General features: G+C 67.1%; 195 protein-coding genes, 4 tRNA genes, 35 pseudogenes and 1 riboswitch (2 of these 235 only partly in view). Of the genes and pseudogenes, 146 read left to right on the top strand and 88 right to left on the bottom strand.

Annotated elements, in window-relative coordinates; translation table 11 throughout:
• From KIV56_RS04775 to KIV56_RS04765, 3 genes are all read left to right on the top strand, one after another.
• Positions 1–836 carry the 3' portion of a DEAD/DEAH box helicase family protein gene (locus KIV56_RS04775; protein WP_281535348.1) on the top strand. Its footprint begins 313 nt before the window's first position, so only the last 836 of its 1,149 coding nucleotides appear in the window; its start codon lies off the left edge, out of view; its stop codon occupies positions 834–836.
• A 146-nt stretch (positions 837–982) separates the two neighbouring features.
• Positions 983–2,251, top strand: coding sequence for a type I restriction enzyme subunit R domain-containing protein (locus KIV56_RS04770; RefSeq protein WP_281535347.1), 1,269 nt, complete (start codon positions 983–985; stop codon positions 2,249–2,251).
• 155 nt (positions 2,252–2,406) lie between these two features.
• A complete protein-coding gene (locus KIV56_RS04765; RefSeq protein WP_281535346.1) occupies positions 2,407–2,814 on the top strand; it encodes a hypothetical protein in 408 nt (135 codons plus the stop codon).
• A gap of 250 nt (positions 2,815–3,064) precedes the next feature.
• Here the strand turns inward: KIV56_RS04765 and KIV56_RS04760 are convergent, their stop codons facing one another.
• A complete protein-coding gene (locus KIV56_RS04760) occupies positions 3,065–3,556 on the bottom strand; it encodes a hypothetical protein (protein WP_281535345.1) in 492 nt (163 codons plus the stop codon).
• 1,268 nt (positions 3,557–4,824) lie between these two features.
• Between KIV56_RS04760 and KIV56_RS04755 the strand changes: the two genes are divergently transcribed.
• A complete protein-coding gene (locus tag KIV56_RS04755; RefSeq protein WP_281535344.1) occupies positions 4,825–6,075 on the top strand; it encodes a serine/threonine-protein kinase in 1,251 nt (416 codons plus the stop codon).
• Positions 6,076–6,145: 70 nt separating this feature from the next.
• On the opposite strand, the gene KIV56_RS04750 is transcribed toward KIV56_RS04755, so the two are convergent.
• Positions 6,146–7,060, bottom strand: a complete 915-nt coding sequence (locus tag KIV56_RS04750; RefSeq protein WP_281535343.1) for a hypothetical protein — start codon at positions 7,058–7,060, stop codon at positions 6,146–6,148.
• Positions 7,061–7,888: 828 nt separating this feature from the next.
• Between KIV56_RS04750 and KIV56_RS04745 the strand changes: the two genes are divergently transcribed.
• The 6 genes from KIV56_RS04745 (at position 7,889) to KIV56_RS04720 (ending at position 15,165) form a co-directional block, all read left to right on the top strand.
• Entirely contained in the window at positions 7,889–12,253 is a 4,365-nt protein-coding gene (locus KIV56_RS04745) for a DNA polymerase (RefSeq protein ID WP_281535342.1), read from the top strand.
• A 104-nt stretch (positions 12,254–12,357) separates the two neighbouring features.
• Positions 12,358–12,840, top strand: coding sequence for a hypothetical protein (locus KIV56_RS04740; RefSeq protein WP_281535341.1), 483 nt, complete (start codon positions 12,358–12,360; stop codon positions 12,838–12,840).
• A complete protein-coding gene (locus tag KIV56_RS04735) occupies positions 12,837–13,220 on the top strand; it encodes a hypothetical protein (RefSeq protein ID WP_281535340.1) in 384 nt (127 codons plus the stop codon). The genes KIV56_RS04740 and KIV56_RS04735 overlap by 4 nt, the downstream gene beginning before the upstream one ends.
• 46 nt (positions 13,221–13,266) lie before the next feature.
• Positions 13,267–13,521, top strand: coding sequence for a hypothetical protein (locus tag KIV56_RS04730; RefSeq protein WP_281535339.1), 255 nt, complete (start codon positions 13,267–13,269; stop codon positions 13,519–13,521).
• 192 nt (positions 13,522–13,713) lie between these two features.
• Positions 13,714–14,742, top strand: coding sequence for a hypothetical protein (locus tag KIV56_RS04725; RefSeq protein WP_281535338.1), 1,029 nt, complete (start codon positions 13,714–13,716; stop codon positions 14,740–14,742).
• 150 nt (positions 14,743–14,892) lie between these two features.
• Entirely contained in the window at positions 14,893–15,165 is a 273-nt protein-coding gene (locus KIV56_RS04720) for a hypothetical protein (RefSeq protein WP_281535337.1), read from the top strand.
• A gap of 204 nt (positions 15,166–15,369) precedes the next feature.
• Here KIV56_RS04720 and KIV56_RS04715 read toward each other — a convergent pair whose 3' ends face one another.
• The 3 genes from KIV56_RS04715 to KIV56_RS04705 are packed head-to-tail and all read right to left on the bottom strand — an operon-like array spanning position 15,370 to position 16,242.
• Positions 15,370–15,660, bottom strand: a complete 291-nt coding sequence (locus KIV56_RS04715) for a hypothetical protein (protein WP_281535336.1) — start codon at positions 15,658–15,660, stop codon at positions 15,370–15,372.
• Positions 15,661–15,688: 28 nt separating this feature from the next.
• Positions 15,689–16,033, bottom strand: a complete 345-nt coding sequence (locus KIV56_RS04710; RefSeq protein WP_281535335.1) for a hypothetical protein — start codon at positions 16,031–16,033, stop codon at positions 15,689–15,691.
• Positions 16,030–16,242 carry a hypothetical protein gene (locus tag KIV56_RS04705; protein WP_281535334.1) on the bottom strand — a complete coding sequence of 71 codons (213 nt, stop codon included), beginning with the start codon at positions 16,240–16,242 and terminating at the stop codon, positions 16,030–16,032. The genes KIV56_RS04710 and KIV56_RS04705 overlap by 4 nt, the downstream gene beginning before the upstream one ends.
• Positions 16,243–16,472: 230 nt before the next feature.
• Here KIV56_RS04705 and istA point away from each other — a divergent pair.
• The 5 genes and pseudogenes from istA to KIV56_RS04680 all read left to right on the top strand — a co-directional run bounded on the left by istA (position 16,473) and on the right by KIV56_RS04680 (position 21,036).
• Positions 16,473–18,147 (top strand): annotated as a pseudogene (gene istA, locus KIV56_RS04700) (IS21 family transposase).
• Complete coding sequence (istB, locus tag KIV56_RS04695) at positions 18,141–18,947, top strand: IS21-like element helper ATPase IstB (protein ID WP_281536071.1); 807 nt, start codon at positions 18,141–18,143, stop codon at positions 18,945–18,947. The pseudogene istA and the gene istB overlap by 7 nt, the downstream one beginning before the upstream one ends.
• Positions 18,948–19,027: 80 nt before the next feature.
• The gene (locus KIV56_RS04690) at positions 19,028–19,444 is read left to right on the top strand and encodes an ArsR/SmtB family transcription factor (protein WP_432432601.1); all 417 of its coding nucleotides are present in this window, start codon (positions 19,028–19,030) and stop codon (positions 19,442–19,444) included.
• Positions 19,441–20,367 carry a cation diffusion facilitator family transporter gene (locus KIV56_RS04685; RefSeq protein WP_281535333.1) on the top strand — a complete coding sequence of 309 codons (927 nt, stop codon included), beginning with the start codon at positions 19,441–19,443 and terminating at the stop codon, positions 20,365–20,367. The genes KIV56_RS04690 and KIV56_RS04685 overlap by 4 nt, the downstream gene beginning before the upstream one ends.
• Positions 20,364–21,036, top strand: a pseudogene (locus KIV56_RS04680) (cation transporter). The gene KIV56_RS04685 and the pseudogene KIV56_RS04680 overlap by 4 nt, the downstream one beginning before the upstream one ends.
• 457 nt (positions 21,037–21,493) lie before the next feature.
• Here KIV56_RS04680 and KIV56_RS04675 read toward each other — a convergent pair.
• The gene (locus tag KIV56_RS04675) at positions 21,494–22,795 is read right to left on the bottom strand and encodes an AAA family ATPase (RefSeq protein WP_281535332.1); all 1,302 of its coding nucleotides are present in this window, start codon (positions 22,793–22,795) and stop codon (positions 21,494–21,496) included.
• Between the two features lie 160 nt (positions 22,796–22,955).
• Between KIV56_RS04675 and KIV56_RS04670 the strand changes: the two genes are divergently transcribed.
• The 4 genes from KIV56_RS04670 to KIV56_RS04655 all read left to right on the top strand — a co-directional run bounded on the left by KIV56_RS04670 (position 22,956) and on the right by KIV56_RS04655 (position 25,675).
• Complete coding sequence (locus KIV56_RS04670; protein ID WP_281535331.1) at positions 22,956–23,366, top strand: bacteriorhodopsin; 411 nt, start codon at positions 22,956–22,958, stop codon at positions 23,364–23,366.
• Complete coding sequence (locus tag KIV56_RS04665; RefSeq protein WP_281535330.1) at positions 23,309–23,773, top strand: bacteriorhodopsin; 465 nt, start codon at positions 23,309–23,311, stop codon at positions 23,771–23,773. The genes KIV56_RS04670 and KIV56_RS04665 overlap by 58 nt, the downstream gene beginning before the upstream one ends.
• 86 nt (positions 23,774–23,859) lie before the next feature.
• On the top strand, positions 23,860–25,281 hold the full coding sequence (locus tag KIV56_RS04660) for an MFS transporter (RefSeq protein WP_281535329.1): 1,422 nt from the start codon (positions 23,860–23,862) through the stop codon (positions 25,279–25,281).
• 67 nt (positions 25,282–25,348) lie between these two features.
• Positions 25,349–25,675 carry a DUF805 domain-containing protein gene (locus KIV56_RS04655; RefSeq protein WP_281535328.1) on the top strand — a complete coding sequence of 109 codons (327 nt, stop codon included), beginning with the start codon at positions 25,349–25,351 and terminating at the stop codon, positions 25,673–25,675.
• A gap of 24 nt (positions 25,676–25,699) precedes the next feature.
• Here the strand turns inward: KIV56_RS04655 and KIV56_RS04650 are convergent, their stop codons facing one another.
• From KIV56_RS04650 to KIV56_RS04600, 11 genes and pseudogenes are all read right to left on the bottom strand, one after another.
• The gene (locus KIV56_RS04650) at positions 25,700–26,113 is read right to left on the bottom strand and encodes a universal stress protein (protein WP_348648461.1); all 414 of its coding nucleotides are present in this window, start codon (positions 26,111–26,113) and stop codon (positions 25,700–25,702) included.
• 208 nt (positions 26,114–26,321) lie between these two features.
• Positions 26,322–27,353 (bottom strand): right-handed parallel beta-helix repeat-containing protein, encoded by a 1,032-nt coding sequence (locus KIV56_RS04645; protein WP_281535326.1) that lies wholly within the window; start codon positions 27,351–27,353, stop codon positions 26,322–26,324.
• A 433-nt stretch (positions 27,354–27,786) separates the two neighbouring features.
• A complete protein-coding gene (locus tag KIV56_RS04640) occupies positions 27,787–28,350 on the bottom strand; it encodes a hypothetical protein (protein WP_281535325.1) in 564 nt (187 codons plus the stop codon).
• Complete coding sequence (locus KIV56_RS04635) at positions 28,241–30,808, bottom strand: right-handed parallel beta-helix repeat-containing protein (protein WP_281535324.1); 2,568 nt, start codon at positions 30,806–30,808, stop codon at positions 28,241–28,243. Before KIV56_RS04635 ends, KIV56_RS04640 begins: the two co-directional genes overlap by 110 nt.
• Positions 30,809–30,870: 62 nt before the next feature.
• Positions 30,871–32,163 carry a glycosyltransferase gene (locus tag KIV56_RS04630; RefSeq protein WP_281535323.1) on the bottom strand — a complete coding sequence of 431 codons (1,293 nt, stop codon included), beginning with the start codon at positions 32,161–32,163 and terminating at the stop codon, positions 30,871–30,873.
• 198 nt (positions 32,164–32,361) lie between these two features.
• Complete coding sequence (locus tag KIV56_RS04625) at positions 32,362–33,060, bottom strand: TetR/AcrR family transcriptional regulator (protein ID WP_281535322.1); 699 nt, start codon at positions 33,058–33,060, stop codon at positions 32,362–32,364.
• On the bottom strand, positions 33,053–33,478 hold the full coding sequence (locus KIV56_RS04620; protein WP_281535321.1) for an ABC transporter permease: 426 nt from the start codon (positions 33,476–33,478) through the stop codon (positions 33,053–33,055). The genes KIV56_RS04625 and KIV56_RS04620 overlap by 8 nt, the downstream gene beginning before the upstream one ends.
• A gap of 4 nt (positions 33,479–33,482) precedes the next feature.
• Entirely contained in the window at positions 33,483–33,716 is a 234-nt protein-coding gene (locus KIV56_RS04615) for a hypothetical protein (protein ID WP_281535320.1), read from the bottom strand.
• A complete protein-coding gene (locus tag KIV56_RS04610; protein WP_281535319.1) occupies positions 33,631–34,356 on the bottom strand; it encodes an ABC transporter permease in 726 nt (241 codons plus the stop codon). Before KIV56_RS04610 ends, KIV56_RS04615 begins: the two co-directional genes overlap by 86 nt.
• Positions 34,353–35,075 carry an ABC transporter ATP-binding protein gene (locus KIV56_RS04605; RefSeq protein ID WP_281535318.1) on the bottom strand — a complete coding sequence of 241 codons (723 nt, stop codon included), beginning with the start codon at positions 35,073–35,075 and terminating at the stop codon, positions 34,353–34,355. Before KIV56_RS04605 ends, KIV56_RS04610 begins: the two co-directional genes overlap by 4 nt.
• Before the next feature lie 228 nt (positions 35,076–35,303).
• Positions 35,304–35,943 (bottom strand): annotated as a pseudogene (locus KIV56_RS04600) (MBL fold metallo-hydrolase).
• A 140-nt stretch (positions 35,944–36,083) separates the two neighbouring features.
• Between KIV56_RS04600 and KIV56_RS04595 the strand changes: the two are divergent.
• Positions 36,084–36,156: transfer RNA gene (locus tag KIV56_RS04595), tRNA-Glu, on the top strand.
• On the opposite strand, the gene KIV56_RS04590 is transcribed toward KIV56_RS04595, so the two are convergent.
• From KIV56_RS04590 to KIV56_RS04565, 6 genes and pseudogenes are all read right to left on the bottom strand, one after another.
• Entirely contained in the window at positions 36,154–37,455 is a 1,302-nt protein-coding gene (locus KIV56_RS04590; RefSeq protein ID WP_281535317.1) for a tyrosine-type recombinase/integrase, read from the bottom strand. The genes KIV56_RS04595 and KIV56_RS04590 overlap by 3 nt on opposite strands.
• Positions 37,456–37,967: 512 nt before the next feature.
• On the bottom strand, positions 37,968–38,450 hold the full coding sequence (locus tag KIV56_RS19440; RefSeq protein WP_348648460.1) for a recombinase family protein: 483 nt from the start codon (positions 38,448–38,450) through the stop codon (positions 37,968–37,970).
• 392 nt (positions 38,451–38,842) lie between these two features.
• Positions 38,843–39,746: pseudogene (locus KIV56_RS04580) on the bottom strand (dihydrodipicolinate synthase family protein).
• 648 nt (positions 39,747–40,394) lie between these two features.
• Positions 40,395–40,598 carry a helix-turn-helix transcriptional regulator gene (locus KIV56_RS04575; RefSeq protein WP_281535316.1) on the bottom strand — a complete coding sequence of 68 codons (204 nt, stop codon included), beginning with the start codon at positions 40,596–40,598 and terminating at the stop codon, positions 40,395–40,397.
• A complete protein-coding gene (locus KIV56_RS04570; protein WP_281535315.1) occupies positions 40,595–41,014 on the bottom strand; it encodes a hypothetical protein in 420 nt (139 codons plus the stop codon). Before KIV56_RS04570 ends, KIV56_RS04575 begins: the two co-directional genes overlap by 4 nt.
• Positions 41,015–41,171: 157 nt before the next feature.
• Complete coding sequence (locus KIV56_RS04565) at positions 41,172–41,474, bottom strand: hypothetical protein (protein ID WP_281535314.1); 303 nt, start codon at positions 41,472–41,474, stop codon at positions 41,172–41,174.
• Between the two features lie 831 nt (positions 41,475–42,305).
• On the opposite strand from KIV56_RS04565, the gene KIV56_RS04560 reads away from it, so the two are divergent.
• Positions 42,306–42,370: transfer RNA gene (locus KIV56_RS04560), tRNA-Ser, on the top strand.
• A gap of 115 nt (positions 42,371–42,485) precedes the next feature.
• Here the strand turns inward: KIV56_RS04560 and KIV56_RS04555 are convergent.
• Positions 42,486–42,683 carry a hypothetical protein gene (locus KIV56_RS04555; RefSeq protein ID WP_281535313.1) on the bottom strand — a complete coding sequence of 66 codons (198 nt, stop codon included), beginning with the start codon at positions 42,681–42,683 and terminating at the stop codon, positions 42,486–42,488.
• Between the two features lie 249 nt (positions 42,684–42,932).
• On the opposite strand from KIV56_RS04555, the gene KIV56_RS04550 reads away from it, so the two are divergent.
• The 6 genes and pseudogenes from KIV56_RS04550 to KIV56_RS04530 all read left to right on the top strand — a co-directional run bounded on the left by KIV56_RS04550 (position 42,933) and on the right by KIV56_RS04530 (position 47,947).
• On the top strand, positions 42,933–43,625 hold the full coding sequence (locus KIV56_RS04550; protein WP_281535312.1) for a GAF and ANTAR domain-containing protein: 693 nt from the start codon (positions 42,933–42,935) through the stop codon (positions 43,623–43,625).
• Positions 43,618–44,049, top strand: a pseudogene (locus KIV56_RS19435) (GAF domain-containing protein); the annotation flags it as partial. The gene KIV56_RS04550 and the pseudogene KIV56_RS19435, both read left to right, overlap by 8 nt.
• A complete protein-coding gene (locus KIV56_RS19430) occupies positions 43,949–44,332 on the top strand; it encodes an ANTAR domain-containing protein (RefSeq protein WP_348648540.1) in 384 nt (127 codons plus the stop codon). The pseudogene KIV56_RS19435 and the gene KIV56_RS19430, both read left to right, overlap by 101 nt.
• A 331-nt stretch (positions 44,333–44,663) precedes the next feature.
• Positions 44,664–45,935, top strand: a complete 1,272-nt coding sequence (locus KIV56_RS04540; protein WP_281536069.1) for a quaternary amine ABC transporter ATP-binding protein — start codon at positions 44,664–44,666, stop codon at positions 45,933–45,935.
• Entirely contained in the window at positions 45,932–46,873 is a 942-nt protein-coding gene (locus KIV56_RS04535) for an ABC transporter permease (protein WP_281535311.1), read from the top strand. Before KIV56_RS04540 ends, KIV56_RS04535 begins: the two co-directional genes overlap by 4 nt.
• 180 nt (positions 46,874–47,053) lie before the next feature.
• Positions 47,054–47,947: a glycine betaine ABC transporter substrate-binding protein gene (locus KIV56_RS04530; protein ID WP_281535310.1), complete on the top strand. Its 894-nt coding sequence runs from the start codon at positions 47,054–47,056 to the stop codon at positions 47,945–47,947.
• On the opposite strand, the gene KIV56_RS04525 is transcribed toward KIV56_RS04530, so the two are convergent.
• Together KIV56_RS04525 and KIV56_RS04520 are read right to left on the bottom strand one after the other, a co-directional pair.
• Positions 47,923–49,395: an APC family permease gene (locus tag KIV56_RS04525; protein WP_281535309.1), complete on the bottom strand. Its 1,473-nt coding sequence runs from the start codon at positions 49,393–49,395 to the stop codon at positions 47,923–47,925. The two genes, KIV56_RS04530 and KIV56_RS04525, sit on opposite strands and share 25 nt — an antisense overlap.
• A gap of 27 nt (positions 49,396–49,422) precedes the next feature.
• On the bottom strand, positions 49,423–51,102 hold the full coding sequence (locus tag KIV56_RS04520; RefSeq protein ID WP_281535308.1) for a chloride channel protein: 1,680 nt from the start codon (positions 51,100–51,102) through the stop codon (positions 49,423–49,425).
• Between the two features lie 191 nt (positions 51,103–51,293).
• Here KIV56_RS04520 and KIV56_RS04515 point away from each other — a divergent pair, with 191 nt between their 5' ends.
• The 11 genes and pseudogenes from KIV56_RS04515 to KIV56_RS04465 all read left to right on the top strand — a co-directional run bounded on the left by KIV56_RS04515 (position 51,294) and on the right by KIV56_RS04465 (position 62,804).
• Positions 51,294–51,767, top strand: coding sequence for a MarR family winged helix-turn-helix transcriptional regulator (locus KIV56_RS04515; protein ID WP_281535307.1), 474 nt, complete (start codon positions 51,294–51,296; stop codon positions 51,765–51,767).
• A 130-nt stretch (positions 51,768–51,897) separates the two neighbouring features.
• Entirely contained in the window at positions 51,898–52,809 is a 912-nt protein-coding gene (locus KIV56_RS04510) for a cytochrome c oxidase assembly protein (protein WP_281535306.1), read from the top strand.
• A gap of 28 nt (positions 52,810–52,837) precedes the next feature.
• On the top strand, positions 52,838–55,072 hold the full coding sequence (locus tag KIV56_RS04505) for a transglycosylase domain-containing protein (RefSeq protein WP_281535305.1): 2,235 nt from the start codon (positions 52,838–52,840) through the stop codon (positions 55,070–55,072).
• 24 nt (positions 55,073–55,096) lie between these two features.
• Positions 55,097–55,387 (top strand): PASTA domain-containing protein, encoded by a 291-nt coding sequence (locus KIV56_RS04500; RefSeq protein WP_281536068.1) that lies wholly within the window; start codon positions 55,097–55,099, stop codon positions 55,385–55,387.
• Between the two features lie 91 nt (positions 55,388–55,478).
• On the top strand, positions 55,479–55,724 hold the full coding sequence (locus tag KIV56_RS04495; RefSeq protein WP_281535304.1) for a hypothetical protein: 246 nt from the start codon (positions 55,479–55,481) through the stop codon (positions 55,722–55,724).
• The gene (locus KIV56_RS04490; protein ID WP_281535303.1) at positions 55,721–58,312 is read left to right on the top strand and encodes a plasma-membrane proton-efflux P-type ATPase; all 2,592 of its coding nucleotides are present in this window, start codon (positions 55,721–55,723) and stop codon (positions 58,310–58,312) included. The genes KIV56_RS04495 and KIV56_RS04490 overlap by 4 nt, the downstream gene beginning before the upstream one ends.
• On the top strand, positions 58,309–59,172 hold the full coding sequence (locus KIV56_RS04485) for an ADP-polyphosphate phosphotransferase (protein ID WP_281535302.1): 864 nt from the start codon (positions 58,309–58,311) through the stop codon (positions 59,170–59,172). Before KIV56_RS04490 ends, KIV56_RS04485 begins: the two co-directional genes overlap by 4 nt.
• A 243-nt stretch (positions 59,173–59,415) precedes the next feature.
• Positions 59,416–60,510, top strand: coding sequence for an acyl-CoA dehydrogenase (locus KIV56_RS04480; protein ID WP_281535301.1), 1,095 nt, complete (start codon positions 59,416–59,418; stop codon positions 60,508–60,510).
• A gap of 152 nt (positions 60,511–60,662) precedes the next feature.
• Positions 60,663–60,962 (top strand): annotated as a pseudogene (locus KIV56_RS04475) (PIG-L deacetylase family protein); the annotation flags it as partial.
• Positions 60,963–61,485: 523 nt separating this feature from the next.
• A complete protein-coding gene (locus KIV56_RS04470) occupies positions 61,486–61,929 on the top strand; it encodes a class I SAM-dependent DNA methyltransferase (protein WP_281535300.1) in 444 nt (147 codons plus the stop codon).
• Positions 61,926–62,804 (top strand): glycosyltransferase, encoded by an 879-nt coding sequence (locus KIV56_RS04465; protein ID WP_281535299.1) that lies wholly within the window; start codon positions 61,926–61,928, stop codon positions 62,802–62,804. The genes KIV56_RS04470 and KIV56_RS04465 overlap by 4 nt, the downstream gene beginning before the upstream one ends.
• Here the strand turns inward: KIV56_RS04465 and KIV56_RS04460 are convergent.
• Together KIV56_RS04460 and KIV56_RS04455 are read right to left on the bottom strand one after the other, a co-directional pair.
• Entirely contained in the window at positions 62,702–63,853 is a 1,152-nt protein-coding gene (locus KIV56_RS04460) for a putative bifunctional diguanylate cyclase/phosphodiesterase (RefSeq protein WP_281535298.1), read from the bottom strand. The genes KIV56_RS04465 and KIV56_RS04460 overlap by 103 nt on opposite strands.
• Complete coding sequence (locus tag KIV56_RS04455) at positions 63,765–64,991, bottom strand: GGDEF domain-containing protein (protein ID WP_281535297.1); 1,227 nt, start codon at positions 64,989–64,991, stop codon at positions 63,765–63,767. Before KIV56_RS04455 ends, KIV56_RS04460 begins: the two co-directional genes overlap by 89 nt.
• A 207-nt stretch (positions 64,992–65,198) precedes the next feature.
• Between KIV56_RS04455 and KIV56_RS04450 the strand changes: the two genes are divergently transcribed.
• Complete coding sequence (locus tag KIV56_RS04450) at positions 65,199–67,721, top strand: transglycosylase domain-containing protein (RefSeq protein ID WP_281535296.1); 2,523 nt, start codon at positions 65,199–65,201, stop codon at positions 67,719–67,721.
• A 61-nt stretch (positions 67,722–67,782) separates the two neighbouring features.
• Here the strand turns inward: KIV56_RS04450 and KIV56_RS04445 are convergent.
• Positions 67,783–68,956, bottom strand: a pseudogene (locus KIV56_RS04445) (MFS transporter).
• Positions 68,957–69,082: 126 nt separating this feature from the next.
• Positions 69,083–70,423: a hypothetical protein gene (locus KIV56_RS04440; protein ID WP_281535295.1), complete on the bottom strand. Its 1,341-nt coding sequence runs from the start codon at positions 70,421–70,423 to the stop codon at positions 69,083–69,085.
• 272 nt (positions 70,424–70,695) lie between these two features.
• Between KIV56_RS04440 and KIV56_RS04435 the strand changes: the two genes are divergently transcribed.
• The 8 genes and pseudogenes from KIV56_RS04435 (at position 70,696) to KIV56_RS04400 (ending at position 79,327) form a co-directional block, all read left to right on the top strand.
• On the top strand, positions 70,696–71,721 hold the full coding sequence (locus tag KIV56_RS04435) for a TerC family protein (protein WP_281535294.1): 1,026 nt from the start codon (positions 70,696–70,698) through the stop codon (positions 71,719–71,721).
• A 233-nt stretch (positions 71,722–71,954) separates the two neighbouring features.
• Positions 71,955–72,635, top strand: coding sequence for a PP2C family protein-serine/threonine phosphatase (locus tag KIV56_RS04430; protein ID WP_281535293.1), 681 nt, complete (start codon positions 71,955–71,957; stop codon positions 72,633–72,635).
• A 168-nt stretch (positions 72,636–72,803) separates the two neighbouring features.
• Positions 72,804–74,298, top strand: a pseudogene (gene leuC / locus KIV56_RS04425) (3-isopropylmalate dehydratase large subunit).
• Positions 74,299–74,300: 2 nt separating this feature from the next.
• The gene (gene leuD / locus KIV56_RS04420; protein ID WP_281535292.1) at positions 74,301–74,909 is read left to right on the top strand and encodes a 3-isopropylmalate dehydratase small subunit; all 609 of its coding nucleotides are present in this window, start codon (positions 74,301–74,303) and stop codon (positions 74,907–74,909) included.
• Positions 74,910–75,014: 105 nt separating this feature from the next.
• A pseudogene (gene murA, locus KIV56_RS04415) lies at positions 75,015–76,344 on the top strand (UDP-N-acetylglucosamine 1-carboxyvinyltransferase).
• Between the two features lie 70 nt (positions 76,345–76,414).
• Positions 76,415–77,161 (top strand): lysophospholipid acyltransferase family protein, encoded by a 747-nt coding sequence (locus KIV56_RS04410; protein WP_281536067.1) that lies wholly within the window; start codon positions 76,415–76,417, stop codon positions 77,159–77,161.
• A gap of 37 nt (positions 77,162–77,198) precedes the next feature.
• Entirely contained in the window at positions 77,199–78,290 is a 1,092-nt protein-coding gene (locus tag KIV56_RS04405; protein ID WP_416173079.1) for an NAD(P)H-dependent glycerol-3-phosphate dehydrogenase, read from the top strand.
• Positions 78,193–79,327 (top strand): annotated as a pseudogene (locus KIV56_RS04400) (D-alanine--D-alanine ligase family protein). The gene KIV56_RS04405 and the pseudogene KIV56_RS04400 overlap by 98 nt, the downstream one beginning before the upstream one ends.
• Positions 79,328–79,553: 226 nt before the next feature.
• On the opposite strand, the gene KIV56_RS04395 reads toward KIV56_RS04400, so the two are convergent.
• Positions 79,554–80,084: a DUF3515 family protein gene (locus tag KIV56_RS04395; protein ID WP_281535290.1), complete on the bottom strand. Its 531-nt coding sequence runs from the start codon at positions 80,082–80,084 to the stop codon at positions 79,554–79,556.
• A 23-nt stretch (positions 80,085–80,107) separates the two neighbouring features.
• Here KIV56_RS04395 and thiL point away from each other — a divergent pair, with 23 nt between their 5' ends.
• A complete protein-coding gene (thiL, locus tag KIV56_RS04390; RefSeq protein ID WP_281535289.1) occupies positions 80,108–81,136 on the top strand; it encodes a thiamine-phosphate kinase in 1,029 nt (342 codons plus the stop codon).
• 115 nt (positions 81,137–81,251) lie between these two features.
• Here thiL and rsmD read toward each other — a convergent pair.
• Positions 81,252–81,829: pseudogene (gene rsmD, locus KIV56_RS04385) on the bottom strand (16S rRNA (guanine(966)-N(2))-methyltransferase RsmD).
• A gap of 55 nt (positions 81,830–81,884) precedes the next feature.
• Here rsmD and KIV56_RS04380 point away from each other — a divergent pair.
• The 11 genes and pseudogenes from KIV56_RS04380 to mutM all read left to right on the top strand — a co-directional run bounded on the left by KIV56_RS04380 (position 81,885) and on the right by mutM (position 92,419).
• Positions 81,885–84,129 (top strand): annotated as a pseudogene (locus tag KIV56_RS04380) (ATP-dependent DNA helicase RecG).
• A 141-nt stretch (positions 84,130–84,270) separates the two neighbouring features.
• The gene (coaD, locus tag KIV56_RS04375) at positions 84,271–84,759 is read left to right on the top strand and encodes a pantetheine-phosphate adenylyltransferase (protein WP_281535288.1); all 489 of its coding nucleotides are present in this window, start codon (positions 84,271–84,273) and stop codon (positions 84,757–84,759) included.
• A 137-nt stretch (positions 84,760–84,896) separates the two neighbouring features.
• Positions 84,897–85,859: an AAA family ATPase gene (locus KIV56_RS04370; RefSeq protein WP_281536066.1), complete on the top strand. Its 963-nt coding sequence runs from the start codon at positions 84,897–84,899 to the stop codon at positions 85,857–85,859.
• Between the two features lie 95 nt (positions 85,860–85,954).
• Positions 85,955–86,551 carry a hypothetical protein gene (locus tag KIV56_RS04365; protein WP_281535287.1) on the top strand — a complete coding sequence of 199 codons (597 nt, stop codon included), beginning with the start codon at positions 85,955–85,957 and terminating at the stop codon, positions 86,549–86,551.
• Positions 86,488–87,354: a DUF58 domain-containing protein gene (locus tag KIV56_RS04360; protein ID WP_281535286.1), complete on the top strand. Its 867-nt coding sequence runs from the start codon at positions 86,488–86,490 to the stop codon at positions 87,352–87,354. Before KIV56_RS04365 ends, KIV56_RS04360 begins: the two co-directional genes overlap by 64 nt.
• A 100-nt stretch (positions 87,355–87,454) precedes the next feature.
• Positions 87,455–87,934 (top strand): hypothetical protein, encoded by a 480-nt coding sequence (locus tag KIV56_RS04355; RefSeq protein WP_281535285.1) that lies wholly within the window; start codon positions 87,455–87,457, stop codon positions 87,932–87,934.
• Entirely contained in the window at positions 87,819–89,738 is a 1,920-nt protein-coding gene (locus tag KIV56_RS04350) for a DUF3488 and transglutaminase-like domain-containing protein (protein ID WP_281536065.1), read from the top strand. The genes KIV56_RS04355 and KIV56_RS04350 overlap by 116 nt, the downstream gene beginning before the upstream one ends.
• 10 nt (positions 89,739–89,748) lie before the next feature.
• Entirely contained in the window at positions 89,749–90,324 is a 576-nt protein-coding gene (locus tag KIV56_RS04345; protein WP_243011236.1) for a YceD family protein, read from the top strand.
• Between the two features lie 2 nt (positions 90,325–90,326).
• Positions 90,327–90,530, top strand: a complete 204-nt coding sequence (rpmF, locus tag KIV56_RS04340) for a 50S ribosomal protein L32 (protein WP_134447547.1) — start codon at positions 90,327–90,329, stop codon at positions 90,528–90,530.
• Between the two features lie 135 nt (positions 90,531–90,665).
• Complete coding sequence (rnc, locus tag KIV56_RS04335) at positions 90,666–91,355, top strand: ribonuclease III (RefSeq protein WP_281536064.1); 690 nt, start codon at positions 90,666–90,668, stop codon at positions 91,353–91,355.
• 158 nt (positions 91,356–91,513) lie between these two features.
• Positions 91,514–92,419, top strand: a complete 906-nt coding sequence (gene mutM, locus KIV56_RS04330) for a bifunctional DNA-formamidopyrimidine glycosylase/DNA-(apurinic or apyrimidinic site) lyase (protein ID WP_281535284.1) — start codon at positions 91,514–91,516, stop codon at positions 92,417–92,419.
• Positions 92,420–92,527: 108 nt separating this feature from the next.
• Here mutM and KIV56_RS04325 read toward each other — a convergent pair whose 3' ends face one another.
• Positions 92,528–93,700 (bottom strand): GNAT family N-acetyltransferase, encoded by a 1,173-nt coding sequence (locus KIV56_RS04325; RefSeq protein WP_281535283.1) that lies wholly within the window; start codon positions 93,698–93,700, stop codon positions 92,528–92,530.
• Between the two features lie 187 nt (positions 93,701–93,887).
• Between KIV56_RS04325 and KIV56_RS04320 the strand changes: the two are divergent.
• Positions 93,888–97,573, top strand: a pseudogene (locus tag KIV56_RS04320) (chromosome segregation SMC family protein).
• A gap of 67 nt (positions 97,574–97,640) precedes the next feature.
• On the opposite strand, the gene KIV56_RS04315 reads toward KIV56_RS04320, so the two are convergent.
• From KIV56_RS04315 to KIV56_RS04270, 10 genes and pseudogenes are all read right to left on the bottom strand, one after another.
• Entirely contained in the window at positions 97,641–98,012 is a 372-nt protein-coding gene (locus KIV56_RS04315; protein WP_281535282.1) for a four-helix bundle copper-binding protein, read from the bottom strand.
• 32 nt (positions 98,013–98,044) lie between these two features.
• Positions 98,045–98,362: a ferredoxin gene (fdxA, locus tag KIV56_RS04310; protein ID WP_281535281.1), complete on the bottom strand. Its 318-nt coding sequence runs from the start codon at positions 98,360–98,362 to the stop codon at positions 98,045–98,047.
• A pseudogene (locus tag KIV56_RS04305) lies at positions 98,359–99,761 on the bottom strand (FAD-dependent oxidoreductase). The gene fdxA and the pseudogene KIV56_RS04305 overlap by 4 nt, the downstream one beginning before the upstream one ends.
• Positions 99,758–100,644: pseudogene (cobA, locus tag KIV56_RS04300) on the bottom strand (uroporphyrinogen-III C-methyltransferase); the annotation flags it as partial. The pseudogenes KIV56_RS04305 and cobA, both read right to left, overlap by 4 nt.
• Positions 100,563–101,507, bottom strand: a complete 945-nt coding sequence (locus KIV56_RS04295) for an ABC transporter permease (RefSeq protein WP_281535280.1) — start codon at positions 101,505–101,507, stop codon at positions 100,563–100,565. The pseudogene cobA and the gene KIV56_RS04295, both read right to left, overlap by 82 nt.
• The gene (locus KIV56_RS04290; RefSeq protein WP_281536063.1) at positions 101,497–102,225 is read right to left on the bottom strand and encodes an ABC transporter ATP-binding protein; all 729 of its coding nucleotides are present in this window, start codon (positions 102,223–102,225) and stop codon (positions 101,497–101,499) included. The genes KIV56_RS04295 and KIV56_RS04290 overlap by 11 nt, the downstream gene beginning before the upstream one ends.
• Positions 102,226–102,344: 119 nt before the next feature.
• Positions 102,345–103,704 (bottom strand): annotated as a pseudogene (locus tag KIV56_RS04285) (sulfate adenylyltransferase subunit 1).
• The gene (cysD, locus tag KIV56_RS04280; RefSeq protein WP_432432600.1) at positions 103,704–104,678 is read right to left on the bottom strand and encodes a sulfate adenylyltransferase subunit CysD; all 975 of its coding nucleotides are present in this window, start codon (positions 104,676–104,678) and stop codon (positions 103,704–103,706) included. The pseudogene KIV56_RS04285 and the gene cysD overlap by 1 nt, the downstream one beginning before the upstream one ends.
• A complete protein-coding gene (locus tag KIV56_RS04275) occupies positions 104,660–105,406 on the bottom strand; it encodes a phosphoadenylyl-sulfate reductase (protein WP_281536062.1) in 747 nt (248 codons plus the stop codon). The genes cysD and KIV56_RS04275 overlap by 19 nt, the downstream gene beginning before the upstream one ends.
• 5 nt (positions 105,407–105,411) lie before the next feature.
• Positions 105,412–107,121 (bottom strand): annotated as a pseudogene (locus tag KIV56_RS04270) (nitrite/sulfite reductase).
• A 248-nt stretch (positions 107,122–107,369) separates the two neighbouring features.
• On the opposite strand from KIV56_RS04270, the gene KIV56_RS04265 reads away from it, so the two are divergent.
• Positions 107,370–107,924: a dihydrofolate reductase family protein gene (locus KIV56_RS04265; protein WP_281535278.1), complete on the top strand. Its 555-nt coding sequence runs from the start codon at positions 107,370–107,372 to the stop codon at positions 107,922–107,924.
• 192 nt (positions 107,925–108,116) lie between these two features.
• Here KIV56_RS04265 and KIV56_RS04260 read toward each other — a convergent pair whose 3' ends face one another.
• Both KIV56_RS04260 and KIV56_RS04255 read right to left on the bottom strand, forming a co-directional pair.
• On the bottom strand, positions 108,117–108,848 hold the full coding sequence (locus KIV56_RS04260; RefSeq protein ID WP_281535277.1) for a sirohydrochlorin chelatase: 732 nt from the start codon (positions 108,846–108,848) through the stop codon (positions 108,117–108,119).
• Between the two features lie 152 nt (positions 108,849–109,000).
• Positions 109,001–110,617 (bottom strand): HNH endonuclease signature motif containing protein, encoded by a 1,617-nt coding sequence (locus KIV56_RS04255; RefSeq protein WP_281535276.1) that lies wholly within the window; start codon positions 110,615–110,617, stop codon positions 109,001–109,003.
• Between the two features lie 373 nt (positions 110,618–110,990).
• On the opposite strand from KIV56_RS04255, the gene ftsY reads away from it, so the two are divergent.
• Positions 110,991–111,866 (top strand): signal recognition particle-docking protein FtsY, encoded by an 876-nt coding sequence (gene ftsY, locus KIV56_RS04250; RefSeq protein ID WP_281535275.1) that lies wholly within the window; start codon positions 110,991–110,993, stop codon positions 111,864–111,866.
• Positions 111,867–111,872: 6 nt separating this feature from the next.
• Positions 111,873–112,376, top strand: coding sequence for a DUF2004 domain-containing protein (locus KIV56_RS04245; protein ID WP_281535274.1), 504 nt, complete (start codon positions 111,873–111,875; stop codon positions 112,374–112,376).
• Positions 112,377–112,416: 40 nt separating this feature from the next.
• On the opposite strand, the gene KIV56_RS04240 is transcribed toward KIV56_RS04245, so the two are convergent.
• Positions 112,417–112,728, bottom strand: a complete 312-nt coding sequence (locus KIV56_RS04240; protein WP_281535273.1) for a putative quinol monooxygenase — start codon at positions 112,726–112,728, stop codon at positions 112,417–112,419.
• Between the two features lie 114 nt (positions 112,729–112,842).
• On the opposite strand from KIV56_RS04240, the gene ffh reads away from it, so the two are divergent.
• Positions 112,843–114,429 (top strand): signal recognition particle protein, encoded by a 1,587-nt coding sequence (gene ffh, locus KIV56_RS04235; protein WP_281535272.1) that lies wholly within the window; start codon positions 112,843–112,845, stop codon positions 114,427–114,429.
• A 200-nt stretch (positions 114,430–114,629) separates the two neighbouring features.
• Positions 114,630–115,418 carry an LLM class F420-dependent oxidoreductase gene (locus tag KIV56_RS04230; protein WP_281536061.1) on the top strand — a complete coding sequence of 263 codons (789 nt, stop codon included), beginning with the start codon at positions 114,630–114,632 and terminating at the stop codon, positions 115,416–115,418.
• Here the strand turns inward: KIV56_RS04230 and KIV56_RS04225 are convergent.
• Positions 115,415–116,554 carry a glutamate--cysteine ligase gene (locus KIV56_RS04225; protein WP_281535271.1) on the bottom strand — a complete coding sequence of 380 codons (1,140 nt, stop codon included), beginning with the start codon at positions 116,552–116,554 and terminating at the stop codon, positions 115,415–115,417. The genes KIV56_RS04230 and KIV56_RS04225 overlap by 4 nt on opposite strands.
• A 281-nt stretch (positions 116,555–116,835) precedes the next feature.
• Here KIV56_RS04225 and rpsP point away from each other — a divergent pair, with 281 nt between their 5' ends.
• The 10 genes and pseudogenes from rpsP (at position 116,836) to KIV56_RS04175 (ending at position 122,818) form a co-directional block, all read left to right on the top strand.
• On the top strand, positions 116,836–117,255 hold the full coding sequence (rpsP, locus tag KIV56_RS04220) for a 30S ribosomal protein S16 (RefSeq protein ID WP_134447587.1): 420 nt from the start codon (positions 116,836–116,838) through the stop codon (positions 117,253–117,255).
• A gap of 2 nt (positions 117,256–117,257) precedes the next feature.
• Positions 117,258–117,494, top strand: a complete 237-nt coding sequence (locus KIV56_RS04215; protein ID WP_281535270.1) for an RNA-binding protein — start codon at positions 117,258–117,260, stop codon at positions 117,492–117,494.
• Positions 117,451–118,186, top strand: a pseudogene (gene rimM / locus KIV56_RS04210) (ribosome maturation factor RimM). Before KIV56_RS04215 ends, rimM begins: the two are co-directional and overlap by 44 nt.
• Before the next feature lie 92 nt (positions 118,187–118,278).
• Positions 118,279–119,145, top strand: a complete 867-nt coding sequence (locus KIV56_RS04205) for a formate/nitrite transporter family protein (protein ID WP_281535269.1) — start codon at positions 118,279–118,281, stop codon at positions 119,143–119,145.
• A gap of 9 nt (positions 119,146–119,154) precedes the next feature.
• Positions 119,155–119,943 (top strand): tRNA (guanosine(37)-N1)-methyltransferase TrmD, encoded by a 789-nt coding sequence (gene trmD, locus KIV56_RS04200; RefSeq protein ID WP_281535268.1) that lies wholly within the window; start codon positions 119,155–119,157, stop codon positions 119,941–119,943.
• Between the two features lie 9 nt (positions 119,944–119,952).
• On the top strand, positions 119,953–120,507 hold the full coding sequence (locus KIV56_RS04195; protein WP_281535267.1) for an MFS transporter: 555 nt from the start codon (positions 119,953–119,955) through the stop codon (positions 120,505–120,507).
• Positions 120,508–120,654: 147 nt separating this feature from the next.
• On the top strand, positions 120,655–120,999 hold the full coding sequence (gene rplS / locus KIV56_RS04190; RefSeq protein ID WP_134447599.1) for a 50S ribosomal protein L19: 345 nt from the start codon (positions 120,655–120,657) through the stop codon (positions 120,997–120,999).
• Between the two features lie 88 nt (positions 121,000–121,087).
• Positions 121,088–121,837: a signal peptidase I gene (lepB, locus tag KIV56_RS04185; RefSeq protein ID WP_281535266.1), complete on the top strand. Its 750-nt coding sequence runs from the start codon at positions 121,088–121,090 to the stop codon at positions 121,835–121,837.
• A complete protein-coding gene (locus KIV56_RS04180; protein WP_281535265.1) occupies positions 121,838–122,482 on the top strand; it encodes a ribonuclease HII in 645 nt (214 codons plus the stop codon).
• A gap of 12 nt (positions 122,483–122,494) precedes the next feature.
• Positions 122,495–122,818 (top strand): DUF2469 family protein, encoded by a 324-nt coding sequence (locus KIV56_RS04175; RefSeq protein ID WP_134447605.1) that lies wholly within the window; start codon positions 122,495–122,497, stop codon positions 122,816–122,818.
• A gap of 13 nt (positions 122,819–122,831) precedes the next feature.
• On the opposite strand, the gene KIV56_RS04170 is transcribed toward KIV56_RS04175, so the two are convergent.
• Positions 122,832–123,239 (bottom strand): nitroreductase family deazaflavin-dependent oxidoreductase, encoded by a 408-nt coding sequence (locus KIV56_RS04170; protein ID WP_281535264.1) that lies wholly within the window; start codon positions 123,237–123,239, stop codon positions 122,832–122,834.
• 124 nt (positions 123,240–123,363) lie between these two features.
• Here KIV56_RS04170 and KIV56_RS04165 point away from each other — a divergent pair, with 124 nt between their 5' ends.
• The 7 genes and pseudogenes from KIV56_RS04165 to KIV56_RS04140 all read left to right on the top strand — a co-directional run bounded on the left by KIV56_RS04165 (position 123,364) and on the right by KIV56_RS04140 (position 129,657).
• Entirely contained in the window at positions 123,364–124,479 is a 1,116-nt protein-coding gene (locus tag KIV56_RS04165) for a dipeptidase (RefSeq protein ID WP_281535263.1), read from the top strand.
• Between the two features lie 112 nt (positions 124,480–124,591).
• Complete coding sequence (locus tag KIV56_RS04160; RefSeq protein WP_281535262.1) at positions 124,592–125,248, top strand: SGNH/GDSL hydrolase family protein; 657 nt, start codon at positions 124,592–124,594, stop codon at positions 125,246–125,248.
• 140 nt (positions 125,249–125,388) lie between these two features.
• Positions 125,389–125,745: a YraN family protein gene (locus KIV56_RS04155; protein WP_281535261.1), complete on the top strand. Its 357-nt coding sequence runs from the start codon at positions 125,389–125,391 to the stop codon at positions 125,743–125,745.
• A gap of 68 nt (positions 125,746–125,813) precedes the next feature.
• Positions 125,814–126,869, top strand: a pseudogene (locus tag KIV56_RS04150) (YifB family Mg chelatase-like AAA ATPase); the annotation flags it as partial.
• Between the two features lie 281 nt (positions 126,870–127,150).
• The gene (locus KIV56_RS20210; RefSeq protein WP_432432630.1) at positions 127,151–128,443 is read left to right on the top strand and encodes a tyrosine-type recombinase/integrase; all 1,293 of its coding nucleotides are present in this window, start codon (positions 127,151–127,153) and stop codon (positions 128,441–128,443) included.
• A 441-nt stretch (positions 128,444–128,884) separates the two neighbouring features.
• Complete coding sequence (locus KIV56_RS04145) at positions 128,885–129,187, top strand: hypothetical protein (RefSeq protein ID WP_281535260.1); 303 nt, start codon at positions 128,885–128,887, stop codon at positions 129,185–129,187.
• Between the two features lie 182 nt (positions 129,188–129,369).
• Positions 129,370–129,657, top strand: a complete 288-nt coding sequence (locus tag KIV56_RS04140) for a hypothetical protein (RefSeq protein ID WP_281535259.1) — start codon at positions 129,370–129,372, stop codon at positions 129,655–129,657.
• A gap of 102 nt (positions 129,658–129,759) precedes the next feature.
• Here KIV56_RS04140 and KIV56_RS04135 read toward each other — a convergent pair whose 3' ends face one another.
• Together KIV56_RS04135 and KIV56_RS04130 are read right to left on the bottom strand one after the other, a co-directional pair.
• Positions 129,760–130,329, bottom strand: a complete 570-nt coding sequence (locus KIV56_RS04135) for a hypothetical protein (RefSeq protein ID WP_281535258.1) — start codon at positions 130,327–130,329, stop codon at positions 129,760–129,762.
• On the bottom strand, positions 130,326–131,408 hold the full coding sequence (locus KIV56_RS04130; protein ID WP_281535257.1) for a helix-turn-helix domain-containing protein: 1,083 nt from the start codon (positions 131,406–131,408) through the stop codon (positions 130,326–130,328). Before KIV56_RS04130 ends, KIV56_RS04135 begins: the two co-directional genes overlap by 4 nt.
• A gap of 550 nt (positions 131,409–131,958) precedes the next feature.
• Between KIV56_RS04130 and KIV56_RS04125 the strand changes: the two genes are divergently transcribed.
• A complete protein-coding gene (locus KIV56_RS04125) occupies positions 131,959–132,708 on the top strand; it encodes a hypothetical protein (protein ID WP_281535256.1) in 750 nt (249 codons plus the stop codon).
• Positions 132,709–132,841: 133 nt separating this feature from the next.
• Here the strand turns inward: KIV56_RS04125 and KIV56_RS20205 are convergent, their stop codons facing one another.
• Positions 132,842–133,087 carry a DUF4913 domain-containing protein gene (locus KIV56_RS20205; RefSeq protein WP_432432629.1) on the bottom strand — a complete coding sequence of 82 codons (246 nt, stop codon included), beginning with the start codon at positions 133,085–133,087 and terminating at the stop codon, positions 132,842–132,844.
• Between the two features lie 244 nt (positions 133,088–133,331).
• Between KIV56_RS20205 and KIV56_RS04120 the strand changes: the two are divergent.
• From KIV56_RS04120 to dprA, 3 genes and pseudogenes are all read left to right on the top strand, one after another.
• A pseudogene (locus KIV56_RS04120) lies at positions 133,332–133,430 on the top strand (ATP-binding protein); the annotation flags it as partial.
• 115 nt (positions 133,431–133,545) lie between these two features.
• Positions 133,546–133,818, top strand: a complete 273-nt coding sequence (locus tag KIV56_RS04115; RefSeq protein WP_281535255.1) for a hypothetical protein — start codon at positions 133,546–133,548, stop codon at positions 133,816–133,818.
• Between the two features lie 229 nt (positions 133,819–134,047).
• Positions 134,048–135,103, top strand: coding sequence for a DNA-processing protein DprA (gene dprA, locus KIV56_RS04110; RefSeq protein ID WP_281535254.1), 1,056 nt, complete (start codon positions 134,048–134,050; stop codon positions 135,101–135,103).
• Between the two features lie 183 nt (positions 135,104–135,286).
• On the opposite strand, the pseudogene KIV56_RS04105 reads toward dprA, so the two are convergent.
• Positions 135,287–136,715: pseudogene (locus KIV56_RS04105) on the bottom strand (pyridoxal phosphate-dependent decarboxylase family protein).
• A 185-nt stretch (positions 136,716–136,900) separates the two neighbouring features.
• Between KIV56_RS04105 and KIV56_RS04100 the strand changes: the two are divergent.
• The 4 genes from KIV56_RS04100 (at position 136,901) to KIV56_RS20195 (ending at position 139,437) form a co-directional block, all read left to right on the top strand.
• Positions 136,901–137,458 carry a DinB family protein gene (locus tag KIV56_RS04100; RefSeq protein WP_281535253.1) on the top strand — a complete coding sequence of 186 codons (558 nt, stop codon included), beginning with the start codon at positions 136,901–136,903 and terminating at the stop codon, positions 137,456–137,458.
• A 69-nt stretch (positions 137,459–137,527) separates the two neighbouring features.
• Positions 137,528–138,454, top strand: a complete 927-nt coding sequence (locus KIV56_RS04095; RefSeq protein ID WP_281535252.1) for a phosphodiesterase — start codon at positions 137,528–137,530, stop codon at positions 138,452–138,454.
• The gene (locus KIV56_RS20200; RefSeq protein WP_432432599.1) at positions 138,451–138,885 is read left to right on the top strand and encodes a site-specific integrase; all 435 of its coding nucleotides are present in this window, start codon (positions 138,451–138,453) and stop codon (positions 138,883–138,885) included. Before KIV56_RS04095 ends, KIV56_RS20200 begins: the two co-directional genes overlap by 4 nt.
• Positions 138,886–138,891: 6 nt before the next feature.
• Entirely contained in the window at positions 138,892–139,437 is a 546-nt protein-coding gene (locus KIV56_RS20195) for a tyrosine-type recombinase/integrase (RefSeq protein WP_432432598.1), read from the top strand.
• Here KIV56_RS20195 and KIV56_RS04085 read toward each other — a convergent pair.
• Positions 139,422–140,129: a M23 family metallopeptidase gene (locus tag KIV56_RS04085; protein WP_281535251.1), complete on the bottom strand. Its 708-nt coding sequence runs from the start codon at positions 140,127–140,129 to the stop codon at positions 139,422–139,424. The genes KIV56_RS20195 and KIV56_RS04085 overlap by 16 nt on opposite strands.
• Before the next feature lie 344 nt (positions 140,130–140,473).
• On the opposite strand from KIV56_RS04085, the gene rpsB reads away from it, so the two are divergent.
• The 9 genes and pseudogenes from rpsB to KIV56_RS04040 all read left to right on the top strand — a co-directional run bounded on the left by rpsB (position 140,474) and on the right by KIV56_RS04040 (position 147,233).
• Positions 140,474–141,379, top strand: a complete 906-nt coding sequence (rpsB, locus tag KIV56_RS04080; RefSeq protein WP_281535250.1) for a 30S ribosomal protein S2 — start codon at positions 140,474–140,476, stop codon at positions 141,377–141,379.
• A 10-nt stretch (positions 141,380–141,389) separates the two neighbouring features.
• Positions 141,390–142,218: pseudogene (gene tsf, locus KIV56_RS04075) on the top strand (translation elongation factor Ts).
• Between the two features lie 126 nt (positions 142,219–142,344).
• On the top strand, positions 142,345–143,061 hold the full coding sequence (pyrH, locus tag KIV56_RS04070) for a UMP kinase (protein ID WP_134532307.1): 717 nt from the start codon (positions 142,345–142,347) through the stop codon (positions 143,059–143,061).
• A 91-nt stretch (positions 143,062–143,152) separates the two neighbouring features.
• Positions 143,153–143,707 (top strand): ribosome recycling factor, encoded by a 555-nt coding sequence (gene frr, locus KIV56_RS04065; RefSeq protein ID WP_281535249.1) that lies wholly within the window; start codon positions 143,153–143,155, stop codon positions 143,705–143,707.
• Positions 143,708–143,723: 16 nt separating this feature from the next.
• A complete protein-coding gene (locus KIV56_RS04060) occupies positions 143,724–144,755 on the top strand; it encodes a phosphatidate cytidylyltransferase (RefSeq protein ID WP_432432597.1) in 1,032 nt (343 codons plus the stop codon).
• A gap of 70 nt (positions 144,756–144,825) precedes the next feature.
• Entirely contained in the window at positions 144,826–145,374 is a 549-nt protein-coding gene (locus KIV56_RS04055; protein ID WP_281535248.1) for a DivIVA domain-containing protein, read from the top strand.
• 54 nt (positions 145,375–145,428) lie between these two features.
• Complete coding sequence (locus KIV56_RS04050) at positions 145,429–146,112, top strand: lytic transglycosylase domain-containing protein (RefSeq protein ID WP_322140146.1); 684 nt, start codon at positions 145,429–145,431, stop codon at positions 146,110–146,112.
• Positions 146,113–146,173: 61 nt separating this feature from the next.
• Positions 146,174–146,476, top strand: coding sequence for a hypothetical protein (locus KIV56_RS04045; protein ID WP_281535247.1), 303 nt, complete (start codon positions 146,174–146,176; stop codon positions 146,474–146,476).
• 31 nt (positions 146,477–146,507) lie between these two features.
• Positions 146,508–147,233 (top strand): alpha/beta hydrolase, encoded by a 726-nt coding sequence (locus KIV56_RS04040; protein WP_281535246.1) that lies wholly within the window; start codon positions 146,508–146,510, stop codon positions 147,231–147,233.
• A gap of 18 nt (positions 147,234–147,251) precedes the next feature.
• Here KIV56_RS04040 and KIV56_RS04035 read toward each other — a convergent pair.
• The 6 genes and pseudogenes from KIV56_RS04035 to KIV56_RS04010 form a co-directional block, all read right to left on the bottom strand.
• A pseudogene (locus KIV56_RS04035) lies at positions 147,252–148,302 on the bottom strand (AI-2E family transporter).
• Positions 148,303–148,330: 28 nt separating this feature from the next.
• On the bottom strand, positions 148,331–148,600 hold the full coding sequence (locus KIV56_RS04030) for a hypothetical protein (RefSeq protein WP_281535245.1): 270 nt from the start codon (positions 148,598–148,600) through the stop codon (positions 148,331–148,333).
• Positions 148,601–148,653: 53 nt separating this feature from the next.
• Complete coding sequence (locus KIV56_RS04025) at positions 148,654–149,448, bottom strand: hypothetical protein (protein WP_281535244.1); 795 nt, start codon at positions 149,446–149,448, stop codon at positions 148,654–148,656.
• Positions 149,366–149,947, bottom strand: a complete 582-nt coding sequence (locus KIV56_RS04020) for a DivIVA domain-containing protein (RefSeq protein WP_281535243.1) — start codon at positions 149,945–149,947, stop codon at positions 149,366–149,368. Before KIV56_RS04020 ends, KIV56_RS04025 begins: the two co-directional genes overlap by 83 nt.
• A gap of 223 nt (positions 149,948–150,170) precedes the next feature.
• Positions 150,171–150,341: a hypothetical protein gene (locus tag KIV56_RS04015; RefSeq protein ID WP_281535242.1), complete on the bottom strand. Its 171-nt coding sequence runs from the start codon at positions 150,339–150,341 to the stop codon at positions 150,171–150,173.
• A 107-nt stretch (positions 150,342–150,448) separates the two neighbouring features.
• A complete protein-coding gene (locus KIV56_RS04010) occupies positions 150,449–150,736 on the bottom strand; it encodes a hypothetical protein (protein ID WP_281535241.1) in 288 nt (95 codons plus the stop codon).
• 377 nt (positions 150,737–151,113) lie between these two features.
• Here KIV56_RS04010 and KIV56_RS04005 point away from each other — a divergent pair, with 377 nt between their 5' ends.
• On the top strand, positions 151,114–151,929 hold the full coding sequence (locus KIV56_RS04005) for a hypothetical protein (RefSeq protein WP_281535240.1): 816 nt from the start codon (positions 151,114–151,116) through the stop codon (positions 151,927–151,929).
• 51 nt (positions 151,930–151,980) lie between these two features.
• Positions 151,981–152,956 (top strand): annotated as a pseudogene (locus tag KIV56_RS20190) (co-chaperone YbbN).
• A 129-nt stretch (positions 152,957–153,085) separates the two neighbouring features.
• Here the strand turns inward: KIV56_RS20190 and glgB are convergent.
• Both glgB and KIV56_RS03990 read right to left on the bottom strand, forming a co-directional pair.
• A pseudogene (glgB, locus tag KIV56_RS03995) lies at positions 153,086–155,324 on the bottom strand (1,4-alpha-glucan branching protein GlgB).
• Positions 155,321–157,298 (bottom strand): annotated as a pseudogene (locus tag KIV56_RS03990) (alpha-1,4-glucan--maltose-1-phosphate maltosyltransferase). Before KIV56_RS03990 ends, glgB begins: the two co-directional pseudogenes overlap by 4 nt.
• 208 nt (positions 157,299–157,506) lie before the next feature.
• Between KIV56_RS03990 and glgP the strand changes: the two are divergent.
• A pseudogene (gene glgP, locus KIV56_RS03985) lies at positions 157,507–160,098 on the top strand (alpha-glucan family phosphorylase).
• Here glgP and ybaK read toward each other — a convergent pair.
• Together ybaK and glgX are read right to left on the bottom strand one after the other, a co-directional pair.
• Complete coding sequence (gene ybaK / locus KIV56_RS03980; protein WP_281536058.1) at positions 160,095–160,583, bottom strand: Cys-tRNA(Pro) deacylase; 489 nt, start codon at positions 160,581–160,583, stop codon at positions 160,095–160,097. The pseudogene glgP and the gene ybaK sit on opposite strands and share 4 nt — an antisense overlap.
• Positions 160,584–160,612: 29 nt before the next feature.
• Positions 160,613–162,655 (bottom strand): glycogen debranching protein GlgX, encoded by a 2,043-nt coding sequence (gene glgX, locus KIV56_RS03975; RefSeq protein WP_281535239.1) that lies wholly within the window; start codon positions 162,653–162,655, stop codon positions 160,613–160,615.
• Positions 162,656–162,739: 84 nt separating this feature from the next.
• Here glgX and KIV56_RS03970 point away from each other — a divergent pair, with 84 nt between their 5' ends.
• The 3 genes from KIV56_RS03970 to ligA all read left to right on the top strand — a co-directional run bounded on the left by KIV56_RS03970 (position 162,740) and on the right by ligA (position 167,627).
• Entirely contained in the window at positions 162,740–163,975 is a 1,236-nt protein-coding gene (locus KIV56_RS03970) for a cysteine desulfurase family protein (RefSeq protein WP_281535238.1), read from the top strand.
• A gap of 99 nt (positions 163,976–164,074) precedes the next feature.
• Positions 164,075–165,304: a tRNA 2-thiouridine(34) synthase MnmA gene (mnmA, locus tag KIV56_RS03965; protein ID WP_432432596.1), complete on the top strand. Its 1,230-nt coding sequence runs from the start codon at positions 164,075–164,077 to the stop codon at positions 165,302–165,304.
• Complete coding sequence (ligA, locus tag KIV56_RS03960; RefSeq protein WP_281535236.1) at positions 165,297–167,627, top strand: NAD-dependent DNA ligase LigA; 2,331 nt, start codon at positions 165,297–165,299, stop codon at positions 167,625–167,627. Before mnmA ends, ligA begins: the two co-directional genes overlap by 8 nt.
• Positions 167,628–167,662: 35 nt before the next feature.
• On the opposite strand, the gene KIV56_RS03955 is transcribed toward ligA, so the two are convergent.
• From KIV56_RS03955 to KIV56_RS03950, 3 genes and pseudogenes are all read right to left on the bottom strand, one after another.
• Positions 167,663–167,821: a hypothetical protein gene (locus KIV56_RS03955; RefSeq protein ID WP_281535235.1), complete on the bottom strand. Its 159-nt coding sequence runs from the start codon at positions 167,819–167,821 to the stop codon at positions 167,663–167,665.
• Positions 167,822–167,907: 86 nt separating this feature from the next.
• A pseudogene (locus KIV56_RS20185) lies at positions 167,908–168,351 on the bottom strand (alpha/beta fold hydrolase); the annotation flags it as partial.
• Positions 168,352–168,422: 71 nt separating this feature from the next.
• Positions 168,423–168,959 (bottom strand): PadR family transcriptional regulator, encoded by a 537-nt coding sequence (locus KIV56_RS03950; protein WP_281535234.1) that lies wholly within the window; start codon positions 168,957–168,959, stop codon positions 168,423–168,425.
• A gap of 256 nt (positions 168,960–169,215) precedes the next feature.
• Between KIV56_RS03950 and KIV56_RS03945 the strand changes: the two genes are divergently transcribed.
• The 12 genes and pseudogenes from KIV56_RS03945 to KIV56_RS03890 all read left to right on the top strand — a co-directional run bounded on the left by KIV56_RS03945 (position 169,216) and on the right by KIV56_RS03890 (position 181,535).
• Positions 169,216–170,463 carry an alpha/beta hydrolase gene (locus tag KIV56_RS03945; RefSeq protein ID WP_281535233.1) on the top strand — a complete coding sequence of 416 codons (1,248 nt, stop codon included), beginning with the start codon at positions 169,216–169,218 and terminating at the stop codon, positions 170,461–170,463.
• 35 nt (positions 170,464–170,498) lie between these two features.
• Entirely contained in the window at positions 170,499–170,795 is a 297-nt protein-coding gene (gene gatC / locus KIV56_RS03940) for an Asp-tRNA(Asn)/Glu-tRNA(Gln) amidotransferase subunit GatC (RefSeq protein ID WP_281535232.1), read from the top strand.
• A gap of 2 nt (positions 170,796–170,797) precedes the next feature.
• Positions 170,798–172,345 carry an Asp-tRNA(Asn)/Glu-tRNA(Gln) amidotransferase subunit GatA gene (gene gatA / locus KIV56_RS03935; RefSeq protein ID WP_281535231.1) on the top strand — a complete coding sequence of 516 codons (1,548 nt, stop codon included), beginning with the start codon at positions 170,798–170,800 and terminating at the stop codon, positions 172,343–172,345.
• Positions 172,345–173,850: an Asp-tRNA(Asn)/Glu-tRNA(Gln) amidotransferase subunit GatB gene (gene gatB / locus KIV56_RS03930; protein ID WP_281535230.1), complete on the top strand. Its 1,506-nt coding sequence runs from the start codon at positions 172,345–172,347 to the stop codon at positions 173,848–173,850. Before gatA ends, gatB begins: the two co-directional genes overlap by 1 nt.
• A complete protein-coding gene (locus KIV56_RS03925) occupies positions 173,850–174,158 on the top strand; it encodes a hypothetical protein (protein WP_281535229.1) in 309 nt (102 codons plus the stop codon). Before gatB ends, KIV56_RS03925 begins: the two co-directional genes overlap by 1 nt.
• Before the next feature lie 5 nt (positions 174,159–174,163).
• A pseudogene (locus KIV56_RS03920) lies at positions 174,164–175,316 on the top strand (VIT1/CCC1 transporter family protein).
• A 337-nt stretch (positions 175,317–175,653) separates the two neighbouring features.
• Positions 175,654–176,859 carry a DUF222 domain-containing protein gene (locus KIV56_RS03915; protein ID WP_281535228.1) on the top strand — a complete coding sequence of 402 codons (1,206 nt, stop codon included), beginning with the start codon at positions 175,654–175,656 and terminating at the stop codon, positions 176,857–176,859.
• Entirely contained in the window at positions 176,796–177,353 is a 558-nt protein-coding gene (locus tag KIV56_RS03910) for an HNH endonuclease signature motif containing protein (protein WP_281535227.1), read from the top strand. The genes KIV56_RS03915 and KIV56_RS03910 overlap by 64 nt, the downstream gene beginning before the upstream one ends.
• A gap of 179 nt (positions 177,354–177,532) precedes the next feature.
• Positions 177,533–178,591: an ABC transporter ATP-binding protein gene (locus KIV56_RS03905; RefSeq protein WP_281535226.1), complete on the top strand. Its 1,059-nt coding sequence runs from the start codon at positions 177,533–177,535 to the stop codon at positions 178,589–178,591.
• Between the two features lie 27 nt (positions 178,592–178,618).
• Positions 178,619–179,815 carry an ABC transporter substrate-binding protein gene (locus KIV56_RS03900; protein WP_281535225.1) on the top strand — a complete coding sequence of 399 codons (1,197 nt, stop codon included), beginning with the start codon at positions 178,619–178,621 and terminating at the stop codon, positions 179,813–179,815.
• Complete coding sequence (locus tag KIV56_RS03895) at positions 179,815–180,726, top strand: ABC transporter permease (protein WP_281535224.1); 912 nt, start codon at positions 179,815–179,817, stop codon at positions 180,724–180,726. The genes KIV56_RS03900 and KIV56_RS03895 overlap by 1 nt, the downstream gene beginning before the upstream one ends.
• Before the next feature lie 8 nt (positions 180,727–180,734).
• Complete coding sequence (locus KIV56_RS03890; RefSeq protein WP_281535223.1) at positions 180,735–181,535, top strand: ABC transporter permease; 801 nt, start codon at positions 180,735–180,737, stop codon at positions 181,533–181,535.
• Between the two features lie 13 nt (positions 181,536–181,548).
• Here the strand turns inward: KIV56_RS03890 and KIV56_RS03885 are convergent, their stop codons facing one another.
• Positions 181,549–182,106 (bottom strand): TIGR03086 family metal-binding protein, encoded by a 558-nt coding sequence (locus KIV56_RS03885; RefSeq protein WP_281535222.1) that lies wholly within the window; start codon positions 182,104–182,106, stop codon positions 181,549–181,551.
• A gap of 116 nt (positions 182,107–182,222) precedes the next feature.
• Here KIV56_RS03885 and KIV56_RS03880 point away from each other — a divergent pair, with 116 nt between their 5' ends.
• Together KIV56_RS03880 and KIV56_RS03875 are read left to right on the top strand one after the other, a co-directional pair.
• Positions 182,223–183,509, top strand: a complete 1,287-nt coding sequence (locus tag KIV56_RS03880) for a DNA polymerase IV (protein WP_281535221.1) — start codon at positions 182,223–182,225, stop codon at positions 183,507–183,509.
• A 39-nt stretch (positions 183,510–183,548) separates the two neighbouring features.
• Complete coding sequence (locus KIV56_RS03875; RefSeq protein WP_281535220.1) at positions 183,549–183,908, top strand: hypothetical protein; 360 nt, start codon at positions 183,549–183,551, stop codon at positions 183,906–183,908.
• Between the two features lie 2 nt (positions 183,909–183,910).
• Here KIV56_RS03875 and nhaA read toward each other — a convergent pair whose 3' ends face one another.
• Entirely contained in the window at positions 183,911–185,272 is a 1,362-nt protein-coding gene (nhaA, locus tag KIV56_RS03870; protein WP_281535219.1) for a Na+/H+ antiporter NhaA, read from the bottom strand.
• Positions 185,273–185,412: 140 nt separating this feature from the next.
• A riboswitch (TPP riboswitch) is annotated at positions 185,413–185,522 on the top strand.
• A 36-nt stretch (positions 185,523–185,558) separates the two neighbouring features.
• Between nhaA and KIV56_RS03865 the strand changes: the two genes are divergently transcribed.
• The 5 genes and pseudogenes from KIV56_RS03865 to KIV56_RS03845 all read left to right on the top strand — a co-directional run bounded on the left by KIV56_RS03865 (position 185,559) and on the right by KIV56_RS03845 (position 189,421).
• Positions 185,559–186,176: an ECF transporter S component gene (locus KIV56_RS03865; RefSeq protein WP_281535218.1), complete on the top strand. Its 618-nt coding sequence runs from the start codon at positions 185,559–185,561 to the stop codon at positions 186,174–186,176.
• A gap of 3 nt (positions 186,177–186,179) precedes the next feature.
• Positions 186,180–186,656: pseudogene (locus tag KIV56_RS20180) on the top strand (ABC transporter ATP-binding protein); the annotation flags it as partial.
• A gap of 383 nt (positions 186,657–187,039) precedes the next feature.
• The gene (locus KIV56_RS20175; protein ID WP_432432595.1) at positions 187,040–188,539 is read left to right on the top strand and encodes an ATP-binding cassette domain-containing protein; all 1,500 of its coding nucleotides are present in this window, start codon (positions 187,040–187,042) and stop codon (positions 188,537–188,539) included.
• 4 nt (positions 188,540–188,543) lie between these two features.
• The gene (locus KIV56_RS03850) at positions 188,544–189,131 is read left to right on the top strand and encodes an ATP-binding protein (protein WP_281535217.1); all 588 of its coding nucleotides are present in this window, start codon (positions 188,544–188,546) and stop codon (positions 189,129–189,131) included.
• A gap of 29 nt (positions 189,132–189,160) precedes the next feature.
• Positions 189,161–189,421 (top strand): hypothetical protein, encoded by a 261-nt coding sequence (locus KIV56_RS03845; protein WP_281535216.1) that lies wholly within the window; start codon positions 189,161–189,163, stop codon positions 189,419–189,421.
• A 110-nt stretch (positions 189,422–189,531) separates the two neighbouring features.
• Here KIV56_RS03845 and KIV56_RS03840 read toward each other — a convergent pair whose 3' ends face one another.
• From KIV56_RS03840 to orn, 4 genes are all read right to left on the bottom strand, one after another.
• A complete protein-coding gene (locus KIV56_RS03840) occupies positions 189,532–190,701 on the bottom strand; it encodes a D-alanyl-D-alanine carboxypeptidase family protein (RefSeq protein ID WP_281535215.1) in 1,170 nt (389 codons plus the stop codon).
• 23 nt (positions 190,702–190,724) lie between these two features.
• Entirely contained in the window at positions 190,725–191,105 is a 381-nt protein-coding gene (locus tag KIV56_RS03835) for a metallopeptidase family protein (RefSeq protein ID WP_281535214.1), read from the bottom strand.
• Between the two features lie 51 nt (positions 191,106–191,156).
• Positions 191,157–191,232, bottom strand: a tRNA-His gene (locus KIV56_RS03830).
• A gap of 48 nt (positions 191,233–191,280) precedes the next feature.
• Complete coding sequence (gene orn, locus KIV56_RS03825) at positions 191,281–191,901, bottom strand: oligoribonuclease (protein WP_281535213.1); 621 nt, start codon at positions 191,899–191,901, stop codon at positions 191,281–191,283.
• Positions 191,902–192,011: 110 nt separating this feature from the next.
• On the opposite strand from orn, the gene KIV56_RS03820 reads away from it, so the two are divergent.
• Positions 192,012–192,084, top strand: a tRNA-Arg gene (locus KIV56_RS03820).
• Positions 192,085–192,136: 52 nt separating this feature from the next.
• On the opposite strand, the gene KIV56_RS03815 is transcribed toward KIV56_RS03820, so the two are convergent.
• Positions 192,137–192,817 (bottom strand): VOC family protein, encoded by a 681-nt coding sequence (locus KIV56_RS03815; protein WP_281535212.1) that lies wholly within the window; start codon positions 192,815–192,817, stop codon positions 192,137–192,139.
• Positions 192,818–192,920: 103 nt separating this feature from the next.
• Between KIV56_RS03815 and nadE the strand changes: the two genes are divergently transcribed.
• Positions 192,921–193,742 carry an ammonia-dependent NAD(+) synthetase gene (gene nadE / locus KIV56_RS03810; protein WP_281535211.1) on the top strand — a complete coding sequence of 274 codons (822 nt, stop codon included), beginning with the start codon at positions 192,921–192,923 and terminating at the stop codon, positions 193,740–193,742.
• An 84-nt stretch (positions 193,743–193,826) separates the two neighbouring features.
• Here the strand turns inward: nadE and KIV56_RS03805 are convergent, their stop codons facing one another.
• The 4 genes from KIV56_RS03805 to KIV56_RS03790 form a co-directional block, all read right to left on the bottom strand.
• Positions 193,827–194,291 (bottom strand): hypothetical protein, encoded by a 465-nt coding sequence (locus tag KIV56_RS03805; RefSeq protein ID WP_281535210.1) that lies wholly within the window; start codon positions 194,289–194,291, stop codon positions 193,827–193,829.
• A gap of 355 nt (positions 194,292–194,646) precedes the next feature.
• Positions 194,647–194,904, bottom strand: a complete 258-nt coding sequence (locus KIV56_RS03800; protein WP_281535209.1) for a hypothetical protein — start codon at positions 194,902–194,904, stop codon at positions 194,647–194,649.
• A 123-nt stretch (positions 194,905–195,027) separates the two neighbouring features.
• Entirely contained in the window at positions 195,028–195,981 is a 954-nt protein-coding gene (locus tag KIV56_RS03795; RefSeq protein WP_281535208.1) for a DMT family transporter, read from the bottom strand.
• Entirely contained in the window at positions 195,982–196,992 is a 1,011-nt protein-coding gene (locus KIV56_RS03790; RefSeq protein WP_281535207.1) for an aldo/keto reductase, read from the bottom strand. It abuts the gene before it with no gap.
• A 208-nt stretch (positions 196,993–197,200) separates the two neighbouring features.
• On the opposite strand from KIV56_RS03790, the gene KIV56_RS03785 reads away from it, so the two are divergent.
• The 4 genes and pseudogenes from KIV56_RS03785 to KIV56_RS03770 all read left to right on the top strand — a co-directional run bounded on the left by KIV56_RS03785 (position 197,201) and on the right by KIV56_RS03770 (position 200,406).
• Positions 197,201–197,677, top strand: a complete 477-nt coding sequence (locus KIV56_RS03785; RefSeq protein WP_281535206.1) for a single-stranded DNA-binding protein — start codon at positions 197,201–197,203, stop codon at positions 197,675–197,677.
• Between the two features lie 283 nt (positions 197,678–197,960).
• A complete protein-coding gene (locus tag KIV56_RS03780; RefSeq protein ID WP_281535205.1) occupies positions 197,961–198,218 on the top strand; it encodes a DUF6993 domain-containing protein in 258 nt (85 codons plus the stop codon).
• A 5-nt stretch (positions 198,219–198,223) separates the two neighbouring features.
• Positions 198,224–199,907 (top strand): annotated as a pseudogene (gene ettA / locus KIV56_RS03775) (energy-dependent translational throttle protein EttA).
• 7 nt (positions 199,908–199,914) lie between these two features.
• Complete coding sequence (locus tag KIV56_RS03770; protein ID WP_281535204.1) at positions 199,915–200,406, top strand: acyl-CoA thioesterase; 492 nt, start codon at positions 199,915–199,917, stop codon at positions 200,404–200,406.
• Between the two features lie 104 nt (positions 200,407–200,510).
• On the opposite strand, the gene KIV56_RS03765 is transcribed toward KIV56_RS03770, so the two are convergent.
• On the bottom strand, positions 200,511–200,981 hold the full coding sequence (locus KIV56_RS03765) for a ubiquinol-cytochrome c reductase iron-sulfur subunit (RefSeq protein WP_281535203.1): 471 nt from the start codon (positions 200,979–200,981) through the stop codon (positions 200,511–200,513).
• Positions 200,982–201,215: 234 nt separating this feature from the next.
• Here KIV56_RS03765 and KIV56_RS03760 point away from each other — a divergent pair, with 234 nt between their 5' ends.
• Positions 201,216–201,752: a sigma-70 family RNA polymerase sigma factor gene (locus KIV56_RS03760; RefSeq protein ID WP_281535202.1), complete on the top strand. Its 537-nt coding sequence runs from the start codon at positions 201,216–201,218 to the stop codon at positions 201,750–201,752.
• Positions 201,749–202,555 carry an anti-sigma factor family protein gene (locus tag KIV56_RS03755; protein WP_281535201.1) on the top strand — a complete coding sequence of 269 codons (807 nt, stop codon included), beginning with the start codon at positions 201,749–201,751 and terminating at the stop codon, positions 202,553–202,555. The genes KIV56_RS03760 and KIV56_RS03755 overlap by 4 nt, the downstream gene beginning before the upstream one ends.
• Positions 202,556–202,561: 6 nt before the next feature.
• On the opposite strand, the gene KIV56_RS03750 is transcribed toward KIV56_RS03755, so the two are convergent.
• Positions 202,562–203,437 (bottom strand): acyl-CoA thioesterase, encoded by an 876-nt coding sequence (locus KIV56_RS03750; protein ID WP_281535200.1) that lies wholly within the window; start codon positions 203,435–203,437, stop codon positions 202,562–202,564.
• 67 nt (positions 203,438–203,504) lie between these two features.
• On the opposite strand from KIV56_RS03750, the gene KIV56_RS03745 reads away from it, so the two are divergent.
• Both KIV56_RS03745 and KIV56_RS03740 read left to right on the top strand, forming a co-directional pair.
• Positions 203,505–204,182, top strand: a complete 678-nt coding sequence (locus tag KIV56_RS03745; protein ID WP_281535199.1) for a hypothetical protein — start codon at positions 203,505–203,507, stop codon at positions 204,180–204,182.
• 54 nt (positions 204,183–204,236) lie between these two features.
• Positions 204,237–205,109 (top strand): pentapeptide repeat-containing protein, encoded by an 873-nt coding sequence (locus KIV56_RS03740; RefSeq protein WP_281535198.1) that lies wholly within the window; start codon positions 204,237–204,239, stop codon positions 205,107–205,109.
• A 9-nt stretch (positions 205,110–205,118) separates the two neighbouring features.
• Here KIV56_RS03740 and KIV56_RS03735 read toward each other — a convergent pair whose 3' ends face one another.
• Together KIV56_RS03735 and KIV56_RS03730 are read right to left on the bottom strand one after the other, a co-directional pair.
• Positions 205,119–205,913: a PucR family transcriptional regulator gene (locus KIV56_RS03735; RefSeq protein ID WP_281535197.1), complete on the bottom strand. Its 795-nt coding sequence runs from the start codon at positions 205,911–205,913 to the stop codon at positions 205,119–205,121.
• Positions 205,914–206,056: 143 nt separating this feature from the next.
• Entirely contained in the window at positions 206,057–206,536 is a 480-nt protein-coding gene (locus tag KIV56_RS03730; protein ID WP_281535196.1) for a PucR family transcriptional regulator ligand-binding domain-containing protein, read from the bottom strand.
• 325 nt (positions 206,537–206,861) lie between these two features.
• Between KIV56_RS03730 and gabT the strand changes: the two genes are divergently transcribed.
• From gabT to KIV56_RS03705, 5 genes and pseudogenes are all read left to right on the top strand, one after another.
• On the top strand, positions 206,862–208,226 hold the full coding sequence (gene gabT, locus KIV56_RS03725; protein ID WP_281535195.1) for a 4-aminobutyrate--2-oxoglutarate transaminase: 1,365 nt from the start codon (positions 206,862–206,864) through the stop codon (positions 208,224–208,226).
• Complete coding sequence (locus KIV56_RS03720; RefSeq protein ID WP_281535194.1) at positions 208,223–208,360, top strand: hypothetical protein; 138 nt, start codon at positions 208,223–208,225, stop codon at positions 208,358–208,360. The genes gabT and KIV56_RS03720 overlap by 4 nt, the downstream gene beginning before the upstream one ends.
• Positions 208,338–209,535: pseudogene (locus KIV56_RS03715) on the top strand (Glu/Leu/Phe/Val family dehydrogenase). The gene KIV56_RS03720 and the pseudogene KIV56_RS03715 overlap by 23 nt, the downstream one beginning before the upstream one ends.
• An 87-nt stretch (positions 209,536–209,622) precedes the next feature.
• Complete coding sequence (locus tag KIV56_RS03710) at positions 209,623–211,116, top strand: NAD-dependent succinate-semialdehyde dehydrogenase (RefSeq protein ID WP_281536056.1); 1,494 nt, start codon at positions 209,623–209,625, stop codon at positions 211,114–211,116.
• 55 nt (positions 211,117–211,171) lie between these two features.
• Entirely contained in the window at positions 211,172–212,572 is a 1,401-nt protein-coding gene (locus KIV56_RS03705; protein ID WP_281535193.1) for a flavin monoamine oxidase family protein, read from the top strand.
• Positions 212,573–212,817: 245 nt separating this feature from the next.
• Here the strand turns inward: KIV56_RS03705 and KIV56_RS03700 are convergent, their stop codons facing one another.
• The 5 genes and pseudogenes from KIV56_RS03700 to pepN form a co-directional block, all read right to left on the bottom strand.
• Positions 212,818–214,533, bottom strand: coding sequence for an FAD-binding dehydrogenase (locus KIV56_RS03700; RefSeq protein WP_281535192.1), 1,716 nt, complete (start codon positions 214,531–214,533; stop codon positions 212,818–212,820).
• A gap of 85 nt (positions 214,534–214,618) precedes the next feature.
• Positions 214,619–216,100 carry an HNH endonuclease signature motif containing protein gene (locus KIV56_RS03695; protein WP_281535191.1) on the bottom strand — a complete coding sequence of 494 codons (1,482 nt, stop codon included), beginning with the start codon at positions 216,098–216,100 and terminating at the stop codon, positions 214,619–214,621.
• A 681-nt stretch (positions 216,101–216,781) separates the two neighbouring features.
• Positions 216,782–217,271: pseudogene (locus KIV56_RS03690) on the bottom strand (globin).
• Positions 217,261–218,535: a mechanosensitive ion channel domain-containing protein gene (locus KIV56_RS03685; protein WP_281535190.1), complete on the bottom strand. Its 1,275-nt coding sequence runs from the start codon at positions 218,533–218,535 to the stop codon at positions 217,261–217,263. The pseudogene KIV56_RS03690 and the gene KIV56_RS03685 overlap by 11 nt, the downstream one beginning before the upstream one ends.
• Before the next feature lie 180 nt (positions 218,536–218,715).
• On the bottom strand, positions 218,716–221,259 hold the full coding sequence (gene pepN / locus KIV56_RS03680) for an aminopeptidase N (protein WP_281536055.1): 2,544 nt from the start codon (positions 221,257–221,259) through the stop codon (positions 218,716–218,718).
• A gap of 142 nt (positions 221,260–221,401) precedes the next feature.
• Here pepN and KIV56_RS03675 point away from each other — a divergent pair, with 142 nt between their 5' ends.
• Both KIV56_RS03675 and KIV56_RS03670 read left to right on the top strand, forming a co-directional pair.
• Positions 221,402–222,019: a GNAT family N-acetyltransferase gene (locus KIV56_RS03675; protein ID WP_281535189.1), complete on the top strand. Its 618-nt coding sequence runs from the start codon at positions 221,402–221,404 to the stop codon at positions 222,017–222,019.
• A 131-nt stretch (positions 222,020–222,150) separates the two neighbouring features.
• Positions 222,151–223,035, top strand: coding sequence for a GNAT family N-acetyltransferase (locus tag KIV56_RS03670; RefSeq protein ID WP_281535188.1), 885 nt, complete (start codon positions 222,151–222,153; stop codon positions 223,033–223,035).
• Here KIV56_RS03670 and KIV56_RS03665 read toward each other — a convergent pair.
• Positions 223,014–224,508: pseudogene (locus tag KIV56_RS03665) on the bottom strand (SDR family NAD(P)-dependent oxidoreductase). The gene KIV56_RS03670 and the pseudogene KIV56_RS03665 overlap by 22 nt on opposite strands.
• Before the next feature lie 105 nt (positions 224,509–224,613).
• Complete coding sequence (locus KIV56_RS03660) at positions 224,614–226,206, bottom strand: MFS transporter (RefSeq protein ID WP_432432594.1); 1,593 nt, start codon at positions 226,204–226,206, stop codon at positions 224,614–224,616.
• Positions 226,207–226,393: 187 nt separating this feature from the next.
• On the opposite strand from KIV56_RS03660, the pseudogene KIV56_RS03655 reads away from it, so the two are divergent.
• The 5 genes and pseudogenes from KIV56_RS03655 to KIV56_RS03635 form a co-directional block, all read left to right on the top strand.
• A pseudogene (locus KIV56_RS03655) lies at positions 226,394–226,998 on the top strand (DsbA family protein).
• A 63-nt stretch (positions 226,999–227,061) separates the two neighbouring features.
• Positions 227,062–227,595: a ribose-5-phosphate isomerase gene (locus tag KIV56_RS03650; RefSeq protein WP_281535186.1), complete on the top strand. Its 534-nt coding sequence runs from the start codon at positions 227,062–227,064 to the stop codon at positions 227,593–227,595.
• Between the two features lies 1 nt (position 227,596).
• A complete protein-coding gene (locus KIV56_RS03645) occupies positions 227,597–228,595 on the top strand; it encodes an Fpg/Nei family DNA glycosylase (protein ID WP_281535185.1) in 999 nt (332 codons plus the stop codon).
• A 59-nt stretch (positions 228,596–228,654) separates the two neighbouring features.
• On the top strand, positions 228,655–229,335 hold the full coding sequence (locus KIV56_RS03640) for an FMN-binding negative transcriptional regulator (protein ID WP_281535184.1): 681 nt from the start codon (positions 228,655–228,657) through the stop codon (positions 229,333–229,335).
• Positions 229,332–230,686 carry the 5' portion of an amidohydrolase gene (locus KIV56_RS03635; RefSeq protein ID WP_281535183.1) on the top strand. 127 nt of this gene lie beyond the right edge of the window, so the window shows 1,355 of its 1,482 coding nt (coding positions 1–1,355); the start codon lies at positions 229,332–229,334; its stop codon lies off the right edge, out of view. Before KIV56_RS03640 ends, KIV56_RS03635 begins: the two co-directional genes overlap by 4 nt.

Raw genomic sequence — 230,686 nt, 5'->3', positions numbered from 1 at the left:
CGGGGGTCGTCGAGAAGACCGAGACATTGCTCTTCCCCCGATACCAGCAATGGGAGTCGGTGACGCAGCTTATTGAGGCCGCTGGGGTCGAGGGCCCAGGGCACCGGTATCTGATCCAGCATTCGGCGGGTTCGGGGAAGACGAACTCGATCGCGTGGACCGCGCATCAGCTGTCGACCTTGCATCGGGCCGACGGCGGCAAAGTGTTCAACTCGGTGATCGTGGTTACCGACCGCACTGTGCTCGACTCGCAATTGCGAGAGGCGATCACGCAGATCGATGCGAAGACCGGTGTGGTAGTCGGTATCGATACCAAGGGCGGTGGGTCGAAGTCGGCGAAGCTGGCCGCGGCGCTCACGCAGGGCGTTCAGATCATCGTCGTGACCATCCAGACATTCGGGTTCGCGATGGCCGAGCTGGCGAAGCTTGAGGGCACGCTCGCGGGCCGAAACTTTGCGATCATCGCCGACGAAGCGCACTCCTCGCAGACCGGTACTACCTCGAACAAGGTGAAGTCGGTCCTCACCGATGAGGAGATCCAGATTCTCGCTGACGGTGGCGGGGTCGACATGGAGGCCCTACTTGCGGCCGACATGGAGGGCCGGGCGAACGCCTCCAACATCTCGTACTTCGCGTACACGGCCACTCCCAAAGCGAAGACGCTGGAGCCTGTTCGGTCGCGTGCCGGCCGGCGGCGACCTGCCGCAACCCTTCCACTTGTATGCGATGCAGCAGGCGATCGAGGAGGGCTTCATCCTCGACGTGCTGCGGAACTACACGCCGTACAAGATGGCGTTCAAGCTAGCCCACAACGGGCAGGAGTACGACTCCGATGAGCCATTGGTCGAGAAGACACAGGCCCTGAAAGAACTGATGCAATGGGTGCGGCTGCACGAGTTCAACATAAGCCAGAAGGCCGCGCTCATCATCGAGCACTTCCCGCGAGAACGTAGCCTGGCGGCTGAACGGCAAGGCGAAGGCCATGGTCGTCACCGGCTCCCGCAAAGAGGCCGTACGCTACAAGCTCGCCTTCGACGACTACGTGGAACGCAGCGGCCGAGCGGACATCCGCGCCCTCGTCGCGTTCTCCGGCGAGGTCCTCGATGAGACTCTCCGCCCGGATGCGTTCACCGAAACCAACATGAACCCGGGGCTCCATGGCCGTTCGTTGCCGGAGGCGTTCAAGACGGAGAGCTACCAGGTCATGCTCGTGGCCAACAAGTTCCAGACCGGGTTCGACCAGCCGCTTCTCGTGGCCATGTACGTGGACAAGAAGTTATCGGGAGTGACGGCCGTGCAGACCTTGTCGCGGCTGAACCGGATGGCCAAGGGCAAGGACAACACCTTCGTCCTCGACTTCGTGAACGATCCCGAGGTGATCCGGGAATCGTTCGAACCGTACTTCCGGGACGCGAAGCTGTCGGCGGTCTCCGACCCGAATATCGTGCATGACATCAAGACGAAACTCGACTCTCTGCACATTTACGAGGAATACGAGGTCGACGCAGCTGCAGTCGTGGAGGTCTTCAAGAAAGGAAATAACGCGCTCACTGCGGCCATCGCACCGGGCAAGGAACGCTTCAATACGCGCTACGAGGCAGCCGTGCTCGCGGGCGACCGGGTCGAAGTTGACAGGCTGGAGCTGTTCCGAAGTGACCTGACGTCGTACATCAATGCCTACGATTTCCTCTCGCAGATCATTAATTACGAGGACACCGCGGTAGAGAAGCATGCCCTCTACTACCGTGCCCTCGCTCGCGTCATCCGCGAGGATAACCGGCGCAGCCCCATCGACCTCGCGAGCGTCGCTCTGATCGGCTACAGCCTCAAGAAACACGACACCCAGAACATCGGCCTCGGCAACGACGACGTCGGGCTCGACCCGCTCACGGCGGCCGGCTCGAAGACGCCCGTCGACCCTGTGCTCGCCCGACTCCTGGAAGCCGTCAACCAGCTCAACCAGCTCTTCGACGGTGACGGACTCACGGATGCCGACATGAAAGGCTTCTTCACGCACATCAAGGGCAAGGCCGCCGAGAACGAGAAGATCACAACGCAGATTGCAGCGAACAGCGAGCAGCAGTTCCTGGCCAGCCAGGACCTTGGAACCACGGTCACGAACGCGATCATCACGTCTGGAACGAACTTCGGCGCAATGATCTCGGAGGCGCTGAATAGTGACGTGAAGCTCGCGAAGATCATCGAACTGATCGGGCGCGCACTCTATCAGGACGGCAAGGAAGCGGCGTAGTGGACTGGACAGCGGTCTCTGCTGCGATTAGCGCAGGCGCGGTAGTAGTGACTCTTGCCCTCTTCATAGTTGAGGGCCGAGGTCGCGCGAAGAGTTCGAGAGAGGATGCCACCCACGCTGCCATCTCACGTGTTCTCCAGACAATGGAAAGTGCCGTGCGATGGCAGCAAAAGCCCTTCTTCGTGCGGATGTTCGCCAATCCCGAAATCGATTACCTTCTAGCGGTGCTTCGACTGCAACATGAGCTCCCAAACGAAGACTCCCCGGTCGCAATCTGGGTGATGTCGAAAACACAGCTCATGATGGCTGCCGCCTCAGATCGCGAATCTCGTGATATCGGCGTTCAAATAGCGGGCAAGCTCGTTGAGTGGGGCAACGGGCGTGTTTCAGATGCGTGGTTCCTCCAAGAACTGAAGTTTCGTCCAGTGGAGGCCGATTTTCGAGTGCCGCGAGCAAGGAAGATGCGGCGTTACCTTTCACGATCCAAAGAAGGTCTTTCGGTAGGTGCTGTGATCGGGGGCATAGTCCTTGCCGTTCGGGGGATGAGCGCCGCCCTCAAGTGAATTGCAGATGGAGGCGATGATCTTCGTCTCGGGGACGGAATCCGGTAGGTGCCTGTCTGGCTCCAGTGAATGCTTGATCGAGGTTCACTCCGGGTACCCGTACAAGTTCTGGTTCGGATTGACAGGCGAGAGTGGCCGCCCGGACGCTTGCTTCTGACGGGTGGGTGCCGAGCAGGTAGAGGAGAATTAGGCCTTCTCGGCAGCTCTATTGATCGTCCTCGACGGTGACATATTAGAACGGGCCAAGGCATCACAGCTGGTGTGAGGGCTCAAGAAGCTCGCGAATTTGAGTCGTTACCTCTTCGAGTGCGAGCTGAACTTCGACGGCATACCTCAAGAATGGTTGTTTACTCTCGTCGGCAGCAAACGCCTCTAACTCCTCCGAAGTCTTCGCCACTCGATTCGCCCAATTCAGCGGTAGCCGATCGGGGCCGAAGAGCCCGATGAGTGCGCCTGCCTCGGCTCCGAGATCGGCCCGCTTGAGATCGTCCGTCGAGCCTCCGTGTCTGGCATTCTCCAGGAGCCGGAGCAGCGTCTCTTGCTCAAAAAGCAGCTGAGATTGTCGCAGTGACGCAGTTCGATCCTCAGCGCTGAGGCTTCGAGCGGCCTCACGATCACTCGCCGCAATCTGGCGAGTATTTTGGCGGTCCAATGATGATACGACTAAGGCAACAATCGCTGCGGCGACTGCGGCGACGACCGCTCCAGCCTGAATCCAGAGGGTGAGGTCGTTGGTGGTCATGCGTCAAGACTGGCGCAAGTCGTCGCGAGACCTGATCTTCATCGGGCGGTGAGTCGAGCGCTCCTCCCGACCAACCTGTTAGCGCGGGTCGACGATATCCCAATGGCGCAGAGGGTCTGACGACTGCGTCTGCGTCTCCTAGAGCCGAATACCCGACTTCGGACCCAACCGCCTCCCAACGATTCGGCGGGGGCTTTTCTCATGGCTTCGCCAACCGGAGTACAAGACATTTCGGAGCTTAGGGCGTGCACTGCGTGTATCCGGGCCGTGGCCGAACTGACGCTGACAACGTTGATGGCTCTTTCTTCTGACCTGTTCCGATCCTGGGCGGTGGAGGTCTCCAGTCGCTGGCTGTGCGCTATCGTCGCCGTCGAAGGATGCGGTCAGGCTCCGCGATGCGGGTAAGGCGTCGCGGAATGTAATGATGGCGTTGCTGGGGCTTGAGATTTATTCGTTCTTTCGCTCAGACCGTTGGTGGTGCTGCATTCGTGCTGTCTTGTGCAGAACTCGTGCTGTCTTCTTGCTTTGAAGTCTGAAAACTTCAATGAATTATTGATATCGCATGCTGAAGTGCTGAAAGTGCTGTTTCTGAAGTATTGACTCAGCCTTATAGAACTGGGTCGCGGAGAGTGGTTGGTACCCCCGAAGTGTGCCCGTCCCCGGCTAAGGAGAAATCGGCGAAATGCAGCACTTTCAGCACATCCGCACCAGAACCCGCTGAATCATTGGGATGTGTGCTCCGGAGGCCTGAAAAACAGCGCGTGTTCAGCACAAAACAGCACTGCCTCCGCACTGTTGGCGTGAGGCCCGCTAGACGCAGTCGGAGTTTTGCCGCGAGCCAGGCCAGCCCTAGTTGGCTTTCGCTGTGGCTTAGAGCCGAACCAAACGGGAGAACGCGTCTAAGGCTTCGAGTGTCTGCGCTCGCTAAAACACAGGCCGTTGTCCGACTGGCCACTTTTCGAAGAGCGACAGTGGCCCTATTTTCGGTCGGCGCTAATATCTTAACGAAATTTCAGCAACTCGCGGACAAAGACTCGGGTGGGTGGGCTGGTCTGTTGTGAGCTGACGCCATTTCGGACGTCCCGTTCATGATTATGGGCGGCTCCAGGAGGCCGCGTCATTTGCCGGTATGGGGATCCCTTACGGGATACTCCAACTGACCCGGCGGTCGTCAGCAATGGTTCGCTAGCCTCAAGAAACCGACATTGCCGTCGATTGTCGGGGAGATACGCTCGACATCAAAGAGCAGAAAACAGTGAGGGGACTTCGTGGCAATACCTGACGGATACGACCTGAGGGAGAGAATAAGCAGAACGCCGTCAGCACACGTATGGACTTCACAGAACACCTCTGGCCAAATGGTTGTGCTGAAGATCGCCGCCGATGTTCCCCAGGTGCAGAAGCGTTTTGAGCGCGAGCTCTTAGCCATGGTTGCGAATGCGAACAGGCACGTGATGCCGGTTCTGGACTACGACTCTTCGCACAGCTGGTATGCCATGCCCTACGCGTCACATTCGCTGTTCGAGACCGAAGTGCCGTGCTCGATAGCAGAATGCGTCGAGATTCTCGAGGCTGTTGCCGGAGGGCTCGGACCTCTCCATGCTCAAGACCAGGTGCACCGCGACCTGAAGCCGCACAACATTTTGTGGCTCGACGGTGAGGAGGGCGCCCGCTGGGTCGTTGCCGACTTTGGTATCGTGCGTAATCCTTTGGGCCTAACAACATCCAAGCTGACTCACGCCGGAGGATTGACGGGCAGCACCGGGTGGGCGGCGCCGGAGCAATACAGCGATGCCCACGACGCGACGATCACCGCAGACGTGTACAGCCTCGGGGCAATCGCATCCTGGCTGCTGACCGGGCGGCCGCCTGCGTACGGACATGTAACGATGCCACTTGACCCTCGTCTCGGCGCTGCTATCCGCAGGGCGACGAGGCCACACGCACCCGACCGTTTTGCGAACCTGGGCGAATTTGTAAAGGCCTTTACCAAGGCGACACAGCCGTTCGTGGGTACGTTCGAGGCGTTGACCCAGCAAGGAGAGTGGGCCGAGGTGAGTGCCTACATTACCGGGCAGCCGGGGGAACACACGCGCGTGATCCGGACTCTCCCGAGGACTTCGCAGTCCGAAGTGAATGACTGGGCTGCAGTCGATAGCGCAGGAATGGTCGATGCGGTGTCGGATCTCCTGGGGGAAGTGCCGGGACTGAGCTACAGGGATATGGATCCGTTCCTCTCCTGGTGTGTCAGGGTAGTCCGGGCTCTGGTCAACGCGAACCAGCTCGAGTCGGCGGAGCACGTCGCAGCTGTCCTGTTCGGCACCACCGCGGGTGTCGATCAATTCGCCCCGTCGCGCACGATACTTGACTGGCTTGCTGTGCTGCCTCGCCGCGCGGGCGAGGCGATGGAGCGCGCCCTGCACTCGTCGGAGTCGTGGGAGTTCTTCCAGGAAAGAGCGCGCAACCAGTTTGAGAATCACACCGACACCGAGCTGATTGCGAAACTACGTCAAAGCTGAAGCGCGATCTGTTCACTGTGGCTTGTGGCCTGTACAGCAGGTTGCCGACATATGACGATGAGTCGCGGTATCACGACTCAGACCAGATGCCGTCCATGATCGGTCCCAGCGTCCGGACTGCGCGCTGCATGGCTTTCTCGAGAAGTTCCACGTGCCGGGTCTGATTTCCGTAGAACGCAACGAACGCCTGCACGGTTCCATAGGTTGCGGCGGTGAGCATGCCAACGATGTCCATCACCACCGGCCTTGGCGCAGCCATACCGTTTATGTCCCCGTTGCTGCCCGTGGTGATGAATTGGTTGATGCCTAGTCGATGCGCATGTGCGATCGACGACAAGGCTGAGTACCGCATCCGTCCGTCGTTTTTGTCCATCTCGGCATCGAGCATTGCCGAGACCATCCTTCCCAGGTCGACCCGTGCGGGTGCGGGAAGTTGCAGCCGCTCTAGCTCTTCGGCATAGAACCTGCGCCTGGCTGCAGGATCGACAGCATCGTCGTCGCGCGTGCGGATGTTTTCGCCAAGGAGTTCCGCGTAGCGCAGGTCGGATCTGAGCAAGCTGATCGTGCGATATATGAAGTCAGACTCAGTGTCCCGAGCGAGCAGATGCCAGGTTCGTGCGAGGGATTCCAATGATCCCCTGGCGACCGTGGCCAGCGCGGTCGACCTAACAGTCGGAGTTCGAATGAGGGAGACAAAGGCCCGCGCATGGTCCATGGCCGACATGTTCGCGTACTGCATCGTGATGAAGCCATCGATCGCGTAGCCAACCTCCGGTCCGCGCCAAAGCACGTACGCAGCAGATCCGGCCGGCGGTGGTTTATTGGCCGTGTCGAAGGTGATCTTCTCGGCTGTTGTCGTGAGGAGCAGGAGTGCACGACTGATGCTCTGAACGTCGCCACATACGAGTTCTGTCGGGCCGCGCGCTCCGGGAGTAGACAGCAATCGTCTGAGAAGGGGTCCATCCTGATTCGCTACATCAACCACAATGTGACTCTATGGCGAAGTCAGATACCAACACGGCTGACTCGCCAGCCATCGCGGCGCTTCTCGGCCCAGACTGTGTGGCCGACGATTTGTGCTGACAACCGATTGAGGTGGCGCCCAACCATGCCGACAGTGGTGCTGAGTCACACCAATCGCGCCACCGTGCATTGGTGCTCAAGCGCACCACACGTGGTGCGCACGGAAGCGAATATTCAGGCTACCTCACGGAAAGACCGGCCCCAGATCCGAAGAGGCAGGTGATGCAAGCGAACGTGAAAACCGTCCATATTCGGCCTTCGATTCACGTGACCAAAATTGGCGGCCCCGAAAATCAGGAACTCGGCGAGAATCGCCCAGGAAGCTTTGAAAAAGGGTACCTGTACTGACTTGCTTCTTTCGAGAGCTACGTGCTCGATCTCCCTTCGCCCCGCATCAAGCCACAGCATCGACATCACGTGAAGGTGCCGCAATAGTCGGAAGGCGCAGTTGATAGGCCTCTTGCGCCGTACGCCTTCGCACCGTCTCGTAACCGTTCAGCTGCCGGTGGCGCCTTCAAGGTGACCGTGCAGTTCGGGCGGCGTCACGCTCCGATTCGTGATCCTGTGCGGTGACCGTTGCGTGTGGCTCCCGATACGGCGAGCCGAAGCGAATGCGGACGCGGGAGGCGGTGGTGGTTGCGAACGATGACAAGTGTCTTGTCGATTGCACCAGACCACTTGAGTTTCTTGCTACCCCGGATCTGGTGTTGCCGATAGTGAAGTAGGGCGCACTCAGGCGGCCTCCTCTGCTGAAAGCGAATGTGCGATGGCTGCTCCGAAGATAAAGTCGATGACCGCGACGAAGTCCGTCCCTGCGATGACTACGCCCGAGGAACGCGCGGCTGACCTGCGCGACGCGGAGGCCGCGCTGACAGCAGCGGGGATCAGCCTTTACGAGGCCGGCCAGTCCGGCGAGTTCGCCCGCATCGTCCTGGGCGCCGCCGGCTTCATTCCTGGCATCGCCGGTAACCCCGGCCAGTTTCCCTTCGTCCTTCGACTTTCAGGCGGAAGTGCGGCTACCGACTCGATGGCTGCTGCTCGCGATCGTTCACATCTCGGCAAGCTGATGGCCAGAATCTCCAAAGGCTGGACTGATACCTCAGTTCTTGGAGACCAGCAGTTCATGCTTTCCCTCTCAGTCGACTCAGCAGTCGACGGCGCGATCGCGCTCGCTGGCCTGGCGGCAAAGCGGGCAGAGGGTCCTAAGAACCGTATCCTCGCTTCTTTGCGCACGACGAAGTCGGCAGTGGCACCGAGCCGCGTTAGCGGTGTCGAATGGACACACACAGCGGGCGTATTCGCACAATTCACCAGGATCACCGTTAGCGAGCTGGCCGGCATTGGCGTCATGCTAGACGAGGCTTCGCTTGTCAAAGACCCGAGGAGCCTGCTGGCCTATGACATCCGCACGGAGGGCAGTATGAGGGCCAATGCGATCCGTGACAGTTTCAACCGTGGGGCTACCACTGAGAGAATCATCGAAGCATTCGAAAAGGCAGGTTGGCTTATCGGCCAGCCCCTTGAGGGTGGCCGAGTGCCTATCGTGCCCCGCGGAGGTGACGTCAGCGTCGGATACAGTGTGGCTGTAGGCGGTGGCAACTTTCCTTGTGACTCAGTAGTAGTCGGGACGCACGCTGCCGATGCAACGGAAGATGCTATCGCACGCGCTATCTCGACTTCCGGCGGGTTGCAGATGGACCGTATCTACCGCGGCTTCGATGCGATCAATTTCCTCGAGCACGGACCGGATAGCGAGGATGGTGTCGGGGTCGAAGCTTGCGCGGAAGCCCTACTCGAAGCAGGTGAAGCAACGATCGCCACCGTAATCCTGCGCGCTGGTGAGAAGGTTTACATCGACATTGCCGACGAAACCGACTCGATCGTCATCCAGTACGTCGATGCGATCGCCAACGCCAGATGCGCATGGGACGAGAGCTTGCCGCTAGCGATGCAGCTTGACGCCAACGGCCTCGGTCTCCTGACGGGCGTGATTTCGATGACGCCTACCGGAACCATCCACCATTGGAATGGTGACATTGACGGACTCATGGCCGCGGCCGCCCAGCTCTGCTCCTACTACAAGGACCCCGAACTCGGCATCGGCGGACAGAAGCGGATCAACACCGTAATGCACACGATCCCCGAGTCCATCCGGAAGCAGGTCGCATTCAAGTTGATGGAGCGTGCGCTGCCGATCGTCTCGTATGTTGGCGCCGGTGAGCCCGTCCTCACACCCACGGGTGTCGTATGGCACCACGGATTCGACCGCAAACGCAAAGCTCTCGTCGCAATACCGGAGCGCGACCGCGCTGCTTTCAACCAGGCGTTCGCAAACTTTCCGGAATGCCCGACTCAGGAGCAGGCGCAGGCTTCTTTCGAGCGTCTGCAACTCGAGCTCCTATCTGACTTCTGCTTCGAATCAGATGGTGACATGGCGCGCGCGTTCGGACTGCTGATCGGCGGCCTGTCGCGTCGACTCATCACATCGATCCCGTTCTATGCAGCTACCGCAGGCCAGGTCGCAAGCGGCAAGAGCGCAATTCTTGCGATGATTCGTATGCTCTGTCAGGGCAACGTCTCGGCTACCCGATGGCGCGGCGGCAAGCACGAAGAGGAAGACACGAAGGCGGAAACCGCCGCCGTTCTCTGCGGCAACGGCGTGGCCTGGATGCATAACGACGAGGCTGGCGCTGTGATCACATCGGACATGGTTACCAGGTCGGTCACATCTGTTGACAACGAACAGGCCGGGCGCATCCTGAACGTCTCGGCGACTACGAAGCTGTTCGGCCAAATCTTCACGGCGGCCTCGAACTTCACCGAAGTGGCCGGAGAGCTTCCTCGCCGGACTAGGTGGCTGCGGCTCGCATACCTCGGCGCTGGCCGGGCAGTGGACCGCAAGATCTGGCGCCACACCGACCTGCAGGCGTATGTCAGGACGGAACGACCGAACCTTCTGCGGGATGCGTTTGTCGTGCTCACGTTCGGTCTGCTGAACTACACCGCCGATGTGGCGGCGGCCACCGGAACTGGTGGGTTCTCGTCCAACTGGGGCCAGGTCGTTCTCGGCTCACTCCACCACATCACTTGGAACGGTGTTGACCTGGCTACTCTTCACGAGGACGGAAATGCAGCGACCATGGCTAGCGATCGCCTCTCGGACGTGTGGGCTGGCATGGCATCGAACTTGTGGGAGCCTGAGCGCGGGGGAGCCGATGACGGCTTCGGACATTCGCCGTTGGGCTACCAAGGACTCTTCCGAGTACCCGCTGCCGTTTGCCCTTGCCAACATCGCTCACGGTGCCTCGAAGATCATGGACCGCTCGTGGACCAGTGTCCTCAAGAAGCAGCACGCGGCGGTCTATTCGATCGACGGTGTCGTCTTCAAGATGGAGGTCATCGCACCGATGAAGGGCCGGGCCACGATGTACCAGTTGCGCAAGGAATCGGAGGAGGGCCTGGCGATCAAGCCGACGAAGCCGGCCGCCGCGAAGCTCGACGAAACCGCGGACCTGGTCCGCGCATACACTCGGCAGGATTTCTAATGGTCATTGCGAAGATCAGGTCAACGGCGGACACGTTCGAGGTTCGCCCATGGCTACGCAAGGCATTGTCCCCGACGATCGGCCTGGCCGTCTCCACGGCCGGCGTACTGACGATCGCTACGGGTGACGGCACGGGTTGGTCAGTAGACCTGCGGAATACCGAGGCTGCGACCGCCATTTGCACTGCGTTGGGTGGCAGTGGGCGGCTTGCCTGGGCTGAGCGCGGTACCCGCAGTGCCTTGGTGATCGCTCGGGCACTGGACGTCCCAGTGGCGAGGCTTGACTGGATCTGCTGCCTAGAGGTTCTGAGCGCTGTGCTCGAGCCGAAGACGAAGCTGAAGTCGGCGTCGGTCGAGGATGACGTCGACGCCGAGCCGGCGGTGGCAACGAACCGTCTGCGCAGCGCTCTGGCAATTGCCAGGGACGTTGAGCGTATGGAGGGGGTCCACCCGTTGGCCGCGCGTCAGCTGGCGAAGCGCTCCGTCCGCGTTGACCGTATGTTCCGTCCGGCACAGGAGCGCGGCTGGGAGCTCGACCTCGATCTGGTGAACGCCGAACTGCTCAGGACGGGCGCTGAGCGCGCGCGGATGGAGGCGGACGCCGGTCTTGACCTTCTCCGTGACAATCCGGCGACGCACGCCTGGCTCGCGAAGAACCACATCCATCTCACCGACAAGGACGGGAAGCCGTCGCTCAGCCGTTTTGATTTTAAGCGGGCCGTGGTAGAGCCAGGACACGAAGCAGCATGGACGACGTACCGTGCCGCCCGGTCGCTCAAAGGCTCTATCGGCGTCCTAAAAGCTGCGGCGAGGACGAACGTTGACGGTGTGGTTCGTACGGACATCCACGTGCACGGCGCAGCTACCGGTCGTATGACAACGACCGGTTCGGAGTCCTTCCAGATGAACTTGCTGAACGTCCCGAAGAAGATCCGTGGGATCCTGCAGGCGCCGGAAGGAATGGTGCTTGTCAGCCTGGACTATTCCGCAGCAGAGATCCACATAGCTGCATCGCTCAGCAACGAACGCGGCCTGATTGCGTTGCTGGCCGCGGGTGTCGACCCGTACATGTGGCTCGGCGTCAAGAGTTTCGGACAGACCGCCATGGACTCAGATCCGGAAATGCGCGGTCGCCTAAAGACGACCATGATCAGCACTATCTATGGAATTGGGACAGCGTCCTTGTCCGCAGCGCTCAACGTCGACAGGACAGCCGCTCAGGGGCTCATAGATGCTCTCCGGGCCGAGTGGCCCCGGCTGTTCCAGTTCATCGAAAGCGCGACGCAGGCGAGCTCCAGCGGTGTCCCGGCCTACAGCGCAAGCGGTCGACCGATCCCCGCAATCACCGACGGTCGGCACTTCACAAGGATGAACCATTTGTGCCAGAGCGCCGGAGCGGACTACTTGTATATGGGTATCACGAAGGTCGCGGAGGTCCTCGGCGCGGACGCAATCTGGCTTGCCGTCCATGACGAAATCGTGATCTGCGTTGCGCCCGCTGAAGCCGAGAACGCCGCTCGTATCCTCAAAGTATGCATGACCTTCGATCTGCCAAATGGCGTGACACTCACCGGTGTCGCAAGCATCGGCGGCCGATCCTGGGCCAAGTGATTGCTACCCCGGATCTGGTGCGGCCCTTAGCAAGGAGAGGGTCAAAGGCCACTCGGCACAACCCGAACTGGACCCTTGAACCGCTCCGGAGGATCGAGAACACCATGAGTACGTACAACGGCGACCTCGACGAGCAAATTGCTGATGAACAATGTATTAACTTGAGCGCCGCAAGCGCCCCGTACACACAGGAAACGAGCGACTCTTACGTCGAGTGGTTCACATTCAGTGAGAGGGCGCGCAGCCAGCCCAGCCTGAGCCCGGCCGAAGAAATCAAAGCCACCCGCCAGCGCATGCATGACCGCAAGGAAGCGAACAAGATCGGCGAAGCAGCGGCCAATATGCTCGAATCCTGCTACCGGGTCCTACGCGAGCACCGCCAGGGCCGACCGATGCGATCATCTGACCGAATCCGGCCAAGGTGTTCGCGGCATTCCGGAAGGCTATGCATCCGAGCAGCGGCTGATCGCCGAGCATTGGCTGGCCGAGCAGGAAACCATCCGCATATTCGACGAGCGGGCGACCGCCGCCTGGCTCGCAACCGCGTAACCCAAAAAACCACAGACCGTAAAGGACCAAGAAAATGAATACCCAAAGGACGCCGGAGGAAATCACGCTCAACTGGGCGGATGCCACCCAGACCCGGCTCGTCACCGCAGCAGAAGCAGAAGCAGAAGCAGAAGCAGAAGCAGAAGAAGAAGCTGAGTCGGACGGTCCGCTGGATCGCACGGGGAGCGTGCCCGATCAAGAGGACGTCCCCGAGGCTCTACTCCGTGGTATCAACGGGCACGGTGTGGCCCCGAAGCCGGGTAGCCCGGAAGCGTATGAATTCATGCTCGAGTGCTTCTTCGGCCTACCGGAGTCACTCGCCCGCAGCCGCGCCCAGGATCAGGCCGACCGCGACGAGTATCTAGCGAGCCGACCCGACCCTTCCACCACTCTCTCCGATCCGTCCTACTGGAACTAAGTAGAAACCACCAGTCAGTCGACCAGAAATCCCGAAAGGAATCATTATGACCGCCACCGTCACACATCTCCCGGCAACAACATTTAAGAAGTCCTACACCGATGCGATCGGCGATAAACTCCTCGCCTTGCAGCCTGCCTTCCACCAAGTCGCGAAAATTGGCCGGCTCCAGCAAACAGCGCTCGTTGACGTCGGCTGGTCCGAAGCCGCTGCGGAGCGCATCGCCGCCTCGTTCGTGGCCGAGTGGAGCGCTCTCCTTGTCCGTGGCGCGGCCAGTCTGGATCGATCACCGGCCCGGTAGCGGCCCAGAACCAATGGAAACGCCCTCGTTGCCTGTGCAACCAGGGCGTTTTGCGTTAGAACCGGGAGCGGAGGAGCTCGCGAAAAGTATCTCCTACCAAAATCGGCAACACCCTCCAGTTTTTGCGCATGCAGCCCCTTCTATGTGGTGAACCGGCAGTCAGGCGGTTCGCAAACAAAGGGCCCCTTGGACATGAGCACCACGGAGAACGCATCTTCACAGCGAGCCGGATTGGGATTCGATCACGTCGGCATCACTGGTCTGGTCGCAGCAATTGAAGCAACGCCGTGGAAGATCAGCCACCGGACTTGCGGCCGGACCGCGCACGCGTGCGTCGAGCGTCCCGGCTGGGACCGTGCCGAGGTAACCGCAGACCTCGAGGCACTACTCCGTGCCGCTTTCCTCAAGCCGTCTATCAGATTCGCCAGGACTTCCGCCGAGGTCAGCATCAATTTGAACACTGCCGTCGCCGTCGCCTGGGAGATCCTATGCGACGTAAAGGGCCGTGCAACACGCGAAAACCTCGCCGGCTACGTCCTGGATGAGGTGGATCACTTCTTGCGGACCGGTCGCCGGTCACAGGTGAAAATGTGCTCGGACGCCACGGCTAGGTCGGAGGCCTTGTCAGGTGTGCACGTCGGGTCGAGCGATGTTGAGGGTGCCGCTGAGACTGCTGACACCGACGAGATGTGCGTTGTCCCCGGCTCCGACGCACACTTCGCGGAGTTCGCAGAGACGGCGCCGGTCAACATGAACGCGCCGGCCGACCCCGCAGCGACAGCAGCCGTCGCCGAGATCATGTCGGCGAACGCAAAGGCCCTCGACGACGCACGGGCGACGTTCGCCGCAGCCGGCGTCAGCAGTGAGCAGCTCTCCGCCACGATGGGCTGGATGGCATGGGAGCTCACGACTACCGGCGTAGGTAGCAAAGACAGGCTGGCGGCCGCACGTGCAGCTGGCGACGAAGCCGCGTACGCCGCGGCGATCGCCGTCACCGCAGACTCGCTGGCGCGCGCCACACGAACCAAAGGGAACCGGGTCGCAGAGGATCTTGGAATGAGCACCGACAAACTCGGCGCCACCATCAAAATCCTGCTCGGCGGAACCAACAAGGAGACCGGTCGGCCGGCGGTCGTCTACCCAGGACTTTTCACAGCCGGCGCGGACTGGAAGGGCCTGAACCACATGAAGCGGGCCATCACGAAGCTTCGCGCGGCATAGAGGCAACATGCGTATTCTGGGCGGCTCGCTCATCTACCCGATGGCCGAGCCGCCTTTCTCTTTGTCTGTGCACAGCTGCGTCAGTCCTCTCCTTCTGCGTCCATAGGATGGGAGTCATAGTCATCGAATCAATTGTTAGAGGGGTATCAAGTGCCAACGAAATACGAGATCCTGGCGTCACTGATCGATTCGGAGGCTAGGGAGATCGGAGACGCGTCGGGGTATCACCACGCGCTCGTCGGAGTGCTGCGCGATCTGCACGATTGGGAAGCGGGTAAATCTCCTGAAAAGGATCTTGCAGCTGCCATCTACAACCGGCTCGCTTCAGTCGTCGACGTTGATTCCTTCGACGACGCCGAACCAAAACTGGCCCCTGGAGAGATCGATCCTGTGACCGGTCGTTACAACCCGGAAGAGGGTTAGCCCCGGCGGCACTGCGGCTGCCATCCAGCCCGACCAAGACACTGCCTGGTCGGGCTTCTTCATGCCTCCGAGCTCAGCCCGAGCCCAGCCCGAGCTCTTCGGTTCCGAGCCACACCTCATCCCCGCGCAACTCAACACCCGCTGCCCACGCCTCATCCACCGGCAGTTTGGCCGGCTCGCTGTCCTTCGCGCTCTCCATATCGGTCAGGGTACCCGCGGACGGAGCTTTGTGATGGTTCGTACGATCCCGAGCTCCGTGTCACCGACATTGCCGACGCCGTGAAGGATGCCGGGCGCGCCGATGGTGAGGCTTAGATCGTTGATCGGTCCGCCTGGCCACTCGGATTCCGAGTCTTGGTCGTCGTCATCATCTGAGACTTCGCGGAGCAGCCAGGCGACTAGTGCATGCGGACCGGCGATCTCGACAATGGCGATCGTGCCTGCGCCGGTCGCAGTGTAGATGCCGGGTGTGGATGTGCTTGTGAGTTCGTCCATGCCGGGCACATGCGCGGTACTGCCACGGTCAGGGTACCCGCCATTCCGGCCGGATCTCCGGCATGGGCTCTGCGTCGATCCAAAGGACAGGTGCCGAGGTCTCGCCGCCGGAGCCTGTCTGGTCGTCCGGGTCGCGATACTCCCACCACGCCAGGAACCCAACTTTTAGCTCGAACCTGCCGGCGTACTGCATCCGGCCATCAGTGATCAGGTGAGGGCCGGCGCTGCCACGGGCGACCGAGCGGCCCAACCGGATCGAGCCGTTCACGTAGAGCCGTACGACCACTAATTCATTTTCGGTGACTGCCGTGTAACGCACGCCCCTTTGGCTGGACAGGTCCACGAGCCGAGGACCGAGGCCGTCGTCCATCATGGCATCGGCCCGAACGGCGGTCCGGGCAGCTGCTCGACCGCCAGCACGACGCCGCCGGTGAAGTGGACGGCTCGGTCGACGTCCACGAAGTCGATCAGTGCAGGAGCACCCGCCTCCAGCCGGACCCCGGCGCATGGCGCGTAAGGAATGCCTTCGGCCGGTGAGGCCATAGCCCGACCGGTGACGATGTGCCGGGCGTAGAGAATCACCTAGCGGGTGGTGGTGATACGGAATAGCGATAGTTGCATCAAGTCGTGTGTGGTGGGCATACAACCCACATGCGCGGGGACATTCTGACTATGGCAGGGTTATTTGGACCCACCAGGGCAATCTAAGCGGGACCCACTTCGGCTGTTGCGGGGTGTCCGAGGCAACCTGGGCCGGACCCACCTACACCGTTGTTGCAACGTGTTTTCGTTGCTCAAGGTGGAGGTTTCGGATGGAGTCTCGGGTGGAGTTGTTCGCGCGGATCCGACGTGATGCGCGCGTGGAGGGCCTCTCGATTAGAGAGCTGGCCCGGAGACACGGCGTCGGCCGGCCGACGGTCCGTCAGGCCCTCGCGCAGGCGGAACCGCCGGCCCGGAAATCGCGGGTCCGTTCGGCGCCGCGTTTGGACGCGTTCAAGGCAGCGATCGACGAGATGCTCGGCCAGGATCTCGACGGTCCGAGGAAGCAGCGCCACACGGCGAGACGGATTTTCGTCCGCCTCGCGGAGGAGCACGGCGCGACCGAGTTGTCCTACTCAACGGTCCGTGACTACGTCCGTCGACGCCGCCCGGAGATCAATATCGAGGCGGGCCGACTGCCGGAGGTGTTTATCCCGCAAGAGCACGCACCGGGCGCCGAGGCGGAGGTCGACTTCGGTGAGGTCTGGGTGGTGCTGGCTGGGGTGAGGACGAAGTGCCAAATGTTCGCCTTCCGCCTCTCGCACTCCGGGAAGGCGATCCACCGGATCTATCCAACCCAGGCGCAGGAAGCGTTTCTCGAGGGTCACATCGATGCGTTCGCGGACATCGGCGGCATCCCGACCCGGCACATTCGCTATGACAACCTCACTGACGCCGTCGTGAAGGTCATCTACGGCACCGGGAGGCAGCGCACCGAGAATCAACGCTGGCTGCTCTTCCGCTCGCACTATGGATTCGACGCGTTCTACTGCCACCCGGGTAATGAGGGCGCTCATGAGAAGGGCGGCATTGAGGGCGTCGGCCGGTTCCGCCGCACCCACCTGTCTCCGATGCCGGTGGTCGATTCCCTCGCGGAGCCTGAATCAGAAGGTCCGTCAGTGGGACCTCGATGATGAGGACCGCAGGATCGGTGATCGCCTCCGCACCGTCGCTCAGGACTTCGCCCTCGAACGGCAGTTGCTTGCGCCGATTACCGCGGAACGGTTCGAGCCGGGCCTGTCGCTGACGCCGCGGGTGAGCCGGTCGAGCCTCGTTCGTGTGCGAATGGCGTCCTACTCCGTTCCGGCGCGTTACATTGGCCGGCCCGTCCGGGTATCGCTGCGCGCGTCGGAGGTGGTCGTCTTCGATGGCCGCACCGAGATCGCCCGGCACCCTCGGGTGGTGACGATGCACGGGCAGAGCGTGAACCTCGACCACTACCTCGAGGTTCTCCAGCACAAGCCCGGCGCTCTTCCCGGGTCGACCGCCCTTGCGCACGCGCGAGCGACGGGAGAGTTCACGGCTGCTCACGAGGCGTTCTGGGCGGCGGCACGAAAGACCGATGGTGATGCCGGCGGCACCCGCGCCCTGATCGACGTTCTGTTGTTGCATCGGTCGATGGCCGCGGAAGACGTGGTTGCGGGGATCACCGCAGCGCTCACGGTCGGCGCGGTTACCGCCGATGTCGTCGCGGTCGAGGCCCGCCGGCACGAAGCGTTGGGTGGGTCCCGGTTGGACCGTCCTCTCGTCGAACAAAGTCGTGGCCCCGAGCGACGGGTGGTCAGTCTTACCCAGCGTCGCCTCGCAGACCCCGCCGCGGTCATTGCCGGCCTTCCCGCCGACACCCGGCCGTTGCCATCGGTTGCCGCCTACGACCAGCTGTCGCACCTGCCGAACCGGCAACCAACCGAAAACGCAGCCACTGTTCAGAAGGGAACAGGATCTTGACCACCACGACGAGCATCACCACCACCCTCCGCAGACGGCGAGGTCTCACCGAGGAGGCCGCGAATGCCGCCATTGACCAGGCGTGTCGGCGGCTCCGGCTGCCGACGATTCGCGCCGTCGTCGAGGAAGCGACGGGCGTCGCGCAGAAGGAGCAGCTCAGCTACCAGGGCTTCCTTGCGGAGTTGCTGTTGGCGGAGTGCGACGACCGCGACCGGCGGTCCTCGGTCCGCCGGGTGAAAGCCGCTGGGTTCCCTCGGGAGAAGTGGCTCGGGGATTTCGACTTCGACGCCAATTCGAACATCAACCCCGCCACCATCAACACCCTGGCCACCGGCGACTGGGTCCGCCGAGGCCAACCGCTTTGCCTCATTGGCGACTCCGGCACCGGAAAGAGTCACCTACTCATCGCTCTCGGGACAGCCGCAGCCGAGAAAGGGTTTCGGGTCAAATACACGCTCGCCACTCGGCTCGTCAATGAACTCGTCGAGGCCGCCGACGAGAAGAACCTCGCCCGGACTATCGCCCGCTACGGGAGGGTCGACCTGCTGATGATCGACGAACTCGGCTACATGGAACTCGACCGCAGAGGCGCCGAACTCCTCTTCCAAGTCCTGACGGAACGGGAGGAGAACAACTCCATCGCGATCGCCTCGAATGAATCGTTCTCTGGCTGGACGAAGACATTCACGGACCCCAGGCTTTGCGCCGCGATTGTTGACCGACTGACATTCAAGGGCACCATCATCGAAACCGGGACCGATTCCTACCGGCTCGCGCACACGAAGCAGCTTCGAGCCTAAGCATTCCCACCAGAAGCTGCTCGCTTCGGAGAACCTCTTGCTACGATACGTCTGAACAATTAATCAGACGTGGAGAGTCCGTGGATACCGAAGCAACCGTCATCGACGCCTGCGACCTGAAAATGGTCGACCCGGACAAGGTCGCCGCCGTCCGGAAAAGCCTGCCGGAGGCGGAGGACGTCGTCGAGCTGGCGGACGTGTTCTCCCTCCTGGGAGATCCCGGCCGGTTGCGTCTTCTGATGTCGCTGCTCGAAGGCGGGGAAATGTGTGTCTGTGACCTGGCCGCGACGACCCTGATGAGCGAGAGTTCCGTCAGCCACGCACTGCGCCTGCTTCGCGCGCACCGGGTCGTGTCGGTCTCTCGCCGCGGACGGATGGCCTACTACCGGCTCGATGACGGCCATGTCCGCATGCTGCTCGACCTCGGTCTCACCCACACCGGCCACACCATCGCCATGCACCTTGAAAACACCGAACCCGAAACGGGCGACCAGTGAGCCACGACCACGCAGAGTCCCACACCCACGGAGCCGCCCCCGACGCGAACACTCGCTACCTCTTCATCGCTTTAGCGCTGATCGTCGGGTTCATGATCGTCGAAGTCACTGTCGCCATCATCTCCGGCTCCCTCGCTCTACTCTCAGATGCCGGGCACATGCTCACAGACGCCGCCGCGATCGCCGGTTCCCTCGTCGCCATCCGGTTGGCCGCCAAACCGTCGAGCGCCAGGTGGACGTTTGGCTTCAAACGCGCCGAGATCCTCTCGGCCGCAGTCAATGGGATCACCCTCGTCGTCATCAGCGGCATCGTCGCCGTCGAAGCCATCCGCCGACTTCTTGACCCGCCCAAGGTCGAGGGCGGCCCGGTCCTTTTCGTCGCCCTCCTTGGGGTCGCCGTGAACCTCGTCGCGGTCTGGGTCCTGGCGAAAGCGAACCGGACGAGCCTGAACGTCGAAGGGTCCTTCCAACACATCCTCACCGACCTCTATGGGTTCATCGCCACCGTCATTGCCGGGATCGTGATCCTTCTCACCGGGTTCACCCGCGCCGACTCCATCGCCTCGTTGATCGTCGTCGTGCTGATGCTCCACGCGGCCTGGGGGCTACTGAAAGACTCCGGACGGATACTCCTCGAAGGCACCCCCGAGGGAATGGACCTCGCCGCCATCCGAGGCCACCTGCTCGAGCCCGACCACGTCCTCGCCATTCATGACCTGCACGCCTGGACCGTCACCTCAGGGCTGCCCGCGTTGTCCGCCCACGTCACTTTGGCCGACGAATGTTTCCACGACGGCCACGCACCCAAGGTTCTGGACGAGCTGCAGGCCTGCCTTGTCGGGCACTTCGACGTCGAACACAGCACCTTCCAGTTCGAACCCGCCACCCACGCCGCCCACGAAACCGGAACAGACCACCAATGACCAGCATCAACGCGGCCGACGCGCCATCCGTCAGAACCCTGACCCTCCGCCGCCGAATCCGCTGGATCGTCGCGGCCACCATCACCTACAACGCCATCGAAGCGGTCGTCGCGATCACCGCCGGCAGCATCGCCTCCTCCGCAGCCCTCGTCGGGTTCGGCCTCGACTCCATCGTCGAAGTCCTCTCCGCTGCCGCGATCGCCTGGCAATTCACCGCCCGCGACCCTGAATCGCGCGAGAAAACAGCGCTCCGTGTCATCGCGATCTCGTTCTTCGCCCTGGCCATCTACGTCACCATCGACGCCGCACTCTCCCTCACCGGCGTCCACACCGTCGAGCACAGCACCATTGGGATCATCCTCACTGCCCTCAGCCTGGTCATCATGCCAGCCCTCTCGCTTGCCGAGCGACGCACCGGCCAACAACTTGGCTCGGCCTCGGCGATCGCCGACTCGAAGCAGATCCTGATCTGCGCCTACCTCTCCGGCGCCGTCCTCATTGGCTTGCTTCTCAACACCCTGTTCGGCTGGAGCCTGGGCCGACCCCATCGCCGCACTTGTCGTAGTCATCTTCGCCGTCAAAGAAGGCATCGAAGCCTGGAAAGGCGACTCCTGCACAGTTCCCGTCTCGGTCCTCACCGGCGAACGCGAAGCCGACGACGACCACTAGACGGCGACCTACCACGAGCACACCGCACAACCCAGAGCAGCAAAGGTGGGTCCGGCTTAGGTTGCCCCAGACACCCCGCAACAGCCGAAGTGGGTCCCGCTTAGATTGCCCTAGTGGGTCCGACTTGGGTTGACACAACCAACATTCCGGCCGTATTCGTTTCTAGGGACAAATACGGGACAAAAACCCAAAGGGTTTGAGCGGGTTTAGTAGGGTTCATGTCGTGGGTGGAGGCCTACAAGCCCAATGATTCATTGGGATACTGGGGGTTCTCGAGGGCTTGGCAGGGTCCACGCAGGACGCTGATTCTGGTTCAGTTGTTCTTGGTTCGAGTCCAGGTACCCCAGCTTTAAACCCCTGAGTTTCCCACGGAGCCTCAGGGGTTCTTTTTTGCCTCCGGTGGTCGTCTCAGACAGGTCTCGGCCTGCGGAGCAGCCTTTCCCCGCAGCAGTCACTGTCACCGGGACTTCGGATGGCTCTTCTTCGTGGGCTTCGTGGCCGGCTTCGTCAGATGTACTGCCACGGCGACTGCGGCCCAGAGGTCCTCGTAGGCGCGGGCGGCAATCGTGTTCGGGGCGAAGGCTGCGACCGGCGCGCGTGCGGCACCCATCCGTTCGACCACGACGGTCGCGGGCACGCTGATCGCGAGCACCTCCGGTCGGGCGTCGTGCATTGAATCGGCTGCTGCCCGGTGCCCGGTTTTACGCCGATCGACCATGGTGAGGAAGGCCAGGATGGGCGTGGACTTCGCGGACTCCGTGACGATCGAGACCACCTGGTCGAGCGATCGCAGCGAGAGCGGGGACGGGACCAGTGGAACGATCACCACATCGGCTGCGCGCAGGGCGTTCTCCGCGACGAGGGACGATCCCGGAGGGCAGTCGAGCACGACGACGTCATAGTCCTTGGCCACCGACTCGAGGATGCGCGCGAGGCGGTGGGTCGACTTCTTGGCCGCGTCGAGGACGAGGTCGAGGTCACGGTAGCTCTCATCGGCGGGCAGCACGTCGAGGCGTTCGTATGCCGTGGCCTTGACGGATGCCGCTGCTCCAGTCTTGCCGCTGACGAGCGAGTTGACGCCGCCCTTGACCTTGGGCTTGACGTTGAGAACGAAGGTCGCGGCGCCCTGCGGGTCGAGGTCCCAGAGCAGGACACGCGAGTTCCGGGAGGCCTCCCACGCGAGGTTCACGGCCGTCGTCGTCTTGCCGACCCCACCCTTGGTGCTGTAGACCGTGATGACCTTCATCCTCCGATAGTACGGCGTTGTCATCGCGCCTCCCCCGGCCAGTGGGCGAGGCCTCAGAGCCTGCGCCGACCTGACCCGCACTTCGGCGGCAACCGAGGTGAGCGCAGCGGTGAACGCCTCGAGCTGCGCGGCGTCCAGCGCCGCGGTGGAGGCCGACAACATGTCGTTGAATTCGCGGTGGATCTCGCCCATGATGTCGTGTCCGTGGGGAGTCAGCTCCAGATAGAGACTGCGGCGATCACCGGGATGGTCGATCCGGTGGAGCAGGCCCATGTCGACCAGACGCCGAGAGATCGCCGTGACGGCTCCCGTGGTCATTCCGAGGTACGTGGCGAGGTCTTTCGGAGTGATGGACACCAGCCGTGCGATGCGGAAAAGCGCTCGGAGTTCCGTTCCTGACACGCCGGCGCGCTCGGCGATCCGGCGGCGGTTGCCGTCGAGCGCGCTCACGAATTCGGAAGCAGCAGCGGGAAAGCCACTGAGCGTGTGGGGGGTCCCTTCGGAGTGGTACATGTTTCCTCCGGCCTGCGCTGGAGCGAGCCTTGTCTTGTCACGACTGGTACATCTGATCTTAGCGAAATCAGGCGAGAAAACCGTTGACCATTTAGCTTACTTGCTATGTAATTGAAGATCTAAGTTATCTCCGGAACGCTGACCTTCTATGGAGCACGCCATGATTCCAGATATCCTCTCGCACGGACAGTACGAGACCGTCTACAACTTCCTGTCCCTCGTCATCGCCGCGCAGCTCTTCACTGCTGTCTTCCTCCTGATCGCCCTGCCTCGTATCCTGCCGCGGTACCGTCAGGCCATCACTGTGGCGATCGTGGTCTGCGGCATCGCCGCCTACCACTACTTCCGCATCTTTGACTCGTTCAAGGCGGCGTTCGTGACCGATGCCGTCGGCGGGACGGGAGACTATTCACAGGCGGCCGGCGCCGGCTTCAACGAGGGCTACCGCTACGTCGACTGGCTCCTCACCGTTCCGTTGCTCCTCGTCGAGCTCTCGTCGCGGTACTCGCCCTCGTGCGGTCCGTCCAGTCCGCGCTCCTGCGGAGGCTCGTTCCCGCCGCAGCGCTCATGATCATCCTCGGCTATCCGGGGGAGATCAGCGGCGACAATGGGCTTCGCGGACTGTTCGGCCTGCTGTCAACCATCCCGTTCGCCTACATCCTCTTCGTGCTCTTCGTGCAACTGAGTAAGTCCCTCGACCAGCAGCCGACCGGTGTCCGCAAGATCCTGAGCCAGCTGCGGTTCCTGCTCCTGCTCAGCTGGGGCGTCTACCCGATCGCGTACCTGCTGCCGCTGCTCAACATCTCCGGATCGGATGCCTGGGTCTTCAAGCAGGTCGGCTATTCCGTCGCCGATATTCTCGCCAAGGCGGTCTATGCGCTGATCATCTACCAGGTGGCACGGATCAAGTCCTTCGACGACGACCCCACATTCGCCGGAATCGAACTTTCGCGGGATGAGGTCGCAACCCGCTCCTGACTGCGTCCGCGGGACGGGTCGTGCGGTCGGCGGGGGAGTGCGCGATAGTGTACTAGTTGATCCCCATCAACCATTGGACATCTTCAGTGACGTCTTCAGCACTTCCCGTCCCGGTACCGGCCAGCCTGGACGACACGATCGTGATGTCCCCGGTGCGCCGGAACGTGGCGATGATTGCCGTGCTGATGTCGATGTTGATGACCAACATCGACACCTCCATCGTCAATGTCGCGCTTCCCCAGCTGGCGCACGACCTGGCCGTGAGGCCGGCGGATGCCGTCTGGGTCGCGACGGCCTTCCTGCTCGCGGTGTCCTGCTCCATTCCGGCGATGACGGGCCTCGCCGACCAGATCGGGCGCAGGAGGATGTTCCTGATCGGCACCCCTGCGTTCACGGTCGCCTCGCTGGCCTGCGCCCTCTCGCCGAGTTTCGGTGTGCTCGTGGCCAGCCGGGTGGTTCAAGGCGTCACCGCCGCGATGCTGTTCGCCGTCGCGATCCCGATCTACCGCCGCATCTTCCCGCCGGAACGCCTGGGATTCGTGCTCGGCATGAACGCCATGGTCGTCGCCCTCGGCATCTGTGCGGGGCCGACCCTCGGCGGCCTCATCCTCGCCCATCTGGACTGGCCGTGGCTCTTCCTGATCAACCTCCCGATCGGGGCCGTGGCAACCGTGCTCGGGAGCGTGTTCCTGCCGAGTCGGTTTCCCACGCGTGGGGGCTATGACCTGGCTGGCGCCCTTACGGCGGCCGCCGCGATCGCGTGCTTCCTGCTCGGCGTCCATCAGCTCGCCGACCCAACGACGCTCTGGATCGCCGGGTTCCTCCTGGTCGTGTGCGGGCTGCTGGCGACCGTGTTCGTGCTGATCGAACGGCGGGCGACCCGCCCGGTTCTGCCGCCGAGCCTGTTCAACGGGCGCGTCACACTCGCCGTCCTCACGGCCTTCTGGTCGTTCTTCGGTCAGGGCGCCGCCTTCATAGCGCTGCCCTTCCTGTTCCAGAGCGCCTATCACGCGAGCCCGCTCCAATCCGCCCTGCTGTTCACCCCCTGGCCGCTCCTCATCGTCATCATGTCGCCGCTCTCCGGTCGTCTCGCCGACAAGTACCCCGGCGGCACGCTCCCCGTGGTCGGCCTGACGGTCTTCACCTTCGGATTGCTCGCCCTGTCGCTCCTCGGCGGCCAGCCGCCGGTCTGGCTCGTGCTCGCGAGCACCGGCCTGACCGGGCTGGGCTTCGCCATCTTCCAGCCGCCGAACAATCGGGACATGATGGCGGCGACTCCCATCCGGCACGCGAGTGCGATGGCGGGGGTGATGAATGTGAACCGGACCCTGGCCCAGTCCATGGGCGCCGCCGCCGTGAGCATCGCCCTGGTGCTCGCAGGCGCGTCGTCCGTTTCACCGGCCCTCGAAGCGCAGGGAGCCATCAATGCCTTGTTCGTGGCCGTCGCGGGATCGGCCGTCGCCGTGGTCGTGAGCATCGTTAAGATGCGCCATCTCAAGAGCCACTAGCCGGAATCTGGGAGGATGAACAAACGTCCGGTACGACCGGCACCCTTTTTCTGAGTCAGGAACCTCAATGACCTTCGGCCAAGCGATTTCGTCCGTCTTCAGCAAGTACGGCCAGTTCACGGGAGTCGCCCGCCGCTCGGAGTACTGGTGGTGGGTGCTCTTCGTGACGATCGTCGACTTCGCATTGAGCACGCTCGACTCGACGATCAATCCCTCGTCGGCGTTCGGGTTGTTCTCCACGCTCTGGATCGTCGTCATCGTGCTGCCGTTCCTCGCGGTCGCGGTCCGGCGCCTGAGGGACGCGGGTCTTTCCTGGAAATGGCTCTGGTTCCTGTTGCTCCCGATCGTCGGCGTGATCATCCTGATCGTGTTGCTCTGCCGGCCGAGTAGATAGTCTCAGCGCCCCAGGGCGCTGGTGTCACCCCTGGGGCTGCGGGGCGCGCTTCGACCGGACGACGAGCACGGGGCACGCTGCGTGATGCACGAGCTGGTTGGACACCGACCCCATCAGGAGGCCCGTGAAGCCGCCGCGGCCCCGCGAGCCCACGACGAGGAGACTGGCGGATTCGGCGGCCTCCAGGAGCACGGTGACCGCACTGCCTCGCACGATGCGGCCTGTCGCGGTGAGGCCGGCATCGGCCGCGGTCTGGACGGCCTCAGCCTGGATGCGCTCGCAGACCTCTTTGAACGAGTCTTCTGGAACGATGTCTCCTGGGGTCCCCGCCATGATCGGGTACGACCACGTCGTCACAATGGTGAGCTCCGCGCTCCGCAGCTTCGCCTCGACGATCGCCCACTCGAGCGCCTTCAATGACTGCTCTGATCCATCCACGCCCACAACAATCTGAAACGCACCGGTGTCACTCATTGGATTCGTCCGCTCTCTCGGCAGGACGGCTCGCCCTGTGTGGCCATCATGCGACCGTTGCGTCGCGCGGTCAATGCGAGGTGCACCTGGCTGGCCGGCCGGTTGCGGAGAAAACACCTTCGTGGAGGCGGGAAAGGTGTTTTCTCCGCAACTCAGTGCGGAGTCGCGATGCCTACTTGCAGCCCTTGTTGGTGAGGCCGCTTCCGGCGCCGGAGGTCTTGCAGTGCACGACGTTGCCCGCGGTCGTCGAGGCGTTGTTGACCTCGTAGCCGGGGACGCCGCCGGTGACGGTGTTGGCGGCGAAATCGTTCCCGCCGCCCCACCCGGAGAGCACGGAGTGGACCTGGAAGGCGTCCTCGAGGGTTGAGGATCCGGAGTTGCCGGAGACGGCGTAGCCGTTGCCCTTCACGTCGACCCAGGAATCGGCCGAGTTGTCGCCGGAGTAGCCGGAGTGGCGGAAGGTGTTGCCGGTGATGCGTCCGCCGGTCGTGCCCTCCTTGATGTCGATCCCATCGGCGGCGTTGTCCTCGATCCGGTTGTTCTGGATCAGAACGTTGTCCGACTTGTCCGGGGAGGACGAGGAGCCCATGACTGAACTCCAGTTGCTGTTCGCGCTGCCGACGTAGACGCCTTCGCCGTAGCTCGAGGAGGTGAGGCCGGTGTCATGGACGTAGGAGTTCCGCAGAACCACGTTCGTGCTGCTGTGCCGCACATGCACACCCTCCTGGCCGATGTGCCCGACGTCGACGCTCGAGATGACCGTGTAGTCGGAATCGTCGAGCACGATGCCCTTGGCGGCCTTGTCGACCCGGAATCCCGTGAGGTTCCAATGCCCCCCGGTGACGTGCAGGGCGTAACCGGAACCGGTCGATCCGGTAGTGAGCACGGCGGCTCGCGAGCCGGTCAGGGTGATGGGCGCCGCACCGGTTCCGGCGGCCGAGGCCTCGAACTTGCCGGTGTAGGTGCCGTCGGTGAGATGGATGGTGTCGCCGGGCTTCGCGTTGCCGAGCGCTGTTTTCAATTGGGCGGATGTCGACACGTTCGTGACCGTCGCGGCATGGGCCGTGGCGGGGGCGAGGATGACCCCCGCCAGCGCGACGGCGCCGGTCAGGAGGGTGGCGGCGGCGATGCGACCCGGGGAGAGCCGTCGTTTGACGGGGGAGAGCGGGATTGTGTGGGATGAACGAGTGAATGAGTGGAGCACGAAATCAACAGCTTCCTGTGGAGTGAAACAGGAAGACTGCCTGACCGGTCGAACCTCGGGTGGACCACGAGGCCGACAACTCCCTGTCGGAGTGGACAGGGCGCCACAGAACGTCGTCGACGGCATCACGGCATCACGGCATGACTGCATGACGGCATGAAGGCATGAAGGCATGAAGGCATGAAGGCATGAAGGCATGAAGGCATGACTGCATGAAGGCATGACTGCATCGACAGAATGAGGCAAGTGACATCGGTAGCACCCTGTAATAAGACAGGAGCCGAACCGGTCGCGTGCACGATGACAGAGGCGAAGCGGGGATCAACAGCAGCCTGCAGATTACGGCAAGAATGCTGCCGGAAACTTGGAACGTTTATTCACACGACGTTACACGTTACTGAGGAAATTTCAAGTGACCATTTGGTTTTCCGGGTCAACCGGTAGCGCAGCGGACGTTCGAGGAGCCCTCGCCGGCGTCAGCGGACGTATTGCTGCACTCGACCACGTTGTCGTTCGCCGGCTTGAGGGCGAACCCGTAGCCGGGGCCGTTCACCGTGGCCTGGTTATTGCGGAAGGTGTTGCCCACACCCCAGCCGTCGAGGATCTGGTGGGTCTGGAACCCATCCATCGGCGAATTGACGCCGCTGTTCCCGTCGATGACCCAGCCGTTGCCTTTGACGTCAACCCAGGAATCGGCGCTGGTCATTCCCGAACCGTCGAAGCTGTTCTGCTGGAGGATGCCGTTGCTCGTGCCCTCCTTGATGTCCACGCTTTCCGCGGTCGTCGCCGAGATCCGGTTCCCGATGATCGTGTTCCGGTCGCTGCGGTCCGGCTCGCAGCCGCTCACGTCGCACCAGTTACTCTCGGCCGTTCCGACGTAGACACCCTCACCGAACTTCGGCCGGCGGAGGCCGGTGTCGCTGATCTGATTGTCCGCGACGCGGTTGTCGGTGCTGTTGTTGCGCAGGTGCACCGCCTCGTCGCCGATCTGGGACACCTGGAGACCCTGGATGAGCGAGTTCCGGGTCTGGTCCGCCATCACGCCCTTCTGGCCGTTGCGCACGGCGAACCCGATCAGGTGCACGTACGCCACCCGGTCGAGATGCAGCACGTACCCACCCTGCACACCGCCGCCGTCGAGGATGCTCCCGGCGGTGCCGCAGAGTGCGACCGGCGCATCGGCAGTGCCACTGGTGCGGAGTGTGAATGTGCCCTGATAGACACCGGGGGCCAGGCCGATCACACTGCCGGGATTCACGGCGTCGAGGGCGGCCTGGAGTTCGCGCGCGGTCGTGACCGTCACCGTGAACGGCGGGCAGCCGGCCACGGTCTCGGGTGGAGGCGAAGCCGGCGATGTGGACGGGGGCGTGGTGGGTTGGGTGGCGTTCTGGGTCGGACCCGTCATGGCGACGATCACCATGACGGCGACACTGACGACTGCAACTCCGAGGACGCCGGCCGTGAGTACCCATTGCAGGCGCGACGGCGTCCGGCGGCGCGCCGGGGCATCCGCCCGGTCGTCGGCATCGGGCATCAGGGGCGCCGCCGACGGACTCGCGTGAAACGATGCCCCGGGAGAGCGACGTGAGCGGCACGCGCTCAGCGTAGGGATGCCGGATCGTGCCGAACTGGGGACCGCTGCGGGTTAGTGCCGTCACGAGGAGCAGCAGGGCGAGCAACAGCCAGACCACGGTGAGTGGCTGGAACACGGACCGGGCCAGAGTGAGGGCCGTCGTCGCGCGCTGCCAGCCCGTGAGGTTGTTGCCTGCGACGACCGCCCCGGTCGAGGTCTCGTCCCACACCGGAACGGCGCCGGAGCCCGAGAGGGCGTTGCTCACGACCCTGACCGATGTGACGTCTCCGACGAGGCTCACGGCGTGGTTGGAGGCGGCCCGGATGGTGTTGTCGGTGATGCTTGCTCCGGCGTTTCGGACGTACACCCCCGTTGGGCTGCCGCTGATCGAGTTGTTGCGAACACTGGTAGCGGTAACCCGGTCGCGAACGGCGATCGACTGGCGGGACTGGTCCTTCAGGGTGTTCCCCGCCACGACGACACCCGATGCCCCGTCGTCGAGCACGATGCCCATGTCATTGCGCGCGATGAGACTCGAGTACACACCGAGCGCCTGACCTCCGCTGAGTTCGATCCCATACCTCCGGTTGTCTTCGACGGTGCTGCGAGTCACTGTACTCGAACCGAAGGATTCCACGCTGGTGCCGATCGCACTCGGACCATCGGCCAGCGAACGGCCGTCGATCGATACTCCGTTGCGCCCGTTGTTCGTCGCGGTGATCTGGTCGAACATGATCCCCGAGCTCGACCTGGCCACCGTGAATCCGTCGACGCCGCTGTTGACGGCGCTTGTCCGGGTCACGGTCGTGTCGGACACGAACCGGTGGAAGACGAGACCGTCGACGAGGCTGTTCGTGATCCGGGTGTCTGTGATGGTGACACCGGCGGCGTGAGTGACGAAAAGCCCGAACGCATTGCCGTCGATCGTGACGTCCTGGAACCCGGCCGACAGAGTGGGGGCGGCGGGCCCGCTCGGCGAGACGGCGCCGGCGGGGGCGCGCAGGAGCGCGGGTGGGAGCACGGGTGCTCCGGCGAGAGGAGCGCCGGCGAGCGGGCCCGGGCCGGTCGTACCGGAGCCGTCGGCCGTGACCGAGCCATCGGTCCCAGAGGTGTCCGTGCCGGAGGCATCCGTCCCGGAGAGTGCGAAGCCGCCGGTCTCGCCGCTCCAGAAACCGAGGTCCGCGATGCGCGCGTGCCAGACGGAGACCGTTCCGTCGATCATCCGGAGATAAGCGCGACCGTCCGACGTGTCGGTGTCGACGGCACCGGTCCGGGTATTCCAGCTTTCGATCACCACAGGGGCCGTCGCCGTGCCATTGACGAGGACGGAGCCTCCGAGTCCGATCACGGACACGAACGTGCTCGGGTCGCTGCGAAGCCGCAGGGTGAGCCCATCCGTCGCGGTCAATGACAGGGTGGCGCCGGTCAGAACGGCGATATTCTCGGAAAGCAGGTAGCCGCCGTCCGGTTGCCGCACGAAGGTCGTGGGTGCGAAGGTGAGCAGGTCTGAGACGAGGTAGGGCTGTGCTCGGGCCGGCAGGACGAGGGTCACCGAATTCCCGGAGGTGATCCGGTACGGACCCTGGAGCCCGGTCACTCGCCACTGAGCGGATGCCGACACGCTGCGGATGTAGCTGAGCCGGGCCTTCTCTGTGTTCACCAGGCTCGTCTCCCTGGTCGGGTCGCCGGGATAGAGGACGCCCTGGACGTTGCCGTTCCGCGCGATCTCGGCCCGCCCGAAGGCACTCGTGGGGGAGTGGAACACTCCCGTCGCGACGAGGATGAGCGCTGCTGCGAGCACCCCGGCGAGGATTCCGGCGAGTGTGCCGAGGAGCACATACCGTGCGCCGGGTGACCGGCCGGACTGACTGTGCCTGCTCACGGTCACTTTCATCCTCGGCGCCCGGGTGCGGGGCACCCGGACCGGCGCGACTCTGGTCCGGGTCACGAGACCACCGCCGCTTGGGTAAGGGAGCGCGCGTCCTGGCCGTCACCGCCGATGGTGTCGTTGTGACGGGTGAGCCAGCCCTGCTTGTTCATGGTGACGAGGGCATACGTCTTGATCGGGAGGGCGACGAGGATGACGGCGAGGGCGAGCAGCGGCAGGAGCAGTAGGTCCTTCGGGTGTCGGCGCAGGTGTGAGATCCCACGGATGCCGCGGCCGAGAAGCAGCCAGCCGATGGCTGCGGCGAACCCGGCGATGCTCAACTCGAGGCGACTGAAGAGCAGGTAGAACAGAGTGATGCCCATCGTGAGCGGGGTGAGCAGGATCTGCAGGACGGTGACCTTGGTGATGAACGGCACCCGCCAGAGCCAGCCCCTGGCCATGGCGGTGAGGTAGCACCGGTAGGAGTTGCGGCTCCAGCGCACGCGCTGCTTGACGAAGGCGCGGAAGCCGGTCGGGAACATCGACAGGGCGCGGGCGGATGCCTGATGCACGGTCTTGTAGCCCGAGGCGAGAACGAGCCACGTCAGCCGGCCGTCGTCTCCGGAGATGCAGCGTCGGCCCAGGAAGAACTCGTTTTCGAGATGGTCGAGCACAGGCAGGACCGCGGCACGCCGGTACACCGCAGTCCGCCCGGACACGCACGGAACAGCCCCCGCCCGCCCCATGGCGGGCACGTAGTCGAGGTAACGCAGGTCGACCAGCCAGTCGGCGATCCGTCGCCAGACGCTCGTGCGGCTCTGGTACACGTTCTGCCGGGTGCCGACCGCTCCGACAAGGGGGTCTTCGAAGGGCATCTGCACGTTCCGGAGCAGGTCCGGCTCCCACCAGGTGTCCGAGTCGGTGAGGACGAGGAGGGTGTGCCTGGCCTCCCGGATCCCGGCCCCGAGCGCGGATCTCTTGCCCACGTGGTGGAAGAGGATCGGCCGAACGCGGGGATCGCCGATCCGGACGATTCGTTCGTAGGTGTCCACGTCCGCGACGTCGAGCACGATCAGGATCTCGTCCGGATTCTGGGCACGCCAGGTGTCGAGGCAGCTCAACAGGATGTCCGGATCCTCGTGGAACGAGGGCACGATCACCGAGGTGGACGTCCGGAAGTCTGTGACGATCGGAGGGGCCCGATGCGACAGGATGAAACGGTAGAGCCAGAGGCCCCAGACGATGGTTCCCGCGATCGCCAAAGGAAAATAGGACGCAACGACTGCAGCGTCGTGCGCAACCGTCGTTCCAAGGGCGCCCCAGTCGATCGCGTAGCCGGGGTCGGCGGACACTGTCGTTGCTGGGGGCATAGGGATCGGGTTCCTTGTGCTCGATTATGCTGGTCAGCGGCGCCATTGAGCTGACTCGCCGAAGGTGTGCAGTGATTCAGTTCCGAGATCCCCGCCACGCTCGCGAGTACGGCAATGGGTCCCTACTGAACCAAAGTAGACAATTCCTCAGGTTTTGCAACCGCACTGTGTGGATACACAGGGAGCCCGTCAGGCGGGCTAGTCTCTCCGCGGCTCGCGGGCATCCGTTGTGAACGGATTGACCCCGGTGATGCGTTCGACGAGGCCGATGGCATGGCGCAGGATGGCGCGGGGATCGGCGGAGTAGTCGGATTCCGAGGCTTTGCGCATCGCGAAGCGGAGGACGCTGACCGCCAGCCCGACGACCATGTGCGCCTCGTCGAGGATGTCCGGCGTTGTCGTCTCTGTCCGCCCCCGGGCCGCGAAGCGCAGCAGCACGACGTCCGCGAGCCGGTCTTCGAGTTCGGCGAGGCGGACGATCTCGCTTGTGAAGAGTTCGGGGGTGTTCTCGATCAGCGTGCGCCTCGCCCGGAGAAGGTTGCGGTCGGGTTCGCTCGCGGCGATCGCGGACTCGATCATCAGGACGAGCTCCGCAAGGACGGATCCGCCGTTGCCCTCGACGAACGTCTGCACCGCGCTCTCGGTGGGCAGGGGCGGGGACGCTCCGAGGAAGGCGGCATCCTTGGTCGCGAAATAGTTGAAGAAGGTGCGCTGGGAGACCTGGGCCGCCTCACAGATCATGTCGACGGTGACGTGGTGGTATCCGTGTTCACTGGCCTGGCCGATTGCGGCCGCTTCGAGCGCGGCCTGGGTGGCGGCGCGCTTGCGGGCCCGGAGTCCCTCGTCCTGCCCGGCGTCGGTGGGGATGTTGTGCGTGTCTCCCGGGCGACTACTCATACCGCAGGGCGTCGATGGGGTTCTGACGAGCCGCGGCCCTCGCGGGCAGGGTGCCGGCGAGGAACGCGATCAGCATCACGACCCCGACGATGATTGCGATCGAGGCCGGTGCGAACTGCACGACCTGGAGACCGGGCAGGGCGGAGAAGATCCCGTTCGCGAGGAGATTGCTGATGAGCGAGCCGACGCCGATCGCGGCGAGGACGCCGAGTGCGCTGCCGAGGAAACCGATGAAGACCGCCTCCATGCTGAACAGGGCATAGACACGTCCGCCGTTCATGCCCATGGCCTTCATCAGCCCGATCTCGCGGGTGCGTTCCTGCACGCTCATCAGGAGGGTGTTGACGATGCCGAAGCCTGCGGCGATCAGGGCGATCACCGCGAAGGCGTTGAGCACGCCGATGATGACGTTGATCACGGTCTCAGAAGGCGCCGATCGTGTCGGCGACCGTCTGGGAGGAGTATCCCTGCGCGCTGAGGTCATTCTTGATCGTGGTGATCTGTGCTTTCGTCGCGGAGGCGTCGAAGTGCGCGACCGCGGTGGCATAGCCGGCGGTGACGCCGGCAGGTTCACCTGCGACCGCGACGGTGTGCAGGTGGGCGACGAGGCTCCGGTTGAGGGCGGCGCCGGTGCCGAGGAGCGTCTCGTTCTGCACGCCGACGACGGTGGCCGCGACGGTCTGCTGGGTTCCGGTGTAGTCGGTGATCCCGATGCTGACCTTCGTGCCGACGGCGGCCTGTGCGTTTGCGTAGCCGAGGTTGTCGAGGTAGGTCGTCGGCAGGAGAAGCTGGTCGCTCGAGCCTGCTGTTGTCGAGCTGTGCCCCCGCGGCCAGGTCTGCCGTCGTGATGGTCCCGGTCTGGCTCACCGTGAGCTCGAACTTTCCGTTTCCGGCATATTCGACATAGTCCGGCGATACTCGCACGGCGGGGTCGACGCTCAGGATGCCTGCGGTCGCCTTGATCTTCGCGAGGTCCGCCGTGGTCAGGGCCTGGATGGTCGAACCGGGGCGCGACCCGTTGCCGAGGCTCACGGTCGTGGACTTGCTCGGGTCATAGGCGGCCGGTCCGTCGCTGGCCGTGGCCGTTGCATCCGCCGCCTTGGTGATCGTGAGCACGTCGGCGGCGCCGATCGCCGAAACCTGTCCGTTGATGTACGCGGTCACCCCGGTGCCGACGCCGCTCGTGATTGTGAGCGTGAAGGCTCCGATGAAGATGGCGACAACGGTGAGACCGGTGCGGAGCTTGTTGCGGAAACTGTTCTGAATGGCGGAGCGGACGATGTCGAGGAACTTCACGAGTGGGCCCCGCCTCTCTTGTGGGTTCCCGTGGGGGAGTCGGCGGTCTCTTCAAGGCCGTCGCGAATGAAGATCTGGCGGTCGCAACGGGCGGCGAGCTCTGTGTCGTGGGTCACGATGATGAGCGTGATGCCGTTCTCCTTGTTGAGCTTGAAGAGGATGTCTTCCACGACCGTTCCGGTTGCGGAGTCGAGGTTTCCGGTGGGCTCGTCCGCGAAGATGACCTTGGGGTTGTTCACGAGGGCGCGCGCGATGACCGCACGCTGCTTCTGGCCGCCGGAAAGGTTCTTCGCCTTGTTCTTGGCCTTGTCGGCCAGTTCGAGCTGTTCGAGTGCCGCCATGCCGCGAGCCTTGCGTTCCCTGGCTCCCACGCCGGCGATCGTGAGCGGGAGGACGACGTTCTCGAGCACGGTCGCATTCGCGGTCAGGAAGAACTGCTGGAACACGAAGCCGAAGTCCTGGTTACGGAGCCGGTTGAGTTCCTTCGCCTTGAGCTTCTTGGCGTCGGTGCCCTCGACGAGGAGTACGCCGGAGTCCGGATCGTCGAGGAGCGCGAGCAGGTGCATGAGCGTCGACTTTCCCGAGCCGCTCTTCCCGACGATGGCGACGGACTCGCCGGCCTGGATGTCGAGGGAGACGCCCTTGAGCGCGTCAAAGCGGTTGGCTCCGCTGCCATAGGACTTGCCTATGACCTGCGCGGATAAAACGGGGACACTCATGCGGGCTTTCCTTCGTTGGGTGACTGGAGCGCTTCGCTCGACCCGCGGAAGCCGTCCCGGCCAGCGGATGCTGGCGGTAACGGTGCGCAGACAATAAGTTTACAGTAGCTGCACATTCACGGCGCTCGCTGGGAGAGGACTGGGAACCAGCCGACGAACACACCCCAGTCATCCCAGCGTACGACCAACATTTCGGGTGACGTGACAGCGGCTGTCAGCAGGCCCGGTTCAGAGGTCGAGCGACTCGTTCGGTTCGAGGGCGAAGAACTCCCCACCAGCCTGTTCGGTCGCCGCGGCGATCCGCAGATTGGAGAGGTCCTTGCCTGCGCGCGACAGAAGCATTTCATGGGTCGGGAAGGTGCGGCTCGGCTTCACGGCGAGCACGTAGTCGATCACCTCGCTGATCTTCAGCCAGGGCGCGCCTGCCGGAACGGCGAGCGTGTCGACCTCCACCCCTGTCGGAACAGTGAAGGAATCGCCGGCGTAGTACAGCCGGTCGTTGACGAGCACGCCGACGTTGTCGATCACGGGGATCGAGGAGTGGATCACGGCGTGGGTGCTTCCGAAGAAGCGCAGGGTGAAGTCGCCGACCGTCGCGGTGTCGCCTTCGTGCACGATCTCGACGGGGTATCCCGTTGCGGCGGCGGCGACTCCCGCCGGCCCGAAGATCCTCACGTCGGGGTTGGAAGGAGATGATGCGGTCGAGTTGTTCGGGGGTCCAGTGGTCCGGGTGCTCGTGGGTGATGACGACGGCATCCGTTCGTGCCGTGTCGGTCAATGCCGTCGTGTACGAACCCGGGTCGATGTAGAGCTTGCGTCCTGCGACCTCGACGATCAGGGCGGCGTGCTCGAGCTTGGTCAGTTTCATGTCGGGTCCTTTTCTCTCGGGTATCTGGACCGAGCTAATACCCAGATGACCGGGTGATGCAAGCCGACGACGTGCCGTGTCGTTCACTCGGTTTGGAGTGGACCCGATCCGTGTGGCATACTCGGTAAGTTGCAAAAAACGGCCCCATCGTTTAGCGGCCTAGGACATCGCCCTCTCACGGCGGTAACGCGGGTTCGAATCCCGCTGGGGTCACAATTGCCCGGTTCCCTTGAAAACAAGGTGAACCGGGCCTTCTTGTTTAAGCGCCCCAGAAGGCCCGTTTTCGGGTTTTGGCAACATTTTGGCAACATCCGATTTACGGGCCATCTGATCGAGGGCCGTGGCAACACTGTCGAGGTCTTCGTCGAAGAGGTCCGCGTACACGTCGAGCGTGATCGATGCCGACGCGTGACCCAGCATCCGCTGCACCGCCTTGACGTTGGCTCCGGCTGAGACGGCCAGGCTCGCGGCGGTATGGCGCAGCTCGTGGGGCGTCAGGCCGTCAAGGCCGATCTCCGTCGCTGCTGGATCGAACCAGCCCTGTCGAAACGCGTGATTGCGCAGCCAAGTCTTGGTGCGGATTCCATAGAAGACGGGCTGCATCGCCGTGCGGCCGCGAATCTGACGACCGAGCATCTCGACCAGGAATCCGGGAATCGGGATCGACCGATGCTCGTAGTCCTTGGGGGCTTCGACGCGCTGGTAGCCCTTGTCCTCGACGACGGTCTGGCGAACGGCAAGCCGGCGATGCTCGAGGTCGACGTCGGCCACTCGCAGGCCGGCGAGTTCGCCCCAGCGCAGGCCGCAGTACGCCAGCGTGAGCACGAGAACCTCGTACCCGTAGTCCGAGCCGTGAGCGTGATCGCCGACGGCTCCAGCGAGCGCGGCGACCTGGTCGTGGCTGAGGTAGTGCTTGGCGGTCTTCACCTTCTTCGGCAGCTTCAACCGCTGCGCCGGGTTGGCAGGCAACCGCCCGTCGTCGACAGCCAGCTGCAGGGCGCCCGAGAGTACGTTGGCGACCTTGCGAACGGATTCGGGGGAGCCGGGCAGGTTCGCCGCCCACTCCTGGACTCGCAGCCGGTTGAGTTCCCCGATGGGAATGCGCCCGATCTGGGGCGAGATGTGGTTGGCGATGATGCCCTCGACGCGCGTGCGGGTCGTGGCGCGCAGATCCGGTCGAGTGGCCAGCCAGACGCGCATCCAGGCATCGACCGTGGCTCGAGTTTTGCTGGGGTCGACGTAGGCGCCGCGGTTCTTGTCGACCTCGACGCCGGCCAGGAAGAGCTGTGCGGACCGTTTGGTCGTGAAGCCGCGCTTCTGGGTCTGGAGGTGATCCGGCCGGCGATAGATCACCCGATACCGTCGGCCCTTCGCGGTGTCGTAGGGTTCGATGCTTCCCATGAGATGTCCTTTCGCGTCGGCGCGTGGAACTGGCTGAAAGGGTAACGGCGACCCCCGACACCGAATAGTTGGGGCCGGAATGGTATCCATTTCGGGGCCAATCGTGCCCATCGTGTTATCGGGGCCGCACGAGCGCTTTGGGATCCGCGGCCGATTGCTGTGCCAAAGGGAGGTCCGACGAGGCCCGCGGCGTTGCGCGGTTCGCTCTCTACGCAATGAAGTCACTCCTCGGGATGATGGGGCATGAGAAGACTTCAAGAGGTAGCTCAGGCGCTCACTTGTTACTCGAATCCACAGCCCATCAGCGTCGCGAGACTGGGCTCGAAATCGAGCTGCCCATTCGTTTGGGTATTCGTTTGGGTATTCGTTGAGAGCGAATAGGCAAACGACTAGGTAAGGGGCCTCTTTCCCTGTCCCACCGCGCCCCCCTCGCTGCGCTCGCTTCCCAACCCCCCACACCCAACGGCTTTGTGTGGGGGGTTGGGAAGCAAAGGGGTAGCGGTGGGACAGGGAAAGAGGAAGAAGTGTAGGAGAGAGAGAAGTAGGAGAAAAAAACAGGAAAAAAAGACAAAACGAAGTACAAAAAAACAGGAGCAGACGATAAAAGCAGCAGGACAAGCCAGTCAGAAAGTCACTGGTTTGAGGGCGGACGGGGATTGTGACCATGGTGTGGTGGACGGACCGTGAAGAGGCAATGTTCGACTGGTAGACGGTTGTGCGACTGGCAGAAATGGATGCAATCCGCTGTGCACTCGGGGAGCTCTCCGGGTGTGGCGTCCCCATGAACACACGAAAGGCGCAGCAGTTCGGGCGTCGCCGTGTCGACGTCGACGCTGCCCAGGTTCAAAACCTGGAGTCCTCCGCCGCGGCCTCGGACCTCCTCGGCGAAAGCGATCATGAGTGTCGCCGTCCTCAAGGGCATCGAGGGCGCGGTCGAAGTCGGGCCGTGATGCTCGAGTGCCGGAGACGCCGCGGTTGATGAAGAGAACGTCGCGCCGGACACCGGCGGCACGGATGTCTGCCTCTTGCCGGCCTGTGGATTGCTGAAACGTCGATACGCGCGCCAGCCGATCAGCTTCGCCACTGTGCTCCTGAGGGTGTCTCATGGCAAGCGGTGTGCACCGCATTTCAAGCCGGAGGCTGTGCGACGAAGTTATGAGCCTCGTCGCGGCACGAGGCTCCGACGATCCGTGAGGCCGAGAAAGCGAGTCGTGAGATGTCTTGTATCTCTAGGGTTACGAGACGGCTGGAACGTTGGAACCGTTGTCGTGTTTGAGGCGCCTATGCGCGAATCCTCAACGGGCGGGTCTTGCGGGCGCCTCCCGCCCAAACGCGCCGCAGAGCCGAGTCTCCGCAGGGGAGTGTCCGTAGGGGGTCCCCGTTGTGCGCAGCCGCAGGCGGTTTCAAGCGAGGCCAACCCGGCACGCTGCTCGCGAGCACTTACCGGGACAGCGACCACCCGTGTCCGCCCTAATTGGACGGGACCGGATGAGTGGGTTTATCGGTCGAGTCGGAGCTCGTTTAGCACCTCGGCGACTCGTGCCCGTCGCGCCTCGGACAGCCCTAGGATCGGGAGCGGCAGGCACTCGTGCGGGGCGAGGCCGAGGTGCTCCGCGATGGCCGCGACCACGCGCAGAGCGCCTCCGAACTCGGTGAACAAACGCCACAACGGGGCGAGCCGTTCTGATTCTGCCGCCGCGTCCGCCTCCCGGCCATCTTGTGCGGCTCGCGTGATTGCGAGTGCAGCCGCAGGGAGGATACCCCCGATGACCGAATACCAGGCATCACATCCCGCATTCAACCCGGTCGCGGCGAATGCGTCACCGGACACGCCGATCGTGACGTGCTTGGGCACCACGGCTCGGACAGCCGAGACGTGGGCGCGGGCTGCGGCGGGGTCGGGAGGCACGCCGGGGATCTTGATCGACGCGATCCCCGGCAGGCGGGCGATGCGGGCGTAGAGGTCGGTGCTGAAGGTGAAGTGGGTGGTGCCGGGGTTGTCGTAGACGATCACGGGAAGTTCGGTGTGCTCGGTGACAGTGCGAAACAGCTCGAATACGTCGTCGTCGGTGAGGGGCTGGTAGCTCATCGGAGCCAGCAGCACTCCCGCGGCACCGGCTTGTTCGGAATGGTCGATGTTCGTGAGGATCTGGGAGGTGCGCAGCGCCCCTACCCCCGCGAAAACGGGCGTCTCACCAGCATGCTCAACGGCAAGAGCCTGCGACGCGGGCACGCTCGTCCGGGGTGAGATAGGCATAGGAGCCCGTCGAGCCCAGCGTTGTGATCGAGTCCACCTTCGCCCCGCTCAACCTTTGGATCAGGCCGATAAACGCGTGCTCGTCGACCGCATCGTTCTGAAATGGGGTCAGGGGGAAGGCGCTAAGGCCAGTGAAGATGCTCATTGCTCCTCATGGTGCGGGGTGTGTTCGAGGCCGAGGGCGGGGGTGGCCTGAAAACGCCAACTTAAGACAGGGCTATTTCTGCCAACTTACTTCAGGGCCACTCACTTGTGAGTTCTAGTGTGCCGTAGTCGCGGCGGGTTGGTGGTGCTTGAGCCGGTAACTATTCGACCACCGGACGCGAGAATCGAACGCTGCTACTCCGTGATCGGACTCTAACCGCTCGCCCGTCTCAACAGCGACCCATCCATCACACCCCAAGTGAGCAGCCTCCTGCCTCCGCAACTCACGCTCCGTGCGCGTCACTCAAGGTTCCCTTGTGAAACGATAAGCGGGGCCGGCCCTGACTCTGCGACTGGGCCCAAATCCGTGTCGCTCGAGGTCCGGCTAACCGGCGGAAGCTCGATTCTCGCCGGACCTTGGGCGGCATCGACGCTCCGGGCCAGTTCATTCGCGCGCTCGGCCATCTCGAGTGACTCCTGCCAGCTTCAACCGAACACAATATGGGCGATGCAAATGGCCGTGGCTAGGCTCGGCCATGAAGATGGCCCGTCATTGAGTCAGCTGAAACTCGGCGGTTAGCTATGCGGACACCACACCGGCCGACGACCAGGACAACGCGCAGGGTGGGGTTCCATTTGTCGGAGAGACTCATTTGCCGGGGTGTCCGTCGAAGAACATGGCCTCGACCGGCTTCTGGAAGAGCCTCGCGAGGCGCAGAGCGAGAGGGAGGCTGGGGTTGAATCGGCCGGCTTCGATCGCGTTGATTGTCTGTCTGGAGACTCCGACACTCTTGGCCAACGTTTCTTGGGACCAATTGCGTGCTTGCCTTAGGACTTCCACGTCGTTCCTCATGAGGTGACTTTGGCGGCCGCCTTCATGATGACCGCAGAGCGCACCCAAAAATCGGCGATCAGGGCGACGACGATACCGATCAAGATCCAGGCCGGATTCGTCTGCGTGGGGAAGATGATGAAGAGGCATCCGGCTGTAACAGTGAGAAACAGCATGTCGATGAATGTCTTCGACTGCGCCTCCACGGCCGCTTGGCGCTCAAGGCTGTCTTTTGTGGCAGTGGAGTTCTGTCGTTCAGAGCGCTTTCGGAGGACCACTGCGCCGATCCCTGCGGACATGACGATCATTACCAGGAGCCCTAATAGCAGCGGTGACATCCACTGCGGAGAGCCGTTTCCTTGGCTGGAGGCGACAAGTCCGCCCGCGACGCCGGCCACGATAACAATCCCGGCAATGTAAATGAATCGGTCCTTCATCTCGGACTCCCTAGTTTGGACGAGCGTGTATGGAAAGTTTACTTTCCATACAGATGGAAAGTCAACTTTCCAAAAAGGATGCCAAGGTCGTTCTCGAAATGAAAAGAAGCCGGTGGCGCCAATTCCCGAGGTATGGCGCCGCCGACCTTCCTGTCCTCTAGAAGATGGCTCCTGCCCGAGGGCCGACTTCACTTAGCGGCACTCGGGGTATCCAAGGAGCCTGAATGTAGACGCGCATAGTGTTGCGGCACAGTCCGTGCGCGGCCAGCGCTGCCGTCGCTGCAGCCACGACCGAGACGGCAACGACGCACAGGGGGATTCCGACGCCGGGGATGAAGCAAAGCGCTGCAGCTAGGCCTGCGCCGCCCCCGGAGACAATCACGCCCTGGTCAGTCCTGTTGAAGTCGACGTAGATGCCGTATTTCGCGTCGATGCCGCCACTCAGATACGGGGTAACCACCCCACCGAGATCCGTCGCTACTTCTGGCTTGAGCCTCCTGAAAGCTCATCTTCGATCCAGTGGGCAGCGTGAAGGTAGTGACCGCCTGTCCGTCCTTCGCCGTGGACGTCTTTCGAGGCACGCTGGAATCGCGCAAAGCCACGTAGGCGGCATCAATCTGGGCGGCGGTGAGTTCTTGAGCAGGTGACGCCTGTGACGAAACCTGCGAGCTTGCAACCGGTGCCTCAGCAGCAGTGGCCGGAGCCGCGAGCCCGGCAACGATAAGCACGCTCGTCGCGATGCCCACCCCTATTCCGAGCAGAGTTTTCCTTACAGAGTTCATGGTTTCCCCCCATTGAGAAGCGCGCAGTTGCGCTTCATGGGCCTGACTCTACAGCGCTCACGCCCCCGTTTGAGGCACGCCCGCCAAGGGTTCCCTTACTGAGATGCAGATGCGGACAGAGCAACGCCTGGCCAAGACCATAGCCAGAAAGCGAGAGACGGTCGAGGTTGGGTGAGCGAACAGTGACTGACGAGCATGAGCCGAATCTCTCGACGACGGTGTCTGACGGATTCGGGCGGGGCTGCTCCTGGCTTGACACGTTCCACCCGGTCGAGGCTGAAAGGTGCCGATTGCGACACGCCTCATTCTTTCGACGGCGTGCACCGAGTTGATGCCACCTTGCGAGCGCTCACTGTGGGTCGCAGAGCAAGGTTGAAAAAAGGGCGCGAAATGGGCGCACAGCCAAAATGGCAACATTTTGGCAACACTTTTTTGAGAACAACGTGGACGAAGCCGAATCTCTATGATCATGAAGACACCATTGATCAGGCATTTGAGTTTCTACTTCTGGCATGAAAACGGTAAGAATCGCCCTCTCACGGCGGTAACGCGGGTTCGAATCCCGCTGGGGTCACAATTGCCCGGTTCCCTTGAAAACAAGGTGAACCGGGCCTTCTTGTTTAAGCGCCTCAGGAAGCCCGTTTTCGGGGTTGGTCAGCCTCACTCAGTGTCTGTGGCGATGGCACGCCTCAGTTGTTCCTGCCGTCGCGCCGCGGCCCTCGTAGGCCGAGCATAATCAGGATGATCCCGACGATGGCGAGGATGAGACCGATGGAAAACCACATCCGGTCACCCGTCATGAAACTCCCCGGGATCAGATTCATGCCCTGCCCCGCCCAGACCCCGCCAAGGATCAGAGCGATCACACCGACGGTGATCAGGGCCATGCGTCCGATACGGCTAGTCACGTCTCCCAACGTACCGTGATCGGCCAAACCGTCGCCTGAAAAAGGTGGAGTCACGGTTGGTCATCAGCGTTACTTGTTTCGAGTTGTGGGAACACTCTGGGAATCTGCACATTTCGGAGCCAGGAGAGTAGGTTTCGGATATGCAGCGGAAGCGTGTGAATCCGGTCGGCAGTGGGAATCGCGGACGCGATGTCAATGCCTGACCGATTAGCAGGGACAGAGGACTCGTTGATCGCCCTGGCGGGTGACGAGTCGCGCCTCTACGAGCCCCTCCTGGCACTGTTGCCTGTCGACGGGCTGTCCATCTCCACGTTCGGTCACGTTCTGGCCGCTGAAACAATTTCTGCGAGCGACGCTCAATCGTTCCGGCTCGACGAGCTGCAATTCGATCTTGGGGAGGGTCCGTGCTGGGACGCGCTGGAGACCGCGGCGCCCGTTCTGGAGCCGGACATCCGTAAACGGCCCAAGCACGTATGGCCGGCCTTTTCGGAAGCAATCATCGCAGAAAACCTCGGTGCGGTCTTCGCGTTTCCATTGATGCTGGGTCCGCTGCGCATCGGGGCGATCGACTTGTACACGAATCAGCCGTATCAACTCGGTGAGCAAGATATTCGGCACATGGAGGTCCTCACAACCGTCGTGAGTCGGATGGTCCTCTCTCGAGCTCTCAGGTTGTCCGAGAGTGAACATGTCGGTGAGGCCGACATGGCCACCCGGAGGGCATTCTCTCGCCGGGAGATTCATCAGGCCACGGGCATGGTCCTCGCGCAGTTGGGCATTTCCGCTGCGGATGCCTTCCTCGTGATCCAGGGTCATGCATTCGCCGCCGGACGATCCATGCTCGATATTGCAGCCGAGATCATCGACCGTCGATTGAGCTTTGCCGTGAACGAAAAGCAGATCGAAGGGTCTCATGATTGACAGCACTCGCGAGGATCGCTTGATCGACACGTTCGCGACCCTCGCTGACACCCTCGTAGCGGACTATGACGTGGTCGATCTCCTGCAGACGCTGGTCGAGCGTTGCGCGGATCTCTTCGACATTGCGGCGGCGGGCATCCTCCTGGCGGATGCCGACGGCGAGTTGGAGGTGATCGCCTCGACGAGTGAGGCGAGCAGGCTTGTCGAGGTCATGCAATTGAGTGCCAGGGCGGGCCCCTGCGTGGAATCCTTCACGACCGGCTCTGTCGTATCTCTGCCGAACGTCGAGGACAGTCCGCCGGAGTGGCAACGTTTTCGGGACAGTGCACGGGAACAGGGTTTCGCTGCCGTCTTCGCTATCCCGCTGCGGTTGCGTGAGACGACAATCGGTGCACTCAACCTGTTGTCCAGCGTTCCCGGCGCATTGCCGCCCGGAGACGTTCGCGCCGCGCAGGCCCTGGCCGACGTGGCCACGATCGGAATCCTGCAGGAACGCACGCTCCGGGAAAGCATGTCCGTCCGCGAGCAGGCTCACCAATGCGCTGACGTCTCGAGTGGTGATCGAACAGGCCAAAGGCGTGTTGGCGCACTCTCGCGGAATCTCCATGGAGGAAGCATTCACGCTGCTCAGGACATACGCCCGAACCAACCGCTTGTTGCTGTCGCGCGTCGCCCAAGGTCTCGTTGAACAGACCCTGGTGATCTGAGGGCCCCCGCTTGAGGGTGGTAGGCTGCTGGAAGCAATTAGTACCCCTCATCAGGACGCGAGCGCGCAGCCCCCAGCATGACTGGAAGAGCCGCGGTCGTATGGTGAGGCCAGACGGATGTGGCCCCATGGTCGCTCCAGCTCACGTCGCTTAGCGGCGTCAGGGCCGGTCTCGGCCTACCCGCCCGATACAGCTAGCCCCCGACGTGCCGGCTGTGAAGCCGGTCTCGTCGTCGCGCTCCGGAGAATCCGTGACCCAGATCGTTGCCGAACACGCACAGCAATTCGCCGCCCCGGCGGAGCACTCTGCCCCGACGTCCCCCAGCCCCGAAATCGCCGTCAAGGCAGACCACCTGTACAAAGTATTCGGTCGCCGACCGCATGACATCGTCAAGAAACTCGAAGGCGGCGCGAGTCGGGAAGACCTTGCGCATCTCGGAACGGCCGCCGTGATCGACGCCTCCTTCGAGGTGCAGCGCGGCGAGATCTTCGTGGTGATGGGATTGTCCGGTTCGGGCAAGTCCACTCTGATTCGAATGCTCAATGGCCTGCTCGAAGCCACCTCCGGGACGGTGACCGTCGGTGACACCCGGATCACCGGACTCCCGGCCGCCAAGCTGCGCGACGTCCGTCGCCGGAGCGTGTCCATGGTCTTCCAGCACTTCGCCCTGCTGCCTCACCGCAGCGTGATCGACAATGTGGCGTACGGCCTCGAGATCCAGGGCATGCCTCGCGTGGAGCGCCTCGCGAAGGCTCGCACCATCATCCGTCTGGTGGGCCTGGACGGTTGGGCCGACAGCATGCCGTCCGAGTTGTCCGGCGGAATGCAACAGAGGGTCGGCCTCGGTCGGGCGTTGGCCGCCGATACCGACGTGCTCCTGATGGACGAGGCGTTCTCGGCACTCGACCCGCTGATCCGCCGCGAAATGCAGGAACAGCTCATCGAGCTGCAGGCCGAACTCGGCAAGACCATCATCTTCATCACCCATGACCTCAATGAGGCCATGTTCCTCGGGGATCGGATCGCGGTGATGCGCGACGGTCGCATCGTGCAGATCGGTACTCCGGAAGACATCCTCACCGACCCCGCCAACGACTACGTCGCCCAGTTCGTTCAGGACGTCGACCGGGCGCGGGTGCTCACGGCCGGGAGCGTTATGGAGCCGGTGCGATCCATGGTGACGGTGAACTCCGGGCCGCGCGCCGCCCTCCGCACGATGCGCGACCTGCAGACCTCCGCCACGTTCGTGGTCGGGCGCGACCTCGGCTTCGTCGGGGTCGTGCGTGACCGGGACGTGCTCAAGCAGGTCAAGGCCAACCACCCCGACCTTCGCCCCATCATCAAGGAGGCAACGGCCGTTTCCACGGACACCGCCCTGGTCGACCTCGTCGAGCCGGCGGTCGAAAGCGACTTGCCGATCGCCGTCGTCGACGCGCGCAACCGTCTGCTCGGCGTCATCCCGCGGGTGACCCTGCTTGCCGCTCTCGGCAACGTCACCACCACGACGGGGGAGCTGCCGATCACGGAACCGCCATCGACCATTTCGCTCAGCGTGATCACCGAAACCCTGCGCGAGACCGCCTCGGAAGGAGCACAGCTGTGAACGACTTCCGTATCCCGCTCGGCAGCTGGGCCGACGACTTCATCGCCTTCATCACCGACAACTTCAGCTTCCTCTTCGATTTTGTACGCACCATCTTCAACGGCGCCTATGAGTTCGTCGACCTCGTCCTCGCCTCTCCGCCGTTCTGGGTGATCGTCCTCGTGGCCGGCGCTCTGGGCCTGATGGTCCGCGGCTGGAAATTCGCCGTCGGAGCCGTCGTCGGCCTCATCGTCATCGTGGGTGTCGACCAGTGGCAGAACGCAATGGACTCGCTCGCCCTGGTCCTCGTCGCGAGCGTCCTGGCAATCCTCGTCAGCATTCCCCTGGGAATCCTGGCCGCCAAGTCCGACCTGGCATCCAAGATCATCCGGCCGATTCTCGACTTCATGCAGACCATGCCCGCCTTCGTCTACCTGATTCCCGCGCTGATCCTCTTTCGGGTGGGAGTCGTGCCCGGCATTGAGGCAACGATCATCTTCGCGATGGCTCCGGGCGTCCGCCTGACCGAGCTCGGCATCCGCAGCGTCGATCGTGAGGTCGTCGAGGCGGGCGAGGCATTCGGTGCGTCGCCGGCGAGGATACTCCGTCAGATCCAGCTGCCATTGGCGATGCCCACGGTCATGGCCGGTATCAATCAGGTCATCATGCTCTCCCTCTCGATGGTCGTCATCGCCGGAATGGTCGGTGCGGGCGGTCTCGGCCAGCAGGTCGTGGCGAGCCTCAGCCGGATCGACGTGTCGCTCGGCTTCGAAGCCGGACTGGCCGTCGTGATCCTCGCGATCTTCCTCGACCGGATGACCGCCTCCCTCGGCACGGGAAGCACCCCGATCGGCCGGCTCCTGGCGGCGCGCAAGCACCGTCGGCAGTCCGCCGCGGCTGCCGCCGAAAGCGCGATCAGCGCGCCCGTAGCAGACCTGAAGACGCCGCAGCCCGCCTGAGTCTGACCGGCTCCGGGCGAGAGGACGTCCCCCCTCGATTCCCGCCGGTCGAGTTCGTTCTGACCGGCACCTCCAAGACTCACGGAGACACCTGTCTCCGTGTCACGCCCGGCCGCCTCGGCGGCCGGTCACATCCGTCAACCCCGGTCACCCACAGCAGGTGACAAGACAGGAAGACACATGAAGAACCGTTCCCTCAGCATCATCGCTCTCGGAGCCGTCGGGCTCCTCGCTTTCACGGGCTGTGCAGCAACGCCCGCGCAGACCGTCGGCAACGGCAACTCCGACAACAAAGACCTCACGATCGCCGTGTTCAACGGTTGGGACGAGGGTGTCGCGGCGTCCGAGCTCTGGAAGGCCATCCTGGACAAGCAGGGCTACAACGTCGAACTCGAGTACGCCGACGTCGCTGCGGTCTACGCGGGGCTGTCCACCGGCGACTACGACATGAACCTCGACGTCTGGCTTCCGAACACCCACGCCACCTACGTCAAGGAATACGGTGACAAGATCACCGAACTCGCGGCCTGGAACACCGAGGCGAAGAACACCATCGCCGTGAACGCGGATGCGCCGATCAACTCGATCGCCGAACTGGCCGCGAACGCCGACCTGTTCGGCAACAAAATCGTGGGCATCGAACCGGGAGCCGGCCTGACCGAAGCGGTCACGAACAAGACGATTCCGACCTACGGACTCGAGAAGATGGACTACCAGACCTCGTCGACCGCAGCGATGCTCACAGAGCTCACGGCAGCAGCGAAGACCGGTGAGAACATCGCCGTGACCCTCTGGGAGCCGCACTGGGCGTACGGCTCCTTCGACCTGAAGAACCTCGAAGACCCCGAGGGCACCCTGGGCGCCACGGAGACCATCCACGCCTACGGCAAGAAGGACTTCGGCACTGACTTCCCGCAGGCCACCAAGTGGCTGTCCGGCTACAAGATGGACCTCGACCAGTTGTACTCGCTCGAGACCGCGATGTTCGTCGACTATGACGGCCAGGACTATGGCCCCATCGTTGCAAAGTGGATCGCGGAACACCAGGACTACGTGGACTCGCTCACCAAGTAAGCCGCTGTTATGACGAACGGCCCGTGCTTAGGCATGGGCCGTTCGTGCGTTCCGGTGCTCACGGCCGGGGATCGCCGTCGCCATCCGCGTGATCGGAGGTGTCCATGCGGATTCCCTCGGGGCGTCCTGCGCGCGCCCAAACGAGGTAGAGGATGGCCGACACCAGCAGTGACGCGGCGAGGCTCACCAGTGGCAGGACGCGAGCGAGGTTCACGATGAGTGTGAACGCCACGGTCGCCGCGCCGACGAGGTTCAGTACGAGGGAAGCGGGATGCCGGTCCCGGTGGGGAGAACCTGGCCATGGCAAGCAGGCCCCCCAGGAAGCTGAGGAAGACGGACACGGCGTAGTAGAGGACGAGTGTCTGATCATCGCCGCCCGCGAGTACCGTCACCACCACAGCGAGCACTCCGAACAGTGCAACTCCCCAGACGGGGGCATGGCGGGCGTTCGTGCGGTCGAGCACTGCAGGGAGAATCCCGACCCGGCGACCGTCGGGACCGGTGTGGCGTGCGAGAGCCTTCAGCATCCCGGGTCCTGCCTGGAACGACGAGCTGGCCGCGGCGACGACCAGGAGGGCAGTGGTGAATTGAAATGCAGCAAACAGGGGTTCCGGGGCAGCCAGGCGCGCAAGTTCCGCGATCTGGGTGGTGTCGGCGCCGGGGACTCCGATGCGCAAGTGCACCACCTCCAGTGCGACGCCGAGGGTCAACGTTCCAACGACGGCCAGGGTCAGCCAGAGCGTCACCCGACCGAATCGTCGGCGACCCCGGTCATTCAGCTCGCCGAGTTCGGCAATTGCGGTCGATGGCGCCTCCACTCCCGTGGCGAGTGCCATGGCAACCGGGAACGCCAGCACAACGGCCACAATCGGGACGTGGCCAGACGATTCCGGAACTGCGGCGGCGGCTTGCGGTGTTGCGCCGAGACCGAAGCACAGGACGACGACAGTCACAGTGATGAATGCAAGAGCCATCGCGGCGAAGACCAGGCGGCCGAGTTGCCCGAACAGAGTCAGCATTGCCACGGCGAGAATCAGGCCACACGCGAGAAGGAGTCGCCAGGGTGCCAGGTCAGGGAAATAGGCGATGAGCGCCGAGGCTCCTGCCGAGACGCTCACGGCAATGGTCAGTACGAAATCGACGACCAGGGCACCGATCGGGATGAATGACCAGGCATCCCCGAAGGCTTCACCGACAGCCGCGGAGGCTCCACCACCTTTGGGATACCGGAAAATGAGCTGCCGGTAGTTCACGATCACCAGCGCGATGATGGCGATGACCAGGAACATCGTAGGGACAAGGAGACTCAGGTCGCCGTCCAGAGCGCGCAGCGCCGCTTCGACCGCGTAGGCGACCGAAGAGACCGGGTCGGCCATCACGGAAAATGCGAAGGCCATCAGCAGTATGGCGCGAGATCGTGACGACAATCCGCCCGGGAGCTTTGACATCTTTCGACTTCCTTGATCGTCGCTGTGTCAGGGTCTGGCCGTCACGGTTCGGAGGACGGCATTGAGTGTGAGCCAGCCTCGGAGCATACCTGTCGAGTCGACGACGGGCAGGCCATCGCTCTCGCTGGCCGCCAGAACCCGATCCAGAACGCTGTCCAGGGTATCGTCGGGGCTCGCGGCAGTGGGCGTCTCGATCAGGGCGCTGAGGGTGATCGCACTGCTGTCGTCATCGTTGCCCAGGGAGTCGGATATGGCAGCGACGGTCACGATCCCGATGAACGTTCCGTCGCTATGAAGAACCGGCAGGGCGCGTTTGCCGGAATCGATCAGGATCCGCGCTCCTGCGGCGGGCGTGAGCCGGGAACTCACCGCACCCGGAGCATCCGTCATGACCTCACGCACGAGCGTGGAATGCAGCAGGATTCCCCCGGGACCGCCGTCGACGCTCACGCCGCGGCGGCGAAGTTTGAGCGTGTAGATCGTGTCCTTGCTGAGCAATCGGGACACGCCCGTCGCGATCACGATCGCGAGCAGCAGAGGAAGGATGATCGAATATTCCCCGGTTAGTTCGAACAGGATAATTGCTGCCGTGATCGGGGCCCGCGTGGCTCCGGCGAAGACTGCTCCCATGCCGACCAAGGCAAACGTGCCGGTTTGCCCGGCGAACACGGGAAACACCATGCCGGCGACATCGCCGAATGCGGCACCGAGCATCGCTCCGATGAAGAGTGACGGTGCGAACACTCCTCCGGAGCCGCCGATGCCGATGGTCAGGCTCGTCGCCACGACCTTGCCGACGAGCAAGAGCGCAACGAAGCCCAGGGCATAGCCGCCCTGGACGCCCTTCTCCAGGACCGGGTAACCGACCCCGTACATCTGGGGCAAGGCAAAGAGCACCAGACCGAGCACGAGGCCGCCGGCGACCGGCCTCAACCACTCCGGTTTGCCCCGCCAGGCCCAGTCGCAGAGGTCTTCCACGGCGTACAGGACCTTCGTGAACCCGACTCCGGTCAGGCCGGCCGCGAGTCCAAGCACGGCGAAGAGCGTGAACTCCGACGGGTTGACGATCGTGAACGTCGGCAGGCTCAGGAAGGGGTGATCGCCGAGGATCGAGCGGCCGACGATCGATGCGGTCACTGAGGCCAGGACGACAACACCGAAGGAACGGGCGGCGAAATCCCTGAGCAGCAGTTCGAGGGCGAAAAAGACTCCGGCGATCGGAGCATTGAACGTGGCTGCGATCGCGCCTGCGGCGCCGCACGCGACCAGGGTTCTGAGCTGGGATTCGGGCAGCCGTACTGCCCGCCCCAGTGTGGACCCCAATGCTGACCCGATTTGAACGATAGGGCCCTCGCGACCCACCGACCCACCGGAACCGATTGTGATGGCCGAAGCGAGCGACTTGACGATCGCAACCTTGCCGGGAATCCGGCCGCCCCGTTTGGTGATGGCGTACATGACCTCTGGAACGCCATGCCCCCGGGCTTCCGGTGCGAACTTGTTCACCAAGGGGCCGTAGAGGAGACCGCCAATGGCCGGAGCGACGATCACGAATGCACCCCCCAACCACGGAACCCAGGGATTGGCCGGATGGCCGACGGAGGCTGAGTAATCGACCGTTCCCGTGAAAATCAGAGTCGCGGTGGCCACCAGCCAACGGAACGCAACGGCGCCGAAACCGACACCTGCGCCGACCACGACAGACATGAACATGAGTCGTCCGGAGCCGGTGAGGATCCGGGTGAACCACGTGTGCAAGGGCTCCAACAACAGGGATCTCATTCGTCCCCGCAGGCTCAGAGTAGGCTGTGCCATCAAGGCTCCGTAATGTGTAATTAGACAATTGTTGTATGTATGCAATAATCACGTTATCACTTGTCTGGAACGGGGTTTGACGGATGGATGCCTTCACTGCAGCCGACGCGCGGGTCGCCGACGCGACCCTTGCCGCCTCCCGCGCCTTGCTCGGCGTGGTTGCCCGATCGGTTGTGGCAACGCTCGACGTCGTCTCTCTGCCGCAGTTTCGGGTCCTGGTCATGCTCAGCTCGGCCGGTCCAACCCGGATGGGCGCTGTGGCGGAGCGAATGGGAGTCATCCCATCGACGTTCAGCCGCTTCATCGATCGAATGGTCGCCGGAGGCTGGGTGGAGCGGGCGGCCAGTCCCGACAGCCGGCGCGAGGTCCTCCTCGAACTCACCGAGAGTGGCCGGCGACTCGTCGACGACGTCACCGAACGCCGCCGAGCGGACATCTCCGCCATCCTGTCGATCATGACGCCGGATCAACGGACCGCTCTTCAGCACGCATTGCAAGCATTCGCGGATGCGGCGGGGGAGCCCCAGGCAGCGGATTTGCTGACCCTTGGGCTTTGAGGCTTTCCCTGCACCGGTTCCCACCCCGGGCGAAGGCGCGTCGCTGAGCAGTATGACGGGTTCCATGTGGATGCCGACGCAACCGCCGACACTTACGAACCTGCTGGCCTGGCACCTTCAGCCAGTTCCCGTGCTGCCCACTCTCGCCCTTCTGCTGGCAGTCCTGTATCTCTTCGCACTCTGGCATCTGCACCGTTCCGGCATCCGCTGGCCCGTGCAGCGAACGGTGTGGTGGCTCCTCGGCGTCGCAACACTCATACTGATGACAGCCACGGGGCTGGATGGCTACGGAATCCGACTGTTCAGCGTACATATGGTCCAGCACATGACGCTCAGCATGTTCTCGCCGGTCCTGCTCGCGCTCGGTGCACCGGTAACTCTGCTGCTGCGGGTACTCCCGACCAGGCACGGCGGCGGCTGGAACCTGCGCAAAGGACTCCTCGCGCTGTTGCACAGCCGGTTCGCTCAGTTCGTCACCCATCCGGGAGTCACGACAGGCCTGTTCCTGATGAGCCTGTATGGGCTCTATTTCACCCCGGTCTTCGACTATCTGATGCGCACGATGTGGGGGCACAATCTGATGCTTGTGCACTTCCTCGTGATTGGAATGCTGTATTTCTGGGGGATCCTGGGTGTCGACCCTTCGCCACGGGAAGCGTCTCGAGGAGTTCGCAGGCTGGCTCCGCCGGTGCTGGCAATCCTGGAATTGTTCATCACGGTTCCGTTCCATGCGTTCTTCGGCGTCGTCGTGATGATGTCGGTTGCCCCGATCGTGGGGTTTTACACGTACCCCGTTCCTGGCTGGACTATTTCGCCGCTGGCGGACCAATCACTGGGGGATGGGATCGCCTGGGGATTCACCGAACTGCCCACCCTGCTCGTCCTGGGTGCGCTGTTCCTTCGTTGGCAGAGTGCGGCTACGCGCCACGATCGAGTCGCCGATCGGAAAGCAGCACAAGACGGCGACGCCGAGCGCGTCGCATACAACTCCTATCTCGCCGCGATCGGCGCCAGGGACGATCGCAGTGAGACGGCGCCGTAGATATGTTCGCGACCAATCAAAGGACAGTGTGACGAAGAGCAACGAATCGACACCACCCCATACCGTTCGCGGAGCGCTCGGGCACCTCGTCGGCTTCATCGCGATAAGTACCGTCGCGGGTGTCCTCGTGGCTGCCTCGGTGACTCCCGCGGTCGCCGTGTCTGGAATGGCGGCCACCAACGTCATCAATACGTTCGAGAACCTGCCGAGCTATCTCGCGATCGACCAGCTCTCTCAGAAGAGCAATATCTACGCCAAACAGAGCGATGGCACGCCGGTGCTCCTGGCGTCGTTCTACGACCAGAATCGCGTTGATGTCCGGTGGGGAGCGATGAGCCAATTCGCGAAAGACGCGGCCGTCGCCGGGGAGGATCCACGTTTCTATGAGCACGGCGGGATCGACCTTCAGGGAACCGTCCGCGCCGTGCTGAGAACGGCAACGGGCAGCGCCATCCAAGGCGGCTCCTCGATCACGCAACAGTACGTGAAGAACGTCCTCGTGCAGAGGTGCGAGGTTCTGGACGACGCGAACGCCATTGCTGACTGCTATCGGGCGGCGACGGAGACGACAGCCGATCGCAAGCTCAAGGAAATGCGGCTCGCCATCGGGTTGGAGAAGGTCTACTCCAAGAACGAAATCCTTGCTCACTACCTGAACATCACGGGATTCGGAGGGACCGTATACGGCATTGAAGCTGCGGCCAACTATTACTACAACTCAACCGCCGCGGCATTGACACTGCCGCAAGCGGCCAGCCTGGTCGCGATCGTGAACAATCCGGGAAAATTCCGGCTCGACACCCCGACCAGCGCAACCAACGGCGCAGCAAACGGATACGCCGACAACACGAGCCGGCGCAACTACATCCTCGACGAGATGCTGCGCCATGGAAAGATCACCCAGGGAGACCATGACGCCGCGATAGCAACGCCGGTGGAACCCACCATCACCGAGCCGAGCACCGGCTGCAAAACGGCCGGAGCCAACGCCTTCTTCTGCGACTACGTGACCAAACAGCTCTTACACGACCCCGCATTCGGCGCCGACGAAGACACCAGACTCCTCACCTTCCGGCGTGGCGGCTACAACGTCTACACCACACTGGACCTCGACGTGCAAAATGCAGCCGTCGCCACACTGGCTGCGAATGTGCCCACCACATACCCCGGATGGGACGTGGGAGCCGTCGTCACGAGCGTCCAAGTCGGTACCGGACGCGTGCTCGCGATGGCGCAGAACAAGACCTTCAGTCAAGACCCCGACGTCCAGTCAACCGGTGCGAGCTCCACCGGAATCAACTACAACACCGATTACCAGGACGGTGGATCACATGGGTTCCAGCCAGGGTCGACCTACAAGGTTTTCACGCTGGCACAATGGCTGACAGATGGGCATGCGCTCAGCGAGCGGGTCAATTCCCGACGCACGAGCAACTGGGGCACCTTCTCGGACAGCTGCCTGGGCCCGCAGACCTATCCCGGATGGAACCCGAAAAACGATTCCTCTGGCGAGACCGGAGCGCACTACAGCGCTCTCGAATCGACGATCGACTCAATCAACACGGGCTTCATCGGAATGGCCAAAGAGCTGGACCTGTGCGGCATACGTAAGAGAGCAGAGGCGTTCGACGTCCATCGTGCAGACGGGAACCCTCTTTTGCAAAGTGCTGCGACCGTGATCGGTACCAACGAGGTCGCACCGCTGACCATGGCGGCAGCCTTCGCCGGCATAGCGAACGACGGCACGACCTGCACACCGGTCGCCATCGACAGCGTCACGGACGCGAATGGCGCCGACGTTCCCATTTCACCTTCCGTCTGTGCGCTGTCGGTGTCGCCTGCAGTGGCCGCAGGCATGACCTACGCAATGCATCGAGTGATGACCGGGGGCACCGCGTGGCAGTCCTATCGCGATACGACGCCACGAGTGCCGATGATCGGAAAGACCGGAACGACCGATGGCAACAAGGACACCTGGATGAGCGGAGCCAGCTCGAAAGTGGCGACGGTCGTCGGCGTGGTGAGCGTCACAGGGTCGGCCAACCAGCGCAATGTCTACTTCGACAGCGGTCAGGCTGCGACGGCCCGACATCGGATATGGCCCGATGTCATGTCAGTCGCTAACGCGAAGTACGGCGGGGATGACTTTGCCGAGGCATCCACCGACACCCTCTATGGAACGCCGGTGTCCGTTCCCGACGTGCGCGGCCAATCGGCTGCGCGCGCAACGGCCGCCTTGAGTCTGCTGGGTTCACGGTCGTGACCGGTCGGACCGCGGCGTCGGAGCCTGGCGGCGGGAACGGTTGTCACCTCATCGCCGGCCGGCGGAACGAAGGCCCGTCCCGGTTCGACCATCACTCTTCACACGAGTGACGGGGCTCTGAAGTCGCTGCCGGATGTTGTCGGCCTGACGGAAGGAGCGGCCCGGACAAAGCTCAGCGCCTACGCCCCAGTCGTCGTCGATACGACCGTCGTTGACCCAAAACAGGTCGGAGTGGTCCTGTCCATGACTCCCGGTGCGGGAACGGCGATGCACTCGGGCGGTACTGTGACGCTCACGGTTGGCCGGCTCGGCTGACGCCTCGATCCGGTCATCGGGCGGATCCAGCGGCCCGGAAGATCCGCCTGGGTGCCGTCGACCCGGGCGAATTACGTGGTCACGGCAGTGAGTGAGCGAACGCCTCGTGGTATTCATCGACGATGCGCCGGGTTGCCGCCCCGATCGGCCGGAATTCGTTGTCGGCAAGAACAAGAATCTTGTTCTTGTGCAACACTTGCATAAGAGCATTATTCGAGGAGGCGGACGGTCGGGTATTTCCGGCGTCGTCGCCGAGCGTGATGCACGCGCACCGCGTGCGTCGCAGGTGGTCACCCCACGGAATTGGATCATGATGAGAATGCGAACCGTGGTATGAGTTCAGACAACACCACGAGCGGGGCGGCCGGTTCGGCGGCGTCCAGGGTGACTTCCGACCTGAAGTCACTCCCGATGGCGGACGTGGAGAAGCAGCTGGGCAGTTCACCGGACGGGCTCACTCAGACCGAGGCAGCCAAACGCCTGGCGAAGTATGGTCCGAATGAGATCGCAGAGCACAAGACCAACGCACTGCTGAAATTTCTCTCCTACTTCTGGGGTCCGATCCCGTGGATGATCGAAATTGCGGTGATCCTGTCGGGTCTGGTCGGGCACTGGCCGGACTTCTTCATCATTCTCGTGCTGCTCGTAGCCAATGCTTTGGTCGGCTTCTTCGAAGAACGCCAGGCCGGGAATGCGATCGCCGCGCTCAAAGACACGCTCGCGATCAACGCTCGCGTTCGACGCGATGGTTCATGGGTCACACCCGCCGCCCGTGAACTGGTGCCCGGAGACGTGATCCGTCTGCGGCTGGGCGACATCGTTCCCGCGGATGCCCGGCTGCTGGAGGGCGACGAGATCGAGGTCGACCAGTCCGCGCTGACCGGCGAGTCGCTTCCCGTGACCTGTCATGCGGGCGATGCCGTGTTCTCGGGTTCGATCGTGCGCCGCGGCGAGATCGGCGCCCTCGTCTATGCGACCGGCGCCCATACCAACTTCGGTAAGACGGCCGGTCTGGTGCAGGATGCCCATACCGTCAGCCACTTCCAGAAGGCCGTCCTGAGGATCGGCAACTACCTCATCCTCCTCGCCCTCGCGTTGGTGACCGTGATCGTGGTGGTGTCGACTCTCCGGGGCGACCCGATCCTGACGACACTGCAATTCGCGCTCGTGCTCACGGTTGCGGCCATCCCCGTCGCGATGCCGACCGTGCTGTCGGTCACCATGGCGGTCGGCGCACGGCTGCTGGCCCGGGAAAAGGCCATCGTCAGCAAATTGGTGGCGATCGAGGAACTCGCCGGCGTAGACATCCTGTGCGCGGACAAGACGGGCACACTCACCCGCAACGCGCTGACCCTGGGCGACCCGTTCAGCCTTGACGGTGTTTCGGCCGCGGATATCGTGCTCGCGGGTGCGTTGGCTTCCCGCGCGGAAAACGATGACCCCATCGACCTCGCCGTCCTCGGCGGTCTCTCGGAGAAGACCGCGATGGATGCCTACACGGTCACGCACTACCAACCTTTCGACCCGGTTCACAAACGCACCGAAGCCACCGTCACCGACGACAGGGGCGCGACGTTCAAGGTGACCAAGGGCGCACCCCAGGTCATCCTCGCTCTCGCCGACAATTCCGCGGATATCACCTCCGCCGTTGACACCGCTGTGAATGACTTCGCCGCACGCGGCTTCCGGTCTCTGGGTGTGGCCCGCGCAGAAGGACATGGAACGTGGCAGTTCCTGGGTGTCCTCCCGCTCTTTGACCCGCCTCGCGAGGACGCCGCTTCCACCATCGCCACAGCGAAGGAGATGGGTGTGACGGTGAAGATGGTCACCGGTGACGCGATCGCGATCGCGAAGGAGACCGCCGCCAAGGTCGGTCTTGGCACGAATATTCTTGACGCGTCCGGCTTGGGCGACGTGAAGAAGAAGGAGACAGCGGCGGTCGGGGAATCCATCGAAACAGCTGATGGGTTCGCCCAGGTCTTCCCCGAGCACAAATACCACATCGTCGACGTGCTGCAGAAGCGCGGTCACATTGTCGGGATGACGGGAGACGGCGTCAATGACGCGCCCGCACTGAAGAAGGCGGACTGCGGGATCGCAGTCTCGGGAGCGACTGACGCCGCCAGGGCCGCGGCCGCCATCGTTCTGCTCACCCCTGGTCTGTCCGTGATCATCAAGGCAATCGAGGAAAGCCGCCGGATCTTCCAGCGGATGAACTCCTACGCCATCTACCGCATCGCAGAGACCTTGCGTGTCCTGCTGTTCATGACGGTATCGATCCTGGTCTTCAACTTCTACCCCGTCACCGCGATCATGATCGTGATGCTCGCCATTCTGAACGACGGGGCAATCCTGTCGATCGCCTACGACAACGTGAAGTATCGGAAGGCACCAGAGGCGTGGAACATGCGTCTGGTGTTGGGCATATCGACCGTGCTTGGAGTTGCCGGCGTCATCTCCGCCTTCGGACTCTTCTATCTGGCCGAGAATGTCTTCCACCTCGATCGCGACCATATCCAAACCCTGATGTACCTGAAGCTTTCGGTGGCAGGGCATCTCACCATCTTCCTGACCCGCACCCGCGGCCCGTTCTGGTCGATCCGACCGGCCCGCATACTGTGGGTCGCGGTCCTGGGAACCCAGGCCGTCGCGACCCTCATTGCCGTTTACGGGCTCTTCATGACTCCGCTCGGCTGGGGCTGGGCCGCCTTCGTGTGGGGCTACGCGATCGCCTGGGCGCTGGTCAACGACCGCATCAAACTCCTCGCCTATCGCATTCTCGACCCCGCAGGGAAGAACCGGAGGACCCGCCGCTCGCTGACGAACTCTGCCGCACCCTCTTCCGCTGCTCCGGAACCCCACGGTGCCGCCGTGGATTCTCACCCAGAAGGCGCCGCAGCGCCGGAGACGGAGGGGTTGTCATGAAGATCGACACACGTGACTTCCGCGTCGAAGCAGGGAAGGACGCGGACCTTGCCGACCGCGCGACGGACGTTGCACATGTCTGGGGGGCCGACACAACGTACAAGCACGTCCTGCACCGGCACGTCAAAAAGCTGACCGCGCTCCAACGGTTGCACTACGCCTCGGGACACTACTCACTATTGGTGATCTTCCAGGGCATGGACGCAGCAGGAAAGGATGGGGCGATCCGGCACGTCATGTCCGGAGTGAACCCTCAGGGTTGCCAGGTCTTCAGCTTCAAGCAGCCAAGCAGCGAGGAACTCGAGCACGACTTTCTCTGGCGGACGACCCGCCGCCTCCCCGAGCGTGGCCGGATCGGCATCTTCAATCGCTCGTACTACGAAGAAGTTCTCGTCGCGCGGGTGCACCCGGAGATCTTGCACGGCGAGGGTATCCCGGCTGCACTCATCAACGAATCGTCGATCTGGAAGGAGCGGTATCGCTCGATTGCGGACCTTGAAGCGCATTTGAGCCGAAATGGGACGAAGATCGTCAAGATCTTCCTGAACCTGTCTAAAGAGGAACAGGCGAGTCGGTTCCGCGAACGGATCGATGTTCCCGAAAAGAACTGGAAGCTCACTCTCGCTGATATTCACGAACGGGGGTATTGGGACAGATATATCTCTGCTTACGAGGAATGCCTGACAGCAACGAGCACCAGGGAGAGCCCCTGGTATGTGGTCCCGGCGGACAGCAAGAAGAACGCCCGGCTCATCGTGTCCCAGATCATCGTGGATGCGCTCAGGGGGCTGAAGATGGCCTACCCGGTCGTCACAGCCGAACGCGCACAGGAATTGGCCGACATTCGCGCTGAACTCTGAGGAGCAGCCGGTCAGGCGCCGCCTACAACCGCTTGATGTGTCGACCGTGGGGCTCTGAGCGCTTCCCACCCAAGACGGGTCGGCGTCGAGTTCTTCCCGTCCGGGACTCTTTTGTTTCCTCGGTTCCTGATATGGTGCTCCGGATACGAGCGAGCGACTGGGGAGCTGACCAGCCGTTCCGCACGATGAACGGTTGTGAGACGGGGGACAGGTGATGGCCTTGGCCGGGTTCGGTGTGACGTAGTGAGCGAGTCGGATACTGAGATCACGAGCGGGCCGGTTCGGCTGGTCCGGTCGCCGCTGGACAAGGGCGAGGACGACCTGGGCGTCGTTGCCGACCGAGCGTTCCAGGTGAACGGGGACACCCGGGCCGCCCTGCGACTGGCGCTGACGCTCGGCGTTCGGCTCGACGGGGCGGGGCCGGGTTCCGGGAGAACCGAGCGACTCTTCGACACTCTCGCGACGGTCGCGGCAGCAGACCTGACCGCTGCCCGCGTCGTGGAGGCACACCTGGATGCGCTCTCGATCCTGGAACAGGCCGCCGAGTCCGGCCCGGGAAGCCACGTCGATTCCGGGAATGGACGAACGTGGGGCGTGTTCGCCGCTGAAGGACGCGGCACGCGCCTCGAGGCGCGCCAGACCGAATCGGGATGGCGGCTCGACGGCGTCAAACCGTGGTGCTCACTCGCCGGCGAACTCAGCCACGCGCTCGTCACCGCGCACACCTCGGAGACCACACGGCGGCTGTTCGCCGTCGACCTCCGCGTGCCGGGAATCACGGTGTCGGAGGGATCCTGGGTGGCCAGGGGACTCGCAGCGCTTCCGAGCGGCCCTGTTGACTTTCGCGGCGTTCCCGCAGAGCCGATCGGCGCCGACGGCTGGTACCTCGAGCGACCCGGTTTCGCGTGGGGAGGGATCGGGGTCGCAGCCTGTTGGTGGGGCGGGACCGTCGGCATCGCCAGACGCGTCTACCGGGACGCTGGGGAGCGTACGCCTGATCAGGTCGGTCTTGCTCACCTCGGCGCCATCGACGTACTCGTGACGGCATCGGGGCAGGCGCTTGCTTCCGCCGCGTGCGCGATCGACGACGGGACCGCGACCGGAGCACACGGCGCTGTGCGCGCGGCGCGAGTGCGGGGCCTCGTCGCGCGCACGGCAGAATTCGTCATCGAGCGGGCCGGGCACGCCCTCGGTCCGCAACCCCTCGCTTTTGACGCCCGTCACGCCCAGCGTGTCGCCGACCTGCAGTTGTACGTTCGACAGCACCACGCCGAACGCGACGAGGCCCGGCTGGGTGCGCTGCTGCTCGATGGTGCGCGGGGCATCGCACCGTGGTGACCTTCAGCCACCGGGACCCCGGCACCGCCGAGCGGGCCTGGGCCGACGCGCCCTGGATAACGACGGCAGCACGGCTCGACCCCGATGGTCTCGCCCGGCTCATCGTCGTCGCCGCGCATCCTGACGACGAGACGCTCGGTGCCGGCGGGCTGATGGCCGGTGCGGCAAGACGCGGGATCCCGGTCGATGTCCTGGTCCTCAGCGACGGCGAAGCGTCCCACCCGGAATCCCCGACACATACCCAGGAACGACTGTCCCGGGTGCGCAGGACCGAAGTGACGGATGCCGTCGCGCACCTGGCGCCATCCGCTCGCCTGCACTTCGCCGGACTGCCCGACGGCGACCTCACCGGAAACAGGGAGGCGGCGGCGCGGGCGCTTGCCTCTGTACTGGGGACGCCGCCTTCCGGCGCAGAGCCCGGAGAGGAACGATCGGTCGCGAGCATCTGGATCGTGGCACCATGGCGTGCCGACGGGCATCCCGACCACAGTCTCGCCGGCGAGGTGGCCGCCGCCGGAGCGGCCTGGTCCGGCGCCCGGCTGCTCGAATACCCGATCTGGGCCTGGCACTGGTCGACACCGGATGGGGAATGGTCGCTGGACCTGATCCGCAGGATTGACCTCAGCCCCGAGGACCACGCGCTGAAGCTGCAGGCTCTCGCACTGCACCGCAGCCAGGTCCTGCCGTTGTCCGACGAACCCGGAGACGAGGCCGTCGTGCCCCCGGCGATGGCCGCCCATTTCGCGAGAGGCTTCGAGATCTTCGTCGAAGACATCGCGACCGAGGCGGCGTCCCCGGATGTGACCGGGAAAACAAGCCTGACGAGGTCCTTCTTCGAAGATTTCTACGGGGAGGCGCGCGACCCGTGGGGCTTCGAGACGCGCTGGTACGAACGTCGCAAACGGGCGCTGACCCTCGCTGCGCTGCCACGCGAACGATTCGGCGCCGCCCTGGAGACTCGGCTGCTCGATCGGAGTGCTCACGGCCGACCTCGCCGCCCGGTGCGACACCGTGACGGCAGTCGACATCGCGGAGCAACCGCTCTCGATCGCCCGCGAACGGCTCGCCGGGCGCCCCGGCGTCCGCTTCGCGCGGATGACCCTGCCCGGTGAATGGCCCTCCGGCGTCTTCGACCTCATCGTCGTATCCGAAGTCGGCTACTACCTCGCGACCGCAGACCTGGAACGGTTCTTCCAGCGGTGCCGGGACAGCCTCGCCCCTGGCGGAGTCCTCCTCGCCTGCCACTGGAGGCACCCGGTTCCGGAGTACCCGCTCAGCGGTGACAGTGTCCACGACATGCTCGCGACCGTGCCCGGACTCGTGAGAACCGTCGCGCATCGCGAAACCGACTTCCTGCTCGAGGTGTGGCAACCCGGGCCGGCGAGATCCGTGGCCCAGCAGGAGGGGCTGGTCCAGTGACCGGTCCCGGTGAAATCGACCACCTGATCATCGTCATCCCCGCGCACAACGAGGAGGAACTGCTTCCGCGGTGCCTCGCCGCCCTCGGGGCCGCGATCGAGTCACTGGTCGCGATCCTCGATCCGGCGCCCCCGATCGTGTCGGTCGTGATCGTGCTTGACCGCTGCACGGACGGGACCGAGTCGATTGCCGCCGGTTTCCCGGGCGTGCACCTCGTCCGCAGCGACACGGGAGCCGTCGGCGCGGCGCGGCGTGCGGGGGTCCGCAGCATCCTGAAGTCGACGGGCGACTTCACGGGCCGTACCTGGATCGCGTCGACGGATGCCGATTCCGCCGTCCCGGAGAACTGGCTCACGAGCCAGCTTGCCTTCGCCAGGAACGATGTGCACCTGGTCCTCGGCACTGTGGAGCCGGATGACTGCCTCGGCCGCGAAATGCGCGCTCGCTGGGCGGCGGAGCAGCTGCTCGTCGAGGGACATCCGCACGTGCACGGGGCCAATCTCGGGGTGCGGGCGGACCAGTACCTCGCTGCCGGGGAATTCCCCGGGAGTGACGCCGACGAGGACATCGCACTCGTCGTGGCACTCCGGAGACTGCGGGTGTGCGAGATTCGCACGGCACGCATCCCGGTTCGCACGAGTGGGCGACTCATCGGACGCACACCCGGGGGTTCGCCGGTTACCTGCGCGCCCAAGCCGCTCGCATCCCCGTCATCGTGGAGGCCGACGCGCTGCAGGTCGACGAGGCCGGTGCCCGTCCCTGAGCGAACCCCTCAGCCGGATATCTGGCCCAGAGCGCTAGCATCGAGCGCTCTCGCGGCCAACCAGTCCTCCAGCTCGGCGGCAGGAACAGGGTGGGACATCAGGAACCCTTGAGCGACATCGCAGCCGTAGCCGATGAGCTCGGAGTATGCCGTGGTGTCTTCCACCCCCTCTGCGACCATGCGAAGCCCGAGGCTGTGGGCCAGGTCGATGGTCGAGACGACGAGGGCCGTTGCGCGCGGGTCGTCCTTCATCGGGATGATGAAGGATTTGTCGAGTTTGAGCTCGTCGATCGGCAGGTCACGCAGGTACGCGAGGGAACTGTAGCCGGTTCCGAAGTCATCGATGGAGATTCGAATTCCCGTCGCCTGCAACCGGGTGAGGATGCTGCGCGCGCGCTCCCGGTCGGAGAGGAGGAAATCTTCGGTGATCTCCAGGACCAGCATGGCGGGGGACAGGCCGCGGGAAGACAGCATCGCACTGATCCGTTCGGGAAGCACCGTGTCGATCAGGGAACTCGGGGACATGTTGACCGCCATCGTCAGCGTTCGTCCCTGGGCAGACCAGCTCGCGGCCTGGTCAAGAGCCTGGTGCAGCACGATCTCGGTCATGGCGTGCATAAGCCCGGACTCCTCGACGAGTCCGAGGAAATCGTCCGGTTGCAACAAACCCCTCGTCGGGTGGTTCCAGCGGACCAGGGCCTCGACGCCGCAGACGTCACCCGTCTTGAGGTCGATCTTGGGCTGATAGTGCATGACCAGCTGGTCGTCGACGAGCGCGAGACGTAACTCCTCGAGCAGGTGCAACCGCTCTTCCCCGTGATGGTCGTCGGTGCCGCGGTAGACGTGATGGCCGCTGTGGGTCGCCTTCGCCGTGTACATCGCCATGTCCGCCTTGCGGAGGAGCATGGTCAGGTCCTCCCCCTGGTCGGGGTAGCCGGCGATCCCAATGCTGGCACTGGCCTGTACCGAGATGCCCGCGAGGATGAACGGCTGGGCCAGGGTCGCGCGCAGCTTCAACGCCACCGCTTCCGCCCTGACCGAATCCGAACCGTCGAGAAAGATCACGAACTCGTCACCGCCGACACGCGCGAAGAGATCCTCGGTGCGCAGGCTGAGCGGAAATGCGGCCGGCGACCTGGAAAAGGAGCAGGTCGCCGACATCGTGACCGAGACTGTCGTTGACCTCCTTGAACTTGTCGAGGTCGAGCAGGAGAAGCGCGCTCGTACGGAGCGGATTCGCGGCCAGCCGAGCGGGCACATCGGCGTAGAGGGCGCGCCGGTTGGGCAACCCCGTGAGTTCGTCGGTCCGTGCCTGGCGATGCGCGTCCGCAATGCGGATGCGCTGGCGAAATACCAGGGGCAGTGCCGCGAGGGTGAGGGTCAGGGCCGCCAGGACGACGGCGAGAGGAGAGATCTTCAGCTGGGTTCCCAGGATCAGGACCAGAAGACCCGCGGCCGTGGCGATCGCCGGAACCGTCTGTTCGGGGATCGCCCAGGTCGAACGGCGAGGTTGCGAGCCGAGGCGGGCCTCCCTGTCGACCGAAGACGCGATCAGGGCGAGGCTCAGGGGCCAGCCGATGTCGAGTGCTGTGCCGAGCACGTAGAGGCCGTTCAGGTGCAGAAAGACGCTGACGATGTCGGCGGCCGTGAAGACCGCGAGACCGAAAATGAGGTGGGGGAAACCGGGACCGATGGCGGTTCCGTGCGATGCCGCGATGCCCACGAAGAAGGACACGAGCAGGAGATCGCACAGCGGGAACGCGAATGCGACCGTCGTAGCAAACGACCCTGGGCTGGCGAGTGCCGCGCTGAGGATCGGGTCGAGGAGGACGGCGAGCAGCGCGGCCGCGCCGAGGGAGCCGACGGCACTGTCCAGGAGGACCGGCGACGCCAGGCCGCGGACATTCCGTCTCGCGAGGACAACGAGCGCCGCGAACATGAGGGGGTAGAAGCCGAGAAAGCCGATGTCCGCCCATGACGGATGTGGGAGCGACTCTCCCGCTGCCGTGGCGAGGCCGAAATAGGTGTCCCCGGCCGCGAGGACGGTGATCGCCATCGACATCAGCACGAGGTCAGTACGTGGAGAGCGCGCCTGGCCGATCGCAATCCAGCACACGATGACGGGAATCCACAAGGCGAAGAATCCGAGTACGAGCGAACTCACGTCGCCTGCGGTACCGAAGATTGTGGCGACCGCGAAGGCAGCCACGATCAGCCCGAGGGTCCAGTTCGGCCATCGGCCGGATCGGCCCGTTCCCTGAGTCGCGCGGACGCGTTCCGTGCTGGTCTCGACTGGCATAGTTCTCCCTCTCGATAAACCTAGCTGCGTCGGTCGCGTTCGAAATAAACCCCGGCGTGGGACAAGTCGATATATATTGATCCCGGGGAGCCAGCGCGGTTGTGAATTTGCCGCATGGCCGGGTATAAAAATGGGGGACACGTGAACAGGAAACCGAACACAGGGCTACATTTCGAAGCATTCGGCGGATTGCTGGGTTTTGTCGGCATGAGTGTCGTTGCCGGCGTTCTCGTGGCGGCTGCGGTCACTCCCGCTCTCGCTTTGTCGGGCATGGCTGCAACGAACGCGATCAATGTCTTCGAGAATCTGCCGGACTACCTGAAGATCGACCAGCTCTCGCAGAAGAGCAACATCTACGCGACCACGGGTGACGGAACGCAGACCCTTCTGGCCTCGTTCTACGACCAGAACAGGGTCGAGGTCGCCTCGGATGCGATAAACCAGTTTGTCAAGGACGCCGCGACCTCCGCGGAGGACCCGCGCTTCTATGAACACGGCGGAATTGATCTGCAGGGCACTGTGACCGGGATCGTCACGACCGTTGCCACGGGGGACGCCCGCGGTGGGTCTTCGATCACCCAGCAGTATGTGAAGAACGTGCTGGTGCAGAAGTGCGAAGTGCTCACGGATGCCCAGAAGAAGTCCGACTGTTATGACGCGGCGATCGCACAGAGTCCCGACCGCAAACTCAAGGAGATGCGCCTCGCGATCGGCGTGGAGAAAAAGTACGGCAAGGATGACATCCTCCGCTCGTACCTGAACATCACCGGCTTCGGCGGCACCGTCTACGGCATCGAGTCCGCGGCGGAGTACTACTTCGGCTCGACTGCGGCGACGCTGACGCTCCCGCAGGCGGCGAGCCTCGTCGCGATCGTGAACAACCCGGTCAAGTTCCAGCTCGACCAGCCCGACAGCGCGACCAACGGTGCAGCCAACGGCTACGCCGCGAACAAGGACCGCCGCGACTACATCCTCGACGAGATGCTGAAGTACGGCAAGATCAACCAGGCCGACCACGATGCCGCGATCGCCTCGGCCATCGAGCCCAGCATCCACGAGCCCTCGACCGGCTGCCAGACCGCCGGCGGCAGCGCGTACTTCTGCGACCTCGTCGTGAACACCCTGCAGAACGACCCCACTTTCGGAGCCGACGACACCACCCGGATGGCCAACTTCCGCCGGGGCGGGTACAACGTCTACACGACCCTCGACCTGGAACTCCAGATTGCCGCCGAGACCACGATAAAGGCCAACGTTCCCGACACCTACCCCGGCTGGGACGTCGGTGGCGTGATCGTCTCTGTCGGCGTTGGCACCGGCAAGGTGCTCGCCATGACGCAGAACAAGGACTACAGCCAGGACAGGGATGTGCCGATCACGGGTTCAAACCTGACCGGGATCAACTACAGCACCAATGTCGACCAGGGCGGCTCGCACGGGTTCCAGCCCGGATCGACGTACAAGGTGTTCACCCTCGCGGAGTGGCTCACCGAAGGTCACTCGCTCAACGAACGGGTCGACTCTCGGCGCAAGGCCAACTGGGGTACCTTCCGGGACAGCTGCGCGACTGGTGGCACGGTGAGCTTCCCGGGCTACAACCCGAAGAACGACTCCGGTGAAGCCGGCGCCAACTACAGCGCCCTTGAGTCCACAATCAACTCGATCAACACCGGTTTCATCGGCATGGCCAAGAAACTCGACCTGTGCGGCATCCGCAAGACCGCCGAGGCGTTCGGCGTGACCCGGGCCGACGGCGCCCCGCTCGAGCAGGGTGCCTCCGCGGTGCTCGGCACCAACGAGGTCGCGCCGCTGAGCATGGCGGTCGCCTTCGCCGGCATCGCCAACAAGGGCACCACCTGCAGCCCGATCGTGATCGACCACATCACCGGTTCCGATGGCGGCGCACTCGGCGTACCGCAAACCGAGTGCCACCAGTCGGTTGACCCGGTCGTTGCAGCAGGCATGACGACGGCGATGCAGCAGGTCATGACGGGCGGCACGGCGACCGCGTCGTACTCGGCCACCAAGCCCCGCGTGCCGATGATCGGTAAGACCGGAACCACAGACGGCAACAAGGACACCTGGATGAGCGGTGCGAGCACCAAGGTCGCCACGGTCGTCGGCGTGATGAGCGTCACTGGGCATGACACTGACCAGCGCACCACATATTTCGACAGTCTCCGGAGCCCTGGCGCTTTGCGTTCGACGGTGCAGGCGGCCACGGCCCGGCACCGGATGTGGCCGGAGGTGATGAGCGTCGCGAACGCAAAGTACGGCGGCGACGCCTTCCCTGCGGCGTCAGGATCAATTGTCAATGCCGTGCAGGTCCCGATTCCCGACCTTCGGGGCAAGAGCCTTACCCAGGCGCAGTCGGCACTCGAGTCCGCCGGCTTCCTCTTTGTGAACGGCGGTAGCATCGACTCCGAACTGCAGACCGGCGTCGTCGCGAACACCGATCCCGCTGGAGGAACCAGCGAAGCCCGCGGCGCCGCGGTGACGGTTCACACGAGCAACGCGGCTCTCGTCATCGTGCCGGACGTGTCCGGCAAACGCGAAGCCGAAGCCCGGGCCGCCCTGTCGAACTTCACCGTGGTGAAGAACGAGACCATCGTGACGGACCCCGGTGTCACCGGCACTGTCGTTACGATGTCGCCAGCGGCAGGCAGCGCGGTCCACCCCGGCGACGCGGTCACGATCGTGGTCGGCCGGCTGGCCCCCGCCGGCGGCTGAGCCGGCCCGCTGACCGCGAGCGCGGGACGCAACGCCCGCGCTCGCTGGGGCGTGGCGAAGATCAGCGGCTGGCGTCCCGAGACGCCCGGCCCGACAGGACCCCGGCGAACAGTACGGCGAGCACACCGGCCAGCGGGACGACGAGCAGGCCGAGCCGGAGTGAGGAGGCGTCAGCGATCGCGCCGACCACGGGCGGCGAGACCAGGAAGCCGACCCTGAGCAGCCAGGCGAGGATCGTCAGGCCGGAACCGGGTCTGAAGCCCGGAAGCTCATCTGCGGCGTGCATGGCCGCAGGGATGAGGGTCGCGACCCCGAGCCCGGCGAGGCCGAATCCGACCACGGTGCCCGGGATCGACGGGATCAGGAGGGCGCTTCCCATGCCGACGCAGACGATCACCCCGCCCGTTCTCGCGACCGCGCGCTGGCCGAACCGGTCCACGAGCCGATCGCCGAGCATCCGCCCGATGAACTGCATACCCTGGAGCGCGATGAAGCCGAGGCCCGCGACGAAGGCTGATGCGCCGAGGTCGACGGAGAGGTAGATCGCCGACCAGGAGCCTGCCGGCGTCCTCGACGATGGCCCCGGATGCAGCGATGAGCACGAGGGCGAGGAGCACCGCGTATTTCGCCAGCACGCCCACCGCCCGTCCGGTGCGCGTCTGCACTCCGGCCGGAGTACTGGCGGCGCGCGCCTCGTCCGGTTCGGGGCCGGACAGGAGCATGCGGTACGACAGCACGGCCAGAAGGCTGAACAGCACGGCGGAGAGCGTGAGGTGCACGGCCAGGGGAATGCCGAGCCCCGCGGCGAGGGACCCGAGTGCTCCGCCGGATACCGCACCGATACTCCAGACCGCGTGGAACGAGTTGAGGATGGAGCGTTTGTACAGGCGTTGCACCCGAAGCGCGTGTGAGTTCTGGGCGACGTCGGTGATCGAGTCCATTGCGCCGGCCAGGAACAGCCCGGCCGCGAGCGGAAGCCAGGCAGGGGCCACCCCGGCGAGCAGGATACCGATCGCCGTGAAAACCGTGGCGATGATCGCCACCCGCGAGGAGCGGAAGCGGCGCACGAGCATCCCGGCCGTCAACCCGGCGATGAGCGCGCCGAGCGGGTATGCGGCGACCGCAAGGCCGAATTCCGCATTCGTCAGGCCGAGGTCGACCTTGATCTCGGGATAACGCGGGAGCAGGTTCGCAAAGATCGCGCCGTTGGTGAAGAACAGAACGCCGACCGCGATCCGGGCACGGCGTGCCGCTACCGGCGGCCGGGAGACCTGGTTCGCGGCGTGGCCGTCCTGACTCGACGTTCCGGCCGCGGTCCCGCCCGTGCTCTCATCCGTGCTCTCAACGTTCACGGTCGAAGGCTACAGGCTGGCAGCAACGCCATCCATGGGCGGCCGCTGGAGGAGCTCGATCAGGAGAATCGCGACGAGGGCCGTGACGGCGGTGCCGATGATCACGCCGGGCGACAGCGGGCGGACGAACAGCACGACGGCCGCAGCCGCCAGGGCCACGACGATCCGCGCGTATCGCCGCACGGTGTAGAGCCAGACTCCGAACGCTCCCGTCGTTCCGCCGCGCCGTTCCGCCGACGAGCGGATGCTCCTGGCGGAGTCGACGGTCAGCCGGCGCACCACGATCGCGCCGCGGAACGGACCAGCGAAGTACGCCACCACAGCCACGGTCACCCCTGCGGTCCCCACTGCCACCGCCGTCGCGCTGATGAACGGCACGATCGCCTCATAGGTGGCCAGTGCGGCATCCCGCGGCATGTACTGCGGCGAGACGGAACCCGCGAAGAGGATGCGCCCGACCGAGATTCCCGTTGCGAGCACCGCCATCGACAGCGCGAGCAGGAGGCCGGCCCAGATCAGCGCTCGCGCCTTCCGCCTCGCCACCACGATGCCGGCGGCCAGGAGCAACAGGCTGGCCCACGGCAGTACGAAACCCAGGATGTCGAGGATCTGGTAGGCGACCCGTGCCTGGACAAGGGCGTCGGACTGGGCGACCTGGATGGTGCGGTTGATTTCCGGGATCCGATCGGCGAGTGCGAAGCCCTGCGCGACGAGGGCACTCTTGACCGCTGCGATGGTCGGCGCCAGTTGGATGCCGACCTCGCCCTGGGCTCCGATGGTGAGCGGCCCGTTCGTATCGCCCTGCAGCGCCGCGATGACCTGGGAGTGGCTGACCCGCAGGGTCTGCTCCCAGATGTTCGCGAAGGCGTCGGAGGCGATCAGCCGCTGTGTCGCCGTGCGCACCAGGGAACGGGCGCCCTCGACGGCCGGCTGCTTGAGCAAGCGGAGGGCGACCTGAGCCCGCGGCGGCAGGTTGAGCTGGGCGATCCCATCGAAGAGGTCCGTTGCGATGGCCTCGAAGTCGACCTGGTCGTCGATCACGGTCGTGATCTGGTCAACGAGGAACGCCTGGAATGCCGGATCGTCGACAAGAGGAGACAGGGTGGCGACGAATCGGCCGGTGTCGGTGACCTCGGTCTTGGTCCACGCGGCGACGACGGCGACCGGGGCGAGAATGACCCCGATGGTGATCAGGAGCGCTGCGCAGAATGCGCGGAGCCGGAGCGATGCCCTGCTGGGTTCATACACCGCGGGAGTGCTCGGCGGTGCGGTCTCCAGCCGGGCCTGCAACTGGGCGACCTGGGCCGAAAGACGTTCGATTTGCTGCTCGGGGGTTTCGATCTGCGCCATCGGGTCCATGCCTCTCGCGAGTGCGCGCCAGTCTCTTGCTCAGCCACATTATGGCGCGGACTGTCGGATTCGGCACGGAATTCCGCTAGACTGTCCCCCCGTGAAGGGGAGTATCCCTCAAAGTCCACTGGGTGAGTTATCAGTGGGTTCGATGATCTGATCGTCAACACGGACCGCGGTGCAGGGGTTCCGGTCGGATCGGCGGCGTGTCTTCGTCGCGGGAGAGACTTTCAGGTTATCTGCCTGCCCTCCTCTCCTTGAAAGGCCCCTCCGTGGATCTTGCCCTTCCCCTCTGGTTCGAAATCGGCTCCCTGGTCGTCCTGACCCTTGTCCTGGTCGCCGACCTGCTGATCGTGTACAAGCGACCGCACGTGCCCTCGATGCGCGAAGCCAGCCTGTGGGTCGTCTTCTATGTCGTGCTCGCCCTGCTGTTCGCGCTCGCGATGCTGCTCCTCGCCGATGCCGAGCACGCCGGGCAGTTCCTCGCCGGCTGGCTCACCGAGTACAGCCTCAGCATCGACAATCTCTTCGTCTTCGTCATTATCATGGCGAGATTCTCCGTTCCCCGGAAATACCAGCAGGAAGTGCTCATGGTGGGCATCATCATCGCGCTCGTCCTGCGCCTGATCTTCATCCTCCTCGGCGCGTCCCTCATCGAGAACTTCAGCTGGATCTTCTACATCTTCGGGGCCTTCCTTCTCTATACGGCCGTGCACCAGGCCGTCGCCAAGGAACCGGACGCCAATGAGGCCGACAACGCCTTCGTGAAGATGATCCGTCGCCGCCTGCGGATCTCCCCGACCTTCGACGGGTCGAAGATCCGCACCACCGTCAAGGGACGTCGGGTCTTCACCCCGATGCTGATCGTCTTCATCGCAATCGGTACGACGGACCTCGTATTCGCCCTCGACTCGATCCCGGCCATCTTCGGGATCACGACGAGCCCGTTCATCGTCTTCACGGCCAATGTCTTCGCCCTGATGGGACTCCGGCAGCTCTATTTCCTGCTCGGCGGGCTGCTCGAACGACTGGTTTACCTCAAGTACGGGATCGCCTTCATCCTGTTCTTCATCGGCGTCAAGCTCGTCTCGCACGCGCTCCACACCAACGAGGTCCCGTTCATCAACGGCGGCAACGGGGTGGGCTGGGCGCCGGAGATCGACACCTGGACCTCGCTCGGCGTGATCGTTGTCTCCATGGCCATCGCCACGGTCGCGAGCCTGATCAAGGCGAACCGCGACGCCCGCGCCCGCGGTCGCAGCCTCGGCGAGGAGCTGTCGCTCACCGAAAAGGAGTAGCCCGGGCGCGGAGTGCGCGGCGGCGCGAAAAGCCCCCGAATTGGTACCGTAGGAACTCTGACGCCTCGCCGAGGCGCGATCGGGTCGGCTCGGAACACGCGCCGCAGCACGAGGGAGTACCGGCTTGGTCCAGAGCGCAGACACGATGACCCTCCCAACGGTGACGGTCTCATTCACAATGGGGGCGCGGAGCGAGGTCGGCCAGGTGCGGCAGGCTCAACGAGGACAGCTTCATGGCCCACTCTCCGGTGTTCCTCGTGGCCGACGGCATGGGCGGGCATGCCCACGGCGACGAGGCGAGCCAGACCGTGCTGCGGGTCTTCGAAGAACACATCGAGGCCGGTCGTCCCTCAACGCCCGAGCGCATCCTCGACGCGATCCATTCGTCCAACGACGCCGTGCGCGACCTGAGTGGCGCAGGGGACTTCGGAACCGCGGTGAGCGGCACGACGCTGGCCGGGGTGGCCTTCGTCGACGCCGGCGCCGATGTCGGCCTGCACTGGATGGCTTTCAACGTTGGCGACTCCCGCATCTACACGTGGGACGGGGTGCACCTCACCCAGCTGTCTGTCGATCATTCTGCGGTGCAGGAACTCGTCGACGCGGGACTGATCACGCCGCGGTCCGCGGAACTCCATCCCGAACGGAACATCATCACGAGGGCGATCGGAACGGATGAGTTCGTCGACGCGGATGTGTGGCTCGTCCCCGCATCCGGTCGCCGCGCGTTCCTGATCTGTTCAGACGGCCTCACCAAGGAGCTCGAACCGGACGACATCTCGAGGCTCCTGGCTGAGCACCAGGCCGACGGCCAGCAGGCCGTCGTGGACGCCCTCGTCGACGAGGCGCTGGCGCGCGGCGGGCACGACAACGTCACGGTCGTCTTCGTCGAATCCGTCGTGTCGCCATCGTGACCTCCGGCGAAGACTCGGCGCGAAGTGTTAGCCTGTCCGGGTGCTGTTCGGTCGACTCCTTCTTATCTGCCGCGACGAGTCCCAATTCTGAGGCCTCCCTCGTCGCGGAGACTGTCGTTGGCTGCCATCAAATCTTGAGGAAGACGCACACACATGACTAACGCATCGATGTCGGGCGAACGCCCACGCACCCTGGCCGAGAAAGTCTGGGACAAACACCTGGTCAGCAAGGGTTCCGATGGTACCCCTGACCTGATTTACATCGACCTGCACCTCGTGCACGAGGTCACGAGCCCGCAGGCGTTCGACGGTCTGCGCCTCGCCGGGCGCCCACTGCGCCGACCGGACCTGACGATCGCGACCGAGGATCACAACACTCCGACTCTCGCCATCGACCGGCCGATCAAGGACCTCACGAGTCGCACCCAGATCGAGACGCTCCGCCGAAACTGCGAGGAATTCGGCGTGCGGCTGCACTCGCTCGGCGACATCGAGCAGGGCATCGTGCACGTCGTCGGCCCGCAGGCTCGGGCTCACCCAACCGGGCATCACCGTCGTCTGCGGAGACTCGCACACCTCGACCCACGGCGCCTTCGGGGCCATGGCGCTCGGCATCGGCACGAGCGAGGTCGAACACGTCATGGCCACCCAGACCCTGCCGCTGCAGCCGTTCAAGACCATGGCCATCACAGTCGACGGCACCCTGCGACCCGGCGTCACCGCCAAGGACGTGATCCTCGCCGTGATCGCGAAGATCGGCACCGGCGGCGGCCAGGGCTACGTGCTCGAATACCGCGGCAGCGCCATCCGCGCCCTCTCGATGGAGGGCCGCATGACCATCTGCAACATGTCCATCGAGGCAGGCGCCCGCGCGGGCATGGTCGCGCCGGATGCGACGACGTACGCCTACCTGAAGGGTCGCGCCCACGCGCCGGCCGGCCAGGACTGGGACGACGCGATCGCGTACTGGGAGACCCTCGCGACCGACGAGGGCGCCGTCTTCGACGCCGAGGTCGTTCTCGACGCCGACACCCTCGAGCCCTTCGTGACGTGGGGCACCAACCCCGGCCAGGGCGTCTCGCTGAGCGAGACTGTGCCTGACCCGGCCGACGTGACCGACGCCAACGAGCGCGCCGCCGCCCAGCGCGCCCTCGAATACATGGACCTCGCCGCGGGGACCCGCATGAAGGACATCCGGGTCGACACCGTCTTCCTCGGTTCCTGCACCAACAGCCGCGTCGAAGACCTCCGCGCTGCCGCGGAAATCGTGAAGGGCCAGACCATGGCGCCCGGCCTGCGGATGCTCGTCGTGCCCGGTTCCGCTCGCGTGCGGATCGAGGCCGAGGCCGAAGGCCTGGACAAGATCTTCACCGACTTCGGCGCCGAATGGCGCTTCGCCGGCTGCTCGATGTGCCTCGGCATGAACCCCGACCAGCTCGCCCCCGGCGAGCGGTGCGCCTCGACAAGCAACCGCAACTTCGAGGGCCGCCAGGGCAAGGGCGGACGCACCCACCTGGTCTCCCCGCTCGTCGCGGCTGCCACGGCGATCCGCGGCACCCTCTCGAGCCCGTGGGACCTCGTCGCCGCCGGCCTCGTCACGGCCGACGCGATCCCCGCCGAACTGGCCCCTGCTGCGGCACCGGCACTGGATGGAGCACTCTGACCATGGACAAGTTCCTCACCGTCACGGGCGTCGCGCTGCCGCTGCGCCGCTCCAATGTCGACACCGACCAGATCATCCCGGCCGTCTACCTCAAGCGCGTCACCAAGACCGGCTTCGAAGACGCCCTCTTCGCGGCGTGGCGGACCGACCCGGACTTCGTGCTCAACCGGCCGGAGTTCACGGGCGCGCGGATCCTGGTGGCCGGGGCCGACTTCGGCACGGGCTCATCCCGCGAACATGCCGTCTGGGCCTTGCGCGACTACGGTTTCGACGTCGTGCTCAGCCCCCGGTTCGGCGATATCTTCCGCGGCAATGCCGGCAAACAGGGCCTGCTTGCCGCGCAGATCACCGAGGACGATGCCCAGAAGCTCTGGAGCATCATCGAGGCCGACCCGGGAATAGAACTCACTGTCGATCTGGTTGCGCGTACAGCACGCGTCGGCGATTTCACAGTGCCATTCCAGGTCGACGACTACACCCGTTGGCGCCTCCTCGAAGGCCTTGACGACATTGGCCTGACCCTGCGTGATGAAGCGCGGATCGCAGAATTCGAATCCCATCGGGAGCCGTGGCGGCCCCGTACTCTCCCCGCAAGGCAGGTAAATTTGTGAGCACCATCAGCGAGATCGCCCAGAACCGTGAAGACGCAGCCGTAAAGGCGCAGGCTCCTCGAAGACGAACAAAACCGTGAGAACGCACAGAGCTGGGGGGCCGCTGTGGGGCTGAAAGGCGACAAGATCACGATCCGCGGCGGCATCCCGCTGATCGGCCGCATCGAACTCAAGGGCGCGAAAAACCTGGTCACCAAGGCCATGGTGGCCTCCCTGCTCGGCGAGAGCCCGAGCATCCTGAAGAACGTCCCCAACATCAGCGACGTACGCATCGTGCGCGAGCCTGCTCGCGGTGCACGGCGTCAAGGTCACCGATGGCCCCGAGCCCGGAGAGCTCCTGCTCGACCCCGTCGACGTCGAGAGCGCGCACTTCGCCGCGATCGACGCGCACGCGGGGTCCTCCCGCATCCCGATCCTTTTCTGCGGGCCGCTCCTGCACCGCCTCGGCGAAGCCTTCATCCCCGACCTCGGCGGTTGCCGCATCGGCGACCGGCCGATCGACTACCACCTCGAGGTGCTGCGCAAGTTCGGCGCCGTCGTCGACAAGCAGCCCAACGGCATCCGCATGTCCGCCCCGAACGGGCTGCACGGCGCCAAGGTCTCCCTCCCGTACCCGAGCGTCGGCGCGACCGAGCAGGTCCTGCTCACCGCCGTGCGCGCAGAGGGCATCACCGAGCTCAAGGGCGCGGCGATCGAGCCCGAGATCATGGACCTGATCAACATCCTGCAGAAGATGGGTGCGATCATCACGGTCGACACCGACCGGATCATCCGCATCGAGGGCGTCGAACGACTCGAGGGCTTCAACCACCGGGCGCTCTTCGACCGGAACGAGGCGGCGAGCTGGGCGGCAGCCGCGCTCGCGACCGACGGCGACATCTTCGTCGGCGGCGCCCGCCAGTCCGAGATGCTGACCTTCCTCAACGTGTTCCGCAAGGTCGGAGGCGCCTTCGAGATCCACGACGACGGCATCCGTTTCTACCACCCGGGCGGCGACCTCAAGCCCGTCGTCATCGAAACGGATGTGCACCCCGGCTTCATGACCGACTGGCAGCAGCCGCTCGTCATCGCCCTCACGCACGCGCACGGCGTGTCGATCGTGCACGAGACCGTCTACGAGCAGCGTTTCGGCTTCGTCGACGCGCTCGTCGAGATGGGCGCGACGATCCAGATCCACCGCGAATGCCTCGGCGGCCACCCGTGCCGCTTCGGGCAGCGCAACTTCAACCACTCCGCCGTCATCGCAGGTCCGACGAAGCTGCACGGCGCCGACATCGAGGTTCCCGACCTGCGCGGCGGCTTCAGCCATCTGATCGCGGCGCTCACGGCCGAGGGCACCTCGACGGTCAGCAACGTCGGAATCATCAGCCGCGGATACGAAAACTTCATCACCAAGCTGCGGCTGTTGGGGGCGGACTTCGATCTCGAAGGATAATGGCCCTGTGCCAGTCAATGGAGCAAGTCCGTCCGAACCGTCCGCCGATCCCGATTCGACAGTGAAGCCGGTGAGGGTGCGCAAGGAGACCTTGCAACCCTCCGTGTTCTGGATCCTGGCGACGATCGTGCTGCCCGCGGTCAACCTCGCGGTGCGCTACCGGGTGACCGACGCCCGCAAGTTCCCGCAGGCCGGGGCGTTCGTGCTGTCGCCGAACCACTTCAGTGAGATCGACCCGATCGTCGTCGGGGCGCTCGCGTGGAAGCTCGGACGTGCTCCCCGGTTCATGGCGAAGGCATCCGTGTTCAAAATTCCCGTGCTCGGCTGGCTGCTGCGGAAGTCCGGCCAGATTCCCGTCGAACGCGGCGGGGTCGCGCGCGGCAACGAACCCGTCAAGGCGGCCAGGCGGCTCGTCGACCGCGGACAGATGGTCATCGTGTACCCCGAGGGGTCACTCACCCGCGACCCCGAGCTGTGGCCGATGCGCGGGAAGACCGGTGCCGTGCGGATCGCACTCGAGCAGGGCATTCCCATCGTGCCGATGGCGCACTGGGGAACCCAGGACCTGATGCCGCGATATTCGAAGCGGATCAGCCCGTTCCCCCGCAAGACGGTCCACGTGAAGATCGGCGATCCGCTGTCCTTCGACGAATTCAAGGGACGCAGCCTCGACACTGCGACCCTGAACGAGGCGACGGCAATCCTGATGGATGCCATCACCGGGCTTCTCGAAGACCTCCGCGGCGAGAAGGCCCCGGCGAAGCGCTGGAACCCCTCAGAGCACGACCAGAAGGAGACCGGCCGTTTTGAAGGCTAAGCAACCGCAGGGCGTCCCTGTCGGTACCCGCGTCGCCGTGCTCGGAGCCGGAAGCTGGGGAACCACCTTCGCCAAGATCCTGAGCGACGGCGGCGCCGATGTCGTGCTGTGGGCCCGCCGGCCGGAACTCGCCCGCGAGATCACGGAGGGTCGTCGAAACAGCGACTACCTCCCCGGCATCAACCTCCCGATCGGGTTGCGCGCGACGCCGCACCTGGACCAGGCACTCGCGGGTGCCGAACAGGTGTTCATCTCCGTTCCGAGCCAGTCGCTGCGGGAGAACCTGGTCCTGATGGAGCCGTTCCTCGAACCCGGGGCCATCCTGGTCTCGCTCATGAAGGGCGTCGAACGCGGCTCCGGCCAGCGGATGAGCCAGATCATCGAAGAGATGCTTCCGATCGATCCGCACCACATCGCGGCGATCTCGGGACCCAACCTGGCCCTCGAAATCGCCCGCGAGCAGCCGACCGCCGCCGTCGTGTCCTCGACGAGCCTCGAGACGGCCCAGGCCGTCGCGATCCTCGCGACCAACGGGTACTTCCGCTCCTACGTCAACACCGACGTGATCGGCACTGAGTTCGGCGGCGTGCTGAAGAACCTCATCGCCGTCGCGATCGGTATCGTCGACGGTGTCGGCTACGGCGAGAACACCAAGGCCTCGATCATCACCCGCGGCCTCGTCGAGATGACCGACTTCGCCGTCGCATACGGAGCGCAGCCGGAGACCCTCGCCGGCCTCGCCGGCCTCGGCGACCTCATCGCCACCTGCCAGTCCCCGCTCTCGCGCAACAACACCGCCGGGCGTCTCCTCGGCCAGGGCTACAGCATCGCGGACGTCGTCAAACAGATGCAGCAGACCACGGAGGGCCTCGCGTCCGTCGGCCCGATCCTCGATCTCGCCAGGGCCAAGGGCGTCGACATGCCCATCGTCGAACAGGTGCGGCAGGTGCTGGCCGGTACGCTGAAACCGCGGGACATCGCCCCTCACCTCACCACGGATTCGGCGGAGCCGCAGGGCGAAAGGACAATTGATGACGGACAAGCTCACGGTAGCGCTGCTCTTTGGGGGTCGGTCAAGCGAACACTCGATCAGCTGCGCCACGGCCGGCGGAGTCCTGGCGGCAATTGACCGGTCGCGTTACGACGTGATCCCGATCGGGATCACCCGCGACGGCGCATTCGTGCTCGAAGCGGATGACCCGGCACACTTCGCCCTCGGATCCTCGGCCGCAGAGCCTGCCCGTGGTCACCGACAACGGCAGCCGGGTGCACTGGCCGGAATCAGCGCTCGACCGCACCCTCCGCGTCGTGGACGCGCCCGGCGCATCCGCTCGCTCCCTCGGCACCGTCGACCTCGTCTTCCCGATCCTGCACGGGCCATACGGCGAGGACGGCACCATCCAGGGCCTCCTCGAACTGCTCGGCCTGCCATTCGTCGGCTCCGGAGTGCTCGCGTCTGCGCTCGGGATGGACAAGCACTTCACCAAGACCGTGTTCCAGCAGGCCTCCCTCCCGGTGGCGCCGTGGCGCACGATCACCGCGGCCGACTGGGCCGAGGCGCCGGGGATGGCGTATGCGGCCCTCGCCGAACTCGGTCTGCCCGCCTTCGTGAAGCCGGCCCGCGCCGGGTCGAGCGTCGGCGTGAGCCGGGTTACGGACCCCGCCGGCCTGGTCCGTGCCATGGAGACCGCTCTCGCGGAGGACGACAAGGTCCTGATCGAGGCCGGCCTCGTGGGCCGTGAACTCGAGGTCGCCGTGCTGCAGGGCCGTCCGGGGGAGCCGTCCCGGGCATCCGTCGCCGGGGAGGTGCTCGTCACCGGGCGCGACTTCTACGACTTCGACGCCAAGTATCTGGGAGCGGCGGGCATCGAACTGGTGTGCCCGGCCGCCCTGACCCCGGCCGAGCTCGCCGAGATGCAGCGGATGGCGATCCGGGCGTTCGACGCCATCGACGGCGCCGGACTCGCGCGGGTCGACTTCTTCCTCACCGACACCGGCTGGGTCATCAACGAGATCAACACCATGCCCGGCTTCACGCCGATCTCGATGTTCCCGACCTGCTGGCTGCAGAGCGGCTACACCTACCCCGCGCTCATCGACGAGTTGATCTCCGTCGCGCTCGCCCGCCGCGGCGTCCGGACGAATTCGACGGAGATTCTGGTCTAAACGGCCCGAAAACGGCCTCCCACGTCCTTTTTTGGCAAAAACTCCGTCGAATTGGTTCGGGTCGGGGTCGGGGCACGGATCGCCGGCCCGCGTGCGTCAGGGTGGGGGCTGCCGCCCGACGCAAGGTCGGAGATTTTCGCGACACGCCGTGCCATCCGGCGGCGGATGCCGTGGGTCGCGAAATACTCCGACCTTGCGGTTCGGCCGGGCGAGGAAACCGCCGGGACTACGGCGCGGGCGTCGCGGTCGGCGCGAGGGTTCCGCCGTCGGTCGGCAGGGTCACGTCGGCAGCGCCCAGGCACTTGGCCGTCGCGGGGATGACAGCCATCACCGCGGCCAGGTCGACGAGCACGGTCGAGCCGCTGACGGTGCCCGAGTCAATGACGACCTCGCTCGCGGGGGTGCGGCCGTATGTCGTGTACCGGTAGAGCGGCGCGGCGGAGTCGTCTTCGATCCAGTCGATCCCGTTGACGTTGAGGCACGGCAGGGTTGTCGGGGCGGGCACCGCGACCCCGCAGTGCAGCAGCACGGCGGCCGGGCTGCCCCACGCGCCCGTCGCCTGGGCGTTCGTCTCGCGCTCGGCCTGGTCGGCGACGAGCGTCGGCAGGTGCACGACGATGTCGGCACAGCCGGGGTTCACCGCGTCCGCCGCGGGTTCGAGGGCGACGCTCGCCGTGCATCCGCTCAGGAGCACGACCCCGGCCAGGGCGAGGGTCATGGCGGCCGGGAGACGGCGGGGGGTGCTGCGGGAAGTCATCGCATTCAGGCTACCGTTTGAAGATGACCCCTGCTGCGAAGACCCCTGCCGCGACCTCACCGACGGCCGCCAGGCCGGAGCAGACCCTCGCCGAGCTCAGCGAGGGCCAGGTGCTCGCCCGGATCTTCCCACGGCTGCCCGGAGCCGCCACCCAGCTGCTCGGACCCGGCGACGACGCCGCCGTGCTGCGCGCCCCCGACGGACGCTTCGTCGTCACGACGGACATGATGATCCAGGGCCCGGACTTCCGGATGGCCTGGTCGACCCCCCACGACCTCGGCTGGAAGGCCGCCGCGACCAACCTGTCCGACGTCGCGGCCATGGGTGCCCGGCCGACCGCCCTCGTCGTCGCGATCGCAGCGCCGCCCTCGACCCCGATCTCGGTCATCGAGGGCATCGCAGACGGCCTTCGCGACTGCTGCGAGGCGCTCGCGCCCGGCTGCGGCGTCGTCGGCGGCGACCTGTCCGCCTCCGACGCCCTCACGCTGGCCGTGACGGCCTTCGGTGACCTCGAGGGCCGGGAACCGGTGCTGCGCTCAGGAGCGCGCCCAGGTGACCGTGTGGCGCTTGCCGGAGGCCTCGGTGAGGCCGGGGCCGGCCTCGCATTGCTCTTCCGTCACGGGGTCGACGCGAACGGCGTCCCCGATGCCGCGCTCGCGTCGGCGGTTCGGGAGCAATACCCGGTCGAGGTCGGCGCCCAGCTCGCCCCGCGGCCGCCGATCGACCTCGGCCCGGCCGCGTCCCTCGCGGGGGCGACCGCGATGATGGACCTGTCCGACGGCCTCTTCATCGACGCCGGGCGCCTCGCGACGGCGAGCGGGGTCGGCATCGACTTCGCCGCGGACTCCCTCGGCGACAGCGTCGGACTCGCGCTCGGCGGGGGCGAGGACCACGGCCTGCTCGCGACCTTCCCGGCCGGCGCCGTGCTGCCGGAGGGGTTCCGCCTCATCGGCATGGCGACCGATGCCGCCGGCACGGTCCTCGTGGACGGCCGCACGCACGAGCAGGGCGGCTGGGACCCGTATCGCGGCTGGGACGGCGCCCTGGGCTGAGGCCACGCTGCCGTATCCGCCCGAGACTCGCCCCCGGCGCCGAGTGTCGCCGTTCGAACGGCGACGGTCGGCGCGAACGGCGACACTCGACGCGGCTGCGGCGGCAGGGCGGCGGCTATTGGCCGGCGAGCACCGGGGCGGCGTACCAAACGGTCGTGTCGCCGTAGTCCTTGCGGCGCTCGGCGGCCAGGCCCGGACCCCAGGACGGCTCGGGGGAGCGGGAGCTTCGCTCGACGACGACGAGGGCGTCCGGGTCGAGCAGGGGGTCAGCGCGAGCAGGTTGTGCCCGAGTTCGACGTCGGAGAGCTCATAGGGCGGGTCGAGGAACACGAGTTCGAACCCGTCGCCCGTCGCCGCGAGAAATGACTGCACGGCCTGCGCGGAGACGCGGATCGACGGTCCGTCCTTCTTCGGGGCGGCCTTGAGCACTGCGTCGGTGTTCTTCCGGCACATCTGGGCGGCCCCGTAGCTGTTCTCCACGAGGGTCACGATGCGGGCGCCCCGGCTTGCAGCTTCGAGCCCGAGAGAACCGGAACCCGCGTAGAGGTCGAGCACCCTGGCGCCCCTGATGACATCGCGGGCGTCGAGGGCGGAGAAGATCGCCTCGCGCACCCGGTCGCTCGTGGGGCGCGTGCCCGACTTGGGAACGGCGAGGGGCAGGGAACCGGCGAACCCGGAGATGATGCGCGTCATGTCCGTTCGAGCCTAGCCGGACCGCAGTGTCGGCGGCCCCGCCTACGATCGAAGCATGACGGATGCGACCGCGGCGGCCGGTGTGAAGTTCATCGGTGCCCTGACCCTGGATACCCCACTCACGGCGATCCGCACCGTGACGCCTGCCGAGGCGAAATCGCTCGCCAAGGCGTTCGACATGCGGACGGTCGGCGACGTGCTCAGCCATTACCCGCGCCGCTACGCCAGACGCGGCGAGCTCAGCGCGATCAGCGAACTGCCGCTCGACGAACAGGTCACGATCTTCGCCGAGGTGCGCTCGATCTCCACCCACGAGATGAAGACCCGCAGGGGGTCGATCACGACCGTCAAGATCTCCGACGGCCGCGGCATCCTCACTCTCACGTTCTTCAACCAGGCCTGGCGGGAGAAGCTGCTCGCGCCCGGCACCCGCGGCATGTTCACCGGCAAGGTCACCTCGTTCAAGAGCCAGCTGCAGCTGGCGCATCCGCACTACAAACTCTTCGTCGCCGGGAGCGACGAGGAACAGGAACATGAGATCCCCACGGAGGGCGAGGCCTGGCTCGTCGAGCCCGTCCCGGTCTATCCGGCGACCGCCGCTGTTGCGAGCTGGGACTTCCAGACGATCGTCGGAAAAATACTCAAGCACCTCGGCCCCGTCGAGGACCCGCTCCCGCCGGCGCTCCGCGCCGAACGCGGCCTGCTCCCGCAACGCAAGTCCCTCGAGCTCATCCACCAACCCGCCGTCGACGCCGACTGGATCAGGGCCCGAGACACCCTCCGGTTCACGGAGGCGTTCGTGCTGCAGAGCGCGCTCGTGCAGCAGCGCAACGCCGCCAGGGCGACGAAGTCGACCGCCAGGGTTCCCGTCCCCGGCGGATACCTCGAGCGCTTCGATGCCCGACTTCCGTTCATTCTCACCGACGACCAGCAGACCGTCGGGGCCGAGATCGCGAGGGACCTCGCAAACACCGCCCCGATGAACCGGCTCCTGCAGGGCGAGGTCGGCTCAGGCAAGACGCTCGTCGCGCTGCGGGCCATGCTCGCCGTCGCAGACACCGGGGGACAGGCCGCCCTGCTCGCGCCGACCGAGGTGCTCGCGGCCCAGCACCTCCGGTCGATCGTGCATATCCTCGGCCCAGACCTTGCCGCAGAACTCGTGCCGGTGCTGCTCACCGGCAAGCTGCCGGTCGCCCTCCGGCGCAAGGCGCTGCTGCGTGCGGTTTCCGGCCAGGCCAGGATCGTGATCGGAACGCACGCCCTGCTGGCCGAATCGGTGTCGTTCTTCGACCTCGGACTCGTGGTCATCGACGAACAGCACCGTTTCGGGGTCGACCAGCGGGAGGCACTCCGCCTGAAGGGGGCTGTGCCACCGCACCTCCTCGTGCTGACGGCCACGCCGATCCCGCGCACGGTCGCCATGACGGTCTTCGGCGACCTCGACGTGTCGACGATCGCCATGCTCCCGGCCGGCAGGCAGGGCATCGAGACCTACGTGGTGGCGCTCGCCGAAAGACCGCAGACCTTCTCGCGCGTCTGGACCCGGCTGGCCGAGGAACTCGCCCTCGGCCGTCAGGGTTTCGTCGTGTGCCCTGCGATCGCGCCGAAGGAACTCGAAGAGGGCGAAGACGTCGAACAGTCGGCCGTGACAGAGGCCGGCGCCTCCGATGCGGGGCCCGCGGTGCCGCCGGAGTCCGTCGAGGTCGTGCTCAAGCGGCTGCGCGCCCGGCCGGAGCTCGCGGCGGCCAGGATCGAGCCGCTGCACGGCCGGATGACCGCGGACCAGAAGGACCAGACCATGCTGGCCTTCGCCGCGGGGGAGATCGACGTGCTCGTCGCCACCACGGTGATCGAGGTCGGCGTCGACGTGCCGAATGCTTCGGTGATGGTGGTGCTCGACGCAGACCGGTTCGGGGTCTCGCAGCTGCACCAATTGCGCGGGCGGGTCGGTCGTGGCGGGGTTCCGGGGCTCTGCCTTCTCGTCACCCGTGCGGAAATCGACTCACTCGCCCGGTCGCGGGTCGAGGCCGTCGCCGCAACCCTCGACGGCTTCGAGCTCGCCGAGATCGACCTCGAGCCTGCGCAGGGAGGGCAATGTGCTCGGCAGCACGCAGTCCGGCGGGCGCTCGTCGCTGCGGCTGCTGCGGGTCGCGACCGACGGCGAACTCATCCTGGAGGCGCGCACACACGCGCAGGAGCTTGCCGCGCGTGACCCCGAGCTCGCGACGGTGCCGGCCCTCCGCGACGCGGTGCGCCGGCGGCTGGACGACGCAGGGCGCGCCTCGCTCACCAAGGGCTGAACGGCGAGCGGCGGACGACAGCACCCGGATCCTGGGATAAGCGACATTTACCCTGCGCGAATGCGCCATGCACCGGCGGATTTGCCGAGAGTGTTGTGCTCGGGGAGGCGCGGGGCATGCTCGCGGGTTAGGGTATTGCGTATGCGCAGGATCGCCGTTGTCCCTGGTTCATTCGACCCCGTCACACTGGGGCACCTCGACGTGATCGAACGGGCGGCGGGCCTCTTCGACGAAGTGCACGTGCTCGTCGTGCACAACCCGGGCAAGACGGCCCTCCTGCCGATCAGCCAGCGGGTTTCCCTGCTGCAACGGGCCATCGCGGACGCCGGCCTGCCGGACACCATCATCGTCGCGTCCTGGAGCATGGGACTGCTCGTCGACTACTGCCTCGAGGTCGGGGCGAGTGTGCTCATCAAAGGCATCCGCTCCCAGGTCGACGTCGCCTATGAGACTCCGATGGCCATCGTGAACCGCAACCTCGCGGGCGTCGAGACCATCTTCATGCTGCCGGACCCGGCGAACGCCCACGTCTCCAGCTCCCTCGTCAGGCAGGTCGCCGCGCTCGGTGGCGACATCTCGCCCTACGTGCCCCGCGTCGTCGCGCAGTACCTGCAGAAGGCACCCGTGTGACTGCCCTGCCCGCAGGCGCGACAACGGATGCCCCCGCAGGCGTCCCGACGCAGCGTGCCGCGGGCATCCGCTCGGCTGGGGCAGCCGGACCAGGGCACGACCCCGCGGCCGAGGCCGATGTCGCCCTCGGCCTCGACGTGGTCGCCGAGGCCGGCCGGGCCATCATCCGCAACGTCGAAACGGTCATCGCGGGCAAGCACCCCGCTGTCGTCACGGCACTGACCGTGCTCCTCGCCGAGGGCCACCTCCTCATCGAGGACGTGCCCGGTGTCGGCAAGACCATGCTCGCCAAGGCCCTCGCCCGCTCCGTCGACTGCTCGGTCAGCCGCATCCAGTTCACACCGGACCTGCTCCCGTCGGACGTCACGGGTGTGAGCGTCTTCAACCAGGTCGACCGCAGGTTCGAGTTCAAGCCGGGAGCCATCTTCGCGAACATCGTGATCGGCGACGAAATCAACCGCGCGAGTCCGAAGACCCAGTCGGCTCTCCTCGAGTGCATGGAGGAACGCCAGGTCACCGTCGACGGCGCCACCTACCTCCTGCCGCTCCCGTTCACGGTCGTCGCGACCCAGAACCCGATCGAAATGGAAGGCACCTACGCCCTCCCGGAGGCCCAGCGGGACCGTTTCATGGCCCGGATCTCGATGGGCTATCCCGACACGACCTCCGAGCTCGCGATGCTCGACTCCCGCGACACCTCGAGCCCGCTCGCCGGAATCGACGCCGTGGTCACGGGCGCGCAGTTGCGGGCCATGATGAGCGCGGCCCGCGGAGTCTTCGCCTCCAGCGCCGTCAAGCAGTACGCCGTCGACATCGTCAGGGCCACCCGTTCGGACAAGGATCTCCGTCTCGGCGCGAGCCCGCGGGCGACCCTGCAGCTCATCCGTGCGGCCAAGGCGCAGTCCGCGCTGCAGGGCCGTGACTTCGTGCTCCCCGACGACATCGATGCGCTCGCCGTCGCGGTGCTCGGGCACCGGCTGGTGGCGAGCAGCCGTGTGCTCGGGCACCAGCACCAGGATTCGAGCCCGTTGCTCGAAGACATCGTGCGCCGGATCCTCGCGGCGACCCCGGTGCCACTCGGCGCGTCCGGCCACCCCTAGCCGCCATGCCTGCGCGGCGACCTTCCTCACGGCCGGTTCGTTTTCCCCGGCCAACGCTCCGGGGCGGCGCGTTCCTCTGCGGGGGAGCGGCGCTCGTGCTCGTGTCGCTCTCCGAGAACCGGAGGGACCTGCTGTTCATCGCCCTCCTGTTGATCTCGGTGCCGCTCGTCGCCGGGCTCGCGGTGGCCATTCGGCCCGTCCGGGTGCGCGTCGGTCGCGACTTCCGCCCCAACCTCGTGTCAGCGGGCGGTGAGACGACCGAGCTGTTGATTCTCGAGAATCTCGGGGCGCAACGCCTGTCCGGTGCGCTCTGGCGGGAGACCGGCCCGATGGGGATGACTCCGATGCCGAGGGACCTTCCCCTGCCGACGCTCGCCGGACTCGGCGGAGCCTGGGGTCGTCGCGGAGTCGGCGACGCTTTCGGTGAGGGCCCCGATGCGGCGGCCCGGACCGTGCGGCTCGAGTGCCCGCTCTCCCCGCACGCACGGGGACGGTACGAATACGGGCCGGTCGTGCTCGGTCAGTCCGACCCGTTCGGACTCGTCACGGCCCGCTGGGCGGTCGGCGGTCGGCGTGAACTGGTCGTCACCCCGCGGATCACCCCCTCCCCGGCCGGGGACTCGCGAGCATGCTCGGCGGCGGAGAAGCCCTCGAACGGCAGCGGCTGCTCAATCAGAACTCGGACGAGCTGATCGCTCGTGAGTACCGGCCGGGGGACTCCCTCCGCCGGGTGAACTGGCCGGCCACCGCACGCCACGGCGAGATCATGGTGCGGCAGGAGGAACACCGGAGCGACTCCGGCGTGCGGTTCGTGCTCGACACGCTCGAGCAGGCCGAAACGGGAACGCGCGAGGCCGACCGGGGGCGGCGCGCGAACGCGTTCGAGCTCGCGGTCGAAATCGCGGCATCCGTCTGCACGCACCTGCTCGCGGCAGGCTATCGGGTCGACGTCGTCGAACTCGGCCCCGCGCAACTCGGCGCTGCCCAGCTCGGCCGCGCCCCGCACGGTGCACCGGGCACTACCGGCGCAGCGCCGATCGGTGCGGCCGGGTTCGGCGGCTCGCCTCCGGCCGGCAGCGGCGATGCAGACCCGGTCCGGTCGGGGGACCCGGTCTCCTACCGCGGATCCGGTGGCATCTCACACCTCCTCGAGGACCTCGCCGGAATCGTCCAGCTCCCCGCTGAATCCGGGCGGGACGGCGACGGCCAACACGTCGGGAACCGCGCGACACCGCGCGCACGCGTCCCCCGCGGGGCACTCCCGACCTTCGCCGTTCTCGGCGCCGGGGGCGCCCTCGACCTCGCCGTCCTCGCCGGGCTCGCGGCCAGTGCCCGGCCGGCGATCGCGTTCGTGCTCGAACTCGTGCCCACGGATGCCCTCGAGCGGCTCAGGGAGGCCGGCTGGCGGTGCATACCGGTGCGATCCGCCACGGCGCTGCCGGCAGCGTGGCTCGACGCCGTCGGCGGGCGGGGGGCGCTCCATGAGCCTGCGTGAACGGATCCTGCCCGAGCGACCCGCCCCGATGCCTGCACCCCCGTCGGCACCGGCGGGTCGCCGGGGACCGCCGCGGCGCTCCTCCGGCTCCCTTTGGCCCGTGACCGGTGCCCTCGCGCTGCTTTTGCTCGTCGCGATGACCGCGCTGGGCCCCCTCCTGCAGGGCGCAGGGTGGTGGTGGCTGATGGCGGTCGAAGCGGTCGCCGTGCTCGTCGTCTCCGCGGGCATCCGCTCGCTCGGCCCCAAACCCTGGGTCGTGCCACTGGCCGGTGCCGGCGTGATCGTCGGGAGCGTCACCCTGCTCTTCGGCGGCGGGACCGGGTTGCTCTGGCTTGTGCCGACCGGCGACACGATCGACCGCTTCCAGCGCGCTCGTCGAATCGGGGACCGCCTCCGTGCAGTCCCAGGGCACTCCGGCCGATCCCGTCACCGGCATCCTGTTCCTGCTCTGCATCGGGGCCGGCGTGATCGCACTGCTGATGGACGCCCTTGCGATCACCCTGCGGACACCGGCGCTCGCCGGGCTGCCCGTACTGGTGCCCGTCGGAGTGCCAGGGCTCATCCTGGACAACGGTACTGACAAGCTCACCCTTGTGCTCACGGCCGCGGCCTTCCTGCTCCTGTTAGGGGTCGATGTGCTCGGCCGGCGCCGCGGGGCCGCCGCTGGGCGACGCGAGGGCGTCGGGACCGCCGGCCCTCGCGGTACGGCCGGACGCGGCTGGCCCGTCACCGAGGCCTTCCTGATCGGCGGGCTCGGCGTCGCCACGGCGCTCGTGCTCAGCATCGCCGTCCCTAACCTGCCCGGAGACGGGCGGGTCGGCGGCCGGGCCACCGGACCGCTGCTCTTCGGCGACGGTGTGAGCGCCATGGTCAACCTCGGCCAGGACCTCCGCAGTTCCCAGGCAGGAGCCGCCCTGCACTACCGCACGAGCGCCGCCCAGCCGCCCTACCTCAAACTGCTCACCCTGGACCGGTTCGTCGGGCCGAGCTGGACGGCCCGTCTCGAGCCGACCAACACCGGGAACACCGTCGACGCGATCGACCGCCCGCCTGGACTCTCCGTCCAGGTCGCCACCACGGAGGAGTCCACCCAGATCGTCATCGACGGGGTAGCCTCGGCCTGGCTGCCCACCCCCGGGGCGGCCACGAAGGTGTCCGGGCTCGTCGGTGCCTGGTACTGGAACGGCCCGACCGGGACGATCGCGAGCACGAACAGCACGACCCGCGGCCAGAAGTACACCGTCACCTCGCTCACCCTCGAGCCCACTCCTGAGCAACTGCGCGCAGCGACGGGCCGGTACCCGGTCAGCGTCGAGTCGAGCCTGCGCCTGCCGAGGGACAGTCCCCTGATCATCGAACAGACCGCACGCGCTGTGACCGCGGGCACGACGACGCCGTACGACGCCGCCGTCGCCCTGCAGGAGTACCTGCGGGGGAACGAGTTCACCTACGACACCACCGCACCGGTCGCGGACGGCTACGACGGCGGCGGGGTCGACGTGGTCGGCACCTTCCTCGAGGTCAAGCGCGGCTATTGCGTGCACTTCGCCTCCGCGATGGCCGTGATGGCCAGGTCTCTCGGCATCCCGGCCCGCATCGCGATCGGCTACCTCCCCGGCTCCCGCTCCTCGAACTTCATCGAGGACAGGGACCGCTTCAACGTCGACGCCCACGACCTGCACTCGTGGCCGGAACTGTACTTCACCGGAATCGGTTGGTTGCCGTTCGAACCGACCCCTGGGCGCGGAACCGTTCCGAGCTATACCCGGCCGGCCGATCAGTCCACCCCGCTCGGCGGCCCAGTGGTCGGGGCGCCGTCGACCGCGCCGCGCCCGTTCGACGACGCCGGCCAGGCCCTGTCGACGGGAGGCGGTTCCGCGACGACGGCCGGGAACGACGCCGGAACCCCCGGACGCGTGGCTCTCATCCTCGGAGCGCTCGTCGTCCTCCTCGCCGCGCCGGGCGGCATCCGCCTGCTGCGGCGCAGACGCCGGCGCAACGACCTCGCCAGGGGCACGGCCGGAGGCGCAGAGGCCTGGCGGGAGCTCGTCGACACGGCACTCGATTTCGGGGTCATCGTGCGCGCCACCGAGACGCCCCGGGAATTCGCGGCGCGAATCGGCGCCCTGCCCGGTCTCACCGGCACCGGCGGGGCCGCAGCCGGTGCAGCACTTGCCCGGTTGCTCGCCGCGGCCGAGCGACACCGGTACGGGCGCCCTGCCGACGGGGCGCCGCAACCCGAGCTCCTCGGCGACCTCGACACGGTCTCGATGCGGATCAGCATGGGTGCGACCACGGGAGTGCGCTGGCGTGCCCGCCTGCTTCCGGCGTCCCTCTGGGGCTTCCTCGGCGAACGGGGGCGCGTACCCGTCACAGACGCGTAGAATCTCCCCCGTGACCAAGTTTCAGAAGACCCCGTACAAGGTCGACGTGCGTGACCTCATCAACCGCCCCGGCACGATGCGTGAGCGCCACATCGACCTGATCGTTCCCGACGACCTCGGCGAGGGACTCGTTGCCGTCAAGGCAGGGTCGACGCTCGACGTCAACATCCGCCTCGAGACGCTGCACGAGAGCCTTCTGGTGTCCGCGCAGATCTCCGGAATCGCGTCCGGCGAGTGCGGAAGATGCCTGATTGACATCGACTTGCCTGTCCGAGTCGAGTTTCACGAGGTTTTCGCGTACTCTCTTGATGAAGCTTATGAGTGTGCGGTTGTCGAGGACCATGTGGATCTTGAACCGCTCATCAGGGATGCAGTGGTTCTGTCACTGCCTTTCCAGCCGGTCTGCCGGCAGGATTGCCCGGGTCTCGACCCCGAGACCGGGCAGCGGCTTGCCGTTTCCCCTGAATTCGAACCAGAAGTAATGCGCGATCCCCGCTGGGCAGCGCTTGTGAATTTCCAGGCTTCCGAAAGCATCGGCACGGATGAAGACATCCGCGCTGAAACGGATAGAAGAGAAGAGAAGTAGTCATGGCAGTCCCGAAGCGCAAGCAATCACGCTCCAACACCCGCTCACGTCGTTCCTGCTGGAAGGCCGAAGCCCCCACCCTGGTCAAGACCATGGAAAACGGCAAAGTCGTCTACAGCCTCCCGCACCGCGCCAAGGTCGTCACCGACACCGCCGGAACCGCGATGTTCATGGAATACAAGGGCCGCAAGGTCGCCGACATTTAATTCGGCGATGCATACGCCCCTGGTACCGCTCATCCGACGGATGCCGGGTCTTCTGACCCGGGTCATCCGCGCGGTTCGTCGCGGTACCATCGGGGCGGTCGCCGTATGACCGGCAACCGCGCATCCGGACACACGATGACCGGAGCGGAGGCCGACCCCTCGGCCCTCGTCGTTGCGCTCGGCGTCCAGATCGATGAGAGCCTGCTCGCGCTGGCGCTCACCCATCGGTCGTTCGCCTACGAAAACGGCGGGGTACCCACGAACGAACGCCTGGAATTCCTCGGTGACTCGATCCTGGGGCAGGCCGTCACGGTCATGCTGTACCGCACGTACCCGCTGCTCGACGAGGGCGACCTCGCCAAGCGTCGGGCCAGCCTGGTGTCGAGCGTGGCCCTTGCCGAAATCGCGCGAGGCCTCGGCCTCGGTGCCTACATTCGGCTCGGGCGCGGCGAGATCCTCACCGGTGGCCGCGACAAGTCGTCGATCCTCGCCGACACCGTCGAGGCGCTGATCGGCGCCGTCTACCTCGACACAGGGGCGGATGCGGCGACGGCCTTCGTGCTGCGCCTGATCGCGCCGATGCTCAACGACCCTGGTCACTTCGGCGTCTCGATGGACCCGAAGACGAGCCTGCAGGAGGCCGCGGCTCGGCTTGACGCCGGTGTCCCCGTCTACGCCATCGCCGAGAGTGGCCCTGATCACTCCAAGGTCTTCATCGCGACGGTCACCGTCGGCGTCGTCGTCGCGACCGGCGAGGGCACCAGTAAGAAGCACGCTGAGATGGCTGCCGCCCTCGAGGCGTGGAACCGGCTCGTCCCGCGCTAGTCGCGTGTCGCGCATGCAACGGATGCCCGTTCGGCCGCTGGTCGGACACCGCACGTCCGTGTACCCGGTGACGGTATGCCCGGTGACTGTGAGCCCGGTGGCTACGCACCCGATGGCTGCGCACCGGGTGACCGCACAACTTGTGACTGGACGGTCCGATGCCCGAACTTCCTGAAGTCGAAGTCGTACGCGCCGGAATCGAACCCGCCGTCACCGGTGCACGCGTCACCGCGGTCGAGGTCTTCGAGCCGCGCTCCCTCCGCAGGCACGACCCGCTGACCGGCCCGTTCGCCGAGCACCTCGAGGGACATCGCCTGCTCGGCGCCGTCCGTCGCGGGAAATTCCTCTGGGTGCCGATCGACTCCGGTCGCGCCCTGGTGATCCACCTCGGCATGAGCGGCCAGGTCCTGCTCCGGGAACCGGGCTCTGAGGCAGACCGTCAGTTGCGCATCCGCCTGCACCTCGATCACCCCGACCACGGCGAACTGTGGCTCAACTTCGCCGACCAGCGGATCTTCGGCAGCATGGCGGTCGACCGGATGCAGCCCACCGGCGACGGACTGCCCGGCGGATTCGCCGGGGCGGGCACGGGTGCGTGGAGCAGGCTGATCCCCGGCCAGGTTGCGCACATCGCCCGTGACCTCATCGACCCGGACTTCGGAACGGATGCCGCCCTCGCCGCCCTCGCGCGGCGCGGCTCCGGGATCAAGCGGGTGCTGCTCGACCAGACCTGGGTCAGCGGTATCGGCAACATCTACGCTGACGAGGCGCTGTTCGCGGCCGGACTGCACTACGAGCAGCCGGCGTCGTCCTTGTCCCGCGCCGAGGGCATCCGTTTGCTCGATGCTGTGCGCACAGTGCTGCAGCGCGCCCTCGCGGAAGGCGGCACGAGCTTCGACGCCCAATACGTGAACGTCAACGGCCAGTCCGGCTACTTCTCGCACAGCCTCGCCGCATACGGCCAGCAGGGCAAGCCGTGCCCGCGGTGTGGAACGCCGATCGTGCGCGAGCAGTTCATGAACCGGTCCTCGCACCTCTGCCCGGTCTGCCAACGCCTCCGCTGACTCCGGTGAGGTCCTGCAGATTCCGGGTAGCGGGGGCGGCTGCCCCGGAATTCCGAGGCCGGTTTCCGGCGGCGGCAGAATGTGCAGGAGTTATGCCCAGACGGACGGTCAGGGACCGGAGGACTCGGGTGTGCGGCGTCGCCAGCCGCCCTCGTAGCCGAACGGCTCGAAGCCGAGCGCCTCGTTGATGGCGAGCATGTGCCGGTTCTCCTCCGCGTTGAAGGTGATCACCGACGGATGTCCGGGCTCGTCCCGTCGGATGCTCTCCAGATTCGAGCACTTGAGCAGCAGACCGAGCCGGTGTCCGCGATGTTCCCGCACTACGAGGGTGTCCTCCTGATTGATCGGCCGGTCGGTCTCCGCGGGAACGGAGAGTTCGGTGAATCCGACGAGTGCGCGGGACCGGCGGTGCACGACGGCCGTGGTGTAGACGGTCCGTGGCCCGTCCGCGAGCAGGACCTGCCTCTCGAGAAACCGATCGAGAGGCCAGGGCTCTGCCGGCTCCTCAAGCCCCGCGGTGGGAGTGTCCGTGCTCATCTTCTCGTAGAGCCTGGCCAGGTCCCGCTGCCACCGGATCGGCGTGACGCCGTGCCACTGCACGATCTCGTAGTCGCGGCCCGCGCGCTCCTCGGCCACGCGCAGGAGCCGCTCGACCCGCTCCCGGTCGGCAGGAAGTGTGAGGCGGCTGCCTCGCTCGACCTGTTCGAGGCGGTAGCCGCGACGGAGCAGGAACCGCACCTCCGGGTTTCGCAGCGGCAGGGAGCCGAAACCGGTCGGTGCGACCAGTCGTTCGCCCGGTGCGTCCGGCGAGGCCGCATAGACGATCTGGTTGACGCACCCCTTGGCCTCGGCAACCGACTCGAGCAGCGTGAACAGGGCGGTGCCGATTCCGCGGTTGCGGTGGCCGGGCAGGACATCGGCCCGAAGCCACGCCGTCTTCGAACCGGGGCCCTCGAACTCGCACACTCCGCGCGCGACGATGCGGGGCACGTCGGTGTCTGCGGCGTCGTCCGCCTCGGCGTCGGCCGGGAGCGCGTCGCCCCCTCCGGCAGGAGTCGAACCGTCCGCCGCCCGCACCACGAACAGCCGCCTCGGATCCCATTCCTGGTCGAGCCAGTCCGGAAGCTCCTCGTCAGCCGTCACGGACAGCTCGTCGGTTCCATAGGCAGCCGCTTCGACCGCGTTGTGGACCTCGGCGGCGGCGGCGAAGTCGTCCCAGCCCTCGGCACCCGGCTCCTCCGGGATCGTCAGTTCCTCGATCCTGCGCATCAGGTCGTCCATGCAGGCAGGCTAACCAATTCGACGGAGATTTTGCTTAAATCGTGCTCAAAATCGCCTCCCACGTGTTTTCAACCCAAAATCTCCGTCGAATTGGTTCGGGCAGCGGGGCGGCCGCGCCTGCCGGGCACCGGCGGATGCGTCCGGTACCGTGGGAGGGCCGATATCTACTCACGGGAAGGGCGCAACGGTGTACTTGAAGAGCCTCACCCTCAAGGGGTTCAAGTCGTTCGCTCAGCCCACGACCTTCGCCTTCGAGCCCGGGGTCACGTGCGTCGTCGGCCCGAACGGCTCCGGGAAGTCCAATGTCGTCGACGCGCTCGCCTGGGTGATGGGGGAGCAAGGCGTCAAGACGCTTCGCGGCGGCAAGATGGAGGACGTCATCTTCGCCGGAACCTCGACGAAGGGCCCGCTCGGCCGCGCCGAGGTGACGCTCACGATCGACAACACGGATGGCGCACTGCCGATCGACTACACCGAGGTCACCATCTCGCGCACCCTGTTCCGCAACGGTGGAAGCGAGTATGCGATCAACGGCCAGAGCTGCCGGTTGCTCGACGTGCAGGAGCCTGCTGAGCGACTCCGGCCTCGGCCGGGAGATGCACGTGATCGTCGGCCAGGGCCAGCTCGACGCGGTCCTGCGCGCGAGCCCAGAGGACCGGCGCGGTTTCATCGAGGAGGCCGCCGGCATCCTCAAGCACCGCCGCCGCAAGGAGAAGACCCTCCGGAAGCTCGATGCGATGCAGGCCAACCTGACCAGGCTGAGCGACCTCGCCGGGGAGATCCGCCGCCAGCTCAAACCCCTCGGGCGCCAGGCCGAGATCGCCCGCGAGGCGCAGACCATCGCGGCCGTTGTACGTGACGCCCGCGCCCGCCTGCTCGCCGACGACGTCGTCGGCCTGCGCAGGACCCTCGACGCCCACGGCCGCAGCGAGAGCGAACGGCACTCCGAACGCATCGTGCTCCAGGAACAACTCGACCAGAAGCAGCTTCGTCTGCGCCGCCTCGAGGAGGCCCAGATCGGTGACGCCGTCGACGTCGCCCGGCGCACGAGCTTCGGCCTCGAATCCGTGCAGGAACGCCTCCGCGGGCTGTACACGCTCGCAAACCAGCGTCTCGCCCTGCTCGGCTCCCAGGCCGATGCGGTCGACGCCGGCCCGAGCGTGACCCCGGCGATGCTCGCGGACGCCGCCGCGGAGATCGTCCGGCTCACCGAACGCATCGCGGTCGCCGAGTCGGCGTGGGCCGCCGCGCGCGCGGCCACCGCGACCGCGCGCCTCGAGCTCGACGCCGTCGACGAGGACATCGCCGCACAGTCCGCGCTCATCTCCCGCCACGACCTCGAGGCGTCCAAGCTGCGCGGCCAGGCCGAAACCGCGGCGTCCCGGCTCGCCTCCGTCCGTGGCGACGTGCTCCGCCAGCAGAACACCCGGAGCGCCGCGGCCGGTCGGGTGCAGGAAGCCCAGGCCCTCCTCGCCGCCCTGGAAGCGGAGACCGAGCAGGCGAACGCGGAGAACGCGGGGACAGGCACGGCGCCCGTTGATTCGGCCGACGCCGGCGCTTTCGACGGGAACACCCGGCTGTCCGAAGACTACGAGTCGGCCCAGGCCGTCGTATCCGCCGCGGAGGGCGAGGTCGAACGCCTCCGCGAAGAACTCCACCTCCTCGAACGCGAACGCGACGCGCTCGCCGCCCGGACGAGCGCCCTGTCCCTGGCCCTCGACCAGAAGGACGGCTCCTCGGCCCTCCTCGGCGCACAGCTGGACGGCATCCGCGGGCTCGTCGCAGAACACGTGCGGGTGCACCCCGGGTACGAGGCGGCGATCGCCGCAGCGCTCGGCTCCCTCGCCGACGCGGTACTGGCCGACGATCGCACCGCCGGCTTCGCGGCACTCGACCGGGTCAGGGCAGACGACCTCGGCCGGGTCGAACTCATCCTCGCGACGCCGACGGCCCCAGACACTGACGTATCCCCGGCGGATGCCGCCGGCGGCGCCCCCGACCGGCGCGCTTCCGGCGGACCCGCACGCCCGAGCCTCGCCGACCGGGCGGGCCTGGTCTGGGCCGGCTCGGTGCTCGACGCCCCGGCCGGTGTCCTCGGACTCCTCGAGAACACCGTCATCGCCGCAGACCTCGACGCCGCCCGTGCCGCAGTGGACCTGCTCACGCCCGGCCTCGCCGGGCCAGGGCGAGAGGCCACCGGCACCACCGGCCGTCCCCTCACGATCATCACCAGGACCGGCGACGTGCTGAGCGAGTTCGTTCTCCGCGGCGGGTCAGGAGCCCAGCGCAGCAAGCTCGAACTCGTCGCCGACCGCGACACCGCGGCAGACCGCCTCGGCGAGGTCCGCTCGCGCATCGAGCAGGTCGGCGGCGACCTCGCGGAACAGCGGAGCCTGCTCCGCCTCGGCAAGGACCAGTCCGCCGCTGCCCTGTCCGCGCTTCGCGCTTTCGACGCCCGCCTCGCCGCACAGGCCGAGAAGACGAACCGCGCGACGGTGCGGCTCGAGGCCGCTTCCGCGGAGCCTCCAGCGCATCGCGGCCGGCGTCCTCGTCGCTGAACAGGCGGTCGCCGGCGCCGAGGCAGAGGCCGAACGCGCCAAGGCCGCGCTCGTCACCCTGTTGTCCCGCCCGCGTCCGATCCTCGACGTGTCGGTCCGTGACGCGCTGCACGCCGAACTCGAGGCTGCTCGCGAGCACGAGGTCGAGGCGCGGCTCCGCGTGGAGACCGCGCGCGAGCGCGCGTGCGCTCCGGCGAGGCCCGCGCCGCCGGCCTCGCGCGGCAGGCTCGAGCGCGACCAGGCCGCAGCCGAGGCCGCCGCCCGGCGTGCGGTCATCCGCCGTCGCCAGGTGGATGCCGCGACCCACGTCGCCGAAGCGCTCCCGGCCGTGCTCGCCGCCGTCGACGCCTCCGTCAGTGACGCCCGGCTCCGCCTTGCCACCGCCGAGGCCGAACGCCTGAGCCAGAACGAGGAACTCGCAGCCCTGCGCCGCGAGGACGGAGCCCTGCGCAGCCGACTGCAGGCCGTGACCGAGAGCGTGCACGGCCTCGAACTGCAGATCTACGAGAAGAAGCTGCACCTCTCCGGCCTCCTCGAACGCGCCGGCAGCGAACTCGGCCTCGTTGAGGAGATCCTTGTCGCGGAATACGGTCCGGACCAGCCGGTTCCACCGGACAACGACCCGGAAGGCGCTCCGGTGGCCTACGACCGCGAGCAGCAGCAACGCCGCCACGCCTCCGCGGAGCGCCGATTCGCCCAGCTCGGCAGGATCAACCCGCTCGCGCTCGAGGAATTCGCGGCGCTCGAGCAGCGACACAAATTCCTCACCGAGCAGCTCACCGACCTGACCAACACCCGGGCAGACCTCCTCACGATCATCGACGACCTCGACGTCACGATGGGCGCCATTTTCGGCAGCGCCTTCGAGGACACCCGGCTGGCCTTCGCCGAGGTCTTCCCCGTGCTGTTCCCCGGCGGGTCCGGCAGCATCCGCCTGACCGACCCGGACGACCTGCTGACGACGGGTATCGAGATCAGCGTCAAGCCGGCAGGGAAGAAGATCGAGCGGCTCTCGCTGCTGTCCGGCGGGGAGCGTTCCCTTGCCGCCGTCGCCCTGCTGATCGCGATCTTCAAGGCGCGCCCGAGCCCGTTCTACATCATGGACGAGGTCGAGGCCGCCCTCGACGATGCCAACCTCGGTCGGCTGCTCACGATCTTCCAGGACCTCCGCGAGGCCAGCCAGCTCATCATCATCACGCACCAGAAACGCACGATGGAGATCGCCGACGCGCTGTACGGGGTCTCGATGCGGCAGGACGGGGTGTCAGCGGTCGTCGGCCAGCGGATCGTACGCCAGGAGGAACAGGCGTCGTGAGCACGGACAGGCGGAAAAGGTCGTGCCCGCGTCACAGCCGCGTCACGCGTCACAACAGGGCGAGGACCTACGCGCAGGCGTCGGTGAGCCTGCGGCACTCGGGGGCGCAACTCGTCCAGTCCGGCCGCTGCTGAAGCATCCGCTCGCACGCGATCGAGGACGCGTTGCAGGCCTCCACGCAGGTGTCGAGCATCGATGCGGCGGTCGTCCCGTCGGTCCGGGTGTGCCAGGACAGTACCCGGCTCGTCGAGGTGCAGATTTCGATGCAGTCGAGGTCGGCCAGGAAGCACGCGGTGACATCGCCGTCGCCGGACTGGGCCAGGCAGGCGTCGGCACAATCCTCGCTCGCGGCGATGAGCGCGTCGCAGGCGGCGACGCACGCCGCGGTCCGTGCCGAGAGCACGTTGAACTCGCTCGCACCGAACCCACCACCGGACATGCCACCACTGTAGCCCCGTCGGTGGCGTCCGGTCAGGCCTGCGGGGGCAGCGCCGCGATCAGCGGGTGGTCGAACGTCAGCACCCCGGTCTTGGCCGCGCCGCCCGGCGAGCCGATCTCCTCGAAGAAGTCCACGTTCGCGCGGTAGTACTCGCTCCACTGCTCGGGAAGGTCGTCTTCGTAGTAGATCGCCTCGACCGGGCAGACCGGCTCGCAGGCCCCGCAGTCGACACATTCGTCGGGGTGGATGTACAGGGACCGTTCGCCTTCATAGATGCAGTCGACCGGGCACTCGTCGACGCAGGCGCGGTCCTTGACATCCACGCACGGCAGCGCGATGACGTACGTCACGAGGCGACGAGTTCCACGGATCGGCTGATGCCGACCTGCTCGTCCCGCGGGACGACCTTGACCCGTTCACGATCGACCGGCGAGCCGTCCGCGGCTCCGAGGGCCCGTTCGTGGGCATCGAGCACGAGCCAGCCGTCCCATTCGGTGAAGCTGATGCCGCGGGCGGAGAGCACGGACAGGATCGCGTCCGCGTCGTCTTCGACCGGCTCCGGCAGGAGGCCGTTGCCGAGGTCTTCGACGAGTCGCGTGACGGTTTCGAGCGCGTCGCTCTTGGTGTGGCCGATCAGGCCGACGGGTCCCCGTTTGATCCAGCCGGTCGCGTACAGGCCGGGGACGGGCTGCGCGGCGGGGTCGAGGACCCGGCCGCCGTCGTTCGGGATGACGCCGAGCGTCTCGTCGAAAGGCACCTCGGCGAGGGGGCTGCCGCGGTAGCCGACGGCGCGATAGACCGCCTGGAGCGGGTAATCGAGGATCTCCCCTGTCCCGGTGACCCCTCCGGGGTTGGCGGGATCTGGCGCGGTGCGCTCGAAGCGCATGCCTTCGACCCGCTCCGTGCCGTAGACCTCGACGGGGGAGTGCAGGAAGTGCAGGTGCAGGCGGCGCGAGGCCCCGCTCGATTCCTTCGTGAGCCATCCGTTCAGCGTGCGGCTCATCACTTTGACCTGGTTGTTCGACGCGGCGAGGAACTGCTCGGAGGCCTCGTCCCTCGGGAAGTCCTCCTCGTAGACGATCACGTCGACGTCGGGCACCGCGCCGAGCTCCCGGAGCTCGATCGGGGTGAACTTCACCTGGGCGGGTCCGCGACGACCGAAGATGTGCACGTCGGTGACGGCTGAGGCCGCGAGGCCCGCGTAGACGTTGCCCGGGATGTCCGTGGGCAGCAGGTCGTCGGCGTGCTTCGCGAGCATCCTGGCCACGTCGAGCGCGACGTTGCCGTTGCCGATCACGGCGACCTCGCGGGCGTCGAGGGGCCATTCCCGGGGGCGTCCGGGTGCCCGTCGAACCAGGAGACGAAGTCGGCTGCGCCGAAACAACCCGGCAGCTCGGCGCCGGGGATCGAAAGCTGCGCGTCGCGGATCGCCCCGGTCGCGAAGATGACCGCGTGGTAGTGGGCGCGCAGGTCGTCCAGGCTCAGGTCGGTCCCATAGCCGACATTGCCGAGGAACCGGATGCTGCCGGCATCGAGCATCTCGTGCAGGCTCGTCACGATGCCCTTGATCCGCGGGTGGTCGGGGGCGACGCCGTAGCGGATCAGGCCGTATGGCGCTGGGAGGGTGTCGAAGAGGTCGATGCCGACCGTGCCGCCGGCGTCGCGCACGGCCTTGCCGAGGATGTTGCCGGCATAGATTCCCGCGGGTCCGGCGCCGATGATGGCGACGCGGAGAGTATGGGTGGTCATGAATGGGCCTTTCGGGATGGTTCTGGGATGAGCCGGCCGGAACGGGGCTCGTCCGGTGCGAGCTGGTGCTTGCGGTAGCGGGGGTGGAGCGGGCTCAGGGTGACGACGTCTCCCACCACGACGACCGCGGGGGAGCGGACGCCCCGTTCGGCGGCGAGGCCGGCGATGGTCGCCAGGGTGCCGAAGGTGACGCGTTGGTTCGGGCCGTAGCCGTCCTCGATGATGGCGACCGGGCAGTCTCCGCCGCGGGGACCGCCCGCGAGCATCGCGGCCGAGGCGGGCAGGCCGGAGATGCCCATCAGGAGCAGGACGGTGTGGTCGCTTCCCCCGGCAGGGATGGAAGTAGCTCGTGGCCCGTCACGACGGTGAATCCGTTCGCGACCCCGCGGTGGGTGACCGGGATGCCGGCGGCCGCCGGCACCGAGATGGCACTCGTGACGCCGGGGACGACCTCGACGGGGATGCCGTTGCTCCGGCAGAACTCGGCTTCCTCTCCGCCGCGACCGAGCACGTAGGGATCGCCGCCTTTGAGGCGCACGACCCGGCGACCGGCGCGGGCGTGCTCGACGAGGAGCGCGTTGATCTGGTCCTGCGGCACCGGGTGGTGGCCGGGCAGCTTGCCGACGTCGATCACGAGCACGCCGGGGTCGAGCTCGCCGAGCAGGGAGCGCGGGCCGAGCCGATCGGCGATGACGACATCCGCCTCTTCGAGCACGCGGCGGCCGAGCACGGTGATCAGGCCGGGGTCGCCGGGCCCGCCGCCGACGAGGTGCACGGTGCCGACCCGGGCGCGTGCGTCGCTCACCGGCCTGCCGTGAGGTAGAGGCCGCGGCGGCGCAGCAGCCGGCGTTCCGCGGGGGCGAAGAGCACAAGCTCGACGAGGATGCCGACGAACAGGATCACCAGGATCGTCGCGAGCACCCCGGGCAGGTCCGCGAGCTCGCGGCTCTGCTGGAGCATCGAGCCGAGCCCGAAGCCGATGGACCCGCCGACGGCGATGATCTCGGCGGCCATCAGGGACCGCCAGGAGAACGCCCAGCCCTGCTTGAGGCCGGCGAGGTAGCCGGGCATCGCGGCGGGCAGCACGACGAGGGTCGCCATCTCGACGCGGTTGGCGCCGAGCACGGTGCCCACCCTGCGCAGCTGCGGCGGGATCTGGTCGACGCCGGCGACGAGGCCGTTCGCGATCGAGGGGACGGCGCCCATCAGCACGACGAAGTACACGGTCGCGTCGCTGAGGCCGAACCAGAGGATCGCGGCAGGGACCCAGGCGACGGAAGGAAGCACCTGCAGCCCGGAAAGCAGCGGGCCGAGCGCGCGGCGGAGCAGCCGCCACTCCGCTAGGAGAAGGCCGAGCGGGGTTCCGATCGCCACGGCGATCAGGAATCCGATTCCGCCGCGGGAGAGGCTCGTGACCACGGCCGTCTGCAGGTGACCGGTCGACCAGAGGTCGGTGATCGACGTGAGCACGTCGAGCGGGCCGGGTGTGAGGTCGGGGCGCGGCTTGGCGATCACGATGTAGAACTGCCACGCTGCGATGAGGGCGAGCAGGAGCACGACCGGAGGCAGGACGCCGTCGGCAAACCGGCGCCACGGGCCCTTCTCGGCGAGCGGCGAGGTCTGCAGGGCGTCGAGCCCGGCCTCGAGCGTGCGGAAGTCCGCGTGACTGCCCGCCGTGGAGCCGGATACTGCGTCGGGTTCCCGGGAGCCGGGAACGATGGTGTCTGTGGTCGTCTCAGGCGGCATTGCGGCGGATCTCCTCTCGGAGGTGGTTGGTGATCTCGATGGCGAGGCGGGACACCTCGGGTGATTCAATGCGGCGCGGACCGTTGTCCTCGATGCGCCACTCGTTGCGGATCCGGCCGGGCCGGCTCGACATCAGCAGCACCCTCTGTCCGAGCCGGGCGGCCTCGCGGACGTTGTGGGTGACGAACACGATGGTGCGCCCGGTCTCTCGCCAGACCCGTTCGAGTTCTTCGTGGAGCAGGTCACGCGTGATGGCGTCGAGGGCGGCGAAGGGCTCGTCCATGAGCAGCACCTTGCGGTCCTGGGCGAGGGACCTGGCGAGGGCGACCCGCTGGCGCATGCCGCCGGAGAGTTCGTGCGGGCGCTTGTCTGCGGCATCCGCGAGGTTGACCAGGTCGAGCAGCTCGCGCGCCTCGCCGCGACGGCGCCCGCGCGGGACCCCGCGCAGTTTGAGGGCGAGTTCCACGTTGCGGCTCGCGGTGAGCCAGGGGAACAGGGCGGACTCCTGGAACATGACGGCGCTCTTGCCGCTCGCGACCGTGACGGCTCCCTCCGACGGGTGTTCGAGGCCCGCGATGATGTTGAGCAGGGTCGACTTACCGCACCCGGAGGCGCCGAGCAGGCAGACGAATTCGCCGGGCTTGATCGTGAGGTTGATGTTGTCGAGCACCACGGGCCCGGCTTTGCCGAAACGCTTGGACAGCCCTTCCACCCTGATGGCCGTCTCGACGTCCGCTGCGACGATCGCCGCGGGCGCGGTGTTCGTGCTGACGATGATGCCCGGCGGGCGATTCCCCGGGATGTCGGTTCGGTCGCGCTCGGTCACGGACACGGCGCTCACCGCGCTCCCGAGCCGGTGACGATGCCCGCGGCGAGGGTGGCGCCGTCCTGCGCGTTGATCACGAGGAACGCGCCGGAGCGGCGGTTCTCGGTGAAAGTCTCGATCGGCAGGGGAGCTGCCAGCCGCAGGGCGACCTCGCCGATGTCGTTGACCTCGAGGCCGGCGGCCGGTTCGAGTTCGAGCGTGTCGAGGTTGAGGCGCCCGGTGACGGCGGCAACCAGCGCCTGGACGGTGCTCGTGCCGAACTTGACCAGGGTGCGGTCGCCCGGTTTGAGAGCGCGTGGGTCCAGCCAGAACAACGATGCCGTGAGTTCCTTCGTCGATTCGGGAAGGGTGCCTGCCGCGCCGATGACCGCGCCGCGGGCGATGTCGAGGTCGTCGGCGAGGCGCAGGGCGACCGACATCGGCGCGAACGCCTCGGTGAGTTCGGTGCCGGCGAAGTCGATGCCGGTCACGACGGTCGTCGCCCCGCCCGGGGCGACGCTCACCCTGTCACCGACCCGCACGGTGCCCGAGGCGACCTGCCCGGCATACGCCCGGTAATCGCGGAAGGCGTCGGCGTCTTCCGGTGCGACGGCGACGGCGCCCTGCGGCCGGAGCACGAGCTGGACGGGCAGTCGGAACGCCTCGATCGCCGTGTCCACCTCGTCGACGACGGGCAGGCTCTCGAGCAGTTCGAGCAGGCTCGGCCCGTCATACCACGGGGTGCGCGGGGAGCGGTCGACGACGTTGTCGCCGACGAGCGCCGAGACGGGCAACACGTGCACGGCGTCGAGGCCGAGCTCGCTCGTGACGGCGCGCACGGATGCCGCGACCGCGGCGAACGCGGACTCGTCGTAGCCGAGAAGGTCGATCTTGTTGACCGCGATGATCACGTGCGGCACACGGAGCAGGGACACCACGGAGAGGTGCCGCCTGGTCTGTTCGAGCACGCCCTTGCGCGCGTCGATCAGCATGATCACGGCGTCGGCCGTCGTGGCGCCGGTGACCATGTTGCGGGTGTACTGCACGTGCCCGGGGCAGTCGGCGAGGATGAAGGAGCCTGCGTGCCGTCGCGAAGTAGCGGTAGGCGACGTCGATCGTGATGCCCTGTTCGCGTTCGGCACGGAGACCGTCGGTGAGAAGGGCGAAGTCGATGCCGCCGGCGTCGCCGCCGAAGCCGCGCTCCGTCGACGTGCGGGTGACGGACTCGAGCTGGTCGGCGAGGATCGCCTTCGAGTCGTGCAGGAGACGCCCGACGAGGGTCGACTTGCCGTCGTCGACGGAGCCGGCCGTCGCGAACCGGAACAGGGTTCCCGGGGCGTCTGCGGCGTCGTGGGTGGCGGCGTCCGCCGGGGTGAGCAATGCCTGAGTCATCAGAAGTACCCGTCCTTCTTGCGGTCTTCCATGGCCGCTTCGGAGATGCGGTCGTCGGCGCGCGTCGCGCCGCGTTCGGTGATGGTGGAGAGGGCGACCTCGCGCACGACGGCGGCGACGGATGCGGCGTCAGAGTCGACGGCGCCGGTGCAGCTCATGTCGCCGACCGTGCGATACCGGACGGTCCTGGTCTCGACGGCCTCGTCGGGGCGCGGCTCGGAGACGGGCCCGATGGCCCGCCACATGCCGTCGCGGCGGAAGACCTCGCGCTCGTGGGCGTAGTAGAGCGCCGGCAGTTCGATGCCCTCGCGTTCGATGTAGCGCCAGACGTTGTACTCGGTCCAGTTGCTGATCGGGAACGCGCGCACGTGCTGGCCGACGGTGTGGCGGCCGTTGTAGAGGTTCCAGAGTTCGGGGCGTTGGTTGCGGGGGTCCCACTGGCCGAATTCGTCACGGAGCGAGAGGATGCGTTCCTTGGCGCGGGCCTTGTCCTCGTCGCGGCGGGCGCCGCCGAAGACCGCGTCGTGGCGACCTGCGGCGATGCCGTCGAGCAGGGGAAGGGTCTGCAGCGGGTTGCGGGTGCCGTCGGCGCGCTCCTGCAGGCGGCCGTCGTCGATGTAGTCCTGCACCTTCGCGACAGTGAGGCGGAGGCCGAGTCGGGCGACCGTGGCGTCGCGGAACGCGAGGACCTCCGGGAAGTTGTGGCCGGTGTCCACGTGGAGCAGACCGAAGGGGACCTTGCCCGGCCAGAAGGCCTTCGCGGCGAGGTTCAGCACGACGACGGAGTCCTTGCCGCCGGAGAACATCAGCACGGGGCGCTCGAATTCGGCGACGACCTCTCGGATGATGTGGATCGCCTCGCTCTCGAGCACGTCGAGCTGGGAGAGACGGTGGCTCCCGGCCGCCTGGACGGGCGGCTCGGTCGTGGGGGCGGTCGGGGCGGTCGTGACGGCGTTCACTCGTGGAGCCCGCATTCTGTCTTGGCCAGGTTCGCCCAGCGTCCGGATCGGGGATCGTCGCCCGCGGCGACGGGCTTCGTGCACGGCGCGCAGCCGATGGAGGGGTACCCCTGCTCGAGCAGCGGATTCACCGGCACCCGGTGGTAGCCGGCGTAGTCGAGGATGTCGTCGAAGCTCCACGCGGCGAGCGGGTTGACCTTGACGAGGCCGTTGCGCTCGTCCCAGGTCACGAGCGGGGTGTTTGCCCGGGTCGGGGCCTCGTCGCGGCGCACGCCGGTGAACCAGAGTTCGTAGCCGGTGAGCGAGCGCTGCAGGGGTTCCACCTTGCGCATCGCGCAGCACAGGTTGGGGTCGCGGCCGAAGAGTTCCGCGCCGTGCTCGGCGTCCTGCTCTGCGACGGTCTTCGCGGGGAGCACGTCGACGATCCGCACCGGGAGGAGCCGGGCGACGGTATCGCGCGTCTCGTAGGTCTCCGGGAAGTGGTAGCCGGTGTCGAGGAAGAGCACGTCCACGCCGGGAAGCTGCGCTGCGACGACGTGCGGGAGGACGGCGTCGGCCATTGAACAGGCGACAGCGACGTGCGCGACGGAGAAGTTGGCCGCCACCCAGGCGACGACCTCGGCGTAGCCGGCCTCGCCGAGTTCCGCGGCTCCGCGGGCGGCGAGCGCCTTGAGTTCCTCGGCGCTGCGCCGGGGAGGGACGGCCGTCGTGGTCACGGTGGTGGGTCCGGTTCCGGTTGTGATGTCGCTCACTGCAGGGCCTCCTCGTCGGCTCGGTGTGCCCAGACGGCGAAGGTCTCGGTGTCGCGGCGGTCCGCGAGGAAGCGGAGCACGATCCGTTCCACGTAGTCGGCGATGTCGTCCGCCGTCACCTTGAGGCCGCGGACGGTGCGGCCGAGGCCGGCCTCCTCACGGTCATGCGAGGCGAGGCCGCCGCCGAGGTGCACCTGGAAGCCGGGGACCTGGCCGCCGTTGCCGTCGGGCAGGAGCTGGCCCTTGAGCCCGATGTCCGCCGTCTGGATCCGGGCGCAGGAGTTCGGGCAGCCGTTGACGTGCAGGCTGATCGGCTGGGGGACGTTGATGGACGCGAGCCGCTTCTCGAGCTCGAGCACGGCATCCGTCGCCGACTTCTTCGTCTCGACGATCGCGAGCTTGCAGTACTCGATGCCCGTGCAGGCGATCGTCGACCGTCGGAACAGGCTGGGCCGGGCTGCGAGGCCGATCTTGTCGAGGGCAACGATGAGGGATTCGACGTTCTCCTCCGGAATGTCGAGGAGCACGAGCTTCTGGTGCGGGGTCGTGCGAAGCCGGGTCGACCCGTTCGCCTCGAGCAGGGCGGCGAGGCTCAGCAGGGTGGGGCCGGAGACCCGGCCGACGAACGGGGTGACACCGATGTAGTAGCGGCCGTCGGTCTGCTTGTGCACGCCGACGTGGTCTCCGGGGCGGGTGGGCGGCGGGGCGGCCGGGCCGTCGGGGAGCGGCGACTCAAGGAACTCGTCCTCGAGGATCTGCCGGAACTTCGCGGGCCCCCAGTCGGCGAGGAGGAACTTGAGGCGGGCCTTGTTGCGCAGGCGACGGTAGCCGTAGTCGCGGAACAGGCTCGCGACGCCATGCCAGACCTCGGCGACCCGGTCGGGAGTGATGAAGACGCCGAGCCGTTCGGCAAAGCGTGGGGCGGTGGAGAGGCCCCCACCGACCCAGAGGTCGAAGCCGACGCCGAATTCGGGGTGGTCGACCGCGACGTAGGAGATGTCGTTGATCTCGTGCACGACGTCCTGGCTGGGGCTCCCGGTGATGGCCGTCTTGAACTTCCGCGGCAGGTTCGCAAGGCTCTCGTCGCCGATGTAGCGGGCAACGATGTCAGTGATCAGCCCGCTCGGATCGATCAGCTCGTCCGCGGCGATGCCGGCGACGGGGGAGCCGAGCACGACCCGGGGAACGTCGCCGCAGGCCTCCGTGGTCTGCAGTCCGACCGCTTCGAGGCGGGTCCAGATCTCGGGCACGTCCTCGATCCGGATCCAGTGCAGCTGGATGTTCTGCCGGTCGGTGAGGTCGGCGGAGTCGCGGCCGAATTCATGGGAGATCTCGCCGATGACGCGGAGCCTGGGTCGTCGTCAGCTGGCCGCCGTCGATGCGCACCCGCAGCATGAAGTAGGTGTCTTCGAGTTCGTGGGGCTCGAGGGTCGCGGTCTTGCCGCCGTCGATGCCGGGCTTCCGCTGCGTGTAGAGGCCCCACCAGCGCATCCGGCCGTGCAGGTCGGTCCCCTCGATGGAGTCGAAACCCTGCTTCGAGTAGATGTTCTCGACCCGGTCGCGGACGCTCAGGCCGCCGTCCTCCTGCTTCCAGACCTCGTTGCCGTTGAGGGGGCGGTGCCGTCCACCTTCCACTGGCCGTTGGGACGGCCGGCCTGGCGGTGGGGCCTGGCCGGCGTGGCCGCTTCGGTCTGGTTGGGTGACACGGGATCCTCCTTCGGCGCCGGCGAAGCGTGAACAACAGTGCAGCGTGAGCCGGGGTGCGTTCGAAGAATCTATCGAGATTGAGGCGAATTCACTCGTGTGTGTCGTAACGGCCGGTCACGCACCGTAGCAGAGCGTCACACGGATGCGCCGGGCGGCATCCGCTCCTATAGTGTCGGTCGTTCCCGTATCGGTTCTGGCCCTGTGTCGGTCACTGTCTGCTGTCGGAGGTTCGGCATAGTCTCGCCGCATGACACAGGTGATCTACAACACCGCGACGACCTTGACCGGTTACATCGCGGACTCGGAGAACTCACTGGCCTGGCTCTTCGCTGTCGACACGGCGGGACTCGAGGAACAGGACCTGTTCCTCGCTGGCATCGGTGTTCTCGTGGAGGGCTCCACGACGTACGAATGGGTGCTGCGCGAGGAAGAACTGCTCGCCAAGCCCCACAAGTGGCGGGAGTTCTACGGCGACCGGCCCACGTTCGTCTTCACCTCGCGCGAGCTGCCGACGCCCGAGGGGGCCGACGTGCGCTTCGTGCACGGGACCGTTGCTGCTGCGCTGCCGGCGATTCTCGCCGCCGCCGGCGAGAGAGACGTGTGGATGGTCGGAGGCGGCGACCTCGCCGGCCAATTCCTCGACGCCGGCGCCCTCGACACGATCATGCTCTCGGTGGCGCCGGTCGCCCTGCCCGGTGGGGCCCCGCTGTTGCCGCGGCGACTCGAGTCCGACCGCCTCGAGCTGGTCAGCGCGACCGCCCAGGGGCAGTTCGCTAACCTCACCTATCGTGTGCGCCGCTAGCCGAACCCGGGCATTGCTGGTGTCCGCGCCGCCGCGCCGGTTTCGGCAGGCCGCACCCGAAATGGCGGGCGCGGGCCGCCGAAACGGTAGCGGGGCGAGCGGATGTCCGCGAACCGGGTGGTACATGGCGTTCGCCGAGGATGATTCGGCGCTCGCCGAGGATTGGTGTCCCCGTGTGTGCGTGCCAGCAGCTCAGTTCGCGGGGGTGAGGGCGTTCCGGTAGCGGTCAACGACGACGGCGACGAGGAGCGGACTCGCGGGCTCCGTGGGCAGGAGCAGGGGCGCGGTGACGACATCCGCCCCCGCCTTCTCGACCAGTCGCTGGAAGAACCCCGGGGCCAGCAGGTAACTGCTCACGACGACCCGACGGCCGGGCCGCTGGATCCGCTCGATCGTGACGGCGCACGCGAGGCGAGGGCGTGCCGCGGACAGGAAGCCGAGCGCGACGTCGCGTCCGGCGGCGAGGGACAGCCGTTCGGCTACGATGCGGCACGCGGCGACCGCGCGGGCGTCGCTCGAGCCCGCGACCGCGAGCACGAGGGAATCACCGGCGTCGAGTGCGACCTCGTTGAGCCGTTCGCGGAGGAGTTCGATGAGCCGGTCGTCTGGTCCGAGCGCCTCGGTCAGGGTGACGGATCGGGCGGATGCTGCGGTCTCGCCGGCGACGGCATCGGTCAGGTCGACGTGCACGTGGTACCCGGCGGAGAGCAGCAGCGGGACCACGACGGCCGGCACACCGGCGGGGAGCGCCGCCAGGGTCGAGGGTGCGTCGGGCTGCTGGACGTCGACGTAGCCGAGGGCGGTCAGCAAATCGGGCTCGGCCAGGGTGACGGCGGCCATGAGCCCGGCGACGGCGGCCTGCCCGGCCGCTGACGAGGTGCCGTGGGCGATGCCGACGAGGGCGGGAGTGGTAGAGGCCGTCACCCCTCTATTCTGCACGGGCTCGTGCGAGCGCGCCTGCCCGATCCGATCCGACGGTGTTCAGCCAGGGGCACTGTTCGGTTGATGTGTGGATGGTGTTCGGACGGTTTTCGGGCGGTAGGGTCCACCGACGGCCCTCCGACCCGGTGCCTGGGTCAGTCGGTGTCGCGGAGGATCGGGTTCTTGCTGGCGAGGAGGATGTGTTGCTGCTCGGGGTCGAGCCCGGGTGGTGGGGTGAGCCAATACCGGCCCCTGTCGTCGCGGGTGATGCGCCAGTATTCGTTGTGGAGCCGGAGGTGGTCGGCCCGGCAGAGCAGGATGCCCTCGTCGAGGTTGGTCTGCCCGGTGTCGTCTTTCCAGTGGTGGATGTGGTGGGTTTCGGTCCAGGAGGGTGGTCGGTCGCAGCCGGGCCACATGCAGCCGCCGTCGCGGATGGCGAGGGCGGCCCGTTGGTCGGGGCTGAAGGTGCGTTGTTCGCGGCCGAGGTTGATGCCGCTGCCGTGGTCGTCGAAGGTGACGTCGAGGAGTCCGGTGTCGCAGAGGTTGCGTTCGAGGGTTTCGGTGGTGACGGTGATCGCAGTGCCCTCGATGACGCCCGGCTCAAGAGTGAGAGCCTCGGTCGCGGATTCCGCCTCGGCATCGGTTGAGGCCTCGGCCGTTACGGTGCCGGTGGGCGCAGTGCCCGTGGGCGCGGTGCTGATGGGTGTGCTTCTGGGGCGGATGGTGACCATGCGCACGGCGGGGCTGCGACCGCCGGCGATGCGCTTGGGGTCGGCCTTGACGCCGAGTTTGATCAGAGCGACGAATCCGTCCGCGGTGAGCTGTTCGGTCGTGCGCGGGTCATCCTGCACCCGTCTCGCCCAGGCGGCCTGCTCCTTGTCGACGAACCGCACCCCGCCCCGACGCGGGCTCGTGATGGCGTCGTATGTGCTCATCAGGTATTCGCCGTCTTCCGGGGCAAACAGGCCCACCATGCGCACCTGCCCCGTGTGGAGCCGGTAGAACCGCAGGGCCCGGTCGTCGTAGGCGGCTTTCTCGCGGGCCGCGATGCCGGCCTCATCGAGTACGTCCCGCACCCGGCGGGCCCGTTTGAACAACTGGTCCGCGTTCAGGCTGCGTGCTTCGGTGAGGAGCCGGGCCAGGGCGGACGCGAGTTTCTCCGCGGTGATCGCTTTGTCCAGGTCGCCCAGGCCTTTGCGGAGCGCATCGGCCTTCTCAACACTGAGCCAGCCTTCCGTGAGGGCACGGCCGATCGGGGCGTGCCACGGCGGAACTGCGGCCGGTGGTACCGGCTGTTCGACCGGCGGGAGGTCCGGAACAGCTCCGTCGAGGGGCGGGGTCTCGTCGATCAGCTTCTGGGCTTCGGCGGCTTCCCGGGCGGCTTTCTCGGCGGCATCGGCCTCCGCGACCAAGCGGCCGACCGCGAACAGTTTGGCCGCGTCGCCCTTGCTCGACCCGGAGATGGTCTGGAGCAGGTCTTCCGGGGAGCGGTAGCCCTTCCGGGCCGCGAGGCCCTTTCCGCCGAGTTCCGGACGCGACCGCCGGGCGAGGGTCGCCGCCATCCACGCGGCACACGTCTCCAGCGCCCGCCGGGAATCCGCGATCAACACTTGGCCGGCGAGAACCTGCTCGTCGCTGAGCGCGTCGTAGTCAGCAGATGACCTACCCAAGGCCGCGACAGCATCCGGCACCAGCACGGCGGCGGACGCACTGAGAGACGCCCCACCGTGCGGCTGATCGGGCGAAGCGGGCGACTCCGGGAGAGTGGTCATGCCTCAAAGTTAGGACAGACCACCGACATTCCTTGAGCATGGCTCAGGTCTGTGGAAACTCCCTCTGATCAGGTACCCGTTGAGGAGTGACCGCAAGATGAGGGTCCCCTTGAGCGTCCAGTTCACTCCTCACGCTGGTCCCAGAGCCGTGCCCGGCGGCGGCTGAGCACACTACTCAACTGAACGCTATTCCTTTGACGCCAGGTCGGTCAGGCCGAAGAAGATGCTCAACTCCGGCGGGGCATCCGCCATGATCGCCACGCCTATCCCGCCGCGCAGCCAATCCCCAGGCGGAACCGCCGCCTACCGGTGCCGACCGGCGCTGATCGCGGGCTCGCGCCCGGAGGCGGGGTCCCGCGCTTAGGGTAGAGACATGGCAGAACGCACCCCGTGGTCACTCTCCGGCGCATTGCGCGGCATGTTCGCGAAGAAGACGATCGACGCCGATACCTGGGACGACCTCGAGGACGCACTGATCCAGGCCGACTTCGGCCCCCAGATCACCGAGGACATCGTCGCGGACCTGCGGGCCAAGGTCGCCAGGTACCACACGACCGACCCGGCCGACCTGCAGCGGATGCTGCGCGAAGGCCTCGAGGAGCGCCTCTCCCGGCTCGACTCGACGCTCAACCTCAGCGCGCGCCCTGCCGTCGTGCTCGTCGTCGGAGTGAACGGCGTCGGCAAGACGACCACGATCGGCAAATTCGCCAAGTTCCTCCGCGTCTACGACCGCAGTGTGCTGATCGGGGCGGCGGACACGTTCCGGGCCGCCGCCGTCGAGCAGCTCGCCACCTGGGCCGAACGCGCGGGCGCCGAGATCGTGAAGCCGCAGGCCCAGGGCCAGGATCCGGCATCCGTCGCCTTTCAGACCGTGGAGCGCGCGATCGCGACCGGCACCGAGATCGTGATCATCGACACCGCGGGTCGCCTGCAGACCAAGGGCGGCCTGATGGACGAGCTGACCAAGATCCGCCGGGTGATCGAGAAGCAGGCGCCGATCTCCGAGGTGCTGCTCGTGCTCGACGCGACAACCGGCCAGAACGGGCTCGCCCAGGCCGAGGCCTTCATCGAGCACGCCGGAGTCACCGGTCTTGTGCTCACCAAGCTCGACGGTTCCGCCAAGGGCGGGTTCGTGCTGGCCGTCCAGGAGAAGACCGGCATTCCGATCAAGCTCGTCGGCCAGGGCGAGGGCATCAACGACCTCACCGGATTCACTCCGCATGTCTTCGCGCAAAAACTCGTCGGATAGGACGCAATGACCATCGAACACGATTTCTTCGGAATTCTCGGCAGCGACGACGAAGGTGAGATCTACTGGTCCGACTCGGCGGAACTGGGTGACCAGGACATCGAGATCGACCTCAGCTCGCCCGACGAGCCGTCCGTCTCCCTCGAGGCCCTCGACATCGCCGCGTTCATGATCAATTCCCTCGAAGACCTCGACTCCCAGGCCCGCGAATCGCTCGTCGCCGAACTGAGCGCAGAGGGCTCCGTCACCGCGCTCTACATCAACCAGTGCCTCGAGGAACTCGACGAAGAGGTCATCGAGGACGCCCTCATCTGGGACTCCGGGGACAAGCAGATCGACTTCCTCCGCTCCATCCAGTTGCAACGGATCGGCTTCCACCCGCACCACATCAAGAACGACGAGCACTTCGCGGTGCTCGACTACTCGATCAGTCCCACCGAGACCGACGCCCTGCTCGTCGTGACGCTCGATGTGCACGGCGACACGATCGTGATCTCGCTCGACAGCTGAGCCGACCGGGTCGCCGTGCGCCGCGCACGCCGGAGGACCGCTACTGGATGCTGCCCTTGAGCGGGTCGCCGAGGGGTACGTTCTCGAGTACGCGAACCTCGGACGGGCCGGAGACGTGCTCGGCAACCAGGGCGTTGAGCTCGGTGATCGCGTCGCCGGCCGCGTGGGCGGCCAGGTCGGCGGGGCTGGCCCAGCGCTCGATCATGACGACCGTTCCGGCGTCCCGGTGCAGGGCATAGAGCTCGTTGCCGGGTTCGGCGTGCACCTTCGGTGAGACGACGGCAAAGGCGTCGACGACATTCTGGAGATGCCCGTCCAGCGGGGTGATGGTGGCGACGACGACTACGGACACGAGTGCTCCTTGATCTGGCGAGGGTTGTAGCGAAGTCTCCACCGTACGCTCGCCGGTCGACAATCGGCCCGGGGCGCAGCGTTCGTCCCCGGACCCGGTTAAAGTAGAAGAACAATGGCTACTTTTGGAAACCTCTCAGATCGCCTGGCCGAGACGTTCAAGAATCTCCGCACCAAGGGCAAGCTCAGTGCGGCGGATGTCGACGGCACCGTGCGCGAGATCCGTCGCGCCCTCCTCGACGCCGACGTCGCGCTCGACGTCGTCAAGGACTTCACCGCGCAGGTGCGTGAGCGCGCCCTCGGCGACGAGGTCAGCAAGGCGCTCAACCCGGCCCAGCAGGTCGTGCAGATCGTCAACGAGGAGCTCATCCGCATCCTGGGCGGCCAGCAGCGTCGCCTCGAGTTCGCGAAGAAGCCGCCGACCATCATCATGCTCGCCGGCCTCCAGGGCGCGGGCAAGACGACCCTCGCCGGCAAGCTCGCCAAGTGGCTCGCCAAGGACGGGCACACCCCGATCCTCGTCGCCGCCGACCTGCAGCGTCCGAACGCCGTCACCCAGCTCCAGGTCGTCGGGCAGCAGGCCGGCGTTCCGGTCTACGCCCCGGAACCCGGCAACGGTGTCGGCAACCCTGTCACGGTCGCCCGCGACGGCGTGAAGTTCGCCCAGCAGAAGCTCCACGACGTGGTCATCGTCGACACGGCCGGCCGCCTCGGCGTCGACGCCGAGATGATGAAGCAGGCCGCAGACATCCGCCGGGCCATCGACCCCGACGAAGTGCTCTTCGTGATCGACGCGATGATCGGCCAGGACGCCGTCGCAACCGCGAAGGCGTTCCAGGACGGTGTCGACTTCACCGGCGTCGTGCTGACCAAGCTCGACGGCGACGCCCGTGGTGGCGCCGCCCTCTCGGTCGCGTCGATGACCGGTCGCCCGATCATGTTCGCCTCGACGGGTGAGAGCCTCGACGACTTCGAGCCGTTCCACCCGGACCGGATGGCGAGCCGGATCCTCGACCTCGGTGACATCCTCACCCTGATCGAACAGGCGCAGGGCGCCTTCGACGAGGACGAGGCGCGCAAGCTCGCCGAGAAGTTCCAGACCGACACCTTCACTCTCGACGACTTCCTCGGCCAGATGCAGCAACTGCGCAACATGGGCTCGATCAAGAAGATGATGAGCATGCTTCCCGGTGCCGGGGCCATGAAGCAGCAGCTCGAGAACTTCGACGAGCGTGAGATCGTACGCACAGAGGCCATCATCCAGTCGATGACCAAGGCGGAACGCACCACCCCGAAGCTCCTGAACGGCTCGCGCCGGCTGCGGATCGCTCGCGGCTCCGGATCGAGCGTGACCGAGGTGAACCAGCTCGTGCAACGCTTCGAGCAGGCCGCGAAGATGATGAAGACCGTCGCTCGCGGCGGTATGCCGAACATTCCCGGGATGGGGCCGATGCCCGGCGGAGGCCGCGGCAAGCCGCAGCAGGCGAAGAAGAAGGGCTCGAAGTCGGGCAACCCGGCCAAGCGCGCTGCGGAGAACCTCGCGATCGCCTCAGGTGAGAAGCCGGCTGGCGCCGGCGCTGCTGCGCCGACCGGTGGCGGAACCGGCTTCGGCCTCGGCGGCCGCAAGCCCGCCGTCCCCGGAAAGCCCGGCGGTCCCACCGACGAAGAGATGGCCGCCCTGCAGAAGATGCTCGGCCGGTAGGGTCGCACGGTTCTCGCCCGGCGGCCTTTCCGCTTCGCGCGCCACATGCGCCGCTTCGCGCCAGGCATGCTGGCGCGAAGCGGCGCACATGGCGCGCGGCAGGGGACAACTGGCGCGCAGCGGCGGAAGTGGCGCGTGACTGGATCCGGCGCGGAGCGGCGCAGACGGTGCGCACCGCGCACGTTTAGGCTGGGCGCATGATGATCACGAAGCCCGGTCCCGTCCGCATCGGCGCGCAGGTGGCGCCCCAGCACGCCGAGTACACGAAGATCCGCGCCACGGTCGCAGAGGTCGAAGCACTCGGCACCGATGTGGCCTTCAACTGGGACCACTTCTTCCCGCTCTCCGGTGACCCGGACGGGCTGCACTTCGAATCCTGGACGATCCTCGCCGCGTGGGCGGAGCAGACCTCCCGGATCGAGATCGGCGCCCTCGTCAACTGCAACAGCTATCGCAACCCCGACCTGCAGGCCGACATGGCCCGCACGATCGACCACATCAGCGGCGGCCGGTTCATCTTCGGCACCGGCTCCGGCTGGTTCGAGCGCGACTACGACGAGTACGGCTACGAGTTCGGCACCGTCGGCACCCGGCTCGACGCCCTCTCAGAGAACCTCCCGCGCATCGAGGCCCGGTGGGGCAAGCTCAACCCGCCGCCCACCCGGAAGATCCCGGTGCTGATCGGCGGTGGCGGCGAGAAGAAGACCCTCCGCCTCGTCGCGAAGCACGCCGACATCTGGCACTCCTTCGCGAGCCCCGAGGTGCTCGAACACAAGCTCGGGGTGCTCGCGGAGTGGTGCGGGAAGGTCGGCCGTGACCCGGCCGAGATCGAAGTCTCCACCGAACTTCGCGGTCGCACGGTCGCCGAGGCCGACGAGCTCTACGCGCTCGGGGCTCGCCTGTTCACGATCGGGCTTTCCGGTCCAAACTACGACCTCGCTCCGCTGACGAACTGGCTCGCCTGGCGGGACGCGAAGAACGCCGGCTAGACGGGCAGGGTGCCGCCGCGGAGTTCCGCGCTGAGTGCGGCCACGACGGCCGGCAGGCTGCCACCGTTCGCGGCGGCGACCCGCAGCTGGCGCTGGTAGCTCGCTCCGGCATCCAGGATGCCGTTCAGCTGCAGCAGTTCGGGGAGGCAGCCGAGCCGTTCCGCGGTGGGGGAGAGCACGCCGATCAGGCGTCGCACATCGTCGGTCACGAGTCGTTCGGCGCCGCTCGAGTCGAGGATGATCTCCGCATCGAGTCCGTACCGCGACGCGCGCCATTTGTTCTCGCGCACGAACCACGGTTGCATGCTCGGAACCGGGCGTCCGGCGTCAATCTCGGTGGACATCCACTCGACGAGGCACTGGATGAGGGCGGCGATCGCCCCGAGTTCGGTGGCCGTCGACACGCCGTCGCAGGCGCGGATCTCGATGGTGCCCCAGCGGGCAGACGGGCGGATGTCCCAGCGCACTTCGGTCATGTCGTCGATGATCCCGGTGCGGGTCATGTCCTCGACATACTGTTCCCAGCTCGCCCAGTCCTCGAGGATCCACGGAAGCCCCGCCGTCGGCAGCTGCTGGAACATCTGCGCGCGATTCGACGCATAACCGGTCTCGATGCCCGCCCAGAACGGGCTCGACGCCGAGAGCGCCTGCAGGTGCGGGAGGTAGCCGAGCAGGCCGTTCAGAATCGGGATGACCTTGTCGCGGTCTTCGATGCCGACGTGCACGTGAATGCCCCAGATCATCATGTTCCGGCCCCACCACTGGGTGCGGTCGATGAGCTTGTGGTATCGCTCCTTGTCCGTGACCTCCTGGTCGAACCACTGGCCGAACGGATGCGAGCCGCTGCAGATGAGGTCGACGCCCCGCGGGTCCGTGATCGCCCTGACCTCGTCGACCTGGCCGTAGACATCTGCGACGGCACTCGCCACGGTCGTGTGGACACCGGAGACGAGCTCGACGGTGTTGAGCAGCAGCTCCCCGGTGATGTGCGGGTGCGGCGACCCGTCGGGGCCGCGCAGGGCCTCGAGCACCTCGTCGGCGATGCAGACGAGGTCACCGGTCGTCCGGTCGACGAGAGCGATCTCCCACTCGATGCCGATCGTCGATCGCGCGGATCGGGCGAATTCGATTCCCACGTGCGGTCCTTTGGTCGCGTTGCACCCGGTCGGGCGCTGGTCACAATCCTGACACCGATTGCGGGCGGCCTCCCGCACGACTGCGGAATCCGAATTGGGGGGACACTCTGTGCCCGGTCGATTATCACATTGGGGCCGACATCTGACAGAATGATTAGTCGAGTTCTCCTGCGCCCGACCCTCTACTCAGACGCAGGAAAAAACCATCTTTGAGCTTGTGCCGAGTGTGCCCCCACGCTCACGGCCCTCAGTTCGCCAAAAATCAAATACACAGGAGAATTGTGGCTGTCAAAATCCGTCTGAAGCGCATGGGCAAGATTCGTGCGCCGTACTACCGCATCGTTGTGGCCGACTCGCGCACCAAGCGCGACGGTCGCGTCATTGAAGAAATCGGCATCTACCACCCCACGCAGGAGCCCTCGGTCATCGAGATCAAGTCCGAGCGTGCACTGTACTGGCTGGGCGTTGGCGCCCTGCCCACCGAGCAGGTTGAGGCTCTCCTCAAGCTGACCGGCGACTGGGGCAAGTTCAAGGGTGACAAGAACGCCGTCAGCACCGTCAAGATCAAAGAGGCCAAGGTCGCTTTCGTCGCCGACGAGAAGAAGAAGCCGGTTCTCAAGCCCAAGGCCGAGAAGCCCGTTGTCAAGGAAGAGGCGCCCGTCGCCGAAGCCGCTGACGCAACAGAAGAGGACAAGGCGTAATTTTGCTCGCACCCGCGCTTGAGCACCTCGTCAAGGGAATCGTTGACCACCCGGACGATGTGCACGTTGTCGCCCAGAACTCACCGCGTGGCGAGGTGCTCGAGGTTCGCGTGAACCCCGAGGACCTCGGCCGCGTCATCGGTCGTTCCGGACGTACCGCAAAGGCCCTGCGCACCCTTGTGGCTGCCCTGGCCGATGGCAAGCGCGTGCGGGTCGACGTCGTCGACACCGATTTCTGAGCCGGCGGTGAGCCTCGTGAACGACACTCTGGTACCCAGAGCCCAGTCGCCCCGAGCCCAGCTGCGGGTCGGTCGCCTGACGAAGGCCCACGGCCTCAAGGGCGCCATCAAGCTCGAACTGTTCACGGATGACCCGGGGCGACGTTTCGTCCCGGGCGCCGTGTTCACGCTCCAGGTTCCCACCGGGTCCCCATGGCACGGCAAAAAGATCGAGCTCGTCGAGGCTCCGCTGGTACAACCAGCACGCCGTCGGCTTCTTCAAAGACGTCCCCGACCGGGAAGCTGCCGAGGCACTCGCCAAGGCCATCCTGTGGATCGACCAGGACGACGACGAAGAATCAGACGAAGAAGACGCCTGGTACGACCACCAGCTCGTCGGCCTCAAGGTCGTGCGGGATGGCGTCCAGATCGGCACCATCGGCCGTCTCGAACACCTGCCGGCCCAGGACCTGCTGATCGTCAAGACCGCGACCGGCGACGTCATGGTCCCGTTCGTCAAGGCGATCGTGCCCTCCGTCGACATCGCGACGGGCATCGTCACGATCACGCCTCCGCCCGGACTCCTCGAAGAGCTTCCAGACGAACCGGACGACGAGCCCGACACCGTGTCCGAAGCGGATGCCGCGGCATCCGAACCCGACGCCGGCGACGAGCCGGACGCCGAGCACACCCCAGACCAGAACGGCGCATAGGCGCGACCGGGATCAACCCGGGGGAAGGCGCGCCGCGCCCGCTGGCTCCTCCACTCCCCACGACGCGGCAGCCCTTGCAAGGAGAACCGCCTGTGTCGTACGTCAAGCCCGATCAACTCATCGATGACATCATCCATTCGGGTGTCGTTAAATCGAACCTGACCATTAAACAAATGATCATCCGCGGCACCCTGTCCGGGGCGATCCTCGGCGCGGCGACGGCGGTCTCCCTCACTGCGGCCGCACAGACGGGGCTCCCCATCGTGGGTGCCGTGCTGTTCCCGGTCGGCTTCGCCATTATCCTGCTGCTCGGCCTCGAGCTCGTGACGGGAAGCTTCGCGCTGATCCCGCTCGCGATCCTCGAGGGTCGCACGACCATTAAAAAGGGCCTCACCAATTTCGGCGTCGTCATCGCCGCCCACCTGTTCGGCGCCGTGCTCTTCGGCTTCCTCTACGTCGTCTCGATCACATACATGGGCACCGTGACCACCGACCCGATGGTCCAGGCGATCGTGCATCTCGCCGAGCACAAGGTGCTGCCCTATGAAGCGGTCGGCCCCGGCGGAATCGTCGTCGCGATCATCAAGGCGATGCTCTGTAACTGGATGGTCGCGATCGGCACGATCATGTTCTACACGTCGAAGTCCACCGCGGGAAAGGTCCTCGCGATGTGGCTCCCGGTCACCATCTTCTTCAGCCTCGGACTCGAGCACGCGATCGTCAACATGTTCGTCATCCCGGCCGGCATGATGCTCGGCGCCCCGATCAGCATCGGCCAGTGGCTGCTCTGGAACCAAATCCCGGTTCTCGTGGGCAACCTGCTCGGCGCGATCCTCTTCACCGCGCTCCCGGTCTACTTCTCGCACCGCACCCGGGTGAACCGTGCCGCCCACCTCGATGCCGCCGTGACGACCGATTCCGCCGAGACCGCGGGCGAGCCCGTTCCGGTCCACGCCTAGGCTTTCTTCGTGCGCATCGATATCCTCACCATCTTCCCGGAGTTCTTCTCGGTCCTCGATGTGTCCCTGCTGGGCAAGGCCCGCCAGTCCGGGCTCATCAACGTGTTCGTGCACAACCTGCGCGACCACACCCACGACCGGCACAACACCGTCGATGACACCCCGTACGGCGGCGGCGCCGGCATGGTGATGAAGCCGGAACCCTGGGGTGAGGCGCTCGACGCCATCCTCGACGAGACCACAAGTGACGTCACGGACGAGGCAATCGACGCGACCGGCGACACGGCAGCGGATGCCGTGGCGAACGACGCGGGACCGCTCCTGATCTTCCCGTCCCCGGCCGGCGACCTCTTCACCCAGAAGATGGCCCGCGAGCTGGCCGCCGAACCCCACCTCGTCTTCGGCTGCGGGCGGTACGAGGGCATCGACCAACGCGTCTTCGACCACTTCGCCTCCCGTGGGCGCGTCAGGCTGGTCAGCCTCGGCGACTACGTGCTCAACGGGGGAGAGGTGGCCGTGATGGCGATGATCGAGGCCGTCGGCCGGCTCATCCCCGGCATGGTCGGCAACCCGGAGAGCCTCGTCGAGGAGTCCCACGAGGACGGTCTCCTCGAGTACCCGAGCTACACCAAGCCGTCCAGCTGGCGCGGCCTCGACGTTCCGCCGGTGCTCCTGAGTGGCAACCACGGGGCCATCGCCACGTGGCGGCACGACCAGCAGCTCGAGCGCACCCGGCGCGTCCGGCCCGACCTTCTGCCTCCAGCGAACGCAGAGCCTGCCGAAGGCGTCCACGAGTAGTCTGGCTTCGTGTTCGTACGCAGGGTCTTCTATCGCTGGCAATTCCTTGCCGTGCTCGTACTTCCGGCGTGGCTCCTGATCGGGGCATCCCTCTTCAAATCGAGTGGATGGGCCGTACTCGGCAGCCTTTTCGGCGGCATCATCCTCGGCCTCGGGCTGCTGGCCGTCGCCCTGTTGTTTTTCGCCCGCACCGAGGTGCGTCTGGAGCGGGCGGTGTCCTGGCGCGACGTCGGCGTGCTCACGCTCTGGCACGCCCTGATCGTGGCCTCCGGCTTCACTGCGGGAGCGAGCTGGCTGCCGTTCCTGGTCGTGCTCGTCGGCCTCGCGGCCTTCTGGTTCGCCATCTGGGAACTCTTCGCGAGTGCCCGGAGCCGGATGCAGGCGATGATGGTGCTTCTCGACGAGACGGCCAGAGGGGGCGCGCCGACCGGACCGGGCGCCGCGGAGCATCCGTCGCCCGTCGGCTTCGAGCCCACGCCCGACCCGTCGATCATCGTGGTCCGGGAAAAAGCCGACAGACTCCTAACCGGACCGGTTTTGCCGGGGGCGCGGATCGTGGCATAATGAGCGATTGTGCCGTAGCATGCCTCTGCCACAGGGGAGCCTGCACTATTCGGCACGGTCTTGACCCATCAGTCGTCGCCCAGCACGTGTGTGCGCGGGCGACCTCAGCCGTCTTCGTCCTGTGGCGGATACAGAGAGCGAACAAATATGCATATTCTCGACCAGGTGGATGCCCCATCACTCCGGAAGGACATCCCGGCGTTCCGCGCCGGCGATACCGTCAAGGTCCACGTCAACATCGTTGAAGGCGCACGCTCGCGCGTGCAGGTCTTCCAGGGTGTCGTCATCGGCCGTTCCGGCGAAGGCGTCCGCGAAACGTTCTGCGTTCGCAAGGTCAGCTTCCAGGTCGGCGTCGAGCGTACCTTCCCGGTGCACTCCCCGGTTATCGACCACATTGAGGTCGTCACCCGCGGAGACGTGCGTCGCGCGAAGCTGTACTACCTGCGCAACCTGCGTGGCAAGAAGGCCAAGATCAAGGAAAAGCGCGACTAAGACTCGTCATACCCGATTCCCAGGCTCCGGCTGCGTTTCACCCTGAGCTCCTGACCCGTACACTGGGTCAGGAGCCTCAGGCGGTTTAATGACAGACAACTCTCTGCCCACGCGATCGGATCGCCTGGCATCAGAAGCACCACAGCGCGGCAAGCGTGGCGTTGCGATCTTCTTTCGCGACCTCTTGATCATCTTTGTGGTGGCGCTGCTCATCTCATTCCTGATCAAGACCTTCCTCGTCCGGTCGTTCTACATCCCCTCGGGGTCGATGGAGAACACCCTCCTGGTCAACGACCGCATCATCGTGAACGAGCTCGAACCCAAGCTCATGCCCATCCAGCGCGGCGATGTGATCGTATTCCGCGATCCCGGCGGCTGGCTCCTCCCGCAGGCCGCGGTGCAGCAGAACCCGGTCGCCGCCGGCCTCGACTGGCTCCTCTCCGTCGTTGGTCTCTCCGCACCGGACAGCAACGACCACCTGATCAAGCGTGTCATCGGACTGCCGGGCGACCACGTCAGCTGCTGCAACGCCCTCGGCCAGCTGAGCGTCAACGACGTGCCCCTCTCCGAGCCGTATGTGAACCTCCCCGCAGGCGCCACGGCCGTGTCCAAGGACAACTTCGACGTCGTCGTGCCCGCGAACTCGCTCTGGGTGATGGGGGACAACCGCTACAACTCCAAGGACTCCCGGTACAACGGCGACACCCCCGGCAAGGGCTTCGTCCCGATCGACAACGTGGTCGGCCGCGCCCTCGTGATCAGCTGGCCGCTGTCGCGCTGGACCTGGCTCGACGACTACCCGGAAGTCTTCCGAGGGGTCTCCCCGGAGACGAAGTAGATGGCCGTCTGCGATCCGACCCTCGAGGTCGAGCTCGGCCTGCTCGCCGAGGGCGCGACCTGCGTGATCGGCTGCGACGAGGTCGGACGCGGCGCCCTCGCCGGACCGGTCGGGGTCGGTGTCGCCGCGATCGACGGCACCCTCGGCACGATGCCGGTCGGCCTCCGCGACTCGAAAATGCTGAGCCAGCCCCGTCGTGAGGCCCTCGCACCGCTCGCGGTCGCCTGGGTGCTGCACTCCGCGGTCGGACTCGCCTCCGCCAGGGAAGTGGACGAGATCGGCATCATCGCCGCCCTCGGCCTCGCCGGCAAACGGGCCCTCGCCGAACTGTTCGCCGCCGGCGTGGACGTCCGGGGCAGCGTCATACTGCTCGACGGCAACGACGACTACCTCAACAAGGCCCTCGCGACGCCCCTCTCCGTGCTGACCCGGATCAAGGCCGACCAGGACTGTGCGTCCGTGTCCGCGGCATCCGTGATCGCGAAAGTGCACCGCGACCGGCTGATGATCGAAGCGGATGCCGTCACGCCCGGCTACGGGTGGGCGGGCAACAAGGGCTACGGCAGTGCGGAGCACATGGCTGCGATCGGGCGCCTCGGCCCGACGGGGCTCCATCGCAAATCGTGGCTGACCATCTCAGCGTAGGATTGTCTCACCATGGAAGAAGAAGAGTTCGAAGACTACGACCGCGAGGTCGAGTTGGCCCTGTACCGCGAATATCGGGATGTCGTCGGGCAGTTCCAGTACGTCGTCGAGACGGAACGGCGCTTCTATCTGGCCAATGAGGTCGAACTCGTGCGCCGGGACACCGAGCACGACTTCTACTTCGAACTGAACATGAAGGACGTCTGGGTCTGGGACGTGTACCGGTCCGACCGCTTCGTGAAGTCGGTGCGCGTGTTGACGTTCAAGGACGTCAACGTCGAGGAACTGGCTTCGAAGGAATTCGAACTGCCCAAGGAACTCGCGCTCGACGAGTAGCCGGCAGGTCCCTCTAGCGGGGCTCGCAGACCACGACGGGGATGTCCCTGCTCGTCTTCTGCTGGTAGCCCTCGTAGCCCTTGTACGCGGCGACGATCTGAGGCCACAACGTCGCCTTCTCCGCCGCGTCGGCGGTGCGTGCCCGCAGCTTCTTCGTCGTGCCGTGCACGGTGAGTTCGATGTCGGGGTGTGCAACGAGGTTGAGGTACCACTGCGGGTTCCGGTCGCTGCCGCCCTTCGAGGCGATCAGCACGAAGCGGTTTCGGTCGTGGATCGGTGCCGTGAGCATCGTCGTGCGGCGCTTGCCTGTCGAGCGACCGATCGTGTGCAGTTCGACGACCGGGATGGGCCCGAACGACGCCAGCAACCGGCCACCGGATGCCTTGAGCACCGCCCGGTGCGTGAGACTCATCGTCTTCATGCCGAGGTCGACCAACCTGTCGCGTAGTCCCATGGGTCCAGCCTAGTAACCTGCACCCGAGCCGGCACCGGTGCACGGCGGAACCCGGGTTCCGCGGCGGGAACCGCGGCACTAGCGTGGGAGCATGTACCTCGCATCCGCTGCAGAGAACGACGCCGCCACGACGAACTCCCGTGCCGCGGTCGTCGACCACGCCCTCGAGCTCGCACCCCTGGTCGACGGTCACAACGACTGGGCGTGGGAGTGCCGCGAGAACCGCGCATACTCGGTCGAGAGACTCGAACGGGGACTGACGACCGATACCGACATCGAGCGCCTCCGGGCCGGCCGGGTGGGCGCTCAGTTCTGGTCGGTCTACGTGAGTGACGAATCGGTCGGAGCCGACGCCGTCCAGGGCACCCTCGAGCAGATCGACTGGGTCTACCGGCTCGCCGCGCGCTACCCGGACGATTTCCAGATCGCCCGCAGCGCCGCAGACGTCGAGTCGGCCAGGTCGCACGGCCGGATCGCGTCCCTCCTCGGCGCCGAGGGCGCGCACAGCCTCAACGACTCCCCGGCCGTGCTGCGGATGTTCGCCAGGCTCGGCGTGCGGTACCTCACTCTCACGCACGTGCACAATACGACCTGGGCCGATTCAGGCACCGACGAGCCCGTGCACGGCGGCCTCACCGAGCGCGGTGTCGAATACGTGCGGGAGATGAACCGGCTCGGCATGCTCGTCGACCTGTCCCACGTGTCGCCGGCGACCGCGCACGCGGCGCTCTCCGTCACGTCGGCGCCGGTGATCTTCAGCCACAGTTCGTGCGCCGCCGTCACGGACCACCCGCGGAACGTGCCGGACGATGTGCTCGAGCGCCTGCGCGACAACGACGGGGTGCTGATGCTCACCTTCGTGCCGCAGTTCCTCTCCCCGGACTTCGCCGCCTGGTTCGACGGGCCCCGCGACGGCCCCGCGCCCACGGTGACTCTCGACGAGGTCATCGCCCACATCGAGCACGCCCGCCGGGTCGCCGGGATCCGGCACATCGGCCTCGGCGGCGACTTCGACGGCACCGACGAATTCCCGGTCGGGCTCGAGGGTGTCGACGGTTATCCGGCGCTCCTGACCGAGCTCGCAGCCAGGGGCTGGACCGCCGTCGAGCTCGCCGCCCTCGCCGGGGCGAACGTGCTCCGCGTGCTCCGGGCGACGGATGCCGCTTTCGCGGCCGCGGGGACCGGCACGCCGCTCCTCGTGTCGTGACCGGTCTTTTCCCGCACTGCCGGGCAAACCAGAACGAATCCCGCTCCGAATGACTGGTGTGAGTGCACCCCGACGAATGACCCGAGCAGCCGTGGCCCTATGGGTGGGGTCCGTGGCCGTCGTCGTTGGACTCGTCGCCGTGATCGGTTCGGTCGGACGTGCGGTACCGGCCGAACCGATTCCGGAGACGGCGGCGGGGTCTCCGGGTGCCGGTCCCGTCGTGGCGTTCTACGGGGACTCCTACACGCTCGGGACCGGAGCTTCGGGCACTGAACACCGGTGGTCGACGCTCCTGTCCGTGGAGCACGGCTGGACCGAGGTGAATCCGAGCGTGAACGGTCTCGGTTTTGTGAACCACCGGGCCGACGTGTCCGACGATCTCGTCGACCAGGTCATCGCAGCCCACCCCGACATCGTGATCGTGACGATGGGTCTCAACGACAACTTCTCGATGCCCGCTCGCGCCGACCGCATCCGCGCTGCCATCACGGCCGACTTCACCAGAATCAGTGAGGCGCTGCCGGTCGCACGCGTCATCGTGGTCGAACCGTTCTGGTACACCGACGAGCGGCCCGGCTCGGTGCAGCAGATCATCGACTGGGAGAGCGCGGGCGCGGCGGCGATCGATGCCGACTACATTCCCGGTGCCTCGCACTGGCTCGACGGCCACCCGGAGTGGAAGGCCGGCGACGGCCTGCATCCGAACGATGAGGGGTATCGCGTGCTCGCCGATCGCATGGACGAGGCACTCAGGAGCCTCGGCGTCTAGGAGTCGCGCGGCGACGGATACTCCGAGGGCCAATTCCCGACTCTCCTCACCATGCGTCGGCTTCGGCCTGCTGTCCACCGGTCGACGACCGCCCTGCGGATGGTCGCCCACCCGCGGCATCCTGTCCGTGGGAGGCACTCGTGGCACGCAAAGACGATCTGGGCAGGCTCGGTGAGGAGCACGCGGCACGGTTCCTGATGAAGGCCGGGTACACGCTCCTCGCCCGCAACTGGCGGTGCGAACAGGGCGAGATAGACATCGTCGTCGAGCACGACGGGGAGGTCGCCTTCGTGGAGGTGAAGACGCGGTCGGGGACCGGCTTCGGGCATCCGTTCGAGGCGATCACGGTCGTGAAGCTCGCCCGCCTCCGCCGCCTCGCAGCGGCGTGGTGCGAGGAGGCGGATACCTGGCCGGGTCGGATCAGGATCGACGCGATCGCGGTCCTCCTCGCCCCCGGCGCCGTGCCGGTGATCGAGCACCTGCCCGGTGTGTTCTAGTGAGCGTGTTCTAGTGAGCGTGTCCAGCGAGCGTGTTCTCGTGCGTGCCCTCTGATGGGCGCGAGCTGATGGGCCTCGCCCGCACTCACGCCGTCGCCCTGCTCGGGCTGACCGGGGCACTCGTCGAAGTCGAGGCCGATATCTCGAGCCAGCTCCCGGGCATGGTGCTGATCGGGCTGCCGGACGCCGCGCTGTCCGAGGCGACCGAACGGGTCAGGGCCGCGGCCAAGAACTCCGGCTCCCCGCTGACCCACAACAAGCTCACGATCAACCTGTCGCCCGCGGCGCTCCCCAAACACGGTTCGGGCTTCGACCTCGCGATCGCGCTCGCGTGCCTCGCCGCGGACGGGGTGGTCGCGGCCGGTTCGGTCGGCTCGGTCGTCCACATCGGCGAGCTCGCGCTCGACGGGCGCCTTCGACCCGTCCCGGGCATGCTTCCCGCGGTGATCGCGGCGTCGCGGCTCGGCCACCGTACCGTCATGGTTCCCGCCGGAAATGCCGCGGAGGCGGAACTCGTGCCCGGCGTCACCGTGATCGGGGTCGCCTCCCTCCGTGAGGCGGCGATCTGGCACGGGGCCGAGCTCACGCCCGTGCCGGTTGACGCGATCGAGTGGCCCGCCGAAGCCGGACCAGCCGGGAATGACGCCGAAACCGGTTCGATGGACCTTGCCGACGTCATCGGCAATGAGGACGCGATCCTGGCCCTGCAGATCGCCGCGGCTGGCGGGCACCATCTCTTCATGCTGGGTCCGCCGGGATCCGGCAAGACCATGCTGGCCGCCCGCCTGCCTGGACTTCTGCCCGACCTGGACCCGGCCGCCTCCCTCGAGGCGAGTTCGCTGCGATCCCTCGGCGGCCGCGGACTCGGCCGTTCCCTCGTGACCCGGCCGCCGCTCGAATCGCCGCACCACACCGCGACGGCCGCGGCCATGGTCGGCGGCGGCAGCGGACAGATCCGGCCGGGTGCCGCTGCCCGAGCCTGCCACGGTGTGCTCTTCCTCGACGAGGCTCCCGAGTTCGCATCCACCGTGCTCGACGCCCTCCGGCAGCCGCTCGAATCAGGGACGATCAGCATCCACCGTGCCAACGCCGTCGCGCACTTCCCGGCGCGGTTCCAGCTCGTTTATGTTTATGTACTTGTTGACACGTTGGTGGTAGCTTCCCCGGTGTGAACGGTGCGGATTTGCCGAGGAAGCGGTCGTCGCTAGATCTGCGTGCCCGCTGGAAAGTTTGGTACACCACGCGGGGTGTCGGCCACGCGGATGAGTTTGGGGCGCTCGCTCCCGGTTTACAGTCACGGGTCGAATGGCTAGATGAACACGCGATTCAGGAGGGACTTCCATTCTTGATAGCGCCGGACGGGGCTTTTGATGTCGAGCTGAATTCGTTCTTCTTGACGGTTCGGATGGCCGGATTCTCCGCGAATACCCAGACCGCCTATGCCGTTGACATGGCTCGTTTTTTTGATTTTCTTTGGCATAATCGCGACAGCAACGGTCCTAGGCTTTGGCGAGATGCGACAGTCGAAGATCGCCGCGCATATTTCGTCTGGAGGAACTTGGACGAGAGAGGTCCAAGGGTGGAGGCGAGCACGTGGAATCGGGAAGTTGCGACTCTGGGCGGCTTCTATACATGGGCCAGTCAAAAACGACTCATTGGAAAGTCGCCAATGTCCATGCGGCCTTCTCGCAAGCGTCCGTTCGGCCGCACCTTTCCACGCCAAGACTGGAGCATCGAGACCCCGAGCGAGAAGCGACGAGATACTGGCGAACCCAGTGTCAACTGGCTAACCCCGTCCGAATACCGTCGGTGGCGTGACGTCGGAATCAGGGGGTTTGGCGCGGACGGATTCCGTGACCGGAACTTCCGTGGAGATTTGGCTGGCCGGAACGTGGTCTTCGCGGATCTAATGATCCGTACTGGCCTGCGGCTGTCGGAAGAAGCTAGCCTCACGATCTTCGACATCCCTCCTCGCGATGTTCATAGGGACTACGTCGCGGGCAAGATATCGAAGCGTACTGCCAAGTACGAATCAGGACGGACCGTATATTACCCGAGCACTGTGCTTCGGGACCTTGAAGCATACGTTCGCGGGGATCGAGCGGAATCCATCGAGCGTGCCTATGCAAATGGTCACAACATTCCTCGTTCTGATTCCTTTCTCGTGCATGACCCGACAATCCCGATTGCTCGGACTCCGGACGGACGAAGCGTACGAATCGCGAAATTGAACCCGGCTGAGCGTAGGCGTGTCCTGGTACGTCGCGACGGATACTGGGAGCCGGCTCTGGTTTGGCTGACTCAAGGTGGGCTCCCGATGTCCACCCGCAGTTGGCAGAGCGTGTTCAAAGACGCCAACTCCCGCTGCGAGCGTCATGACGTTCGGATCAAATGCCATCCGCATGCCCTGCGGCACTCGTATGCAGTGATTGAGCTTGAACGGAGACAGCAGATGCAGTTACTTGCTCTGAGCATGTCCGAACCCGATCGAAGGACGTACGCCCGGCTAATCCACGGCGATCCGCTGGATTGGGTGCGGATACGGCTTGGACACGCGTCAAAGTTGACGACTTTAAAGTATGTACACGCACTGGCGGATATGGACCCGGAAACGAGGCGCGACGTTGCAAGTGCCGATTGGGGGTTCCCGGATGCGGAGAACGAATCGGGGGAGTCGCGAAAGGAACGGGACACTTGACTCCCGGAAAGGGAACTCATACGGCTAGTGGGCGCCGCTCCGTGCAGCCACTAGGCCGATATGACGTCCCAGATAGGATCCACTCGGTACTTGGGGGGTCGTTCGACGTCGACTTCACTGGGCTCGATGGGCGAGGCAAAACCTATAGAACTGCGAAATGGCCATTACCAGAACTTCATTTGGACATCTGTAGGTCCTTTGTGTTGATCCAGTATGCGCATCGTTATGACGACCTACCTCGGCTTTGAGCCGGAGGTCAACGAATTCGCGAAATCGACAGTTCTTTTTGCCGCAAGCACGGCGAAGATCGCGGCAGATGGCATGGCTGCTTTCGCCCATTGACCGGCCGCTCGGTCCTTCGGCGCAAACATTGCCTCATCGTAGACGGTGGGCCATTTTTGACTCTGACTTTGTCGAGAGTTACCTGCCGCCTTCAGCTACGTGACCGAAACATTGGCACTTGCTGGTGTACTTCCTGGCCGCGGATTGCTGCACTTGCCTGGCGATCACGTTGTCGAGGGAGTAGCCGGGATGGACCTCGATTGGCGAGCAACCGTTGCCTTTGCAGATCGATCGTTTCCGAATATCGCGATCTTGCTGGCGTTCAAACGCTTCAGCGTCCCCAAAATACTCAACAGGATCCGATTGCTGGGCACCGAAGCACTCAACGCCGATGTTGTGATCGGAAAAATAGATGTCCAGACTCTGCGGAGCCAGCCAGCCAGCCAGCCGGGGCGGGCCTGATTTACCATCGTTCCTCGCAGAAGTGTCATTTCGGAAACCCAGCCCTCGCCAACGCGAGGTATCGCAGCGACATCCCTGAACGCATTCTGGGCAGCCAGGGCTAGCGCACGTAGGCGCGCGAAGAGCAGTGCCCAGTCAGGAGTTACCGGGGCCGACGACACCGGCCACTCGATTGGCTCACGATGGTCGGGGTGCCCCTCGAAGGCCTGCGTGAACCTATCTGGCCCGTCGTCCTGTCGCGCCGTTGTGAGAATCTCCCGAATCTGGGAACCAGTGAAGCGACTCACAACTTCGTCCTCGATCGAACCTGTGACGGCCTCCACGGAATCGCCAGCCGTCACTCTTCGCCAGAAATCCTCAATAGTGATAATTCCATTGAGGCTCTGGAAATCATCCAACGAAAGCTGCAGCGCAGCTACGACAGCGCCGATGTCGTGGCCGCTGTGCGGTCATACATCGCCGCCGACTAGGGATTTGTGGTGAGGGAGCGGGTGGGATGATGACGGATCCTAGCCGGGAGACAATCGGGCGATGGCCCGAGACGGTATTGGTGCCCGGAAAAACCAGAAAAACTACTTCTTGACGAATTGGCCAGTAGCCGCCGGTGGGAGGGCAGCGCGAAACAGATTGAGACTGACGCGACGTCGATTGGCGGCGCAAAGCGTAGCGATGTGCACCTCCCCGGCCGACTGCGTCAAGCGGCCGGTCCGCACGGACAGGGCGAGTATGTCAGTGGTTGAAAGCACCTTGACACCAAGCTTTTTGTCCTTGACGTAACGGCCAACGCCTCCGTCGTCGGTGATCACGAGGGCAGAAAGATTCCGTCTTTCTATGATGGCCAGAGTCTCCGCCTCGCCATAACTCTTCGGAAACGGCTCATATGGGGCGGCAATGTCGTTGCGAATGGCGCGCCCGTCTACTCTCTCTGCTGCGGTGGGCATTAGAGGCTCAGCCATCATTGCGGCCACAGTTCCCAGCGTGGGGTAGAGGCCAGTAAGCACCGACAGTTCACATTCTGCAGCGACGGCAGCTACCCACGCACCTTTTCCCTGGAGGAGTTCCTTTAGTAACGGCAGTTGCCCAATGATGGCGAAGTTAATCAGGACGGTATTGTCCGGGAAGATGTAGTCCGGTGCGGTCACGCCTTTGACAACCCAAATAGTTCGACCAGTTCATCGACGTCGGCTGGTTCCGGGAGCGCGTAGGGATCCTCCCCGGCTTCCAGAGGAGCTCCTAGCATCCACGCAAGCGTCTTCGGATGCTGGTCGGACTCCTCGTGCTCCACCAGAAGTCGCGTGGGGAAACGTCGCGCGGCCGCATCGCGCACTCGAGCGGTAACCGGATCTTGGCTCGGCCCCTCGACGCTGACATGTCGGCGAAGCATAGATAGCAGCGGTTCGTTGCAAACTGGGGCCGGGAGTCCGAGCGACGTGAGGCGGGTTGAAAGCGCCTGCATCGACGCCCCTGACCGCCAGAGGAAATGAGAAAGTTCTGCGTCGGAGATTGACTCCCAATTCGTATCACGTATGAGCTTCTCTGGAAGCAGCAACTCCTTTGCGAATCTGTTTGCCGCAAATTCTCCGTCGGCGGCCGCGCCACCGTATAACGGGGCGAAATGACCGTTCGCAACATGCCATAGCTCGTGTGCGATCGTCCAGTTCTGACGTCCCCAGAACACTTGAGTTGGGACGACGATGACAGTCGCGTTAGGCAGCTTCAGCGACAGCCCCGAGTGCCCCGCAAGTTCAGCCTTTACGACATCGACAGCGAACGTACGCTCGACTGCGTCCGCGAAGTGGCGAGGCCAATCCGTTCCGAACTTCAAGTCCAATAGACGACGAACCTCAGCCGGGTCTGTGGGCACTGGCACGGCTACGTCCAAGGCGGGCAGTTCGCCCGCCTGCTCGTAGGCGAGCGCGATGCCAGAGACGAGAGACATCGTGTCCTCGCTTAATGAGGACGAGTATTCGCCAGCTGCATAATCGTGGCGCGCTGCAAGTGCGATCGGAAACGGATCCTCGCCGAGCAGCAGCCAATCGGTGCTGACACGCAATTGCGCCGCAAGTGCGGCAACTTCGGAGCCGGCCAACCCGCGCTTGCCCGTCATCACTCGGGACAGCGCTGACGGGTCCATTTCAATGCGGCGCGCTAACTCCGCTTGCGACACCCCAGGTAAAGCGGCGTGCAGGCGCTCTGCAATGCGTCCAGCAATTTCGTCCATGGCATCACTCTATCTCGCACGTTGCGATTATCACAACGCCCCTGTCTGTCGGTATTTTACGGGGTGCCCGACACTTATTGCCCTCCGGCTGGACGGTGGGACAGGCGAGATCTATCGCGGGAGTAACATCTCGGGCTGGTCCTTTCGCCAGATCTGTCCCGAGGGCGACGGTGCGGGCTAAGGGCGCCAACGGCGCGCAGACCTACCGTTTTCGGTCGGCCGGAACGCGTAGAACCCCTGCAGCTGTTGGGTTGCGCGCATCCCGCGAGATCAGTGGTTGCAACATGGCTTCTCCGGCGGCGGCTGCGGGCTAGTCTGCTAAGGAGGCAGACCAACCAACGTTCAGATTGTCGAGACCTTCACGGTGAGCGCTCTCCCACCCACTGGCTACTACCTCTACAAGGTCTCAGGGCCTACAGAGGACGGGGAATTTTCCTACATCGGCCAAGCACGCAGCGCCCAACGTGTCCTGTCGCATCTCAGCTCGTCATCGAATAGGAAGCTGAGGCCTCGACTGGCCAATGCCACGACTTGGCCCTCGATCCAGTGCATGCTTCTGCCGGAGAAGTGTCATGGTGATCTCGGAATCGGTGAGTCTGCCTTTATCGCAATCGAGAGGACGCTCGACGGGACTGAGTGCTTCAACGGCCGGAATGAAGGTGGCACGAAGTGGTTCCCGGCGCAAGGGTCATCAGAGTATCCAGACCTACTGGCACGTCAGAGCCTCGATACCGACCAGTTGTGGTCGTTCGAGTTCTGCAGAGAATCCAATAGGGTGGCGGTTCGTGAGGGTATTGACCTCTTGATTGACAAAAAGCCTCTTCCTACGCGATTCGAATTCCTGCCCCAGGGTGGGGAGCCCATTGATCGCGTTTCAGCCATTGACCTGCACGATCGCCTGGACCGGGAGGGGATATCGTCCGCCTTTGTGGTGATGATCAATCACGAAGAGTCGGCTGATCGACCGCCTATCTCGCCATGGACGACAAGTGCGCAGCTTGCGGAACGGTGCCTCAAGTGGTGGCCGACGTCGATGACTCGAGGTCGCCAAGTGGCGGAGAATCCTCCCGAGGCACTGATTGCAGTCCTCGGAGATCCTGCCTTTCGAATAGTGATTGGCGCTTGGAAGCTTCGGCCTGATGGCTATGATCTGGAGACCGGAGAATGTAGGCCGCTTACGCAGGATGCAGACTTCTGTGAATTGCAGGGATCCGTTCTGTCGCCAGCGGTGCGCTTCAATCAGGCGAGATACCCAATACTTTGGGCACACAACAGAGAACTCACTCTCGTCGGTTACTAGAACGAAAGGACGATGCGCGCGGCAAGGGTTGCGCCCAGTCCCATTTTGCCCGGTATGGCCGCTGTGTCGACCTGGCCACGATGATGTTATCGCCCCGTCCCCGACCTTTGGAGGCCACGTGGGCGGACGACAGCTAGAGTTCCACGTCCTCGGGAGGGATCGTCGTAGGTACGATCCGGGCAGCTTTGTCCTTACGCCGGTGGAGATGTCCTTGGGCGGGGTTGCTGTCGCGGAATGGCCCGTTTCCTTTGTCGAAGTTGATGGCGGCTTGACGGTCCCAGTGGCTGATCCACCAGAAGGAAATGGCGCCTGCGTCGCCGTCCACGACGCTGGCATCGGCTTGCATTCTGGCGTGCCAGAGGGCCTTGAACCGAGCAATGGCCTACGGGTGCAACCACCATTGGGTGCGCCAGGGCGTCGGATGCAGGTGGGGCATCAGTTGCCGAGTTTCATGGGGTAGGTGTCGTTCGGGTCGACGGCGATGTGGACGTGGGTGTGCTGCGGGGATCATCGAACTCTCAGATGCACTTTGAGGGCCATGTGAGTTTCTACAGTGAGACAAAGCCGAATTCACGAGCCAGGCCAAAATCGACACTCTGACACTTAATTCTTGTATTCATAAGATGGCCGCGAATCCGTGCCCGTGTGGGCAGTACGGCGTTGCAGGACTCGAGTGCTCGTGTCCGCCGAGCGCGCGGCGCCGATACCTCGCCCGCATCTCCGGGCCGCTGCTCGACCGGATCGACATTCAACTGCACGTGAACCGGATCACGGCCGCCCAGCTGCGGTTCGCCGGGGAGGAGCCCCGCCTCACCAGGCTCCGCGGCGCGGGAACGCGTGGCCCGGGCCCGAGGCGCCGCACGCGAGCGCCTCGCCGGCACGCCCTGGTCGCTCAATTCCACGGTGCCCGGGTCGTGGCTCCGCGGCCGGCAGCTTCGCCTGGACCGGGCGACGACGGCCGCGCTCGACCGGGCACTGGAACGCGGCGGCATCACGATGCGCGGCTACGACCGGGTGCTCCGCATCGCCTGGTCTATCGCCGATCTCGAGGGCGCCGATCGGCCAGGCACTGAGGAGCTCGGGCAGGCGCTCTACCTGCGCACCGGCTGAAGCCGGACATCCACCGACGGAAGGACGACACGCACAATGCCATTCGAACCCGACGAGACCACGATGATCGACCTCGCGGCCGGCGTACGCCCACCCGGGGCCGCCCTGACGACAGAACTCGCCGCCGAGCCTGCACGCGCGTGCGGCCTGGTCGTGCATCAGCGAACCTGGCGACGGAACCGCGGGCCTCCTCGTTGCGGCGCTCGGCGCCGTCCCCGCCCTGCGACTCGTGATCGAGGCCTGGCCGCACGATCGCGTCGCCGGGGAGCTCCTCGCCGTCGGGGTGGAGCAGGGAACGGTCGCCGCCGCGGGAATCGACCGCGCCCTCGAGCGCTGGCGTCCGCGGCTCGATCCCGTAGTCGTCACGATCGCGCTGCGGCAGGCAGCCCGATCGGGGGCGCGGCTCGCCATTCCCGGTGACCACGACTGGCCGGCCGGACTCGACGACCTCGGCGCTCACGCCCCACTCGCCCTCTGGTGGCGCGGTCCGGCGGATGCCCTCGGCGCGTTCGGCCGGTCGATCGCCCTCGTCGGAGCCCGGGCCGCCACCCGCTACGGCGAGCATGTCGCGATGGAAGCGTCAGCCGGCCTCGTCGACCGGGGATTCGCGATCGTCAGTGGTGCGGCCTACGGGATCGACGGGATGGCGCACAAAGCCGCGCTCGCGAGCGGTGGCCGAACGGTGGCGTTTCTCGCCGGGGGAGTGGACCGCCCCTATCCGAGCGGGCACGTCGACCTCCTCGAGCGGATCGCGGGGGAGGGCGCCGTCATCTCCGAGCTTCCGTGCGGGGCCGCGCCCACCAAGTGGCGGTTCCTGCAGCGGAACCGTCTGATTGCGGCGAGCAGCCTCGCCACGATCGTCCTGGAGGCCGGGTGGCGCTCCGGGTCGCTGAACACCGCCGGCCATGCGGCGACCCTCGGGCGGCCGCTCGGCGCCGTGCCCGGCCCGGTCACCTCACCGGCCTCTGCCGGGTGCCACCGGCTGATCCGGGAGTACGACGCCGTCTGCGTGACGACGGCCGCAGAGATGGCGGAGCTCGTCGCCGAGCACCTGGTCCAGGTGCCGCTCGACTTCCCGGAGCCGGAGAACGGGATCGAGGGCACCGGGCGCACCAGCGAACAGGTGCGGGTCTTCGACGCCCTGAGCGGCCGGTCTCCACGCGAGATCGGCGATCTCGCCCGTCGCGCCGGCCTCTCCACCATGTCCGTGCGTGCCGCGCTCGGAGCCCTCGGACTTGAAGGCGCGGCGCGCGAGCGTTCGACCGGCTGGGTGCGGAACGCCTGAGTCGGCCAGACGACGACGGTGGATCACCGCGGGTGTCGGCCGGTGTCCGCTGCGGCGTTGCCTGCGGCGGAACCGACTGCCGCTACCGAGATTCCTGCGGCCGAACCGACGGCCGCTGCCGCGATGGCTGCGGCGGAACGGACAGCCGCTGGCCGGCCCCGAAATCGGCCTGCCGCGAAACCGTCAGCCCTGGTACAGGCCGGCCGGCGTCTCCTCGCCGTCGTGGCCGGCGGTGTCGCACGCCCGCCGCACGGCCGCGAGGGAGTCAGCGACATCGGCGGCATCCGTCGACCAGTTGCTGACCGAGATGCGCAGGACCGCGCGCCCGCGCCAGACGGAACCGGACATCCAGGTGGTGCCCTGGCCGAGTAACAGCTCGGTCACGCGCCGCGTGCGGGCGTCACTGCCGAAGCTCACGCACACCTGGGTGAAGACCACATCGTTGACGACCTCGGCGCCGGGAATGTGCGCGAGGCCCTCGGCGAGGGAACGGGCGTGACCGGCCAGGCGTTCGACGAGGTCGATCGTGCCGGATCGCCCGAGCGACCGCAACGCCGCCCACACCGGGATGCCGCGGGCCCGGCGGGACAACTCCGGCACCTTCTCGAAGGGATCGCCAGGGCCGTCGGTCGCCGGCTGAAGCAGGTAACTCGTGTGCACGCCGAACACGGACCGGACCGTCGCCGGACTCGCGACGATCGCGATCCCGCAGTCATAGGGCACGTTGAGGGTCTTGTGCGCGTCGGTCGCCCACGAGTCGGCCCCTCTCGACGCCCGCCACGAGCCCGCGGTAGGTCGGGCTCGCCGCGGCCCAGAGACCGAACGCGCCGTCCACGTGCACCCAGGCGTGGTGTTCCCGCGCGACCCGGATCGCCGCCGTCATCGGATCGAAGGCACCGGAGTGCAGGTTCCCCGCCTGCAGACACACGATGGCCGGACCCTCGCCGTCCTGCATCGCGGCCGCCAGGGCGCGGGGATCCAGCCTGCCCTGCGCGTCGGCCGCAACGGCGATGGGTTCGCCGAGGCCGAGGTACCGGAGCGCGAGGTCCATCACCGCGTGCCGCTCCTCACCCACGAACACCCGCACGCGCGGCGAACCGGACAGCCCGTCCCTGCTGACGTTCCAGCCCACCCGCTCGAGCACCCACTGGCGCCCGGCAGCGAGCCCGACGAAGTTGGCCATGGTGGCCCCTGTGGTGAATCCGACGTCGGAACCGGACGGCAACCCCAGCAGATCGAGCACCCACGCTCCGGCGGCCTCCTCGGCAGCGGCAGTGGCCGGCGTCGCGAAGCGCATGGCGGCATTCTGGTCCCAGGCGCTGACGAGCCAGTCTGCGGCCAGCGCTGCCGGAAGGGTCCCGCCGATCACCCAGCCGAAGAACCTGCCGGAGGGCATGGCCATCAACCCGGGTTCGGCGAGGGCGGCCAGCTCATCGACCACGGATGCCGCGGGGGTCGGGGACTCCGGCAGCGGTCCTGAGAACAGTTCCGCGAGAGTATCCGCGTCGGCGCGCGGCCCCACCGGGCGGGTGCCGAGCGAACCGAGCCACGCGAGCGCGTGCTCCCTGGCCCGCCCCAGTGCCTCGTCGTATGCGCCGGGCTGAGCTGACATGGGGCCATGCTAGTCCCGGCCGTCCACCCCGAACAGTCCGTGCCCGCAACGGCGTCGGGCATGACTCCTGCAAATTTCCGGCTCACCGAAACGGAGTCCCGGAATTCCGCGGCTGACGATCTCGCCGGGCAGAATTTGAAGGAGGTATGCCCAACTGACGGGGGAGAACAGGGTAGACAGGGGGCATGACCGAGTACTCAGATCCCGGACGTGACGGCTCCGGCCGTGAGAACGGCATGCGCGCCGGAGTCACCGAAGCCGCGCACTTCGGCGACGAACGCACGACGATATCGGGGTTCCTGCGGCGTCAGCGGGACCTCGTCGCCTGGAAAGTCGGCGATGCGTCCGACGCAGCACTCCGGTCCGTCGCCACTCCGACCGGAATGACCGCGCACGGCATCGTCCGTCATCTCATGAATGTGGAGCGTTCCTGGGTGCGCGACGTCTTCGCCGGAGAGGAGGGGCTGCCCTTCGACTGGAGTGACGAGGATCCCGACGGCGAGTTCCACGTGCCACCCGAAGTGACCATGGCCGAGCTGCTCGCCGACTACGCGGCGGAGGCGCGTCGCTGCGACGCGATCATCGCGGCGGCCGTCTCACTCGACGCCGTCTCGGTGCGCCGCAGTTTCAGCCTGCGCTGGATCCTGATCCATCTGGTCGAGGAGACCGCACGGCACGTCGGTCACCTCGACCTGCTGCGGGAGCGAACCGACGGCAGCGTCGGGGAAGACCCGCAGGACTGATCGACGCGGCCGGGGCTCCGATGCTGTGTCGGTGCCAGGCCCTAGTCTGGAGCGGACGAAGGGTGAGCCATGAGCGGTGTTCCAATGGGCCAGATCCAGTTGGGCCAGTACGGACCGGCGAGCCACGTCATCGCGCACATCAGCGACACGCACTTCCTGAGCGCAGGCAAACCCCTGTACGGCACCGTGGACACCGACACTCCCGTGCACGAAGCCCTCGCCCAGCTGGAACGCTCGGGGCAGCCGATCGACGCCCTTGTCTTCACCGGTGACATCGCCGACACCGGCGAAGCGGCTGCCTATCGGCGCATCAGGGACCTCGTCGAGTCCGCAGCCGATCGGCTCGGCGCCCGGGTCGTCTGGGTGATGGGAAACCACGACAAACGGGCGCCCTTCCGCAGTGAGCTGCTCGGCGAGACCGGGTACGGGGCATCCGCCGCCGAACCCGTCGACGCGGTGCACGATCTCGACGGACTCCGCCTGATCGTCCTCGACACGAGCGTTCCCGGCTACCACCATGGCATGCTCACCGCGGGGCAGCTGAAATGGCTGGCCGAGGTACTGAGCGAACCGGCCCCGCACGGCACGCTCCTCGCCCTGCACCACCCGCCGATTCCGACCATGGTGCCCCTCATGAGCCTGCTCGAGCTCAGGGACCAGGCCGGCCTGGCCGAGGTCGTCGCCGGAAGCGACATCCGCGGCATTCTCGGCGGGCACCTGCACTACGCCACGACAGGGATGTTCGCGGGCGTCCCCGTCTCGGTCGCCGCGGCCACCTGCTACACGATCGACCCGAGCGCGCCGGCCAGGGAACTCACGGGCGTGCGCGGCGGCCAATCGATCAACCTCGTGCATGTGTACCCGGAGAGCATCGTGCACTCCCACGTCGTGCTCGGCGACTTCGATCCGGCGACCCGTTTCGACTCCGCGTTCCTGGCCCGTATCGAAGCGATGAGCCCCGACGAGCGCACCGAGGCCTTCTCACGCCAGGCGTGAGTGCGGTGGCGGGCGGCGGGCGGATGCCCCTCGACGCCCTGCTTGAGGACTTCACCGTGTATCTGTCCGCAGAGCGCGGCTTCTCGCCGAACACCGTCCGCGCCTACCGCACAGACCTCCGCGGTCTTCTCGCCTTTGCTGAGGGCCGCGCGGTCTGCGACGCCGACGGCCTCACCCTCGACCTGCTGCGCGACTGGCTGTGGGTGGCGACCCAGGCCGGCCTGTCCAAGGCGACGATCGCACGACGATCCGCCTCCGCCCGCAGCTTCACGGCCTGGCTGACCCGCACCGGAGTGAGCCCCCTCGACCCGGCCGTACGCCTGCGGTCGCCCAAACCGGGTCGAACCCTGCCCCGGGTGATCAACCGGGCGCAGATGCAGGCCCTCCTCGATCATCTCGAGCCTGCGGGCCCGGGTCGGCGGTCCGCATGAGCCTGCGTGACCAGGCCATCGTCGAGCCTGCTCTACGCCTCCGGGCTGCGCGTGTCCGAGCTCGTCGGTCTCGACGTTCCCGACGTCGATCTCGCCCAGCTCACCGTGCGGGTCACCGGCAAGGGCTCCAAGGAGCGTGTCGTTCCCTTCGGCGTTCCTGCCCAGCGCGCACTCGTCGCCTACCTCGACCGTGCCCGCCCGCTGCTGCTCACGGCAGTGGAGAAACCCGACGGGAGCACTCCTGCGGGCCCCGTTTCGGGCCCGGCCGGACGCCCAGCCGCGCTGTTCCTCGCGACCCACCGACGTCGCATCGGAGTGCGGGCGGTGTACCGCCTGGTCGCCGGGCTCCTCGCCGAAATTCCAGGCAACGGGCCCGCCGGGCCGCACGCCTTGCGCCACACCGCGGCCACTCATCTCCTCGACGGCGGGGCCGACCTGCGCGCCGTGCAGGAACTGCTTGGTCACGCGAGCCTCGGCACGACCCAGATCTACACGCATGTCTCTGCGGAACGATTGAGGCAGAGCTACCAGAACGCTCACCCGCGGGCCTGACCTCCGCCGATTCCCCGGAGTGGGTCCTGCACGTGGCCGTCTTTCTCGAGCCCGTCTTCCTGCAGCACGGCGCGCCACAATTCTTGATCGCGCGCACTGCGACGGGAATCCTGCCGCTGCCTGAGCACGGTGGCCGACTCGGCCGGAAGCAGCACGGCGTGCGGGACCCCGCCGAGGTACCGCATCGGCGATACGTACCGGCCGGAGGTTCGTGCCCCGAGGTGCAGGCAGCCGTCACCACAGTGGCCACCTGTCGCGACCCGGCCGATGAGCTGGCCACGCCGCACGGCGTCCCCGGCCGCGACAAGCGCCAGGACGGGTTCCATGCTCGACACGAGGCCGTCGCCGTGGCTGAGGGAGACCGCGGGTCTGTCGACCACGATCCCGGCGAAGGTCACGGTACCGTCCGCGACGGCATAGACCGGGTCGCCGGCGTGCGCGGCCAGGTCGATTCCGCGGTGCCCGTCGGCGTACTCCGAGACGGGCGCACGGAACTCCCGGAGGACGCGATGCGGCAGAGCGAGCGGCCATGCCCACGCCACCGGTTCCGTCGGCCTCGGCGTCGCCGCCGGGTTCTGCATCGACTCTCGCTCGGCGACTGGTTCGCCCTGACCGGCCGACGCTGGTGCGACGGCGAAGGAGACCAGGAGGGCGGCGACCAGGGCGACTGCGGTGCGGCGGTGAATCGGCATGTGCCCAGACTCCGGCACTCGGTGGGGGCGTCGGGCCCGCTCGCAGCGGGTGGTGCAGAAGTCGAGAACAGCGCCGGCTGGTGAGGACAGGCCGAGGGGGACATCCACTCATCGGAACGGTCGAGACCTGGCGGGAACCGGGTTCGCCGGGTGCTAAAGTTATGGCAGCAGCGCTTCGTGCGCTGACTACGCGTGCCCATTCGGCCACCACCTCCATTCGGTCCGGCTTCCTCGGAAGCCAGGCGGAGGTGCGCCGGGCACCAGGAGTCGTGATCGACCGATCAGGACACGAACCGATTGGCGTTTTGCCGCGTACGCGGCGCGCCGGACAAGGAGTACGGCTCATGGCCGTCGTCACCATCCGCCAGCTGCTCGACAGCGGCGTGCACTTTGGACACCAGACCCGCCGTTGGAACCCGAAGATGAAGCGATTCATCTTCACGGAGCGCTCGGGCATCTACATCATCGACCTGCAGCAGTCCCTCGGCTTCGTCGACAAGGCCTATGACTTCGTCAAGGAGACCGTCGCCCACGGCGGCACGATCCTCTTCGTCGGCACCAAGAAGCAGGCGCAGGAATCGATCTCCGAGCAGGCCATCCGTGTCGGCCAGCCGTACGTCAACCAGCGCTGGCTCGGTGGCCTCCTCACCAACTTCCAGACCGTCTCCAAGCGTCTGGCCCGCATGAAAGAGCTCGAAGAGCTCGACTTCGAGGACACCGCCAAGAGCGGGTTCACGAAGAAGGAAATGCTCATCAAGAAGCGCGAGCTCGTCAAGCTGCACAAGAGCCTCGGCGGTATCCGCAACCTCACGAAGACGCCGTCCGCGCTCTGGGTTGTCGACACCAACAAGGAGCACCTCGCCATTGACGAAGCCCGCAAGCTCGGCATCCCCGTCATCGCGATCCTCGACACCAACTGCGACCCCGACGACGTGCAGTACCCGATCCCGGGCAACGACGACGCCATCCGTTCCGTCGGCCTGCTGACCCGCATCATCGCGGACGCCGCAGCCGAAGGCCTGATCCAGCGCCACGCCAAGCCGGAGGCCGAAATCGAGCCCCTCGCCGCCTGGGAAGCCGAACTGCTGAAGACCGAGGATGTCGCCGCAACCGACGCCACCCCCGAGCAGTCCTCTGCCGAGACCGCTGAGGTCGCCGACGCAACCGTCGCCACCGAGCAGGTCGTCGAAGAAGCAGCCGACGTGGCAGCCGTTGTTGCCACCGAAGCTCCCGCCGAAGAAACCAAGTAAGGAACCCGGTATGGCCAGCATCAGCCTGCAAGACGTCAAAGCCCTCCGTGAACGCCTCGGTACGGGCATGGTCGACACCAAGAACGCCCTCGTCGAAGCCGACGGCGACATGGAGAAGGCCGTTGAGATCCTGCGTCTCAAGGGTGCGAAGGGCAACGCCAAGCGCGCTGACCGTTCCACCTCTGAGGGCCTCGTCGCCGCCAAGGAAATCGGCACGACCGCAACGTTGATCGAGCTCGCGTGCGAGACCGACTTCGTCGCCAAGGGTGTCAAGTTCGGCGCTCTCGCCGAGAAGGTTCTGGACGCGGTTGCCGCTGCCGGAGCCACCTCGGTCGCGGAAGGCCTCGCGGCCCCCGCCGGCAGCCAGACCGTCGCCGAACTGATCGACGGCGAAGCCGCGATCATCGGTGAGAAGTTCGAGCCTGCGTCGCGTCGCATCCGTCACGGGTGAGAAGTTCGCGATCTACCTGCACAAGACGAGCAAGGACCTGCCCCCGCAGGTCGGCGTCGTCGTGGGTTACTCGGGAGAGGACGCTGACACCGCACGCAGCGTCGCCCAGCACATCTCCTTCGCGAACCCGGAGTACCTCGACCGCGAGAACGTCCCCACGGACCTCGTCGAGGCCGAGCGCCGCATCGTCACCGAGATCTCGAAGAACGAGGGCAAGCCGGAAGCGGCACTGCCCAAGATCGTCGAAGGCCGCATCCACGCCTACTTCAAGCAGGTCGCCCTGCTCGAGCAGGACTACGCGAAGGACAACAAGCTGTCCGTCGCTCAGGTGCTGAAGGACGCCGGTCTCACGGTGTCCGGATTCGCCCGCTTCAAGGTCGGCGCCTAGGCAATAGGCTCGCAGTACCAATGATGGAGACCGGCTTGCGCGAGCAGGCCGGTCTCCATTGCTGTGTCCGCACTGAGTCGGCACACAGTAGTTTTAGATCAGGCACAACGGAAGGACCCCCAGGGCATGTCAGATTCGGGTAAGAAGCGCAGAGTCCTTCTCAAACTCTCCGGCGAAGCGTTCGGCGCAGGAAGCCTGGGAGTGAACCCGGATGTGATCAGCTCACTGGCCCGGGAGATCGCCGAGGCGGCGCAGACCGTGGAAATCGCCGTCGTCGTCGGCGGAGGGAACTTCTTCCGCGGCGCGGAACTATCCCAGCGCGGAATGGACAGAGGCCGGGCCGACTACATGGGCATGCTCGGCACGGTGATGAACGCCCTCGCCCTCCAGGACTTCCTGGAACAGGCGGGAGCCGAGACCCGGGTCCAGTCCGCGATCGCGATGACCCAGGTCGCCGAGCCGTATATCCCGCGGCGGGCCGAGCGCCACCTCGAAAAGGGACGCGTCGTCATCTTCGGTGCCGGGGCAGGCTTGCCGTACTTCTCCACGGACACCGTCGCGGCGCAGCGCGCCCTCGAAATCGGCGCCGACATCGTCCTCGTCGCCAAGAACGGCGTCGACGGCGTCTACTCTGACGACCCGCGCACCAACCCGGACGCGGAACTGATCCACCACCTCACGTACCAGGACGCCCTGCAGCGCGGCCTGAAGGTCGTCGACTCGACCGCCTTCAGCCTCTGCATGGACAACGGGATGCCGATGCAGGTCTTCGGAATGGCGCCACAGGGCAATGTCACCGCCGCCATCCTCGGAGCCGATCTGGGAACCCTCGTCTCCAACTAAACTTGTCGATGTCCCCTGCGGTCGAAACGGCCTCAGGTCTCAGCCAGCAGGTCGAAATCACCCAGGTCGAAGCCTCAACGAAGGAGTTACCGTGATCGCGGATGTTCTGTCCGATGCAAGCGCACGAATGCACAAGGCCCTCGAAGCCGCCAAAGACGATTTCGGGACCGTGCGCACCGGACGGGCGAACCCGCAGATGTTCGCGAAGATCATGGTGAACTACTACGGATCCCAGACACCCCTCGAGCAGCTGGCATCCCTGCAGAACCCCGAAGCGCGCACGCTCCTGATCGGACCGTACGACAAGGGTGCCCTGCGCGACATCGAGCAGGCCATTCGGGACACTCCGAACCTCGACGCCAACCTCGGCAACGACGGCAACGTCATCCGGGCGACGCTCCCGGAACTCACGGCCGACCGCCGCAAGGAATACGTCAAGATCGTGCGGACCAAGGCGGAAGATGCCAAGATCTCCGTGCGCAACCTGCGCCGCAAGGCGAAGGACGAACTCGATGCGCTGAAGAGCGAAGTCGGTGACGACGATGTGGCCCGGGCGGAAAAGGAGCTCGAGCAGATCACGAAGACTCACGTCGACGCGATCGACACCGCTCTCAAGCACAAAGAGGCCGAACTCCTCGAGATTTAAGGGCGGAGCCAGCGTCATGACGCACGAGCCACGCGACGAAACCGGCAACACTGTGCCGGTACCACCCAAACGACCCCACGGGGCCGGCAGTTCGGAATTCCGGGCCCAGGTGCACGCAGCCCGCAACGACATCGAACGCCAGATGCAGTCGACCCGTGCAGACATCGAACGCCAGATGCAGGCGACGCGGGCGCAGCTCGACGCAACCAACGAGCGGATTGCCGCGCGAACGGGGCGCAACCTGATCCTGGCGACCCTGATCGGCCTCGCGCTCGGCCTGTTCATGCTGGTGAGCCTGATCTTCATCAAAGAGCTGTTCATGGTGTGCGCCGCCGCGTTCGTCGGCTTCACGGCCTTCGAACTCGCTCAGGCACTTCGTCAGTCCGGCCGCAACGTGCCGCGTGTCGCCGTCGTCATCGCAGCGATTTCCGTGGTCCCCGCTGCCTTCTACTGGGGAGCGGGCGGCCAGTTCCTCGTCACCCTCGCCGGAATCCTCTTCATCGGTCTCTGGCGGGTGTTCCTGCTGCTCAGTCCCGCGCACCGGGGGACTGCCCGCTCAGTGTTCGGTGACATCGGGGCCGGATTCTTCATCCAGACCTATGTCGTGTTTCTCGGCAGTTTCGCCGTGTTGCTCGTCTCTCAGCCCGACGGGCAGTGGTGGACCCTCGCCTTCCTGCTGCTGGTGATCTCGAACGACACCGCGGCGTATGCCAGCGGGCTGTCCTTCGGCAAACACCGGATGGTGCCCACGATCAGTCCCAAGAAGACCTGGGAAGGGTTCGCGGGCGCCGGACTGGCGTGCCTGATCGTCGGTGTGGTGCTGTCCCTGTTCATGATCGGGGAACCCTGGTGGTTCGGCCTGGTCTTCGGACTCGTCATCCTGCTGAGCGCCACCTTCGGCGACCTCGCGGAGTCTCTGATCAAGCGCGACCTCGGCATCAAGGACATGAGTTCCTGGCTTCCGGGCCACGGTGGTTTCCTCGACCGAATGGACTCGATTCTTCCCTCGGCGGCTGCAACGTACGCGCTGTATCTCATCTTCCGCTGACAAGTGGAAAGCACCCCCCGGTGGGGGGCACGCTTTCGACAGCGGCGTCCCCGTGGGGCAGAATGATCCAGTGAGCACCACATTCCCCCGGGCCGGCAAGAAGACGCTCGGCTACAACGTCACCCAGGTCGACGAGTTTCTGGCGAGTGCGCGTCGTGCGTACGATGCGACCGACGACTCCGAACCATTGACGGCCGAAAGCATCCGCCACACCGCATTCTCGATGCAGAAGGGCGGCTACTCGTCTGCGCACGTCGACGCTGCCCTCGAACGCCTCGAGGACGCCTTCGCCGTGCGCGATCGCGAGCGGGCGTCGGGAGCCCACGGCAAGCAGGCCTGGCTCGAAGGAGCCAGGGACCGCGCACAGGAGCTCGTCAACCGACTCGGACGCCCGGCCGGCCACCGTTTCAGCCGGGTCAGCTTCCTGAGCGTCGGGTACAACCGAGCGGATGTCGACCGGTTCGCGAACAAGCTTGTGAAGTACTTCGAGGATGGATTCCCGATCACCGCGGACGACGTTCGGTCGGCCGTTTTTCGTCCGCAACGCGGGGGATATCGCGAAGTGCAGGTCGATGTCGTGCTCGACAACGTCGTCGACGTCATGCTCGCCGTTCGGTGAATCACGCACCGTTATCTGGCTGTTATCCGGAATCTGGGTTAGGCTCGAGAAATCGTGGGAAGACACCTAAGCGTAATTGAGTCCGGGAATACCACCACTCCGATCATTCGGAGGGTCAAGAAACCCCGACCTCGCGCCCGCCTCCTGTTCGTCTTCGCCTTCACTGCTGCCGCCGCGTTCGTCCTCGTGACCATCGTCGATCCCTACTCCGGCGCGACTGCGTCCCCGTACTACCAGTCCGCCGGCGGCCGTTTCGCCGGCCAGGTCACGCAAGTGGTCCAGGTCAACGGCACGTATGCGAACACGATCGTTCGTGACTCGTACACCGTCACCGTGAAGCCCAAGCCGGTCCCGGTCCCGGTACCCGTCGTGGTCGCTGCCAAATCGTCGACCAAGTCAAGCTCGAGTTCCTCGGCACCGACGGCAGCCGTCGCGAGCCCCGGTTCGGCGCAGGAGTACGCCGCCGGCGCCGTAGCCTCGCGCGGCTGGGGCGGGGACCAGTACAACTGCCTCGTCTCCCTGTGGAACAAGGAATCCGGCTGGCGCGTCACCGCGGAGAACCCCAGCGGGGCCTACGGGATCCCGCAGGCGCTTCCCGGTTCGAAGATGGCGTCTGCCGGTGCCGACTGGGCCACGAACGCCGGCACCCAGATCGAGTGGGGCCTCGGCTACATCACGGGCCGCTACGGCACCCCGTGCGGCGCCTGGGCGCACTCGGTCGACTCCGGCTGGTACTAGCAGCCCCCGCTCCCGGAGGGCCGGCTTCGCCGCGCCCACCGACGCGACGTAGACTGACCCAATGCCACGCAGCAATCATCCGAGGGGCCGCAGGCCCGGTTCGGACGATTCCGGCGATGACGAGACTCTCGACCGCATGCGGGCGGGCTGGCGTCGGACCGAGGAACGACGCGACGGTCTCTGGACCGTTCAGCCGGTGACGGCGATCCGGGCGACGAAGAGCTACGTCTGCCCCGGGTGCAATCTCGAGATCGCCCCGAAGACTCCCCACCTCGTCGCGTGGCGCGCCGATGGGCTCATGGGCGAGGCGGCAGACCTGGCCGGGCGCCGGCACTGGCACAGTCACTGCTGGAGAATCAGATGATGCCGGGCGATACCGGCACGAGGGAGACACCGTGAGTTCGACCGTGACCGAGATCCGAGGCGGCATCGAGCTGCCCGCCCGCCGCGAGCACATCGAGCTTCACACGAGTGACGGCCTCACCCTGGTCGGGGAACTGGCCGTGCCGCTCGACCGCGAGCCGGTCGCGACACTCGTGACGCTGCATCCGCTGCCGACTCACGGCGGTTTCATGGACTCCCACATCCTCCGCAAGGCCGCAGGGCGCCTGCCTGCCCTCGCGGACCTCGCCGTGCTGCGGTTCAACACCCGGGGGACGACCTCACCGCGCGGCACGAGCGGCGGCAGTTTCGACCACGGCAATGCCGAACGGCTCGACGTCGCTGCGGCCATGGCGTTCGTCGCTGAGAGGAAGCTCCCCAACCCGTGGCTGGTCGGCTGGTCCTTCGGCACCGAACTCGCGATCAAGTACGGCCTCGAGCATCCGATCGTCGGAGCGATCCTGCTGTCCCCGCCGCTGCACCGGGCGACGGATGCGGAACTGGCGGCCTGGGCGGGCAACTCGCGCCGCCTCGTGGCCATCATCCCGGAGCACGACGACTACCTGCGACCTGAGGCCGCGAGGGAACGCTTCAGGAGCGTCCCCGAGACCCTGTTCATCAGCGTCGACGGAGGCAAGCACCTGTGGGTGGGGGAGACCCAGACCAAGCGCATCCTCAACGAGATCGTCTCCGTCGTGAACCCGGCGGCCGCACCGCTTCCGACGGAGTGGCTCGACTGAGCGACGTCCGAGCCCCGGTCAGAGCTCGTTCTGGCGGGGAATCACGACCTGCTTGATGATCATGATCACCGCGGCGGCGACCGGGATCGCGATGAGCGCGCCGAGGATGCCGAGCAGTGACCCGCCCGCGAGTGCTGCAACGACGACCACGGCGCCCGGTACCGACACAGCGCGTCGCATGATGTTGGGGCTGAGGACATAGGCCTCGACCTGCATGTAGACGATGTAGTAGATCGCCGCGACCAGGGCCGTGAGGGTCGAGCTGCCGATGCCGGGGATCAGGCAGGCGAGCACGATGATCACGGAACCGCTGATGGTGCCGACGAGGGGGATCAGCGACCCCAGGAAAGCGATCACCGCGAGCAGGGCGGGGAAGGGGGCGCCGATGATCGACAGGAACGTGAAGCTCAGCACGCCGTTGCACGAGGCGAGAGCGGCCTGCCCTACGACGAAGCGACCGACGGACGTCGTGATCTGCTCGCTGAGGTCGGCGAACCGTTCACGCTTCGACGCGGGCACCAACTGGTATGTCGCGGTCTTGAGGCTGTGGAGCGAGGCCGTGAAGTAGAGCGACAGGATCACGATGATCAGGGCGCCGAAGAGCCCGCTGACCACGGCGAGCCCGGACTGGATGATCGCGGTGGTGATCGTCGTCACGTTGGTGCTCACGTAGTCGGTGATCGACTTCACGATTCCGGAAACGGGAAGCGCCGGAAACTGCTTCTGGATGTCCGACAGGAACGTCGAGGAGTTGACGGATTTGACCAGTTCCGGAATCGCCTGTGACAGCTTCGTGATCTGGTCGACGATGATCGGAACGATCGCGAAGATGACCCCGGTCAGCACCCCGATCACCGCGATCAGGACGGCGAGTATCGCCGCCCACCGCGGAAAGCCCTTCTTCTCCAGCCAGGACACCGAGGGGTCCAGTCCGAGCGCGATGAACAGCGCGGCACCGATGTAGGTGATGATCGTCGACAGGCTGACAATCGAGCCTGAGGATCAGTATTCCGACCCCTACCCCGAGGGTTCCGATCAGGCCCAGGCGGAATGCGTTCTGGATTTTCACGGGGATCTCCTCGGAGTGGCGGCGGTGTTCAATCGTCCAGTGCTGTGACCTTTTCCGCCTGCGTGAGGAGGCCTCGCAGGCTCTCGAAGTAGCCGGCGACCGAGTCGCGCTCAATCCTAATCTGGGAGAGGCGCTCTTCCGCGTCAGCGACAAGTGCGCGTGTCCGCTTCTCCGCCTCGGAGACGAGCGCGGTGGCTCGCGTTTCCGCGTCCTGAACGATCTGCTCGGCGTGGGCCTCAGCGGCCAGGCGGGCCGTCTTGGCCTCTGCGCGGGCGCCGGAGTCCAGCTGCTCGTTCAACGCGCGCAGGCTCGAGGGTGCGCTGGTTGGTCTCTGCGAGCTGCTTCGTGGCGTCATCGAGGAACTTCTGGGTCTGGGCGACGGCCTCCTGGTGCCGGGCCAGATGTCCCTGCTCCGCCTCGTCGCGACGGGCCTTGAGCTCGACGTCGAGGTCTGCGCGGGTCTGGTCGATATCGCGGCGCAAACGGGCCTGCTCGTGCTCGCCGCGCTTGCGCTCGGCCGTGAGCTGGTTGTCGAGGTCGATCCGGAGCTGTTCGCCGTCGGCGGTGAAGTCCGCGCGAACCTGTTCGTTCTCCCTGGCGAGGTCGGCGGCGGCCTGTTCGGCCTTCGCGGCCTGAGCCTGCTCGTGCCTTCTCGAGTTCCTGGGCGAGGGCGGCGCGCTGGCGGGCGAGGTCGAGCGCGAGGTCGGTTTGCGCCTGTTCGCGTTCGAGGCCGAGGTCGATGCGGGCCTGGTCGATCTCGCGGGCGAGGTCGGTGCGGGCCTGGTCCACCTCCGCGGCCAGCGCCGCGTGGGTCTGCTCGGTCAGGTGGGCGAGGTCGATCGCGGCCTGCTCGGCTTCCTGGGCGCTGTCGAAGCGCGCCTGGCCTGTCTCGGCGGTCAGGTCGATGCGGGCCTGTTCCGTCTCCCTGGCCAGGTCGGCGCGCTGCTGGTCGAGATCGAGGGCCACCTCGGCGCGGGTGAGTTCGGTTTCGCGCGTCAGTCCTGCAGCGATCTCACGGGCATCCGTTGCCTCACGCTGTGCGACGACGCGGACCTCCGCGGCCTCACGCTCTGCTTCGGAGCGGATGGCGGCGACCTCGCGCTTGACGGTCGCCCGGAGGCTCCGCGGCTTCGGTGGCGACGGCACCGCGGATGGCGGCCGCCTCCTGCACGGCGTCGCCGGTGACGGTCGTGTAGTCGTCGTGGGCTCGGGCGAGCAGGTCGTCGGCTTCGGCGCGGGCGTCGTCGAGGAGACGGCTGGCCTTGACCGTCGCGTCGGAGAGGGCCCGGTCTGCGCGCTCGGTGGCTTCGCGGCGCAGGGTGTCGACCTCGCTCGCGGCGGAGGCACGGAGACGTTCAGCGTCGATGTCCGCCTGGGCGATCACCCGGGTGGACTGTTCCTCGGCGACCCGCAGGGTGTTCTCGAGTTTGGTACCGAGTCCGGAGAAGGTGGGGCTGCCGACCTCTTCGATCTCGGCGTTCAGGTCGTCGATGTGCGCGGTGAGGCGCTTGATTTCCTTGTTGGCTTCCGTACCCTGGCTGTTCGCCTGGATCAGGTCACGACGGAGACCCTGAATGGCCCTGTCGACCTCTTCCTTGTCGTACCCACGGAAAACCTGGGTGAAATCAGCTTCGTCGATCGCCACGCTATCTCCTTGTATTGGAACTCTGACCCCGCATTTAGTCCGGCCGACGGGGCCATGATAATTTTAGTGGGTTGACGCATCAGTTGCGCGTACCGTCTACAGGGGTCTATTAGGCAGCTTTCAGGACGAGACAGTATCGTGGAATGTCCTGTCTGCTGCTCCCCGGACCCGCTCCGGGTTCGAACACCCGTGTGTGCGGAGTGGCTGGCGACACAGGAGGGTATCAGTGCGTTTTCTTTTTGCCATTGTGGCGCTCGTTCTTGCGGGCGTGATGATCGTCCTCGGCATTGCCCAGCGGACGGTCTTCCTCGAACCCGCGACGAGCAGCCTGAGCGCGACCATTGCCGCCGATGCTCCGTACGCTGTGATCGATTCCAGCGCGCTCACGGAACATCCGGGCGCTCAGACCGTGACCCTGTCAGGGGCGGACACCGTGTTCGCGGCGTATGGGCGCACGGCGGATGTGAAGGCGTGGTTGGCCGGACATGCGTACGTCAGCATTCATGCGACCGATGAGAAGGACCCCGGCCTCCGAAGCGACATCGTCGCCGCAAAGGCCGACGTTCCGGCGGGCACGGCGCCTGCAGCAGCCGCGACCGTGAAGAATCCGGCGGGCTCAGACCTCTGGCTCGAGGAATTCACCGGCACGAAGGAGCTCACTGCGACCGTGAACCTGCCGGAGGGCATTTCGATGATCGTCGCCTCTGACGGCACCAATCCCGCCCCGTCGACGGTACGCATCACCTGGCCCGTTGACAACTCGACCCCCTGGGCCGGCCCGCTGATCATGGGCGGCGCCATCCTCGCCCTGATCGGGCTCATCCTGTACCTGTGGGCGCTTCTCCACCTGCGCAGGTCGCGCGGCCCGCGCCGCAACCTGCCGAAGGGGCCACGGATGCCGCGACTTCCGCGCGCGCCGCGCCCCAAGTCCATCAAGGCCAGCGAGATCACCGGGCGACGGTCGATCGGGCGGTCCCTGATCGCCGTCGTTCCCGTGATGCTCGTATCCGGACTCGTGCTCACGGGGTGCTCCTCGGAATTCTGGCCGGGCACGACCCCCACCGATGCGGCCTCCCTCAGCCCGACGCCGGACGCGAGCGGGGCGGCCGTCGTGATCAAGGACGTGCCTCCGGCAGCGGTGACGGTGCCGCAGGCTCGAGCGGATCATGGCCAAGATCTCCGCGGTCGCCGCAGACGGCGACAAGAACCTGAGCGCAGACATTCTCTCGACCCGGTTCACCGGTCCCGCCTTCGAGCAGCGCCTCGCCAACTACAAGGTGCGCGCCATCGCCCCCGACTTCCCGGCACTCGCAGCGCTCCCTGCGGGTCCGCTCACGCTCTCACTCCCGCAGCAGTCTGCGACCTGGCCCCGCGTCGTGATGACCGTAGTGCAGAACAAGGACACACCGGATGTCGCCCCGACCGTCGTCGTGCTGCGCCAGGAGTCTGCGCGGGCGAGCTACCTCGTCGAATACGCCGTGCAGCTCGAGCCGTCCGCGAAAATCCCGGACCTGGCCCCCGCCACGATCGGTGCGCCGATCATTGCCCCGGACTCGAAACTGATGCTCCTGCCTCCGGACCAGGTTGCGGCGGCATACGCCGACATCCTCAGCAAAGGCGAGGCGAGCCCGTCGTTCGCCCTGTTCGAGGCGACCGGCGACAGCTTCCGTACCCAGATCGACGCGAACAAGGCGGACAAGAAAGCCAAGCTGCCGACGACGGCGTCGATCGAATTCGGCGCCAAGGCGAGCACCGGCCCGACGCTCGCCCTCGCGACGAACGATTCGGGTAGCATCGTCGCCGTGAGTCTCGAGGAGACGGAAACCGTCAAACCCGTCGATGCCGCCGCAACGGTCAGCCCCGGTGAGGGCGCGGTCGCGAGCAAGGCCCTTTCCGGCCTCACCGCCACCGCGAAGGGCTTCAAGAACACCTACGCCGACCAGGCTCCTGTTCCACGTTCCCGCCGCCGGTTCGAGCGATAAAATTGTCCTCCTTGGCTTCGCCCAGGGACTGATCTCGTCTACGGAGCTTCCATGAGTCTTGTCCCCCCGTCCGCCGCCAGCATGCGCGGTGCCGTCGATCTGTCGTCCCTGCTGAACCGTCCGCCGGCACCGGCGGCCGGGGGAGTCGGTGCAGGCGGAGCGCCCGGGCAGCCGGGCCCTGCAGGGGCCGTGCCGGTTCCGAGCCTCGTGTTCCAGGGGACGGACGCGAACTTCGGCGAGATCCTCGACCTGTCTGCGACCGTTCCGGTCATCGTCGATCTGGGGTCGGCGCGCAGCGACCAGAGCGCCCAGCTCACCCTCGTCCTCACCAGGCTGGTCCTCGAGTACGCCGGGCGGTTCGTGCTCGCGACCGTCGACGTGGACACGAACCCGCAACTGACCCAGGCCTTCCAAGCCCAGTCGATCCCGACCGTCGCCGCGGTCATCGGCGGCCAGCCCGTCGCGCTCTTCAACGGCGTGATCGCTGACGATCAGGTCCGCGCGGTCTTCGAGCGCGTGCTCGAGCTCGCGGCAGAGCACGGCGTCGTCGGGACGGCGGTCGCTCCGGAGGGACCGGACGCCGCGACCCCGGTCGCCCCGCCAGAGCCCGAACTCCCGCCTCACCATGTCGAGGCCTACGAGGCGATCGAACGCGGCGACTACGACGCAGCGATCGCGATCTACAAGACGGCCCTTGCCAGGGACCCCAGGGACAACCTCTCGGTCGCCGGCCTCGCCCAGGTGGGACTGCTCGCCAGGCTCCAGGGCAAGACGCTTGCCGAAATCCGCGCAGCGGCTGCTGCGGCACCGGATGACCTCGACGCTCAGGCTCCTCGTCGCCGACCTCGATCTCTCCGGCGGGCACATCGAGGACGCCTTCGATCGGCTCCTCACGCTCTTCCCGAACCAGGACGCCGCGGGCAAGAACCGCATCCGCGAACGCATCCTCGACCTGTTCGAGGTCATCGGCCAGGAAGACCCCAGGGTCGCGCCTACGCGCAAGCGCCTCACCATGCTGCTCTACTAGCCAGCGCAGCTCCCCTAGCCGGGGTAGCTCCGTAGCCGGCGTAGCTCCGCGAGAGTACGAAAATGGCCCCCTCCCGACCAGGGAAGGGGCCATTTTCGTACTCTCGCGGAGTACAGCGAGCAGCGGCGTCTAGCGGCGCAGGCGCAGCCAGACTCCGGCAAGGGCCGGGAGGGTGACGAGGGCGGATGCCGGTCGCCCGGTCCACGGTTCCTCCGTCGCGGTGACCTGGCCCAGGTTCCCCATTCCGGAACCGCCGAAGTTCTGTGCGTCCGTGTTCAGGATTTCGTCCCACACTCCCGCGAACGGAAGGCCCACCCGATAGCCCGTGTGCGGCTGGCCGGCGAAGTTGAACACGCATGCGATCGGCGTGCCCGAATCGTCCCAGCGCAGGAACGAGACGACATTCTGCGCCGCGGCCCCGCCGTCGAGCAACTCGAACCCTGACGGGTCGGTGTCGCGTTCCCAGAGCGCCGGGTTACCCCGGTAGACCCGGTTGAGTTCACCGACGAGGGTGAACAGCCCGCGATGGGGGGACTGGTCGAGCAGCCACCAGTCCAGGCCACGCGATTCGCTCCACTCCTGGAGCCTGGCCGAATTCCTGGCCCATGAACAGCAGCTGCTTTCCCGGGTGCGCCCACATGAAGGACAGGTAGACCCGCACGTTGGCGAGCTTCTGCCAGTCGTCTCCCGGCATCCGGGTGACGAGCGAGCCCTTGCCGTGCACGACCTCGTCGTGGCTGATCGGCAGCAGGAAGTTCTCGCTGAACGCATAGACGAACGAGAAGGTGATCTCGTTGTGGTGGTACGAGCGGTACATCGGGTCGATGCTCGTGTATTCGAGCGAGTCGTGCATCCAGCCCATGTTCCACTTGAAGCCGAAGCCGAGGCCGCCGCGACTGGTCGGCGCAGACACCCCGCCCCAGTTGGTGGATTCCTCGGCGATCATGACCGTGCCCGGGTTGCGTTTGTACGCCGTCGCGGTGACCTCCTGCAGGAGGCTGATCGCCTCGAGGTTCTCGTTTCCGCCGTAGATGTTCGGCTCCCACTGGCCGTCCTCGCGGGAGTAGTCGAGGTAGAGCATCGAGGCGACCGCGTCGACGCGGAGACCGTCGATGTGGAATTCCTCGAGCCAGTACAGCGCGTTCGCGACGAGGAAGTTCCGCACCTGGGTCTGGCCGAAGTCGAAGACGTAGGTTCCCCAGTCCATCTGCTCGCCGCGTCGGGGGTCTGCGTGCTCATAGAGCGCCTGCCCGTCGAAGCGGGCGAGGGCGAAGTCGTCCTTGGGGAAGTGCCCGGGCACCCAGTCCATGATGACGCCGATGCCGGACTGGTGCAGTCGGTCGATCAGGTAGCGCAGGTCGTCCGGGTGGCCGAACCTGCTGGTCGGTGCGTAGTAGCCGGTCACCTGGTAGCCCCACGACCCGCCGAACGGATGCTCGGCAAGCGGCATGAACTCGACATGCGTGTACGCGAGTTCGTGCAGGTAGCCGATCAGCTGGTCGGCGAGGTCCCGGTAGCCGAGCCCGGGACGCCAGGATCCGACGTGCATCTCGTAGATGCTCATCGGCCGTTTGTGGGCCTGGGTCCTGGCCCGCTCGGCGAGCCATTCCGCATCCGCCCACTCGTAGTGCGTCTCGCCGATGACCGAGGCGGTCAGGGGCGGCACCTCCGTGTAGCGGGCCATCGGGTCGGCCTTGCGCACCCACTCGCCCGACTGGGCGAGGAGTTCGAACTTGTAGTTGGACCCGGGCTGCAGGCCGGGGACGAAGAGCTCCCAGACGCCCGTGCTGCCCATGTTGCGCATGGCGTGCAGGATGCCGCTCCACGAGTTGAAGTCGCCGATCACCCGGACGGCCCGCGCGTGCGGGGCCCACACCGAGAAGGACGTGCCTGCGACGAGGCCGGCCGTTTCGTCGGTCGGCAGCGGGGCCAGGGCCGAGGAGGGGTGATAGTGGGCGCCGAGCACGTCCCAGAGACGCTCGTGCCTGCCCTCGCCGATGAGGTGGAGGTCGAGTTCGCCGAGCGTCGGCAGGAAGCGGTACGGGTCGTCGACGATCCAGGTGGGGGCGTCGGGATACCGGGCCTCGAGCTCGTATGCCTGCAGCCCGACCGTGGTCACGCCCTGCCAGACTCCGTAGCCGATGTGCGCGAGCTCGACGTGGGCGCCGGACTCGAGGATCGCGAAGACCTCGCTCGCGAGCGGACGCAGCGCACGGATGACGGTGAGCGGATCCGCGATCTTGGTTCCGCCGACGAGATGCTGGCCCAGGATCTCGTGCGGGTTGTAGTACCGGCCCTCGGCGACCGCCTGCAGGATGTCCGGGGCGACCACGGGCACGGTGGCGGGGCGGGGGGACTGTGGCGTCATCGTGCTGCTCCTCTGACGTGCAGGATGTGTACCGGTTCGGCAGCGGCATCCAGTCGCACGAAGTTGTCGGCTGTCCAGGTCCAGACGGCCCCGGTGATCAGTTCCTCGACCTCGAAGACCGTGCCGGGCTCGAGCCCGAAACGGGTGACGTCGAGTCGCACGATGGTCTCCCGCACGGAATGCGGGTCGACATTGACGACGACGATGATCGCGTCGGAGCCTGCCGGTACCGGTGTGCGCCGCGTCGAGGTACTTGCTGTAGACGAGCACGGCGCCGTCGTCGCTTGTGTGCAGGTCGAGGTTCCGTAGCTGGCCGAGCGCGGGATGCGCGCGACGAATGGAATTGAGCAACGAGACGTACGGCGCGAGCGATTCGCCTGCCGCTTCCGCCGCCGCGAAATCGCGCGGGCGGTATTCGTACTTCTCGTTGTCGATGTTCTCCTCGGCACCGGGGCGCGGCTCACTCTCGAAGAGTTCGAACCCGGCGTACATGCCCCAGGTCGGGGCGGCCGTCGCGGCGAGGGCGGCCCGGATCTTGAAGGCGGCGTGGCCGCCGACCTGGAGGAACTCGGAGAGGATGTCGGGGGTGTTCACGAAGAGGTTCGGCCGGTAGAAGTCCGCCGTCGTCGTCGCGAGGCCGTGGAAGAACTCCTCGAGTTCGGTCTTCGTGTTGCGCCAGGTGAAGTAGCTGTACGACTGCTGGAATCCGACCTTGCCGAGCGCCTGCATGAGCGCGGGACGGGTGAAGGCCTCGGCGAGGAAGATCACGTCGGGGTTCTCCTCGGTGACCCGGTTGATCAGCCACTCCCAGAAATCGAGGGGCTTGGTGTGCGGGTTGTCCACCCGGAAGATCCGCACTCCGAGGCCCATCCAGTAGCGCACGATCCTCAGCACCTCGGCACGGATGCCGGCGGGATCGTTGTCGAAGTTGATCGGGTAGATGTCCTGGTACTTCTTGGGCGGGTTCTCGGCGTAGGCGATGCTGCCGTCCGGAAGGGTGGTGAACCACTCCGGGTGTTCGCTCACCCAGGGGTGGTCCGGTGAGGCCTGCAGGGCCAGGTCGAGGGCGACCTCGAGGTCGTTCTCCGCGGCCGCGGCGAGGAAGTGCCGGAAATCGTCGACGGTGCCGAGGTCCGGGTGGATGGCGTCATGGCCGCCGTCCTCCGATCCGATCGCCCAGGGCGAGCCGGGGTCGTTCGGCCCGGCGTTGAGGGTGTTGTTCGGGCCTTTGCGGTACGAACGGCCGATCGGGTGGATCGGGGGCAGGTACAGCACGTCGAAGCCCATTGCGGCGACCCCCGGCAGGCGATCCTCCGCGGTGCGGAAGGTTCCGCTCTGCCAGGAGTGGTCTGCGCGCTGCACGGCACCCTCTGAGCGGGGGAAGAACTCGTACCAGGAGCCGACGCCGGCCCGGGTGCGCTCCACCCGCACGGCGCGCTGCGCCGAGGTCGACGACAGTCCGGCGAGCGGGCGAGCAGTGATGAACGCGTTCAGCGACGGGGTGTCCAACAGGGCGAGGCGATCATCGACCGAGATGCCCGGGTCGGTGAGGCTCGCTGCGGCTTGCGCGAAGGCGCGACGTTCTGCGGCAGGGCGGCGCTTGTCCGTTCCGGCGGCGGCGAGGAGCACGGATCCTTCGAGGAAGGTCAGCTCGATGTCGATCCCGGCGGGAACCTTGATCTCGGCGGTGTGCACCCACGTGGCCCATTCGTCGGCCCACGCCCGCACCCGGTACTGCCAGACGCCCTGGCGGTCGAGGGTGACGAGGGCGGTCCAGCGGTCGGTTCCCGGAGCACCCGGATGCATCCGGTGCTCCGTCCGGGCGCCCTCGGGATTCGTCAGGAGCAGGGTGACCCCGATCAGGTCGTGGCCCTCGCGGAATGCCGTCGCCGCGAAGGGGACGGCCTCGCCGACGAAGGCCTTGGCGGGCCACAGGTTGTCGGCCAGCTGGGGCGCGAGGTCGAGGATCGGGATGCGCGTGATGCGCGTCGGTTCCTCCCTCCCTCGCCTGCCCGGGCTCGCAGGGGGAATCAGGTCCGTACCGGCGCCGGCGCCTGCCACGGATTCGGGAACAACATTCGCACGTTTAGCTGTCTTTGCCACAAGATGACCGTAGCGCGAATTGTGCGGTTTCCGGGGAGGAACAGCACACAGACGCGCCAGCGCCTCTAGGCTGGGACGCGTGAAGGCGATCCGTAAATTTACAGTCCGTACCGTCGTGCCCGAGGCTCTTGCAGCACTCGATGAGCTTGCCGGCAACCTGCGCTGGTCCTGGCACGAGCCGACCCGCCAACTCTTCGAACACATCTCACCCGAGTTGTGGCGCGAGATCGGCACTGATCCCGTTGCCTTGCTCGGCGCCGTCGATCCGGCCCGGCTCGTGGCGCTCGCCGCGGACCACGAATACGTCTCCTGGGTCAACTCGATCAGGGACGGGTTGCGGTCCTACCTGCAGGAACCGCGCTGGTACCAGGGCCTCGAGGGCGACAAGCCGGAGTCGATCGCGTACTTCTCCCCGGAGTTCGGCATCGCCGCCGCGCTTCCGCAATACTCCGGCGGACTTGGGATCCTCGCGGGTGACCACCTCAAGAGCGCATCAGACCTGGGCGTCCCTCTCATCGGCGTCGGCCTGTTCTACCGCGCCGGCTACTTCAGCCAGGCGATCTCCCCGGACGGCTGGCAGATCGAGAGCTATCCGCTGCTCGACCCCGACGGGCTGCCCTTGTCCGTCCTGCGGCGGGCCGACGGTTCCGCCGTACAGGTGTCCCCTCGCGCTCCCCGACAACCGCACCCTGCACGCCCGGGTCTGGCAGGCGAACGTCGGCCGCATCCGCTTGCTGATGCTCGACACGGACATCCCCGAGAACGCCGACGACCTGCGCCTCGTCACCGACCGGCTCTACGGCGGCGGCGGCGAGCACCGGCTGCTGCAGGAACTGCTCCTCGGCATCGGCGGCGCGCGCGCTGTCAAGGTCTGGAGTGCCCTCAACAACCGGCCGGAACCCGAGGTGTTCCACACCAACGAGGGCCACGCCGGTTTCCTCGGCCTCGAACGCATCTCGAGCCTGATCGGAGACGGACTCAGCTTTGCCGAGGCGCTCCAGGTCGCGCGCGCCGGAACGGTGTTCACAACCCACACTCCCGTCGCCGCGGGAATCGACCGGTTCGAGCGCAGCCTCGTACGCCGGTACTTCGAGACCGATCTCCTTCCCGGCGTCGGTGTCGACGAGCTCCTCGCGCTCGGCGCGGAGAACTACCCGGGCGGCTCGCCCGACGTGTTCAACATGGCCCTGATGGGCCTGCGGCTCGGCCAGCGCGCCAACGGCGTCTCCAAGCTGCACGGCGAGGTCAGCAGGCGGATGTTCAAGGGGCTCTGGCCGGGCTTCGACGCCGAGGACGTGCCGATCGACTCGATCACCAACGGTGTGCATGCCCCGACCTGGACCGACCCCTCTCTGCTCCACCTCGCCGAAGACCGCCTCGGCACGAGCGATACCTCCGAGGCCGACTGGGCGTCGCCCGCGATCACTGACGACGACCTCTGGTCCGTGCGCGGCACGATGCGCCTGCAGTTCGTCGAGGACGCCCGCCGGCGCATCGCAGCGGCCTGGCTCGTGCAGAACCCGGGCGGCATCGTTCCCGGCTGGATCGGCCAGGTCTTCGACCCGAAGGTGCTCACCATCGGCTTCGCCCGCCGGGTGCCGACGTACAAGCGCCTGACCCTGATGCTGCACGACCCCGAGCGGCTCCGCGCCCTGCTGCTGCACCCGGAGCACCCGATCCAGATCGTGATCGCCGGCAAGTCGCACCCCGCCGACGAAGAGGGCAAGCGCCTCATCCAGAAGGTCGTGCAGTTCGCGGCCGATCCCGAGCCTGCGCACCCGCATCGCCTTCCTGCCTGACTACAACATCGGCATGGCCCAGTTGATGTACCCGGGCACGGATGTCTGGCTCAACAACCCGCTGCGGCCCCTGGAGGCGTGTGGCACCTCCGGCATGAAGGCGGCACTCAACGGAGCGCTCAACCTCTCGATCCTCGACGGCTGGTGGCCCGAGTACTACGACGGCAAGAACGGCTGGGCGATCCCGTCCGCCGATGCGGCCGGCGACTCCGCCGAGCGCGACCGCATCGAAGCGGACGCGCTTTACGAACTCATCGAGCACCACGTCGCGCCCCGCTTCTACGACCGCAACTCCGACGGGGTCCCTGAGCGCTGGGTCGCCTCGATCAGGCACACCCTCGCCACCCTCTCCCCGGAGCTCAACGCCGGCCGGATGGTGCGCCAGTACGTGCAGAAGCTCTACCGCCCCGCGGGGGCCGCCGAGGCACGCCTGTCCGCGAACAACTACCGCGCCGCGCGCGAACTCGCCGTGTGGAAGGGGCGCATCGTCGCCAAGTGGCCGGGCGTATCCGTCGCCCACGTGGAGTCCGGCGGGGTCGCCTCCGTTCCCAAGGTCGGCGACGAGCTGCACCTGCGTGCCCATGTTCAGGCTCAACGGGCTCGACCCCGCAGACGTGACCGTCGAGGTCGTCTACGGGAAGAGCCTCGCCAACGACGAGCTGAGCGGTGTACACACCCTCGCGCTCGAAGCGGTCGTCGACCCGGATGCCGCTGACGGTTCCGACACGCCCGAAACCGGCGGTGCGACCCTCTTCACGGGAACGGTCGCGCTCGACCGCGGCGGCGCGTTCGGGTACACGGTGCGCGTCGTCCCGAAGAACGACCTGCTCGTGAGCTCGGCCGAGATGGGCCTGATCGCCGTAGCCGGCTAGCGCGCGATAGCGGCGGTGAGGGCGTCGGTGGCGGCGAGGAGGTCCGCCGGCGCCAGCTCGATGTCGAACCCGCGGCGGCCGCCGGACACGAACACGGTGTCGTACAGCAGGGCGGTCTCGTCGACGACGGTCACCAGGCGGGTCTTCTGCCCGACCGGGCTGATGCCGCCGAGCACATAGCCGGTCTTCCGCTCGGCGAGTTTCGGGTCGGCCATCACGGCCTTCTTGGCGCCGGCCGCGTGCGCCAGGGCCTTGAGGTCGAGCTGGCCGGCGACCGGCACGACGGCGACGACGAGCGTGCCATCGGCATCCGCCAGCAGTGTCTTGAACACCCGGGCCGGGTCGAGCCCGAGTTTGGCAGCGGCCTCGAGGCCGTACCCCGTCGCCGACGGGTCGTGGTCGTAGGCGTGCGGCGTGAAACGGATGCCCGCGTGCGTGAGCGCGACCGTCGCGGGAGTCCCACCGGCGCCGTCGTGCTTCTTCACCACTCCTGCTCCTCTGCGACCGGGCCGGACTAGCTCGCCCGGAACAACTGCATCGACGCACCCGGCACGAGCAGGCGGGTGCCGGGGATGTGCTCGATGACCGCGTCGCTCAGGTCGTCGTGACTCGAATCCCAGAGCAGTGAATACGAGGAGACGCCGGCGTGCTCTGGCAGCGTCACCGTCACGTCGCGCTCGCGGCCCTGCACGATGAGGAGGATCCGGTTGAACTCCTCGAACTCGGGCGTCGACGCGGCGAGGTACTGCAGGGTGCGCTCCTTCGGGGAGTGCCAGTTGTCCTCCGACATCGACTTGCCCTCGATGTTGTACCAGTCCATCTCGCTCGCGCTCAGGGTGGTTTCGCCGGAACGGCCGAACCACACCGGGCGGAGGGCCGGGTTCTCACGGCGCAGCTGGAGCAGCTTCTTCGTGACACGGTGCAGGTCGATCTGCCAGTCGTCGAGGTCCCAGTTCAGCCAGGTCAGCTCGCTGTCGTGGCAGTACGCGTTGTTGTTTCCGCGCTGGCTGCGACCGAATTCGTCACCGGCCGTCAGCATCGGGATGCCGGCGGAGAGCAAGAGCGTGCCGAGGAGGTTGCGCATCGCCTTGCGCCGGGTCGCGAGGATGCCGCGGTCGCGCGTGGGCCCCTCTGCGCCGTGGTTGAAGGAGTTGTTGCTGTCGGTGCCGTCGCGGTTGGACTCGCCGTTTCCGACGTTGTGCTTGACGTTGTACGCGGTCAGGTCGGCCATCGTGAAGCCGTCGTGCGCCGTGATGAAGTTGAGCGACGCAAGCGGGCCGCGCTCCCTGGAGAAGGTGTTCGCGGAGCCGGCCAGCCGGGTCGCGAACCGGCCGATGCCGCTGCCGGAGTGGCCGTCCCTCGCAGCCGCGATGTCGGTGAGCCAGAAGGAGCGCATGCGGTCACGGTACCGGTCGTTCCATTCCGTCCAGCCGTCCGGGAAGTTACCGGTCTGCCAGCCGCCCATGCCCACGTCCCATGGCTCGGCGACGAGCTTGACCCCGGCCAGTTCCGGATCGGACTGGATGGACCTGATCAGCGGATGGTCCCGCTGGAACTCTACGTTGTCGCCGCGGCTCAGCGTGGCCGCGAGGTCGAAGCGGAAGCCGTCAATCTGCACGTCGTTCGCCCAGTACTTGAGCGAGTCGAGCACCAGCCGCCTCGGCACCTCGTGGGAGACGTTGAGGGTGTTGCCGCAGCCGGTCACGTCGATGTAGCCGCCGGCGCCGTTCTGGCGGTAGTAGGTCGCGTTGTCGATGCCGCGGAGGCTGCTCGCGGGGCCGCCGGGGCCTTCCTCTGCGGTGTGGTTGTAGACCACGTCCAGGATCACCTCGAGGCCGGCCTCGTGCAGCAGCTTGACCATGCCCTTGAACTCGCGCAGCACGGCCTCCGGGCCCGCAGACTGGGACGCCATCGTCGCGTAGTCGGCGTGCGGGGTGAAGAAGTTGAAGGTGTTGTAGCCCCAGTAGTTCGTCAGGCCCTGCTTGAGCAGTCGCTGCTCGGACACGAACGCCTGCACGGGGAGGAGCTCGACCGTGGTGACGCCGAGTTCCTTGAGATACGCGATGGTCGACTCGTGCGCCAGGCCGGCATACGTGCCGCGAAGGTCGGCGGGAATGGCCGGGTTGAGCTTGCTGATGCCCCGCACGTGCGCCTCGTAGACGACGGTGTGGTCGAGCGCGATCTTCGGCTTCACCGAACCGGCCCAGTCGAAGGCGTCGTCGACGACGGCGGACTGCCACTGCTCCGGGCCGACCCGGACCAGGCCGCGCGAGTATGGCTCGACCATGGTCTTCTCGGGGTGGAACGAATTCGTGGGCGCTGCAGGCCCGGAGACACGGATGCCGTAGTGGCGGCCCGCGGACAGGGTGCGACTGCGACCGGACCAGACATTGTCTGCGTCGCGGGTCATCGGCACGGTCTTGACGATCCAGTTCGGGTCCGTCGAATCGAAGATGCAGAGGTCCATGGCCTCGGCGTTCTGCGACCAGACACGGAGTTCACCGACCCCGGCGGAAAGCCGCACGCCGAGGTTGTGCAGGGGATCGGCGTGAGTCATGCGTTCTAGAGTAATGAGTACGGAGACTGGCCGTGACCACCGGCGTGCGCCGGGCCAGCCGAAAACCGAGCGGAAGAGGGTATTTTGTCGATTTATCTCGACCACGCCGCGACGACACCGATGCTGCCCGAGGCCATCGAGGCGTACGTCGACGCCATGAGCGTCGTCGGAAACCCCGCCTCCATCCACAGCCAGGGTCAGAACGCCAAGCGGATGCTCGAGGAAGCCCGCGAGATCGTCGCAGGGAGTGTCGGCTGCGACCCGATCGAGGTCGTCTTCACCGGGGGCGGCACCGAGGCGATCAACCTCGCCATCAAAGGCTTGTTCTGGGCGCGAGCCCCGCGTCCCCGCATCCTCCTTCCCGGTGGCGAACACCACGCGACCATGGACACCGTCGAATGGCTCGAACGGCATGACGGCGCTGAACCCGGGTGGCTTCCGCTCGACAGGGCCGGCCGGGTCGACCCGGCCCGGGTGGCGGATGCCCTCGCGAGCGACCCCGGGAACGTGGCGCTGCTCAGCCTGCTCGCCGCGAACAACGAAGTCGGCACCCTGCAGCCCGTCGCCGAGATCGGCGAGCTCGCCGCGGCCCACGGGATCCCGGTGCACATCGACGCCGTGTCCGCCTACGGCCAGGTTCCGATCGACTTCCGTGCGCTCAGCGGCGCGGGCCGCGCAGGCACGTCCGGCGGCACCGGCGGTTCAGCGGGCGGCATCGTCGCCCTCAGCCTCTCCGCCCACAAGATCGGCGGGCCGGTCGGCATCGGCGCCCTCGTGCTCTCGCGCCGGGCCAGCATCGTGCCCCTCATCCACGGCGGCGGGCAGCAGCGCCAGGTCCGCAGCGGCACCCAGGACGTCGCGGCCGCCGTCGCGTTCGCAGCCGCGGCATCCGCCCTCGGCGATCTGCCCGCACGCAACCAGCGCCTCCGCACGCTCCGGGACCGGTTGATCGCCGGCGTGCATGCTGCGGTCCCGACCGCAGTGCTCAACGGTCCGACACCCGATGGGCCGCTCGAGCAGCGCCTGCCGGGCAACGCGCACTTCACCTTCCCCGGCTGCGAGGGGGAGTCGCTCCTCTTCCTTCTCGACGCCGCCGGAATCTCGGTGTCGACGGGCTCGGCCTGCCAGGCCGGCATCCCGGAGCCCTCGCACGTGCTGCGGGCGATGGGCCGCAGCGAGGCGGAGGCCAGGAGCGCGCTGCGGATCACCCTCGGCCGGGATTCGACGGAGGCCGACGTCGACGCCTTCCTGACTGCCCTGCCGGTGGCGCACGCCCAGGCCAGCCGCGCCGGCATGAACGACCGCACGCCCACCCGCTGACCCGCTGACCCCGTGCGCCGTCCCGGCCCGCGACCGGAAACCCGCATTGGTCAAACCGGGGCTCCCGATTACACTTGCCCGGTGAAGGTTTTGGCAGCAATGAGTGGCGGGGTCGACTCCGCGGTAGCAGCGGCGCGCGCGGTGGAAGCGGGGCACGAGGTCGTGGGCGTGCACCTCGCCCTGAGCCGCATGCCCGGAACCCTGCGCACCGGCAGTCGCGGCTGCTGCACCATCGAGGACTCGATGGACGCCCAGAGGGCCGCGAACATCATCGGCATTCCCTACTACGTGTGGGACTTCTCCGAGCGGTTCAAGCTCGACGTCGTCGACGACTTCATCGCGGAATACGCCGCCGGGCGTACGCCGAACCCGTGCATGCGCTGCAACGAGCGCATCAAGTTCGCCGCCCTCCTCGACAAGGCCCTCGACCTCGGCTTCGATGCCGTCTGCACCGGCCACTACGCGAGCATCCAGACGGATGCCGCGGGAAACCGGGAACTCCACCGTGCGAGCGCCTGGGCGAAGGACCAGTCCTACGTGCTCGGCGTTCTGACCGCCGAGCAGCTCGCCCACTCGATGTTCCCGCTCGGCGAGACGCCGTCCAAGGCCGAGGTGCGTGCGGAAGCCGCAGAGCGTGGCTTCTCCGTCGCCACCAAGCCCGACTCCTACGACATCTGCTTCATTCCCGACGGCGACACCCGCGGCTGGCTCGCCGAGCGCGTCCCGGCGACCGCAGGCGACATCCTCGACCGCGAGGGCAACACCCTCGGCAGGCACGAGGGCGCCGCCGCGTTCACCGTCGGCCAGCGCAAGGGCCTCCAGATCGGCACGCCGGCCGCAGACGGCAAACCGCGCTTCGTGCTCGAGGTGCGCCCGATCAGCAACACCGTCGTCGTCGGCCCGAAGGAAGCGCTTGCGATCGGCCTCATCGCCGGTTCGAAGTTCACCTGGACAGGCCTGCCGCCCGAGCACCCCGGCACCGCCTTCGACTGCGACGTGCAGATTCGCGCGCACGCCGACCCGGTACCCGCCGTCGCACAGGTCGTGAGCGTGCCGGTCCCGGCCGGCGCAGAATCGACCGGCGCAGGAACAACCGAACTCGTGATCACCCCCCGCGAGCCCCTGACGGGCGTCGCCCCCGGCCAGACCGCTGTGCTCTATGTGGGCACCCGCGTGCTCGGCCAGTGCACGATCGACCGCACGGTGAGCGCCGTTCCCGTTCCCGGCGCGGAGGCCGTGCCCTCGGTGGTGCCCGAGCCTTCTTCAGCACCGGTGTCCGCTGCATCCGCTGAACCGACCCTGGTCGACGCTCCTGCCGCCCGTGCCTGACACCGCGAGCGCCGTACCCGACGACTCCACGCCGCCGGAGCTCCAGCGGGCCGCCGCCGAGGTGGCGGACCTCACCGCGCGCATCATCGACGCCCGAGACGCGTACTACGAGCGCAACGAGGTCGTCATCTCCGACGCCGACTACGACGCACTCGTCCGGCGCCTCGCGGTTCTCGAGGGCGAGTTCCCCGAGCTTGCGAGCCAGGACAGCCCCACCCAGACCGTCGGCGGCCGTGCAGAGACGAGCCTGTTCTCGCCCGTGCAGCACGCCGAGCGGATGCTGAGCCTCGACAACGTCTTCTCGGTCGAGGAATTCGAGGCCTGGGCCGCCAAGGTCGAGCGCGACGCCGGCCGTCCCGTGCACTACCTGTGCGAACTCAAGATCGACGGCCTCGCGATCAACCTCCGCTACGAGAACGGCGTGCTCGTCACCGCGGCGACCCGCGGCGACGGCGTCGTCGGCGAGGACGTGACCGAGAACATCCACTGGGTCCCCGGCATCCCCGAAAAACTGTCCGGTACCGGCCATCCGGCGCTGATGGAGGTGCGCGGCGAGGTCTTCTTCCCCGTCGCCGCGTTCGCGGACCTCAACGCCCAACAGGTCGCCGCCGGGGAACGCCCCTTCGCCAACCCGCGCAACGCCGCGGCCGGCTCGCTGCGCCAGAAGGCGGAGGGCAAGAGCCCTGAGGCCCTGCGCCTGATGCGCGCACGGCTCGGCCGGCTGCGGATGCTCGTGCACGGCATCGGGGCCTGGGCCGATCCGCAGGCGGACGCCCAGTCAGAGGTCTACGCGCTCCTGGCCGGCTGGGGGCTGCCGACGAGCAGCTACTTCCGCGTCGAGCCGGAGGCGAGCGGGGCATCCGCCTTCATCGCGTACTACGGCGAACACCGGGCGAGTGTCTCCCACGAGATCGACGGCATCGTGATCAAGGTCGACGAACTCGCCCTGCACGCCGAGCTCGGGGCAACCAGCCGGGCGCCGCGCTGGGCGATCGCATACAAGTACCCGCCGGAGCAGGTCAACACGAAGCTGCTCGACATCGTCGTGAGCGTCGGCCGAACCGGCCGCGCCACCCCTTTCGCCGTGATGCAGAAGGTGCGCGTCGCCGGCTCCGAGGTGCGGCAGGCCACCCTGCACAACCAGGACGTCGTCAAGGCCAAGGGGGTACTGATCGGCGACACGGTCGTGCTGCGGAAGGCCGGCGACGTGATTCCCGAGATTCTCGGCCCGGTCGTCGACCTGCGCGACGGCAGCGAACGCGCGTTCGTGATGCCGGCGAACTGCCCGGAGTGCGGCACTCCGCTCGCCCCTGCCAAGGAGGGCGACATCGACCTCCGGTGCCCGAACGCGCGCAGCTGTCCGGCTCAGGTCCGCGGGCGGGTCGAGCACATCGGGTCCCGAGGCGCACTCGACATCGAGGTGCTCGGCGAGGTTGCCGCGGCCGCCCTGACCCAGCCGACCGTGCCGATCGATCCGCCGCTGAGCACGGAGGCCGGCCTCTTCGACCTCACCCTCGACGACCTCACCCCGATCGAGGTCGTCGTGCGCGACGCGGAGACCGGGCTGCCCCGCGAGGAGGAAGACGGCACGATCCGGCTGCGCACGCCGTTCCGGCGGAACCCGACGGCCGCCGAGAAGCGGTCGGGCCTCGCCGGTCCGCAGCCGTCGTCGAGCGCGGTCAAGCTGCTCGCCGAAATCGAACTCGCCAAGACGAAACCGCTCTGGCGCCTGCTGGTGTCGCTCAACATCCGCCACGTCGGTCCGGTTGCCGCGCGCGCCCTCGCCGGCCACTTCGGTGGCCTTGACGCGATCCGTTCGGCGACCCGCGACGAACTCGCCGAAGTCGACGGGGTCGGCGGCATCATCGCCGACGCGATCATCGACTGGTTCGAGGTCGACTGGCACCGCGACATCGTCGGCCAGTGGACCGCCGCCGGCGTGCAGTTCCAGACGCCCGGCCACCCGGGTCCTGGCGCCGCCGCTGCGGCCGGGGGAGTGCTCGCCGGGTTGACCGTCGTCGCGACCGGGTCGCTCGAGGGTTATACGAGGGAGGAAGCCCAGGAGGCGATCATCTCCGCAGGCGGGAAGAGCGCATCGAGCGTGTCGAAGAACACCGACTTCGTCGCCGCAGGGCCGGGCGCGGGCTCCAAGCTCACCAAGGCTGAGGCCCTCGGGCTGCGCATCCTCGACGCCGCGCAATTCCGGCTCCTCGTCACCGGCGGCCCTGCCGCACTCGACGTGGTTGATGGCGCCGACGCCGACGTGACCGCCGATGTGACCGCTGACCCGACCGACGGCACGGCCACCGCACCGACCGACTGACCGGCGCCGGACCGGCCGGCCGATCCGGTGATCCGTCAGTCGGGCTCGGGAGCCGTCCGGTCGTCGACCCAGCCGAGGACCATCCGGTTGAAGAGCCCGACGTTCTCGATGCTCCAGACGTGGTGCATGCCGGGAGCGATCCAGGTGAGGGTCTGCGGGAGCCTGCGGCGCATCTCGGGAAAGCTCCGCCGCACCAGGCGCGACTCCTTCCCCCTGCAACGGCGAGGAGCGGACCCCGGTAGTCGCCGAGAGAATCCGGGCAGCCGCCCCGGTTGACGTCCGCGAACACGCGTGCCGCGTTGTCTGCCCGGATCCCCAGGCCGTGGTCGACGAACAGATCGACGGCATCCGCAGGTAGCCCGAACGCCTTCGCCTGCGCCCTCCAGTACCAGGCCTTGTCCCACAGGCGCAGCTGGAGGGTGTTGAGGAACCGCGAAGCTCCGTGGATGCCGGCCAGCGGTGCGCCGGAGATGAGACAGGACCGGATGAGCTCCGGGTGCCTCGCCATCAGGCGCACGGCGACGAGCCCGCCGAGAGAGAGCCCGATCACGTGGGCGCTCCCGCCCCTGGCCCGGGAGCGGATGATCTCGGCCACGTCGTCCGCGGTGCGATCCAGCGACTGCCACTCTTCCCCCGACCGGGAGCCGAAGCCAGGCAGGTCCGGTGTGAGGACGTGCCGGTCCGGCATGCCCTCGACCTGAGGCTGCCAGGACCAGGAGGCCACTGTGCCGCCGTGCAGCAGAACGATCGTCTCCGAGCCGGGCGCCTCGGCGCCGTGCTCGAGCGGATAGCCGGTCACCGTGCGGCCGTGACCAGGGCGGATTCGGTCTCGTCGAGCCAGGCGAGTTCAGCCTCGGCGTGGACGATTCCGTTGCGGAGCGTGGCCCGTCGCAGTGCCTGGCCGACGTCGTCCGGTCGCCCCGAACCCCGGGCGTCGATCACTTTCAGGCGCGCGAGGAGCCCGGTCGCGTCCTCTCTTCGCGCGTGAAGGAGTTCGCGGACACCGTCGATTCCGAGCCCGTCGGCGAAGAAGAGGCGCATCAGGAAGGACTCGTGCGGGGTCTCCGGTTCCAGCGGCGCCCTGAGCGCGGCGTCGAGAGCCTCGCGGCCCGCCGCGGTGATCCGGTGTTCGCGCCGGTCGGGCTTGCCGTCCTGGGGGATGACCGTGACCTCGGCGAGTCCGTCGGCGACCAGACGGCTGAGCGTGCGGTAGATCTGGGACTGATCCGCAGACCAGAAATGAATGACGGATGCCTCGATCTTCTTGTTGAGGTCGTACCCGGAGAGGGGCGAGAGCTCGAGCATCCCGAGGAGAGCAATGGTGAGCGACATGGGTATATAAGACCATGCATATATGCGAGAGCGCAATACCCGGTTTCATGGCTCGAATAATCTCACCCGGACCGGGGACAAAGTTCAACCAAAACCGTCGTCAATTTCGATATTCTAAAAATGCAGGGTGTGCACTTGATACCGTGCTGATCCACCGCTCGGTGTTCGTGAGGGGACGTACCCAGGTTTGCTGGTAGGCGCGGCAATTCTTCTAGCTTCCTCGCTGGTGTTCAATGGTGCCAGCGAGGCCTTTCAGGTGCACGAATACGCGGTCGCGTCGAGCGACACGGACCTGGGACTGCAGCCCCTCGGCCTCGAACCGGTCTCGTCGATCGACGGAGACGTCAACTCCCTCCGCTTCCTGCGCGGGTCGAGCCTCCTCGCCGGGCTGGCCAGGCTCCCCGTCGCGGACATCTCGAGCTTCGTCCTGGACTTCCCCGAGCAGCTCGACTCCCTCCTCGCCGTCCCACCGGCCGCGACCGAGGTCACCGGCTGGTGGACGTCTCTCGGCGGCAGCGAACGCTCGTCGCTCCTCGCAGCGGCACCCCGCCTCGTCGGCAACCTCGAGGGCATCCCGTTCCGGGAGCGTGGCCGCGCGAACGCCCGCTACCTCACTGAGAGCATCACCGAGACCCAGCAGCGCCTCGCGGGCACGCTGAGCGACGAAGACCGCACAAGCGCCACCCACGAGCTCGCCATCCTCGACCAGGTGCGCACCGCACTCCGGCAATCCGATGCGGGACCGCGCCGCTCCCTGATCCTGCTCGACAGCACGGGCGGGGGTCGCGCGGCCATCGCGCTCGGCAATCCCGACACCGCCGACTACGTCGGCTTCCTCGTTCCCGGCATGAACTACACCGTCGAGGCCGAGATCGTGCACTGGACGGACACGGCGAACGCCCTGTACACGGAACAGGAGAAGGTGCTCGCCGAACGCGCGACCCCTGCCACGCGCCAAGCGGATGCGAGCATCGCGACGGTCGCCTGGATCGGCTACGAGGTCCCCGACCTGTTCAGTGTCGGCGGCCTCGACAAGGCCATCGTCGGAGCCGACTTCCTCGAGAAGTCCTCGCTCGGCATCCGCTCGGACCGTCGGTCGCACCAACCGTTCATCTCCGTCTATGCGCACTCCTACGGCTCCACCGTCGCGCTCACCGCCCTCGCCCGCGGCTCGTTCGACGTGGACGCCCTTGTGCTCGTGGGATCGCCGGGAAGCCAGATCCAGTCGGCTGCCAGCCTGCATGTGACGGGTGAGAACGTCTGGGTCGGAAAGGCGGACTGGGATCCGGCCGTGAACAGTGCCTTCTTCGGGAGCGACCCGGGGGCGGAATCGTACGGGGCGCATCCGCTCGGGGTCGGCGGCTCGACCGACCGGATCACCGGCGCCAGCCTCGCGGCCTCGCTCGGCCACAACGCCTATTTCGAGCCGGGAAGCGAGTCGCTGCACAACATGGCGCTGATCGGAACGGACAACGCGGACTTGGTCACCAACGGCTCCGAATAGAATTGGGTCTTCACCTCAACCACAATCGGAGCAACATGTCTGAAATCACGGCCGAGCAGGTTGCGCATCTTGCAAACCTCGCCCGGATCGACCTCAGCCCGGAGGAGATCACCCGCCTCACCGCCGAACTCGGCCAGATCGTGGACTCGGTGGCGAAGGTCGCCGAAGTCGCAACGCCCGAAGTTCCCGCGACGAGCCACCCGATGCCGTTGACCAACGTTTTCCGCGCCGACGTCGTCGTGCCGTCCTTGTCCGTTGAAGAAGCACTGTCCGGCTCGACCGACCTCGACGGCGACAAATTCCGCGTGCCGGCGATCCTGGACGAGGAGTAACCATGACCGACCTCACCCGTCTCTCCGCCGCCGACCTGTCCATCCTCCTCACGAGCGGTGCCGTCAGTTCCGTCGAGGCCACCCAGGCCCACCTCGACCACATCGCTGCCGTCGACACCGACGTGCACGCGTTCCTGCACGTGGCCGGCGAGAACGCCCTCGCCGCGGCCGCCGTCGTGGACGCCCAGCGTGCCGCCGGTGCCGTGCTCGGTCCGCTCGCCGGGGTGCCCATCGCCATCAAGGACGTGCTCGCGACGCGCAACATGCCCTCGACCGCGGGCTCGAAGATCCTCGAGGGCTGGATCCCGCCCTACGACGCGACGGTCGTGCGCCTCGTCCGAGAGGCGGGACTGATCCCGCTCGGCAAGACCAACATGGACGAATTCGCGATGGGCTCCTCCACCGAGTTCTCCGCATATGGCCCGACCCACAACCCCTGGGACCTCGACCGGATCCCCGGCGGCTCCGGCGGAGGATCCGCCGCAGCTGTGAGCGCGTTCGAAGCGCCCCTCGCCCTCGGCAGCGACACCGGCGGATCGATCCGCCAGCCCGCCGCCGTCACCGGATCCGTGGGAGTCAAGCCGACCTATGGCGGCGTCTCCCGCTACGGGGCGATCGCCCTGGCTTCCTCGCTCGACCAGGTCGGTCCGGTCAGCCGTACCGTCTACGACGCCGCGCTCCTGCACGACGTGCTCAGCGGTCACGACCCGCTCGACTCCACCTCGCTGACCGACCGCTGGCCCTCGATGGCCGCCGCCGCGATCGCGGGCCGGGTCGACGGCGCCCTCACCGGCGTCCGGATCGGTGTCGTCAAGGAGTTGTCCGGCCCCGGGTTCCAGCCCGGAGTCCTGCAGCGCTTCAACGAGACCCTCGCGATGCTCGTCGCAGCCGGCGCCGAGATCGAAGAGGTCAGTGCGCCGAGCTTCGAATACGCCGTCGCCGCGTACTACCTGATCCTCCCTGCCGAGGCCTCGAGCAACCTCGCCCGCTTCGACTCGGTGCGTTTCGGCATCCGCGTGGACCCGGCGGAGGGACCGCTCACGAGCGAACGCGTCATGGCCGCGACCCGCGACGCCGGGTTCGGACCCGAGGTCAAGCGCCGGATCATCCTCGGCACCTACGCCCTGAGCGCCGGCTACTACGACGCCTACTACGGCAGCGCCCAGAAGGTGCGCACCCTGATCCAGCGCGACTTCGACGCCGCCTTCGAAAAGGTCGACGTCCTGCTCTCCCCGAGCGCGCCGACCACGGCGTTCAAGTTCGGCGAAAAGATGGACGACCCGATGGCGATGTACCTCAACGACGTCACCACGATCCCGGCGAACCTCGCCGGCATCCCCGGGATGAGCCTGCCGATGGGCCTCGCGCCGGAGGACGGCCTCCCGGTCGGGCTTCAGGTGATGGCGCCCGCCAAGCAGGACGCCCGCTTGTACACCTTCGGTGCCGCCGTCGAGCAGCTGCTCGAAGCGCACTGGGGACACACCCTGCTCAGCCTTGCGCCGAAGCTGGCGCCCACACAAATGTTCGCGAGCGAAGGGGGAGCCGTCTGATGAAGAAGGCTGAACTGATGGATTACGACAAGGCCCTCGAATTGTTCGAGCCGGTGCTCGGCTTCGAGGTGCACGTCGAACTCAACACCAAGACCAAGATGTTCTGCGGCTGCGCCAACGAATTCGGCCAGGGTGCGAACACGAACACCTGCCCGACCTGCCTCGGACTCCCCGGCGGGCTCCCGCAGGTGAACGCGAAGGCGATCGAGTCGAGCATCCGCCTGGGGCTCGCCCTCGGCTGCGAGATCGCCGAATACTCCCGCTTCGCCCGCAAGAACTATTTCTACCCCGACACGGCGAAGAACTTCCAGACCTCGCAGTACGACGAGCCGATCGCGTTCAACGGGCAGTTGACGATCGAGCTCGAAAGCGGACGCCTGGTCACGGTCGACATCGAACGTGCGCACATGGAAGACGACGCGGGAAAGCTCACCCACGTCGGCGGCGCGACCGGCCGCATCCAGGGCGCCGACTACTCGCTCGTCGACTACAACCGCGGCGGCGTGCCCCTCGTCGAGATCGTCACCCAGATGATCGAGGGCGGCGAAGCCGACTCACCCGAGATCGGCCGCACCTATGTGGCCGCGATCCGCGAGATCGTCAAGGCACTCGGGGTATCCAACGCCCGGATGGAAGAGGGCAACGTGCGTTGCGACGCGAACGTGTCCCTGCGCCCGCGCGGCTCGGGAAAGCTCGGCACCCGCACGGAGACCAAGAACGTCAACTCGCTCCGCAGCGTCGAACGTGCCGTCCGCTACGAGATCCAGCGCCAGGCCGCGCTCCTCGCCGCCGGCGGAACCATCACGCAGGAGACGCGGCACTGGCACGAGGACACCGGAATCACGTCCGCAGGCCGGCCCAAGTCCGACGCCGACGACTACCGCTACTTCCCGGAGCCCGACCTCGTCCCCGTCGCGCCTTCCCGCGCCTGGGTCGAAGAACTCCGCGCGACCCTGCCGGAGCCGCCCGCCGCACGCCGCAAGCGCCTGCAGGCCGACTGGGGCTTCGCGAACCTCGAGTTCCAGGACGTGGTCAACTCCGACCTGCTCGACGCGGTCGAGGCCACCGTCGCCGCCGGGGCATCCGCCCAGTCGGCCCGCAAGTGGTGGACCGGCGAGGTCGCCCGCCTCGCGAACGTCGCGGGCGTCTCCGCTGACTCGCTCGTCGAGCCGGCGCAGCTCGCCGCGCTCATCGAACTCGTCACCGCGGGTACGCTGACCGACCGCCTGGCACGCCAGGTGCTCGAGGGCGTCATCGCCGGCGAAGGCACCCCACTCGAGGTGGTGGAGATCCGCGGCCTCGCCGTCGTCTCCGACGACGGCCCGCTCATCGAGGCCATCGACCTCGCGCTCGCCTCCCAGCCCGACGTCCTCGCGAAGATCCGCGACGGCAAGGTCCAGGCGGCCGGTGCCGTGATCGGCGCCGTCATGAAGGCCATGCGCGGGCAGGCGGATGCCGCTCGGGTACGGGAACTCGTACTCGAAAGGGCGGGAGCGGCGGAATAATGGCCCTCTGGAAGCGACGCGAGCCCGCGCCCGACGGGGCTGCGAGCCGCGCCGTCTTCGGCGTCGGCATGCAGGTCCTGGTGCGGCTCGACCGGAGTCGCTACCCGGAGTCAATGGTCGAAGACCCGATCGGCGTCATCGTCGGTGCGGGGGACTCCGACGGCGCAGCACTGTACGCCCCGGTCTCGGGTCGGGAGGCGATCTGGACCGTGCAGTTCGACGAGCCGTTCTACGGGCTCGACGGCTCGGGCCCGCACCTGTCGGCCCGGGTCGCCCAGGCCTCTCTTGAGCCGGCGCCGGAAGCGTGATGGCGATGAGCGCAGCCCAGGAACGTCCGGCGCCCTCGAGCGCGGAGAGCCCCGCGACCCCCGCCGACATCCGCCGCTGGCGCCAGTACCTCGCCGACGAACGCGCTGAGGCCGCGGTGTACCGCGACCTCGCCTCCCGGCGAACCGGTGAGGAGAAGGAGATCCTGCTCGCCCTAGCCGAGGCGGAAGCCCGCCACGAGGCACACTGGCGGGACCTGCTCGGTGACCAGGCCGGCCCGCCGAAACGTGGCGCGGTGCGCACCCGGTTCCTCGGGTTCCTCGCGAGACGATTCGGTTCGGTCTTCGTGCTCGCGCTCGCCCAGCGGGCGGAAGCGCGCTCGCCATACGATTCCGACGTCGACGCGACGAAGACGATGGCTGCCGACGAACGCATCCACGAGGAGGTCGTGCGCGGACTCGCTGCCCGGGGACGCCAGCGCCTCGCCGGGTCGTTCCGCGCAGCCGTGTTCGGCATCAACGACGGCCTCGTCTCCAACCTCGCCCTCGTGCTCGGTATCGGTGCGACCGGTGTCCCCGCGGCGACCATCCTGTTCACGGGCATCGCCGGCCTGCTCGCCGGCGCCCTGTCGATGGGTGCGGGAGAGTACGTCTCGGTGCGGTCGCAGCGGGAGCCTGCTCGAGGCATCCACCCCCCAGGCGACCGCGCGCACGGTGCTCTCGCACCTCGACCTCGCCGCCAACGAGCTCACGCTCGTCTACCGGGCGCAGGGCATGGCGGCGGAAGAGGCCGAGGCGCAGGCCCATGAGGTGCTGCGCACCCTGACCATGGCTACCGGACCGGTTTCGGTTGCCGCCCCGGTCCCGGGCGCCGACACGGCGCATGGGGCACTCGACCCCGCGACCGACGAGCACGAGGCGATCGGAACCGGCTGGGGCGCCGCGTCCTCGAGCTTCTGCTTCTTCGCCTCCGGTGCCATCCTCCCCGTGTTGCCGTACCTTTTAGGTCTCGAAGGCCTCGCGGCGATCGTGGTCGCGTCCGTGCTCGTCGGACTCGCCCTCCTCGCGACGGGCGCGATTGTCGGTCTGCTCTCCGGCGGGCCGCCCCTTCGGCGTGCGCTTCGCCAGCTGCTGATCGGCTTCTCGGCCGCCGGCGTCACCTACGTGCTCGGCCTGCTCTTCGGCACCTCGCTCGGGTAGCGCCTTCGGGAGCGATCCGCGGGCGGGGTGTCGGTCTCCGCGCCGCGCCCGAGGTTGCTGCACGGCCGTCCACAGCGCGCGGAGTATCACCGCTCGTCCGCGGTGTTGCCGACTGACGCCTCTGGCGTGCACGCGGTGGCTAACTCAGGAAATTCTTTGCGTCGGGCGGGATCGGCCGCACTGGTCAGCGGGCCAGTGTCGCTCGCCCGGGTGGATCTCCTGAATCAGCCACCACGAGCTCGGCGCATTCGCTTTCAGGTATGAAAATAGGGCTGGACAGCCTAAAATTAAGTGAGTAAGTCTCGCATTCGTGTTCGATTCGGGGTAGAATCGGGGTATGGCAGGAGCTTCGGATCCCCAGTCACACACCCCGCAGACACCCGGTTCCGGGGCCGCGGGGGATCAGCCCATCACGGTGGGCCCCGCATCCGGTGAGGCGTCCGCCGAATCCCCGAACGCGCAAGCCGGGTCAGCCCATCCGGTCGCGGTTGCCGAAGGCTTCGAGGGCGCTGAGGGGCTGGCCGGGTCGGTTCCATCGGTTCATGCGGATGCTGTCGCCCGGCTAACCGAAGCGCGTTCAGCTCTCGCAGACGCACTGGCGGCGATCCCAGTGGGACTGCTCAGCGATGCGGAAGCGGTCACGACACTCAAGGAGGTGGAGGCCATCGGCCGGACCGTCGACGCGGCCCGGGTGAACACCGCCACGGATGTGGACCGGCGGGCTCGGGTGCTCGGCCGGGAAGGCCTGGCCTGGAAGATGGGCTGCCGGGGGCCGTGGGATGTACTTACCCGGGTGACGCGGGTGTCGGCCCGGGAGGTCAAGCGGCGCATCAAGCTCGGGGATGCGGTGTTGCCCCGCCGGGCGGGCCTGGCGGTGTTGCCGCCGTTGTTCCCGGTCGTCGGGGCCGCCCTGACGACGGGGGACATCGGGGTGGAAGCGGCCGAACTGATCACCACCGGGCTCGGGTCGGTCAGTCACCGGGCGGTCCCGGCCGAGGTCGAGGTCGCCGAACGTGCCCTGGTCGCCACCGCGGCCGGGTGGATCACCCCGGAAACCGAGATCCTCGCCGGCGCCGGAGTGCCCGCGGCCGCGGACCTGATCCGCGGCATGGTGCTCCAATGGCAGGCCATCCTCGACCCCGACGGGACGCTCCCGCAGGAAGACCTCTTTGAGGCGAAATCGAACATCGGCTTCGGACAGTTGAAGAACGGCCTGTACCCGGTGAAGGGCGGGGTCACACCGGAGGCTCTACGGGATGATGAACACCCTCTTCGACGCGTTCCTCAGCTTCCACGCCCGGCCCGCGTTCCCCACCGAAGAGGAGCAAGCCCTGATGAATTCCGGGCAGCTGATCCCCGGCGCCGAGACCGAGGAAACCGACACCGGCCCGGAACTCGACGTGATCGAGGCGGAGCCTGCGGGAGCGACGCGCGGATACCCGCACGGGCGGGGAGAAACGTGCGGACATCCTCCGGGCGTTGTTCGAGCATGCCGCCCGGGACGAGGACACGCCCAGCATGGGCGGGTCGGCGCCGACGGTGATGGTGCACGTGAACGCCGCCGACCTTGCCTCCGGGGTCGGCGTCGGGTGGATCGACGGCGTGGAAGCCCCGGTATCGCTCAAGACCGTGCATCAGCGGATCTGTGACGGCGGCTTCCAAGGGGTCCTGTTCGGGGCGAACAACCAGGTCCTCAAGCTCGGTCCGGAGCGACGGTACTTCAACCGGGCGCAACGCCGGGCGATCACCGCCCGCGACGGCGGCTGCATCATCCCAGGCTGTACAGCACCGGCTCACTGGGCCGAGGTGCACCACGTGAAGCCGTGGGCGAAGGACGGCCTGACGACCGTGGACAACGGTGTCCTACTCTGTTGGTTCCATCACCACACCATCGACACCTCGGGGTGGGAGATCCGCATGGTGAAAGGATCACCGCAGGTGCGGGCCCCCGGACTGATCGACCCGCAACGGCTCTGGCGGCCACCGAACCGGCACCGCGCCCACCAGGTCCTCACCGGACCACCCAACCGCGGGTGACCGGTCCGACTGACCGGCACGACGGACCGGGCGAACGGGGGCCGCGCCGGACGCGGGCCGTCGCTATAGGGTGTCGTTCTCGGAGGCGTTCGGTCATCGTGACCTGACCGCAACATGCGGAACCGGATTTCAGACATCCGTTTCCATATGATTTAGCCGAGGGTGACGAAGGAGGCTCTGTGTCCGTAGACCGACCGGCCATCCGCTTGCGGGGGCTGACGAAATCCTTCGGTGCGGGGAACGCCGTCGACGGGGTCGATCTCGACATCGTCGAGGGCGAATTCTTCTCGATGCTCGGCCCGTCCGGCTCCGGAAAGACGACCGTCCTCCGGCTGATCGCGGGCTTCGAACAACCCACGAGCGGAACGGTGTCCCTCCAGGGAGAAGACGTGACCGACCGAGCTCCCTTCGACCGCGACGTCAACACCGTGTTCCAGGACTACGCGCTCTTCCCACATATGACCGTGCTCGACAACGTGGCATACGGCCTGCGGGTGCGCGGTGTCGGCAGGCGCGAACGTCGCGAGCGGGCCAGGGCGGCCCTCGACACCGTGCGACTCGGTGGCTTCGGCGACCGGAAGCCCGGACAGCTCTCCGGCGGGCAACGGCAGCGCGTGGCCCTGGCCAGGGCCACGGTCGTGCAACCCAAGGTGCTGCTCCTCGACGAGCCCCTCGGAGCCCTCGACCTCAAGCTGCGCGAGCAGATGCAGGTCGAGCTCAAGGAACTCCAGCGCGAACTCGGCATCACCTTCATCTTCGTCACCCACGACCAGGAGGAGGCGCTCACGCTCAGCGACCGGATCGCCGTCTTCAACGAGGGCCGGATCGAGCAGCTCGGCACCCCGGCCGAGATCTACGATCACCCGATCTCGCCGTTCGTGGCCGCCTTCGTGGGCACGTCCAACGTGTTCAGCGACGAACTGTCGCTGCGTGTGCTCGGTCGCGGCGGTATCCACTCCGTGCGGCCGGAGAAGATGACGGTCGCGAGGCTCGAGTCCCCGATCAGCGGCGACCGCTCGGCGCCGGGCATCCTCGCCGAAGTGATCTATCTGGGCAGCAGCACCCGGATCATCGTCGACCTCGACGCGGGAATGCGCGTCGTCGTGCAGGAACAGAACGATGCGCGTCGGGTGGGGGACGAGGAACGCGGCGCCCGCGTGCGCGTGGCCTGGTCCGACCTGGACACGGTCACGATCGTCGCAGACCGGCACGCGGATTCCCTGGATCCGACACCGTAACCCGCCCACCCAAGAATGGAGACCGAAATGAACCGCCATGCGCCCCACCGCAACTCCAAACTGACCGCCCTGACCGGGCTCGCCATCGCCTCGATCGCCCTCCTCACGGCGTGCGGAACCACGACGTCCGGGGCGACCAAGCCCACCGCATCCGCGCCCACCGCCCTCGGCGCGAACGAGGGCGCCGTCTCGATCCTCGCGTGGCCCGGCTATGTCGAGGACGGCAGCAACGACCCGACCGTGGACTGGGTCAGCGCCTTCCAGGACGAGACCGGCTGCAAGGTCACGAGCAAGACCTACGGCACCTCCGACGAGGCGTTCAACCTGATGAAGACCGGCGACTACGACGTCGTCGCGGCGTCGGGGGACGCCTCCCTGCGCCTGGTCGCCGCCGGAGACGTCGCCCCGGTGAACACCGATCTGATCCCGAACTATGCCGGAATCTACGACTTCCTCAAGCTCCAGGCCTGGAACAGCGTCGACGGCATCTCCTACGGCATCCCGCACGGCTACGGCGCCAACCTGTTGATGTACAACAAGAATGTCGTCACGCCTGCCCCGACCTCGTGGGACGTCGTGTTCGACAAGTCCTCCGCCTACAAGGGCAAGGTCACCGCTTACGACTCCCCGATCTACATCGCGGATGCCGCCATGTACCTGATGAAGCACCAGCCCGATCTCGGGATCAAAAACCCATACGCCCTCGATGAGAAGCAGCTCGCAGCGGCCGTCGACCTGCTCAAGCAGCAGCGCCCGAACATCGGAGAATACTGGTCCGACTACCTCAAGTCGGTGCAGTCCTTCGAGACCGGAGACACGGTCGTCGGCACCACCTGGCAGGTGATCCGCAACTCACTCGCTGCCGGGACCCCTGCCGAGGTCACGGTTCCGTCAGAGGGCGTCACCGGCTGGTCGGACACCTGGATGATCGCCTCGAAAGCCGCCCACCCGAACTGCGCATACGCCTGGCTCAACTACATCGCAAGCCCGAAGGCGAACGCGCAGGCGACCGAGTACTTCGGTGAGGCACCGTCGAACCAGAAGGCCTGCGAGTTCATGACCGACCCCAACCAGTGCGCGACCTATCACGCCGGAGACGCCGACTACGCGTCGAAGATCTGGTACTGGACGACGCCGATCGCCAAATGCATCGACGGCCGGACCGATGTGACCTGCACCGACTACGCGGCCTGGACGACCGCGTGGCAGGAGATCAAGGGCTGATGCTCCAACCCGAATCCGGCGGGCCGGTCCCGGCGCCCCGCGACACCGGGGCCCGCCGGATCTCGGTCTTCCTGAGCCGGCACCCCCGGCTCCGACTCTCCCTGCTGCTCTCGGCCCCGCTGTTCTGGCTCGGACTGGTCTACATCGTGGCCCTCGCGGCGCTCCTGATCACGGCACTGTGGACGGTCGACACGTTCACGGGAACCATCACGCAGACGTGGACGCTCGACAACATCGTGACCGTCCTGACCGGCTCGCTGTACCAGACGGTGACCCTGCGCACCCTCGGCGTCGCCGTGGTCGTGACCGTCGTCGACGTGCTGGTCGCCCTGCCGATCGCGTTCTACATGGCCAAGGTTGCGAGCACCCGGTGGCAGCGGGTGCTCGTGATCGCCGTGCTGATGCCACTGTGGGCGAGCTACCTGGTCAAGGCCTATGCGTGGCGCTCGGTGCTGTCGAGCGACGGCATCGTCGACTGGCTCGTTGCGCCGTTCGGCGGCCAGACCCCGGGCTACGGGCTCCCTGCGACGGTCATCACCCTCGCCTACCTCTGGCTGCCGTACGTGATCCTGCCGATCTACGCCGGCTTGGAACGCGTTCCGGACTCCCTGCTCGAGGCATCCGGCGACCTCGGTGGCCGGACCGGATCCACCCTCCGGCTCGTCGTGCTGCCGATGATCTGGCCGGCGATCATCGCCGGTTCGATCTTCAGCTTCTCGCTCACCCTCGGCGACTACATCACGGTCAACATCGTCGGCGGGGCCAACCAGATGCTCGGCAATCTCGTGTACACGAACGTCGGCGCGGCGAACAACCTGCCCCTTGCGGCGGCGATCGCGCTCATCCCGATCGTGATCATCTTCGGATACCTCGCCGCCGTGCGCCGCACCGGCGCCCTGGACAACCTGTAGGAGGAGAGATGCGACTCAGCAGACCGGCGCGAGCTGTCCTCGCTGCCCTGACCGGGATCATTCTCGCGGTGATCTACCTGCCGCTCATCGTCGTGCTGATCAACTCTTTCAGTACGAGCACGAACCTGACCTGGCCGCCGCCCGGGTTGACCTTAGAGTGGTGGGTGAAGGCCTTCCGCAATGAGGGCGCCCTCAACGCGATCGCGACGAGCGTGCAGATCGCGATCGTGGCGACCCTGGTGTCCCTCGTCCTCGGCACCCTGATCTCGCTCGCCCTGCAGCGGTTCGCGTTCTTCGGACGCGACGCCGTGAGCCTCCTCGTGATCCTGCCGATCGCGCTCCCCGGCATCATCACGGGCATCGCGCTCAACAATGCCTTCCGCACGATCCTGGGCATTCAGCTGTCGATCGCGACCGTGATCATCGCGCACGCGACCTTCTGCATCGTCACGGTGTTCAACAACGTCATTGCCCGTCTCCGCCGCGTCGGCATGAACTTCGAGGAGGCGTCGGCCGATCTCGGAGCGGGACTCTGGACCACCTTCCGACTCGTGACCTTCCCGCAGCTGCGTTCTGCGCTCTTCGCGGGCGGACTGCTCGCCTTCGCGCTGAGCTTCGACGAGATCATCGTGACGACGTTCACCGCGGGGTCGAGCGTGAAAACCCTGCCGATATGGATCCTCGACAATCTGTTCCGGCCGAATCAGGCCCCGATCGTCAACGTCATCGCCGTTGTCCTCGTGCTGGTCTCGATCGTGCCGATTTACGTCGCGCAGCGACTCGCGGGGGCGGAGAAAGTCACCCGCTGACCACGAGGCGATTTCAGCGCCCGTCGCGCCCGGTGAGTGCGAGCAGCCGGGCCTGCAGCGGCGCGTCGTCGGGAAGGGGAACCGGGGGAGCGAAGAGGCCGCTCGCTTCGAGGGCGTCCTTCTGCGGCTCGAAGACAGTCCAGACGGCCGCGACGAGGTCGTCGTCGAGGGACTCGTCGGCGGAGACGGCGCGGGCGAGGTCCCAGGTGTGGATGGTCACCTCCGCGACCTGTTCCCGCAGGTATGCCTCCGCGGTGACCGTCTCGGACGCCAGCCGGACGGGAGCATCCGCGGGAGCCTCTGACCAGGCGGCGGTCGCGAGGGCGGAGTACGTATCCCATTCCGCCTGGAGGTCAGAACCGAGCGGGGCGCGGGTGAGGCGAGCCTCGAGGCCCGAGCGTCCCGCCAGGAGCCGAGGCACGGTCTGCTGGCCTCGGACGACGTGGCGCACGAGGTCGCGGACGGTCCACTCCGAGTCGGGGGTCGGCGCGTCCCAGCTTGTGACGTGCGCGAGCCGGGCGCTGAACTCCTGGTGGGCCTGCTGCTGCAGTGCGATCCAGTTCGATTCCATGAGGGCTCCTTTCGTTGCACGATGCAACCCCTGCGGTCGTCGGTGCATTCCGCCTCGCACGCTACCCGCAGACCGGGTCTGCTCGCAGGGTCGGCGGTGTGGGTTAGGGTCTCAGGGTGAGCAGGCAGGACGGAAGCGACCGCACGGTCTCGGCGGCGAACGTCGACGACTCCTCCGCGACCCTGCTCCACATCGACATGGACGCGTTCTTCGCGTCCGTCGAGCTGCTCGACCACCCGGAGCTGGTCGACAAGCCCGTCATCGTCGGCCATCGCTCCGGACGCTCCGTTGTAACGGCAGCCAACTACGTCGCGCGGCGCTACGGCGTCAACTCGGCCATGCCGATGGCGCTCGCCCTGCGGCGCTGCCCCGACGCGGTCGTCCTCGAACCACACATGGGCCGGTACCGGGACTTCTCCGAGCAGGTGATGGGCATCTTCACGGACATGACCCCGCTCGTCGAGCCGCTCAGCATCGACGAAGCATTCCTCGATGTCTCCGGAGCCCGCCGCCTGCACGGCTCGCCCGCCGTGATCGCGGCGCTGATCCGCGAGCGGGTCCAGAGCGAAACAGGGCTCACCTGTTCCGTCGGCGCAGCGTCGACGAAGTTCGTCGCCAAGATGGCGTCGAGCAGGGCAAAACCCAACGGCCTGCTCGTGGTTCCAGCCGAAGACACCCTCGCGTTCCTGCATCCGCTCCCCGTCGGCTCGCTCTGGGGCGTCGGCGCCGTGACCGAGAATTCGCTCCTCGGGCTCGGCCTGCGCACGATCGGCGACCTCGCCGCGATGCCGCTGCCGGTGCTGCAAAAGACGATCGGTGAGGTAGCGGGCCGCAAGCTCCACGAGCTCGCGTGGGGCAGGGACCCGCGCGGGGTGACCCTCGAGCGCGAGGAGAAGAGTGTCGGCCACGAGATCACCTTCGAACACGACGTCACGGATGTCGCCCGGTTGCGCAGCGAACTGCTCCGACAGTCCGACGCGGTGGCGGTCTCCCTTCGGCGGGCCGGGCTCGTCGGCCGCTGCGTCGTGCTGAAACTCCGGTACACCGACTTCAGCACCGTCACCCGCTCGCGCACCCTCGCCGAGGCGACCAACGTGGGCCGGCGCATCTACGAGGAGGCCGCGGCGAGCTTCGACCTGCTCGCCGCACGCGGCATCCGGGTGCGACTGATCGGGGTGCGGGTGGAACAGCTCGGCGACGGTGACGGGGCCGGCCTCGGCCTCTGGGACCCTGACGACGACTGGCGCGGTGCCGAACTCGCCGTGGACTCCGTCAGCGCGCGCTTCGGTCGCGGTTCGGTGCGGCCTGCCTCGCTCCTCGGGCCGAGCCAGGCTCGCCCGGTCGGCCTCGACGCCACCAAGCCGAACCCCCGCGCGGGCGAGCGCGGAGACGACAATCCCTGATGCCGGGCGTGGCGGAGCGTGACGGGGTATCTTGAGAATATGACTAGCCTCCCCGAAAAGCTCGCAGAAATCTCACGCTCCGCCGGTGTTCGGTCGGCATACGGTGACCCCGTCCTCGTCGACGGGATCACGATCGTTCCCGTCGCACTCGTCTACTACGGTTTCGGCGGCGGCGAAGGCGAATCCGGCGAGGGAGCCGGCACGGGTGGCTTCGGCGGCCCCGGGCACGGCGCCGGCGGCGGCGGTGGCGGAGTGTCCATCCCGGTGGGCGCCTACGTGAAGTCCGAGGGCACCGTGCGCTTCGAGCCCAACGTCATCTCCCTGCTCGCCGTCGGGATCCCGTTCGTCTGGGTCGTCGGCAAGACGCTCAGCCACGTCATCCGGGCACTCAAGAAGTAGCCCTACGCGAATGCGTCGGGGATTCCGTCGTTGTCCGCGTCCGCCGTCTCCTTGAGGTCGATCTGCCGGTAGTGCCGGTTACGGCTGCGCAACACGACGGCGGCGAGCAGGGCCGCGAGCAGTGACGCCGTGAGGATGGCCACCTTGGCGTGGTCGTCCTCGGTTGTGCCGTGCCCGAAGCCGAGCTCGCTGATCAACAACGACACCGTGAAGCCCACTCCGGCGAGCATGGCGACTCCGATCACGTCGACCCAGGCCAGGTCGGGGTCGAGCGATGCCTTCGTCGTGCGGGTGACGAGCCAGGTCGCACCGAGGATGCCGACCGGTTTGCCGAGCACGAGGGCGACGATGATCCCGATCGCGACGGGGTCGCTCAGGGCCGCCGCGAGACCGGCGGGCCCACCGATCGCGACCCCGGCCGAGAAGAAGGCGAAGACCGGGACGGCGAATCCCGCCGACAACGGCCGGATCCGGTGCTCGAGGGTCTGGGCGAGCCCGGCGCCCGCGTCGGGTCCGCCGCCCCGACGGCTGCGGAGTACGGGCACCGCGAAACCGAGCAGCACTCCGGCGACGGTGGCGTGGATGCCGGACGCATGGACCAGGACCCAGGTCACCACGCCGAGCGGCACGAGTACGAGCCATGCCAGCCACGGTTGCGTCCCGAAGTGGAAGGAGTATCGGTGCGCGAGGAATGCGAAGAGGGCGAGCGGCACCGCAGCCGCCGCAAGAAGGAGCGGCTGCAGGTCGCTCGTGTAGAAGAACGCGATGATCGTGATCGCCAGCAAGTCGTCGACGACCGCGAGGGTCAGCAGGAACACCCGGAGGGCGCTCGGAAGGTGTGAGCCGATCACGGCAAGCACGGCGACGGCGAAGGCGATGTCCGTCGCGGTCGGCACCGCCCAGCCCCGCAGCGCCTCCGCCCCGCCGCCGAGGTTCACGAGTGTGAAGAAGACCGCAGGGGTCAGCACGCCGCCGATGGCCGCGGCAACGGGGACGACCGCGCGATCCAGGGTGCGCAGGTCCCCGGCGACGAATTCACGTTTGAGTTCGAGGCCGGCGAGAAAGAAGAAGATCGCGAGCAGGCCGTCGGCCGCCCAGGCTCCGACGCTGAGCTGGAGGTGCCAGGGCTCGTAGCCGAACTCGAAGTCCCGCACGGCGAAGTAGAGTCCGGAAGCCGGCGAGTTCGCGAGGATCAGGGCGATGACCGTCGCAACGAGCAGGAGTGCCCCGCCGACCGTTTCGCGACGGAGGATCTGACTGATCCGCACGTATTCCGGATAGCTGCTGCGCCGGAAAACCGCGCCGATGCCCCGGGGATTGCGGGGGGCGGGGGAGGCTCCTGATGGGTTCGCGGGTGCATTCATGGGTGGATCCTCTGGTTTCGGGCTCGATGAGCGGACGCCGACCAGACTTCCCGGCACACCTGCTTTAACTGTACACGGGCCCCTCCGCGCCCCTGCCCACTGCGGGAACCCGGCACGGTCTATACCCCGGGTCTATACTCAGTATCGAACACGGGAGTCCGGTCAACCGGGCTGAGAGGAAGCTTCCTAGGCTTCGACCGTCGAACCTGATCTGGATCATGCCAGCGCAGGGAGGCAGAAACACTCATACCCGTGCCCTCAATTGCCATTGAAAGGGCGCGACACCATGCATTCAACAACCACCACACCCGCAGCCCGGGTTCGCAACTACCGCTGGCGGGTCGTCGACATCGTCGTCGCCAGCGTGATCGGCGTCGCGAGCGGCGTCATCTTCTGGGCCTGGGGCCTGGCCTGGACGCCGCTCAGCGCCGTCCTGGCCTTCACTCCCGGCCTCGAGGGCCTCCTCGCCGGCGGCTGGCTCTTCGCCGCCGTGCTCGGCGGGCTCGTCGTGCGAAAGCCAGGCGCCGCCGTCTATACCGAAGTCGTCGCCGCCGTCGTCTCGATGCTGATCGGGACCCAGTGGGGCTTCTCGACCCTGATCTGGGGCGTCGTCGAGGGCCTGGGTGCGGAGATCGTCTTCGCGCTGTTCCTCTATTCGAGCTGGAAGCTCGGCACCGCCCTCCTCGCCGGGGCCGGAGCCGGCGTCGCGGTCGGTATCCTCGACGTCCTGAACAGCTACGCCGCCGTCGACGACGCGATCAAGGTGACTTACTTCGTCTCCGCCGTCGTCTCCGGCGTGGTCCTCGGCGGACTTGTCTCCTGGCTGGTGTTGCGCGGTCTAGTGCGTTCGGGGGCCCTGAGCCGATTCGCCGCCGGCCGCGCCACCCAGCGCGCCACCGTGTAGCGGATGCCCCTGGATCCCGATTCCGTACGCCCGGTCGCGGGCGCGCATGTGCGCGCCCGCGGCTGGGGCTGGCGGCACGCCGGACGGCGCGCGCCCGCGGTCTCCGGACTCGACCTCGACATCCGCCCGGGCGAACGCGTGCTGCTGCTCGGCGCGAGCGGCGCGGGCAAGAGCACCTTCGTGCACGCCCTCGCCGGAGTGCTCGGCGCTGAGGATGAGGGCGACGAGACCGGCGAACTGCTTATCGACGGCTGGCGGCCGGCGGATGCCCGTGGCCGGGTCGGTCTCGTGCTGCAGGACCCGGATTCCCAGGTCGTGCTCGCGAGAGTCGGCGACGACGTCGCCTTCGGTTGCGAAAATCTCGCCGTGCAGCGGGACGAGATCTGGCGCAGGGTCGGTGTCGCCCTCGAGGCGGTCGGCCTGCGGCTGCCGCTCGATCACCCCACCTCCGCGCTCAGCGGCGGCCAGAAACAACGCCTCGCCCTCGCCGGCGTGCTGGCCATGCGGCCGGGCCTGCTCCTGCTCGACGAGCCGACCGCCAACCTCGACCCCGACGGCGTGATCGAGGTGCGCGACGCCGTCCGTCGTACCCTCGACGCCTCCGGAGCGACCCTGATCGTGATCGAACACCGGGTCGCCGTGTGGCAGGACCTCGTCGACCGGGTCATCGTGCTCGATGCCGCCGGCGGAGTCCTGGCCGACGGGCCGACCGGCACCGTGCTGCAGTCCGAGGGCGAACGGCTCGCAGCGGCCGGGGTCTGGGTGCCGCATCTTCCGCCGCGGCTTCCCGGCCGACTGCCGAGCCGGCTGCCTGCCGACCTCGGACTCCGGGCCGGGGAGAGCAGCGGTTCCGGAGCCTCCTGTTGTCCGCGACCGAGCTCTTCGTCGGGCGGGTGCCGTTCGCCCGCCGCACCGCCCAGGTCGTCGCCGGCGGGATCGACCTCGCCATCGGGGCAGGAACGGCGACCGCGATCACGGGCCCGAACGGCGCGGGCAAATCGACGCTCGCACTCACCCTGGCCGGCCTGCTCGCCCCGGCGGGCGGTCGTCTCGCTGCGAGTCCCGGCCTCGCGGGCGGCCTCGGCACCGAACCGGTCCGCTGGCGCTCACGGGCCCTCCTCACCCGGATCGGTATGGTCTTCCAGGACCCCGAACACCAGTTCCTCGCCGGCTCCGTGCGCGCCGAACTCGCCATCGGCCCGCACGCCCTCGGCCTCGCCCCGGCGGAGCAGGTCCGCCGCGTCGATGAGCTCCTCGAGAGGCTCCGGCTCGACCACCTCGCCGAGGCGAACCCCTTCACACTCTCGGGCGGCGAGAAACGCCGGCTCTCGGTCGCGACCGTGCTCGCGAGCCGCCCGCGGCTGCTCGTGCTCGACGAGCCCACCTTCGGCCAGGACTCCCGCACCTGGCGGGAACTCGTCTCCCTCCTCGTCGATGTGCAGAGCGCGGGCACCGCTCTCGTCTTCGTCACCCACGATGAGGCTCCTGGTCGACACGATCGCCGGCTCCGAATACCGACTCACCGGCGGGCTGGCCGGGTCGGCGCCCGGGCCGGCGGCCGGGGCGCGCCGATGAGCCTCCTCACGCCGAGCATCCGCCCGAGCGCGGCGGCCCGGCTCAACCCCATCTCCAAGCTCGGCGCCGCCATCGTTGTCAGCCTGGCGTTGCTGCTTTCGATCGACTGGGTCTCCGCGCTCGTCGCTCTCGCGCTCGAAGGCGTCCTGCTGTTCTGGTGCGGGCTGAGTGCGCGGCAGTTCTGGCTGCGCACCTCGACGCTGTGGTTCGCAGCGCCCTTCGCGGGCCTGACCACGGTGCTGTACGGCCGCGACTCCGGAGCGGTGCTCCTGACCGTCGGTTTCGTGACGGTGACGGATGGCTCGGTCCAGCTCGGCCTGGCCATCGCGCTTCGCGTTCTCGCGATCGGCCTGCCGGGGATCGTGCTCCTGGCCACGACGGACCCGACCGACCTCGCCGACGGGCTCGCGCAGGTGCTGCGCCTGCCTGCCCGGTTCGTGCTCGGCGGACTCGCCGGCCTGCGCCTCGTCGGGATGTTCATCGAAGACTGGCGTTTCCTCAGCCTCGCCAGGCGCGCGCGGGGAGTCGGTGACGGCGGCGGACCGATCGGGGCCCTCCGTCGCTTATTCGGTCCGGCCTTCGCCCTGCTCGTCATCTCGGTCCGCCGCGGGAGCAAGCTCGCAACGGCCATGGAGGCCCGCGGCTTCGGGACCGCGCCGCGCACCTGGGCCCGCGAATCGGAGATCGGGGCCGGGGATGCGGTGATGCTGGGGCTCGGCGTCGGCGTCGCCGGGATCTCGATCGCGGTCGCGATCTGGGCGGGAACGTGGCACTTTGTCCTCTCCTGACCAGGTGCGGCTCGCACCGGTGGTGGCCGCAATAGCCGCACAGCAGAGGGCGGATGCCGCACCCGTCGTCATCCTCATCGACGGGCCGAGCGGTGCGGGCAAGAGCACCCTCGCCGACCGCATCCTCGACGCGTGGCCTTCGACGGCTGGGCGGACGTCTGGGCGGACGGCGGGGCGGCCCACGCTCATCCGGCTCGACGACATCTATCCCGGCTGGAACGGACTCGCCGCCGCGAGCGCGCACCTGACCGAACACGTGCTGCGCCGACACCGTGCCGGGCTGCCCGGTGCCTGGCGTCGCTATGACTGGGGCTCCGCCGCGCCGGCGGAATGGCACCCGGTCGACCCGGCCCGCCCGCTGCTCGTCGAGGGCTGCGGCACCCTCTCGGCGGCCAATGCCGGACTGAGCGATGTACGGATCTGGCTCACGGCCGACGACGCGGAACGCAAGCAGCGGGCCCTCGCACGAGACGGTGAGGCGTTCCGGTCGCACTGGGACCAGTGGCAGGCGGAATGGCAGGGATTCCTCGTGCGTGAGGACCCGGCGCGTTGGGCGACGATCGAACTCGACGGAACCCCCGGCCTCCGCTGAGAACGGGGAAATCGGACTACCGTTAGGACATGACTAGTCCAGCTCCCGAAGAAGTTTTCTACACCGCCGAATTCATCGATGGCCCCCTCGAAGGGCAGGTCGATTCCCGAGTGCTCGTGCAGGGTGCGCATGACAGCCGGATCAGCATGGTCTCCCTCGTCGAGGGCATCGAGACCCTGTTCTGGTACGACGAGGTCGACGAACGCGATGTGCAGGGCCGCATCCACGTGCGCTACCGCTTCGACGCGACGGACAGCGACCCGTACGTGCCGGAAGACCAGCCGGAGTAGTCGCCTACTGCTCCAGGAGCGCCGAGATCATCGGCACCGGGTTGAGCAGTCGCCAACCCGGTCCGGGAGCGCTGATCGTCGCATCCAGCACGAGGGGTGAGGTCACGGCCTCACCGCTCGCATCCACGGTGACCCGGCCGACCGTCGCACCGGAGCGACCGGTCGCGAACGCGTCCAGGTCGAGTGTTGCTGCTCCCACCGGGGTGGCCTGCCAGCCGAACCGGGTCTTGCCGGTCTTCACGACGCCCGATGCCGTCGCGTCCCAGGGGGCGTCGAAGCGAACGTATGCCGCGCCCTCCGCGAGGATCGGGAGGTCGGTGACGCCCGCCTTCGCGCTGGCCATCAGCGCCTTCCAGATCGGCCGTGAGCGTGTCGTAGTCCGGCTCGCCGATCACGGCCCCTGCAAAGGTGAAGGTCGCCGGTGCCGTTCCGACGCTAGCGGTGAACAGGAAACAGACGCCGCCGGCATCCGTATAGCTGCGGGAGAGGCCGGTGATGCCCTCTTCGGCCAGGTACGCCGTCGTATTGTCGACTCCGCGCTGGCCGACGAGAGCGGATGCCGGGCTCGCCAGAATCTGGCTGATCACCGGGTTGGTCGCGGCGAGGCCCGCGAGCCGCGCCAGGTCCGTTCCGGTCCCGACGCTCGCATCCGCGAGGCCGGTGGCATCTGCGACGTGGATGCCCGCGAGGCCTTCCTTGGCGAGCCAGGCGTTGGCGGCGGTCACGTACGCGTCGACCGAGCCGAAGGCCCACCGGGCGAGGGTGTCCGCGTGGTTGTTGCTCGAGCCGAGGATCATCGCCTGCAGGAGTTCCTGCTGCGTCCAGGTCTCACCGGGGAAGACGATGACCGTGCGCGCGCCATTGGCCACGTAGTCGAGGTAGTCCTGGTAGTCGGCGGGCGTGATAGGCACGCCGGGCCCGGCGGCGCCCGCATCGATCGGCTTGGCCGAGAGCACGACGAGGGCGGTGACGATCTTCGCCGCTGCGGCCATCGGCAGCGGCGTTGTGCTGCCTGCTGCGGCGATCGCGGTAGGTGCGACCGTCGTCGCGGCGTTTGCCGCACCTGCGGCCGGTGGCACGAGGCTCACGACTGCGCTCGTGCCCGCAGCGGGGAGCACCGGGGGAGTGGCGGCTGCCGGAGCCACCGGCGCAGAGACCACGGTCGCCTTCACCATCGGGAGCGGCCCGAGGAGCGTCGCGGGCCCATAGACGCCGATGACAAGGATGGCGAGGGCACCGACCGTGATGCCCAAGGCGCGGCCGGGCCGGAATTTACTCATGAGTCGAGGCTAACAAGTGCCGGTCATCCCCAGCCGAGCTCGTGCAGCCTGTCGTCATCGATCCCGTAGAAATGTCCGATTTCGTGCACGAGGGTGATGTGCACCTGGTCGCGAAGTTCGTCGAGGGAACCGACGATCGCGAGCAGGGATTCCCGGTACAGGATGATCCGGTCCGGCATCTCGCCGAAACCGTACTGGTCGCGGTGCGTCAGGGCCACCCCGTCGTAGAGGCCGAGGGTGTCCAGGGAACCGTCCTCCGGACGATCCTCGACCACGAAGATGACGTTCTCGAGCCCGTCGACCATGTCATCGGGAAGGAGATCGAGTTCGTCGACGACGAGCTTCTCGAACTCGTCGTGACTGAACTTCTCGGCGTTGAAGTCATCTGGGCTGAGCTGCGGCATCCGTTCAGCATGTCATAGGAATACGATGCTGAACGGACTGCCGACTTCACTTGGGGTGACTGACGGGGCTTGAACCCGCGACCTTCCGGACCACAACCGGACGCTCTACCAACTGAGCTACAACCACCATGTGCTGCGCTTTTCCCGAAGGATCAGCGGCAACTCAAGAATTCTATTACACGTTTGGACTGAATGTGGACACGGCGTCGGCGGCGCGTGCTTTTGCCTCGTCGCTCGTGGGCCCGGGGTCGGCCACGAACACGGTCTGGCGGTAGTACGCAAGCTCGCGAATCGACTCGAGAATGTCGGCGAGGGCACGGTGGCCGCCGTCCTTGGTCGGGGCGTTGAAGTACACCCGCGGGTACCAGCGGCGGGCGAGTTCCTTGATGGAGGAGACGTCGACGTTGCGGTAGTGCAGCTGGTTGTCCAGGCGCGGCATGTATTTGGCGAGGAACGAGCGATCCGTCCCGATCGAGTTGCCGGCGAGCGGGGCCTTCTGTTCCGCCGGGATGAATTTGAGCACGTACTCGAGCACCTCGAATTCGGCCTCGGCCGCGCTGACCCCGTTCGGGATCTCCTCGATGAGGCCGGAGGTCGTGTGCATGTTGCGCACGAAGTCGTTCATGTTCGCGAGCGCGGAGGCGTTCGGCTTGATGATGATGTCGAGGCCCGGGTCGATGACGTTGAGGTCGTAGTCGGTGATGACCACGGCAATCTCCACCAGTTCATCGTTTTCCAGGTCGAGCCCGGTCATCTCGCAATCAATCCAGACCAACCGGTCACTGCTTTTTGTCATGGTCCGAGTCTAGCGGCGGGCTCCGACGCGGGCCCCGGCCCGCCAGCGAGCCCGGCCGGGCCGACCGCGGCGGCGGGGTCCGGGTCTGCGGTATCGTTGAAGCGCTCCGCGCCCCCGTAGCTCAGTGGATAGAGCAGCGGCCTTCTAATCCGCTTGTCGTTGGTTCGATTCCAACCGGGGGCACCGCATCACGCCGCGTACGGCACTTCCGCGCAGCGGATGCCGCGACAACCAGTCACCGGATCCGGAGAATGCTTCCGACGCCCAGGGGATAGTCTCCCGGCCGGGATCCCGTGGCCTCGACCAGGATCGGCCCAGGCGACGCCCCGCGATCCGTCGTGGGAAACCAGGGCCGGCCGGGTGAGACGAGGATCAGCAGGCCGTCGGTGTCTCCGACCGGGGCGAAGTTGCGGCCGGGGTCACCGGCGTACGGCCGGACATCCGCTTCGGTCCTCAGGAATTCGGCCGTCGCAAGGACGTCGTTCGTCGCGACGCCGACCTCGCTGATGCAGAGCAGGTCGGCGCTCGTGAAGGCGCCGCGGGTGTCGTTGTCGAGGTCGCGCCGGACGATGAGCTCGAGGACCGAACGGTCCGGCCCGGAGAAGTAGAGCGAGCGGGCATTCCAGGCCGCGAACTCGAACTCGTCGGCATCGGGAGTGCCGATCAGGGTGGATCGGGGCTCCAGCCAGTCCCGGGCCGCTGAAAACTTGTTGGAGGGGATCGTAATGGCCAGGTGGTGCCGGCCGACGGTCTCCCGGTCCTCCGTGAGCTCGAGCATGGTCGCCCCGATGCGCACCTGAACGGTGTCCGCATCCCCGTCGACCTTTCCGTCGACCTTCAGGAGAAGAACGTTCTCGAAGAATCCCGCTGCTGCGTCCGTGTCCCGAACGCGCGCGGACACCTTCGTGATCTGCATGCCTCCAGTCAAGACCTCCGGCCGCTGATTTCACAGCCCGCACCAGAGCAGAAACCCAGTGACCTCGGGGCGACCGGTCAGACCGTTTTGATAGATTCGATGCATGGGAGAACTTCAGGCGCGCATCATCGCCGAACTGCATGTGTCACCGACTATCGATCCGGCTGCCGAGATTCGCCGACGGGTGGACTTCCTCAAGGAATACCTGGTGAGTTCGGGTGCGAAGGGGTTGATCCTCGGCATCAGCGGCGGACAGGACTCCTCCCTCGCCGGTCGACTGGCCCAGCTCGCCATCGAGGAGCTCGACGACGCCGGACAGGAATTCGAGTTCGTGGCGGTCCGACTTCCGTATGCCGTGCAGCACGATGACGCCGATGGCGAACTCGCGCTCGACTTCATCCAGCCGCACACTGCTCTCACCTTCAACGTGCAGCGCGCGGTCGACGGGATCGCGGCCGAATACGAAGACAGCACCGGGGAGGCCCTGCCCGACTTCGACAAGGGCAACGCCAAGGCCCGGGAGCGCATGGTCGCCCAATACGCCATCGCCGGGGCGCGCGGACTCCTCGTGATCGGCACCGATCATGCCGCAGAGGCCGTCACCGGCTTCTTCACCAAGTACGGCGACGGCGGTGCGGACGTGCTGCCGCTCACCGGACTGACCAAGCGCCAGGGCAAGGCGCTCCTCATCGAACTCGGCGCGCCGAAGCACCTGTACCTCAAGGCGCCGACGGCCGACCTGCTCGACGGCAACCCCGGCCAGACCGATGAGGACAACCTCGGCCTGCGCTACGAGCAGATCGACGACTACCTCGAGGGTCTCCCCGTCGACGACGAGGTCGCTGCGGCCATCGAGGCCCGGTTCCTGAACACCGAGCACAAGCGTCAGGTGCCGGCGTCCCTCTTCGACGAGTGGTGGCGCTGAGCCGCTCGGCGCCCGCCGGACACCGTTAAGCACGAATCGCCCGGAGCATCGAATGCTCCGGGCGATTCTTTGTGCGTGGCAGCGCTACGGGTGGTTGATCGGCGCCGGACGCACCTCGAGGGCCTGCACGTCATCGAGGAGGCGCTGGGTCTCCGTCGACGGCGTGGACTGGCTGGCCGCGTGCACGCTCGGTGCGGGAGAGGCGGGGACGGGTGCGGCCGGAAGGGCCTCGTTGAACTGGTCATGATGCTGCTGGGCAGCCCACGCATCCTGCTGGGCGAGAAGGCTCGATTCCGAGCTGGAATTCTGCGTCTTCCACCGGTCAAGGTCGCTCTGGAACACCTTGCGGGTACGGCGGGGCTTGTCCTGCCACTCGATCAGGCGATCGCGGAACTCCAGAAGGGCCGGCTCCAACTGGTAACCGAAGGTCGCCGAGGTGCGCTTGAGCTCGTTGAGCTGGTGCGAGGCCCAGTCGGCCGCGACGCCCGCGCCGCGAATCGGAAGAAGGCGCACCTGGATGTCGGCCTGACCGACGGCACGGTCCGCCATGACCTGCTCCTGCGGGGTGAGGGAATTCCAGACGGATGCCTCGGTCGCGGCATCGATGAGAGCGCCGATGGCGGCGGCCTTGAGCTCCCGGTCGTGCTGAACGAGGAGCCTGCTTGATAGCGCCGCGCCCGATCAGGGCTGTGAGAACGCCGGCGATCACGATCGCAACGATGAACACCACGGCTGTGTTCACCACGGTCTGGTTGCTGGCTGCCGTGAGCCAGGATACGAAACTATTCCACCACGTCATGTGCCGCACTGTATCGCGAGCTCGGCGGCTTGGGCTGCTTTGCCGACGGCGTGCCTCAATGTGGGTGCCTCAATGTGGTCGGAGAACCCATGGCGGCCCGGCTCTTCATCGGAAGCAATCCGCCGCATCCGCCAGCTGCCAGAAGGTGCCCAGGTCAAGCGTGCGGGTGGCCGGCAGCAGCCGCCGCGCGGCGAACGATTCTCCGCGGTCGTCGAGCTTGCGTTCGATGTGGCCGAGGACGGCGCCCGACCGGCCGGTGACCCGCCAGAGACCGTCCTTCACCGGGACCAGGGCGAGGCCGCGAACGGCCGCGATGTCGCGGCGAGGGGCTCGAAGCGGGGCCAGGAACGGGGTGTCGGTCATGGGGTCCTCCGGTGCCGGGTGGCGGGGTCTCGGGTGGCTGGTGCTGTGTTCAGCACGCTACGGGGGACCCCCGACATTCGAACCGTGTCCCGGTGTCCCCGGGGAGACCGGGACGCCGGAGGGCTAGGGCAGCTGGATGGCGCTGGTGACACCGGGACCGGCCAGGTCCAGGTCGACCGGCCGATTGGCCCGGGCCGTCTGGGCCACCACGATCCCGGCGAGGACGAGCAGGGCGCCGAGCGCCTGGACCCCGTCGAGGGTCTCGCCGAGCCAGAGGAACGCGAAGGCGAACGCGAAGATGACCTCCGATGCGGATACGATTCCCGCCGCGGTCGCGGTCAGGCGCGCGAGGGCCATGTACGAGAGCAGGTACGGGGCGAAGGAACCGAGCACCCCGTTCCAGAGCAGGAGCGTCCAGAGCGGGGCCGCCACGGTGGCGAGATTGCCGTGCAGGCGCACGGACTCGGTGAGGAGTGCCGGGTCGATCTGCCACCATCCGCTGAGCAGCAGCCAGAAGGCGCTCGCGAACAGCATCGACCAGAAGGCCACGGCGAGCGGAGACGAGCTCGCGACCTGGCGCTCACCGACGAGGAAGTAGACCGCGAGGCAGATCGCCGCCGCGACGCCCGCGACGACCCCGAGCCCGGAAAGTGGGCTCGCCCAGATCTGCGCGACGACGGCCATGCCCACGAGCACACACCCGATCGCCCACCAGATCCGGGGCTTGACCCGTTCGTTGAAGACGAACCGCGCCACGAGGGCGATCAGGAGAACGCCGGAGTACTCGAGCATGAGTGCGATACCGACCGGGAGCAGGCTGATCGCGACGGCGTAGAACCACTGGATCAGCGCGACCCCGGCGACGCCGAGCAGGGCCATCACGGCGAGCTGGCGTCGGTCGATGCGGAACGCCGTGCGGTTCGTGACGAGCAGCACGGCGCCCGCGAGCACCATGATCACCGTGACCCTGACGAAGGTCAGCTGCGCGGGGGACAACCCCGCCTCAACGATGACTTTCGTCGTCGACCCGTTGAGCCCGAAGAGCAGGGACGCGAGGAGCGCGTACAGATACCCCAATCAGGAATCCCGGCCGGTGCCGTGCACCGCGAACGGCTCGATGTCCGTGATCTCGGCCTCGGTCAGCGTCGGCGCATCGAGGGCGGCGACGGTCTGTTCGAGCTGGTGCACGCTGCTGGCGCCGACGAGCACGCTCGTCACCTGCGGCTGGCGCAGGATCCAGGTCACCGCGAGTTGGGCGAGCGTCTGGCCCCGGCCGAGAGCGATCTCATTGAGGGCACGGGCTCGCTCGAAGTAGGTGTCCGTCAGGGCGTTCTCGGAGAGGAAACGGCTCGTCGCCGCGCGCGACCCTTCCGGGACGCTGCCGCCGAGGTACCGGTCGGTGAGGAGGCCCTGGGCGAGTGGGGAGAAGACGATGCTGCCGATACCGAGTTCGTCGAGCACGGGGAACAGGCCGTCCTCGATGTGCCGGTCGAACATCGAATAGCGCGGCTGGTGGATGAGCAGCGGGATCTTGTGCTCGGCGAGCGCCGCGGCGGCCGCCCTGGTCTCCTCCGGCGAGTAGTTGGACACGCCGACGTAGAGGGCCTTGCCCTGCTGGACGGCGGTCGCGAGGGCGCCCATCGTCTCCTCGATCGGGGTCTCCGGGTCCGGACGGTGCGAGTAGAAGATGTCCACATAGTCGAGGCCGAGGCGCCCGAGGCTCTGGTCGAGGGACGACAGCAGGTACTTGCGGGACCCGAAGTCGCCGTACGGGCCCGCCCACATGTCATAGCCGGCCTTGCTCGACACGATGATCTCGTCGCGGTACGGCCTGAAGTCCTCCGCGAAGATCCGGCCGAAGTTGGTTTCCGCTGCACCGTATGGCGGGCCGTAGTTGTTGGCGAGGTCGAAGGGCGTGACACCGAGATCGAAGGCCCTGCGCAGGATGGCCCGCTGGGTGTCGATGGGACGTTCGTGCCCGAAGTTGTGCCAGAGGCCGAGCGAGAGGGCCGGGAGCTTGAGCCCGCTCCGTCCGGTCCGGCGATAGGTCATGTCCGAGTAGCGGTTTTCAGCGGCGACGAAGCTCATGGGATCACTCTAGGGCCGCAGGGGGAGGGGACCCTCCTCAACAGGCATCCGTTCTGCGGTCTCGTCCCCGCAAACGGATGCCGCGGATCGTCCGTGTGCACACGGACGCACACTCGGACGTGACCCGGGGGCGTCGGAGACAGGCACGAGCGTCGCCCCCGGGCCTACGCCGGGCGAGCGTCCGGCGCCGACCAGGACGGGAGACACCATGAGCAACAGCATCACCGTGACCGGAATCGTGGCGACGACGCCGCGCCACCTCGTGACGAGCGCCGGCCTCGCGATCACGTCCTTCAGGCTGGCCTCGGGACAGCGCCGGTATGACCGGACCTTGCACAGCTGGGTCGACGCCGACACGAACTGGTACACCGTGACCGCGTTCCGCCATCTGGCCCACAACGTCGTGCGGTCGGTACGGAAGGGCGAGCATGTCCTCGTGGCCGGGCAGCTGCGGGTGCGAGCGTGGCAGAACGCCGAACGATCCGGCACCTCGGTCGAGGTCGAGGCCGAGGCGGTCGGCCATGACCTGTCCTGGTGCACAACGAACTACCTGCGCCCGGTGACGGACACGGCAGCGGCCACCCCAACCGCTGGTCCAACCGCCGCCCAAACGGCTGCCCCAACCGTTGGCCCAACCGCCGTCCCAGCCGCCGGCGCTGGCGAGCCGGCCGTGAGCTCGGTTTAGACTCGATGGCACTGGCCGCACCGCGGCCTCGGGAGGACAGACGTGCCGGCAGCACACAGGACGACACTCCGACCCGCTCTGGGCGTCGTCATCGGCGGCCTCGTTATCGCAGCCCTGGCCGGCTGTGCCTCAGGCGCCGCCGTACCGACGCCCGTGGCGACCACTCCCACGAGCACTCCGGTCGCCTCCGCGACGCCGACCGCCGCGGCCCCCGCGCCCGCAGTGCGACCCGAACTCGGCGCCCAGGCGAACATCGCATACTTCCAACCAGGTCGCAGCGGCCGTGGATCCCGCGTCGGGCGGTCGCGGCTTCGTGGACGCGCTCGTCGCCGCCGGATTCGACAAGGCGATGATCGAGGTCGGGTTCGACAAGACGAGCGTCAATCTCGATGCCGACTCCGTGCAATTCTCGGTCCGTTTCGCTGACGGGTGCCTGATCGGACAGAACGGGCCGAAGTCCGGCGGGTTCCACAGCATGGCCACCGCAGTGATCTCGACCGGCCGGTGTCTGATCGGGGCCACGCGGCAAATAGACTGGTAAGCACTATGGCCGAATTTATTTATACGATGGTCCGCGCACGCAAGGCGGTAGGCGACAAGCTCATCCTCGACGACGTCACGATGTCGTTCTTCCCCGGTGCCAAAATCGGCATCGTCGGGCCGAACGGTGCCGGAAAGTCGACGATCCTCAAGATCATGGCCGGCCTCGACACGCCGAGCAACGGGGAGGCGAAGCTCTCACCGGGCTACACCGTCGGCATCCTGATGCAGGAGCCGGAACTCGACGAGACCAAGACGGTCCTCGAGAACGTGCAGGAAGGCGTCGGCCCGATCAAGGCCAAGGTCGACCGGTTCAACGAGATCAGCGCCGCCCTGGGCGAACCTGATGCTGACTTCGACACCCTTCTCGCCGAGATGGGCACCCTGCAGGAAGCCATCGACGCCGCCGACGCCTGGGACCTCGACTCCCAGGCTCGAGCAGGCGATGGATGCCCTCCGCACGCCCCCGGGAGACTCAGCAGTCTCCGACCTCTCCGGTGGTGAGAAGCGTCGCGTGGCGCTGACCAAGCTTCTGCTGCAGAAGCCCGACCTCCTCCTCCTCGACGAGCCCACCAACCACCTCGACGCCGAGAGCGTGCTCTGGCTCGAGCAGCACCTCGCCCAGTACGCCGGCGCCGTTCTGGCCGTCACCCACGACCGGTACTTCCTCGACCACGTCGCCGAATGGATCGCCGAAGTCGACCGTGGCCACCTCTACCCCTACGAGGGCAACTACTCGACCTACCTCGAGAAGAAGCAGGAACGACTCCTGATCGCCGGCAAGAAGGACGCGAAGATGGCCAAGCGTCTCGCCGACGAACTCGAGTGGGTCCGCTCGAACGCCAAGGGACGACAGGCCAAGTCCAAGGCCCGCCTCGCCCGCTACGAGGAGATGGCCGCCGCGGCCGAGAGCACCCGCAAGCTCGACTTCGAAGAGATCCAGATCCCGGTCGGTCCCCGCCTCGGTGCCCAGGTCATCGACGCGAAGAAGCTGCACAAGGGCTTCGGCGACCGCGTACTCATCGACGGGCTCAGCTTCACCCTCCCGCGGAACGGCATCGTCGGCATCATCGGCCCGAACGGCGTGGGAAAGACCACCCTCTTCAAGACCATCGTCGGCAAGGAGCCGCTCGACGGCGGCGAGCTGAAGATCGGCGACACCGTCGACATCTCCTACGTCGACCAGGACCGCACCGGCATCGACCCGAACAAGTCGCTCTGGGAGGTCGTCTCCGACGGCCAGGACTACATCCAGGTCGGCAAGACCGAGATCCCGTCCCGCGCCTACGTGTCGACGTTCGGATTCAAGGGGCCCGACCAGCAGAAGAAGGCCGGCGTGCTCTCCGGTGGAGAGCGCAACCGCCTGAACCTCGCGCTCACCCTCAAGCAGGGCGGCAACCTGCTGCTCCTGGATGAGCCGACTAACGACCTCGACGTCGAAACCCTCGGCTCCCTCGAGAACGCGCTCCTCGAGTTCCCCGGTTGCGCCGTGGTCATCACTCACGACCGGTGGTTCCTCGACCGGATCGCGACCCACATCCTCTCCTACGAGGGCACGGACGAGAACCCGGCGAGCTGGTACTGGTTCGAGGGGAACTTCGAATCCTACGAGCAGAACAAAATCGAGCGGCTCGGCCCCGACGCCGCGAAGCCGCACCGGTCCGCGTACCGCAAGCTCACGCGCGACTAGGTCCCTGATGAAGCTGCACGTGCCGATCAGCCTGCGTTGGTCAGACCTCGACGCGTACGGCCACGTCAACAACGCCTCGATGCTGCGCCTCCTCGAGGAGGCGCGCATCCAGGCGTTCTGGCTCGACGACGAGGTGGACCCGGGCTCGGGGACCGGGACCGCCGTTCTCGACGGCCGGCCCGGCGCGGCAACGCTCACCGTGATCGCGCGGCTCGAAGCCGAGTACCTGTTGTCGATCCCGTACCTGCGGCAGCCGGTGGACATCCGCCTCTGGCTCGGCAAGCTCGGCGGCGCGAGCCTAGAGGTCTGCTACGAGGTCTGGGGGCCGGTGGACACCGAGCCGGCCGTGATGTACGCGCAGGCCAGTACGACGATCGTTCTCATCGACGCCGCGACGCAGCGCCCGCGCAAGATCAGCGCCGGCGAACGCGCCGCCTGGCTGCCCTACCTCGAAGACCCGGTACGGTTCACCCGCAGGGCGGCCGTCCCGGAAGACTGAACGACTCGCGGACGGACCGGACCGGACCGGGGCTGGATCACCCCGGTCGACCCGGGGAGCCCGGCGGCGGAGGAGCCGGCTCCGCCGCCGGTTCCTCCGCCCGCTCAACTCGCGGTGACCGAGTCTCCCGAAACCGTGACGGTGATGCCGATCAGCGGCTTCGGGGCTGGGCCCGCGAGAACGGCGCCCGTCTTGGTGTCGAATTTCGAACCGTGGCACGGGCAGTCGAAGGACGTGTCGACGAGCTTCACGATGCAGCCCTGGTGTGTGCACACGGCGCTGAACGCCACGACGTTGCCCTTGGTCGGCTGGCTGACGAAAATGGCCTTGCCGTTCAGGGCGGTCTCGATCGAGCCGCCCACCGGGATGTCCGAGAGCTTGGCGACCACGGTCCCGCCGCTCCCGGCAGCGGCGGTGCCGCCGGCGGAGGGCGTCGCGGCAGCCGTCGAACCTCCCGACCCCGCGGCCGTGCCACCCGTCGTGGTCGGAGCGCACGCGGCGAGGGTCACGGCGGCGGTGCCTGCGGTGCCGATCAGCAGTGCGGTGCGGCGCGAGACCGCGGTGTCGTTCGTCATGATTCTCCTGGTGATGGTGATGGTGGTCGTGGCGGTCGGTGACGGCGAATGCGGCTGTTCCTCGTTCGAAAGCGGGCGCTACTCGTTAGGGTGCTACTAGTTACTACGAGACCGGCCGGTCATCGGTTCAAAGCCGGTCAATGAAACCCGGCCAACCTCGTCGGACTTCGACGGACTTCGACGGAAACTGAACGAACGGCGCCGCGAGCCCGTGTTAACGATAGGAGGTGCGCGGTGACGGAGAAAGCCGGAGGCGGGGAACGGCCCGTTGACGCGCGTGCCGACCTGCTGCGCGCCCTGCACGACACGCACGCCGCGGCCCTCCGTCGGTATGTGTCCCGGTTGACCGGGGATTCCGCCCTCGCCGACGACGTCGTGCAGGAGACGCTGTTGCGCGCCTGGCGACTGCCCCGGGTGCTCGAAGAAGCCGACTCCGCGCGCGCCTGGCTCTTCACCGTCGCCCGCCACCTCGTCATCGACGAATGGCGCTCGGCCAGGAACCGCCACGAGATCAGCACCGACGTTCTCCCCGAACGCCTGACGAATGACGCGACGGCAGCGCTTCTGGACTCGTGGCTCGTGGCGGATGCCCTCGAGGGCCTCTCCGCCGACCACCGGGCCGTCGTCGTCTGCGCCTACTACCGCGGCCAGTCGGTCGCCGAGACGGCGCGCTCCCTCGATATCCCTGAAGGCACCGTGAAATCGCGCCTGCACTACGCCCTGCGCGCCATGCGCCTGAGCCTCACCGAAAGGGGAGTGACAGAGCGATGACGACGACAGGACCCGGCGCCGCGGGCAGCGAGCGCGACCGCTACGCCGAGTGGGATGCCGCATACGTGCTCGGCGCGCTCGCGACCGAGGAACGCCACGACTACGAACGCCACCTGCGCAACTGCGCGGACTGCACCCAGCGGGTCGCCGAGATTGCCGGGATTCCCGGGCTCCTCGGCCTCGTCCCGACGGCCCAGGTGCTCGAGTCCGAAGACCATGCGTTTGTCGCGCCGGGCCGCCCTGGGTCCACGGAATCCCCGGAGTCCGCCGCCTCACCTTCCGGCGACGACAGCCTGCCGCGGCTGCTCGCTGCTGCGCGACGGCGCCGCCGGCGCGGGCGAATGCTGCAGGCCGGGCTCCTGGTCGCCGTGGCGGCCGTCGCGGCGACGGTGGCGATCGTGCTGCCGGCCCGGCTCGCCCCGGCAGGAGTGACGGAACCAGCCGGCGCGCTCGTCACGCTGCACCAGGTGGTCCCCAACCCGCTGAGCGCGGATGTCCGCCTGGTCGCTCAGCCCGGCGGTACCCGGATCGACGGCTCGTGCAGCTACGGCCTGCCCGAATCCGGCACCGGCAGTAGCACGGGTAACGGCACAGCGGCGGAGCGGGCGTACGCGATGTTCGTCACGGACCGGAACGGGGAGGCGACGCAGGTCGCGAGCTGGCTCGCGGGCCCGGGGATGACCGTCCCTCTCTCGGGCACCACGAAACTGGCCGCGGACGAGATCTCGTCGGTGGACATCCGTTTGCAGCCCAGGGGCATCGTTCTGCTCGCGGCCGAGCCGGGGCTGGAGTCGGCGCAGTAACCGCCCCTATTCCTTGTTGGCGGGAACCCGGACCATGCCCTCCTGGGCGACGGTCGCGAGGAGGAGGCCTGCCCGGCTGTAGATGCTGCCGGTGGAGAGGCCGCGTCCGCCCTGGGCGGTGGGGGAGTCCTGGACGTAGAGCATCCATTCGTCGACGCGTCCGAAGCGGTGGAACCACATCGCGTGGTCGAGGCTCGCGACCTTGAGGCCCGGCGTCGCCCAGGCGATGCCGTGGCGGCGCATGACGGGCTCCATGATCGAGTAGTCGCTCGCGTACGCGAGGGCGGCGCGGTGCAGGTCGGGGTCGTCGGGGAGCGCGCCGAGGGTCTTCATCCAGACGGCCTGGTGGCTGGTGTGCTCACCCTTGACCTGCAGGTAGATCGGCGAGGGAACGTGCCGCATGTCGAAGGGGCGTTCGCTCGCCCAGTAGCGGGCGATCGTGTGGTCGACCTGGGCGAGGGACTCGGCGGCCGTCGGCAATGACTCCGGCTCCGGCAGCCCGGTCGGCATGTCGATGTGGTGTTCGAGGCCCTCGTCGTCGTCCTGGAAGGAGGCGATCATCGAGAGGATCGGGCTGCCGTTCTGGTAGGCCTGCGTGCGCCGGGTGGAGAAGGAGCGGCCGTCGTGGATCCGGTCAACGGAGAACGTGATCGGCTGGCTGACGTCGCCGGGACGCAGGAAGTAGCCGTGCATCGAGTGGACGTGGCGGTCGTCGGGCACGGTGCGCATCGCGGCGACGAGGGACTGCGCGAGGACCTGTCCGCCGAACACCCGGCCGAGGGGCATCCACTGCGACGGGCCGGTGAAGATGTCTTCGCTCGTGCGGGCCCCGGTATCGGTCAGGTCGAGGGCGTTCAAGAGACCTTCCATCGGCATGTCCATGCGTCCTCCTCGGCAGTGTGTGCGAAGTCGGTATGAGCCTCGCCGTACCTTGGTAGTTTAGGAGCAGATGAGCCAGTCATTTATTCTCACGGATTCCTTTGCCCTCAGCGATCTGCAGGTCTACCTGTCGCGCGCCAGCCGTGTCGAGGACGGTTCGGTGCGCCTGATTTCGGCCGCCGGGGCGCTCGCGGTGTATTCCGCGATCCTCTACCCGCGCGGCCTCCTCGACGGGAGCCCGACCGTGCTCGGCCTGCGCACCTTCGGCCTCGACGAACCCGTCGACCTCGACGCGGTCGTGCCGGTGCGTTCCCTCCTCGACCGGGTCGCCCGCCTCGCTGCCGCGGGCGGCGACCCCGAGGCACCGGTCGCCGTGACCGTTCCCCTCGAGGTCACGACGGTGACCTGGGCCGGCATCTCTCCGCCGCGGGGCGGCTGGAAACTGCTCGGCGAGACGGATGCCGCGCTCCTCACGGGCGCCGCGGCCGCCGGTATCGACGAGGTCGCCGGCACCGTGCCGCGGGACTCGGGTGCGCAGGTCGTGCAGCGGGTCCGTTCCGAGGTGTGGGGCCGCCCGATCGCCGGACTCGAGATTGTTCCGGCCGGAGCGGCATTCGCGGCGGTGAGTCTCGGCTTCCTGCCGAAGGACGAACCGGTGCGTCTCTTCGAGACCGGGCCGTGGACCCGGCTCAGCACGAGCCGCGGCCACATCCTCGTGCGCCGCAAGCCCTGGTCCCTGCGCGCCTGACCGGAGTACGCGTCCGCCGGGGTCCCGACGGGAGCATGAACTACGATGAACGCGATGAGGGAACGAACCAGGGTCGAGCTCGGGCGCCGGGAGGACCTCGGCGCCGACTGCGCCAGGTGCTTCGGACTCTGCTGTGTCGCCCTGGCCTTCGCCAGGTCGGCCGACTTCCCGTTCGACAAAGCGGCCGGCGATCCGTGCGAGAACCTCGACGAACACGACGCGTGCCGCGTACACGCGGAGTTGCGCCCCCGGGGATTCGCCGGCTGCACGGTGTTCGACTGCTTCGGTGCCGGCCAGAAGGTCTCGCAGCACACCTTCGCCGGCCGGTCCTGGCGGGACGACCCGGCCACCAGGGACGCCATGTTCGCGACCTTCCCGATCGTGCGGCGGCTGCACGAACTCCTCTGGTACCTCGACCAGGCGATCGGACTCGTCGGAGATGCGGGTGACCCGGCGCCACTGCTGGCGCGCTTCGATCACGTCAGCGCACTCAGTCGCGAGCGGCCGGACACGCTCATGAGCCTCGACGTCGACGCGGAGTACGCGGCCGCGCGCCCGCTGCTCCTCCGGGCGAGCGAGGACGCGCGCAGGGTCGTCGCCGGAGCGAGACGGGACCGAGGAGTTCGGCGCCGGCTCGGACCGGGCAGCGATCTGATGGGTGCGGCACTCTCCGGTGCGGACCTTCGTGGACTGAGCCTGCGTGGCTCCCTCCTGATCGGAGCGGATCTCAGCGGCGCCCGCCTGTCGCACTGTGACCTGCTCGGCGTTGACCTGCGCAATGCGAACCTGGCCGGAGCAGACCTCTCGGGCGCTATCTACCTGACCCAGATGCAGGTCACGAGCGGCCGCGGCGACGACCGCACCCTCCTGCCCAGGGGATTCGTCCGGCCCTCGCACTGGAGTGCAGGGGAACAGAACCGCCCGTGAGGCGGTATCTCAGATACTGAGGTGCTCAGCGGGTGATCCGGCGCCATCACCCGACGCGAGCAGTGCCGCCCAGATGTCGGCACGGGCGTGGAAGGTGCCGAAGTCGCGCCCGAGGAGCGTCTCGGCCTGGCTCACCCGGGCCCGCACGGTGTGCCGGTGCACACCGAGTTCCGTGGCCGCCGGTCCGAACTGGCCGTTGTGCTCGAGCCAGACCCGCAGCGTGCGGACGAGATCGGTGCCGTGGACGTCGTCGTGCGCCGTGAGCGGCTGGAGGGTCGCCCGGCCGACTTCCGAGGCATCCGTGCCGGCGAGGAAGGCGAGAACGCCCTGCCGGGAGATAACGTCGAACTCGACGATGCCGGGCGAACCCTCGTGCGATCGTTCCAGGGCCTGGCGGGCCTGGGCGAGGGCGTGCGGGAGCTCACGATACCGGGCACGGTCGGAGAGGCCGAGGTGGAGCCCGAAGCCGACGAGCTCATCGAGCAGGGGCCCGGCGGTCGCGTCGACGCACAGGACCACGAGGCCGCCCTGCCGTGCGAAGAACAGGTGACCGGGGCTCTCCTCGACCCGGAGCTCGAGGAACTCGGTCAGGGCGTCCAGCCGCCCCGGCGCGGGGTCGGTCACGGCGACCCGCACCGGCTCGAACGGGAGCGGCCCCCACATCTCGGCGGACGTCGCCTGCACGAGGTCGATGTCGCCGCCGAGCAGGGCGTGCAACAGACCCGACCGGAGGAGACCGCGCGCGCGGTCGAGCGCACTGTTCTGCTCGAGCGCGAGCCCGGCCAGCGCGATCACGCTCGTCACGACCTCCTGGCTGGCCTGGTCGAGCTCGCCGGGCCCCCCGTGGGCGAGGACACCGCGTAACTGGTCGCGTCTGCCCAGGGTCTGCAGGGTGACCGTTTCCCCGCCGGCCGAGATGGAGGTGCTGGCCCGCTGCCCGCGCCGGATCAGCTGGGCCGCTTCGCGCTGCGCCCGGTCGAGGGAGCCGCGTGAAGCGGATGCCCCCGCGAAGGTGTCCCGGGGAAGACCCGGTCGAGGGACCCGCTCATGTCGAAGAGTGCGACCCAGTGGCCGAGCTGCCGGGACAGTTCGCTGAGGGTCGCGCTGAGCCCGTCCGGGCGGAGCGCCGCAAGCGCGATCGCCCTCTGGGCGCTGAGCGCCCAGGTGTTCCTGGCATAGCGGAGTTCGGCGACGAGGTCGCCCGCCGCCCGGGCGACGGCGATGAACGGCGTCTCGTACGGCACTTCGACGAGCGGGAGTCCGCGGGACTGACAGGCCGCGACGAGGGCGTCTGGGGTGCCGGAGCGGAGGACTTCCGTGCCGAAGCCCAGGCAGACGATGCCGCGGTCGCGCAGCCGGGTCACGTAGTCGAAGTAGAACGCGTCCGTGAGGACTTCCGCAAACTGGCGCCCGGTCGTCAGCAGCACCTGGTGTGCGGACAGGAACGGAGTCGGGTCGGCGAGGTCGGAGCCTGTGCACCCATTCGACGGGTTGGTCGAGGGCGTGCGGCGGCAGGCCGGCCTCGGGGGTGAGGAGGCGCAGCCGCAGGTCCGGCTGGCCGAGCAGGCGGCGCAGTCCGGGAAGTGGGGGCGGTGCGGTGATCGGGGACATGCGCCGAGTGTACAACGTGTCGAAAGTTGCCAGGCAATCTGTACAGTGCGGCGAGCGCGCCGCGGTCGACGGTCTGCCTACCATGACACCTGACATCGACGCCGCACAGTCGATGCACCTCGGTCCCGAACTGGAGCAGCCATGACAATCGTCGCATCCCCGCCCACCTCCATTCCGGTCGGCGGCCCGTCCCTCCCTCAGGAACGCCGCCTCGTCACCAGCATCCCCGGCCCGAAGTCGCAGGCGCTGCAGGCCCGAAAGACCGCCGCGGTCTCCGCGGGCGTCGGAGTGACCTTGCCCGTCTACATCGTCGCTGCCGGCGGAGGAGTGCTCGTCGACGTGGACGGCAACTCCCTGATCGACCTCGGCAGCGGCATCGCCGTGACCGGCGTCGGAAACAGCGCGCCCCGCGTCGTCGAGGCCGTCGCCGCCCAGCTCGCCCAGTTCACCCACACCTGCTTCACGGTCGCCCCGTACGATTCCTACATCGAGGTCGCCGAGGCGCTCAACCGGATCACCCCCGGCGACCACGCCAAGCGCACCGCCCTGTTCAACTCCGGTGCCGAAGCCGTCGAGAACGCCGTCAAGATCGCCAGGCACTACACCGGACGGCAGGCCGTCGTCGCCTTCGATCACGCCTACCACGGCCGCACCACGCTGACCATGAGCCTCACCGCGAAGAACCAGCCGTACAAGAACGGTTTCGGCCCGTTCGCCGCCGAGGTCTACCGGGCGCCCATGTCCTACCCGCTGCGTGACGGCGGACTCGACGGCGTCGTCGCCGCGAAGCGCGCCATCTCCCAGATGGAGAAGCAGATCGGCGCCGAGAACCTCGCCGCGCTCATCATCGAACCGATCCAGGGCGAGGGCGGTTTCATCGTCCCGGCCGCGGGCTTCCTGCAGACCCTCCTGACCTGGTGCCGCAGCAACGGGGTCGTCTTCATCGCCGACGAGGTCCAGACCGGCTTCGCCCGCACGGGCGCGATGTTCGCGTGCGACCACGAGGGCATCGTGCCCGACCTGATCGTGATGGCCAAGGGCATCGCCGGCGGCCTCCCGCTCTCCGCGGTCACCGGCCGCGCCGAGATCATGGACGCCCCGCAGGTCGGCGGCATCGGCGGCACCTACGGTGGCAACCCGCTCGCCTGCGCTGCGGCCCTCGCCGCCCTCGACACCTACGAGAGTGAGAACCTCGTCGAGCGCGCCCGCGAGATCGGCACGATCCTCACCGGCCGGCTGAACGCCATCCGTGCCTTCGACAAGCGCGTCGGAGACGTCCGGGGCCGCGGCGCGATGATCGCGATCGAACTCGTCGACTCGGCGACAGGCGAACCGGATGCCGCCCTCACCTCCCGTGTCGCGGCAGCCGTCCACGCGCAGGGCGTCATCGTCCTCACCTGCGGAACCTACGGGAACGTGATCCGGTTCCTGCCGCCGCTCAGCATTTCGGATGAGCTCCTCGTCGAGGGACTCCAGGTCGTCGCACGCGCATTGGCGAACGCATGAGCCTGCTCGAGGCCCGGCCGGCCGTGCCGACCGGCGCGGTCGCCGGCATCCGCCCCGCCACACCAGCCGCCACCCCGCTCGTCGACGCCCGGTCGCAGACTCAGCGATGCCGTGGCCCTGCTCGGCTACCCTGACGGCCTGCACGCGCTGCTCGCGACCCCGCGCCGCGAGCTCACCGTCGCCGTGCCGCTGCGCCGGGACGACGGCAGCACCCGCCTGTTCACGGGCTACCGGGTGCAGCACAACTTCTCCCGCGGCCCGGCCAAGGGCGGCCTGCGCTACAGCCCGCACGTGACCCTCGACGAGGTGCGCGCCCTCGCGATGTGGATGACCTGGAAATGCGCCCTCCTCGACGTTCCGTACGGCGGTGCCAAGGGTGGCGTCACGATCGACCCGCGCGAATTCTCCCTCCCGGAGGCTCGAGCGCGTCACCCGCAGGTACACGAGCGAGATCCTGCCGATCATCGGCCCGGAGAAGGACATCCCGGCCCCCGACATCGGCACCGACGAGCGCACCATGGCCTGGATGATGGACACCTACTCCGTCAACGTCGGGTACACCGTTCCCGGGATCGTCACCGGCAAGCCGATCAGCCTCGGCGGCTCGCACGGCCGGGCGAGCGCGACCAGCCGCGGCGTGACCCACGTCGCCCTCGCCGCCCTCCGGCACCGCCGGATCACCCCGTACGGCGCGACAGCGGCCGTACAGGGGTTCGGCAAGGTCGGCCATGACGCCGCCATTTTCCTCGCTGACGCGGGGGTGCGGGTGATCGCGGTCAGCGACCAGTACGGCGCCGTCTACAACGAGCGCGGCATCGACTTCGCCGGGCTCGACGCGCACGTCGCGGCGACCGGGCGGGTCGTCGGCTTCGCCGGTGCGGACCCGCTCGACGGCGACGCCCTGCTCGAGCTCGACGTCGACCTGCTGGTCCCCGCAGCGGTCGAAGGTGTCCTGCACGCCGGGAACGCTTCCCGCGTGACGGCACGCGTGATCGTCGAGGGCGCGAACGGCCCGACCTCCCCGGCCGCCGACCGGATCTTCGCCGCGAACGGACAACTCGTGGTCCCCGACATCCTGGCGAACGCGGGCGGGGTGCTCGTCTCCTACTTCGAGTGGGTGCAGGGCAACCAGGCCTACTGGTGGAACGCCGCAGAGGTCGAACAGAAACTCGAAGAGCGGATGCTCGCCGCCTGGCAGCAGGTCGTCGAAACCGCCGCCTCCCGGGACCTCTCCCTGCGGGCAGCAGCGACGGTCCTCGCCGTCGAACGCGTCGCCGAGGCGCACCTCCTCCGCGGACTTTACCCCTGACACCCGTTCGCTTCCCATCGTCTGCCGCACCTGCTCCGTGACCGAAAGAGAACACCCGTGACCAGTCTCACCACCGAGAACCGACCCCTGAGCCCCGCCTCCCGCGAGAACACCAGCACGGGCACCGAGCGGGAGACCGAACTCCTCGCCCGGGTCCCCGACGGTCTCTACGTCGACGGTGCCTGGCAGCCCGGCACGGGGGAGCCGATCATCGTGACCGACCCGGCCACCGGGCACGAGCTCAAGCGGATCGCCAACGCGGGCGTCGCCGACGGCGGCCGTGCCCTCGACGCCGCGGTCGCCGCCGGTCCCGCCTGGGCGGCGACCGCACCCCGGGTGCGGGCCGAGATCCTCCGTCGCGCGTTCGACCTGCTGCAGGAACGCCGGGAGGACTTCGCCCTGCTCATGACAATTGAAATGGGCAAGCCGCTCGCCGAGGCTCGCGCGGAGGTCGGCTACGGCGGGGAATTCCTGCGCTGGTTCAGCGAGGAGGCAGTCCGGGTCGGCGGACGCTACGGACAGACGCCGGAGGGCACCGGCCAGATGGTGGTCTCCCAGCGCCCGGTCGGCCCCTGCCTCCTGATCACCCCGTGGAACTTCCCGCTCGCGATGGCGACCCGCAAGATCGCCCCCGCGCTCGCCGCAGGGTGCACCGTCGTGATCAAGCCCGCCGAACTCACCCCCCTCACCACGCTCCTCTTCGCCCAGCTGCTCGAGGACGCGGGCGTTCCCGCCGGAGTCGTCAACGTGATCACGACCTCGGACTCCGCCGCGGTCGCCGCACCTCTGATCGCAGACCCGCGGCTCCGGAAGCTCAGCTTCACCGGGTCGACGGGAGTTGGCCGGGCGCTGCTTCGTCAGGCCGCCGAGGGAGTGCTCCGCACCTCCATGGAGCTCGGCGGCAACGCGCCCTTCCTCGTCTTCGAGGACGCGGACCTGGACCGGGCCGTCGACGGCGCCATGCTCGCCAAGTTCCGCAACATCGGGCAGGCCTGCACGGCCGCGAACCGCTTCATCGTCCACGAGTCCGTCGCGGCCGAATTCGCGCGCCGCCTCGTTCTCCGGGTCGAAGCCCTCCGCATCGGCCGAGGCACCGAGGCGGACGTGACGATCGGCCCGCTTGTCAACGAGGCGGCCGTCGCCAACACCGAGAACCTGGTCCGCGACGCGCTCGACCGCGGAGCGACCCTCCTCACCGGTGGGTTCCGCCCGGAAGGGCCGGGCTCGTTCTACGCTCCCACCGTCCTCACCGATGTGGCCGCGGACAGTGACCTCCTCCGCCAGGAGATCTTCGGACCTGTCGTCGGAATCATCACCTTCGCCGACGAGGACGAGGCGATCCGCCTCGCCAACGACACCGAGTACGGGCTGATCAGCTACGTCTTCACCGAGAACATCGCCCGCGGCCAGCGGATGATCGCCGGGCTCGATACGGGCATGATGGGACTCAACACGGGACTCGTGTCCAACGCCGCCGCGCCGTTCGGCGGCGTCAAGCAGTCCGGGCTCGGCCGGGAGGGTGGCCTCGAGGGAATCCACGAGTACCTGTCCCCGAAATACACCCTCATCCCCGCGTCATGAACGACCCGCACGATCTTCGAACGACCTCGCAGCACCCACGTATAGAGGAGTTTTCATGACAACCAGAATCGACCGCGACATCGTCATCATCGGCGCAGGGGCATCCGGACTGACCGCAGCGACGTCGCTGCGCCGGGCCGGCCTGACCGTCGCTGTGCTCGAAGCCCGCGAACGGGTCGGCGGCCGACTGTGGACCGACGACATCGAAGGAGCGACGCTCGAAATCGGCGGCCAGTGGGTGTCGCCGGACCAGCACGCGCTCAAGGAGACCCTCGCCGAGCTCGGTCTCCAGACCTACTCCCGGTACCGCGCCGGAGAGAACGTCTACATCAACGACTCCGGGGTACGCACCCGCTTCGAGGGCGAGATCTTCCCGGTCTCCCCGGAAACCCAGGCCGAGATCGTCGCCCTCATCGCCGCCCTCGACGAGCTCGTCGCCGAGGTAGACCCCGACCGGCCGTGGGCGCACCCCCGGGCCGCGGAACTCGACCGGATCTCCTTCGCCGGGTGGCTTGAAACCCAGACGGAGGACCAGGAAGCCCGCGACAACGTCGCGATGTTCATCGCCGGCGCCATGCTGACCAAGCCCGCGCACGCCTTCTCCGCCCTGCAGGCCCTGCTGATGGCCGCGAGTGCCGGCAGTTTCAGCAACCTCGTCGACGCCGACTTCATCCTCGACGAACGCGTCGTCGGCGGCCTCCAGCAGGTCCCGCTGCTGCTCGCGGAGCAGCTCGGAGACGACGTACACCTCGGCCAGCCGGTGCGCACCCTGCGCTGGGACGACGAGGGTGTCGTCGCGGTCACCGACGGACTTGAGGTGCACGCCCGCCGGGCGATCCTCGCGCTTCCACCGACACTGCTCAGCCGGATCTCCTTCGAACCCGCCCTGCCCCGCCGCCAGCACCAGCTGCACCAGCACCTGTCGATGGGCCTCGTGATCAAGGTCCACGCGGTCTACGAGACCCCGTTCTGGCGCGAGGACGGCCTCTCCGGCACCGCGTTCAGTCCATACGAGCTCGTGCACGAGGCCTACGACAACACCAACTTTGGCGACGACCGCGGCACCCTCGTCGGCTTCGTCTCCGATGAGGCAGCGGATGCCGTCTTCCGGCTCCCCGCGGAGGAGCGCCGGGCGCGCATCCTGCTCTCGCTCTCGCACTACTTCGGGGACAAGGCGCTCTCGCCGGCGGTCTACTACGAAAGCGACTGGGGCAACGAGGAATGGACCCGCGGAGCATACGCCGCGAGTTTCGACCTCGGTGGCCTCGCCCGCTACGGCGCGGACCTGCGCACCCCTGTCGGGCCGATCCACTTCTCCTGCAGCGACCTGGCCGGCAAGGGCTACCAGCACGTCGATGGGGCGATCCGGATGGGTCGCGACACCGCTGCCGCGATCGCGGCCGTGCTTGAGCCGGTGCTCGAGCCGGTCGGGGCTTTGACGAGCGTCCTGAACTAGGCAGCCGCCGGGCGCGCGCTCGCGGCGTCGGCTACGTCTCGCGGCGGTGCATCGAGCGCGCGCCGCGAGACGCGCCGCGAGCGCGCGGCCGCGCCCCGAGACGGATGCTGCGCCTCGGCGTGGCCGTTGCGCGTTGTCGTGTTCGTGGCGTGTCTTTCGTCTCGCGGCGTCGCTTCCACCGCGCGCCGCGAGACGCACCGCGCGCCGCGAGACGCGCCGCGCGCCGTTACCGGTGCGGCCGGGGGTCAGACCGCGGCGGCGGCGGCGGCGGCGGCGCGACCCGCGATGCGTCCGGAGAACAGGCATCCGCCGAGGAACGTTCCCTCGAGCGCCCGGTAGCCGTGCATGCCGCCGCCGCCGAAGCCGCTCGCTTCGCCGGCGGCATAGAGGCCAGGCACGGGCGCACCGTCCGGGCCGAGGGCGCGGGCGGAGAGGTCCGTCTCGATGCCGCCGAGACTCTTCCGGGTCAGGATGTGCAGCTTGACCGCGATCAGCGGGCCCGCGTGTGGGTCGAGCAGGCGGTGCGGGCTCGCGACGCGGATCAGGCGGTCGCCGCGGTAGTGCCGGGCCTGGCGGATCGCTGTGATCTGGGCATCCTTGGTGAAAGCGTTGTCGAGTTCCCGGTCGCGGGCGCGGATCTCGCGCTCGACCTGGGCGAGGTCGAGGGGAGCATCGGGGGAGAGCCGGCGCATGCCCGCGAGCAGGTCCGGCAGGGTGTCGGCGACGACGAAATCGGCACCGTGCTTCTTGAATGCCTCGACCGGGCCCGGAGCACCCTTCGAAACCCGTTTGGCCAAGAGGGCCAGGTTCTTGCCGGTCAGGTCGGGGTTCTGTTCGGAGCCGGAGAGTGCGAACTCCTTCTCGATGATCTTCTGGGTCAGGACGAACCAGCTGTGTTCGTGGCCGGTGCGCAGGATGTGTTCGAGCGACCCGAGCGTGTCGAAGCCGGGGAACAGGGGCGCGGGCAGCCGAGTCCCCGTCGCGTCGAGCCAGAGCGAGGACGGACCGGGCAGGATCCGGATTCCGTGCGCCGCCCAGACCGGGTCCCAGTTTGCGATGCCCTCCGGGTAGTGCCACATCCGGTCCCCGTTGATCAGCCGGGCGCCGGCCCGCTCGCTGATGCCGAGCATCCGTCCGTCGACGTGTGCGGGCACGCCGGACAGCAGCTCTCGTGGCGCCGTACCGAGCCGGGCCGGCCATTGGGCGCGGACGTGTGAGGGATTGCCGCCGATGCCGCCGCTCGTCACGATGACGGCGGAAGCCCGCAGTTCGAAGTCGCCGACGACCTCGCGCGAGCTGGGTGCGCCTCGGGGCGCGTCGCTCGGGGCGAGGATGCTGCCGCGCACGCCGACCACGGCGCCGTCCCGGGTGAGGAGCTCGTCGACCCTGCGGCGGTGGAGCGCCGTGACGAGGCCGGACCGCACGCCTTCCCGCACGCGCTCGATGAACGGGGCGAGGATCGCCGGACCGGTGCCCCAGACGATGTGGAACCGGGGCACGGAGTTGCCGGGTCCCAGGGCCGTCGTGCCGCCGCGCTCGGCCCAACCGACGACCGGGAAGAAGCGGATGCCGCGGGAGTGCAGCCAGGCGCGCTTCTCGCCGGCCGCGAAGTCCAGGTAGGCCTCCGCCCAGCGGCTCGGCCAGAGGTCCTCGTCACGGTCGAAGCCCGCGGTGCCGAACCAGTCCTGCCTGGCGAGGCCTGCGGAGTCGTGCACCCCGAGCCTGCGCTGCTCAGGCGAGTCGATAAGGAACAGGCCGCCGAACGACCACCAGGCCTGGCCGCCGAGGGAAGCGGGCGGCTCCTGATCGAGCAGGATGACCCGTTTTCCTGCAGCGACGAGCTCAGCCGTCGCGACGAGCCCGGCGAGGCCGGCCCCGACCACGATCACATCGGCCTCGCTCGGACCGCCACGCGGGGATGTCGCTCGGGGTCCGGTCGTGTGCGGGGGAACCGTGCTCATCGTGACTCCAGTGTCAGAAGGGCAGCGGGAGTCGAATGCTTATCGGGCCCGCGGGGCGTCGCTTCACGCGATGCTGGATCCCATGCTAGCTGTGCGGTTCCCCGGATTCACTCCAGCCGGTGAGCGCGTTTTTGCTGGTGAGGAGGATGGGTTGCTGTCGGGGGTCGAGTCCGGGTGGTGGGGTGAGCCAGTATCGGCCGGTGTCGTCGCGGGTGATGCGCCAGTGTTCGTTGTGGAGCCGCAGGTGGTCGGCCCGGCAGAGCAGGATCCCGTCGTCGAGGTTGGTTTCGCCGGTGTCGTCTTTCCAGTGCTGGATGTGGTGGGTTTCGGTCCAGGAGGGTGGTCGGTCGCAGCCGGGCCACATGCAGCCGCCGTCTCGGATGGCGAGGGCGGCTCGTTGATCGTGGCTGAAGGTGCGTTGTTCGCGGCCGAGGTCGATGCCGCTGCCGTGGTCGTCGAAGGTCACGTCGAGGATCCCGCTGTCGCAGAGGTTGCGTTCCAGGGTTTCGGTGGAGACGGTGACCGCTGTCCCCTCGATGACGCCGGGCTGGAGTGCGGGCGTCTCTGTCGCGCGGTTCGCCCCGGCATGGGATGCGAGCTCATCCGCGGCGGCGGGAGTCGACCCGCCCGGTTCCGTCCCACCGGCTGCGGCCCCGATAGACGCGGTGCGGACCTGAGTAGTCCCGGCCGATGCGGTCCCGGTTGGTGCGGTCCCGGTGGGTGCCATACCGGTCGATACGGCCCCGCTTGGTGAAGTACCGGCGGGTGTGGTGCTCGTGGGGCGGATGGTGACCATGCGGACGGCGGGGCTGCGGCCGCCGGCGATGCGCTTGGGGTCGGCCTTGACGCCGAGTTTGGTCAGGGCGAGGAACGCGTCCGCGGTGAGTTGTTCGGTCGTGCGCGGGTCGTCCTGCACCCGCTTCGCCCAGGCGGCCTGCTCCTTGTCGACGAACCGGACCCCGCCCCGGCGGGGGCTCGTGATGGCGTCGTAGGTGCTCATCAGGTATTCGCCGTCTTCCGGGGCGAACAGGCCGACCATGCGTACCTGGCCGGTGGAGAGGCGCCAGAACCGCAACGACCGGTCGTCGTAGGCGGCTTTCTCGCGGGCGGCGATGCCGGCCTCATCGAGTACGTCCCGCACCCGGCGGGCCCGCTTGAAGAGCTGGTCCGCGTTGAGGGTTCGTGCTTCGGCGAGGAGCCGGGCGAGGGCGCTGGCGAGTTTCTCCGGGGTGATCGCCCGGTCCAGGTCGCCCAGGCCTTTCCGGAGCGCATCGGCCTTCTCAACGCTCAGCCAGCCCTCGGCGAGGGCCCGGCCGATTGGGGCGTGCCACGGCGGCACCGCGGCCGGTGGCACCACCGGCGGCAGGTTCGGCACTGTCCCGTCGCGGGGTGGCGGTCCGTCGGCCCCGTCGGGGCCGTCGAGGGGCGGGGTTCCTTCGAGCCGCTTCTGCACGTCTGCGGCCTCCCGGGCGGCCCTCTCAGCGGCATCGGTCTCGGCCAGCAGCCGTCCCACCCCGAGGAGCTTGACGGCGTCGCCCTTGCTCGACCCGGAGATGGACTGCAGCAAGTCCTCCGGGTTCCGGAACCCCTTCCGGGCCGGAACCCCTTCCGGGCCGCAAGCCCCTTTCCGCCGAGCTCGGGACGCGACCGCCGGGCGAGGGTCGCCGCCATCCACGCGGCACACGTCTCCAGCGCCCGCCGGGAATCTGCGATCAACGCTTGGCCGGCGAGAACCTGCTCGTCGCTGAGCGCGTCGTAGTCAGCTGACGACCTGCCCAGGGCCGCGACAGCATCCGGCACCAGCACAGTGGCGGAGGCACGGGGAGACGCACCGCCGTGCGGCTGATCGGGCGAAGTGGGCGACTCCGGGAGAGTGGTCATGCCTCAAAGTTACGACCGACCACCGACATCCCTTGAGCCAGGCTCAGTTTTGTGGAAACATCCCCTGATCAGGTTTCTGTTGAGGAGAGACCCCCGAGAGAGAGTGCGCCGTAGCGATCCCGGTCACCCGCCCACCCCGTCATTCCCGGTGAGTGGGGGCTAACTCAGGAAGAACCGGCGGATGCGCGTGAACAGCCCCGAGATTCCGCTCCGCTGGACACCGCCGCACACAAATCTCCTGAGTTGGCCCCCGCCACGTGAGGGACCCACTTCGGACGCCCGCTAGGACCCGACTGAACCCGAGTGGGCGTCGACGGAACACCGTCGGCCGTGGATACCAGGGGAGTACCAAGGGGAGAGGCCGCGGTCAGTCGTCGAAGGTGTTGAGCATGGCGTGTGCCGCGCGCTCGAGGTAGTCCCAGAGCACGGTGCGCTGCAGGCTCGGGCAGCTCGCAGGAGTCGACCGCGGCACGCATGTGCAGCAGCCAGCGGTCGCGGGCGTCCGGGTTGACCTTGAACGGCTGGTGCCGCTGGCGCAGCCGCGGGTGTCCGCGCTGTTCGCTGTAGGTGCCCGGGCCGCCCCAGTACTGCTCGAGGAAACCCGTGAGGCGCTCGGCCGCCGGGCCGAGGTCGTCCTCCGGGTACATCGGCTTCAGCACTGGGTCACCCGCGACGCCTCGGTAGAACTCGGTGACGAGCCTCTCGAAGAAGGGTCGCCCGCCGACCTGCTCGTAGAACGAGGCGCCGATCGCCGCGCCGTTCTCTCCGTTGCGCAGCAACACCCGGGCGGGCAGTGCCGGGTCGACCGGGGTCGGGGCCGGGGCGGATGCCGGTGGCTGGGCGGGGTCAGTCGTCATGGGATCCCTCGGGGGTCGGTGCGGTTTCAGGAGTCGGCGGGCTCGGGTGGGCGGCGTCCGGCGTCGGAGCAGCCGGTGCTGCCTGGGCCTTCGGTGCGGCTGGGGCCTTGGGTGTGCCCTGGGCTGTCGGAGTGACGGGAGCGATTGGGGTCTCTGCCGTGGTAGGGCTGGCGGCGGCCTTCTGGGCTCGCGGAGCGCGGGGTGCGGGCGTCCGCGGAGCCGCGTCCTGCGCCGTCGCGCCGGGAGCGGCGTCCTCGACGGGAACGTCGTGCTGAGCCGCGGACTTGGCCTTGCGGGGCCCGCGCGGGGTCCGGGCCTTCTTGGCCGGAACGACGGTGATGTGTGGCAGCGGATCGGGCTCCGCGGCGGCGGCGACGGCGGCGATGTCGACGGGATTCGTCGGCGGCGTGGCATCCGAGCCGTCGTCAGATCCGGTCATCACGACGCTGTTGAGCGGCGTGAGCGAGACACCGAGGCTGTCGAGGGCGAGCTTGAGGTGCAGGCGCAGGTCGCGGGCGAAGTCCCACTTCGCCGACACGCGCACCTTCACGGCGAGCCGGGTGACCAGGGCCTCTGCGGAGATCGACTCGAGGCCCCAGATCTCCGGCTTCTCGAGGATGATCGACCGCCACTTGCGGCTCGAGGCGAGCGCCGTCGCGACCCGGAGCAACTCCGACTGCACGGCCTCGACATCCGAGCTGTACGGGATCGGCAGGTCGATGATGACGCGTGCCCAGCCCTGCGACATGTTGCCGACCCGGAGGATCTCGCCGTTGCGCACGAACCAGAGCGTGCCGTTCACATCGCGGATCTGGGTGATGCGGATGCCGACCGTCTCCACGACGCCGGAGGCGAACCCGGTGTCGACGATGTCGCCAACGCCGAGTTGGTCCTCCATAACCATGAACAGTCCGTTCAGGATGTCCTTGACGATGTTCTGGGCACCGAAGCCGAGGCCGGCGCCGATCGCGGCCGTGAGCAGGGCGAACGAGCCGAGGATGTCGGGGGCCAGCACCTGGAGAATCATCAAGCCCGCAATGATCACGACGAGGACGTTGACGATGTTGGTGAGCACCGAGCCGAGCGTGCGGGTGCGCTGCACGACGCGCACGGCGGCGACAGGGGACACGTTGAGTGCCCGGGTGTCGTCGACCTTCTGGGTGCGTTTGACACCCGTGACGATCTGGATCACGACGCGGCGGATCACGAACTGGAGGATCCAGTGCGCCGCGAAAGCGACGACGAGGACCCCCAGTACTCCCAATAGTTGCGGGGGAGTGTGACCGAGAAGTATTTGACGATTTCAGTCCAGAGGTTTTCCCAGTTCATAGCGCTTTCGAGTCTACCGAGAGCCGCCCGGGCGAACCCTGAGCGCGCCACCAACAGACGAACGACCCCGCACCTTTCGGTGCGGGGTCGTTCGGTGTGCGGATGCCGCCGGTGGCTACTCGGCGTCGCGCGCCTGGGCGGCGAGGGAGCGTTCCACTCCCGCGAGGTTCTCGATCACGAGGCGACGCAGCGCGACCGGCTCGGGGTTCGTCTCGAGCCACGTGAGAGTCGCCTCGACAAGCGCCTGGTTGGCGAGCGGGGACGGGTAGAGGCCGATGATGAGCTTCTCCGCGATCGAGAAGCTGCGGGAGACCCAGATCGGCTGCAGCATCGCGAAGTAGGTGTCGACGAACGGCTCGAGCAGGCTCGTGTCGTTCGCGCGCAGGAACCCGGCCGCGGTGACGCGCACGATCGTGTTCGGTGCCGTATCCGTCTCGATCAGGGAATCCCAGGCGGCCTGCTTGGCCTCCGGGGTCGGGAGGGCCGCACGGGCCTGCGCGGCCGACTGGGCGCCGGTCGCGGTGTTGTCAGCGGCATGCGCCGCGTCGATCTCCGCGCCGTCGACCTTGCCGCCGGCGGCGAGGGCGATGAGCAGCTCCCAGGCGAGGTCGGTGTCGATCTCGAGGCCCTCGAGCGGGACCGTGCCGCTGCGGAGCGCTGCGACGCTCGCGAGCTGGCTGTCGGTCGCGGCGACGGACGCGAAGAACTTCACGAACTGGAACTGTGCGTCACTGCCGGGCTCGGCATGCTGGGCGAGGGACCAGAGCGCGTCGCCGACCTCGGTCAGCGTCGAGGCCTGGAACTCCGGAGCGACGTAGTAGTTCGCGGCGAGCACGAGCTGGCCGAGCACGGTGCGGAGGGTGGTCGACTCTGTCTCGCTCGCGATGTTGCCGAGAACGAGGCTCACGAAGTCGCGGGCGCCCGTCTCGGCGTCGCGGGTCGCGTCCCAGATCGCACCCCACACGATGGCGCGGGCCAGCGGGCTCTCGATCGCGGCGAGGTTCTCGAGGGCCACCTCCTGCGAGGCCGGGTCGAGCCGGATCTTCGCATAGGCGAGGTCGTCGTCGTTGAGGAGAACGAGGGCCGGTCGGGCACGGCCGACGAGCTCCGCGACATCCGTCTTCTCGCCGTCGACGTCGATCTCGACCCGGTGGCTGCGCACGAGCTGCCCGTCGACGAGGTCGTAGAACCCGATCGCGAGGCGGTGCGGGCGGATCGTCGGGTAGTCGACGGTCGCGCTCTGCAGCACGGAGAAGCCGGTGATGACCCCGGCGGCGTCCACGGTGATCTCGGGGCGGAGGGTGTTGACCCCCGCGGTCTCGAGCCACTTCGCGGCCCAGCCGGACAGGTCGCGCCCGCTGGATGCCTCAAGCTCGACGAGGAGGTCGTTCAGCTCGGTGTTGCCCCACTGGTGCTTGGCGAAGTAGGAGGCGACGCCGGCGAAGAACTCGTCCCGGCCGACCCAGGCGACGAGCTGCTTGAGGACGGAGCCGCCCTTGGCGTAGGTGATGCCGTCGAAGTTGACGAGCACGTCGTCGAAGTCGGTGATCGTCGCCACGACGGGGTGGGTCGAGGGCAGCTGGTCCTGCTTGTATGCCCAGCTCTTCTCCATCACGGCGAAGGTGGTCCAGGCTTCCGTCCACTCGGTCGCTTCGGCGGTGGCGATGGTCGAGGCCCACTCGGCGAAGGACTCGTTGAGCCAGAGGTCGTTCCACCACTTCATCGTGACGAGGTCGCCGAACCACATGTGCGCGAGCTCGTGCAGCACCGTGACGACGCGGCGTTCCTTGATGGCGTCCGTGACCTTGGACCGGAAGACGTAGGTCTCGGTGAAGGTGACCGCGCCGGCGTTCTCCATCGCGCCAGCGTTGAACTCCGGCACGAAGAGCTGGTCGTACTTGTCGAAGGGGTAGGAATAATTGAACTTCTCCTCGAAGTACGCGAAGCCCTGGCGGGTCTTCTCGAAGAGGTAGTCGGCGTCGAGGAACTGGGAGAGGCTCTTACGGCTGAACAGGCCGAGGGGGATGATCCGGCCGTCGCTCGAGGTGAGCTCGCTGCGGATGACCGCGTACGGACCGGCGATGAGTGCCGTGATGTAGCTCGAGATCGTGTGGGTGGGTTCGAAGGCCCAGGTCTTCGCGCCGTTGCCGGCATCCGTGGGCTCTGGCGTCGCCGAGTTGGAGACGACCTCCCATTCGCCGGGCGCCGTCACGGTGAACTGGAACGCGGCCTTGAGGTCGGGCTGCTCGAAGACGGCGAAGACGCGGCGGGAGTCCGGAACCTCGAACTGGCTGTAAAGGTAGACCTCGTTGTCGACCGGGTCGACGAAACGGTGCAGGCCTTCACCGGTGTTGGTGTACTCGGCGTCGGCGACGACAGTGAGCGTGTTCTCTGCGGCGAGACCATCGAGCTGAATGCGGATGCCGTCACTGACGATCGCCGGGTCGAGGTCGACTCCGTTGAGGGTCACCGCGTGCACCGTGCGCGTGATCGCGTCGATGAACGTCGAGGCGCCCGGGGTCGCGGTGAAGGTGACCGTCGTGGTGCTCGCGAAGGTTTCGGGACCCGTCGTGAGGTCAAGGCTGATCGCGTACTTCTGCACAGTGACGAGCGCTGCGCGCTCCTGGGCTTCGATCCGGGTGAGGTTCTCTCCTGGCAACGTTTTCTCCATCTCAGTCTCGACCGGCGCTTCTGGCGCCGGTCGCACGTCTCTTTAAGCCTACCGATCCTCGGCGGCACGGTCGGTGCGACAACCGCCAGTCGGCATTTGGCAGCAGAAGTCGATCCAATAGGGTCGAGGCATGGAATTCGCCGCAGCGCCCACCCTCGCCGGAACCCGCGTCACGCTCGAGCCGCTCGATCCGGGGCATGCCGCCGAGCTGAGCATCGCGGTCGCTGACGGCGAGCTGTGGCGCACCTGGTACACGGCGGTCCCGCGACCGGAGGTCATGGCCACCGAGATCGACCGGCGCCTCGCGCTTGCCGCGTCCGGGCAGATGATGCCGTGGGGCATCCGTTCGGCCTCGACGGGGGCGATGGTCGGCATGACGACATTCATGCACCCGAGCCCCGACCAGCAGCGGCTCGAGATCGGCTCGACCTGGCTCGGGAAGGGTGCCCAGGGCACCGGAGCCAACCGGGAGGCGAAACTGCTGCTGCTCGGGTACGCCTTCGAGGAGCTCGACTGCATCGCGGTGGAGTTCCGCACGCACTGGCACAACCGGCAGTCCCGCGCCGCGATCGCCGCGCTCGGTGCGAAACAGGACGGCGTGCTCCGCAGCCACTCCGTCGGGCCGGAGGGCGCCGTGCGCGACACCGTGGTGTTCTCGATCATCGCTGCCGAGTGGCCGGCCGTGCGCCTCGGCCTCCGCGAGGGGCTCGCCCGGCACGCCGCGCTCGCCGAAACCCCGGGGGCGTGAACGGCGACCGAAGCGACCAGCGCAGCGGATGCCGTCGATCCCGCCGCGTCCTAGGCTGACGGCAATGACATCCGCCGTCGCATCGCCTGCCGCCCTCCTCGCCGCCTACGACGCCCAGGCTCCGCCTGTGGGTGCCCGCTCAGCCGCCTGTTTCGCCCGTCTACGAGCTCGAGGGGCCGGTTCTGCGGGTCGTCGGCCGCACCCGCGGCTTTGTCGAGACGGCGCCGGACGTGGGCGTGCGCGGCGCGGACCTCGACGCGCTGATCCGCCGCCACCGTGACTTCTTCGCCGCCCGAGGCGAGGCCGTCGAGTGGAAGACCCGCAGCCACGACCTGCCCACCGACCTGGCCGAACGGCTCGGTGCCGCTGGCTTTGTCGCTGAGGAGCGCGAGACGGTCGTGATCGGGCTCACCGGGCCGCTCGCATCCGCCCCGACCGTTCCGGATGGTATCATCCTGCGCCGGGTCACCTCACGATCAGACTTCGAGCGGATCGCCGCGCTGCAGACCGAAGTGTGGGGCGAAGACCACTCCTGGCTCGCCGACGACCTCGAATCGAGCGTCGGCGAGGCGGGCGACGACGTCGTGATCATCGTCGTCGAGGCGGGGGACCGCCTCGTCTCCTCCGCCCGCCTGGAATTCCAGCCCGGCACAGACTTCGCCGGGCTCTGGGGTGGCTCGACCCTCTCCGAGTGGCGGGGTAGGGGCATCTACCGGGCCCTCGTCGCGGCCCGCGCGCAGGCTCGCCGCCCGCCGCGGCGTGCCCTACCTCCAGGTCGACGCCTCGGACGACAGCCTGCCGATCCTGCTGCGCCTCGGCTTCGAGGCCGTCACAACGGCGACCCCCTACGTCTGGACTCCGGCGGACTGACGTGCCGCGGCATCCGTCGCGCCCTGAACCAATTCGACGGAGTTTTTGACCGGAAAGCGCTTAAATCGCGCTCCTACGTGCCGAAAACCCAAAAACTCCGTCGAATTGGTTGGGGGGAGGGGGGTTACCAGGCGGCGGGCTTGTAGTCCTTGAGGAAGACGCCGTAGAGGTCCTCGCCTGCTTCGCCGCGCACGATCGGGTCGTAGACCCGCGCCGCGCCGTCGACGAGGTCGAGCGGGGCGTGGAAGCCCTCCTCAGCCAGGCGCAGCTTCGTCGGGTGCGGTCGCTCGTCGGTGATCCAGCCGGTGTCGACGCTCGTCATCAGGATGCCGTCGTCGAGCATCTCCTTCGCGCTCGTGCGGGTGAGCATGTTGAGCGCGGCCTTGGCCATGTTCGTGTGCGGGTGGCCCGGCCCCTTGTAGCCGCGGCCGAAGACGCCCTCCATCGCCGACACGTTCACGATGTAGGTGCGCCGGGCAGCGGATGCCGCGAGCGAGGCCCGCAAGCGGCTCACGAGCAGGAACGGCGCCGTGGTGTTGCAGAGCCTGCACCTCGAGCATCTCGAGCGGGTCTACGTCCTCCACGTTGGCGGTCCAGCTGTTCACGGAGTGCAGGTCGGGCACGAGGCCGCCCGCGTCGATCGCGGTGCCTGCGGCATGCCGGGCGAGCGAGGACGACCCGGGTGCGAGGGCGAGCGCGGTCAGGTCGTCCGCGGTGAGGGCCGTTGTCGCAGAGACGGTCGCCGCGGCGAGGATCGGGTGGCTCGTGACGGAGGCGGCGAGGGCGCTCGGGTGGGCGTCGTTGGTGTGGCCGAAGGTGACGATCTCGGGAACGGAATCCGCCGGCAGCGGGGAGGATTCGGCTTCGACGAGCATGGAGTACGAACCGGGGGAGCGGCGCACGGTCTGAGCGGCGTTGTTGATCAGGATGTCGAGGGGGCCTGCTGCCGCGACGGAGTCGGCGAGGCCGATCACCTGGGCGGGGTCGCGCAGGTCGATGCCGACGACCCTGAGCCGGTGCAGCCAGTCGCCGGAGTCCGGCATCGCCGTGAAGCGGCGCACGGCGTCGCGGGGGAATCGGGTCGTGATGGTGGTGTGGGCGCCGTCCCGCAGCAGCCGCAGCGCGATGTACATGCCGATCTTCGCGCGGCCCCCGGTAAGGAGTGCGCGCTTGCCGGTCAGGTCGGTGCGGGCATCGCGTTTTTCATGGCTCATCGCTGCGCAGGTCGGGCAGAGCTGGTGGTAGAACGCGTCGACAAGGGTGTACTTCTGCTTGCAGATGTAGCACGCCCGCGGAACGAGCAGCTCGCCTGCCGAGGCCCGGTCGGTGCCGAGGCGCAGTTGGGCGCCGATCGTCTCGTCGTCGATCCGGGTCGGGGCGCCCGTCGCGGTCGCCGCGATGACCTCGCGGTCGGCCTCGGCGATCAGGGCCCGCTTCTCGCCGCGGCGCACCTGCTTGACCGACTTGAACATCTTGGCCGTCGCCTGGCGCACGGTGACGAAGTCCGGGTCCTCCTGGTCGAGCGCGGCGAGGGAGGCGAGCACTCGCAGCGCGGTCTCGAGGTCGCCGGGGTCGATGCTCGGAACGGGCACGGACTCTGCGGAAGGCTCGATGGTCATCCGTCAATAGTACGGGCCGCACCCGGGCGCCGCCCGGCGAACGAAGAAGCGGCGTCCGCCCCAGGGGACGGACGCCGCTTACCCCTGGGGCGGATGCCGGCGGTGCTAGACGCCGACCGGGTGGCGCTCTGGCTCGGTTTCGGGCTCCGGGAGGATGGCGTCGATGGAACTCGTCGGCGGCTCGTAGGTGTGGTCGAACGGCATCTCGTCGGTGTCGAGGTTCGGGTTCTCGTCCTGGGTGGCGACGAGCTCACGGGCCTCGAAGACGGAGTCGACGCTCGGCATCGAGCCGGGCAGGGGGCGCTGGGCGCTCTCCTTGAGGAAGAAGATGCTGACCGCACCGATAAACGAGGTGGCCATCAGGTAGTACGCGGGCATCATGTCGTCGCCGGTGGCCTGGATCAGGGCTGCGATGATGAACGGGGTGGTCCCGCCGAAGATGGCGACCGCGAAGTTGTACGCGATGCCCATCGCGCCGTACCGGCTCTCGGTCGGGAACAGCGCGGGCAGGGACGAGGCGAGGTTCGACACGTAGAACGTGACCGGGAACGCGATCATGGCGAGTCCCAGCAGGGTCGACCAGATCTCGCCGACACCGATCAGCATGAAGGCAGGGATGGACAGGACGACGGTGCTGATCGCCCCGATCCAGAGCACCGGGCGACGGCCGATCTTGTCGGACAGGCGCCCGGTCAGGGGGATGCACAGCGCCATCAGCACGAGCACCGGGATAGTGAGCAGGGTGCCGTGCAGTTCGTCGTAGCCGAGCGAGCTCGTCAGGTAGGTCGGCATGTACGAGGTGAGGGCGTAACCGACGGTGTTGGCTGCTGCGACGAGGATCATGGCGAGCAGGATGCCCCGCCAGTGCGCCTTGAAGATGGTCAGCGGGCCGTTCGGCGCCGCGTCGGCGCTGTTCGGATCCAGGGCTGCTGCTTCCTTGGCGTCCAGGGTGGCCTGGAAGGCGGGGGATTCCTCGATCTTCATCCGGAAGTAGATGGCGATGAGGCCGAGCGGTCCGGCGAGCAGGAACGGCAGGCGCCAGCCCCAGGCCTCCATGGCGGGCTGGCCGAGGGTGACCTGCAGGATCGACACGAGTGCGGCGCCGATCGCGAAGCCGAGGTAGCTGCCCATGTCGAGGAAGCTCGCGAAGAACCCGCGGTGCTTGTCGGGGGCGTGCTCACTGACGAAGGTGGTGGCGCCGGCGTACTCGCCGCCGGTGGAGAAGCCCTGGACGAGCTTGGTCAGCACGAGGAGCGCGGCGGCCCAGCTGCCGATCATCGCGTAGTTCGGCAGGATGCCGACGACGAAGGTCGACGCGGCCATGATCATCAGTGTCATGGCGAGGACCTTCTGGCGGCCGATCTTGTCGCCGAGCCAGCCGAAGAAGACGCCGCCGATGGGGCGGGCGATGAAGGTGGCGGCGAAGGTGCCGAGCAGGAACAGGGTCTGGACGGACTTGTCGGCCTCGGGGAGGAACACCGGGCCCATGGTCGTGATGAGGTAGCCGAACACGCCGACGTCGTACCATTCCATGGTGTTTCCCACGATGGTTCCGCCGAGTGCTTTCTTGAGCATCGGCTGGTCGACGACGTTGACGTGGGAGACCCTCAGGCGACGCTGCTTGAGGGGCTTTTTGGTCTTGATTATGGCGCGCGCGGCACCGGGCATAGAGTCTGACAAACTACGGTCTCTGGGCATTTGAACTTCTCTCGTGGAGATCACTTGCTCGCGACGTGGAGCCTGGCCCTTTTCGGGCATAGCGAGCAATTTTAGTACAAAAACGCCGTCAAACCGAATTTTTTATGCGGATACCGACTCTGGGCAGGGGTTTCTTCGCGTTCCGCGAGTGAGGGAATGCGGGCATCCGAGCACCTAGGCTGGTGCGATGACCGACACCGTGAAGTTCTGGTTCGACCCTCTCCTGCCCCTGGGCCTGGATGACCTCCCGCTGGGTGGATGAGGTGGCCTCGCAGCGTGACCTCGACGTCACCTGGAACGTGATGAGCCTCGCGGTGCTCAACGAGGACAACGACGTGAGCGAAGAGTACGCCGCGTTCTTCCCCCGGGCGCTCCGATACACCCGCCTCGTGCAGGCGGCGCAGGAGCCTGCACGGCCAGGCCACCGTGAAGGCCCTGTACGACGCACTCGGCACTCGGATCCATCCCGGCGGCAACACGAATCCCGACGAGGTCATCCCGGCGGCGCTCGCCGAGGTCGGCCTTCCCGCGGACTTCGCCGCCTGGGCCGACAGCGACCACTACGACCCCGAGATGCGCGCGAGCCACTTCGACGGGATCAACCGGGTGGGCCAGGACGTCGGCACCCCGGTCATCGCGGTGAACGACGTCGCCTTCTTCGGCCCGGTCATCTCGCCGGTGCCCCGGGGCGAAGCCGCGACGAAGCTGTGGGACGGCGTCGTGGCCGTGGCCGCGTATCCCGGATTCTTCGAGATGAAGCGCACGCGCACGGTCGGTCCGATCTTCGACTGAGCGGATGCCGGCGGCGCCGGGCACGGGACGGCGACCACACGGGACGGCAAATAGTATGGGGTCATGCGCATTCACCTCGCCACCGACCATGCCGGCCACGATTTCAGCCGTTACCTCGTCGGTCACCTGACCGAGGCAGGCCACGAGGTCGTCGGCCATGGGCCGACGAGCTACGACCCGCTCGACGACTACCCCTCGTTCTGCATCAACGCCGCCCAGGGCGTCGTCGACGACCAGGCCGCGGGCGTTGACGCGCTCGGCGTCGTGTTCGGCGGTTCGGGCAACGGCGAGCAGATGGCCGCCAACAAGGTCGTCGGGGCCCGTGCCGCGCTGGTCTGGAACCTGGACATCGCCCGGCTCGCTCGCGAGCACAACAACGCGAACGTCATCTCGATCGGCGCCCGCCAGCACACGATCGAGGAGGCGACCTCCTTCATCGACGCGTTCATCGCCGAACCGTTCACCGGCGAGGAACGGCACGTGCGTCGGATCCGCCAGCTCTTCGAATACGAGACGACCGGGTCCATTGCCGGTGTGAGCGTCGATCCTGCGCGCGTAGACCCGTCCAGCGTCGACCCGGCCCGTACCGCGCGCTGACGTGCCAGAGGGTCATTCCGTCCACAGGATCGCCCGGCAGTTCGCGCGTAACTTCGTGGGCCACCGGGTGCAGCTGTCCTCGCCGCAGGGCCGATTCGTCGAGGGTGCCGCGCTGCTTGACGGGCATGCGATGACCCGGGCGCGCGCCGTCGGCAAGCAGATGTTCCTCGAATTCGACAACGGACTCTGGCTGCGGGTGCACCTCGGCATGTACGGCGCGTGGGACTTCGCCGGCGACATCCTGATGGACGCCACGATCGCATCCGCCAACGGCCGGATGGGGCAGACCAACCAGCGCGGCACCGACCTCGACGGGCAGGCGGATGCCGTCCTCGATTCCGCGGGGGAGAACTCGCTTCGGAGCATCGGGGCTCCCCGGCGCACCCGGGTGCGGATGGCGGAGCAGGAGAAGGAGATCGACCAGCGGGGCACCTTCCCTCCCGAACCGGTCGGACAGGTGCGGGTGCGCTTGCTCACCGACACGGTGTGCGCGGACCTGCGCGGCCCGACCGCGTGCCAGGTACTCGACGCAGCAGAGGTGCAGGCGGTGATCGACAAGGCCGGACCCGACCCGCTGCTCGATGACAGCCCCGCAGCGGAAGACCGGTTCACGGCCGTCGTGCGCCGCAAGCCCACCCCGATCGGGCTGCTCCTGATGGACCAGTCCGTGGTCAGCGGCATCGGCAACGTCTATCGCGCCGAACTTCTGTTCCGGGCCGGGGTCAACCCGCATGCGCCGGGCAAGAGCCTCGCCGAGGACACCGTGCGCGGTCTCTGGCGCGACTGGTCGCGGCTGCTGACGATCGGCGTCGAAACCGGCCAGATGATGACCATGGACGACCTGGCCGGGGCCGACTGGGCGCGTGCGATGAAGAACCGCGCCGACCGGCACTGGGTGTACAAACGCGAGGGCCTGCCGTGCCGGGTCTGCGGCACCCACATCCTGCTCGAGGAGATGGGCGCCCGCAAGCTCTACTGGTGCCCGACCTGCCAGGCCTGAGACCGCCCACCACGAACACCACCGCTCCGCCGACTGCGAGACAGACAGGACGCCCCCAGATGCGCCACACCCCCAGCTTCGTGCTCACCGATCCCGCCGAGATCCGGCGGCTGATCCGGGAGAACCCGTGGGCGACCCTGATCAGTCACACGAGCACGGGCGATCTCGTCGCCTCGCACTACCCGATGCTTCTCGACGAGTCCGGTGCAGGACCGGATGCCGATTCCGGCGAGCTCGTGCTGGTCACCCATGTGGGCCGTCCGGACGAGCAACTGCACGAGCTCGGCCAGCACGAGATGCTCGTGATCATCCAGGGCCCGCACGGGTACGTGTCCCCGGGGTGGTACGACGCCAACCCGGCCGTGCCGACCTGGAACTTCATCACCGCGCACCTCTACGGCACGCCGGAGATCCTCACCGCCGAGGAGAACCTGCTCGTGCTCGACCGGCTCGTCGACCACTTCGAGGACCGCATGCCCGAACCGCGCCGCCTGCACGGGACGGCTGCGAACTCGGCATACGCCGAGCGGATCTCGGCCGGTACCGTCGGACTCCGCCTCCGGGTCACCCGGGTGGTCGCCAAGAACAAGCTCAGCCAGAACAAGCCCCCTGAGACCGTCGATCGCATCATCTCCGAACTCGAGGGGACCGGTCCGTACGCGAGCGTGAACCTCGCCGCCGAGATGCGTCGCGCGCACGGGCGGCTCGCCCGCGCCGCCCGGTCAGGAGACGACGCATGAGCACCGATCCGCTCGTCCTTCGCAACGCCCGCCTGCCCGGGAGCGACGAACTCACCGATGTCGAGATCGTCGACGGCACGGTCACGAGGCTCGGCTTCCTCGGCGGCGAGGGCGCCGGCGGCTCGGCGGCCGAGTCGATCGACCTCGGCGAGCGCTGGCTGATCCCCGGCCTCTGGGACAACCACGTGCACTTCACCCAGTGGGCGCAGATCGCCCGCCGCCTCGACGTGTCGACCGCGGGCAGCGCTCAGGCGACCGCCCGCATCGTCGCGGGGCGCATCCCGCTTCTCGCGCCGGGGGAGACCCTGATCGGCTTTGGCTTCCGTGACGGGCTCTGGCCGGATACCCCGGGCCGCGCCGTCCTCGACGCCGTCTCAGGGACGGTCCCCGTCGTCCTCGTCAGCGGCGACCTGCACAGCGTCTGGCTCAACTCCGCTGCACTCTCCGCCCGCGGGCTCGGCGACCACCCCACCGGGCTGCTCCGCGAGGAGGACGCCTTCGACGTCGAACGGGCACTCGACGCCGTTCCGGACGCGATCAGCGACACCTGGGCAGACGAAGCGGCCCGGGTGGCCGCTGCCCGCGGCGTCGTCGGGATCGTCGACCTCGAAATGGTCTGGAACCTCGACGTCTGGCGCCGCCGCATCGCCGCGGGCGCGGACTCGCTCCGGGTCGAGTTCGGCATCTACACCGAACACCTCGAGCGTGCTGTCGCGGCGGGCCTCCGCTCCGGCGCGGTCATCGCCGAAACCCGCGGGCTGCTCAGCGTCGGCCCCTACAAGGTCATCACCGACGGTTCGCTCAACACCCGCACCGCATACTGTTTCGACGACTACCCGGGGCTCACCGGCGACGACGCCCACGGCGTGCTGAGCGTCGCACCCGACGACCTGCTGCGCTGGATGCGCCTCGCGAGCGAGTCCGGCATCCGCCCCGCGGTGCACGCGATCGGCGACCGCGCCAACCGCATCGCCCTCGACGCCTTCGAGACCCTCGGTTGTGCGGGGAGCATCGAACACGCCCAGCTCCTCAGCCTCACCGACGTCGACCGGTTCGCCGCCCTCGGCGTCGTCGCGAGCGTGCAACCCGAACACGCCGTCGACGACCGCGACGTCGCCGACCGCTACTGGGCCGGCCGCACCGACCGTGCGTTCATGCTCGCGAGCCTGCTCAGGGCCGGGGCTCGACTCGCACTCGGCTCCGACGCGCCCGTCGCCCCGCTCGACCCCTGGATCGGCATCGCCGCCGCAGTCGGGCGCACCAGGGACGGCCGCGAATCCTGGCACCCCGAGCAGGGCGTGTCCCGCCAGGCCGCTCTCGCCGCATCCGCCCGCGGCAGGCACCGGATCGC

Source organism: Cryobacterium breve, assembly GCF_027594785.1.
Classification (GTDB): Bacteria; Actinomycetota; Actinomycetes; order Actinomycetales; family Microbacteriaceae; genus Cryobacterium; species Cryobacterium breve_A.
The sequence above is the reverse complement of the archived record's forward strand: the minus strand, read 5'-3'. Positions and strand labels throughout refer to the sequence as shown.

Excerpts from the sequence above, each read along its gene's own strand:
- KIV56_RS04725 (WP_281535338.1), top strand. The coding sequence starts at position 13,714 with ATGAGCACCACGGAGAACGCATCTTCACAGCGAGCCGGATTGGGATTC.
- KIV56_RS04770 (WP_281535347.1), top strand. The coding sequence starts at position 983 with ATGGTCGTCACCGGCTCCCGCAAAGAGGCCGTACGCTACAAGCTCGCC.
- KIV56_RS03895 (WP_281535224.1), top strand. The coding sequence starts at position 179,815 with ATGCTCCAACCCGAATCCGGCGGGCCGGTCCCGGCGCCCCGCGACACC.
- KIV56_RS04005 (WP_281535240.1), top strand. The coding sequence starts at position 151,114 with ATGGCCAAGATCTCCGCGGTCGCCGCAGACGGCGACAAGAACCTGAGC.
- KIV56_RS03890 (WP_281535223.1), top strand. The coding sequence starts at position 180,735 with ATGCGACTCAGCAGACCGGCGCGAGCTGTCCTCGCTGCCCTGACCGGG.
- KIV56_RS03720 (WP_281535194.1), top strand. The coding sequence starts at position 208,223 with ATGAGCCTGCTCGAGGCCCGGCCGGCCGTGCCGACCGGCGCGGTCGCC.
- KIV56_RS04360 (WP_281535286.1), top strand. The coding sequence starts at position 86,488 with ATGCTCGGCGGCGGAGAAGCCCTCGAACGGCAGCGGCTGCTCAATCAG.
- KIV56_RS04575 (WP_281535316.1), bottom strand. The coding sequence starts at position 40,598 with ATGAGGAACGACGTGGAAGTCCTAAGGCAAGCACGCAATTGGTCCCAA.
- KIV56_RS04060 (WP_432432597.1), top strand. The coding sequence starts at position 143,724 with ATGACGCACGAGCCACGCGACGAAACCGGCAACACTGTGCCGGTACCA.
- KIV56_RS03885 (WP_281535222.1), bottom strand. The coding sequence starts at position 182,106 with ATGGAATCGAACTGGATCGCACTGCAGCAGCAGGCCCACCAGGAGTTC.
- KIV56_RS03650 (WP_281535186.1), top strand. The coding sequence starts at position 227,062 with ATGCGCATTCACCTCGCCACCGACCATGCCGGCCACGATTTCAGCCGT.
- KIV56_RS03765 (WP_281535203.1), bottom strand. The coding sequence starts at position 200,981 with ATGACGAACGACACCGCGGTCTCGCGCCGCACCGCACTGCTGATCGGC.
- KIV56_RS04715 (WP_281535336.1), bottom strand. The coding sequence starts at position 15,660 with ATGGACGAACTCACAAGCACATCCACACCCGGCATCTACACTGCGACC.
- KIV56_RS03640 (WP_281535184.1), top strand. The coding sequence starts at position 228,655 with ATGCGCCACACCCCCAGCTTCGTGCTCACCGATCCCGCCGAGATCCGG.
- KIV56_RS04525 (WP_281535309.1), bottom strand. The coding sequence starts at position 49,395 with ATGTCAAAGCTCCCGGGCGGATTGTCGTCACGATCTCGCGCCATACTG.
- KIV56_RS04130 (WP_281535257.1), bottom strand. The coding sequence starts at position 131,408 with ATGGACGAAATTGCTGGACGCATTGCAGAGCGCCTGCACGCCGCTTTA.
- nadE (WP_281535211.1), top strand. The coding sequence starts at position 192,921 with ATGGGAGAACTTCAGGCGCGCATCATCGCCGAACTGCATGTGTCACCG.
- KIV56_RS04625 (WP_281535322.1), bottom strand. The coding sequence starts at position 33,060 with ATGAGTAGTCGCCCGGGAGACACGCACAACATCCCCACCGACGCCGGG.
- KIV56_RS04590 (WP_281535317.1), bottom strand. The coding sequence starts at position 37,455 with ATGGGCACGATTGGCCCCGAAATGGATACCATTCCGGCCCCAACTATT.
- KIV56_RS04745 (WP_281535342.1), top strand. The coding sequence starts at position 7,889 with ATGACCGCGACGAAGTCCGTCCCTGCGATGACTACGCCCGAGGAACGC.
- KIV56_RS03875 (WP_281535220.1), top strand. The coding sequence starts at position 183,549 with ATGACTAGCCTCCCCGAAAAGCTCGCAGAAATCTCACGCTCCGCCGGT.
- KIV56_RS04175 (WP_134447605.1), top strand. The coding sequence starts at position 122,495 with ATGGAAGAAGAAGAGTTCGAAGACTACGACCGCGAGGTCGAGTTGGCC.
- KIV56_RS20210 (WP_432432630.1), top strand. The coding sequence starts at position 127,151 with ATGGCCGGATTCTCCGCGAATACCCAGACCGCCTATGCCGTTGACATG.
- KIV56_RS04460 (WP_281535298.1), bottom strand. The coding sequence starts at position 63,853 with ATGTCGGCGACCTGCTCCTTTTCCAGGTCGCCGGCCGCATTTCCGCTC.
- KIV56_RS04295 (WP_281535280.1), bottom strand. The coding sequence starts at position 101,507 with ATGCCGCCTGAGACGACCACAGACACCATCGTTCCCGGCTCCCGGGAA.
- KIV56_RS04485 (WP_281535302.1), top strand. The coding sequence starts at position 58,309 with ATGAAGATCGACACACGTGACTTCCGCGTCGAAGCAGGGAAGGACGCG.
- KIV56_RS04760 (WP_281535345.1), bottom strand. The coding sequence starts at position 3,556 with ATGACCACCAACGACCTCACCCTCTGGATTCAGGCTGGAGCGGTCGTC.
- ffh (WP_281535272.1), top strand. The coding sequence starts at position 112,843 with ATGGCTACTTTTGGAAACCTCTCAGATCGCCTGGCCGAGACGTTCAAG.
- KIV56_RS03675 (WP_281535189.1), top strand. The coding sequence starts at position 221,402 with ATGGAATTCGCCGCAGCGCCCACCCTCGCCGGAACCCGCGTCACGCTC.
- KIV56_RS04735 (WP_281535340.1), top strand. The coding sequence starts at position 12,837 with ATGAATACCCAAAGGACGCCGGAGGAAATCACGCTCAACTGGGCGGAT.
- KIV56_RS03740 (WP_281535198.1), top strand. The coding sequence starts at position 204,237 with ATGAGGGAACGAACCAGGGTCGAGCTCGGGCGCCGGGAGGACCTCGGC.
- mutM (WP_281535284.1), top strand. The coding sequence starts at position 91,514 with ATGCCCGAACTTCCTGAAGTCGAAGTCGTACGCGCCGGAATCGAACCC.
- KIV56_RS04315 (WP_281535282.1), bottom strand. The coding sequence starts at position 98,012 with ATGTCCGGTGGTGGGTTCGGTGCGAGCGAGTTCAACGTGCTCTCGGCA.
- KIV56_RS03745 (WP_281535199.1), top strand. The coding sequence starts at position 203,505 with ATGAGCCAGTCATTTATTCTCACGGATTCCTTTGCCCTCAGCGATCTG.
- KIV56_RS03660 (WP_432432594.1), bottom strand. The coding sequence starts at position 226,206 with ATGCCCAGAGACCGTAGTTTGTCAGACTCTATGCCCGGTGCCGCGCGC.
- KIV56_RS04440 (WP_281535295.1), bottom strand. The coding sequence starts at position 70,423 with ATGGCGCAGATCGAAACCCCCGAGCAGCAAATCGAACGTCTTTCGGCC.
- KIV56_RS04180 (WP_281535265.1), top strand. The coding sequence starts at position 121,838 with ATGGCCGTCTGCGATCCGACCCTCGAGGTCGAGCTCGGCCTGCTCGCC.
- KIV56_RS04710 (WP_281535335.1), bottom strand. The coding sequence starts at position 16,033 with ATGATGGACGACGGCCTCGGTCCTCGGCTCGTGGACCTGTCCAGCCAA.
- gatA (WP_281535231.1), top strand. The coding sequence starts at position 170,798 with ATGACCGACCTCACCCGTCTCTCCGCCGCCGACCTGTCCATCCTCCTC.
- KIV56_RS03835 (WP_281535214.1), bottom strand. The coding sequence starts at position 191,105 with ATGCCGCAGCTCAGCCCAGATGACTTCAACGCCGAGAAGTTCAGTCAC.
- KIV56_RS03705 (WP_281535193.1), top strand. The coding sequence starts at position 211,172 with ATGACAACCAGAATCGACCGCGACATCGTCATCATCGGCGCAGGGGCA.
- rpmF (WP_134447547.1), top strand. The coding sequence starts at position 90,327 with ATGGCAGTCCCGAAGCGCAAGCAATCACGCTCCAACACCCGCTCACGT.
- cysD (WP_432432600.1), bottom strand. The coding sequence starts at position 104,678 with ATGCGGGCTCCACGAGTGAACGCCGTCACGACCGCCCCGACCGCCCCC.
- KIV56_RS03815 (WP_281535212.1), bottom strand. The coding sequence starts at position 192,817 with ATGCAGATCACGAAGGTGTCCGCGCGCGTTCGGGACACGGACGCAGCA.
- KIV56_RS19440 (WP_348648460.1), bottom strand. The coding sequence starts at position 38,450 with ATGAGACACCCTCAGGAGCACAGTGGCGAAGCTGATCGGCTGGCGCGC.
- KIV56_RS04670 (WP_281535331.1), top strand. The coding sequence starts at position 22,956 with ATGATTCCAGATATCCTCTCGCACGGACAGTACGAGACCGTCTACAAC.
- KIV56_RS04395 (WP_281535290.1), bottom strand. The coding sequence starts at position 80,084 with ATGACTTCCCGCAGCACCCCCCGCCGTCTCCCGGCCGCCATGACCCTC.
- KIV56_RS04555 (WP_281535313.1), bottom strand. The coding sequence starts at position 42,683 with ATGGCCCTGATCACCGTCGGTGTGATCGCTCTGATCCTTGGCGGGGTC.
- lepB (WP_281535266.1), top strand. The coding sequence starts at position 121,088 with ATGACAGACAACTCTCTGCCCACGCGATCGGATCGCCTGGCATCAGAA.
- KIV56_RS04570 (WP_281535315.1), bottom strand. The coding sequence starts at position 41,014 with ATGAAGGACCGATTCATTTACATTGCCGGGATTGTTATCGTGGCCGGC.
- KIV56_RS04430 (WP_281535293.1), top strand. The coding sequence starts at position 71,955 with ATGGCCCACTCTCCGGTGTTCCTCGTGGCCGACGGCATGGGCGGGCAT.
- KIV56_RS03840 (WP_281535215.1), bottom strand. The coding sequence starts at position 190,701 with ATGAGTAAATTCCGGCCCGGCCGCGCCTTGGGCATCACGGTCGGTGCC.
- KIV56_RS03925 (WP_281535229.1), top strand. The coding sequence starts at position 173,850 with ATGGCCCTCTGGAAGCGACGCGAGCCCGCGCCCGACGGGGCTGCGAGC.
- KIV56_RS03755 (WP_281535201.1), top strand. The coding sequence starts at position 201,749 with ATGACGACGACAGGACCCGGCGCCGCGGGCAGCGAGCGCGACCGCTAC.
- KIV56_RS04630 (WP_281535323.1), bottom strand. The coding sequence starts at position 32,163 with ATGCCCCCAGCAACGACAGTGTCCGCCGACCCCGGCTACGCGATCGAC.
- KIV56_RS04530 (WP_281535310.1), top strand. The coding sequence starts at position 47,054 with ATGAAGAACCGTTCCCTCAGCATCATCGCTCTCGGAGCCGTCGGGCTC.
- KIV56_RS04675 (WP_281535332.1), bottom strand. The coding sequence starts at position 22,795 with ATGTACCACTCCGAAGGGACCCCCCACACGCTCAGTGGCTTTCCCGCT.
- KIV56_RS03770 (WP_281535204.1), top strand. The coding sequence starts at position 199,915 with ATGAAGCTGCACGTGCCGATCAGCCTGCGTTGGTCAGACCTCGACGCG.
- KIV56_RS04085 (WP_281535251.1), bottom strand. The coding sequence starts at position 140,129 with ATGCCGATTCACCGCCGCACCGCAGTCGCCCTGGTCGCCGCCCTCCTG.
- KIV56_RS04045 (WP_281535247.1), top strand. The coding sequence starts at position 146,174 with ATGCCACGCAGCAATCATCCGAGGGGCCGCAGGCCCGGTTCGGACGAT.
- KIV56_RS04265 (WP_281535278.1), top strand. The coding sequence starts at position 107,370 with ATGACACAGGTGATCTACAACACCGCGACGACCTTGACCGGTTACATC.
- KIV56_RS04015 (WP_281535242.1), bottom strand. The coding sequence starts at position 150,341 with ATGTTCCGTGAGCGCGCTGGAATCGATCACAGCGTACGGAGCATCGGC.
- KIV56_RS04170 (WP_281535264.1), bottom strand. The coding sequence starts at position 123,239 with ATGAAGACGATGAGTCTCACGCACCGGGCGGTGCTCAAGGCATCCGGT.
- KIV56_RS04255 (WP_281535276.1), bottom strand. The coding sequence starts at position 110,617 with ATGACCACTCTCCCGGAGTCGCCCGCTTCGCCCGATCAGCCGCACGGT.
- KIV56_RS03785 (WP_281535206.1), top strand. The coding sequence starts at position 197,201 with ATGAGCAACAGCATCACCGTGACCGGAATCGTGGCGACGACGCCGCGC.
- thiL (WP_281535289.1), top strand. The coding sequence starts at position 80,108 with ATGACCCCTGCTGCGAAGACCCCTGCCGCGACCTCACCGACGGCCGCC.
- KIV56_RS03800 (WP_281535209.1), bottom strand. The coding sequence starts at position 194,904 with ATGACCGACACCCCGTTCCTGGCCCCGCTTCGAGCCCCTCGCCGCGAC.
- KIV56_RS04605 (WP_281535318.1), bottom strand. The coding sequence starts at position 35,075 with ATGAGTGTCCCCGTTTTATCCGCGCAGGTCATAGGCAAGTCCTATGGC.
- KIV56_RS03750 (WP_281535200.1), bottom strand. The coding sequence starts at position 203,437 with ATGGACATGCCGATGGAAGGTCTCTTGAACGCCCTCGACCTGACCGAT.
- KIV56_RS04125 (WP_281535256.1), top strand. The coding sequence starts at position 131,959 with ATGCTTCTGCCGGAGAAGTGTCATGGTGATCTCGGAATCGGTGAGTCT.
- KIV56_RS04100 (WP_281535253.1), top strand. The coding sequence starts at position 136,901 with ATGACCGAGTACTCAGATCCCGGACGTGACGGCTCCGGCCGTGAGAAC.
- KIV56_RS03845 (WP_281535216.1), top strand. The coding sequence starts at position 189,161 with ATGACTAGTCCAGCTCCCGAAGAAGTTTTCTACACCGCCGAATTCATC.
- rplS (WP_134447599.1), top strand. The coding sequence starts at position 120,655 with ATGCATATTCTCGACCAGGTGGATGCCCCATCACTCCGGAAGGACATC.
- KIV56_RS03915 (WP_281535228.1), top strand. The coding sequence starts at position 175,654 with ATGGCAGGAGCTTCGGATCCCCAGTCACACACCCCGCAGACACCCGGT.
- gatB (WP_281535230.1), top strand. The coding sequence starts at position 172,345 with ATGAAGAAGGCTGAACTGATGGATTACGACAAGGCCCTCGAATTGTTC.
- rnc (WP_281536064.1), top strand. The coding sequence starts at position 90,666 with ATGACCGGAGCGGAGGCCGACCCCTCGGCCCTCGTCGTTGCGCTCGGC.
- KIV56_RS04515 (WP_281535307.1), top strand. The coding sequence starts at position 51,294 with ATGGATGCCTTCACTGCAGCCGACGCGCGGGTCGCCGACGCGACCCTT.
- nhaA (WP_281535219.1), bottom strand. The coding sequence starts at position 185,272 with ATGAATGCACCCGCGAACCCATCAGGAGCCTCCCCCGCCCCCCGCAAT.
- glgX (WP_281535239.1), bottom strand. The coding sequence starts at position 162,655 with ATGACTCACGCCGATCCCCTGCACAACCTCGGCGTGCGGCTTTCCGCC.
- gabT (WP_281535195.1), top strand. The coding sequence starts at position 206,862 with ATGACAATCGTCGCATCCCCGCCCACCTCCATTCCGGTCGGCGGCCCG.
- KIV56_RS04490 (WP_281535303.1), top strand. The coding sequence starts at position 55,721 with ATGAGTTCAGACAACACCACGAGCGGGGCGGCCGGTTCGGCGGCGTCC.
- KIV56_RS04230 (WP_281536061.1), top strand. The coding sequence starts at position 114,630 with ATGATCACGAAGCCCGGTCCCGTCCGCATCGGCGCGCAGGTGGCGCCC.
- KIV56_RS04325 (WP_281535283.1), bottom strand. The coding sequence starts at position 93,700 with ATGGACGACCTGATGCGCAGGATCGAGGAACTGACGATCCCGGAGGAG.
- KIV56_RS03790 (WP_281535207.1), bottom strand. The coding sequence starts at position 196,992 with ATGAGCTTCGTCGCCGCTGAAAACCGCTACTCGGACATGACCTATCGC.
- KIV56_RS04730 (WP_281535339.1), top strand. The coding sequence starts at position 13,267 with ATGACCGCCACCGTCACACATCTCCCGGCAACAACATTTAAGAAGTCC.
- KIV56_RS04245 (WP_281535274.1), top strand. The coding sequence starts at position 111,873 with ATGACCATCGAACACGATTTCTTCGGAATTCTCGGCAGCGACGACGAA.
- KIV56_RS03900 (WP_281535225.1), top strand. The coding sequence starts at position 178,619 with ATGAACCGCCATGCGCCCCACCGCAACTCCAAACTGACCGCCCTGACC.
- KIV56_RS04740 (WP_281535341.1), top strand. The coding sequence starts at position 12,358 with ATGAGTACGTACAACGGCGACCTCGACGAGCAAATTGCTGATGAACAA.
- mnmA (WP_432432596.1), top strand. The coding sequence starts at position 164,075 with ATGAGTGGCGGGGTCGACTCCGCGGTAGCAGCGGCGCGCGCGGTGGAA.
- leuD (WP_281535292.1), top strand. The coding sequence starts at position 74,301 with ATGGACAAGTTCCTCACCGTCACGGGCGTCGCGCTGCCGCTGCGCCGC.
- coaD (WP_281535288.1), top strand. The coding sequence starts at position 84,271 with ATGCGCAGGATCGCCGTTGTCCCTGGTTCATTCGACCCCGTCACACTG.
- orn (WP_281535213.1), bottom strand. The coding sequence starts at position 191,901 with ATGACAAAAAGCAGTGACCGGTTGGTCTGGATTGATTGCGAGATGACC.
- KIV56_RS04520 (WP_281535308.1), bottom strand. The coding sequence starts at position 51,102 with ATGTCTGTCGTGGTCGGCGCAGGTGTCGGTTTCGGCGCCGTTGCGTTC.
- KIV56_RS04455 (WP_281535297.1), bottom strand. The coding sequence starts at position 64,991 with ATGCCAGTCGAGACCAGCACGGAACGCGTCCGCGCGACTCAGGGAACG.
- KIV56_RS03700 (WP_281535192.1), bottom strand. The coding sequence starts at position 214,533 with ATGAGCACGGTTCCCCCGCACACGACCGGACCCCGAGCGACATCCCCG.
- KIV56_RS04010 (WP_281535241.1), bottom strand. The coding sequence starts at position 150,736 with ATGATCAGCGGGCCGGCCCAGGGGGTCGAGTTGTCAACGGGCCAGGTG.
- rpsB (WP_281535250.1), top strand. The coding sequence starts at position 140,474 with ATGGCCGTCGTCACCATCCGCCAGCTGCTCGACAGCGGCGTGCACTTT.
- KIV56_RS04165 (WP_281535263.1), top strand. The coding sequence starts at position 123,364 with ATGTACCTCGCATCCGCTGCAGAGAACGACGCCGCCACGACGAACTCC.
- pyrH (WP_134532307.1), top strand. The coding sequence starts at position 142,345 with ATGTCAGATTCGGGTAAGAAGCGCAGAGTCCTTCTCAAACTCTCCGGC.
- KIV56_RS04450 (WP_281535296.1), top strand. The coding sequence starts at position 65,199 with ATGAGTGTCGTTGCCGGCGTTCTCGTGGCGGCTGCGGTCACTCCCGCT.
- KIV56_RS04095 (WP_281535252.1), top strand. The coding sequence starts at position 137,528 with ATGAGCGGTGTTCCAATGGGCCAGATCCAGTTGGGCCAGTACGGACCG.
- KIV56_RS03805 (WP_281535210.1), bottom strand. The coding sequence starts at position 194,291 with ATGGCGGACCGTGCCGTCGGTCAGGCCGACATCCAGGTGCGCCTTCTT.
- KIV56_RS03950 (WP_281535234.1), bottom strand. The coding sequence starts at position 168,959 with ATGTCGCTCACCATTGCTCTCCTCGGGATGCTCGAGCTCTCGCCCCTC.
- gatC (WP_281535232.1), top strand. The coding sequence starts at position 170,499 with ATGTCTGAAATCACGGCCGAGCAGGTTGCGCATCTTGCAAACCTCGCC.
- KIV56_RS04140 (WP_281535259.1), top strand. The coding sequence starts at position 129,370 with ATGGTCGGGGTGCCCCTCGAAGGCCTGCGTGAACCTATCTGGCCCGTC.
- KIV56_RS03865 (WP_281535218.1), top strand. The coding sequence starts at position 185,559 with ATGCATTCAACAACCACCACACCCGCAGCCCGGGTTCGCAACTACCGC.
- ftsY (WP_281535275.1), top strand. The coding sequence starts at position 110,991 with ATGGCAGAACGCACCCCGTGGTCACTCTCCGGCGCATTGCGCGGCATG.
- KIV56_RS04655 (WP_281535328.1), top strand. The coding sequence starts at position 25,349 with ATGACCTTCGGCCAAGCGATTTCGTCCGTCTTCAGCAAGTACGGCCAG.